Source organism: Leucobacter chromiireducens subsp. solipictus, from assembly GCF_016758195.1.
In the GTDB taxonomy this organism is placed as follows: domain Bacteria; phylum Actinomycetota; class Actinomycetes; order Actinomycetales; family Microbacteriaceae; genus Leucobacter; species Leucobacter solipictus.
Window position 1 is genome coordinate 282,519 of sequence record NZ_QYAC01000003.1, and the last position, 168,943, is coordinate 451,461.

Annotated in this window: 146 protein-coding genes, 2 tRNA genes and 2 riboswitches (1 of these 150 running past the window's edge); of the genes, 83 read left to right on the forward strand and 65 right to left on the reverse strand. The window is 69.9% G+C overall.

Going from position 1 to position 168,943, the window contains the following annotated elements:
- On the reverse strand, window positions 1-483 hold the 5' portion of the coding sequence (locus D3230_RS07150) for a FadR/GntR family transcriptional regulator (RefSeq protein WP_202344341.1). It extends 219 nt beyond the left edge of the window; the window shows 483 of its 702 coding nt (coding positions 1-483); its start codon is at window positions 481-483; its stop codon lies off the left edge, out of view.
- A gap of 56 nt (window positions 484-539) precedes the next feature.
- Between D3230_RS07150 and D3230_RS07155 the strand changes: the two genes are divergently transcribed.
- Window positions 540-1,754, forward strand: coding sequence for an MFS transporter (locus D3230_RS07155; protein ID WP_202344342.1), 1,215 nt, complete (start codon window positions 540-542; stop codon window positions 1,752-1,754).
- A gap of 187 nt (window positions 1,755-1,941) precedes the next feature.
- On the forward strand, window positions 1,942-5,664 hold the full coding sequence (locus tag D3230_RS07160; protein WP_202344343.1) for a phosphodiester glycosidase family protein: 3,723 nt from the start codon (window positions 1,942-1,944) through the stop codon (window positions 5,662-5,664).
- A gap of 80 nt (window positions 5,665-5,744) precedes the next feature.
- On the opposite strand, the gene D3230_RS07165 is transcribed toward D3230_RS07160, so the two are convergent.
- Genes D3230_RS07165 through D3230_RS07180 form a run of 4 tightly spaced genes read right to left on the reverse strand, consistent with a single transcriptional unit; the run spans window position 5,745 to window position 8,857 of the window.
- Window positions 5,745-7,151, reverse strand: a complete 1,407-nt coding sequence (locus D3230_RS07165) for an aspartate ammonia-lyase (RefSeq protein ID WP_202344344.1) — start codon at window positions 7,149-7,151, stop codon at window positions 5,745-5,747.
- A gap of 46 nt (window positions 7,152-7,197) precedes the next feature.
- On the reverse strand, window positions 7,198-7,884 hold the full coding sequence (locus D3230_RS07170) for a carbonic anhydrase (RefSeq protein ID WP_202344345.1): 687 nt from the start codon (window positions 7,882-7,884) through the stop codon (window positions 7,198-7,200).
- Window positions 7,881-8,576, reverse strand: a complete 696-nt coding sequence (locus tag D3230_RS07175; protein ID WP_202344346.1) for a DUF4245 family protein — start codon at window positions 8,574-8,576, stop codon at window positions 7,881-7,883. The genes D3230_RS07170 and D3230_RS07175 overlap by 4 nt, the downstream gene beginning before the upstream one ends.
- A 2-nt stretch (window positions 8,577-8,578) precedes the next feature.
- A complete protein-coding gene (locus D3230_RS07180; RefSeq protein WP_202344347.1) occupies window positions 8,579-8,857 on the reverse strand; it encodes an exodeoxyribonuclease VII small subunit in 279 nt (92 codons plus the stop codon).
- A gap of 65 nt (window positions 8,858-8,922) precedes the next feature.
- On the opposite strand from D3230_RS07180, the gene D3230_RS07185 reads away from it, so the two are divergent.
- Entirely contained in the window at window positions 8,923-10,125 is a 1,203-nt protein-coding gene (locus D3230_RS07185) for a hypothetical protein (RefSeq protein WP_202344348.1), read from the forward strand.
- Between the two features lie 30 nt (window positions 10,126-10,155).
- Here the strand turns inward: D3230_RS07185 and xseA are convergent, their stop codons facing one another.
- A complete protein-coding gene (gene xseA, locus D3230_RS07190; protein ID WP_202344349.1) occupies window positions 10,156-11,394 on the reverse strand; it encodes an exodeoxyribonuclease VII large subunit in 1,239 nt (412 codons plus the stop codon).
- A gap of 117 nt (window positions 11,395-11,511) precedes the next feature.
- Between xseA and D3230_RS07195 the strand changes: the two genes are divergently transcribed.
- Entirely contained in the window at window positions 11,512-12,555 is a 1,044-nt protein-coding gene (locus D3230_RS07195) for a 4-hydroxy-3-methylbut-2-enyl diphosphate reductase (RefSeq protein ID WP_202344499.1), read from the forward strand.
- 69 nt (window positions 12,556-12,624) lie between these two features.
- Here the strand turns inward: D3230_RS07195 and D3230_RS07200 are convergent, their stop codons facing one another.
- Window positions 12,625-13,731 (reverse strand): HAMP domain-containing sensor histidine kinase, encoded by a 1,107-nt coding sequence (locus D3230_RS07200; RefSeq protein WP_202344350.1) that lies wholly within the window; start codon window positions 13,729-13,731, stop codon window positions 12,625-12,627.
- Window positions 13,724-14,389 (reverse strand): response regulator transcription factor, encoded by a 666-nt coding sequence (locus tag D3230_RS07205; protein WP_202344351.1) that lies wholly within the window; start codon window positions 14,387-14,389, stop codon window positions 13,724-13,726. Before D3230_RS07205 ends, D3230_RS07200 begins: the two co-directional genes overlap by 8 nt.
- Window positions 14,390-14,493: 104 nt before the next feature.
- Between D3230_RS07205 and D3230_RS07210 the strand changes: the two genes are divergently transcribed.
- Window positions 14,494-15,159 (forward strand): M15 family metallopeptidase, encoded by a 666-nt coding sequence (locus D3230_RS07210; protein ID WP_202344352.1) that lies wholly within the window; start codon window positions 14,494-14,496, stop codon window positions 15,157-15,159.
- Between the two features lie 45 nt (window positions 15,160-15,204).
- On the opposite strand, the gene D3230_RS07215 is transcribed toward D3230_RS07210, so the two are convergent.
- Window positions 15,205-16,050 carry a DUF6264 family protein gene (locus tag D3230_RS07215; protein WP_202344353.1) on the reverse strand — a complete coding sequence of 282 codons (846 nt, stop codon included), beginning with the start codon at window positions 16,048-16,050 and terminating at the stop codon, window positions 15,205-15,207.
- Window positions 16,050-17,078: a class II fructose-bisphosphate aldolase gene (fbaA, locus tag D3230_RS07220; protein WP_202344354.1), complete on the reverse strand. Its 1,029-nt coding sequence runs from the start codon at window positions 17,076-17,078 to the stop codon at window positions 16,050-16,052. The genes D3230_RS07215 and fbaA overlap by 1 nt, the downstream gene beginning before the upstream one ends.
- Before the next feature lie 188 nt (window positions 17,079-17,266).
- On the opposite strand from fbaA, the gene glpX reads away from it, so the two are divergent.
- A complete protein-coding gene (gene glpX / locus D3230_RS07225) occupies window positions 17,267-18,250 on the forward strand; it encodes a class II fructose-bisphosphatase (RefSeq protein ID WP_202344355.1) in 984 nt (327 codons plus the stop codon).
- Between the two features lie 75 nt (window positions 18,251-18,325).
- Here glpX and D3230_RS07230 read toward each other — a convergent pair whose 3' ends face one another.
- The 3 genes from D3230_RS07230 to D3230_RS07240 all read right to left on the reverse strand — a co-directional run bounded on the left by D3230_RS07230 (window position 18,326) and on the right by D3230_RS07240 (window position 21,950).
- The gene (locus D3230_RS07230) at window positions 18,326-19,738 is read right to left on the reverse strand and encodes a DNA recombination protein RmuC (RefSeq protein WP_202344356.1); all 1,413 of its coding nucleotides are present in this window, start codon (window positions 19,736-19,738) and stop codon (window positions 18,326-18,328) included.
- 58 nt (window positions 19,739-19,796) lie between these two features.
- On the reverse strand, window positions 19,797-21,257 hold the full coding sequence (locus D3230_RS07235; RefSeq protein ID WP_202344357.1) for an HNH endonuclease signature motif containing protein: 1,461 nt from the start codon (window positions 21,255-21,257) through the stop codon (window positions 19,797-19,799).
- Between the two features lie 108 nt (window positions 21,258-21,365).
- Window positions 21,366-21,950, reverse strand: coding sequence for an exonuclease domain-containing protein (locus D3230_RS07240; RefSeq protein ID WP_202344358.1), 585 nt, complete (start codon window positions 21,948-21,950; stop codon window positions 21,366-21,368).
- Between the two features lie 140 nt (window positions 21,951-22,090).
- Here D3230_RS07240 and ychF point away from each other — a divergent pair, with 140 nt between their 5' ends.
- The 4 genes from ychF (at window position 22,091) to D3230_RS07260 (ending at window position 25,164) form a co-directional block, all read left to right on the forward strand.
- The gene (gene ychF / locus D3230_RS07245; protein ID WP_202344359.1) at window positions 22,091-23,164 is read left to right on the forward strand and encodes a redox-regulated ATPase YchF; all 1,074 of its coding nucleotides are present in this window, start codon (window positions 22,091-22,093) and stop codon (window positions 23,162-23,164) included.
- 357 nt (window positions 23,165-23,521) lie between these two features.
- Complete coding sequence (locus tag D3230_RS16370) at window positions 23,522-23,971, forward strand: helix-turn-helix domain-containing protein (protein ID WP_337249127.1); 450 nt, start codon at window positions 23,522-23,524, stop codon at window positions 23,969-23,971.
- A 48-nt stretch (window positions 23,972-24,019) separates the two neighbouring features.
- Window positions 24,020-24,553: a VOC family protein gene (locus D3230_RS07255; RefSeq protein WP_202344360.1), complete on the forward strand. Its 534-nt coding sequence runs from the start codon at window positions 24,020-24,022 to the stop codon at window positions 24,551-24,553.
- Window positions 24,554-24,717: 164 nt separating this feature from the next.
- Entirely contained in the window at window positions 24,718-25,164 is a 447-nt protein-coding gene (locus D3230_RS07260) for a hypothetical protein (protein WP_202344361.1), read from the forward strand.
- Between the two features lie 93 nt (window positions 25,165-25,257).
- Here D3230_RS07260 and D3230_RS07265 read toward each other — a convergent pair whose 3' ends face one another.
- Complete coding sequence (locus D3230_RS07265) at window positions 25,258-25,491, reverse strand: hypothetical protein (protein WP_202344362.1); 234 nt, start codon at window positions 25,489-25,491, stop codon at window positions 25,258-25,260.
- A gap of 68 nt (window positions 25,492-25,559) precedes the next feature.
- Between D3230_RS07265 and D3230_RS07270 the strand changes: the two genes are divergently transcribed.
- Window positions 25,560-26,009 (forward strand): SRPBCC family protein, encoded by a 450-nt coding sequence (locus D3230_RS07270; RefSeq protein WP_202344363.1) that lies wholly within the window; start codon window positions 25,560-25,562, stop codon window positions 26,007-26,009.
- Between the two features lie 8 nt (window positions 26,010-26,017).
- Here D3230_RS07270 and D3230_RS07275 read toward each other — a convergent pair whose 3' ends face one another.
- Both D3230_RS07275 and D3230_RS07280 read right to left on the reverse strand, forming a co-directional pair.
- Entirely contained in the window at window positions 26,018-26,806 is a 789-nt protein-coding gene (locus D3230_RS07275; protein WP_202344364.1) for a MerR family transcriptional regulator, read from the reverse strand.
- Between the two features lie 49 nt (window positions 26,807-26,855).
- The gene (locus D3230_RS07280; protein WP_202344365.1) at window positions 26,856-27,770 is read right to left on the reverse strand and encodes a DUF2268 domain-containing putative Zn-dependent protease; all 915 of its coding nucleotides are present in this window, start codon (window positions 27,768-27,770) and stop codon (window positions 26,856-26,858) included.
- 241 nt (window positions 27,771-28,011) lie between these two features.
- Between D3230_RS07280 and D3230_RS07285 the strand changes: the two genes are divergently transcribed.
- The 4 genes from D3230_RS07285 to D3230_RS07300 all read left to right on the forward strand — a co-directional run bounded on the left by D3230_RS07285 (window position 28,012) and on the right by D3230_RS07300 (window position 30,376).
- Window positions 28,012-29,193, forward strand: coding sequence for a Cmx/CmrA family chloramphenicol efflux MFS transporter (locus D3230_RS07285; RefSeq protein WP_202344366.1), 1,182 nt, complete (start codon window positions 28,012-28,014; stop codon window positions 29,191-29,193).
- A complete protein-coding gene (locus tag D3230_RS07290) occupies window positions 29,186-29,587 on the forward strand; it encodes a zinc ribbon domain-containing protein YjdM (RefSeq protein WP_202344367.1) in 402 nt (133 codons plus the stop codon). The genes D3230_RS07285 and D3230_RS07290 overlap by 8 nt, the downstream gene beginning before the upstream one ends.
- 98 nt (window positions 29,588-29,685) lie before the next feature.
- Window positions 29,686-30,114 (forward strand): VOC family protein, encoded by a 429-nt coding sequence (locus D3230_RS07295; protein WP_202344368.1) that lies wholly within the window; start codon window positions 29,686-29,688, stop codon window positions 30,112-30,114.
- A gap of 52 nt (window positions 30,115-30,166) precedes the next feature.
- Window positions 30,167-30,376: a DUF4287 domain-containing protein gene (locus tag D3230_RS07300; RefSeq protein WP_202344369.1), complete on the forward strand. Its 210-nt coding sequence runs from the start codon at window positions 30,167-30,169 to the stop codon at window positions 30,374-30,376.
- A 69-nt stretch (window positions 30,377-30,445) separates the two neighbouring features.
- Here the strand turns inward: D3230_RS07300 and D3230_RS07305 are convergent, their stop codons facing one another.
- The 6 genes from D3230_RS07305 to D3230_RS07330 form a co-directional block, all read right to left on the reverse strand.
- Window positions 30,446-31,540, reverse strand: coding sequence for a histidinol-phosphate transaminase (locus D3230_RS07305; RefSeq protein ID WP_202344370.1), 1,095 nt, complete (start codon window positions 31,538-31,540; stop codon window positions 30,446-30,448).
- A 59-nt stretch (window positions 31,541-31,599) separates the two neighbouring features.
- Window positions 31,600-32,880, reverse strand: coding sequence for an alpha-hydroxy acid oxidase (locus tag D3230_RS07310; protein ID WP_202344371.1), 1,281 nt, complete (start codon window positions 32,878-32,880; stop codon window positions 31,600-31,602).
- A 243-nt stretch (window positions 32,881-33,123) separates the two neighbouring features.
- Window positions 33,124-33,969: an IclR family transcriptional regulator gene (locus D3230_RS07315; RefSeq protein ID WP_202344372.1), complete on the reverse strand. Its 846-nt coding sequence runs from the start codon at window positions 33,967-33,969 to the stop codon at window positions 33,124-33,126.
- A gap of 26 nt (window positions 33,970-33,995) precedes the next feature.
- Window positions 33,996-35,183 (reverse strand): CaiB/BaiF CoA transferase family protein, encoded by a 1,188-nt coding sequence (locus tag D3230_RS07320; protein ID WP_202344373.1) that lies wholly within the window; start codon window positions 35,181-35,183, stop codon window positions 33,996-33,998.
- Window positions 35,184-35,213: 30 nt separating this feature from the next.
- The gene (locus D3230_RS07325) at window positions 35,214-36,383 is read right to left on the reverse strand and encodes an acyl-CoA dehydrogenase family protein (protein WP_202344374.1); all 1,170 of its coding nucleotides are present in this window, start codon (window positions 36,381-36,383) and stop codon (window positions 35,214-35,216) included.
- Between the two features lie 209 nt (window positions 36,384-36,592).
- Window positions 36,593-38,017, reverse strand: coding sequence for an FAD-binding oxidoreductase (locus D3230_RS07330; RefSeq protein ID WP_202344375.1), 1,425 nt, complete (start codon window positions 38,015-38,017; stop codon window positions 36,593-36,595).
- Between the two features lie 196 nt (window positions 38,018-38,213).
- On the opposite strand from D3230_RS07330, the gene D3230_RS07335 reads away from it, so the two are divergent.
- Window positions 38,214-39,032 carry an IclR family transcriptional regulator gene (locus D3230_RS07335; protein WP_202344376.1) on the forward strand — a complete coding sequence of 273 codons (819 nt, stop codon included), beginning with the start codon at window positions 38,214-38,216 and terminating at the stop codon, window positions 39,030-39,032.
- A 44-nt stretch (window positions 39,033-39,076) separates the two neighbouring features.
- Here the strand turns inward: D3230_RS07335 and D3230_RS16375 are convergent, their stop codons facing one another.
- Window positions 39,077-40,120 carry a 2Fe-2S iron-sulfur cluster-binding protein gene (locus D3230_RS16375; protein ID WP_202344377.1) on the reverse strand — a complete coding sequence of 348 codons (1,044 nt, stop codon included), beginning with the start codon at window positions 40,118-40,120 and terminating at the stop codon, window positions 39,077-39,079.
- 198 nt (window positions 40,121-40,318) lie between these two features.
- On the opposite strand from D3230_RS16375, the gene D3230_RS07345 reads away from it, so the two are divergent.
- From D3230_RS07345 to D3230_RS07395, 11 genes are all read left to right on the forward strand, one after another.
- Window positions 40,319-41,521: a cytochrome P450 gene (locus D3230_RS07345; protein WP_202344378.1), complete on the forward strand. Its 1,203-nt coding sequence runs from the start codon at window positions 40,319-40,321 to the stop codon at window positions 41,519-41,521.
- A gap of 390 nt (window positions 41,522-41,911) precedes the next feature.
- A complete protein-coding gene (locus D3230_RS07350) occupies window positions 41,912-42,826 on the forward strand; it encodes an ABC transporter substrate-binding protein (protein WP_202344379.1) in 915 nt (304 codons plus the stop codon).
- A 27-nt stretch (window positions 42,827-42,853) separates the two neighbouring features.
- Window positions 42,854-43,819, forward strand: a complete 966-nt coding sequence (locus D3230_RS07355) for an amino acid ABC transporter permease (protein WP_202344380.1) — start codon at window positions 42,854-42,856, stop codon at window positions 43,817-43,819.
- A complete protein-coding gene (locus D3230_RS07360; RefSeq protein ID WP_272929006.1) occupies window positions 43,816-44,595 on the forward strand; it encodes an amino acid ABC transporter ATP-binding protein in 780 nt (259 codons plus the stop codon). Before D3230_RS07355 ends, D3230_RS07360 begins: the two co-directional genes overlap by 4 nt.
- A gap of 37 nt (window positions 44,596-44,632) precedes the next feature.
- Complete coding sequence (locus D3230_RS07365) at window positions 44,633-46,282, forward strand: HAL/PAL/TAL family ammonia-lyase (protein WP_337249128.1); 1,650 nt, start codon at window positions 44,633-44,635, stop codon at window positions 46,280-46,282.
- 114 nt (window positions 46,283-46,396) lie between these two features.
- Window positions 46,397-47,971, forward strand: coding sequence for an alpha/beta hydrolase (locus D3230_RS07370; RefSeq protein WP_202344382.1), 1,575 nt, complete (start codon window positions 46,397-46,399; stop codon window positions 47,969-47,971).
- Window positions 47,972-47,989: 18 nt separating this feature from the next.
- Window positions 47,990-48,424 carry an alternative ribosome rescue aminoacyl-tRNA hydrolase ArfB gene (gene arfB / locus D3230_RS07375; RefSeq protein WP_202344383.1) on the forward strand — a complete coding sequence of 145 codons (435 nt, stop codon included), beginning with the start codon at window positions 47,990-47,992 and terminating at the stop codon, window positions 48,422-48,424.
- 65 nt (window positions 48,425-48,489) lie between these two features.
- Window positions 48,490-49,278 (forward strand): GTP pyrophosphokinase, encoded by a 789-nt coding sequence (locus tag D3230_RS07380; RefSeq protein ID WP_202344384.1) that lies wholly within the window; start codon window positions 48,490-48,492, stop codon window positions 49,276-49,278.
- 33 nt (window positions 49,279-49,311) lie between these two features.
- The gene (locus D3230_RS07385; protein ID WP_202344385.1) at window positions 49,312-50,100 is read left to right on the forward strand and encodes a phosphotransferase; all 789 of its coding nucleotides are present in this window, start codon (window positions 49,312-49,314) and stop codon (window positions 50,098-50,100) included.
- Window positions 50,097-51,023: a homocysteine S-methyltransferase family protein gene (locus tag D3230_RS07390; RefSeq protein WP_202344386.1), complete on the forward strand. Its 927-nt coding sequence runs from the start codon at window positions 50,097-50,099 to the stop codon at window positions 51,021-51,023. The genes D3230_RS07385 and D3230_RS07390 overlap by 4 nt, the downstream gene beginning before the upstream one ends.
- A 67-nt stretch (window positions 51,024-51,090) precedes the next feature.
- Window positions 51,091-51,810 (forward strand): hypothetical protein, encoded by a 720-nt coding sequence (locus D3230_RS07395; RefSeq protein ID WP_337249129.1) that lies wholly within the window; start codon window positions 51,091-51,093, stop codon window positions 51,808-51,810.
- Window positions 51,811-52,078: 268 nt separating this feature from the next.
- On the opposite strand, the gene D3230_RS07400 is transcribed toward D3230_RS07395, so the two are convergent.
- On the reverse strand, window positions 52,079-52,876 hold the full coding sequence (locus D3230_RS07400) for a CPBP family intramembrane glutamic endopeptidase (RefSeq protein WP_202344387.1): 798 nt from the start codon (window positions 52,874-52,876) through the stop codon (window positions 52,079-52,081).
- A 256-nt stretch (window positions 52,877-53,132) separates the two neighbouring features.
- Between D3230_RS07400 and D3230_RS07405 the strand changes: the two genes are divergently transcribed.
- From D3230_RS07405 to D3230_RS07440, 8 genes are all read left to right on the forward strand, one after another.
- Window positions 53,133-54,743, forward strand: a complete 1,611-nt coding sequence (locus D3230_RS07405; protein ID WP_202344388.1) for an ABC transporter substrate-binding protein — start codon at window positions 53,133-53,135, stop codon at window positions 54,741-54,743.
- 183 nt (window positions 54,744-54,926) lie between these two features.
- The gene (locus D3230_RS07410; RefSeq protein WP_202344389.1) at window positions 54,927-55,853 is read left to right on the forward strand and encodes an ABC transporter permease subunit; all 927 of its coding nucleotides are present in this window, start codon (window positions 54,927-54,929) and stop codon (window positions 55,851-55,853) included.
- Complete coding sequence (locus D3230_RS07415; protein ID WP_202344390.1) at window positions 55,846-56,829, forward strand: ABC transporter permease; 984 nt, start codon at window positions 55,846-55,848, stop codon at window positions 56,827-56,829. Before D3230_RS07410 ends, D3230_RS07415 begins: the two co-directional genes overlap by 8 nt.
- Window positions 56,826-58,550 carry a dipeptide ABC transporter ATP-binding protein gene (locus tag D3230_RS07420; RefSeq protein WP_202344391.1) on the forward strand — a complete coding sequence of 575 codons (1,725 nt, stop codon included), beginning with the start codon at window positions 56,826-56,828 and terminating at the stop codon, window positions 58,548-58,550. Before D3230_RS07415 ends, D3230_RS07420 begins: the two co-directional genes overlap by 4 nt.
- Window positions 58,551-58,952: 402 nt before the next feature.
- The gene (locus D3230_RS07425; RefSeq protein ID WP_202344392.1) at window positions 58,953-60,557 is read left to right on the forward strand and encodes an ABC transporter substrate-binding protein; all 1,605 of its coding nucleotides are present in this window, start codon (window positions 58,953-58,955) and stop codon (window positions 60,555-60,557) included.
- Window positions 60,558-60,618: 61 nt separating this feature from the next.
- Window positions 60,619-61,701: an ABC transporter permease gene (locus D3230_RS07430; RefSeq protein ID WP_202344393.1), complete on the forward strand. Its 1,083-nt coding sequence runs from the start codon at window positions 60,619-60,621 to the stop codon at window positions 61,699-61,701.
- Window position 61,702: 1 nt separating this feature from the next.
- Window positions 61,703-62,740 (forward strand): ABC transporter permease, encoded by a 1,038-nt coding sequence (locus D3230_RS07435; protein ID WP_237467126.1) that lies wholly within the window; start codon window positions 61,703-61,705, stop codon window positions 62,738-62,740.
- A complete protein-coding gene (locus tag D3230_RS07440) occupies window positions 62,737-64,461 on the forward strand; it encodes a dipeptide ABC transporter ATP-binding protein (RefSeq protein ID WP_202344394.1) in 1,725 nt (574 codons plus the stop codon). Before D3230_RS07435 ends, D3230_RS07440 begins: the two co-directional genes overlap by 4 nt.
- 144 nt (window positions 64,462-64,605) lie before the next feature.
- Here the strand turns inward: D3230_RS07440 and D3230_RS07445 are convergent, their stop codons facing one another.
- On the reverse strand, window positions 64,606-65,799 hold the full coding sequence (locus D3230_RS07445) for a multidrug effflux MFS transporter (RefSeq protein WP_202344395.1): 1,194 nt from the start codon (window positions 65,797-65,799) through the stop codon (window positions 64,606-64,608).
- Window positions 65,800-65,950: 151 nt separating this feature from the next.
- Here D3230_RS07445 and typA point away from each other — a divergent pair, with 151 nt between their 5' ends.
- The 7 genes from typA (at window position 65,951) to D3230_RS07480 (ending at window position 73,440) form a co-directional block, all read left to right on the forward strand.
- Window positions 65,951-67,858 carry a translational GTPase TypA gene (gene typA, locus D3230_RS07450; RefSeq protein ID WP_202344396.1) on the forward strand — a complete coding sequence of 636 codons (1,908 nt, stop codon included), beginning with the start codon at window positions 65,951-65,953 and terminating at the stop codon, window positions 67,856-67,858.
- Between the two features lie 114 nt (window positions 67,859-67,972).
- The gene (locus tag D3230_RS07455) at window positions 67,973-68,674 is read left to right on the forward strand and encodes a maltokinase N-terminal cap-like domain-containing protein (protein ID WP_202344397.1); all 702 of its coding nucleotides are present in this window, start codon (window positions 67,973-67,975) and stop codon (window positions 68,672-68,674) included.
- 97 nt (window positions 68,675-68,771) lie between these two features.
- Window positions 68,772-68,848: transfer RNA gene (locus D3230_RS07460), tRNA-Pro, on the forward strand.
- A 177-nt stretch (window positions 68,849-69,025) separates the two neighbouring features.
- A complete protein-coding gene (locus D3230_RS07465; protein WP_202344398.1) occupies window positions 69,026-69,259 on the forward strand; it encodes a helix-turn-helix domain-containing protein in 234 nt (77 codons plus the stop codon).
- A 4-nt stretch (window positions 69,260-69,263) separates the two neighbouring features.
- Window positions 69,264-70,442 carry a tyrosine-type recombinase/integrase gene (locus D3230_RS07470; protein WP_202344399.1) on the forward strand — a complete coding sequence of 393 codons (1,179 nt, stop codon included), beginning with the start codon at window positions 69,264-69,266 and terminating at the stop codon, window positions 70,440-70,442.
- A gap of 838 nt (window positions 70,443-71,280) precedes the next feature.
- On the forward strand, window positions 71,281-72,267 hold the full coding sequence (locus tag D3230_RS07475) for a DUF6414 family protein (protein ID WP_202344400.1): 987 nt from the start codon (window positions 71,281-71,283) through the stop codon (window positions 72,265-72,267).
- A gap of 195 nt (window positions 72,268-72,462) precedes the next feature.
- Window positions 72,463-73,440 (forward strand): Abi family protein, encoded by a 978-nt coding sequence (locus tag D3230_RS07480; RefSeq protein WP_202344401.1) that lies wholly within the window; start codon window positions 72,463-72,465, stop codon window positions 73,438-73,440.
- A gap of 687 nt (window positions 73,441-74,127) precedes the next feature.
- Here D3230_RS07480 and D3230_RS07485 read toward each other — a convergent pair.
- Both D3230_RS07485 and D3230_RS07490 read right to left on the reverse strand, forming a co-directional pair.
- Complete coding sequence (locus tag D3230_RS07485) at window positions 74,128-74,547, reverse strand: hypothetical protein (protein WP_202344402.1); 420 nt, start codon at window positions 74,545-74,547, stop codon at window positions 74,128-74,130.
- 81 nt (window positions 74,548-74,628) lie between these two features.
- Complete coding sequence (locus tag D3230_RS07490) at window positions 74,629-77,223, reverse strand: helix-turn-helix transcriptional regulator (RefSeq protein ID WP_202344403.1); 2,595 nt, start codon at window positions 77,221-77,223, stop codon at window positions 74,629-74,631.
- 343 nt (window positions 77,224-77,566) lie between these two features.
- Here D3230_RS07490 and D3230_RS07495 point away from each other — a divergent pair, with 343 nt between their 5' ends.
- Window positions 77,567-80,140, forward strand: coding sequence for a helix-turn-helix transcriptional regulator (locus tag D3230_RS07495; RefSeq protein ID WP_202344404.1), 2,574 nt, complete (start codon window positions 77,567-77,569; stop codon window positions 80,138-80,140).
- Between the two features lie 368 nt (window positions 80,141-80,508).
- On the opposite strand, the gene ctaD is transcribed toward D3230_RS07495, so the two are convergent.
- Genes ctaD through D3230_RS07510 form a run of 3 tightly spaced genes read right to left on the reverse strand, consistent with a single transcriptional unit; the run spans window position 80,509 to window position 84,259 of the window.
- The gene (ctaD, locus tag D3230_RS07500; protein WP_202344405.1) at window positions 80,509-82,206 is read right to left on the reverse strand and encodes an aa3-type cytochrome oxidase subunit I; all 1,698 of its coding nucleotides are present in this window, start codon (window positions 82,204-82,206) and stop codon (window positions 80,509-80,511) included.
- Window positions 82,196-83,320: a phosphoserine transaminase gene (gene serC / locus D3230_RS07505; protein WP_202344406.1), complete on the reverse strand. Its 1,125-nt coding sequence runs from the start codon at window positions 83,318-83,320 to the stop codon at window positions 82,196-82,198. Before serC ends, ctaD begins: the two co-directional genes overlap by 11 nt.
- A 9-nt stretch (window positions 83,321-83,329) precedes the next feature.
- Window positions 83,330-84,259, reverse strand: a complete 930-nt coding sequence (locus D3230_RS07510) for a bifunctional hydroxymethylpyrimidine kinase/phosphomethylpyrimidine kinase (protein WP_202344407.1) — start codon at window positions 84,257-84,259, stop codon at window positions 83,330-83,332.
- Window positions 84,260-84,327: 68 nt separating this feature from the next.
- On the opposite strand from D3230_RS07510, the gene D3230_RS07515 reads away from it, so the two are divergent.
- From D3230_RS07515 to D3230_RS16380, 3 genes are read left to right on the forward strand one after another with little or no spacing between them, the layout of a single operon-like run.
- On the forward strand, window positions 84,328-85,494 hold the full coding sequence (locus tag D3230_RS07515) for a DegT/DnrJ/EryC1/StrS family aminotransferase (protein WP_202344408.1): 1,167 nt from the start codon (window positions 84,328-84,330) through the stop codon (window positions 85,492-85,494).
- Entirely contained in the window at window positions 85,494-86,978 is a 1,485-nt protein-coding gene (locus D3230_RS07520; RefSeq protein ID WP_202344409.1) for an AAA family ATPase, read from the forward strand. The genes D3230_RS07515 and D3230_RS07520 overlap by 1 nt, the downstream gene beginning before the upstream one ends.
- Window positions 86,975-88,870 (forward strand): VWA domain-containing protein, encoded by a 1,896-nt coding sequence (locus D3230_RS16380; protein ID WP_202344410.1) that lies wholly within the window; start codon window positions 86,975-86,977, stop codon window positions 88,868-88,870. The genes D3230_RS07520 and D3230_RS16380 overlap by 4 nt, the downstream gene beginning before the upstream one ends.
- Window positions 88,871-88,877: 7 nt before the next feature.
- Here D3230_RS16380 and D3230_RS07530 read toward each other — a convergent pair whose 3' ends face one another.
- Window positions 88,878-89,666, reverse strand: a complete 789-nt coding sequence (locus D3230_RS07530; RefSeq protein ID WP_202344411.1) for a hypothetical protein — start codon at window positions 89,664-89,666, stop codon at window positions 88,878-88,880.
- Window positions 89,667-89,716: 50 nt separating this feature from the next.
- Between D3230_RS07530 and D3230_RS07535 the strand changes: the two genes are divergently transcribed.
- Window positions 89,717-90,148 carry a Fur family transcriptional regulator gene (locus D3230_RS07535; RefSeq protein ID WP_202344412.1) on the forward strand — a complete coding sequence of 144 codons (432 nt, stop codon included), beginning with the start codon at window positions 89,717-89,719 and terminating at the stop codon, window positions 90,146-90,148.
- A gap of 64 nt (window positions 90,149-90,212) precedes the next feature.
- On the opposite strand, the gene alr is transcribed toward D3230_RS07535, so the two are convergent.
- Window positions 90,213-91,316: an alanine racemase gene (gene alr / locus D3230_RS07540; RefSeq protein WP_237467128.1), complete on the reverse strand. Its 1,104-nt coding sequence runs from the start codon at window positions 91,314-91,316 to the stop codon at window positions 90,213-90,215.
- Between the two features lie 91 nt (window positions 91,317-91,407).
- On the opposite strand from alr, the gene D3230_RS07545 reads away from it, so the two are divergent.
- The 4 genes from D3230_RS07545 to D3230_RS07560 all read left to right on the forward strand — a co-directional run bounded on the left by D3230_RS07545 (window position 91,408) and on the right by D3230_RS07560 (window position 95,747).
- On the forward strand, window positions 91,408-92,808 hold the full coding sequence (locus D3230_RS07545) for an aminotransferase class I/II-fold pyridoxal phosphate-dependent enzyme (protein ID WP_202344413.1): 1,401 nt from the start codon (window positions 91,408-91,410) through the stop codon (window positions 92,806-92,808).
- A 27-nt stretch (window positions 92,809-92,835) separates the two neighbouring features.
- Entirely contained in the window at window positions 92,836-94,170 is a 1,335-nt protein-coding gene (gene gabT, locus D3230_RS07550) for a 4-aminobutyrate--2-oxoglutarate transaminase (protein WP_202344414.1), read from the forward strand.
- A 43-nt stretch (window positions 94,171-94,213) separates the two neighbouring features.
- Window positions 94,214-94,287, forward strand: a tRNA-Cys gene (locus D3230_RS07555).
- Window positions 94,288-94,337: 50 nt separating this feature from the next.
- Window positions 94,338-95,747 carry an L-lactate permease gene (locus D3230_RS07560; protein WP_202344415.1) on the forward strand — a complete coding sequence of 470 codons (1,410 nt, stop codon included), beginning with the start codon at window positions 94,338-94,340 and terminating at the stop codon, window positions 95,745-95,747.
- Here the strand turns inward: D3230_RS07560 and D3230_RS07565 are convergent.
- The 9 genes from D3230_RS07565 to D3230_RS16385 form a co-directional block, all read right to left on the reverse strand.
- Complete coding sequence (locus D3230_RS07565) at window positions 95,722-97,116, reverse strand: aminotransferase class I/II-fold pyridoxal phosphate-dependent enzyme (RefSeq protein WP_202344416.1); 1,395 nt, start codon at window positions 97,114-97,116, stop codon at window positions 95,722-95,724. The genes D3230_RS07560 and D3230_RS07565 overlap by 26 nt on opposite strands.
- A gap of 55 nt (window positions 97,117-97,171) precedes the next feature.
- A complete protein-coding gene (locus D3230_RS07570; RefSeq protein ID WP_202344417.1) occupies window positions 97,172-98,080 on the reverse strand; it encodes a MurR/RpiR family transcriptional regulator in 909 nt (302 codons plus the stop codon).
- 1 nt (window position 98,081) lies between these two features.
- Window positions 98,082-98,915: a phosphonate ABC transporter, permease protein PhnE gene (gene phnE / locus D3230_RS07575; RefSeq protein WP_202344418.1), complete on the reverse strand. Its 834-nt coding sequence runs from the start codon at window positions 98,913-98,915 to the stop codon at window positions 98,082-98,084.
- Window positions 98,912-99,772 (reverse strand): phosphonate ABC transporter, permease protein PhnE, encoded by an 861-nt coding sequence (phnE, locus tag D3230_RS07580; protein ID WP_202344419.1) that lies wholly within the window; start codon window positions 99,770-99,772, stop codon window positions 98,912-98,914. The genes phnE (D3230_RS07575) and phnE (D3230_RS07580) overlap by 4 nt, the downstream gene beginning before the upstream one ends.
- Window positions 99,772-100,608, reverse strand: a complete 837-nt coding sequence (phnC, locus tag D3230_RS07585) for a phosphonate ABC transporter ATP-binding protein (RefSeq protein ID WP_202344420.1) — start codon at window positions 100,606-100,608, stop codon at window positions 99,772-99,774. Before phnC ends, phnE (D3230_RS07580) begins: the two co-directional genes overlap by 1 nt.
- A gap of 11 nt (window positions 100,609-100,619) precedes the next feature.
- Entirely contained in the window at window positions 100,620-101,633 is a 1,014-nt protein-coding gene (gene phnD / locus D3230_RS07590) for a phosphate/phosphite/phosphonate ABC transporter substrate-binding protein (RefSeq protein ID WP_202344421.1), read from the reverse strand.
- Between the two features lie 7 nt (window positions 101,634-101,640).
- On the reverse strand, window positions 101,641-102,342 hold the full coding sequence (locus tag D3230_RS07595) for an HAD family hydrolase (RefSeq protein WP_202344422.1): 702 nt from the start codon (window positions 102,340-102,342) through the stop codon (window positions 101,641-101,643).
- 84 nt (window positions 102,343-102,426) lie between these two features.
- Window positions 102,427-103,155: an amino acid deaminase gene (locus D3230_RS07600; RefSeq protein ID WP_202344423.1), complete on the reverse strand. Its 729-nt coding sequence runs from the start codon at window positions 103,153-103,155 to the stop codon at window positions 102,427-102,429.
- A 75-nt stretch (window positions 103,156-103,230) separates the two neighbouring features.
- Window positions 103,231-104,214, reverse strand: a complete 984-nt coding sequence (locus tag D3230_RS16385; protein ID WP_202344424.1) for an outer membrane protein assembly factor BamB family protein — start codon at window positions 104,212-104,214, stop codon at window positions 103,231-103,233.
- 90 nt (window positions 104,215-104,304) lie between these two features.
- Here D3230_RS16385 and D3230_RS07610 point away from each other — a divergent pair, with 90 nt between their 5' ends.
- The 5 genes from D3230_RS07610 to D3230_RS16390 are packed head-to-tail and all read left to right on the forward strand — an operon-like array spanning window position 104,305 to window position 107,855.
- Window positions 104,305-105,042: a DsbA family protein gene (locus D3230_RS07610; protein ID WP_202344425.1), complete on the forward strand. Its 738-nt coding sequence runs from the start codon at window positions 104,305-104,307 to the stop codon at window positions 105,040-105,042.
- A gap of 2 nt (window positions 105,043-105,044) precedes the next feature.
- A complete protein-coding gene (locus D3230_RS07615) occupies window positions 105,045-105,917 on the forward strand; it encodes a cytochrome c biogenesis protein CcdA (RefSeq protein ID WP_202344426.1) in 873 nt (290 codons plus the stop codon).
- Window positions 105,914-106,447, forward strand: coding sequence for a hypothetical protein (locus tag D3230_RS07620; RefSeq protein WP_202344427.1), 534 nt, complete (start codon window positions 105,914-105,916; stop codon window positions 106,445-106,447). The genes D3230_RS07615 and D3230_RS07620 overlap by 4 nt, the downstream gene beginning before the upstream one ends.
- Entirely contained in the window at window positions 106,444-106,845 is a 402-nt protein-coding gene (locus tag D3230_RS07625; protein WP_337249130.1) for a BlaI/MecI/CopY family transcriptional regulator, read from the forward strand. Before D3230_RS07620 ends, D3230_RS07625 begins: the two co-directional genes overlap by 4 nt.
- On the forward strand, window positions 106,842-107,855 hold the full coding sequence (locus D3230_RS16390) for a M48 family metalloprotease (RefSeq protein ID WP_202344428.1): 1,014 nt from the start codon (window positions 106,842-106,844) through the stop codon (window positions 107,853-107,855). Before D3230_RS07625 ends, D3230_RS16390 begins: the two co-directional genes overlap by 4 nt.
- Window positions 107,856-107,873: 18 nt before the next feature.
- Here D3230_RS16390 and D3230_RS07635 read toward each other — a convergent pair whose 3' ends face one another.
- Complete coding sequence (locus D3230_RS07635) at window positions 107,874-108,413, reverse strand: YaeQ family protein (RefSeq protein ID WP_202344429.1); 540 nt, start codon at window positions 108,411-108,413, stop codon at window positions 107,874-107,876.
- Window positions 108,414-108,424: 11 nt separating this feature from the next.
- The gene (locus D3230_RS07640) at window positions 108,425-109,000 is read right to left on the reverse strand and encodes a MarR family winged helix-turn-helix transcriptional regulator (protein WP_202344430.1); all 576 of its coding nucleotides are present in this window, start codon (window positions 108,998-109,000) and stop codon (window positions 108,425-108,427) included.
- 76 nt (window positions 109,001-109,076) lie between these two features.
- Here D3230_RS07640 and D3230_RS07645 point away from each other — a divergent pair, with 76 nt between their 5' ends.
- Window positions 109,077-111,278, forward strand: a complete 2,202-nt coding sequence (locus D3230_RS07645; RefSeq protein ID WP_237467130.1) for an MMPL family transporter — start codon at window positions 109,077-109,079, stop codon at window positions 111,276-111,278.
- Here D3230_RS07645 and D3230_RS07650 read toward each other — a convergent pair.
- The 4 genes from D3230_RS07650 to D3230_RS07665 all read right to left on the reverse strand — a co-directional run bounded on the left by D3230_RS07650 (window position 111,259) and on the right by D3230_RS07665 (window position 116,453).
- Complete coding sequence (locus tag D3230_RS07650) at window positions 111,259-112,821, reverse strand: ABC transporter ATP-binding protein (RefSeq protein WP_337249131.1); 1,563 nt, start codon at window positions 112,819-112,821, stop codon at window positions 111,259-111,261. The two genes, D3230_RS07645 and D3230_RS07650, sit on opposite strands and share 20 nt — an antisense overlap.
- Window positions 112,818-113,627 carry an ABC transporter permease subunit gene (locus D3230_RS07655; protein ID WP_202344432.1) on the reverse strand — a complete coding sequence of 270 codons (810 nt, stop codon included), beginning with the start codon at window positions 113,625-113,627 and terminating at the stop codon, window positions 112,818-112,820. The genes D3230_RS07650 and D3230_RS07655 overlap by 4 nt, the downstream gene beginning before the upstream one ends.
- On the reverse strand, window positions 113,624-114,592 hold the full coding sequence (locus D3230_RS07660; protein WP_202344433.1) for an ABC transporter permease: 969 nt from the start codon (window positions 114,590-114,592) through the stop codon (window positions 113,624-113,626). The genes D3230_RS07655 and D3230_RS07660 overlap by 4 nt, the downstream gene beginning before the upstream one ends.
- 115 nt (window positions 114,593-114,707) lie before the next feature.
- A complete protein-coding gene (locus tag D3230_RS07665; protein ID WP_202344434.1) occupies window positions 114,708-116,453 on the reverse strand; it encodes an ABC transporter substrate-binding protein in 1,746 nt (581 codons plus the stop codon).
- Between the two features lie 152 nt (window positions 116,454-116,605).
- On the opposite strand from D3230_RS07665, the gene D3230_RS07670 reads away from it, so the two are divergent.
- Window positions 116,606-117,241: a TetR family transcriptional regulator gene (locus D3230_RS07670; RefSeq protein ID WP_202344435.1), complete on the forward strand. Its 636-nt coding sequence runs from the start codon at window positions 116,606-116,608 to the stop codon at window positions 117,239-117,241.
- Window positions 117,242-117,652: 411 nt separating this feature from the next.
- On the opposite strand, the gene D3230_RS07675 is transcribed toward D3230_RS07670, so the two are convergent.
- Window positions 117,653-119,698, reverse strand: coding sequence for an NADPH-dependent 2,4-dienoyl-CoA reductase (locus D3230_RS07675; RefSeq protein WP_202344436.1), 2,046 nt, complete (start codon window positions 119,696-119,698; stop codon window positions 117,653-117,655).
- A 252-nt stretch (window positions 119,699-119,950) separates the two neighbouring features.
- Window positions 119,951-120,154: a cold-shock protein gene (locus D3230_RS07680; RefSeq protein ID WP_025133079.1), complete on the reverse strand. Its 204-nt coding sequence runs from the start codon at window positions 120,152-120,154 to the stop codon at window positions 119,951-119,953.
- 300 nt (window positions 120,155-120,454) lie between these two features.
- Here D3230_RS07680 and D3230_RS07685 point away from each other — a divergent pair, with 300 nt between their 5' ends.
- From D3230_RS07685 to D3230_RS07705, 5 genes are all read left to right on the forward strand, one after another.
- Window positions 120,455-121,354, forward strand: coding sequence for an NUDIX hydrolase (locus tag D3230_RS07685; RefSeq protein ID WP_337249132.1), 900 nt, complete (start codon window positions 120,455-120,457; stop codon window positions 121,352-121,354).
- Window positions 121,351-122,697 carry a quinolinate synthase NadA gene (nadA, locus tag D3230_RS07690; RefSeq protein WP_202344437.1) on the forward strand — a complete coding sequence of 449 codons (1,347 nt, stop codon included), beginning with the start codon at window positions 121,351-121,353 and terminating at the stop codon, window positions 122,695-122,697. Before D3230_RS07685 ends, nadA begins: the two co-directional genes overlap by 4 nt.
- Window positions 122,694-124,394: an L-aspartate oxidase gene (locus D3230_RS07695; protein WP_202344438.1), complete on the forward strand. Its 1,701-nt coding sequence runs from the start codon at window positions 122,694-122,696 to the stop codon at window positions 124,392-124,394. The genes nadA and D3230_RS07695 overlap by 4 nt, the downstream gene beginning before the upstream one ends.
- Complete coding sequence (gene nadC / locus D3230_RS07700; RefSeq protein WP_202344439.1) at window positions 124,388-125,236, forward strand: carboxylating nicotinate-nucleotide diphosphorylase; 849 nt, start codon at window positions 124,388-124,390, stop codon at window positions 125,234-125,236. Before D3230_RS07695 ends, nadC begins: the two co-directional genes overlap by 7 nt.
- Before the next feature lie 88 nt (window positions 125,237-125,324).
- On the forward strand, window positions 125,325-126,512 hold the full coding sequence (locus D3230_RS07705; protein ID WP_202344440.1) for a cysteine desulfurase family protein: 1,188 nt from the start codon (window positions 125,325-125,327) through the stop codon (window positions 126,510-126,512).
- A gap of 30 nt (window positions 126,513-126,542) precedes the next feature.
- Here the strand turns inward: D3230_RS07705 and D3230_RS07710 are convergent, their stop codons facing one another.
- Complete coding sequence (locus D3230_RS07710) at window positions 126,543-127,949, reverse strand: DUF4192 family protein (protein ID WP_202344441.1); 1,407 nt, start codon at window positions 127,947-127,949, stop codon at window positions 126,543-126,545.
- Window positions 127,950-128,166: 217 nt separating this feature from the next.
- Window positions 128,167-129,930, reverse strand: a complete 1,764-nt coding sequence (locus tag D3230_RS07715) for an L-aspartate oxidase (RefSeq protein ID WP_202344442.1) — start codon at window positions 129,928-129,930, stop codon at window positions 128,167-128,169.
- 77 nt (window positions 129,931-130,007) lie between these two features.
- Between D3230_RS07715 and D3230_RS07720 the strand changes: the two genes are divergently transcribed.
- Window positions 130,008-131,060 carry a LysR family transcriptional regulator gene (locus tag D3230_RS07720; RefSeq protein ID WP_202344443.1) on the forward strand — a complete coding sequence of 351 codons (1,053 nt, stop codon included), beginning with the start codon at window positions 130,008-130,010 and terminating at the stop codon, window positions 131,058-131,060.
- On the opposite strand, the gene D3230_RS07725 is transcribed toward D3230_RS07720, so the two are convergent.
- The 7 genes from D3230_RS07725 to D3230_RS07755 all read right to left on the reverse strand — a co-directional run bounded on the left by D3230_RS07725 (window position 131,047) and on the right by D3230_RS07755 (window position 137,822).
- On the reverse strand, window positions 131,047-132,144 hold the full coding sequence (locus D3230_RS07725; RefSeq protein ID WP_202344444.1) for an alcohol dehydrogenase catalytic domain-containing protein: 1,098 nt from the start codon (window positions 132,142-132,144) through the stop codon (window positions 131,047-131,049). The two genes, D3230_RS07720 and D3230_RS07725, sit on opposite strands and share 14 nt — an antisense overlap.
- Before the next feature lie 61 nt (window positions 132,145-132,205).
- Window positions 132,206-132,835: a TetR/AcrR family transcriptional regulator gene (locus D3230_RS07730; RefSeq protein ID WP_202344445.1), complete on the reverse strand. Its 630-nt coding sequence runs from the start codon at window positions 132,833-132,835 to the stop codon at window positions 132,206-132,208.
- Between the two features lie 57 nt (window positions 132,836-132,892).
- A complete protein-coding gene (locus D3230_RS07735; protein WP_202344446.1) occupies window positions 132,893-133,570 on the reverse strand; it encodes a DNA alkylation repair protein in 678 nt (225 codons plus the stop codon).
- A gap of 2 nt (window positions 133,571-133,572) precedes the next feature.
- The gene (gene sufU, locus D3230_RS07740; RefSeq protein ID WP_202344447.1) at window positions 133,573-134,049 is read right to left on the reverse strand and encodes a Fe-S cluster assembly sulfur transfer protein SufU; all 477 of its coding nucleotides are present in this window, start codon (window positions 134,047-134,049) and stop codon (window positions 133,573-133,575) included.
- Window positions 134,046-135,353: an aminotransferase class V-fold PLP-dependent enzyme gene (locus D3230_RS07745; RefSeq protein WP_202344448.1), complete on the reverse strand. Its 1,308-nt coding sequence runs from the start codon at window positions 135,351-135,353 to the stop codon at window positions 134,046-134,048. The genes sufU and D3230_RS07745 overlap by 4 nt, the downstream gene beginning before the upstream one ends.
- 57 nt (window positions 135,354-135,410) lie before the next feature.
- Window positions 135,411-136,673 carry an MFS transporter gene (locus D3230_RS07750; RefSeq protein WP_202344449.1) on the reverse strand — a complete coding sequence of 421 codons (1,263 nt, stop codon included), beginning with the start codon at window positions 136,671-136,673 and terminating at the stop codon, window positions 135,411-135,413.
- Window positions 136,674-136,733: 60 nt separating this feature from the next.
- Window positions 136,734-137,822 (reverse strand): DsbA family protein, encoded by a 1,089-nt coding sequence (locus tag D3230_RS07755; protein ID WP_202344450.1) that lies wholly within the window; start codon window positions 137,820-137,822, stop codon window positions 136,734-136,736.
- Between the two features lie 68 nt (window positions 137,823-137,890).
- Here D3230_RS07755 and rsmI point away from each other — a divergent pair, with 68 nt between their 5' ends.
- The 6 genes from rsmI to ispG all read left to right on the forward strand — a co-directional run bounded on the left by rsmI (window position 137,891) and on the right by ispG (window position 144,348).
- On the forward strand, window positions 137,891-138,757 hold the full coding sequence (gene rsmI, locus D3230_RS07760) for a 16S rRNA (cytidine(1402)-2'-O)-methyltransferase (RefSeq protein WP_202344451.1): 867 nt from the start codon (window positions 137,891-137,893) through the stop codon (window positions 138,755-138,757).
- Window positions 138,754-139,269, forward strand: a complete 516-nt coding sequence (locus D3230_RS07765) for a hypothetical protein (RefSeq protein WP_202344452.1) — start codon at window positions 138,754-138,756, stop codon at window positions 139,267-139,269. The genes rsmI and D3230_RS07765 overlap by 4 nt, the downstream gene beginning before the upstream one ends.
- A 111-nt stretch (window positions 139,270-139,380) precedes the next feature.
- On the forward strand, window positions 139,381-140,409 hold the full coding sequence (locus tag D3230_RS07770) for an FKBP-type peptidyl-prolyl cis-trans isomerase (protein ID WP_202344453.1): 1,029 nt from the start codon (window positions 139,381-139,383) through the stop codon (window positions 140,407-140,409).
- A gap of 88 nt (window positions 140,410-140,497) precedes the next feature.
- Window positions 140,498-141,583, forward strand: a complete 1,086-nt coding sequence (dxr, locus tag D3230_RS07775; protein WP_202344454.1) for a 1-deoxy-D-xylulose-5-phosphate reductoisomerase — start codon at window positions 140,498-140,500, stop codon at window positions 141,581-141,583.
- Between the two features lie 111 nt (window positions 141,584-141,694).
- Complete coding sequence (locus D3230_RS07780; RefSeq protein ID WP_420029025.1) at window positions 141,695-143,128, forward strand: M50 family metallopeptidase; 1,434 nt, start codon at window positions 141,695-141,697, stop codon at window positions 143,126-143,128.
- A gap of 71 nt (window positions 143,129-143,199) precedes the next feature.
- On the forward strand, window positions 143,200-144,348 hold the full coding sequence (gene ispG / locus D3230_RS07785) for a flavodoxin-dependent (E)-4-hydroxy-3-methylbut-2-enyl-diphosphate synthase (protein WP_202344456.1): 1,149 nt from the start codon (window positions 143,200-143,202) through the stop codon (window positions 144,346-144,348).
- A gap of 77 nt (window positions 144,349-144,425) precedes the next feature.
- On the opposite strand, the gene D3230_RS07790 is transcribed toward ispG, so the two are convergent.
- Window positions 144,426-145,844, reverse strand: coding sequence for an RNB domain-containing ribonuclease (locus D3230_RS07790; protein ID WP_202344457.1), 1,419 nt, complete (start codon window positions 145,842-145,844; stop codon window positions 144,426-144,428).
- A 47-nt stretch (window positions 145,845-145,891) separates the two neighbouring features.
- On the opposite strand from D3230_RS07790, the gene D3230_RS07795 reads away from it, so the two are divergent.
- Together D3230_RS07795 and D3230_RS07800 are read left to right on the forward strand one after the other, a co-directional pair.
- Window positions 145,892-146,953 (forward strand): LOG family protein, encoded by a 1,062-nt coding sequence (locus tag D3230_RS07795; protein ID WP_420029022.1) that lies wholly within the window; start codon window positions 145,892-145,894, stop codon window positions 146,951-146,953.
- Window positions 146,946-147,698, forward strand: coding sequence for a hypothetical protein (locus D3230_RS07800; RefSeq protein WP_202344458.1), 753 nt, complete (start codon window positions 146,946-146,948; stop codon window positions 147,696-147,698). The genes D3230_RS07795 and D3230_RS07800 overlap by 8 nt, the downstream gene beginning before the upstream one ends.
- Here the strand turns inward: D3230_RS07800 and D3230_RS07805 are convergent.
- Window positions 147,695-150,064: an ATP-binding cassette domain-containing protein gene (locus D3230_RS07805; RefSeq protein WP_202344459.1), complete on the reverse strand. Its 2,370-nt coding sequence runs from the start codon at window positions 150,062-150,064 to the stop codon at window positions 147,695-147,697. The genes D3230_RS07800 and D3230_RS07805 overlap by 4 nt on opposite strands.
- 117 nt (window positions 150,065-150,181) lie before the next feature.
- Between D3230_RS07805 and D3230_RS07810 the strand changes: the two genes are divergently transcribed.
- A complete protein-coding gene (locus D3230_RS07810; RefSeq protein ID WP_237467133.1) occupies window positions 150,182-151,105 on the forward strand; it encodes a CPBP family intramembrane glutamic endopeptidase in 924 nt (307 codons plus the stop codon).
- Window positions 151,106-151,199: 94 nt separating this feature from the next.
- Here the strand turns inward: D3230_RS07810 and aroQ are convergent, their stop codons facing one another.
- Window positions 151,200-151,640 (reverse strand): type II 3-dehydroquinate dehydratase, encoded by a 441-nt coding sequence (gene aroQ, locus D3230_RS07815; protein WP_202344460.1) that lies wholly within the window; start codon window positions 151,638-151,640, stop codon window positions 151,200-151,202.
- A gap of 172 nt (window positions 151,641-151,812) precedes the next feature.
- Between aroQ and trmB the strand changes: the two genes are divergently transcribed.
- From trmB to D3230_RS07860, 9 genes are all read left to right on the forward strand, one after another.
- A complete protein-coding gene (gene trmB, locus D3230_RS07820) occupies window positions 151,813-152,469 on the forward strand; it encodes a tRNA (guanosine(46)-N7)-methyltransferase TrmB (RefSeq protein ID WP_237467135.1) in 657 nt (218 codons plus the stop codon).
- Between the two features lie 70 nt (window positions 152,470-152,539).
- Window positions 152,540-152,643, forward strand: a riboswitch (glycine riboswitch).
- Window position 152,644: 1 nt separating this feature from the next.
- A riboswitch (glycine riboswitch) is annotated at window positions 152,645-152,751 on the forward strand.
- Between the two features lie 46 nt (window positions 152,752-152,797).
- Window positions 152,798-155,647, forward strand: coding sequence for an aminomethyl-transferring glycine dehydrogenase (gene gcvP / locus D3230_RS07825; RefSeq protein WP_237467138.1), 2,850 nt, complete (start codon window positions 152,798-152,800; stop codon window positions 155,645-155,647).
- 28 nt (window positions 155,648-155,675) lie between these two features.
- Window positions 155,676-156,821 carry a glycine cleavage system aminomethyltransferase GcvT gene (gcvT, locus tag D3230_RS07830; protein ID WP_202344462.1) on the forward strand — a complete coding sequence of 382 codons (1,146 nt, stop codon included), beginning with the start codon at window positions 155,676-155,678 and terminating at the stop codon, window positions 156,819-156,821.
- A gap of 95 nt (window positions 156,822-156,916) precedes the next feature.
- Complete coding sequence (gcvH, locus tag D3230_RS07835; RefSeq protein ID WP_202344463.1) at window positions 156,917-157,291, forward strand: glycine cleavage system protein GcvH; 375 nt, start codon at window positions 156,917-156,919, stop codon at window positions 157,289-157,291.
- Entirely contained in the window at window positions 157,291-158,613 is a 1,323-nt protein-coding gene (glyA, locus tag D3230_RS07840) for a serine hydroxymethyltransferase (RefSeq protein ID WP_202344464.1), read from the forward strand. The genes gcvH and glyA overlap by 1 nt, the downstream gene beginning before the upstream one ends.
- Before the next feature lie 45 nt (window positions 158,614-158,658).
- The gene (locus tag D3230_RS07845; protein ID WP_202344465.1) at window positions 158,659-160,119 is read left to right on the forward strand and encodes an L-serine ammonia-lyase; all 1,461 of its coding nucleotides are present in this window, start codon (window positions 158,659-158,661) and stop codon (window positions 160,117-160,119) included.
- 78 nt (window positions 160,120-160,197) lie between these two features.
- A complete protein-coding gene (locus D3230_RS07850) occupies window positions 160,198-161,556 on the forward strand; it encodes an MFS transporter (protein ID WP_202344466.1) in 1,359 nt (452 codons plus the stop codon).
- Between the two features lie 3 nt (window positions 161,557-161,559).
- Window positions 161,560-162,015: a GNAT family N-acetyltransferase gene (locus D3230_RS07855; protein ID WP_202344467.1), complete on the forward strand. Its 456-nt coding sequence runs from the start codon at window positions 161,560-161,562 to the stop codon at window positions 162,013-162,015.
- Between the two features lie 28 nt (window positions 162,016-162,043).
- Entirely contained in the window at window positions 162,044-163,018 is a 975-nt protein-coding gene (locus tag D3230_RS07860) for a helix-turn-helix domain-containing protein (protein WP_202344468.1), read from the forward strand.
- Between the two features lie 25 nt (window positions 163,019-163,043).
- Here the strand turns inward: D3230_RS07860 and D3230_RS07865 are convergent, their stop codons facing one another.
- Window positions 163,044-164,270, reverse strand: coding sequence for an MFS transporter (locus D3230_RS07865; protein ID WP_202344469.1), 1,227 nt, complete (start codon window positions 164,268-164,270; stop codon window positions 163,044-163,046).
- A 46-nt stretch (window positions 164,271-164,316) separates the two neighbouring features.
- On the reverse strand, window positions 164,317-165,219 hold the full coding sequence (locus D3230_RS07870) for an alpha/beta fold hydrolase (RefSeq protein WP_202344470.1): 903 nt from the start codon (window positions 165,217-165,219) through the stop codon (window positions 164,317-164,319).
- 72 nt (window positions 165,220-165,291) lie between these two features.
- On the opposite strand from D3230_RS07870, the gene D3230_RS07875 reads away from it, so the two are divergent.
- A complete protein-coding gene (locus D3230_RS07875) occupies window positions 165,292-165,957 on the forward strand; it encodes a TetR/AcrR family transcriptional regulator (protein WP_202344471.1) in 666 nt (221 codons plus the stop codon).
- Between the two features lie 12 nt (window positions 165,958-165,969).
- Here D3230_RS07875 and D3230_RS07880 read toward each other — a convergent pair whose 3' ends face one another.
- Window positions 165,970-168,306 carry a hypothetical protein gene (locus tag D3230_RS07880; RefSeq protein ID WP_202344472.1) on the reverse strand — a complete coding sequence of 779 codons (2,337 nt, stop codon included), beginning with the start codon at window positions 168,304-168,306 and terminating at the stop codon, window positions 165,970-165,972.
- 275 nt (window positions 168,307-168,581) lie between these two features.
- Window positions 168,582-168,893 (reverse strand): hypothetical protein, encoded by a 312-nt coding sequence (locus D3230_RS07885; protein ID WP_202344473.1) that lies wholly within the window; start codon window positions 168,891-168,893, stop codon window positions 168,582-168,584.
- Between the last annotated feature and the right edge of the window lie 50 nt (window positions 168,894-168,943).

Consider the following 168,943-nt stretch of genomic DNA (forward strand, 5'->3'; position numbering starts at 1 on the left):
GGTGTAGACCTCGAACAGGATGGGGTTGCCGGCGGCCCACGCGATGGCCTCGTGCACCGCGACATCGGCGGCGACCCAGTCGTCGTCCGAGGCGCGGGCGCGCGCCGCCAAGGCCTCGGCGATGCGCACGATGTCGGCGTCCTGCGCTCGTTCCGCGGCGAGGCGGGCGAGCTGCGGTTCGAGCGCCGTGCGCGCCTCGAGAACGTCGCTGAGGGTGCCGCCGGAGCGGGCGAGGGCACCGGGCACTTCGCTGCGCGCGCGCACGAAGGTGCCGTCGCCGCGCCGGATCTCGAGCATGCCCGTGTACTGGAGGGCGCGAAGCGCCTCCCGGAGCGTGCCGCGCGCCACGCCGAGCTGCGCCATGAGCTCGGGCTCGGATGGGATCCGTTCGCCGACCGGCCACCGGCCGTCGGTGATCTCTGCGCGGAGCCGCTCGACGACCTGATCGCTCAGTGACGCTCGGGGTACTGCGGAGAGGTTCATGTGTGCAATGATAGTGCACGTACAAAGGTTAGACGTTAGATGTTTGGAAGATTGTCATGAGCGCTCACCCGCCTCACCCCACCACCCCGCGCCGTGTCGTGCTGATGTTCGTCGCGCTTCTGCTGGTCGCGGTGAACCTCCGCCTCGCCATAACGAGCGCGAGCGCCCTCCTCACCGCGTTGACGGAGGCCGGGGCGCTCACCGCGGTCACCGTCGTGCTGATTCCTGCGATCCCCACGGCCGTGTTCGCGGTGGCGGGACTTGGGACCCCCAAGCTCGCGGCACGATACGGCGTGAACCAGATGGTGCTCGCTGGCATGGCCGCACTCGCCATCGGCCTCCTCATTCGGGCCGTGCCGCAGCCGTGGATCGTGGTCCTGGGCACGGTGATCGGGACCGGCGGCCTCGCGATGGTGAATATCCTGCTGCCCGCCGTCGTGCGGGCCTCGTTCTCGCAGCGGATCGGCCCGGTCACGACCGCCTACACCACGGTCATGTCGCTCGGGGCCGCGCTGGCCGCCGCGCTCGCGGTTCCCGTCGCCGCCGGACTCGGCTCGCCCTCGCTCGGTCTCGGGGCATGGGCGATCCCCGCGCTGCTCGCGCTCGGCATCTGGGCGCTCGCGATCCGTGGGGACCGCGCCGTCGCCGTCGCGCCCGCGAGCGCCGCCGCCCCTGCAGCTCGGGGCCCGCTGCCGCGCGGGACCTGGCTGCTCGCGGGCTACTTCGCCCTGCAGGCCCTGCTCAGCTACGTGGTGATGGGCTGGCTACCGACGATCGCCACCGATGCGGGGCTCGCCGCGTCGCGGGCGGGCATGCTGCTCGGCATCGCGATGGCGGTCGGCGTGGTCGGCACCGTGCTCGTGATGGCGCTGGGCCGGACCCCGGGCGGCATGCGACTCGGCTTCGGCCTCGTGGCTGCGGCGAACACCGTGGCCCTGATCGGGCTGCTGACCGCGCCCGCGGCACTTCCCGAGCTCTGGGCGGCGCTGCTGGGCCTCGGGATGTGCGCATTCCCGCTCGTGCTCGCCCTGATCGCCGGCTTCGGCCGCGACGCCCAGGAGTCGGCACGAGTGTCGGGCGTCGTGCAGTCGGTGGGGTACTCGGTCGCCACGATCGGCCCGCTCGGGGCGGGTGCCGCCCGTCAAGTACTCGGGTCTTGGGATGCCGTGCTGATCGCGCTCGTCGTGGGAACGCTCGCGCAGTTCGCGATCGGCGTGCTCGTGTCCCGGGTCGTGCGCGACCGCCGCGCGGCGGAGGGCCCCGCCTCTTAGCGGCCCCGTGACGGCCTCGGGGAGGGGGCACGACCTGGTCACGTCACGGACACCCAGGGTTTCCGCCGCCGTTACGCGGTGTCCCTAGCCTGATCGGAGCGCCCCGACGACGCACGGACGCGATTCCCGTGCGTCGTCGGTTCGGTTGTGGCGCTGGCTTCTCCGATCCGAAAGGCTGTTGTTCTTCGTGACTGTGTCTCCTCGTCGTGCCGTCCGCACGTCCCTCGCCATCGGGCTCTGTCTCGGCCTGGGCGTGAGCGGCGTCTCGCTCGCCCACCCCTCCCTTGCGGAACCCGCGGCCGCCGCCCCGAACACGGGTGGCCTCGATCTCGGAGGGCGCGACTCGAGCCTGTTGCGCGCCGAGAGCCGCCAGCTCGCTCCCGGCCTCGAAGCCACGAGCTTCGACCGGCTCCAGCCCGAGGGATGGGTGACGGGCGATGTGCTCGTCGCCGACCTGGGAACGCCGACGCTCAGTATGGACGTGCGGGACTCGGGCTCGCTCACCCGCCCCGCCCCGGTCACCGAGCACACGCTCGGTGAGCAGGCCGTCGCCGCGGTCAACGGGTCGTTCTTCGACATCAACAATTCCGGCGTCGCCTTCGGTACGAACGTCTCATCCTCCGAAGGCGTGAAGACCGCGAGCAGCACGCCGACCGAGAGCCTCACGGTCGCGGACGGCATCGCGGCCGTGCAAGCGCTCAGCTCGGCGGCAACGGTGGAGCTCGCGGGCGTGACGCAGCCGGTCGCGGCGGTCAACAGTCACGCGATCCCCGCGGACGGGATCGGGTACTTCACGAGCGTGTGGGGCGAGTACCCGATCTCGCGTGCGATCGGCGGGCCCGGCAACATCGATCCGAACTTCATCCGGGTCGAGATCGCGGACGGCGTCGTGGTGCGCAGCAGCACCGATCTCGCCGAGATCACGGGACCCACGACAATCGCCCCCGGGAACGGGGTGATCCTGGCCCGCGGTGGTGCCGTCGCGCAGTTTGCCGCCCTCGCGCCCGGCGACGCGCTGCCGGTGACGGTCGCGGCGAGTTCCGACGTGGATCTCTCGATCGCAGGTATGCAGCGCCTCGTGACGGACGGTGAGGTGAGCACACCCACCACGGCCGGCGAGCCGCGGACCGCGGCCGGGGTGAGCGCTGACGGCAGCACGGTCTACATCGTCTCGATCGACGGGCGGCAGAGCCACTCGCGCGGCATGATGCTCGACGAGCTCGCCGAGTTCATGATCGAGCTCGGGGCCCACAACGCGGTCAACCTCGACGGCGGCGGTTCAAGCTCTCTGCTCGTGCGCGAGCCCGGGACCACGGAGCTGCGCGTTGCGAACGCGCCTTCGGACGGGCAGCTCCGGAACGTCCCGAACAGTCTCGTGTTCTCCTCGACCGCGCCGAGCGCCGGCGTGACCGATGTGATGGTGGGTCCTGGGCTCGACGCAGCGGACGCGGACGCCGTGTTCCCCGGACTCCAGCGCACCGTCGCCGGCACGGGGCTCGACGCGAATCGCGCCGCCACCCCGGCCGCGGGTACCTTCGCGGTGAGCGGGGACCGCGCAACCCTGGCGCAGACGAACGGCACCACCGCCGTCGTGACGGGCGCCTCTTCCGGCACCGCCACCGTGAACTACGCGGCCGAGGGCAAGACCGCCTCGACCGAGCTGCGGGTGCTCGGCGAGCTCGAACAGCTGCGCGCAAGTTCGAGCGTGATCGCGCTGCCGGATGGTGCCGCGACCGCGACCGTGCAGATCACCGGACGGGACCGGGACGGCTTCAGCGCCCCGATCGAGGCGGCCGATCTGACGGTGAGCGCGGGCGACGATGTGTCGGTGACGGTCACGGGCACCGACACCTTCACGATCACCCCGCAGACGGCGTCCGGTGCGGCGACCGTGAGCTTCAGCGCGGGGGAGCGGCGCGTCGACGTTGCCGTGACCGTGGGCCTCGACGAGCGGAGTGTGACGGATCTGAGCGACGCCGCGGACTGGAGCTTCAAGTCCGACCGCGCGACGGGCGAGCTGGTGCCCGGTGCGGGACCGAACGGCGAGCCCGCGCTGACACTGAACTACGACTTTGCGAGCTCGACGGGGACGCGCGGGGCCTACGCCGTCGCGCCGGCGCCGATCGCGATCCCCGGCCAGCCGCAGGCGATCACGATGTGGGTGCACGGCGACGGGAACGGGACCTGGCCCCGCCTGCAGATGAAGACGGGCAACGGCACGACGATCAATCTGGACGCCCCCTTCACGACGTGGACCGGCTGGCAGCAGGTGAGATTCCCGGTGCCCACGGGCACGGCATTCCCCCTCACGCTGGAGCGGTTCCGCATGATGGAGACCGCGGCCGCGAAGCAGTATCAGGGCACCACCTCCTTCGCCGGTCTCACCGCCGTGGTCGCGCCCGACGTGGCGCAGCCGGTCGCGCCCGTGGTGCACGACCCCCTGATCGTCACGAACGGTACCGTCGACGGTCGCGCGCAGCGCATCGCGGTGATGAGCGATGCGCAGTTCGTGGCGCGAAACCCCGAGGGGCCGAACGTGCAGGGCGCGCGGCAGACCCTCCGCGAGATCCTTGCGGCGCAGCCTGAGATGTTTGTGATCACCGGCGACTTCGTGGACGAGGCGGCACCCGAGGACTTTGACCTCGCCCGTCGGATCCTCGACGAGGAGATCGGGGACAAACTCCCCTGGATCTACGTGCCCGGGAACCACGAGGTCATGGGCGGTCCGATCTCCAACTTTATCGACGAGTTCGGTGCGACGAAACGGAAAGAACGCGTCGGCAACACGATGATGGTGACCCTGAACACCGCGGAGGGCTCGCTGAATCGCTCGGACAAGGCCCAGATGAGGTTCTTCGAGGATGCCCTTGCGGAAGCGGAATCCGATTCCCGGATCACGGGCGTGCTCGTATTCGCGCACCACCCCGCCGACGATCCGAAGCCGAGCAAGGACAGCCAGATCTCTGATCGCCTTGAGGCGCGGAAGTTCCAGGAACGACTGGCGGAGTTCCGCGCCGATAGCGGGAAGTCCATTGCGCTGATGAACGCCCACGCCGGGGTATTCCATGCGACGAGCACCGAGGGTGTGTCGACGCTGCTCACCGGAAACAGTGGTAAGTCGCCCTCGGGCGCACCGAATCAGGGCGGCTTCACCGGCTGGGCCATGCTCGGGATCAACCCGGGTGCGGGCGTCGTGGGGAGCGACCCGGCCCCCGTGACGAGCCGCACGAACTGGCTCCAGGCAGAGGTCAAGCCGCGGGTGGACGACGTGGTGCTCGGTGCGACGGCGGCGGTTCCCGCCGGGATGACGGTCGGGGACACGATCACGGTGGACGCGACGATCACGCAGGACGGGGGACGGGTCGTGCCGGTGCACTGGCCCATGAGCGCCCAGTGGGGCGGTACCGGGGTGGTTGTGGACGATGGCGGGGCATCGGCGGGGGGCACGCTCGCCGCGGAAGCCACGCAGGGCGGTGTGCTCCGGTTCAACCCGAGCACGGGGCAGCTCACCGCGACGGGAGCCGGCGAGGCGACCCTGCAGTTGACCGTGAACGGCGAAACCGTGACCCACACTGTCGCGGTCGCCGAGACCACTGATCCGGGCACTGACCCGGGCACTGATCCGGGCACCGATCCGGGCACGGGAACCGATCCGGGCACGGGAACGGACCCTGGACCCACCACGGACCCAGGAACCAGCACAGATTCGGGCTCGGATACCGGCACGGGCTCCGGGACCGGCACGGACGCTGACACAGGCGTGGCCCGGGCCGCGGGCCCCGCGCTCGCCGAAACGGGAGTCGGAGCGATGCTGCCGTGGCTGGCTGGCGCGATCGGCGTCACGCTGCTCGCGGGCGGGGTCCTGCTGATGGCCCGTCGGAGACCGCACCGCGCGGGCACCGAACAGTAGCCCGGAACACGAGGCTGTACACACCACAGCGGGGGCCGGGATCGCGATGATCCCGGCCCCCGCCGTCGTGTGCGCGGAAGTTACTTCGCGACGCCCGGGTGGGTCATCGAGAGCAGATCCAGCGCCTTATCGAGGTCCGCCTCGGTGACCTCGCCACGCTCCACGTAGCCCAGGTCGACGACGGCCTCGCGCACCGTGATGCCCTTGGCCACCGAGTGCTTCGCGATCTTCGCGGCGGCTTCGTATCCGATGAGGCGGTTCAGCGGCGTGACGGTCGAGGGGCTCATGCCCGCGAGCGCAGCGGCACGATCGAGGTTTGCCTCGAGGCCCGCGACGGTCTTGTCCGCGAGCACCACGGAGGCGTTCGCGAGGAGGCGGATCGACTCGAGCAGCGCCGTGCCCATCACGGGGATCTGCACGTTGAGCTCGAACGAGCCCGAGGCGCCGGCCCACGCGATCGTCGCGTCGTTGCCGATGACCCGCGCGCAGACCATGAGCACGGCCTCGGGCACGACCGGGTTGACCTTGCCCGGCATGATCGAGGAGCCCGGCTGCAGATCGGGGATGTGGAGCTCGGCGAGGCCCGTGTTGGGGCCGGATCCCATCCAGCGGATGTCGTTGTTGATCTTCGTCAGCGACACGGCGATGGTGCGGAGCGCGCCGGATGCCTCGACGAGGCCGTCCCGGTTTGCCTGCGCCTCGAAGTGGTTGCGGGCTTCCGTGATGGGCAGGCCGCTGGACGCCGCGATCTCCGCGATAACCTTCTCCGGGAACCCGAGCGGCGTGTTGATGCCGGTGCCGACGGCGGTGCCGCCCTGCGGGACCTCCGCGACGCGGGGGAGTGCCGCGTCGATGCGCTCGATGCCGTAGCGGATCTGAGCCGCGTAGCCACCGAACTCCTGGCCCAGCGTGACCGGGGTGGCGTCCATGAGGTGCGTGCGGCCCGGCTTCACGGCGGACTTCCACAGCTCGGCCTTCGCTTCGAACGCCTCGGCGAGGTGGTTCAGGGCCGGCTTCAGCTGCTCGATGAGCGCGCCCGTGACGGCGATGTGCACCGAGGTCGGGAACACGTCGTTCGACGACTGCGATGCGTTGACGTGATCGTTCGGGTGCACCGGGGCACCGAGGTGCTTCGACGCGAGGGTGGCGAGGACCTCGTTGGTGTTCATGTTCGAGGAGGTGCCCGAACCGGTCTGGTAGGTGTCCACGGGGAACATGTCGTGGTGTGCGCCACCGATGATTTCGTCCGCAGCGGCGACGATCGCGTCAGCGATCGGGGCGTCGAGAATCCCGAGCTCCTTGTTCGCGATGGCCGCGGCACGCTTCACCCGCGAGAGGGCCACGATCTGTGCGGGCTCGAGGCCCGAGCCGGAGATGGGGAAGTTCTCGACGGCGCGCTGCGTCTGCGCGGCGTAGAGGGCGTTCTTCGGAACGCGCACTTCACCCATGGTGTCGTGCTCGATGCGGTACTCAATCTCTTCAGTCACAGCAGTCCTTTGTCTGAGGTGTTGGGTGGGTACGAGAAAAAGAAAACTAGTCCAGGGGGGCGAGCGCGAGCTCGACCGGGCCGACCACCGTGTAGGGCACGGCGCGGCCCTCGGTGAGGCGGTACTGGCAGCCGACGATGGCGAGCTTCCCGGCGTCCACCGCGTCGCTGATCGCGCGGGAGGTCCGCAGCAGCTCGTTCACGGTCGCCGCGAGGTGGATCCGGCCCACCGCGTTGGCGTCGATCTTCGCGGCGTCCGCGTACGGGGTGTCGGTGTTGTTCCGCAGCCACAGCTGCTGCACCGCGGGCTGGATCGGGGCCAGCGTGTGTCGCACGGACGCGGTGGTCTCCGAGGGGGTGCGGCTCGACTGATCGATGGCCGCGGCGACGGCCCCGCAGGAGTCGTGCGCGAGCACCACGATCAGGGAAGCCCCAAGCTCCGTGACGGCGTACTCCATGGAGGCCGTGATCGATTCCGCCACGACGTGCCCCATATTGCGGGCGATAAACAGGTCGCCGAGGCCGCAGTCGAAGATGATCTCGGCCGCGAGGCGCGAATCGGAGCAGCCGAACAGCGCGACGTCCGGGGTCTGCGAGTTGACGAGCTCGGAGCGGCGCTCCACGTTCTGGTTCGGGTGCGCCGACGCGCCGCTGACAAAGCGTTCGTTGCCGGCGGCAAAGGTGTCCCAGGCCTGCTGCGGGGTCACCCGCGGGGCGGTGTGCGGTGGGGTCATGCGGCGGCCTCCTCGGCATCGCTGGGTGTGGGTGCGGGGGGCTCGCCGAGCGATTCCGCGACCTGCGTCGCGAGCACGCGGAGCGTGGCGGGGGTGTCCGTGCCGTACACCAGGATGGTGTCGTCGCCCCAGGTGCCCTGCAGGCCAAACAGCATGTTGGTGTCTTCGGGGCTGCGATCGGGGTGCTCGTACACGATCCAGTCGATGCCGCCGAGCTGCTCGGTGCCGGTCGGGGCCTGCCGCTCCAGCTGCTGCGCGATCCACGTCTCACTGACCGGGGTGCCGTCGGCGGTGAACGCCTGGGCGACGGCCGCGTACGCGTTGTCGGGGGTCGTGTAGTTGATCTGCCAGGAGGTGATGCCCTGGGCGTTGCGCAGGTTCGCCTGCTTCGCCTTCCACGTGTCGCCCGTGTCCGGCGCCGCGAGCGTGCGGCCCGCGCTCGGGGCCGCCTCCTCTGCGAGCTGCGAGACGTTGACGGCACGATCCTCGAAGCTGCCGGTGCCGCGCGGGACGGCGAGGTAGATGACGAGCACGAGGCCGAGGGTGACGAGCAGCGAGAAGACGAGGTTGTTCACCGTCTTGCGCTGCTTATAGAGGCGGCTGTTCTCCGCCTTCCGGACGCGGGTCTCGTACGCGGTTTCGGGACGGCCGAGCTCGGCGACGACGACGGGAGCCTTCTGCTTCTTTGCCATGGCTAGGCGTCCACCCCCGGAGTGGTGCCCGCGGTGCCCGCACTGGCCGCGGTATCGCCAGGGCTCGCAGCCGCGCCCTGCCGGGCGGCTTCGAGCCGCTGCCGGGCCCCGAGCAGCCATTCTTCGCAGCGTGCCGCGAGCACTTCGCCGCGCTCCCAGAGCTGCAACGACTCCTCGAGCGTGGACCCGCCCTGTTCCAAACGTGAGACGACCTGGATGAGCTCATCCCTGGCTTCCTCATAACTGAGCGCGGCGGGATCCCTGGCCTCGGAAACAGACATGAACACCAGTCTACTCTCCGCGGGTTAACGGACGCTGCGGGACGGTCCCGAGTACACTGCAACGCGTGCTTCGCATTGCGTTCTTCCTCGGAATCGGCTGCCTGCTGGGTGGCATCGTCGCGGCGATTGTGGGACCGCCGGGTGCCGGTGGCTGGCAAATCCCGGTGGGGCTCACGCTCGCGATCGTCGCGGGAACCCTGGTGCTGATCTCCCGAGCCTTCCGCGGCGTCCCGGTGGTACCCGCCGAGGTGGTTGCGGCGGCGCGGGCGGCGAACCGGCTCGGTGTGGCCCGGGTCGATGTCCTCTCCGAGACCGGGACGCGCGTGAACGAACAACCGCTGTGCGAACTCACGTTGACCGTGCAACCGGGGCCCGACGCAGGGGCGGCGCCCTTCCGCGTACGGATCCGGCAGGTGATCCCGGTGAGCCAGATCGCCGGGTACGCACCGGGGACCCGGCATGTTGCGGCGCTGCTCAGCGCGTCGGGCCCCGAGCTGGTCCTCCTCGACGACCCGGTGGCGACGGTCGCCTGGGCGGGCGTCGACATCCCCGAGGCTGATGCGGCCGGTGCGGTGCTGACGCCCCAGGGCGGCGTGCTGCGCGCGGACGGATCCCGGCGGCGGCCCCTCATCGGGACGGGCCGTCGGGGTCGCCCGGCGCGCGTGGTCGTGTACATCCTCGCGGCGGCGGTCGCCGCGGGTGCGGTGCTCTGGCCGCTGCGCCCCGCCCTCGCCCTGTCAGCCTCGGCGCTCGCGGACGGCCGGCTGCACGCCGATCTGCGCGAGCCCGCCTACCTGCCGGAATCGATCGCGACGCTGACCGCGGCGATCGGGCACGAGAATGCCTTCGACGTCGTGGTGACCGAGGACTTCATGACCGTGCAGGCCCCCGTTGTGCCGGACTCGGGGACGGCGAGCGACGAATGGCAGCTGCGCCGCGGCGTCGTGGAGCATCGCGGTCCCGCGCTCATTCAGCCCCGCGCCGCCGCGGAACAGTTCCCCCTCGACGAGGTGAGCTGGGACGCGTTCGGCCCGGCGCTCGTCGAGGGGGCGAAGCTCGCCGAGGCCGCGGGGATCACCGGCATCACTTCTGAGGTGTTGGCTGAGGCACACTTCACGGTGCAGCGCAGCACGGACTCTGACGTGCACAGCGACAGCTTCGGGCAGAGCGTCGGGCCGGTCACGGTCAGGTTCAGCCTCCACGGCCCCTACGACGCGGCCTTCTTCGAGATGGCCCCGGATGGCTCGGGGCTCCGCATCACGCAGTAGCGCTGGGCCGCTGGTGCCACCGCGCCAGCCTCACCCCTCGGACACCGCCGTGATTCGGCCCGATGCGAGGGCCATGCGCAGCACGGTCCCGGCGGGAGCGTCCGCGGCGTCCCGGAGCACGCGGCCGTCGGGCAACTGTGCGATCCCGTAGCCGCGCTCCAGGGTCGCTTGGGGGGACAACGCCGTGAGTCGGGCTCGCAGATCTGCGAGCGCGCGGCCGCGCTCCTCGACGGCGCGGTCGGCCAGTTCGGTGCCGCGTGCGATCCAGCGCACCAGTTCCTCGGCCCGGTCATCGACGATGCGCTCCGGGGTGCTCACCACCGGGCGGCCGCGCAACTGGGCCAGCCGGTCCGTTTCGTAGCTGAGCAGGTGGCCCAGCCGGGAGGACATGCGGGCCCGCGCCTGGTCGATTCCGGCGAGTTCCTCGCCGACGTCGGGGACGACGCGTTTGGCCGCGTCGGTGGGGGTCGACGCGCGCAGGTCGGCGACCTCGTCGAGCAGCGGCCGGTCGGCTTCGTGCCCGATCGCGCTGACAATCGGCGTGGTCGCGGCCGCGGCGGCCCGGAGGACGCGCTCGTCGCTGAAGGGGAGCAGATTCTGGAAGTCGCCGCCGCCGCGCGCCACGATGATCACGTCCACTTCGGGATCCTGGTCGAGGGCTTCAATCCCGGCAGTGACCTCGGCCGCGGCGCGGTCGCCCTGCACCGCGGCATAGTGCACGCGGAACTGCACGCCCGGCCAGCGCAGGGTTGCGTTGCGCACCACGTCCTTTTCCGCGTCGGAATCGCGGCCGGTCACGAGGCCGATCCGGCCCGGGAGGAACGGGAGGGGGCGCTTGCGTGCCGGATCGAAGAGGCCTTCTCGGAGGAGCTGCTGACGCAGCCGCTCGAGCCGCTCCAGCAATTCGCCCAGCCCGACGTGGGCGAGGTCTAAGACCTGGACGGTGAGGGAGCCGCCCTTCACCCAGAAATTGGGTTTGACGAGCGCGATCACCCGGTCGCCCTGCGCGAAATCGCTGGTGAGGCGCTGCGCCACGGAGCGCCACACGGTGAAGCTGACGGTGGCGTCCTGGCCGAGGTCCTTGAGCTTGCCGTAGACGTGCCCGCCGCGGACCTGCCACTGCGTCACCTCACCCTCGATCCAGATCTGACCGAGCCGGTCGATCCAGGCCGCAATCTTCTCGCTCATGAGCGCGACGGGCCACGGTGTTTCTCGTGTGGCGGGTGCCTGTTCCGTACCGGAGGCTGCGCCGGATCCTGTGGGGGCCATGCGTTCCAGCCTAGCGAGTGGGGTGCTCAGGGAGCAGCGGGTAGAATCGACGGCATGAGTACCCCTCTTTCGCAGCCTGATCAGCGCACCATCGGTGCCCCCGTGGTGAGTCTCGCGATGCCGCGCATGCGGCGTGAATCGGGGCGGTTGAAAGACCTCCCCGTGGACGGACCGAAAAAGGTGCTGCTCGCGGCGCCGCGTGGCTACTGCGCGGGCGTCGATCGCGCGGTCGTCGCGGTGGAGAAAGCCCTGACGCGGTACGGTGCCCCGGTGTACGTGCGCAAGCAGATCGTGCACAACGTCCACGTGGTGAACACGCTCGAGAAGATGGGCGCCATCTTCGTGGAAGAGGTCGAAGAGGTACCGGAGGGCGCGAACGTGGTGTTCTCCGCGCACGGCGTTTCCCCGGCGGTGGTGCAGGCGGCCGATGACCGCGGTCTGCACGCGATCGACGCGACGTGCCCGCTCGTGACGAAGGTGCACCGCGAGGCGGTCCGGTTCGCGAAGCAGGATCTTGAGATTCTCCTCATCGGACACGACGGCCACGAAGAGGTCGAGGGAACTGCCGGCCAGGCCCCCGACCGCATCACGATCGTGAACTCACCCGAAGAGGTGGACTCGATCGAGGTAAAGAATCCCGACAAGCTGGTCTGGCTGTCGCAGACCACGCTCTCGGTCGACGAGACGATGGAGACCGTGCGCCGCCTGCGCGAGCGGTTCCCGAACCTGCAGGATCCGCCCAGCGACGACATCTGCTACGCGACGCAGAACCGCCAGGTGGCGATCAAGAAGATCGCGCCGCAAGCGGACGTGGTGATCGTGGTGGGCTCCTCGAACTCCTCGAACTCCGTGCGGTTGAAGGAGGTCGCGCTCGAGTACGGCGCGCGTGCCGCATACCGCGTGGACTTCGCGAGCGAGGTGCAGCAGTCCTGGCTCGACGGTGCACGCACGATCGGTGTCTCGAGCGGTGCCTCGGTGCCCGAGGTGCTCGTCCAGGAACTGCTCGACGATCTTGCGGACGCCGGCTACTCCGATGTCGAGGCAACCGTCACCGCGGAGGAGGATCTGGTGTTCTCGCTCCCGAAGGAGCTGCGTCAGGACGCGAACGGCAAGCGGGACACCCGCGCGCTGGGCGGTCGCGTGCGCGCCGCCGCGAAGTAGCGCGGAGCCCGGCTCCGCCCGGCCCCGTCACGGCCGCTGGGGCCCGGCACGGCCGCCCGGCCCCGGCCGTCAGTCTTCCGGCGCTGCGGGGAGCGTTACCGTGACGCTGAGCCCACCCTCTGGGGGCGAGGCGAACCGGAGCGTCCCGCCGTGGGTCTCGACGATCTGTTCGACGAGCGCGAGGCCGAGTCCCACCCCTTCGGTGGGGTGCTGCGCACGCCCGGCGCCCCGGAAGAGGGGCTCGGTGAGGCGTGCACGGGTGGCCTCGTCGATGACCGGGCCGCGGTTGGTGACGGTGAGGACGACCTCGCCCGGAGCGCCGTCGGAGCCGGGCGCGCGGTGCGCGGTGGCCACGCGGACCCCGCCCGAGCCGTGCTGGATCGCGTTGCTGACGAGGTTTTCGACGAGTTGACGCAGCAGCAGCGGGTCCGCGATGACGAGCGCGGGGTGCTCGGGCTGCTCGGGCTGGGCCGCAGGATCCGCCGCAGGATCCGCCACACCCCAGCGATCTGCGGTGTCACGCGCCAGCCGTGCCAGATCCACGACGTCGTCGGCGCTCGCGTCGCGTCCCCCGGCCGCGTGGAGGCGCAGGAGCGCCTCCATCAGCGTGATTGCCCGGGTGTTTTCCGTGGTGAGATCGTGGACGAGCCTGGCCGGGTCGGTGTCTTCGGGATGCTCCGCGGCTGACTCGAGGAGCACGGACATCGTGGAGAGCGGGGTGCGGAGCTCATGGGAGGCGTTCGCGGCGAAGCGGCGCTGGGCCGCGAGCGTGCTCTGGAGGCGTTCCACCATCGTGTCGAAGGCGCGGGCCACGTCGCCGAACTCGTCGCGCCGTTCGAGGCCGATGCGGTGATCGAGGTCGCCCGCCGTGATCCGACGCGCACCGGATTCGAGTGCGCGCAGTGGCCTCAGCACCCGGCCCGCGAGCACCCAGCCGCCCAGGAGGCCGATGAGCAGGAACCCGAGCATGATCCACAGCGAGAGCCCCACGAGGGTATCGAGGATCTGCCCGCGGCTCGTCGCGACGGGGATCCGCGAGGGATCGTCGGAGACGAGCGGGTAGCCGGGGAGGTAACGCACCACCACGTAGACCCCGGCGAGCACGGCACCGCCCGCAAGGAGGAGGAAGGCCGTGTAGCTGAGCGTCAGCGTGATGCGGGCACGTGAATTACGCATCTGCGGCCATCCGATATCCCTCGCCCACCACGGTCTCGATCGGATCCGGGGCACCGAGCGCGCGGCGCAGCGTGGACACGGTGACGCGAGGGGCGGTGGTGAACGGATCGGCGTGCTCGTCCCACACTTTTTCGAGCAGCGTCTCCGCGCTGACGAGCCCGCCGTCGGCACGCATCAGGTGCTCCAGGACGCCAAATTGCTTGCGGGTGAGGGTGACGGGTGCCCCGGCGCGCTGCACCTCTCGTTTGAACGGATCGAGCGTGATCGACCCCCAGCGCAGGGTCGTGGGGAGCGCGGTGGTCGGGCGGCGGCCCAGCGCGCGGAGACGCATCACCAGCTCGGCCAGCGCAAACGGTTTCGTGAGGTAGTCGTCGACCCCCAGCTCGAAGCCGTCGACCTTGTCCTGGAGGGTGGCCGCCGCGGTGAGCATGAGGACCCGCACCTCGGGGTGATCCTGGTGCGCGCGGCGGGCGACCTCGTCGCCGTGCACACCGGGGATGTCACGATCCAACACGAGCAGGTCCACGCCGTGCACCGCGAGCGATTCGAGTGCGGCGTCGCCGTCGGCGACGAGGTCGACTGCAAAGCCCTCCCGAGCCAGGTGGGTCCGCACGGCGGGGCCCAGGACGGGATGATCTTCTACCACGAGTACGCGCATGGTGCTCAGTGTAGGCAGGGCGATGTTGCGTCGCTGTGAGAAACTCGGGAGGTGTTTTGCTCGAGCACACACTGATGCAACACCCGGCCCGCTTCACTGGAGCTATGGTTACGAAGTTTCGTTCGCTGTCACCCGCCGTCTTCGCCGCACTTTCGGCGACGCTGCTCACCCTGGTCGTGCTCGCTCTCCTCCTCGTTCTGGGCGGGTGCGCGCCCGGGGCACGCGAGGCCGGATCGGATGCGGGATCATTCGGGGTCGTGGAAGCGCCGCCTGAACTGCCCGGCGGCGACGGCACGGTGTTCGCCGACACGTCGCCCGCCGCGGATCTGGGCGACGGGTCGATCCACGATCCGAACGGGATCTCCGTGCACGCAGAGCACGCGGCGATGGCGGGGCTGGAGCCCGCGCTGCACGACGCGGTGCTCGCTGCGGCCGATCGTGCCGCAGCCGAAGGCATCGAACTGCGGGTCACATCCGGGTGGCGGAGCGCCGAACTGCAGCAGCAGCTCCTCGACGACGCGGTGCTGAACTACGGGAGCGAAGCGGAAGCCCGGAAATGGGTGGATACGCCGCAGCGCTCGAGTCACGTCACCGGGCAGGCCGTGGACATCGGCGGGCTCGAAGAGTCGCTCTGGATGGGACAGTACGGTGCCGAGTTTGGGCTGTGCCAGACCTTCGACAACGAACGCTGGCACTTCGAGCTCTCGGAGATCGAGGCCGACGGCACCTGCCCTGCGCCGCCCTACATGAGTGCAGCGGAGCGGCCCTAAGGCCGCCCCGCTGCGGGGTGTGTGAGCCCGAGCCCGGGCACCGCACTACGGCGTCTGCATCTCCGTGAGCGCGTTGAGCATCTTGTCGAGCGACCCGGTGGGGTCGTTCTGCAACTGCTCCATGATCTCCGGGGCTCCCGAGAGCGCGATCATGGGGATCACGATCATGAGCACGAAGGCGATCGCCCCCGCGGCGAGCGGCACCCAGAAGGTGAGCTTGTGCCGGCGCATCCGCTGAATCGAGAAGATCAGGGTGAGCGCGAACAAGAGCAGCACGAGCAACCCGCTCACGATCCCGAGCGGGCCGACCCAGCCGGCGACCGTGGCGTCATCAAGACCGATCATCGAGGCGGTGAGGCGGATCTGGGACTCCAGGCCGAAGAACGAGGCCGCGACGTTCAGGGCCCCGAAGGCACCGAACGCGAGCAACACGATGGTCACGACGCGGTCGCCGAGGCGGGGCGTCGGGGTACCGGGCATCCGATAAGCGGGCGGCAGCTGGCCGTTCTGCTGTTGCGGTGCCTGCGGCTGCTGCGAGGCCTGCGGCTGCTGCGGTGCTGCGGCACGGTAGGGCTCGCCGGCACCCTGCTGGGTGTCCGCCGCCGGACGGGGACGCGACACCGGGGCGCCGTCGCGCGCGGGTGCCCCGAGGTTGTGCGGCACGCCTGCCGGGGCGGCGGGCACGCCGCCGCGCGATCCGGCATCGGCGGTGTCCGCCGCCGTGCCCTCGGGCTTCCACTCCCAGCCCTCGGGCGCGTACTCGCCGTACGCGGGCTGGGCGGGGCGAGCCGGTGCGGGCTGTGCGGGCTGTGCGGGTTGTGCGGGCTGCTGCGCGCTTGTCGGCTCGGTGGGGCCGGTGGCGCCAGCGGGACCGGTGGGTTCGGAAGACACTAGGCGCTCACGGACTTTCCGGCGGATCCGAGCTGCTCGGCGGCCAGCGCGATGCGCGCCGCCATGCCGCTCTCGGCAGCCTTGCCGTAGGCGCGGGGGTCGTACAGCTTCTTGTTGCCGACCTCGCCGTCGATCTTGAGGACGCCGTCGTAGTTCTTCATGATGTGATCCACCACCGGACGGGTGAATGCGTACTGCGTGTCGGTGTCAATGTTCATCTTGATGACGCCGTTGCGCACCGCCTCGGCGATCTCTTCCGCCGAGGATCCCGAGCCGCCGTGGAAGACGAGATCGAGCGGCTTTTCGCCGGTGCCGTACTTCGCCTGCAGCCCGGCCTGGATCTCGGCGAGGAGTTCGGGGCGCAGCTTCACGCCGCCCGGCTTGTAGACCCCGTGCACGTTCCCGAAGGTGAGCGCGGTGAGGTACCGGCCCTGTTCGCCCAGTCCGAGCGCCTCGACGGTCGCCACGGCGTCCTCAAGGGTCGTGTAGAGCTGGTCGTTGATCTCGTGCGTGATGCCGTCTTCTTCGCCGCCGACGACGCCGATCTCGACCTCGAGGATCATCTGTGCGGCGGCCATCCGGGGGAGGAGCTCGCGGGCGATGTCGAGGTTCTCCGCGAGGGGCACGGCCGAACCGTCCCACATGTGCGACTGGAAGTAGGGGAGCCCGCCCTGCGCGACGCGCTCCTCGCTCGCGGCGAGGAGGGGGAGCACGAAGTTGTCGAGGTGCTGCTTGGGGCAGTGATCCGTGTGCAGCGCGACCGTGACGTCGTAGGCCTTCGCGACCTCTTCCGCGTACTTGGCAAAGGCGATGGCCCCGCCCACGCGGTTCTTCACGGTGTGGCCCGCGAAGTAGTCGGCCCCGCCGAAGCTGACCTGGATGATCCCGTCGGAGCCGGCCTCGGCGAAGCCCTGCAGGGCGGCGTTCAGCGTCTGCGAGCTCGACACGTTGACGGCGGGGAATGCGAAGCTTCCCGACTTGGCAGCGTCAAGCATGGCGGCGTACTGTTCCGGGCTGGCGACGGGCATGTGTGCTCCTCGAGTGTGGGTCGCGGGGCCGCGGCGCCAGTGCGCGGCGTGCGGCCGGGTCTTGCGCCCAGTCTACGGGGTGGGCGCGGGGAATCCCCGGGGACGCGGGGTCCTTGCGCGCCCCGCGTCTCAGCAACCCACCCCGGGGCTCGGCGGAGCGCGCGGATGGAAGCGGTAGACTGCTGCTCATGACTGAACCCGTTTCGCTTGGCGACTGGCAGCCCGACCGTAACCTCGCGATGGAACTCGTCCGCGCGACCGAAGCCGCAGCAATGCGCGCAACCCCGTGGATTGGCCGCGGCGACAAGAACGCAGCCGACGGTGCCGCGGTCGACGCCATGCGCCGGTTCCTCTCGACCGTGAACATGAAGGGCACGGTCGTGATCGGTGAGGGCGAGAAGGACGACGCCCCCTGGCTGTACAACGGCGAGGTCGTCGGCAACGGCGAGGGCGCGGAGTGCGACGTCGCGGTGGATCCGATCGACGGCACCCGGCTCACCGCTGAAGGGCGCCCGGGTGCGCTCTCGGTGATCGCGGTCGCGGATCGCGGCAGCATGTACGACCCCTCGGCCGTGTTTTACATGGACAAGCTCGTCTGCGGCCCGGAGGGCGTCGGCGTGGTCGACATCAACCGCCCGATCGGCGAGAACATCCGCGCGCTGGCGCGTGCGAAGAAGGTCGACGTGTCCGACATCCGCGTCGCGGTGCTGGATCGCCCCCGTCACGAGCAGCTCATCACGGAGATCCGCGAGGCCGGCGCCGGCACCCGCCTCCTCATGGACGGCGATGTGGCGGGCGGCGTGAACGCGGCGCGCTGGGATTCCCGGATCGACATGTGTGTCGGCATCGGCGGCACCCCCGAGGGCATCATCACCGCGTGCGCCGTGAAGGCGCTCGGCGGCGTGATCCAGGGCCGCCTGTGGCCGAAGGACGCCGAGGAGCGCGAGCGCGCCCTCGCCGCGGGTCACGATCTCGATCGCGTGCTCGAGGCGAACGACCTGGTGTCGAGCGACAACTGCTACTTCGTAGCGACCGGCATCACCGACGCTGAGTTCATCGATGGCGTGGAGCGCCGCGGCCCGTTCGTGCGCGCCGAGAGCATCGTGATGCGCTCGCACTCGGGCACGATCCGCCACATCGTGAGCGACATGGATCCGAGCCGCTGGGACTAATCTCCCCGCACGCCCCACTACGCAGAACGTCCCGAGCGATTTCGCTCGGGACGTTCTGCGTTTCCGTGGCTTCGCTTAGGACCAGAGGTGGTCGGGATCGCCGGTGCCTGCGGTGTTTCCGGGACCTCCCGTGTCTGCGGCAGCTTCGGCAGCTTCGGTTTCCTCGGCAGCTTCGGCTCCTTCGGCCTCGGGCCGGAGCTCGGGGGCAACGAGCGGGCGCACCGCGTCCTCCAACTGCGCGGGCGCGGGGGCGATCTGTTCGCCGTTGAGTGCGCTGATCTTGCGCGCGGTCGGGAGGACCTGACGTTCCAGCGAACCAATGTAGGCGTTGTAGTCCTGCACCCCGCGGGAGAGCGTGCGGCCCAGTTTGTCGAGGTGGGTCGCGTTGCGGCCCAGGCGCGTGTGGAGTTCCCGGCTCAGGTCGAAGAGTGCCCGCGCTTCCGAGGTGAGCGACTCCTGCCGCCAGCTGTGCGCGACCGACTTGAGGATCGCCCAGAGGCTCACCGGGGAGGCGAGCGCGACGCGGCGTTCGAAGGCGAACTCCATGAGCAGCGGATCGGTGTCGAGCGCGCTTGAGAGCAGGGACTCGCTCGGCAGGAACGCGATCACGAACTCCGGTGAATCGGGGAGCGCCGCGGCGTAGTCGCGTTTGCTCAGGGCGAGGATGTGCTCCCGGAGCGCCTTGGCGTGCTGCGCGAGCAGCGCGGTGCGACGGGCATCCCGGACGTCGTCGTGCGGGGCACCGGGCTCGGGTGCGGTGAGGTGCTGAGCATCGAGCTGCTGCACCTCCAGGTACGCGGCGAACGGTACCTTCGCGTCGATGGCGATGGCCTTGCCGCCGGGGAGGTGTACCACCATGTCGGGGCGGAGCACACCTCGTTCGGTGGTGAGCTGCTGCTGAACCTCAAAATCGACGTGCTCAAGCATGCCGGCGGCCTCGATGATGCGCCGCAGCTGCGTTTCGCCCCAGAGCCCCCGGGTGTTGTTCGAGCGGAGTGCGGCGGCGAGGCTCTCAGCGGTGCCGCGGAGTTTGTCCTCGGCGAGGGCGGCTTGGCGCAGCTGTTGGGTGATCTCGCCGTGCTGCGTGGCGCGCTGCTGTTCCATCGTGGTGACGGTCTGCTCGAGCTTGCCCAGGCTCTCACGGAGCGGGGCCAGTTGCTGCAGCACGCGCTGCTCCTCGCGCTCGAGCTCGGCGCGTTCTCGTGCGTGGTGATGCGCATCCCGGAGCCGTTCTTCGAGTCCGTGCACTCGGGTTTCTGCCGCGGCGAGCTCTTCGCGGAGGAGCCGAGCCCCCGCTTCGGCGTCGAGCCGGGCGTGCTGGGCCGCGAGCGCCACGTCGCGTTCCGCGGCGGCCGTGTGTTCGGCGAGTGCGGCGCTCAGGCTGCGCGCGGCGCTTCGGCCGCGGACGGTCATGCCGATGGCGGCACCGGCGCCGCCGGCAAGCAGGGCCACCAGAACGAACAGCAGCGCGAGAGTGATCGGGGTCATGCTTCCCAGGATGGCAGGGACCACTGACAATGATGCTTGGCGAGGTGCGCGAACCGGGCTAGAACGGTGCCGGTGGCTCAGGTGGTGCCGGCGACTTGGGCGGCTCAGTCGGTTCGGCTGGCCCGGCCGGCCCGGGCGGCTCGGGTGGTTCCGGCGGCACCTGCCGGAACCGCACCCGACTCGGTGGCCGGTCAACGTGGGTGCGGCCCGTGGGGCTGCGCCAGGTCAGCGTGCCCGTGGCGTCCTGGCTGACACCCCAGTCCGTCTCGCCCTTGATCGTATGGTGCGACCGGCAGAGGTGGGCGAGGTTGGTGGTGGCGGTCGGTCCGCCGCGGGCGGCCGGGGTCGTATGGTCAATGTCGGTGCGCGACAGCGGCGCGCGACATCCGGGAAAGCGGCAGTGCAGGTCCCGGGCGCCGAGGAAACGACGCATCTTTGCGCTCGGCCGGTACCGATCGACCTCCAGCACGGTGCCGGTCTGAGGATCGCCGTGGACTCGCTCCCACACGGGAGTGCGGGCGAAGACCTCTGATGCCGATGCCGGGTCCAAGGGGCCGCAGCCGACGAGTTCTGCCTCCGTGATCCTGGGGCCAGGCGCTGCCGGGTCGGCGTCGATGGAGACGACGAGCTGTACGTGCCCGCGCACCGCCTCGGCGGGGTCGCCCGCGAAGAGCGTCGTGGGCTCACGGCTTAAGAGCAGGTCCGCGAGCGCGTCGGCGCGCACCGCGTCGATCGTGAGCCCGGCGGTTCCCTGCGGTGGTGGCTCGGCCGTTGCAGCGCTGTTCGCGCTCGAATCCGGTGCCGGGGGATCGTTCGCCTCTGAGCTTGCCCGAGACCGCGCCGTCATGGTGTGCCGTGCGATGCGCGTCAGCCGATCCTTGACGGCGTGCGCTTCGAGGCTTGGCAGGTGGGCGATCAGATCCGACATGCCGTCGGCCTGATCCACCACGCGAACGCTGCGGCAGCGCGCAGCCTCACGGTGTCGATCCTCCGGCGGCAGTTCGGCACAGCGCAGGGCGATCCGCTGGGCGATCGGTCGAAGCCGGTTCGGGGTTTCGGTGCGGGCTTCCGCGAGCACCTCGGTCTCATAGGCACGGCGGCGGCGCGTGCTCTCCCCATCCGTGCCGTGCCCCAGCGGCGCGCTGGCGTCCGCGAGGACCCGCGCGTGCGCGTAGGCTATGTCGCCCGCGCCAAGTTGGCGCAGCGTTGCGGGGAAGCGTTCGACCAGTCGCTCGGCCACACTGAGCTCGGCCTCGATCGCGGCCTCAGTGCAGTTCAACGCGGTCGCGAGCTCAGCGCGGAGGGCGCGGTACCGCAGATCTGCGTTCCCGGAGCGCTGCCCCGTCACCGCGAGTCCGAGTGCCGCGCTCAGCAAACGCACGCGCTCGCCGTCGAGCGCACGCCGCTGCCGTTCCACCGCTTCGAGCCCGGTCACGACGGCGTCGAGCGCGGCGATCTCTTCGATGCGCTGGGCCGACTCGCGATGCTGCTCCGAATCGCTGGGCTGGGTGGGGGACATGCGACTATTCCAGCATGGACCACCGACATTCAGGACCGACGAAATCCCGTCGTGAAGAAGATCCTGAAGGGGGCAAGAAACGGTGTGAACCCGGCCCCGTGGGGAGCGCTAGAGCTTCAGCGGAATGGCCTTCAACTGGTGGAGCCGCAGGCCCGTGGCGCGCACGAGCTGGGGGATATCTGTGGCCGCGTGCCGGCGTGCAGCATCGGAGACAATGGCGGCCGCCGCTTCTGCATCCGCCATCGCGTCATGGTGTGCAAATTCGCCGTATCCCGCCGCCGCTGCGGACAGCGGAAGCCGGTGCGAGGGGATGTCGTACGTCTTCCGTGAGACCTGCACGCTGCAGAGATACTTCAGGCGCGGGGTGGGGCTGATCGATTCGGCGCAGGCCGCCCGGATCACCCCCATGTCAAAGCTCGCGTTGTGCGCTACCGCGACGTCGTCCCCGATGAACTCCTGAAGTGCCGGGAGCTGTGCGCTCCACTCGAGCGCGTCCGTGACCATGTCCGCGGTGATGCCGTGGATCTTCACGTTGAACGGGAGAAACCGCGCGTGCGCGGCGGGCGGTCGAATGAGCCAGTACGCACGATCCACCACCTGGCCATCGCGCACACGCGCTAACCCTACGGAGCACGCCGAGGACGGATGGTTGTTCGCGGTCTCGAAATCGATCGCGGTGAAATCTACTGACACCCTCCCAGCCTGACACACCCCGCTGACATCTTGCGGCGGATCGGGATCCCGATGCGGGGGATCACGCGGGCATCTTCCGGTCGAGGTCGCGCACATCATCGTGTGCCCGGGCGACGGGAACCCGGGTAGACTGTACCCTCGTGGCTCTTTCAATTGGTATCGTCGGTCTCCCGAACGTCGGCAAGTCGACCCTGTTCAACGCCCTCACGCACAACGATGCTCTCGCAGCGAACTACCCGTTCGCGACGATCGAGCCTAACGTTGGCGTCGTCAACCTGCCCGATGCCCGGCTGAACAAGCTCGCCGAAATCTTCGGTTCGGAGCGGATCCTGCCCGCCCCGGTGTCCTTCGTGGACATCGCGGGCATCGTGCGTGGTGCCAGCGAGGGTGAAGGCCTCGGCAACCAGTTCCTCGCGAACATCCGGGAGTCCGACGCGATCGCCCAGGTGGTGCGCGGCTTCTCCGATCCCGACGTGATCCACGTCGACGGTGACGTGAACCCGTCGAGCGACATGGAGACCATCAATACCGAGCTGATCCTCGCCGACCTCCAGACCATCGAGAAGGCTCTGCCGCGCTTCGAGAAGGAACTGAAGTCGAAGAAGATCGATCCCGCCGTGGTGAGCACCGCCCAGGAAGCGCTCGCCGCATTGAACGAGGGCACGCTGCTTTCGGCCACGAACATCGACCTGACGCCGATCCGCGAGCTGGGTCTGCTGACCGCCAAGCCGTTCCTCTACGTCTTCAACGTCGACGAGGGCGTGCTGCAGGATCAGGCAAAGCTCGACGAGCTCGCCGCACTGGTCGCCCCCGCGAAAGCGATCTTCCTCGACGCAAAGCTCGAGAGCGAGCTCATCGAGCTCGACGAAGCGGATGCCGCTGAGCTGCTCGCCTCGATCGGCCAGGAGGAGAGCGGGCTCGACCAGCTCGCCCGCGTCGGCTTCGACACCCTCGGCCTGCAGACCTACCTCACCGCGGGCCCGAAGGAGGCGCGCGCCTGGACGATCCGGAAGGGCGCGACCGCGCCGCAGGCCGCGGGCGTGATCCACGGCGACTTTGAAAAGGGCTTCATCAAGGGCGAGATCATCTCCTTCGAGGATCTCGTCGAGGCGGGTTCCGTCGCCGAGGCTCGCGCCAAGGGCAAGGCTCGCATGGAAGGCAAGGAATACGTGATGCAGGACGGCGACGTCTGCGAGTGGCGCTTTAACGTGTAGGGCTGCTTCGGCAACCCGTCGACTGAGGCCACCGAGGTGGGGCGGGCTTCGTAAGTCGGACTCATGTTTCGCCGAGGAAACGACTTCGGGGGTGACAATCAACGAATGGATCCCATATACGAAGAGCGCCATCCCCACTCGCCCGTGCTGGAGTGTGTCTGGCAAGCGAGGGCCAATCGGGACGAGCAGTATCTTGTTCCGGCGGTCGAGTATTGGGACCTGTGGTTCACCCGCGCCCCGGACGGAACACTTGACGCCGGAATGTCGGGACCGACCCTTGGCCATCGTTGGATGCGATCGGCCATCGGTGAGCACAGCTGGGGCATTCAGCTGAAAGCGCACGTCGTGGTGCCGGGGGTGAGTAAGCAACTCCTGCTCGGAGGCGTGCAACAGCTCGCTATCGAGGCCGGGCACGTCAGGTTCGCGCAGTACCTGGTGCCGTTTCCGGAGTTCGGTGAGCTTGAGGCCTTCACCGACCGGCTCCTGAAGCTCGACATTATCCGCGGGGACGAGGAGGTCCGGCGCATGCTCTCCGGAGACGCCGTGGGGTACTCCGAACGGCAGCGGCAGCGCAGGGTGCGCGCTGCAACAGGACTGACCCGGAAACAGATTCAGCAACTCTCCAGAGCGCGTGAGGCGTTTGCGTTGCTGTTGCAGGGCGTATCGCCAAGTGCGTGTGCGGCGCGATGCGGGTTCGCGGATCAGGCTCATTTGACCCGCTCATTGCAGGTATTCCACGGCCAGACACCGGCGCAGGTGCTCTCGGGCGAAAGATGGCGGGAATCTTCAATATCCGAATCTTCGTAGCGTGGTGAACTGGTGACATCGCATTCACGATGAGCACAGGAGTATTTGATGTCTGTACCCGCCGCACCCGAGGGCTACGCCACGGTGAACCCCTTTATCATCACGACCGACGCCAATGAGATGACCCGATTCGTTGTCGAGGTGTTCGGTGGTGAAGAACGCGCCGAAGCCCGCACCATCGACACGGACGGATTGCTCCTCCAAGCTGAGGTGCGCGTCGGCACCACGACGATCATGCTTGCCGAGCGGAAGCCGGACTGGCCCTTCACCCCGAGTCTGTTGCAGGTGTACGTCGATGACCTCGGCGCTGTGCTCGAACGCGCTCTTGAGCGTGGCGCGCGCATGGTCACGAAGCCGACAGACTTCTTCGGCACCCAATTCGCTCGTGTGCAAGACGCAAGTGCAAACCTCTGGTGGATCTGGCAGCACGGTGACGTCGTCTGGGATGGTCAGGGCGGCGAACAGGAGTGGTCATCCGAGGATAGTGATGCGAACTGGGGAGAGGTATCGCCCGAGCTCGCCTACATCCATGACACACTGATCGAGGCGATGACGGCGTTGCGTGACCCAGAAAGCGTGTAGAACGGGTGGTCTCGGCTGTGCCAGCTGACACCGCGGTATCGCGCTGTCGGTAGTCTGCGCTACGCTGCGAACGCCGCGAATCTCCACGGCAGCGAGGCATCCACTGTGCCGCGCGTGAGCGCCACGTGGTCTGCGTGGGCAGACCATCTCAGAAAGGACACCACATGGGAACCTGGGGACATCAGCCGTGGGACAACGACGGCGCGGCGGACTGGTTCACCAGTCTGTTCGACGGGATCGACATTGACGGCCACATCGATCGTGCGTTCGCGACCGATGATGGGGACGAGATCCGGGCGGCGGGGTATATCCTCACAGTCCTCGGCAGGCCATACATTTGGCCGGGCGACCTCGAGCGACTGGATGGGCATCTGGAGCGCGGGATCGAACTCCTCACCGAGTTCCTCGACGAGGATTCGGAGTTCCGAGAGCTCTGGGAGGATGACCCCGAAGCGCTCGCCGCGGTCCGTGCCGAGCTTGCGGCCCTCGAAGCTCGCCTCGACGGGGACGCTGAAGCCACGGACGACGACGAAGACGACGAAGACGAAGACGACGACGACGAAGACGAAGACGAGGAAGACGAGGAGGACGAGGAGGACGACGAGGAGTAGCCCGAGGCGTCGCACAGCGCGACAGCGCGAGGCTCGGTGGCGGAGGCCCCACGGCAGGCCACACTGTCGCACGCTGCGAGCAGCGGAACGGTGCTAGCCGCCGAGCCCGAGAACTCCGCCGAGCCAGTTCGCGCCGAGCACCACGACGAGGGTGCCGCCGAGCAGGAGCGCCCAGGATTTCCACGAGGTCGGGAAGAAGTTCGCGCCCCCGTCGAACGACCAGAACAACGGTTTCCAGCCGCCTCGGTCGTCGCCCGGGACCTGCGGTGCGTTGTGGTCCTCGGGTTCCTCCCCGGCTTCAAGGTCGGGATCGGCGTGCTCGGACATGATCCCACCCTATCCGCGGGGCGACGCCCCTCGGTCGCATCGAGTGGCGTATCGCGTAGCGTTGAGCCATGCCCCGCTTCGAACTTCGCACACGCATCGCGGCACCGATCGACCGGTGCTTTGCGCTGAATCTGTCGATCGACGCGCACACGGACTCGATGGCGGGGTCCAAGGAACGGGCCATCGCCGGGGTCACCCACGGGGAGATCGGGCCGGGGGAGCGGGTGACGTGGCGCGCCCGGCACTTCGGAATTCCGTTTCGGCTCACCTCCGAGATTACGGCGTTCGAGCGCCCCGTGCGGTTTGTCGATGAGCAGGTCTCGGGGCCGTTTGCGCGCTGGTGGCACGAGCACGAGTTCAGCGACCAGGGCACCGAAACGCTCATGATCGATCGCATCGAGTTTCGAGCCCCGTTCGGGGTGCTCGGGCGCCTCGTCGAAAAGCTGGTGCTCGAACGGTACATGGAACGACTCATTCGGTGCCGGAACGCCTGGCTGCGCGCCGAGTTAGAGCGGTGATCTCCCCGCTACCCCCAGTCGGAAACGTATAGCCGGAGCGCCTTTGCTGCGAGACGCGCTGCCGCCAGGTCGCCGAAGTGATGCAGGAAGCTGGGGTCCGCTTCGTAGGTGGCGGCGACCCCGCGCACCATTGCCGCGGATCGAGCCGGATCCCCGGCATGCGTCGGCGTGCCGGGAATCTCAGCGAACCAGGCAATGTGGGCCGCGGCATGATCCTGCGCCGCCGGCGACTCGGGCTGAGACCCGGCCTCATGCAGCGCTGCCCAGGTGCGCAGGAGGGCCTCTGCGCGGCGTTGCCACGCCCGCTGCTGCGACAGCGACTTCCCGTGCCACCACTGGTTCGAGGCATCGAATGCCGCCCGCCCCCAGCGTCGAACCACCTCGTCCTCGAAGCGGTCGTTAAATCCGTCGAGCATGACATCCATCCGGGGTTCGCGGCCTGCGCGCCGCATCTCAAGGGTGTGCTCGACGGCCCGTACCCGCCGTTCCAGGGCCCGTTGTTCGCCCGCCAAGCGCGTGAGGTGCGTCTCCAAGGCGACAATTTCGGCCGCCTCGGAGTCTTCGGCGCCCGGGCGGCTCGGATCCGTACTGAGCGCCGCGGCGATCTCCGCGAGCGGCATGCCGGTGTCCCGCAGCAGCAAGATGCGCTGGATCCGGGCCACCGCGATCGCACCGTAGTATCGGTATCCGTTGGACCCCACTCGGTCGGGGAGTAGGAGGCCGATCCGATGGTAATGACGGATCGTGCGAGCGCTGATGCCGGCGCGCTCGGCGAGCTGCTGCACCGTCCATTCCATACATGTCGTCCTTTGTCCCTGGGCACCTGCCGGTGTCTCCGCTGGTGCTTCAGTCTGCCGCACTCTGGGGCGGAGCGAGATTCAGCGCCGGGAGCGCAATGCGCAGAATCTCCGCGGCGGGAGTGTGCAGACTCGCGGCCGCGGTGGTTCCTTCGGCCGCCAGGTACGCCTGCACGATCCGCGCCCCCGCAGCGTAGCCCGCCCCGGTAGGGAGACCCACAGGTGCCGTCCCGAACAGGTGGGCGGTCGCGTCGCCCAGTACCCACGCCGCAAAATCGCCCATTCCCGTGACGTCGAGGCCCGTAGCGATCCGTGCAAGCACGGCATCGTCCGCTCGCGTCTCGGCGCTGACAAAATGCGTCAACCCGTCAGCGCCGGTGAGCTCCACGGCACACACGTCCGCGAGCCCTTCGGAAACGACGTGCTCCCCGACGGTGACGGTCTGCGGATCCCAGAGCACGCCGCCGGGGGAGTATCGCAGGTTGTGGTGCAGTTCGTGGACCACGATCGCCTCCAAACGACTCATGATCCGCTCGGTGGGCCATACGGTGATCACGATGAAGCCGCTGATCCCGCCGAAGCCAGAGAGTCCCTGGACTTCCTCCATAAAATGTGGGTTCGACGGGTCGCCGAGAACCAGGAGCACGGTGAGATCGGGAATCGTGATCCTCGGGTTGGCGGCGCGGAGTGCCGAAATCCCGTGCTGCAGGGCGTGACCGATCCGTTCCCAGGCTCGGGCGTTCGCGAGCGTGTCGCAGGCCTCAAGCACCTCCGGGATCGAGTGTGTCGTGGGGAAGCCAAAGTTCTGTGCGTGCACGGCAGCAAGGTCGACGCCCCCGGGCACAAACGAGTACATCGGTGCGACGGGGGCCCAGAGCTCACGGAGAAGATTCTGGCGTGCGGATTCGGGTGCCGTAAGAACGGCGCGCATGGTGGTGGCGGTATCGATCACTGAGATGCTCATGGAAGGTCACGCTAAACCTTGACGTAACGACAGGGTCAAACAACCCCGTCACTCCAACACGTGCTGCCCTAGACTGAACTGCATGGGGTGTATTGAAACCATTCGCGTGGGGCTATCGGTACGCCGGTAGCCCGAGAGCGGGAAATTCTCCGCGGTGAGCGCAATTGCGTGCCCGGGAATTGTCGCGGTTGCCGGTGGTGCCGAACGGTTCTGATTCGTCACCTCACGGAAAGTTTTTCTCATGCCAGTCTTGGTATATCTTCTTGCGCTCGCAGTTTTTGCGCAGGGAACTTCGGAGTTCATGCTCGCCGGGTTGCTCCCGGCGATGTCTCGTGAACTCAACGTCTCACTCGGAACGACGGGCCTCCTGACCTCAGGATTCGCAGTGGGAATGGTCGTGGGTGCGCCCACGATGGCACTGCTCGTGCGGGCTCTCCCCGCGAAGTCTGCGTTGCTCGGGTTTCTGGCCGTGTTCGTGGCCGCACACGTGATCGGAGCCCTCGCGCCAGGCTTTGGCCTGCTGCTCCTCAGCCGAGTCATCGCCGCGGTGGCGAACGCGGGATTCGTCGCCGTCGCGATGTCTGTGATCCCGCGGATTGTGCCTCCACAGCGGCGGGCTCGTGCGCTCGCGGTGATGCTGGGCGGGACCACGCTTGCCCTGATCGCGGGGGTACCGCTGGGCGCGTGGGCGGGGAACCTGTGGGGCTGGCGGGCAGTCCTGTGGGGCGTTGCCGCGATCTGCCTCCCGGCGCTCGGCGCGCTCAGCTGGCTGGGACGCACGCGGGACCCGCGGCCGCAGGGGGCCACGCCATCCCTGCGTCGCGAATTGGCGGCGCTCGGCTCGCCCGAGTTACGACGGATGATTGTGCTCGCGGTGCTGGCAAACGCTGCGGTGTTCTGTTCCTTCACGTACCTCGCGGTCGTGGCGGGACGCGCGGCCGGGATCTCCGCAGCACTGATTCCGCTGCTGCTCGCCGGATTTGGGGTGGGTGCGCTGGGCGGAGTGACGCTGACGGGCCGATTCGCCGATAAGCATTGGTCGGGGATCTTGAGCGTCGGCTCGATCGTCGCGATTGTGGGGTGGGTCAGTCTTGCGGTGTGGTCGCAGCACGCGCCCGTGGTATGGGTGGTGAGCGGCGTCATGGGAATGGTGTCGTTTCTTGTCGGCAGTACGCTGATATCCCGGGTGCTCGCCGGCGCCAGCGCTGCACCGACGCTGGGCGGGGCGTTCTCGACCGCCGCGCTCAACCTGGGGGCCGTAATCGGCCCGATCTTGGGAGGCGTCGCGCTGAGCTTGCTCGGCCCACCGGGGCCGCTCTGGGCGAGCGCCGTGTGTATGATCGGGGCGGCCGTACTCTGGTGCCGCTCGCCCAAGGATCGGGCAGCACCATCGACCCCCGAGAAAGGGACGCACGATGACTGACTCCACCGCCGACACCGCCCCCGCAGTGGATCCGGACGCCCTGCCACCGTGCCCGGCGTGCGCGAGCGAGTACGCCTACGAATCCGGGGCGCTGCTCGTGTGCCCCATGTGCGGTCACGAGTGGGTCGCGGGCGGCGCTGCGGACGCGGAACACGAAGCCGAGGACGATCAGATCCGCGACGCGGTGGGCAATACCCTCACGGACGGCGACACGGTGACGCTCGTGAAAACCGTGAAGGTGTCGGGTGCGGGTGGTGGCAGCATCAAGGTCGGCACCAAGGTGACCGGGATCCGTCTGGTGCCGGGCGCGGCTGACGGCCACGATATCGACGCACGGGTCCCGGGTTTCGGCAAGATGAAGCTGAAGTCGAGCGTGGTGAAGCGCGCTGGCTAATCCTCGGCACATTTGGGGGTGACCTGCGGGGTGTCCCGGGTGCATACTGTGTGCACACGGGGCGATGGCGTTCCCGTCTGAGCGTCAAAGGAGTTCCCATGACCCACTCACTCGCAAGCTACATTTCGCTGGACGGCACCACCGGTGACGCGATGACCCACTGGCACGAGGTGTTGGGCGGTGAACTCGAGATCCTGCGCTACGGCGATATGCAGCTCGAGGGTATGCCGTTCGAACCGGATCCGCAGGCCGTGGCCCACGCCACCTTGACGCTCCCCGCGGGCGTCATCGCGGGCGGAGATTCGATGGACCCCGGCACCGACTACCCGGTGCGGGGCACTGCCTACTCGCTGCTCTACACGACCGACACCCCTGATGAGGCCCGGGGCTTCATCGAGGCTTTTGTCGCCGGTGGCGGCACCGTGGGGATGCCGTTCGAGGAGGCCCCGTGGGGCGACTGGTACGGCCAGGTGTTTGATCGCTACGGCGTGATGTGGTCGTTCTCCTGCCCCGTTGCGCGCGGGTGAGCTGCGCAGCCGCGGAGCCGACGACCCCGAACCCGACCAGCGAGGAGATCACATGACCGAGACCGTCACGGGACCGAAGTCCTATTTCCCGTCGATCGAAGCGAAGTACGGCAAGACCATTGAGGAGTGGATCGCTGCGTTGCGCCCGCTGGCCGGCCAGAAACACATGGAGCAGGTCGCATTTCTGAAGGAGCAGGGAATGGGACACGGCCACGCGAATGCGCTGGTGCATGTGTACCGGGCGGAGCACGACGGAGCGTAGCTCGCCTCGCAGGCTGCGCCGGATCAGCGTCCGCGCGCAGCCTGCGCCGCCATGGTGACGAGCGCCGCGCTACTCCGCAGGAGCGTCGGCCGCGTGCGCTTCGAACGCGCGCACCACGGCGTCCTCCGCCTCGCGCTCACCCACGGTGACGCGAAGGCCCTCACCCGGGAACGCCCGGATCGAGACGCCCTCGTCCGCGCACGCCTGTTCGAGGGCGAGGGTGGCGTCCCCCGATTCGACCCACACGAAGTTTGCCCCGCTCACGGGGACGCGATGCCCGCGTTCGCGCAGCGCAGCGCTCAGCCGAGATCGTCCCGTGCGCACGGTGTCGACGATCGCGTCGAGGTGCGCCTCGTCCGCCCAGGCGGCCCGCGCGGCGGCCTCCGAGATGCGGCTGAGTCCGAACGGTGGGGAAGCGGCGCGCACGGTGTTCGCGATGTCCTCCGAGGCGAGCATGTACCCGGCTCGCGCCCCGGCCAGGCCATACGCTTTCGAGAATGTCCGGAGTACCACCAGGTTGGGGTACTGGGCGAGCAGGGGGACGCCGTCGACGCCGGAGTCGCCAAATTCCCGGTACGCCTCGTCGAGCACCACGAGGACATGACGGGGGACGCTGTCGAGGAACGCCGTGAGCCGCTCGGGTGTCACCTCGGTTCCCGTGGGGTTGTTCGGGTTGCACACGATGATGGCGGCGGTGTTCGGGGTGATCGCCGCGAGCATCGCGTCGAGGTCGTGCCCCTGCGTGTCATCGAGCGGCACGTGCACCGGTTCCCCGCCGGCCACGCCGATCAGGATCGGGTATGCCTCGTAGCTGCGCCAGGCGAGCACGACCTCTTGGCCGGGATTCGTGTAGCTCAGCAGGGTGTACTGCAGGATCGGGTTTGAGCCCCCGCCGGTGACGACCTGTGCGGGGCTGAGCCCGAGGCGGGCGGCGATGTCCGCCGCGAGGAGATCCCCCGACACCGTGGGGTAGCGGTTCGACTGCGCGGCGGCCTCGGTGACGGCGGCGACGACGCCGGGGGAGGGGGCCACGGGTGATTCGTTTGACGAGGCCCGCCACCGCACCCGCCCGGCGACCGCTGACTGGCTGTAGTGGGGGAGGTGCCTGATTGCGGCGCGAGCGGTGGGCGCGGCCGTCAGTTGTGAGGTGGTCGAGTGCTCCATGTCGGCTCCAAATCGCTCGGGTGCATCGGTACGGCGGTGGACGTCAGTGATCGGGTGGGTCATGGGGCGGTGCCCATGCGAGGTGTGACGGTGATCGGGGCGGTGGATCCCGCACGCCGCTGCACCAGGGAAGCGCCGTGCGCGCGAAGTTCTTCGATCGAGGTGACACCGAGCAACTGCATGGCGCGGCGCAGCTCGGTGGTGAGGAGCGATCCCACGCGGGCAACGCCCGCTTCCCCCGCCGCCACCAGGCCCCAGAGATATGCGCGCCCCACAAACACCGCGTCCGCGCCGAGCGCGATGGCAACGGCGATGTCGTCCCCGTGACTGAAGCCGGAGTCCACGAACACGCTGAAGTCCTCCCCCACGGCGGCGCGCACCGGCGCGACGAGATCGATCGGCGCCACCGTGCGATCCAGCTGCCGGCCGCCGTGGTTGGAGAGGTGGACGCCGTCGACGCCGAGCTCGTGCGCTCGCACCGCGTCGTCCGGGCTGAGCGGCCCTTTCAGCACGAGCGTGCCGGACCAGCGCTCGCGAATGTCTGCGATATCGTCCCAGGTGACCGCGGGATCAAACTGTTGCGAGATGTTCTCGATCGTGAACCCGTGGGGTTCGTCGGATCCGGTGGTGCCGCCGGACACGTTGGCAAATTCGAGGGCGGGGCTGCGGAGCATCCCCATCCAGTAGTTCGGCTTGAGGCCGATATCGAACACGCTGCCGGGGGTGAGCTGCGGCGGAATCGTGAATCCGTTGCGGACGTCCCGCACGCGCATCCCCGATACCGCGGTGTCGATCGCGACTTCGAGCACCCGGTAGCCGGTGTCGGCGGCGCGTCGGATCAGCTCGTGTGTGACGCGCCGATCCTTCCACACGTAGAGCTGGAACCAGCGATCGGCGTCGGCCGCCCCGGGAGCGATCGCGAGATCTTCGAGCGCGGTCGTGGCCATGGTGGAGAGCACGTAGGGCAGGCCGCACCGGCCCGCGGCAGCGGCAACCGCGGGCTCGCCGAGGGGCGAGATCATGCGGGTGTAGCCGGTGGGCGCAAAGCCAATGGGGGCGGCCGCGGGATGGCCCAGGATCGTGGTCTCGGTGGAGGTCTCGGTGACGTCGACCAGGGCTCGGGGATGGAACTGCCACTCCCGGATCGCGCGCGCATTGCCGCGCAGGCTGTGCTCTTCGTTGGCACCCCCATCGACGTAGTCGAAGACGGACCGGGGGAGCCGACGTCGCGCGATGCGCCGCAATTCGGCAACCGTATGTGCCGCCGCGAGTCGTCGCCGTTCCCCGTTCAGGGGCGGCAGCGTGAGATTCAGGAGCGCGAGGGCTTCGCCCGGCCTCATCGCGATGCCCCGGTCACGCAGGCGAACGGACACCCCTGGGCCGGGGTCGGGCAGAGAAAATGAAACGACGGTGTTTCCATGCTTCGATCACATCGCATCTTGCCGGCGGACGGGACAGCCCACGCCGAGTTTCGTCCGGGATCCCAGACGGCAGGCGCGGGTGAGTCGGTCTCGGCGATGCCGCCTGGTGCGGAGGCCTCAGGTGTCTGGTGCGGAGGCCTCAGGTGTCTGGCTGCGGAGGCCTCAGGTGTCCGGCTGCGCCTCTGGCATCGTTTCTGGGGTGGCCGCTGACACCGCGTCCGGCACGCCCGCGGGGATCCCCGCACCGATCCGTCGCCCCAGTTCCTCGGCCGCGGTGCGCGCGAGCGCCGCGTAGGCCTCCTCCTGTGCGGCGTCGATCCGCCAACTCAGATACGAGATGCCCACGGCCGCAACGGGGGTGCCCAGGTGATCGATCACGGGACACGCGACGGTGGCGATATGCTCCTCGACGAGCTCAATCTCCACCCCGTAGCCGCGCGCCCGCGTGCGATCCAGCTCCTCGTGCAATTGCCGCCGGTTCTCCACGACCTGCCGGTCGGTGAGTGAGGGGAAGACGCCCTTGCCGGTGAACAGTGCGTCGACCTGATCCCGCGACATGGCCGCGAGCATCGCCAGGCCGCTCGCGGTCGCGTGCGACGGCAAACGGACCCCGACGCGCGCCACGATGCTGGGGCGGTGCGGGGCACGCTCGGTGGCGACGTAGTAGATGTCACGGCCGTCCAGGATGGCGAGCTGGGCGTTCTCACGGGTGGTGTCGACCAAACGCTCGATGATCGGTTTCCCCACGCGCGCGAGCGGATCCTGTCGGTTATACGCGAACGCCAGCTCGGCGGCGCGCACGCCGAGGCCGAACAACCGCTCCTCGGGGAAGTGCACGACGAAGCCCTCTTCCCGCAGCACCGCCAGCAGCTGGTACACCGAGGAGCGCGGCAGCCCGAGCGCCTGGCTGATCGCCGCGGCACCCACGGGGCCGCGGCGACTCGCAAGGTGCGAGAGCACCTGCAGCGTGTGGCGCGCGGCAGGTGCTCTCGACGACTGACTGTCCATAGGTGGCCAGGATAGCGGGGGCGCAGCTACCGTGCGCTCGCCGCAGCTTCGGCTGCCGCGGCGGCGGGGGCCGCCTCCGCGAGCCACCCGGGGATGAGGTGGTTGTGTTCCCCGAGCTGCGGGGCCGGCGACGGGGGGACCGAGCCGCGCAGCCGGAGCGGGGAAGCGAGCGTCTGGAAACCATCGGATTCCACCGCGACCACGCCGCGGTGCCGGGCGTGCTCGCTCGTGAGCGCCTCGCGCACGTTCGCCACGCGCGCGGTGGGCACCCCGTGCTGCTGGAGGCGCTGCACGGCCTCGTCCGCGGTGAACGGCGCGAGCGCCCCCTCGATCGCGGCCCGCATCTCGTCGCGGTGGTCGTACCGCGCGTCGTAGTCGTGGAACCGCGGATCGGTGAGCCACTCGGGTTGGTCGAGCGCCGCCGCGAGCTTCTCGAACAATCGGTCGTTCGAAACGGCGACCACGACGGGACCGTCCGATGCCGCGTAGGTGCTAAACGGGACGGTGAGCGCGTGATCGTTGCCGACGGCGGTGGGCACGTCGGGTTCGTGGAGCGCGCGCATGCCGACCGACTCCAGCACCGAAATGAGGCTGTCCAACATGCTGAGATCGACGTGCTGGCCGAGCCCGGTCTGGTGGCGTTCCTGCAGCGCGGCGAGCGCGCCGATGGCCCCGTAGAGGCCGGGGATGAGGTCGCCCAGGCTGATCCCGATCCGCGTGCCCTGGCCTCCAGGCCAGCCGGTGACCGACATGAGCCCGCTCATCGCCTGGGCGACGAGGTCGTACGCGGGTGCCTGACTGAGGGGGCCCTCCTGGCCAAAGCCGCTGATGGAGACGGCCACGAGCCGCGGATTGATCTCCCGGAGCGAGGCGACGGAGAGCCCGAGCCGCTCCAGCACCCCCGGTCGGAAGTTCTCGATCAACACATCGCTGCGTCGCACGAGCTCGATCAGGGTGTCGCGCTGCTCCGGCTGTTTCAGGTCGAGGGTGATGCCCACCTTTGACCGGTTGAACAGGCGGTAGTACCCGGAATCGTCACCGATGGTCGGCCCGAAGAACCGGGAGTCGTCGCCGCCGGGGCTCTCGACCTTGATCACCTCGGCTCCGAGGTCGGCAAGGATCATGGCGCAGAACGGGCCCGCGAGGACCCGGGAGAGGTCGAGGACACGGATGCCCTCGAGCGAGCGGGGCGGGGTCTGGGATGCGGAGGTCATGAGACAGTCCTTTCGCAGTCGGGCCGAGGCCTACACGAACGCCGAAACGCCGGTGACGGACCGGGCGGCGATCAGCATGTTGACCTCGTAGGTGCCCTCGTAGGAGTACAGGGCCTCGGCGTCGCCGAACACCTTCGCGATCCCGTACGACGTGTCCACGCCGTTGCCGCCGAGGATCGAGCGGGCGAGCGCCACGCTCTCCCGCGTCAGTTTCGTGACGTGGGCCTTTGCGAGCGCGGTGTGTTCGCCGCGTGCCGCGTCCGCGTCCTGCAGGCGGGCCAGATGCGCCATCATCGACGTCGACGAGACGAGGTTCGCGAGGATCGACGAGAGCTGCCCCTGAATGAGCTGGAAGGCGGCGAGCGGCTTTCCGAACTGGGTGCGCTCGACGGCGTAGGCGCGCGCAATATCGAATGCCGCGAGCTGCAGCCCGACCGCCTGCCAGCCGACCACGGCGCGGGTGCCGGTGAGGACGCGGTTCACGTCGCGGAAGCTGTTGGCCCCGGCGAGCTTGTGATCCGCGGGCACCCGAACGTTGTCGAGAAAGACGTTCGCGTTGAGCACGGCGCGCAGCGCGATCTTGTGTTCGATCAGCGTGGTCGAGAAGCCGGGGAGCGAGGTGTCGACGAGGAACCCCTTGACCTGGTCGTCGGCCTCGTCCCGCGCCCAGATGATGACGTAGTCCGAGAACGTGACGCTCCCGATCCAGCGCTTGACCCCGTTGAGGACCCAGGAATCGCCGTCGCGGCGCGCGGTGGTGGTGAGCCCGCCCGCCACATCCGAGCCCGCGTCGGGCTCGGTGATCGCGAAGACGCCTTTCTTGCGGATCGCGTAGATGTCCGGCAGCCAGGCGGCCCGTTGTTCCTCGGAGGCCAGCAGCTCGATCGACCCGGTGAACAGGCCGTCGTGGCCGCTCATGAACGTGCCGACGGACGCGTCGGTGCGGTGGATCTCGGCGGTGAGGAGGCCCGCGAACAGGTGGGAGTGGCCGAGTCGGCGCACCGGGCTCACAATGTCGAGCTCCGCGATCTGCGGGATCAGGTGCTGCGGAAACTCCTGACGGTTCCAGTGGTCGACCGCGATGGGGGCGACCTCGGCCGCGAGCCAGGCGCGGACCTCGTGGAGCTTCGCGCGCTCGGCGGGCGTGAGGAGCTCCTCGAACCCGAAGAAGTCGGCGGTGGGGTACGGGAGATCAGCCATTGCTGCGTCCTTTCGACACTGAGGGGAACGAATGAATCTCATCCCACCACGCAGCACCGTGCGGCTGGCCGGGGCCTCCGCGGGTAGTGTCCGATATCTCGGACGAGTGCTGCGCGCACCGATGCCAGGAGCCGGTCGCCGGTGCCGCCCGCCGGTGCCGCCCGCCAGTGTCGCGCCCCGGTGTCGCGCCCCGGTCTCGCGCCCCGGTGCTACCCCTCGGTGGCGAACACCTTTCCGGGGTTCAGGATCCCCGCCGGATCGAACACCCGGAGCACCTCGCGCTGCAGCTCCCACTGCGTCTCGCCGAGCTCCTCGGCCAGCCAGCGCGATTTCAGGAGCCCGATGCCGTGCTCCCCGGAGAGCGTGCCGCCGAGACGCAGCGCCGAACGGAAGAGATCGGCCGCGGCCTCCCAGACCACGGGCGGCACGTCGGGGCCCGCGAACACAAACGTGGGGTGCAGATTGCCGTCCCCGGCGTGCGCGATCGTGGGGATGGTCACGCCGTATTCGCGTTCCACCCGCGCCACCTCGTCGAACATATCCGCGAGCGCACTGCGCGGCACCGCGACATCCTCGATGAGGGCGGTGCCGAGCGTTTCGACCGCCGGGAGCATCGCCCGGCGCACCGCGAGGAGCTGCTCGCCCTTGTCCGGATCCAGCGTGATCGCGACGGTCCCGCCCGCCGCGCGCAGCAGCTCGGCGATGCGCTCCGCGTCCTCGGGGCCGGAGGGGCCGTCCGTCTGGATCGTGAGCTGGGATGCGCCGTCGGCGGGCGCGGGCAGCCCGAGGAGACGATGCGCCGACGCGAGGCTCAGCGCGTCCATGAGCTCCATGATCGCCGGCTGCACCCCGGCAGCGGTGACCGCGGACGCCGCGCGCGCCGCCTCGCGCACCTCCGCGAACGTGGCGGTGAGGGTGCACGCTGCACCGGGCACGAGCGGGCGGAGCTTGAGCGTGGCCCCCACGATCACGCCGAGCTGGCCCTCGGAGCCGATCACCAGCGAGGTGAGGTCGAGTCCAGACACCCCCTTCACGGTGCGTCGACCGAGCCGCACGAGACGGCCATCCGCGAGCACCAGATCCACGCCGAGCACGGCGTCCCGGACCACCCCGTACTTCGCGCACAGCAGGCCGCCCGCCCCCGTCGCGATGTTCCCGCCGACGGTGGCGATGTCCCGGCTTGCCGGATCCGGTGCCCACCAGAGGCCCCAGGGGGCGAGCTGCTCGTCGAGGGCGAGGTTCAGGATGCCGGGCTCGACCACCGCGAGGAGATCGTCTGCGCGGACCTCGAGCAGTCGGTTCATCCGGGCGGTCGAGAGGACCAGCTGGCCCGGCCCGGCGTTCGCCGCCCCGGCCAGACCGGTGCCGCCGCCGCGCACCACTACGGGCGTGCCGTGCGCGGACGCGATCCGCATCGTTGTTTGAACATCGTCCACGCACTCGGCGTGCACCACGGCGAGCGGGGCACCGGGGGAGACATGGCCGGAGCGATCGGCCCGGGCGGCCTCGAGGGTGCTCGCTGCCGTGTCAACGCGCGCGCCGAGCGCCGCGCGCAGCGCCGTCACGACCTGCTCCGGGTGCGCTGTTTCCGCAGCGGACGATGCGGCTGAGCCGGGTGTGGGGTGCGTGGTCATGGGGTCCTCCGGTCGGGTCGAAGCGTGTGGGAGCGAGAATATCGAGGTTGCGGGGCGCCGGGCCAGGACGGGGTCGCGCGCGGAGCGAGTGGCTGCGCGTGGTCCGCGCGGGGTGCCGCGATCCGGTATCTTTTTCGGTGTCGGATGGTCCTCGCCCGTACGGGGCCGGGGCGCGCAACGCAAGGGAGCTGGCGCGATGAGTAGTGCAACCACCAAGCCGCGGTCGGTGAACCGTACGGAGTCCGGGAGCGCCGACAGCTCCTTCGAGCGCGGCCTGCGAGTGCTGTCCTCGATTGCGGACAACGGCTCGATCCGCGCGGGCAGTATCGCGGAAGAACTCGGTCTGCCGCTGAGCACGGTCTACCGTTACCTGCGCACGCTGCGCGAGTACGAGCTGGTGGAAGAACACGGGGGCTTCTACGTCACGGGGTGGCGGCTCTCCGAGATCTCGCGGCACGACGTGTCCCGGACCCGATTGCTCGAACTCGGCTACGCGTTCCTGCAGGAGATCTCTGCGGCGACCGGCGAAACGTCCACGCTGACGGTGCGGGTGGGCACCAACGCGGTGTGCCTGCGGCAGGTGGAGTCGCCGAGCGTCGAGCGGGTCGCCTTCCGATTGGATCAGCTGCTGCCGCTGTACGCAGGGGTGGCGCAGCGAGTGCTCCTCGCACACGCCCCGCAGAGCGTGATCGACCACGTCCTCGCGGAGCGCGTGCGGACACTCACCGAGCGCACCCTGCCGGCCGCGACCCTCGCCGGGGAGCTGGTTCGGATCCGCCAGGAGGGCTGGGGCGTGTCTCGGGGCGAGTACATTGCCAACGCCCTGGCCGTGTCGGTGCCCGTGTTTGCGACGGGGAACGAGGTCGTCTGCTCGCTCACGGTCGCGGGGCCGCAACAGCGGTGCGGCTCGAACTGGATCGCCGAGGCTCGCCGCGTCGTCGTGAACGCGGCCGAGCGCTTCTCCGAGCTGTTGCAGAGCGGCGGCGAGTACTCGCTGGCGGCAGAGCGAGGCTGAGCGGAGGCGCTCGGACCGGGGCGTCGCACCCCGCGTCGATTCCCTCACAGGTCGAGTGTGATCCGGGAGCCGCAGGCACGAGACACGCAGATCATCATGGTCTCGCCGGCCGCGCGCTCCTCCTCCGAGAGCACGCTGTCACGGTGGTCGGCGGTGCCCTCGAGGATCGGGGTTTCACAGGTGCCGCAGGTCCCGCGCTTGCAGGAGCTGAGCGCACGAAAACCCGCCTGGTTGAGCGCGTCGAGGATGCTCTGATCGGCCGCCACGTCGATCTCGCTGCCGTCCGCGAGTTCGACGGTGAACGGGAGCGAAGGCCGGCCATCCGCGGACACGGCGCCTCCGGGTGCCCCGGCGGGTGCCTCGTTCTCCTGTGCGGCCGGGGCATCGGCCTTCCCGGAATCGAAATCCTCGATCACGATCGCGTGCCCGGTGGCCGCGGCGGCCTCACGCAGTGCGTGCTGGAGGGGTTCCGGGCCGCAGGCGTACACGGTGGTGTGCGGGGGGAGCGCCGCGATCCGAGCCGCAACGTCGGCCCGGCCGCGCGTTGCACTGTCCCAGAAGGTCACGCGATCGCCGTGGCGCGCGAGCTCGGAGGCGTAGGCCATGAGGTCCCGGTCCCGTCCGAGGTACAGCAGCTGCCAGTCGACCCCGGCCGCCTCCGCCTCGGCGATCATCGTGAGGAAGGGCGTGATCCCGATGCCGCCGGCCACGAACAGTGCCGGGCCCGTTGCGCGGTAGGGGAACGTGTTGCGCGGCCCGCGCACCAGGAGTTCCGTTCCGGGCTGCACCTCGTCGTGGAGGTGCCGGGAGCCGCCGCGCCCGTCGGCCTCGCGAAGCACGGCGATGGTGATGTCGGATTCGGACGCCGCGCAGATCGAGTAGTGGCGCACCTCCTCGCCCGCGCCCAGATCGAGCAGCACTTCGATGTGCGATCCCGCGGCAGCGGACTCGGCGGTGCGGGCGTCGTCGAGGCTGAGTCGGAACGTGGTCACCTGCGGGGTGAGGGCCCGCCGCTCACGCACGTGGGCGACGACGAACCCGGGCGGGATCGTGCTCGACGGTGAGCGAGGGGCGGGGTTCGCGGACACAGGGCCTCCTGGGCGGTCGGGAGCGACGGAACGGGACGGCTCGTTCGTGCCTGGAGTCCCGGTGACTCACGAGTGAATCGCCCGCGGCCCCGCGGTGCCAAGCGCCGTTCTCGCAGGGTGAGACGCGCGCTCGGAGCCGGGCAGATCCCGAGGTTAGCCTCGGGGCAACCACTCGAAGGAGAGAGGACACCTCAGCCCATGACTGTCACCACCACCCCCGTTCCCGAGCTGTCAGACGACCCCTACGCGCCGGACACCCTCGCCGACCCGCACCCCTTCTTCACCCGGCTCCGCGCCGCCGGCTCCGCTGCCTGGTTGCCGCAGTACGGGGTACACGCGTTCGGGCGCGATGCGGAGGTGCGCGAGATCCTCGAGGACTGGCGCACGTTCATCTCGGGGGCAGGTGTGGGGGAAATCAATATTCATCGCGTCCCGCCCCGCCGGCAGCCCGGCATCCTCGAGGTGGACCCGCCCGTGCACACGCGCATGCGCGACGCCATGAACGCGGTGATCAACCCGCGGGAGATGCGAAAGCTTCGCGCCGGGTTCCAGGAGTTCGCGGACGAGCTGGTGACCCGGGTGATCGAGCAGGGCAGCTTCGATGCCGTCACGGATTTCGCCCAGGTGTATCCGATCAGGGTCTTCGCCGACGCCGTCGGGATCCCGCGCGAGGGACGTGAGGCGAACCTCATCGCGCAGGGGGCGGCGAACTTCGCGACGTTCGGGCCCCAGAACGAGGTCGCACAGGGCCACCTGCGGGCGGGCGAGGGCACCTACGACTGGGTGCTGGAGGCCTGCCGCCGCGAGAACCTCGACCCGGCGGGCATGGGGGCCGGGATCTGGCGGGAGGCGGACGCCGGAAATGTGCCGCCGGAGGAGGCGACCCTCCTGGTTCGTGCGATGCTCTCCGCGGGCCTCGACACCACGATCATCGCGCTCGGCAACACGATCCGGTGGCTGGCGGCGCATCCCGAGCAGTATGCCCGGGTGCACGAGAATCCGAGGCTCATGAAGTTCGCGATCGACGAGGCGTTCCGTTTCGATTCCCCGTTCCAGTCCTTCTACCGCACCACGAGCCGCGACACGGTGATCGGGGGCATCGAACTCCCGGCGGAGACCAAGGTGCTGCTCTTCCTGGGCTCCGCCAACCGGGACGAGGCCAAGTGGGGGCCGGACGCGCACGAGTTCGACATCGATCGCGACGCCTCGGGCCACCTCACGTTCGGGATGGGGATTCACCAGTGCGTCGGCCAGCCGATCTCCCGGCTCGAGATGGACGTGCTGCTCACCACGTTTGCCAAGCGCGTGCGGCGGCTCGAGTTCACGGCGGAACCGCAGCCCTTTATCCACACGACGCTGTGCGGCTACGAGAGCCTTCCGGTGACGGTGCAGGCCGCCTAGCGCTCCCGCCATCCGGCAGCGCTCCCGCCATCCGGCAGTACGCGCCGCCACACGCGCCCCGGGGTCCGCACTGGGCCTCGGGGCGCGGTGCGTGGCCGGAGGCCCTCGGGGCCGGGGCCGGGGCCGGGGCCGGTGCCGGTGCCGCGGCGCGGGTCGCGGATCGGTGCCGGGGCCGACCCCAGCGGAAATAGACGTCTGGCATCCCGGACTCGGGTTCCGGTGCGTGGGCATTCTCAGCGGTTGAGAATGCGTATTCTGCCCGCGAAACCCCGCCCCTACAGTTGGAGCATTCGCCGGATCGACCGGTCGCCCAGGGCAGAGTAGCCCGGCCGAGAATCAAGCGAAAACCCGGGGCCATCCGGTCCGCCACGCACCAGCAAAGGAGCTCCCATGCGTACGTCTTCAACTGTCCGGATCGCGGCCGCGGCCCTGATCGCCCCCGCGCTCTTGTTCACCGCCGCGTGCTCGAGTGGCGACGCCACCGCAGACGGCGGGAGCGCGAAGCCGACCGCCGAGGTCAACACCGACGCGCCGCTCTACGACCAGCTCCCGGAGGCCGTGCAGCAGGCAGGCGTGCTGAACGCCGCAAGCTACATCGGGTACCCGCCGTTCGAGTACTACGACGAGGACAACGAGACCGTGATCGGCCTGGACCGCGACCTCGCCGACGCGATCGAGCAGCAGATCGGCGTCCCCATCGTCTACCACAACGTCCCCTTCGACTCGATCGTGCCGGGCCTCGCCGCGAAGCGCTACGACCTCGCCATGTCGGCGATGTCGGACACGCTGGAACGCCAGGAGCAGGTCGACTTCCTCGACTACTTCATGAACGGCGAGGCGATCCTCACCACGAAGGAAAACCCGAAGAAGATCGGAACGATCACGGATCTCTGCGGGATTACCGTGGGCGGCGTCAAGGGCACCACGGGGGCCGAGAAGACCGACATCCAGAGCGAGGAATGCGTCGCGGAAGGCAAGCCCGCCGTGGACCACACGGTATTCCCCGGCCAGAACGAGGCTGTCCTGGCGCTCCAGAACGGCCGCGTCGAGGCGGTGGTGCTCGGCTACTCCACGGGGGGCTACATCGCGCAAACCAGCAACGACGCGCTCGCCATCACTCCGCCGTTCCAGATGGACGGGCCGTTCGGCATCGTCTTCCCCAAGGGCTCCGAGGAGCTGATGGCCGCGTTCACGAAGTCGCTCGAGGCCATCGAAGCGGACGGCACCTACGACAAGATCCTCGCCGAATACGGGCAGAGCGACGCCGCGATCGACAAGTTCGTGATCAACGGCGCCACGCACTAACGTCACCTCCACACAGGGAACCTCACCATGAATGCAGCCGCACCCGCGACACCGCGCGAGGCGCTCACCGTTGTCGAGAGTCGGCACTCGGGGCGCTGGATCGCCGTGATCGTCATCGCCATCCTCGCGATCGCGACCGTTTACACCATCTTCACGAACCCGCGCTTCCAGTGGGAGGTCGTCGGGAAGTACATGTTCAACCCGTCGATCTTGAGCGGGCTTGGCCGGACGCTCATGCTCACGGTCATCTCGATGACCATCGGGATCCTGCTCGGCATCGTGCTCGCCGTAGCCCGGCTCTCGCCCAACAAGATCATTTCCGGGGCCGCCTGGATGTACTCCTGGTTCTTCCGCGGGACCCCGCTGCTCGTGCAGCTCCTGCTCTGGTTTTTCCTCTCGGCGCTCTTCCCCGTGGTCGCGCTCGGGGTGCCGTTCGGGCCGGAGATCTTCGCGATCGACACGAACTCGCTGATCACGCCGTTCTCCGCGGCGATCCTCGGCCTCGCGCTCAACGAGGCCGCCTACATGAGTGAGATTGTGCGGGCCGGGCTCCTCTCCGTCCCCAAGGGCCAGACGGAAGCGGCGGAGGCGATCGGGATGACGCGGCTTCAGACCATGTCGCGGGTGATCCTGCCGCAGGCGATGCGCATCATCATCCCGCCCACGGGCAACGAAACGATCGGCATGCTGAAGAACACCGCGCTCGTGCTGGTCATCGGCTACGCGGACCTCCTGACCTCGGCCTCACTCATCTACGCGCGCACCTTCGAGACGATCCCCCTGCTGATCGTCGCAGCGATCTGGTACCTGTTCATCACCGCGATCCTGTCGGTGATCCAGTACTACATCGAGCGTCACTACAGCAAGGGATTCCAAGCCGGCCGCGTGCAGCGTGAGCGGAAGGTGAAGCTCGACACGGTCACCCGGCCGGTCGACATCGGAGAGCTCATCGTCGACGACGAGAGCGTGCAGCACGTCGGGAGAATGTCATGAACGCCGCAGTCGAGGAGCGCCCCATGTTCGAAGCCATCGAAGTGCACAAGAAATTCGGCAAGGTCGAGGTGCTCAAGGGGATCTCGCTCGAGGTCGAACGGGGGAAAGTGGCGTGCCTGCTCGGACCCTCCGGATCGGGAAAGAGCACCTTTCTGCGCTGCATCAACCATCTCGAGAAGCTCGACGCGGGCGAAATGTGGGTCGACGGCGAACGGGTGGGGTACCGCCGCAGCGGATCGAAGCTGCACGAGCTGCGGAGCAGCGAAATCGCGAAGCGGCGCGCCAACATCGGGATGGTCTTCCAATCCTTCAACCTGTTCCCGCACCGCACCGCGCTACAGAACGTCACCGAGGGGCCGATCGTGGTCAAGGGGATGGCAAAAGCGAAGGCGGTCGAACTCGGGATGGAGCTGCTCGCAAAGGTGGGGTTGCGGGGCCGGGAAGGGCACTACCCGGGGCAGCTCTCCGGCGGGCAGCAGCAGCGCGTCGCGATCGCCCGCGCCCTCGCGATGGATCCGGCCCTGATGCTCTTCGACGAGCCCACCTCCGCGCTCGACCCCGAGCTCGTGGGCGAGGTGCTCGATGTGATGAAGGACCTCGCGAGCGGGGGCATGACCATGATCGTGGTGACCCATGAGATGGGTTTTGCGCGCGATGTCGCGGATGTGGTCCACTTCATGGCAGACGGGTATCTGGTGGAGAGCGGGGACCCCCGAGAGGTCATGGTCGACCCGAAACACGAGCGCACGCGATCCTTCCTCGCGAAGGTGCTCTGATCCGGCCGGGGAATCCCGCCACACGAAAGGACTGGATGTGAACGCAATTGAACTCGGCGACAACACGCTGACGCTGGAGGACTTCCTCGCGGCAACCCGGGACCGGGTCCCGGCGCGCCCATCCGCGGCGGCGACGGCGCGGATGCAGGAGAGCGAGGCGTGGGTCTCCGCGATCTCGGACCGGATGCGCGCGGGCGAAACCGTGGAACCGATCTACAGCATCAACACGGGATTCGGATCGCTGGCCGGCAAGCAGGCCTTCGACAGCGTCGAGGACGCGGCCGAGCTCTCGCGCCGCCTGATCATTTCGAACGCGGGCGGGATCGGGCGCTACCTCGACGAGGAAGTGGTGCGCGGGGCCATGTTCATCCGCGCCGCGAGTCTGGCGCGCGGCCACTCGGCGTGCCGACCCGAGCTGCTGGACCGCCTGCTCGAGATGATGGACAAGGGCGTGCTGCCCGCCGTCCCGGAGTTCGGTTCGCTCGGCGCGAGCGGAGACCTGATCCCGCTCGCGCACCTCGCCATCGTGCTGACCCGCGCCGCGGGGGAAGACCGAGAGGAAGAATCCGGCGAGGCGCACCTCAACGGCGAGATCGTCTCGGGGATCGCCGCGATGCGGGACGCCGGGATCGAACGCATCGTGCTCGGCCCCAAGGAGGGCCTCGCCCTGCTGAACGGCACCTCCTTCTCGACCGCGCAGTCGGCGCTCGCGCTCGCCGACGTCGAGACCGCACTCGAGGCGGCCCAGATCACCGCGGCGATGTCGATCGAGGCGATGTGCGGATTCGGTGACGCATTCCTGCCGCAGCTGCACGAGGCGCGCGGGCACGCGGGACAGATCGCGGTCGCGGCCCGGATCCGGGAACTCCTCGCGGACAGCGAATTCATCGACGGGTCCGAGCACCGCGATCCGGTGCGCCAGCCGCCGCAGGACGCCTACTCGCTGCGCTGCACCCCGCAGGTACTCGGCCCGGTGAAGGACACGCTGGCCTTCGCGCGCGGGATCATCGAGACGGAGATCAACGCGGCGACCGACAACCCGCTCGTGTTCCCGGAGCTCCCGGACACCCGCACCTTGAAGGCCGTCTCCGGCGGCAACTTTCACGCGCAGTACGTCGCGTTCGCGTCCGACTTCATCGCCATTGGCGCGACCGAGATCGCGAACATTGCGGAGCGGCGGCTGTTCCGTCTCACAGACGGTTCGCTCAATCGCGGGCTGCCCGAAATGCTGGTGGACAGCGAGAAGGTCGGGATGGATTGCGGGTACATGCTGCCGCAGTACCTCGCCGCGGCGCTCGTCTCGGACTGCAAGACCCTGGCGCATCCGGACAGCGTGGACTCCATCCCCACGAGCGCCAATCAGGAAGACCACGTGTCGATGGCGAACAACGCGGGCCGGCACGCGCGCCAGGTCGCGTCGAACGTGCAGGCCGTGATCGGGATCGAGCTGCTGCTCGCCGCGCAGGCGCTTGAGCTGCGGCTGCAGCAGAGCGGGAAGCCGCGGGAGGCCCTCTCGACCGCGAGCCGCGCCGCGCTCGATCTGATCCGGTCGACGCCCACCTCCGACGGCGGCCACGTCGACTTCCTCACGCAGGATGTGGTCATGTACCCGCGTGTGCGCGCCGCGATCGAACTCGTGCGGACCGGCGCGCTGCAGCGCGCGGTCGCGGAGGCGGAAACCGCGTGATGCCGGACGCCGCGCGGTCACGCTCCGGCGGTGTTCGTGCGGCGACGTCTGCGCGGTGCCCCTGAACCTCGTTCGGGGGCACCGCCCGGACGCTGCCCGGGATACCATCTGACCATGGCACACACGGGGGAACGCGGCAGGGGACGTCTGGCGCGGCAGATGGCCGGGGCGGTGCTTGCCGCGGTGCTGGCGTGCGCCGGCTGCGCGACGGGCGCGGGAGCGGGCGGGAACGCCGCGGGTGCCGACACACGCGGCGACGCCGCCGCGGCCCAGGCCGCGGCGTTCCCCGAGGCGTACGCGCAGGAAGTGATGTGGCGGGATTGCACCGCCGATGACGGCCTGGACTCCGGCACGGCCGCGGCGCTGAACGACGCGGGCGTCGCACCGAAGACGATGCGCTGCGGCACCGTGATCGCGCCGTTCGATTGGGAGGACCCGGAGAACCCGGACCAGATCGAGCTCGCGATCGTGCACATCCCCGCGACGGGAACGCAACCGCTCGGCACCCTGTTCGGGAACCCGGGCGGGCCGGGGGAGCGCGGGGTCGACTTCATGATCGGCATGCCCCTGTCCCCGGGCTTCGGCGCCGTGATGGAGCGCTACGACCTCCTGGGGTTCGACCCCCGCGGGGTGGGGGACAGCACGCCGCTCGAGTGCGACGGTGCCGGATCTGAGCTCCCCGTCGTGCAGATGGCGGAGTGCATTGCGGGCAACCCCATCGCTCACACGATGGGCACCAGCCAGGTGGCGCGCGACATGGAGTTGCTGCGCAGCCTCATGGAGGCGGAACGACTCGACTATCTGGGCTACTCCTACGGCACGATGCTCGGAGCGAGCTACGCCACGCTGTTCCCCGAGCGCGTGGGGCGGATGGTGCTCGACAGCGCGGAGAACGCGCAGTGGGCCAACCTGATTCACACCTTCGATCAGCAGCTCGCGATCGCGCGGGCGACCGTCGCGCTCGCCACGTCCTGCCGCACCGAGTACCGCGACGAGGTGGAGGTCTGCCCGTTCGTGGACGAGGACTCGCTGCTCACCGTGTTGGATCAGCTTGATGACGATCCGCTGGTGGCCGGCGACGGGACGCAGATTGACGGCGCAGCGCTGAGCTCGATCCTGACGAGCGCGCTCTACGCGAGCCACTTCGAGCGCGGGCGCGTGCTCGACCAGATCGCGCTCGCGCTGCTGGGGGATCAGGACGCGGTCGACGACCTCGCCTCGCCCCTCACCGACGCCGAGGGCACGGTGGATCTCGCGATGACGATCATCTCCTGCCACTCGTTCCCGATCGAGCCGGATGTGCCTGGCCTGCTCGAGCACATCCGGAGCACCGGGGTGCCGCGCCTGCTGGGCGGGCCCAAGATCACGGACGACGTGCTCGCGCCGTTCGTGGACATCACCTGCTACACCCTCCCGGAGAGTGGGCTCGACATTACCGACACGTTCAGCTTCGACGCGCCGGGCGCGGAACCGATCCTCGTGATCGGGATCACGGGCGATCACGCGACCCCGTACCCCTACGCGCAGGAGCTCGTCCAGGAGCTCGGCAACGCCCGGCTGCTCACCCTGGACGGGCAGGGGCACGCAGCGTCGTACTCGGATCGGTCACACTGCGTCGATACCGCGGTGACCCAGTACCTCCTCGACGGCACACTTCCCGCCGAGGGGAACGTCTGCACGGACGACTAGACGTGCGACCCTAGAAACATGGATCTGCAGGTCACTCGGGAGCTCACCATTCCGGCAACGGAGCTGGTGTGGCGATTCTCGCGATCCTCGGGGCCCGGGGGTCAGCACGTGAACACGTCCGACAGTCGGGTCGAACTGCTCTGGGATGCGGCCCGCTCACGCGCGCTCGCCGCCGCGCTGAGCCCGGAGCGGCGTGATCGGGCGCTGCGCCGGCTGGCCCCGCACCTCATCGCCGGGGTGCTCACCGTGACCGCCTCGGAGCAGCGATCACAACTGCGCAACCGCGAACGCGCCCAGCACAAACTCGCGGAGCGGGTGGCCGCGGCGCTCGCGCCGGATCCGGCACCGCGCCGAGCCACCCGGCCCACACGCGGTTCACAGCGTCGCCACCTCGCCGCGAAGACCCAGCGTTCGGCGACGAAGCAATTGCGCCGGCGGCCCAGCGCCGAATAGCTGCGCTCCCCGCCGCGGTCGCGAAGTCACAGCGGGTTCCGACACAACGCCGATACGCTGACGACATGAGCACCACCGCAGCTGACCTCGGCTCAGCGAACGACGAGAGCGACGAAGCGAACGACGAGATTACGATCTCCGCGAGCGCGCTGCGGACTCTCGGCGATCAGATGCAGCGTTTCCTGCTGGAGTACCGCTTCGCGATGCAGGAGGTGGAAACCAAGCTTGCGATCCTGCGCGAGGAATTCCTGCACATGCACGAGTACAACCCGATCGAGCACGTGTCGAGCCGGGTGAAGTCGGTCGATAGCCTCGTGGCGAAGCTGGAACGGCGCGGGATCAGCAGCGAGTTCGAGGTCATCCGAGCCGAGATCCACGACATCGCCGGGGTGCGGGTCACCTGCGCGTTCATCCATGACGTGTACCGCTTGTTCGACCTGCTGACGCAGCAGGACGACATCACGGTGCTCGAGGTCGAGGACTTTATCGAGACGCCGAAGCCGAACGGCTACCAGAGCCTCCACACGATCCTGTCAATTCCCGTGTACCTCTCGACGGGGCGGGTCGACGTGCCCGTGGAGGTGCAGTTCCGCACGATCGCGATGGACTTCTGGGCGAGCCTCGAACACAAGATCTACTACAAGTACGCGCGCCAGGTGCCGGATACGCTGACCCGGGAACTCAAGCACGCCGCCGACACCGCGGCCGAACTCGACACCCGCATGGAGCGGTTGCACGCCCAATTGCACGGTGCGCCGGCACCGCACACGGGGCCCATCGGGATCCGCCACCTGGGGGCCAGCAAGGCGGAGCCCGCGACGCCCCACGCACGCCGAACGATCCACCGGGCGTAGCCCGCGTCGCCCGGCGTGCGATACGGTCGAGTCGTGGAAAGCGAACACCTGCCAGGCGGATCGGGCGGCGTGTGGCGCGTCGTGGACGCGGACGGCGTGACCCGGGTGCATCGGCCCACCGGGCCCTGGACTCCCGCCGTGCACGAGCTGCTGGGCGTTCTCGCGGCCGCGGGCCTGGACGGCATCCCGGCGGTGCACGGGCTCGACGCCGAGGGGCGAGAGGTGCTGGAGTACCTTCCCGGGGACACGCTCGATCCGGAAACCGAGCAGGTCGCCGATACGGCGCTGGCGTCCGCGGCGGCCTGGCTGCGCCGATTCCACGACGCGGTGCGGGGCTTCCCCGCCGGGCCGCGCGAGTGGCGGCAGGGCGTGCAAGCCCTGGGTCCCGACGAGATCATTTGCCACAACGATCCCGGGCTCTACAACTGGGTGGTGCGCCGGGGCGCATTCGTCGGCATGATCGACTGGGATCGGGCGGGCCCGGGCCGGCCGATCGAGGACCTCGCATTCCTCTGCTGGAGCGGCGTGCCGCTGCTCCGGGAGATTCCCCCCGCGGACGCGGCGCACCGGACCGCGCTCGCCGCGCGCGCCTACGGGGACGTCGCGCCGGAGTCCCTGCTTGACGCCGTCGAAGCCCGGATGGAGCTTATCGCTGCGCGGTGGCGGGCCGGGCTGGAACGGAACGACCCGGGCACGATCGCGCTGCGCGACGCGGGGATCATGGACCGGCATTTCGCCCGGGTATCCGGCTTCGCCGCCCGGCGCACACACATTCAGGACGCACTGCAGGCCCCATCATCGAAGCGAGGGAGCGACACATGACCACCCCACTTGCGGACACCCCGGCCCCGGCCGTGACCATCGCCGACGGCGGCATCGAAACCGCACTGACCGACCGTTTGGGTCAGGAGCTGCCGGAGTTTGCGGCGTTCGTGCTCCTGGCGACGGCTGCGGGTCGGGACACCCTGCGCGCCTATTACGCGCCATTCATCGCGCTCGCGGCCGAACAGGGTCTCCCGCTCGCGCTCGACACACCGACCTGGCGGGCGAACCCCGACTGGGGTGCGCGGGTGGGCGCCGACGCCGCCGCCCTCGACCGTGCAAACGCCGACGCGGTCGCGTTTCTCCGCGAGATTCTTGAGGAGGCCGGCGGTGAGGAACTCGCCGGGCGTGACACGCTCATCAACGGCTGCGTGGGCCCGCGATTCGACGAGTATGTGGCCGGTGAACGCATGACCGAGGGGGAGGCCGAGCGCTACCACGCCCCGCAGATTGCGGCACTTGCGGAGGCGGGCGCGGATCGCGTGACGGCGGTCACCATGCTGGACGCGGCGGAAGCGATCGGGATCGTGCGCGCGGCTCAGGGCGCACGCATCCCCGTCGCGGTCTCCTTCGCGGTCGGGGCCGACGGCCTGCTCGGAGACGGCTCCACCGTCGCCGCCGCGATCGCCGAGACTGACGCCGCGACGAACGGCGCCGCGGTCGGCTTCCTGATCAACTGCGCGCACCCGAGCGAGGTGACGCGCGGCCTGATCCCCGACGCCGAGGCGACGGAGCTCGGCAGGATCATCGGCTTCCGCCTGAACGCCGCCGAACACGGCGACGAGGGCCCGGGCGACGCCCCCGCGGCCTTTGCCGCGGGGGAGCTTGCCCTCCGCGAGCACGCCCCGAACGCGACCGTCTTCGGCGGGTGCTGCGGCACCGATGTGCCGCACATTTCCGCCGTTGCGGCGGCGCTCCGATAAACCTGGGGAAATCGTGTGTGGTGCCCGCGGGAGTGGGATCTGGCGCGGGAGTCGTTAGGGTGGGGGTGTGAATAAGGATCCCCTGGAGGAGCTGTTCGGCTCGTTCGACGAAACGCCCGAACCCGTTCCCGCCCGCGAGCGACTCGCGCACGAGCAGGCCGAGCGGGTGCGCACGGCGCAGCTCCCGGCCGAGCGTAGCGTGAGCCGCAGCACCTCGACTCTGCCCCGTGACGACTCGGCAACGGGCCGCGACCGGACCACCTCGGCCAAGCCATGGATCATTGTGGGAATCGTCGCGGTGGTCGCGATTCTCGCCTCGATTGTCGTGCTCAACCTTGCGCGTGGCGGCGACGATCCCGCGCCGACGACCGCGCCGACGACGCAGGCACCCACGACGACGACGGCACCCACGACGACGCCGAGTCCCTCCGAGAAGCCGGAGACGGAGGAGCCCGATCCTGACGAGCCGCCCGTGGTCGATGTGGGGGACACCTACGCATTCCCGATCACGCAGTGGAACGTCACGTCGCAGTGGCCGGTGCGCCTCGGTGGTGCTACCTATGCGCTCTCCGGTCAGGACAACGCGGAACTGCGGCTCTCGGGCGACCTGTTCAACTCCTTCCCCGAGGCCTGCGCGGCGATGCGCACCCAGTGGGGCGCGAACCGCCAGCCGGACGGCACCTTTGAGGTTGCGAAGCCGGCAAGCGCCTGCTCCGCGGCACCGGAACTCTACGACGAGGTGTGGGGCCTGCTGAACGCCTGGGTCGGCACCATGAAGGCGGGCTAACCGCCCGCCGCTCGCCGGCGGCGGCTCGCGCTGGGCCGCGCCGCGCCCGGTGCCCCGGCCCGCCGGCCCCGCCGGCCCCGCCGGCCGCGGCTCGCCGGCTCCGCCCGCCCCGGGCCGTGCCGTGCCCGCCGAAACCGAGGCAATTTATCTAGAGGGACGCGTTTTTGCCGGAATTTGACTCGGGCAGGATAAAACGGCTCGGGGAGGGTGAGCGGCGGATGCCGGGTGCGCAGCCGGAGGGGGCGCGCGGTGGGTGCCGGGCGCGCGGCTAGCTTGCGGGGGCACCGAAGAGCGCGGGCCAGAGCGCGAGCGCGATCGGGAAGCCCGCGAAACTCACAATATCGAGGACCCAGTGCGCCACGATGAGCGGGAGCACCCGGCCGAAGCGATGGTAGGCCCAGCCAAACACCAGCCCCATCACCACGTTGCCGATGAATCCGCCAAAGCCCTGGTACAGGTGGTAGCTGCCGCGCAGCAGCGCGCTCGTCACGATAACGGCGAGCGGGCCCACGCCCAAGCGGCGCAGCCGATCGAAGAGATACGCGACCACAATGAGTTCCTCGCCGAGCGCGGCGCGCAGCGCCTGCAAGACGAGCACCGGCACCGTCCACCAGTACGTGTCCAGGGCGGTCGGGATCACGGTGAGGTTGATCCCGATCGCCTTTGAGACGAGGTAGAACGCGATCCCGGGGATCCCGATCAGCGCGGCGAGGCCGAAGCCCCATCCGGTTTCGCCGAGCCACCATCGGCGCGATGCCCCGGTGTGCACCGGGGCCCCGAACCCGAGCCGGCCGAGGTGCGGGGGAGCGGACCGCCACAGCAGGAACGCTACGAGGGCGACGGGCGCGAGCCCAAAGCTGAAGGACAGCAACTGGTACACCAGGTCGAACGCCGGCCGCTCGGAGAGCGCCCGGTTGATCGTGGTGACCTGCTCCGACAGCGCGGCATCGCGCGTCAGGCTCTCCACGATCGAGACGATGGCGTACACGCCCGAGGCACCGTACGAAAGGGCGAGCACGATGCCGATCTCCCAGCGCAGACGGGTCCGGGACGCAGACTGATTCATCGCACCAGCGTACCGCTGGTGCGGGGCAGGAAAGCTGGTGCGGCATGGGTGATCTCGACAAATCACGGCCCGCCGACCCGCGCGGCTATTGCCGAGATCTACAGTTCTGGGTCACGAAGCAGTTACAGCCCCGCGATTGTCAGATGTGGTCTTGCCGGATCGGTAGGCTTAGCACGTAATCATCCAGTCCCGTGGGGGGATGGGGCCGCCTTGTCGTGTCCCGGCCACCTCACGGACATGCTCAAGGAGGACACTAGTGAAGCGATCACGGAAGGCTCTGGGCTTTATCGCCCTGGCTGCCGCAAGCGCGCTTGCCCTGTCGGGCTGCACGTCGGGCGGCGGCGAAGCCGCAGGCGGCGGTGGCGAGAGCGACAGCATCATCACCGTTAACGCGACCGAGCCCCAGAAGGGCCTGATCCCCGCCGACACCACCGAGGTCGGCGGCGGCAAGGTTGTCGACGCGCTGTGGGAGGGCCTCGTCTACTACGACGTCGACGGCGCCACGCAGATGGGCGTTGCCGAGTCGATCGAGTCGGACAACGGCACGACCTGGACCGTGAAGCTCCGCGACGACGCGGTGTTCTCGGACGGCACGCCGGTGCTCGCGAAGAACTTTGTCGACGCGTGGAACTACGCGGCGAACATCGACAACGCACTGGGCAACCAGTACTTCTTCAGCGCGATCAAGGGCTTCAGCGAGACCGAGCCGGTCGAAGCGATGGAGGGGCTGAAGATCGTCGACGATCACACCTTCACCATCGAGGCCACCCCGGACTTCCCGGACCGCCTGGGCTACTCGGCGTACTACCCGCTCCCCGACGTTGCGTTCGAGGACATGGAAGCCTTCGGCCAGTCGCCGATCGGCAACGGCCTGTACAAGTTCGCGAGCGACGACGCGTGGAAGCACGACGTCGAGATCAAGCTCGTGAAGAACGAGGACTACGTGGGCCCCCGCGAGGTCGCCAACGGTGGCATCGACTTCAAGGTCTACGCCTCGCTCGACGCCGCGTACACGGACCTGCTGGCGAACAACCTCGACGTGCTCGACCAGATCCCCGACACCTCCTTCGCGGTGTTCCAGGACGAGCTCGGCGATCGCGCCATCAACCAGGCCGGCGCGCTCATGACGACGCTGACCATCTCGGAGAACCTCGAGCACTTCTCGGGCGAAGAGGGCAAGCTGCGCCGCCAGGCGCTGTCGATGGCCGTCGATCGCGAAGAGATCATCGACGTCATCTTCGAGGGCACCAACATCCCCGCCAAGGACTTCACCTCGCCGATCGTTGACGGCTACAAGGAAGACCTGAAGGGTTCCGAGAACCTGGACTTCAACCTGGACAAGGCCAAGGAGCTGTGGGCTGAGGCCGACAAGATCAGCCCCTACGAGGGCACCATCGAGGTTGCGACCAACTCCGACGGCCCGCACCAGGTGTGGATCGAGGCAGTGGCGAACCAGTGGGCAAACAACCTCGGCGTGACCGCGGCACCGAAGCTGTACCCGACCTTCCAGGCCTTCCTGGATGATCGCGAGTCCGACGTAGTCGGTGGCCCGTTCCGTTCGGGCTGGCAGGCCGACTACCCGGGTGCCTACAACTACCTGCAGCCGCTGTACTACACGGGTGCAAGCTCGAACCACGGCTTCTACGCCAACAAGAAGTTCGACACCCTCCGCGATGAGGCCGTGCAGGAAGCCGATCACGACAAGTCGATCGCGAAGCTGCACGAGGCTCAGGAGATCCTGCTCGACGACATGCCGTCGATCCCGCTCTGGTACCAGGGCACCACGGGCGGCTTCAGCGAGAACGTCGACAACGTCGCGTTCGGCTGGAACTCGGTCCCGATCTTCAACGAGATCACCAAGAAGTAGCCCTTCGTCGGGAGGCCCCGGAGTACGCTCCGGGGCCTCCTCCTTGTCACTGCACTCACCCGTGTCGGGGCAAGCACTCAATCTTGCGGGCCGGGAACACCGAAGTTCTCAGGTTTGCTGCGCAACACAACTGCGAGAGAATACTCACATGCATAGCTCCATAGTGCGGGAGGGGACCAGCAAGTGCTGAGATACATCCTCTTCCGCGTCCTCCAAGTGATCCCGGTTCTGCTGGGCACCACCTTCCTGATCTACTTCATGGTGTTCGCGATGCCGGGCGACCCGGTCGCCGCGATGTTCGGCGAAAAGGTCCCGAGCCCCGCCGTGCTCGAGCGCCTGCGCGAACAGTACAACCTCGATCAGCCCTTCTTCATTCAGTATCTGCTCTACCTCAAGGGCATCCTGATCGGCGACTTCGGGATGAGCTTCTCGGGTGAACCGGTGTCCCAGATCCTGGCCCGGGCGTTCCCCGTGACGATCAAGCTCGCCATCATGGCGATTGTCCTGTCGCTGGTGCTCGCCGTCGTGATCGGCCTGTTCTCGGGCCTCCGCAAGGGCAAGCTGTTCGACAACGTCAACCTCATCATCGGCCTCATCTTCATGAGTATCCCGATCTTCGTCATCGCGTTCATCGCGCAGTACGGCCTGGGGCTGAAACTCGGCTGGTTTAGCCCGACCGTGGGCGCGGGCGCACCGCTGAAGGATCTCCTGCTGCCCGCGATCGTGCTCGGCGTGAGCCTCTACGCGACGAGCATGCGACTGACGCGCTCCTCGGTGATCGACACGCTCAACCAGGACTTCGTGCGCACCGCGTACGCGAAGGGCCTCAGCCGCGGCCGCGTGATCCCCGTGCACGTGCTCCGCAACTCGCTGATCCCCACGATCACGAACACCGCGACGGACTTCGGCATCTTGATGGTCGGCGCGACGGTCACGGAGGGCATCTTCAACGTCCCCGGCGTCGGCAACGTCCTCTTCAAGGCCATCCTGAAGGGTGAGAACGCGACCGTCGTGTCCTTCGTCACCGTGATGGTGCTGATCTACCTCGGCGTGAACCTCGTCGTCGACCTTCTGTACGCAGTTCTCGATCCGAGGATCCGTTATGCCTGAGCCCACGAACGCTGAACGCCCCGGCACGGCCGGCGCGCGCCCGATCCCGGAGCACTTCGTCGCTCCGGTCACCGAGACCCCGGTCGCCGCGGTTGACGCGGTCCGCATCTCCGAGAAGAAGTCGTCCCTGTGGCGCGACGCCTGGCGCGACATGCGCCGACGTCCCATGTTCTGGATCTCCGCGGCGATCCTGCTCGTGGTCGCGGCGGTGTCCCTCATGCCGTGGCTCTTCACGCAGGCCGATCCGCGCGCCTGCTCGCTGCAGTTCTCGAACGGGAACCCCATGGCGGGCCACCCGCTCGGCTTCAACAAGCAGGGCTGTGACGTGTACTCGCGCATCATCTACGGCACCTCGACCTCGGTGTCGGTGGGGCTGATCGTGATCGCGCTGACCTTCGTCGTGGGCACCGTCATGGGTGCACTCGCCGGCTTCTTCGGCGGCGCGCTCGACGCGGTGCTTTCGCGCGTCGGTGACATCTTCTTCTCGATTCCCTACATCCTCGCGGCCGTCGTCGTGATGAGCGTGCTCTCGGAGCACCGGAACCCGCTGGTGATCGCCTTCGCGATCGGCGGCTTCTCCTGGCCGATCACGGCGCGAATTGTGCGCAGTGAGATTCTCAGGGTGAAAAATGCCGACTTCGTGATGGCCGCCGAGTCGCTCGGGCTGTCGCGCATCGGCACGATGATCAAGCACGTGATCCCGAACGCGATCGCACCCGCGATCGTGGTGACGACGATCTCGTTGTCCTCCGCGATCGTCGCCGAGTCGGTGCTGTCCTTCCTGGGCGTGGGCCTGCCGAGCGGCGAGTTCATCAGCTGGGGCAACGACATCAGTGCGGCTCAGCTCTCGCTGCGGACGGACCCCATGCCGCTCATTTACCCCTCGCTCGCGCTCACCATCACGGTGCTCGGCTTCATCCTGCTGGGTGAGGTCGTCCGCGACGCACTTGACCCGAAGGCGAGGGCTCGTCGATGAACGCCACCCACCCCGAACACGCCGCAGCCGCGGCGGAACCCGTGCTCAGCGTTCGTGACCTGCAGGTCGCGTTCAAGGTTGATAAGCAGCTCAAGGAAGTGGTGCACGGCGTCTCCTTCGACGTGTATCCCGGCGAGACCGTCGCGATCGTGGGCGAGTCCGGCTCCGGCAAGTCCACGACGATGCACGCGGTGATGAACCTGCTTCCCGGAACGGGCCGCACGACCGGCGGCTCGATCCTGTGGCGCGGGCGCGAGCTCGTCGGCATCGGCCGGAAGGACATGGAGACGATCCGTGGCCGGGAGATCGGCCTCGTCCCGCAGGATCCCATGTCGAACCTGAACCCGGTCTGGTCGGTCGGCTTCCAGGTCGAGGAAGCGATCCGTGCCAACGGGCTCGCGAAGGGGCGCAAGGAGGTGCGCGAGCGCGCCGTCCAGGTGCTCGAGCAGGCCGGCCTGCAGAACGCTGAGCAGCGGATGAAGCAGTACCCGCACCAGTTCTCCGGCGGCATGAAGCAGCGTGCCCTGATCGGCATCGGTCTGTCGGCCGAGCCCGAACTGCTGATCGCGGACGAGCCCACCTCGGCGCTCGACGTGACGGTACAGCGCGTGGTGCTCGACCACCTGGAGACGCTCACCTCGCAGCTCGGCACAGCCGTGGTCTTCATCACCCACGATCTGGGTCTCGCCGCGGAACGCGCCGAGAAGCTGATCGTGATGTACCAGGGCAACATCGTGGAGTCGGGCCCGAGCCGCGAGATCTTGCAGAACCCGCAGCACCCGTACACGAAGCGCCTGGTGTCTGCCGCGCCGAGCCTCGCCTCGCGCCGGATCGGTGCCGATTCCACCATGCCGACCGCTCCCACCGAGACGTTCGACGTCGCGGCGCTCGCGGACAGCGCGAATCGGACGGTCCAGCAGGGCGAGCCGATGATCGAGGTGAAGGACCTCGGGAAGATCTACAAGATCCGGAAGGGCAACTTCGGGTCCGAGGACTTCCACGCGGTGTCCGGGGCGACCTTTACGGTGAACCGTGGCGAAACGATGGCGCTGGTCGGCGAGTCCGGATCCGGCAAGTCCACGATCGCGAAGATGGTGCTGCAGCTCGAGCCGTCGAGCTCGGGCTCGATCCGGATCGGGGGTCGCGAGACCGCCGGGATGAAGCGCTCGGAGCTGTTCGCGCTGCGCCGCACGCTGCAGCCCGTGTTCCAGGATCCCTACGGGTCGCTGGATCCGCTGCACAACATCGGCAACACGATCATGGAGCCGCTGAAGATCCACAACGTGGGCGACGTGGCGAGCCGCAAGGCCCGGATGTATGAGCTGCTGGATCAGGTGGCGCTGCCGCGCGAGCTGGCGACGCGCTACCCGAACGAGCTCTCGGGCGGCCAGCGGCAGCGCGTTGCCGTGGCCCGCGGGCTCGCGCTGAAGCCCGACATTCTGGTCCTCGACGAGGCGGTGTCCGCGCTCGACGTGCTCGTGCAGGCGCAGATCCTCGATCTGCTCGCGGAGCTGCAGCGAGAGCTGGGGCTCACGTACCTGTTCATCACCCACGACCTCGCGGTGGTGCGGCTGATCGCGGACCGGGTCTGCGTGATGCAGCAGGGCAAGATCGTGGAGCAGGCGACCACGTCCGAGGTGTTCGAGAACCCGCAGGAGGAGTACACGAAGAACCTCCTCGCGGCGATCCCGGGTGCGCACATCGAGCTCGGGGTGAACTAGCCTCAGCGCCGTGCACGACGCAGCCCCCGGTCCGACTGGACCGGGGGCTGCGTCGTGTGGTGGGTGACGTCGGCCGCGCAACGTGTGCGCGGCCGCGTGTGCGTTCGCGTGTGCGTCTGCGAACGGGCGCACCACGCAACTAGGAGCGTCGCGTGCTCAGAACGTGCCGAGGCGACAGAATTTCGCACATGTTGTCCCCGCATTTGTGGGCTTTGGGTGTCATTTTCCGGTTTTGCGGCGCCCAGGTGAGCAGCTTGTTACAAATTGATCCCGAGTGGTCAATCTGTGCTCTGAGTATGGGTAGGCTCAGGGATGTTGTTACACACACGCAGCGGCGTTGCTGGTAATACTCAGCGTTGAGGCGTGAACACTCACTGGAGGAAGCTCTTGAAGAAGACAATGATGTCTGCGGCCGCACTGCTCGGTGCCGCGGTACTGTTCACCGGATGCGCGAGCGGGGGCTCCGGCGGATCCGGCGGCTCGGGCGGCGGCGACGCCGGATCGATCACGATCGGCACGACCGACGTGGTGACGGCCCTCGACCCCGCGGGCTCCTACGACAACGGCTCGTTCGCCGTGATGACGAGCATCTACCCGTTCCTGCTCAACCACGAGATCGGCTCGAGCGAGGTCGCCCCCGATATCGCGGAGTCGGCCGAGTTCACCTCTCCCACCGAGTACACCGTGAAGCTCAAGAGCGGCCTGAAGTTCGCGAACGGCAACGACCTCACGAGCTCCGACGTCAAGCACAGCTTCGACCGCCAGGTCGCGATCGCAGACCCGAGCGGGCCCTCGAGCCTGCTCGAGAACCTCGCGAGCGTCGAGGCCGTGGACGACACCACGGTGGTCTTCACCCTGAAGGAAGCGAACGACCAGACGTTCCCGCAAGTGCTCTCCACGCCGGTCGCCCCGATCGTGGACGAGGACGTGTTCCCGGCCGACAAGCTCGCCACCGACGACGAGATCGTCGCGGGCAAGGCCTTCGCCGGCCAGTACACGCTCGAGAACTTCAAGAAGAACGACCTCGCCTCCTACCAGGCGTACGACGGGTATGACGGCCTGTGGGGCGCGGCGAAGACCGCCGACGTCAACGTGAAGTACTTCGCGGACGAGACCAACCTCAGCCAGGCGATCGAGACGAAGGCCATCGACGTCGCGTTCCGCAGCCTGTCCGCGACCGACACGGAGAAGCTGGGCAAGACCGACGGCCTGAAGCTTGTCGACGGCCCCGGCGGCGCGATCCGCTACATCGTCTTCAACTTCGACACGCAGCCGTTCGGGGCGAAGACCGCCGAGGCGGATCCCGCGAAGGCGCTGGCCGTGCGCCAGGCCGCCGCGGACCTGATCGACCGGCAGAAGATCGCCACGCAGGTCTACAAGGACACCTTCACGCCGCTGTACAGTCCGGTCGCCCAGGGCTTCACGGGTGCCACGGAAGCGTTCAAGGGTCTCTACGGCGACGCGGAGGGCGGCGCCGATACCGCGGCCGCGAAGGCACGCCTCGAGGCGGCAGGCATCACCACGCCCGTCACCCTGCAGCTGCAGTACAACCCGGACCACTACGGCGACGCCTCGGCCGAGGAGTACGCCCTGATCAAGCAGCAGCTTGAGGCCGACGGCCTGTTCACGGTGGATCTGCAGTCGACCGAGTGGGGCCAGTACTCCAAGGACTTCCCGGCGGACGCCTACCCGATGTACCAGCTGGGCTGGTTCCCGGACTTCTCGGACGCGGACAACTTCCTCACCCCGTTCTTCGTGAACGGTGGCTTCTTCAACAACCACTACAACTCGGAGACCACCAACGGCCTCATCGCGAAGGAGCGCGTCACCGTTGATCCGGCGGAGCGCACCCAGCTGATCGAGGACGCGCAGGCCGAGGTCGCGAAGGACGTCCCGATGATCCCGCTGCTCCAGGGCACGCAGGTCGCGATCACGACCGACGCGATCGACGGGGTCGTGCTCGACGGTTCCTTCAAGTTCCGCCTCGGAACGATCACCAAGCAGTAACCCGCGTATCCGCGGGCGGGCGGGGCGGCGACGCTCCCGCCCGCCAGCGGGGCCTGGCACTATGACTATTCTTGACTCGTCCGCGGCCCCGGTGCCCACGAAGGCACCGACGGTTCGCTCCGGTGGCGGGCTGCTGCGCTATATCCTCTGGCGCGCCGTCCTCATCGTCCCCACCGTCTTCATCCTCGTCACGATGGTGTTCCTGCTCATGCGGAGCATCGGCGATCCGATCACCGCGGCCGTCGGCGGCAAGCTGCCGCCGGATGAGCTCGCGAAGCGGATCCACGACGCCGGCTACGATCGCCCGATCATCACCCAGTACCTCGAGTACCTCGGACAGGTGTTCACGGGCAATTTCGGCACCACCATCAGCGATCATCGCCCCGTCACTGAGGTCCTCACTACCTTCGGTGCGGCGACGCTGGAGCTCGCGTTCTTCACCCTGATCGTCGCGTTCGTCGTGGGGATCCCGCTCGGCATGCTCGCCGCGTACTACCGCGACCGCGGGCCCGACGCCGCGCTGCGCGTGTTCGCGATCTTCACCTACGCGACGCCCGTGTTCTTCTCCGGTCTGCTGATGAAGCTGATCTTCGGCGTCTGGCTGGGCTGGTTGCCGCTGTCCGGGCGGGCCTCCATCGGCACCGAACTGCAATTGCAGATGCTCGACGGCCCCTCCGGGTTCTACCTCATCGACGCCTTCCGCACGGGCAATCTCGCGAACGTGGGCGACGTGCTCGCTCACGCGGTGCTCCCGGCGCTCACGCTCGGCATGATGACCGCGGGCATCTTCCTGCGCCTCGTGCGCACCAACATGATCGGGACGCTCGGCCGCGAGTACGTGGACTCCGCGCGCTCCCGTGGCGTGCGCGAGTTCCGCCTCGTCACCAAGCACGCCTACCGCCCCGCGCTGATCCCGATTATCACCGTCATCGGCCTGCAGATCGCGATGCTGCTCGGCGGCGCCGTGCTGACCGAGACCACCTTCGAGTGGAAGGGGCTCGGGTTCCAGCTCGCCCACTACCTGAGTGCGCGCGATTTCGTCGCCGTGCAGGGCATCGTGGCGCTGCTCGCCGTCATCGTCGCGGTCAGCAACTTCGTCGTCGACGTCGTCGCCGCCCTGATCGACCCCCGAGTGAGGTACTGACATGGCCGCCGAAACGCACACCGAGGCCATCCTCACCGCCCCGCGCACCGACCGGGGCTGGCACAGTTGGCCGCTCATCAAGCAGCTCCGACAGAGCGTGGGGCTGCAGCGCGGCATGCTGGTCGCGGGCCTCGTGCTCGTCGGCGTGTTCGCGGTGCTCGCGATCTTCGCGCCGCTGATCGCGCCCTACGATTTCAACGCGCTCTCGGGGCCGGACGGGGACTTCGGATCCCGCACGCCGCCGAGCCCCGCGCACCCGTTCGGCACCACGATCGCCGGGTACGACGTGCTCTCGCGCGTGATCTGGGGATCCCGCACCGCGCTACTGGTCATCGTGATCGCGGTACTCGCCTCGATCTTCGCCGGGACGCTGCTGGGCCTTGTCTCCGGCTACCTGGGCGGGGCGCTCGACCGAGTGCTCGTCATGATCACCGACGCGATCTACGCGTTCCCCTCGCTGCTGCTCGCGATTGTGATGTCGATCGTGATCTCGGGTGGCCAATCCAGCCTGTGGGGCGGGATCTGGTCGGCGGCGCTCTCCATCACCGTCGTGTTCATCCCGCAGTACTTCCGCGTGGTGCGCTCCGAGGTGGTGCGGGTCAAGTCCGAGGTCTTCGTCGAGTCCGCGCGCGTGGTCGGGGCGAGCCGGGGCCGGATCATGTTCCGGCACGTGCTGCGGAACTCGACGCGTTCGCTGCCGCTCGTGTTCACGCTGAACGCGTCCGAGGCGATCCTCACGCTCGCCGGCCTCGGCTTCCTCGGATTCGGTATCGAGCCGAACTCCGCGGCCGAGTGGGGGTACGACCTGAACAAGGCCATCGCGGACGTCACGAACGGGATCTGGTGGACAAGCCTGTGGCCCGGCCTCGCGATCGTGCTCGTGGTGATGGGCCTGACGCTGACGGGCGAGAGCCTGAACGATCTCGCCGATCCGCGACTGCGCAGCCGCCGCCGCGTGAAGGCCGGCAGCGGGGCGGTTGCCGCCACCTCGGTGACCTCGCCCGCCGCGCCGGAACGCGGGGAAGGAATGAACGAATGAGCCAGACATCGGCAGCCGTGACGCCGGGGGCGCGCACGGGATCCGTCCTCGACATCCGGGATCTCGAGGTCACCTTCGCCACGGACCACGGCGCGGTGCGCGCGGTGGACGGGGTCTCCCTGGACGTTGCCCCGGGCCGCGTCCTCGCCGTGGTGGGGGAGTCCGGCTCGGGCAAGACCGTCTCAGCCCGCACGGTGCTCGGCCTCCTCCCGGAGACCGCCACCGCGGCGGGGTCCGTGATCCTCGCCTCCCGCGACGGGACCTCCACGAGCGACGTGCTGCACCTCAGCGGCGAGCAGCTGCGCCAGGTGCGCGGCCGGGACGTCGCGATGGTGTTCCAGGAGCCCTCGACCGCGCTCAACCCCGTGTTCACGATCGGGTGGCAGATCGCTGAGGGGCTCCGCGCCCACGGCAAGCTGTCCAAACGAGACGCGCGGGCGCAGGCGATCGACATGCTGGAGCGCGTCGGGATCCCCGATCCGCACGAGCGCGTCGACGCCTACCCGCATCAGCTGTCCGGCGGCCAGAAGCAGCGCGTCATGATCGCGATGGCGCTCGCGCTCCGGCCCGGGCTGATCGTGGCGGACGAGCCCACCACCGCGCTCGACGTGACCGTGCAGGCCGAGATCCTCGACCTGCTGCGTACCCTGCAGGCGGACTTCGGGACCGCGATCCTGCTCATCACCCACAACATGGGCGTGGTCGCGGACCTCGCCGACGACGTGGCCGTGATGTATCAGGGCGAGGTGATCGAGCGCGCCCCGGTGGCAGAGCTGTTCGCCGCGCCGCGCGAGGAGTACACCAAGCGACTCCTGGGCTCCGTGCTGAAGCTGGGCGATGGCCGACTGCGCATCGCGGATCGTGCCGCGAGCGACGCGGCGGCACCGGCGGCCCGTGAGGTGCTGGTCGAGGCCCGCGGGCTGGAGATCCAATATCCGGGGCGGCTCGGCAAGCCCGGGTTCCGCGCGGTGCGCGGCGTCGACTTCGAGATCGCGGCCGGGGAGGTCTACGGCCTCGTCGGGGAGTCCGGCTCCGGAAAGTCGACGATCGGCCGCGCGATCGCGGGACTGACCCCCGCGACGGGGGGCTCGCTGCGCGTGCTCGGCCACGAGATGGTCTGGTTCAAGGAGCGCCAGTTCCGGGCGGCGCGGAAGGATCTCGGCTTCGTGTTCCAGGATCCCGCGACGAGCTTCAACCCGGTGCTCACCATCGCGGAGAACGTGGCCGAACCGCTCGTGGTGCACCGGCTCGCGCGCACCCCGGCGGCCGCGCGTGCGCGCGTCGACGAGTTACTGGAAGCGGTGCAGCTGCCGCGCGCATACGGCGACCGCTTCCCGCACGAGCTCTCCGGCGGCCAGCGGCAGCGCGCCTCCCTCGCGCGGGGCCTCGCCCTCGACCCGAAACTCCTGATCGCGGACGAGCCCACCTCTGCGCTGGACGTGTCAGTGCAGGCGCGGGTGTTGGAGCTCTTCACTGAGCTGCAGGCGGAACTCGGCTTTGCGACCCTGTTCATCACCCACGACCTCGCGGTCGTCGACGCGCTCGCGGATCGCGTGGGGGTGCTGTACCACGGCGAGCTCGTCGAGAGCGGCCCGGCGGAGGAGGTGCTGCTCAACCCGCGCGAACGGTACACGCAGCGCCTGCTCGCCTCGCTCCCGGTGCCGGATCCGGCCGAGCAGGCGATCCGGCGCGAGCGGGCCCGCGACCTCCGCGAGCCCTAGCCCGGGCCCTGGCCCCTGGCCCCCCGGATCCCGCATCGTCGATGATTGCTTTTTGGTTGTTTCGGAGGGCGTGAAGCAACCAAAAAGCAATCATCGACGGGGTCGGTGGGTGGGAGTGCGGGCGCGGGCAGGGGCGGGGGCAGGCTAGCGGGGGGTGCTGCGGTGCACGAGGGCGGCTCCCGCGCAGGCGAGCAGGGCGACCGTGAGCGTGAACAGCGCCATGGGGAGCGCGGTGTGCTCGCCCCAGGCTCCCACGATCGGGGAGGCGAGCCCGCCGACGGCGAACTGGCCTGCGCCGAGGAGGGCCGATCCCGAACCCTTCGCCTCCCGCGCCCGCGCGAGGGCGAGGGCGCTCGCGTTCGACATGATGAGGCCCGTCCCTCCCGTGAGCAGGAACGCGCACACGATGAAGGTCGCGGGGTGCAGGGTCTGCGTCGACGCGAGCACCGTGAGCCCCGCCCCCGCAAGCACAGCGAGAAGGGTGCCGAGCAGCAGCATCCGAGTCGCGGGGACCCGGCCGGCGAGCCGGGCGTTCACGAAGTTCGCGGTGATCATCGCGAGGGCACCGGCCGCGAACGCGAGCGAGTACACAAACGGCGACATCCCGAGGATCACCTGCCCGACAAACGGGGACGCGGAAATGTAGGCCATCATGCCGCCGAACCCGAGCGAGAAGATGACCAGCAGGCGCAGGAACCCGGGATCGCGCAGCAGGGCCCCGAAGTGCCCCAGCGCCGAGCGCAGCCCCGCGACATTGCGGGCTTCCCGGGGCAGCGACTCGGGCACGAATAGCGCGGCGAGGAGGAGCATCGCGAGCGCGAGGCCAGCGAGCGTCGCCAGCACGGTCCGCCAGTCCGCGACGGCGGCGATCGCGCCCCCGATGGGCGGCGCGATGAGCGGGCCGAGGCCGACGAACATGGCGATGAGGCTGATCGCCCGGATCGCCGCGGCACCCTCCGTGAGATCCACCGCGATGGCGCGCGAGATCACCACACCGGCCGCGCCGCTGAAGCCCTGCAGCAGGCGCAGGGCGATGAGCACCTCGACGGTGGGGGAGAACACCATCGCAACGCTCGCGAGCGCGAACACGGTGAGCGCGCCGAGCAGCACGCGACGCCTGCCCCACTGGTCAGAGAGCGGGCCGAGCACCAACTGGCCGCTGCCCATGCCGAGCAGAAACGCGGTGAGCGTCAGCTGGACGGACGATGCCGGGGCCCCGAGATCGGACGCGATCAGGGTGAACGACGAGAGATACATGTCGGTCGCGAACGGGCCCGTGGCGGCGAGGAACGAGAGCACCGCTAGGAGGCCCGCGGTGAGCTGGGGGCGACCGGTCATGCACTGATCATATACGATGCGAGTGGCCTGATCGGCTCCGAACCCGCTATACTAGTGCGTCGGCTTCTTCGGCATCGTCGGGGATCAATCTCGCGATGCCCGGCACCCCGCCGTGTCGACGACCCGTTCGTCACGTTAGGACACCACTTCTATGGCTCTCGCTACACGCGAAGACCTCCGCAATGTTGCCATTGTCGCGCACGTCGACCACGGCAAGACGACGCTTGTTGACGCCATGCTGCGCCAGACGAACTCGTTCGACGCGCACGCCGACGTCGATGACCGGGTGATGGACTCGAACGATCTCGAGCGCGAAAAGGGCATCACGATCCTCGCGAAGAACACCGCTATCACGTACGAGGGGGAGCACGCCTCGAACGGCCCCATCGTCATCAACGTGGTCGACACCCCGGGTCACGCCGACTTCGGTGGCGAGGTGGAGCGCGCACTGTCGATGGTGGACGGCGTCGTGCTGCTCGTTGACGCGTCTGAGGGCCCGCTGCCTCAGACCCGCTTTGTGCTCCGTAAGGCGCTCGAAGCGAAGCACCCCGTGATCCTCGCGGTGAACAAGACCGACCGCCCCGACGCCCGGATCCCCGAGGTCGTTGGCGAGGCGCAGGACCTGCTGCTCGGCTTGGCCTCCGACCTCGCGGAAGAGCACCCCGAGCTCGACGTGGACGCGGTCCTCGACGTGCCTGTCGTGTACCTCTCCGGCCGCGCCGGCGCATCGAGCCTCACCGAGCCGGCTAACGGCACGCTGCCCGACGGCGATACCCTGGAGGCGCTCTTCGGTGCGATCCTCGAGCACGTCCCCGCCCCGACCTTCGATGACGAGCACCCGCTGCAGGCGCACGTCACGAACCTCGACTCCTCGCCCTTCCTCGGGCGTATCGCGCTGCTGCGCGTGCACCACGGCGAGATCCGCAAGGGCGAGACCGTCGCCTGGGTTAAGCAGGACGGTTCCGTGCAGAACGTCCGCATTACCGAGCTCATGCTGACGAAGGCGCTCACGCGCTACCCGGCCGAGAAGGCAGGCCCCGGCGACATTGTCGCGATCGCGGGTATCGAGGACATCACGATCGGCGACACGATCGCCGATGCCGAGGACGTCCGCCCGCTGCCGAAGATCGAGATCGACGATCCCGCAATCTCGATGACGATCGGTGCGAACACCTCGCCGCTCGTCGGCAAGGTCAAGGGCCACAAGCTCACCGCGCGCATGATCAAGGACCGCCTCGACCGCGAGCTCGTGGGTAACGTCTCCCTGAAGGTCGTCGATGTGGGCCGTCCCGACGCCTGGGAGGTGCAGGGACGCGGTGAGCTCGCCCTGTCGATCCTCGTCGAGAACATGCGCCGCGAGGGCTTCGAGCTCACCGTGGGCAAGCCCCAGGTGGTCACGAAGCAGGTCGACGGCAAGACGCACGAGCCGTACGAGCACCTGACGATCGATACGCCGGAAGAGCACCTCGGCGCGATCACGCAGCTGCTCGCCGCCCGCAAGGGCCGCATGGAGAACATGGTGAACAACGGCACCGGCTGGGTGCGCATGGAGTTCATCGTCCCGTCGCGTGGCCTGATCGGCTTCCGTTCGGAGTTCATGACCACTACCCGTGGCACCGGTATCGCGAACGCGATCTCGCACGGCTACGCGGAGTGGGCTGGCCCGATCGTGACGCGCAACAACGGCTCGATCGTCGCGGACCGCGCGGGCGTCGTGACCCCGTTCTCGATGATCAACCTGCAGGAGCGGATGACGTTCTTCGTCAACCCCACCGAAGAGGTGTACGAAGGCATGGTCATCGGTGAGAACTCGCGCTCCGAGGACATGGACGTGAACATCACCAAGGAGAAGAAGCTCACGAACATGCGTGCCGCGAGCTCCGACTCCTTCGAGTCGATGACGCCCCCGCGCCAGCTCTCGCTCGAGGAGTCGCTCGAGTTCGCCCGCGAGGACGAGTGCGTTGAGGTCACCCCCGAGGCGATCCGGATCCGCAAGGTGGAGCTCGACGCGGTGTCCCGCGCCCGCAACGCTTCGCGCGTGAAGAACCAGAACAAGTAGCGCAACCGGCACCTCGCGTGCCGCGCAGCGTGACAGGAACCCCATCCCGGCTCGTCCGGGGTGGGGTTTCGTGCTGTCGGCCGATTCGCCTGGGGCGGGCGTATGATCGGCGGCATGGCCCTTATTTACGACACCACGATGTCCCCGTCCAAGCAGGAGCTGCTCGTCGCCTGGCTGCCGACTCGGTCCTGGTTTCGTGGCGACGTGACGCGCCTCGAACGCGTCGCCGCCTACCGCGTGGACGATCCCGAGGGGGAAGTGGGCATCGAGGGGCACCTCGTGACCGCCGGGGACGACACGATCTACCATGTTCCGCTCACCTACCGTGGGGCGCCGCTCGCGGACGGCGACGAGTTCCTGCTCGATACGACGGCGCACGGGGTGCTGGGAACGCGGTGGATCAGCGACGGCACCGGCGACCCCGTGTTCCGCACGGTCATCGCCGAAACAATGGTGCACGGCGGGCGCGAAACCGAGGAGTGGGAAGAATCGCCGACGGGGGTGCGCACGCCGCGTGAACCGGCGACGCGCCTGCGTGGCACCGGGGCTCCGGATCACGCGGTCCCGGAGCTGTGGGCCGCGTCCGTGTCGGAGCTGGGCGGAGTGACCACCGCGGAGACCGGCTTTGCGACGCTCCGGATCCCGCACGTCCTGGACGCGGCGGCCCTCGCCGGCGGGCCGATCGCGGGGGTGCCGGCCGACGCGCTGGCGGCGGGCACCGCGGGTGGCACGGGCCACTACGCGCTCCGCGCGAGCTGGGCGGGGCAGTCGGTTCCGGTCACGATTGCGACGCTCAGCACCGTCGCTCCGGAGTGACGCCCGGCGCGACCCGCGCGAGTTTCACGAAATGGCCACCCCGATTTCTTGCAAACGCATCTGACCCGATAGAGTAGAGCCTGCGTGAAAGCGCAATCGGGATGTGGCGCAGTTTGGTAGCGCACGTCGTTCGGGACGACGGGGTCGCAGGTTCAAATCCTGTCATCCCGACCAGAGAAGTCGCGGAAGCCTCACGGTTTCCGCGACTTTTTAGGTTGTAGAACTTGAACCGGCCACGTAAAACCCATGTAGAACTCCGCCTCGTAGCACTCTCGGTAGATCGGCCGTCGGGCTGGATGCGGATGCTGCTGATTGCTCGTCATCGGTGCCGACACAGTGCACCTGATCTCCATGACAGCCACGCCGCCCCCGCACCCCGGTCTCGAACCGCTCCTCGACATCACGGAGCTTGCCGAATATCTCGGCGTGCCGCTCTCCACGATCTACGACTGGCGCACTCGCGGGCTCGGGCCCCGCGCCTATCGCTTCGGGAAGCACCTGAAGTTCGCGCTCTCCGACGTGCGCTCCTGGATGGAAGAACAGCGCGAAGCCACGCCAGGTACTCCGCGCTCGGATCGGGGGTAGCGCGATGAGTCGCCCTCGTCTTCCCATCGGCACTTTCGGGGATATCTGGTTTGTGAGCGGCAAGCGCGGGAACGTGCAGGCTCGTGCGAACTTCCGTGACTGGGACGGAGCCACGCGCCTCGTCCAGGCCACGGCCGCCACGCAGAAGGCTGCCGAAACCGCGCTCAAGGCGAAGCTCGCCGCCCGAAGCGAGTTCCAACCCACATCTACGCTGCTCGCCCCCGACAGTCCGTTCCCCGCGCTTGTGACGTACTGGCTCGAAGACCTCGCACTCGACGACCACCTGTCGAGGGGCACGAAGGATCTTTACGAACGCAACATGCGCACACTCGTGACGCCGGCATTCAAAGACTTCACACTCCGCGAGATCGGAGTCGCTCGGTGCGACCGCCTCATCAAGGAACTTGCACGCAAGAGCCACAACCGGGCGAAGCAGGCCCGCAATGTGCTCCGACTCTCGTTCGGGCTGGCCGTTCGGCACGAGGTGCTACCGCGCAACCCCATGGATAGCATTGCGAGATTGCGTCGACCGCAGGCAACCCCCGACGCAATGACGCCGGCCGAGGTGAACGCCTGCCGCGCGGCCATCGCACACTGGGAGACGGGCCTCTCCTCTTCCGGTCCGAAACCGGACGGGCAGCTGGGGCAGATCATCGAGGTACTGCTCGGGACCTCGGCGCGTATCGGTGAAGCCCTTGCGTTTCGCCGCATGGACATCGACATGACCGCCACAGAGCCTCTGATGTCGATCACCGGCACGATCATCACGCCCAAAGGCGAACTCGTCCAACGGCAGGATCACCCGAAGACCTCGAAGTCTCGGCGCACCACCGCGGTGCCCTCATTCACCGCCGAAGCCGTGCGCAGCCGCTTGAGCAAGCTCACCGACCCAGCGCCTGAAGCGCTGCTCTTCTGTAGCAGGGAGGGAACTCCACTCACGCCTGAGAATGTGCGTCGCCAGCTTCGGCAAGCGCTCTCACTCGCCGGACTGAGCGGGATCACTCCGCACACGTTCCGGCGCACCGTCGCCACTGCGATCAACGATGAGGCGAGCACCGAACTCGCCGCCGAGTTGCTCGGGCACACCGATCCGCGCATCACCATTCAGTACTATATCCGTCGAAACGAAATGGTCGACCCTGCCACAGCGTGGATTCTCGAGCGTGCGTTTGCGAAACCATAGAGGGTTGGATCGCCTCGCAGAGCGGCCATGGGCTCGTGGTACTCGGTGGGCTTCTGATCTAGCGATCTTCATCGGTCGGAGTTACAGTGTCCAGACACTTCGATAGCTGAGGTCGTTGAAAGATGTCGCCTTTGCCAGGAATCCACGGTGGTGCCGATTCGGCACCACCGTATTTCGGGGGCACGCGGTGGAGTCGAATCGACTCGACCGCATTGGCCGACCCGCCAGCTGCCGTCGATTCGACGGCACCGCATATTTCTGCGCTGAGCAGAGTCTTCACCCACTGGGTGGGCGCTGATGGGCTGTGCTGCATGGTCGTTGCTCCGCGATAGTTTCTGAGAATTGAGGGTCGTCACCAGATAGGTGCGCACCGCGCACCATTGAGCGACATCAGCCAGGGTAATGCCGCTGCACTCCTTGAACGCCGCAGTAGCGCGAGTCCAGCTCTCGCAGAAGTCATCGATACTTCGCAGATCACTACCGAGCGCTCGAACCCTGTGCGGCTCTCACGCTCACCTCTCGGGCCGGTACAGATCGTTCCAAAGGCAGCCAGACTATCCGGCCGCAGGAGTCCACCGTCCACCCCACCCCTGAGCTACCACGCGTCTTGCAAGTGCGGTTGCAAGCAACTCCTTGCCAAGGGAGGTCTTATGATGAAGGCCCAAATGTCGAAGCACAGAGACCTGAAATTGGTGCCGTCGGGAACCTGCGATATTTATCAAAAACGGTAGAGATGAATGATAATATATCGAATGTTTGTTCGAAATATATATTCGATTACTGAATTGGTCGACGAAGCCTATTGGTACTGTCGCTGGTCCAAGAGAATGGAGCGCAGATGTTCTTGCGAGATTATCTATATGTAGATCTAGATAAAGTGTCAGGCCTTGCCAGTCAATTGTATGACGGGATTCCAGAGAAGGCGACTAACGTTACTGCACGTCAGAAAAAGTTTGAGGCAGATCTCAAGCTCGTGCGCGGCGGCTCAGGAGCTTCCTCCGAGGATTCAATTGAGCGCAATCTCGGAGATTCGCTCTTTAAAGATCTAGAAACAGACTTAGAGGCTCTAGGTTTGCTCCGCGATGTTTCCGAAGACCTTGCGCGCGAAGACTCGTGGGATGCGGTCGAAGACATTGCAGCTCCAGGGCGCATGTTGCGGATAACGGCACCTGGAACTCTATTTCAGCCGGCGCAGATGTCGGACGCTATTGTCGGAATAGCAACCGCTGCTCAAGGGCTTGCTGACATGGGGATCGGGCAGGACATGGGCGAACAGATGCCACCCCTTCCGCCTAAAGCTAAGTCGGAGAGTCAGAAGCGAGCAGATCGCGCGGCAAAACAAGCGCCAAGCGAGCCTCGCTTCCCAGAAGATTTTCTTCCGATGGGTGAGACAGTGCCGCTAATGGATATTCCGCGAGCGCAGCTTTCCGGAATGATAAGGGTTGCTCGAGGCGTGTTTGGGGAGGGTGTCCACTTGCACCTCAGGCCTGCAGGGCCCAATGGCCCCATAATCTCTGCGAGGCTTGAGGATGGTCGCCGCTTCCTGGATTCGTCACCCGAAGTACTGATTTCTAGGTATGGCTTGGTAGAGCAAGAGTGGACGGTTGTTGGAGTCGTGGGTCAACTTGGTAGCCGCATGTCCACAAATAACGTTGACGATGTGACAAATTCCGACGGAAGCGTGAATAGGGCGAAATTCGTCGACTTGGTAGGAAATTTCCTTGGCGAGACTGCCGGTCTCGTCGATTTACCCCGCGCACCAGGGTTCTCGTTGATTCCTCTGGCGCTCTACCGTTCGATAGGTGAATCTATTGGCATTGAATAGCAGTTTAGGGATCCCTGGAGTTCGGGGCACTTCTCAGATTAAGAAACCGAAAATGCTAAGAAAGTACGTAAAAGCCATTGCAACCGACTGCGTCGACAGATAGAGTAATGGCATAAATACCAGTCCCGCTGTCTCTCATTGACTTTCGAGTCGCCGAGAAGACATGGACTGGTTTTCTTTTGCCATGATTGAAGTGTGAAACCACATCTGTCTTACGACGGCCAGCTAGCAAAGATGCTTGGCCGCGGACTCGCGACCTCAGACCGTCCTGCTGCGATGGGCGCGCTCAAACGCATCGGATACTACCCGCTTTCTGCCTACACCTATCCTTTTAGAAAGCCCGCCACGGAAGAAGATCGGGCGGCAGGGCGAACTCGTGCAGAGACATTCGTTTCTGGTTCGACCGTGGAGGATGCTCTCAAACTTTACGAATTCGACCGCAAGCTGCGTGGTGTCTTGCTCCAGGCCCTGCAAGAGATTGAGGTGACCCTCGCTACCAAGATCGGTTACGTGCTTGGTAAGCGAGCAGGCGATGGTCATCTGAGAGTGGAGTGTCTAGATGAGACGGTTTGCGCTCGTCTGAATGCAGATGGTGTAACTACGCATATGGCATGGGTACAGAGATATGAGAAGTTGCGGAAGGACGCCAAGGAGGAAGAGTATGTTAAGCACCATATCCTCCACTACGGCGGGGAGATCCCAATTTGGGTGGCGACGGGCTTTATGGACTTTGGATGCCTAATACGGCTCTACTCATTCATGAAGAAGCCTGACCGGGAGAGGATTGCCTCGGAACTGGGTCTTTCTGGCAATGCATCAGATACGCTCCATCGATGGCTGAGAGCCCTCAATATTCTTCGAAATAACTGCGCGCACAACAATAGAATTTGGAACCGTGCGACTGTCGATGTGCCTCCGAAGTTCTCAACTCGAGTAGCGCCAGGGGAGCTCCACCACCTCAATGATTTGGACAATGACCAGCGGCAAAAGATCTACCTGCTAATTGCGCTGACGGGACATCTGAGTCGAGCGGTCAATCCTGCGGGGAATTGGTCCTGGTCCACGCTCCCTACACAGGCGAAGAAACTTGGGAATGTTGGGGGTATGACACTCGAGAACGTCATGGGATTTCCGACGGGATGGGAAAAGCTCGACCTGTGGCAGAAACTCTGAGCTCTAAGCCCGCCTCACTCGCCCCTTCGGGATGATCTGCTCTTAGATCGATTGGTTGAGATTTGTCCCCTTGCTGGTCTTATCTCATTTCCTCTCAAACAGTCGCGCAATGCACGTCGAATTGTTGGGTGATCGCATGCACACTGGTTCCGAGATCTCGGGTAGTTCACTTCTTGGTCGGTCCAAGGTATCTGGACGCATCCCCTGGTGCGGTCGCGGCTTCAGGGCCGACTAAATCGGGAGAGTAGCTGTCGGCGGCGGCGCCGTTCCCTGTCAACTCCCATGCCAAAATCTGTAGCTCAATCCGCTTCCACGCGTCCGATTTGAGTCTGCCAGCGTCCGCATCATGAGAGACCGTGAGTTTAGTTCTCAAGGCTCGAAACGTTGTGTGTGTAGCCGGGGAAAGATAGGAAGCAAGCTCGGCAACGGACCACGCAATGCCCATGGAAATCAACCGTGACGACCCCGAATCGACCGGCTACACTCGGAACTGGCGCAACGCCACATTCCCAAGTAACACCAGGGAACCGTAGCCATCCGCATGGTCTCGAAACTAATCGGGATCAGGATTTTTGATGGACGGGGTCGCAGGTTCAAATCCTGTCATCCCGACGAGAAGCCCCGGTCAGAAGCAATTCTGACCGGGGCTGTTTCGTTTTGGGGGGCGGTGGCGCGGCGAGATGGGAATCACATCCACTCGTTCGTGCCGATAGCGCGCGATCGCTCCTCGTCGCCGGAGTACCGGCCGAGCCCGAGCTCGAAGAGTTCCCCGCCGAAGAGCATCTGCCCGGCACCCATCCCGAGGAGGCTCGCCGCGGCGACTGCGAGGGTGCCGTATGCGAGACCGGGCAGGCCCCAATGACGCCTGCCGAGGGGCAGGAGAATCGCAGCGCCGATAAGGTGTGCGGCAATGAGCGGGATGCCCCCGACGGCGAAGGCAAAACCCTCCATCGTGGTGCCCGCGGTGAGTGCTTTGCCCTGATCAGTCTCAGCCGCGAGCTGAGCAAGGCCGTACCACGACCACGCGAGCACCATGACGAGCACACCGATGCCGGCGAAGCCCCAGAACTTCGTGGCGGGCTGCTGTGCCGAGGCTGTACCGGTCATGCCGATCAGACTATCCGGCAGCGGGACAGCTCGGTCAGAGGTGGAGTCTGACCGGGGCTGTTTCGTTGTCGGGCGAGGGGGCTACCGGGCGTCCGCGTGCTCGCTCGTGATGTGATCGGCGAGCTCCGCGCGCCGGTCGATTCCGAGCTTGCGCATGATCCGGTAGAGATGGCTCTCGACCGTGCGGACCGAGAGGATCAGTTCGTCCGCGATCTGCTGATTCGTCAGTCCGGCACGCGCGAGCTGGGCGATCCGAAGCTCACGGGTGCTGAGCTCCACGATGGAGTGGCTTCCGCGTCGCGGATCGTAGCGGCCCGCCGGAACGTGCGCGAGCACGAGCGCCAGCCGCGCGTCGATGTCGCGGACCTCGCCGGGCTGTCCGTCCGTGCGCGCGATGACCGCGGCACGCTTGTACGCGGAAATCGCGAGGGAGATGCGCCCCTGCTGTGCGAACTGTTCGGCGAGGCGCATCAGCTCGGCGCGATCCCGCAGCGCCCAGGCCCGGGCGCTCAGCGCCAGTTCCTGGATGGTGCGGCTCGCGACGGCCGCTAGCCGGGGTTCCACGTGTGCCAGGCGCTCGGCGTTCGGATCGACATCGAGCGCGCCCAGGTAGGCGTAGGCGGCGGCGATGCGTTCCCCGCGTTCCCAGCCCTGGTCGCCCGCGGCGATGGCGAGGTCCGCCGCCTCCTGGCGCTTTCCGGTGCTCGTCAGCATCTGCACGGTCGCCCAGCTGCGGCTTCCCCCGGGAAGAGGAATGTCCGGGCTGCGGAGGTGCCCGAGTTCCGCGCTGCGCTGCTCCGCGGTCGCGCGGTGGCCGCGGCGCGACGCGAGCACCGCCGCGGAAATCGCGAGCGTCAGCGGCACGAATGCCGGGGTCACCGCCGGGGTGCCGAGCATGGTCGTGCATTCGAGTACCTCGCCGGCCTCCTCGTGGCGGCTCTCGAGAAGCAACAGGGTGGCACAGAGCGACCCCTGGGTGAGGATCAGCGTCACGTCGCGGCCGGCGAGGGCGTTCGAGAAGTCTGCGAGTGCGGCGTCGACGGCCGCCCCGGGATCGCCGCCCAGATAGTCGGTGAGGCCGCGGAACACTCGTGTGGCCGTCTCGAGGGAGGGATCCTGTGCCAGCACTTCCGCGGGCAGTGAGTCGAGCCGGTGCCACAGCTCGCGGCTCTCCGAGATACGCCCTTCGATCACTGCGAGCACGGCCTGTGTGATCCAGATCGCGGCCCGAGAGCACACGGGTGCCGACTCGGTCGCGTCGGCGAGCTCGCGCGCGGGCTGGGGATCGCCCGCGTAGAGGAGCGATACGAACGCGTGCCGGGCGGTGAGCGTCTCCGCGAACTCGCCCGCGCCGGGGACCGCTTCTCGCAGATGCCGGAGGGCGGCTGGGACATCCATGTCGAATGCGAGCGTGGCGTCGGTGAGGGCGAGCACCCAGGCCACGCTCTCGAACGCGGTCCGGGGGAAGTGCTCGGCCTCGGCGACGATGCTCTCGACAGTCTCCCGCGACGCGGCCGTGGCGAGCATGCCGGCCCGGACCGCTCGCGTCGCCGAGGCGATCGAGGGGTGGAGTCGCCAGTCCTGTTGCGCGGTGTGCTGCGCGTCGCGGGCCCGTTCGTGGACGAGTCGCACCAGTCGGGCGTCGCGGGTTTCGGTCTGCGATTCCGGATGCATCGCGAGGCGGCCGAGTGCGGGGTTCCCGAGATCCGACGCGACCGCGGTGGCGAGCCGGTACCGGCGTGCGTAGGCGGTTTCGTGACGGAAATACTCGACGAGCAGGGGCGGCTCCACCGTGACGAAGGTCGCGCTGTCCGAGGGGAACAGTGAGACGAGGCCGTCCGCTTCAAGCTGTTCGATCTCTTCGAGGTCGCCCTGCCGCGCCACCGTGTCGAGGGCGATGGTGCCGACCGTGGCGAGGACCTCAAGGAGATCGCGCTGGCGGGGGGTGAGCCGGTCGAGGAGAACGCGTGCGGCCGCTCCCAGCGTGTCGGTCCAGAGATCCTGGGCGCCGCGCCACTGGCCGTCGTGCAGCGTGAGCTTGCCACCGGCGACCGCGGCATCCACGAGTGCCAGGGCGAGACCCGGGTTTCCTCCGCTCTTGGCGAAGATGCGACTGAGGGTGTTCCGCGTCAGCGGGGCGTCAAGGTGCGTCTGCAGGATCCGCTCCAGCTCGGAGAACGCGAGCGGCTGAATCCGCAGTTCGTGCGCGGTGCCGTAGGTGGGGTGCGCGGACCGGGGGCGCGGTCCGCGCCCGGCGCCCCAGGGCGTGCGGGCGGTGACCACCGGGACGCCCGTGCGCGAGCGTACGGCGCAGATGACTCCCCAGCTTGCCTCGTCGAGGTCGTCCCAATCATCGACCAGGATCGCGGCACGGTCCGGGGGGACCTGGGACACGAGTTCGTCGATCGCCCCGGTGAGGGAGGCGATGAAGGATTGCGGGCGCGTGTCTTTGCCCGGGATCACCCCCGCGAGAGCGAGGGCCGCGAGCGGCGTCTGCCGGAAGGCGGCGTGGCCGAGGATCCGGACGACGGTCCAGTCCCGGCTGATCAGGGAGTGATCGAGCTCGCGCAGCAAGGTGGAACGGCCGCTCCCCGCTTCGCCGGTGATGTTGACGCTGGCGCCGCGACGGACGCTGGTACTGAGTCGGGAGAGATCACGTGGAGGGTGTCGGCGCAATGGTGAACCTTTCCAGCCGGGGAGGGACGACAGACGGGACCGCGCGGACGACGCACGGGGCCCGAATGTCAGTGTGCAGTGTGGGGTGGGCCGGCTACTGATTTCGGCGGGCGGTGCAGTGCTCGCCGCCGCAGATGCAGCAGCGCGCCGGCGGAATCGGGGGCGGAACTCAGTAGCGTGAAGGTCGCGGTCAGCAGCGTCCGGTCACGGTGCGCCGCGCGTGGGCCCACGGTGATCACCACGCCGCGCAACGGAAATCCACGGTCAAAGCTGCAGATGCTGGGTAAGTCGGAGTACTGTCAATGCACACGAATCGGATCAGCGAAGAGATCGGCAGCGCAGCATGGAGAATCGAGCGAGGGCGCTGAGTCACACCGCGAGCGTCATCACCGCGGCGGGGTCCGTCGAAGTGATCGGCGTTCACGGTTCGGGCAAGACGCACTTTATTTCTCAGGTCGTCGAACACTTCCGGAATCTCACCTGGCACATCGTCGAGGTGCGGGGGCTGTACGCGTATCGGAACACGCCATTCGCGAGTCTTGCCCTGGCCGGGCTGAACTCTGTCGCCCAGGGGCGTCCGGGGTCCCCGCGGGTGGTCGTCAGCGAACTCGAGGAGATGCTCGCCGCGCCGCATTCGCTGCTCGTGTTGGAGGACGCGGAGTTCATTGATGACGCGAGCTGGGGTGCGCTCTCGGCGGTGTGCAGCTCGAACCACACGCCGACGCTGCTGAGCCGGCTCCCGGGATCGTCACGGAACCGGATCGGGAATCAATTGGAGGGGATGAGCATCGCCCCGGGGTTCGGCGTGCACCTCGGCCCGCTGGGCTTCGACGATCTGAGCGCGGCGCTCACGCAGGCCACCGGCACGCCACTGCACTCGAGCGCGATGAGTCACGTGTTTGCGAGTTCGGGCGGAAACGTGGGGCTGGCCATCACCATGGTGCGTGCCGCGATCCATGAGGATCGGTTGAGCCTCGAACACGGCCGGTGGACCACTTCGGACTCCTTCTGGAGCAGCGCCCTGATTCCCTATATCGATGCGCTGCTTGCGGAACTGAGTGATGAGCAATGGGACGCCCTGGAGATCCTGTCCCTCCTCGGCGTCGTCGACATCGACACGCTCGTGGAATTCACGGGGCCGGAGGTGCCGACGCAACTCGAGGAACTCTCGCTGATCGGGTTCTATCCCTCGGCCGGGCGGCTGCTGGTGACCGTGCAGCCCCCGCTCCTCGTCGATTTCTTCAGGCATCGTCCGGCGGCTGCGCGCCGGCATCGCCTGAGCGCGCTGCTCGAAGCGCACGTGCGCGCGGGCACCGAGACGAGCGTGCAGTTTCGGCTTCCCGCGATGTCCCAGAGCCCGGACGCGCCCTTTGTCCGGCTGGTGCACGAACACCTCCGGAACCGGCTGCTGGTCGCACAGACCGAGTGGAGCCGTTCGCCGTCACGTGAGACCCTCGCGAACCTCATTGAGATCTCGGTGGCGTCCGGGGCGACGGCGGAGGAACTCGAGGCGCTCTTCGCGGACGTGGCCGCGCTCTCGGATCACGAGTCGGAGCAGATGCTCGTGCGGTGGGAGTTTCTGCGGGCGGATCACTGGCTGTTCATCACGGGGGAGTTCCAGCGAGCCATCGACAGCCTGCGTGCGGCCGCGGGCCGGTTTCCTCGGCTCGGGGCGCTGTTCGGGGTCAGGATCTTCGAGATCGAGCGGGTCGTGTTTCCGGCCGCGGACCCGTCGCTCCTCCCGGACCCCCACGACCCCACACTCGACGCGCGCGTGCGCGCCGCAACGCACATGGCGATCGGGAGCGAACTCCTGCGCGGTGGGCGCGTGGTCGAGGCGAAGGCGCACTACGACGGCGCGAACGCGCTGGAACCGTTTACCGGGGCGGTCGACCGGATGGGGTTTGTGATCGTCAGCGACTACTTTGCCGGGCACTGCGAACGGGCCCGGCGCGCCGCCGAGCAAGGGCTTGCCGAGGCGAAGGACTCCTTCGACAATGTGGCGATCCGCGGGTACTGTTACCTGCTCGCGCTGCTGGATCTGCACGATGGGCGGGTCCGCCGGGCCGAGGAATCGATCCGGCTTGCGTTCTCACTGGGAGAGCCGATCCGGCAGCCGCCGTTTGTGCACCTGTCGTTCCTGGTGATGGGCGCGGTGATCGCGGTGGGCCAGGGGCACCTGGACGCCGCGCGTGCCCTGCAGGCGCAGTATGAGCACTCTGCGGTGCCCGACAGTCTGCTCCCGGGCGGATCCCGGAGCTGGGCGACGGCGCGCGTGATCGCCGCCGAGCAGAACCCGGTGGCGGGGGCGGATCACGCGGAGCAGGGCGGCACCGAGCTCTGGGAGCGCGGCGCGCACCTGAACGCGGCGCTCGCGTATCTGACCGCGCTGGAGTACGACCTCTCGGAGGAACGACTGGAGCGGCTCCGCCCTCGCCTCGCGGACATCGACTCGCCGTACGTCGCAGATCGGGTGCGCTGTCTCACCGCGGTGCTCCGGGAGGAGCTCGCGACGATGGAGCGCTGCGCCGCGGAGTTCGCGGAGCTGGGGCAGCTCAGTGACGCGCTGGGGGTGTACCGGGAGTGCATTCGCGTGGCGAAGCAGCGGGACGACGTGGAGGCGGTGGAGCGGAACGAGCTGCGGTTGCGACACCTGCGTGAGTCGTTGCCTCCGGGCGAGTACGGTGAGCGGCGGGTGCGATCCGGCGGCGTCCAGTTCTCTGCGCGAGAGATCCAGATCGCGGGGCTGGCGATCTCGGGGAAGTCGAATCAGGCGATCGCCGACGCGCTGGTGCTCTCGGTGCGCACGGTCGAGAGTCACATGCATCGAATTATGAAAAAGGCTCAGGTGGAGCGCCGGCAGGACCTGGCGTTTGTCGAGGAGCTGGCCGGAGCGCGGGGGCCGCGACTCGGATAGCGGGCCCCGCGGCGCCTCGGCGCTGAGTGCGGAGTGACCGTGCGCTCGCTACGGCAACGCCTCGACGTCCGGGCGCGGGGCGTGTCCCGAGTACTGCACCCGAGCGGCACCGGGTACCGAATTGCGCGTCTCACCGCCGGGGCAGCGACCATCTCGGCTTTACTGAGTGCTGTGGCCGTTCCCCAGCGGCCCGCAGAACTGAGACGGATCGGCCATCCCCCCCCCCGGTGCTCCCCAGCACCACCGCTGATCTGGACTCAACCGCAAAGCAGCGAGCTGCGTGCGGCCGGCTGCGCCGACCGCGCGTGCTGCTTTGGCCCCGTGATGGAGCTGAGACACCACCCCCCCAGGCGTCTCAGCTCCATCTCCTACGTTCGGGGGATGCTCCCGGCTGCTGCTCCGGGCGATGTGCCCGGCCCGGGATCTCGTGTCGCCGCGGGCTCCGGTTTCGGCGCGAGCTCCGGGTGGTTCAGGTCGAACGCGGGAGACTCGGAGCGGATGCGCGGGATCGACACGAAGTTGTGGCGCGGGGGCGGGCACGTCGTGGCCCACTCGAGGGAGCGGCCGAAGCCCCACGGGTCGGTGTGTGTGACGCGCGGGGCGCGGCGTGCGGTCAGATACACATTCAGGAAGAACGGCAGCATCGACGCGGCGAGGATCATCGAGCCCACGGTGGAGAGCTGGTTCATCCAGGTGACGTCGTCGGAGGGCAGGTAGCTGTAGTAGCGCCGCGGCATCGCCTTCACCCCGAGCCAGTGCTGGATCAAGAACGTCATGTGGAAGCCGATGAACAGCACCCAGAAATGGATCTTCCCGAGGCGCTCGTTCAGCATTTTGCCCGTCCACTTCGGCCACCAGAAATAGAACCCGGCGAACATCGCGAAGACCACGGTGCCGAACACGACGTAGTGGAAGTGTGCAACGACGAAGTAGGTGTCGGTGATGTGGAAATCGAGTGGCGGCGAGGCGAGGATCACCCCGGTCAGGCCACCAAACACGAAGGTCACGAGGAACCCGAGCGACCACAGCATGGGCGTCTCGAACGTGATCGACCCGCGCCACATGGTGCCGATCCAGTTGTAGATCTTCACCCCGGTGGGGACGGCGATCAGCATGCTCATGAGGGAGAAGAACGGTAGCAGGACGGAGCCGGTGGCGTACATGTGGTGCGCCCACACCGTGAGCGAGAGCGCGGCGATCGCGATGGTCGCGTAGATCAGGGTCTTGTAGCCGAAGATCGGCTTTCGGCTGAACACCGGGAAGATCTCCGAAACGATCCCGAAGAACGGCAGCGCGATGATGTAGACCTCGGGGTGGCCGAAGAACCAGAAGAGGTGCTGCCAGAGGATCGCGCCACCCTCGCCGGAGAACACCTGCGCGCCGAAGATCCGGTCGGCCCCCAGGCCGAGGAGCGCCGCGGCGAGTACGGGGAACGCGACGAGGACCAGGAGCGAGGTCACGAGAACGTTCCAGGAGAACACGGGCATCCGCCACATGGTCATTCCGGGGGCGCGCATGCAGATCAGGGTGGTGATGAAGTTCACGGCACCGAGGATCGTCGCGAAGCCGCTCAGCGCGAGCCCCATGACCCAGAGGGTCCCGCCGACGCCCGGCGAGTAGACGTCGGAGGAGAGCGGTGCGTAGGCGAACCACCCGAATGACGCCGAACCCTGCGGGGTGAGGAACCCGCCGACGGTGATCAGCGAGCCGAAGGTGTAGAGCCAGAAGGAGAAGGCGTTCAGGCGGGGGAACGCGACGTCCGGCGCGCCGATCTGGAGCGGGAGCATCACGTTCGCGAAGCCGGTGAAGAGCGGGGTCGCGAAGAGCAGCAGCATGATCGTGCCGTGCATCGTGAAGAGCTGGTTGTATTGCTCCTTGGTCGCGACCACTTCGAGCCCGGGGGCGAAGAGCTGGAGCCGGATGATCAGCGCGAGCACGCCGCCCACGAGGAACCAGACGAAGGAGCTCGCGAGGTAGAAGTAGCCGATCAGCTTGTGGTCGGTCGAGGTGAGCCAGGAGACGATCCGGCGCGGCAGCGGGTCGATGGGGAGACGCTCAGCACGCATGTTCGGCCAATCTCGGGACGACCGTGTCGATACACGCGAGCAGGCGGCTCACGTCGCCGGGCTCCACGGAGACGTAGCTCGAGATGCGGAGCTGGTTGGTGCCGACGCCCGCGTACGCGTCGATGTCGACGATGCCGTTGGCGCGGAGCGCGCGCGACACGTCCTGGGCGCTCACGCGTGACGACAGTTCGAGGGTCGTGGTGACGGGGGAGCGGAGGGCGGGATCGGTGACAAACGGCGCCGCGTAGTGGCTCGCCTCCGCCCACTCGGCGATCAGTTGTGAACTGTGTCGTGTCCGCTCGGCGGCCCAGGAGAGCCCGCCCTGCGCCAGCAACCACTCGAGCTGGGATTCGAGCAGCAGCAGCGTGGCGATGGCCGGCGTATTGGTGGTCTGGTGTTTCCGTGAGTTCGCGATCGCGCTCGTCAGGCTCAAGAACTCGGGGATGTACCGACCGCTCGCGGCAATGCGTTCCGCACGCTCGACCGCGGCGGGCGAGAGCAGGGCGATCCAGAGGCCGCCGTCCGAACCGAGGCTTTTTTGCGGGGCGAAGTAGTAGACGTCCGCCGCGCTGGCGTCAAACTCCAGCGCGCCCGCGGAGCTGGTCGCGTCGATGACGGTGAGTGCCTCGGCCGCCGGGGCCGCACGCCGCACCGGTGCCGCGACGCCGGTGGAGGTTTCGTTCTCGGGCCACGCGTAGACATCGATCCCGTCGGTGGCCCGCGGTGTGGCGAGCGTGCCGTGCGGGGCGGAGCGGATATCGGGCGCGGCGAGCCAGGGCGCGGCCGCGGCTCGGGCAAACCGTGCGCCGAACACCCCGAAGTCGAGGCACTGGGCGCGACGCTCGATGATGCTGAACGCCAGCACGTCCCAGAACGCGGTCGAGCCGCCGTTGCCGAGGACGATCTCGGAGCCCTCCGGTGCGCGGAACAGCGTGAGGAGCTGGTCCTGAATTCGCGCCACGAGCGAGCGCACCGGGGCCTGGCGATGCGAGGTTCCGAGAATCCCGGGTTCCGCCTGGCGGAGGTAGCTGAGCTGTGCCGGGCGCAACCGGGACGGGCCGGCGCCGAAGCGGCCGTCCCCGGGGAGGAGGTCGCGCGGAATGGTGATGGTCATTCGGGTCTCCTAAATGAGGTCGTGGGAGGTCGTGGTTGCGCGGCGTACCGCCTCGGCGGCGGCGTCGACGGCGGCGGCGAGCTGGGGGAGCCCGGGGAACGCGCCGGCCGCGGGATCCGGGTTCGCCAGCAGTTCGATGGCGAGCGCTGCGGTGAAGGTGTCGCCGAGGCCCTTGGCGGAGGTGCGGATCGGCGCGTGCCAGTGCGCGCAGTGCTCGGTGGCGGTCACGATCACCTCGCCGACGCTCGCGGTGACCGGGGAGCGAACGCCGGTGACCACCACCCACTGGGTCTGCGGGGACATCAGGGATCGCGCGGCCCGTGCAATGGGCGCTGGGGAGGTGAGCGAGGCGAGCGGCGCACCGCTGAGGTGGGCAAGCTCGAACAGGTTCGGGGTCATGCCGCTCGCGAGGGGCACGAGCTCGTCGCGGAGCGTGTCGACGAGCGCCGGATCGGTGTAGAAGCCGAGCTCGATGTCCCCGAGGGTCGGGTCGAGGAGGAACGGCAACGCCGGGCCGGGCCGGGGTCGCAGCCACGCGGCCACGGCGGCGGCCTGCGCCGGTGCCGCGAAATACCCCGAGGTGACGAGCCGGAGCTCGTCGAGCGCGCCGGCCGCCGCAACATCCTCGAGCGCGTGTGCGATCCAGTCCGCCGGGACGTCGACGTGATGCACCGACGCGAAGTGGGGCAGGACGCTGAGCAGGATCGTGGGAATGTCGATCGTGCGCACCCCGGCGGCCTCGGTGACGCGGCGCGCGGCCGGGATCCCGACCGTCCCGTGGAGCACCTGCGAGCCGAAGTTCACGATCTGGGTGGGGCGCGGATCGAGTTCGAGCGATCCGGCCGCCTCGACGCGCACCGCGATCCGGCCGCGAGGGTGACGCCCCGGGGCCGTCGGTTCCGTGCGAGGGGAACGATCATCACGTACCATCATTGACATAGGACAAACGCTATCATGGCTATGACAATGTTCTCGAATGGTTCGAATCGCACGCGGAGGCACCCCACATGACCACCCCACCCACGACCCCCACTCTCGCGGCATCCCCGCGCACCGCGACCGCGATTCCACCCCTGATCCCGGCCGCGAAGCCCCTGATCGGGCATGAGGAACGGCTTGCGGTGAACAACGTGCTGCTCTCGGGCATGCTCGCGCAGGGGCCGGAAGTGGCCGCCTTCGAGGCGGAATTCGCGGAGCACTTCGTGGGCGGGCGGCCCACGGTCGCCCTGAACTCGGGCACGAGCGGGCAACACCTGGGGCTCCTCGCGAGCGGGATCGGCCCGGGCGACGAGGTGATCGTCCCCTCGTTCACCTTCGCGGCGGTCGCGAACTCGGTGGCGCTCACCGGGGCGACCCCCGTGTTCGCGGACATCGAGCCGACCCACTTCACCCTGGCCCCCGACGCCGTGCGCGCCGCGATCACCGAGCGCACGGCGGGCATCATGCCCGTGCACCTCTACGGCCACCCGTTTCAGGTCGACGCGCTCAGCGCCCTCGCCGCCGAACACGGAATCATGCTGTTCGAAGACGCGGCCCAGGCACACGGTGCCCGCTGGAACGACGCCCCCGTGGGGAGCTTCGGCGAGTTCGCCATGTTCAGCCTCTACCCCACGAAGAATATGACCGCGATCGAGGGGGGCATGGTCGCCTGCCGCACCGCGGACACGGCGCGTCGACTGCGGCTGCTGCGCAACCAGGGCATGGAAACCCAGTACGCGAACGAGGTCGTCGGTTTCAACGCTCGGATGAGCGACATGCACGCGGCGGTGGGGCGCGTCCAGCTGCGCAAGGTCGACGCGTGGACGCACACCCGGCAGGCGAATGCGGCCTTCTTCGACCGAGAACTCGGCGGGGTCGGGGGCCTGGTGACGCCGCGCACCGCGCCCGAGGCGACGCACGTGTACCACCAGTACACGGTGCGTGTGCCGGCGGCGGAGCGTGACCGGGTGCGCGCGGCGCTCCACGATGAGCACGGGGTGGGCACCGGCGTGTACTACCCGATCCCGAACCACCGCTTGCCGTCCCTGCGGCAGTACGCGCCCGAGTTTCCGCTGCCCGAATCCGACCGCGCGGCCGCCGAGGTGCTTTCGCTCCCGGTGCACCCCTCGCTCACCGCGGGCGAGCTGGACCGGATCGTCGCCGGGGTCACCGCGGTCATGACGGCGGGTGCCTGATGCTGCACATCCAGGTGACCCCGGACGCCCTGCTCGCGGAGCTCCGCTCGGTCGCGGACGAGCTCCGGCAGACCCGGCGCGCGCTCCGGGCCGACTGGGCGGCGGCCGGCCGCGCACCCGCGGAACTGGAGCGGCTCCTCACCGCGACCGCACCGCCCGCGCACGAACTCGACGACTGTGCCGCGCCGATCCGGCTGGGGGTGACGAGCGTGCGGGAGCTTCGTGCCCGGCTCGCCACGCTCAGCGCGGATCCGACGCTGGCGGAGGGCGCGCTCGACCGCGCCCTGACGGAGCGCGCGCGGACCCTGCGCGCCGCGATCGTCGCGCACCGCGCCGACGTCCGCGCCGAGGACGCGCGGGACGCCGCGGCCGAGCTCGTCGCGCACGCGGCCGCGGCCCGCCGCACGCTGACGCCGGCCGAACAGCGCGCCGTGCGTGCGGCCGCGAGGGACGAGAAACCCGGCAGCGCCGGCCGGCGGCTGCCCGCCGGAGTGCCGGATGCCCTCGCAGCGCTCCGGGTGCGGCAGGCGCAGCGAGAACTCCGCGCCGGACTGCTCCTGAGCGCGCAAATGCGGGACGTGATCCGGGCCGCGCTTCCGGCACTTCGTTCCGGGGCGCCGCTCTTGATCATCGGGGAGACCGGCGGCGCGAAGACGGCCCTCGCCGAAGCGCTCGCGCGGCGCACCGGGAAGGCCCCCGAGTTTGTCTCCGGCTACGGCGATATCTCGACCGCGCAACTGATCGGCAGTCACGAACTGCGCAACGACCGCGGCGTGACCGTGACCGACTTCGAGCCGGGACCGCTGCTTCGCGCCATGCGCGAGGGGCGGCCGCTGATCCTCGACGAGGTGAACGCCATGCCGGCGGAGTTCCTGAAACGGCTCAACCGGATCCTGCAGCTGCGCCCCGGCGCCGAGTTCGCGGTGCAGGAGCAGGCGGGCGAGCGCGTCCGGATCGCCCCGGGCTTCACGATCCTCGCGACGGCGAACGAGCACGCGCCGCACCGCTACCGCGGAATTGAACCGCTGAGCGCGGAGCTCGTGAACCGCTTCGGTGCCCACACCTTTCGGGTGCGCTACCCGGACGCCGCTCTCGGGTACACCGAGTTCCCGCGCGAGAACGCACTCCTCGCCATGGCCGCCGTCGCGACGGATCTCGGCGAGTTGCCCCCCGGCATGACCCCCGCGCACATCGAGCTCGCCGCTCGGGCCGCGTTTGTGAGCCAGCAGGTGTTCTCGGGAAACTCCGGCGAGGGGTTCGAACGCTTCGTGGCGACCGAGCAGCAGGCGGATCGCGCCCCCGGGCTCGAGGAAACGGTGATCGCGCCGCGCACCCTCGTCGCGATCCTGGAGCGGGTGGCGCTGGAGGGGACGGCGGATGCGCTGCACGCGGCGCTGAGCCGGTTCGCGGACGGGGTGATGCACCCCGAGGATCGCCGCACGCTCACCCTCATCCTCGAAGGGCAGGGCGTGCGGTGGACGTGACCGAGCGCGGCATCGACCTCGCGGCGCAGCTCCGCAGCGCGGGACGCGTACTGGGCCTGGACGTGTCAGTGACGGACGCCGAGGAGTGGGAGTTGGGCCCCACGCACGCGACGGTGGGGCTCGGCTTCTTCCGCTCGCGGGGGTATTCGGACGCGGACACCGCGGCCCTCGTCCTCCGGGACTTCTGGGCCGGGGTCCGCGTGCCTCGGCTGGCGCCGGCGCGCGCGTACCGGCGCGATGCCGTGGCGGCGCGCAGCCCGGAGCTCGCGCCCCTGCTCGCGGTGATCGACCGGGCGCACGCCGGCGCGGAGCTGTGCGCGGCCATGCCCGGGGTGCGTCGGCCGTTGGATGCGGCGACGCTGCGCGGGGTGCCCGAGGAGCTCCGGGAGCGCGGGCTGGAGGAGCAGTGGTGCGGGGCGCTGCTCCGGGTCAGCGCCGGCGCGGCGACCGTCCGCGTGGACGAGCCGGTTCGCGCTGAGCTCGCTCGGCTCCTGGGCGGCGCCCCCGGGCACGTTCCGCCGGGCGTGCTGCAGCGTGTGCTCGGCCTGGAACCCGGGATCACGCCGGGGGCCCGCTTCGACCGCGCCCTCGCGGTGCTGGTTCCGCCGCTGCAGCGGTTGCGGGCCCGTGCGGGGCGCGGCATCGCGGACGGTCGCGGGGAGACCGCCGGGTCCGACACGGCGGGCGCGGACGGCGCGGAGCTCGGGCTCGGCCACGGCGCGGCCGCCGGAGACGCCGACGGGGCCGACGGTGCCGAGGCCGCGGACGCCGCCGACACGATCGCGGACACCGGGGAGGCGGACGCGCCCGATGCCGCGGCGGCGTCGGATCCCGGGCCGGTCGACACGGCGTCGCTCACCGAGTCGCGCTCGGAGACGCCGCCGGTCTCGCTGATCGACGTCCCGCTCCCCGCACGCGCCTCGGGCGCGCTCACCGAACCGCCCGGGGTCGCCGCGGGGGAACCCGCGGGTGGGACTCCCGGAGGTGCCGGATCCGCACCGGGGCCGAGCCGCGGGCTGGCGCAGGCGAGCCTCGCCGAGTACCGCGCGCGCGTGGGGCGGTGGGAGCCAGAGATCGCCCGGGTTCGCGAGGTGTGGCGATCCGTGCTCGCCCCGGGGCAGCGTGAGCGCCGGGTGCTCTCACGCCGGCCCGCGGCCGAGGGGGTCGTGCTGCACCGGGAACGGCTCGCCGCGACGGTGACCGAGATCCGCGCCGGCGTCCCACGGCCCCCGGCCTTTCGGACGCGGGAGCGCCGGGCCCGCGACGCGGAGGGACTGGGGCGCATCGACACGATGCTCGTGCTCGATCGCTCCGCGTCGATGGGCGGGGCCGCGTCTGAGGCCTGCGCCGACGCCGCGCTCGTGCTCCTCGAGGCGCTCGCCGCCGTCGCGCGGGACATCGCCCGCGTCGAACAGCAGCACGCGATCGCGCTCGGCACCGCGCTGCGGTCGGGACTCATCGTCTTCGACGACGTGCCGCGGGTCGTGGCCCCGCTCAGCCGGGCCGTCGCCGAGGACACGCGCGCCTCGCTGGTCGCCTCGGTGCGCAGCGCGAGCGGGCGGACGGACACCGCTGAGGCGCTGCGCGTGGCGGGTGCCGAACTCGGCGTGATCCTCGGCGAGGTGCCGGAAACGCGGCCGGGCCGGGATGTGGCGCGGCGCCGCCTGTTGGTGCTCGTGGGCGATGGGGAGTGCGAGGACCCGGCCGAATTGGCCGCGGTGGTGGCGCAGCTCCGCGCGGGCGGCGTCGAGGTGTGCGGGATCGGGATCGGCTCGGCACCGGGCATGTCGCTGCTCGGGGCGGGGGTGCGCCGGATCGCGAGCGCGCGTGAGCTGCCGGCCGCGCTCGGCGCTATGCTCGCCGCGGTGCCGGTGCCGGTGTCCGGCGACTGAGGCCGGGTCAGGCCGCCAGGCGCGTGCCGAGGTGCGGACCCTGCGCCGTGCGCTCCCGCGTGTCGATGCGGATGGTGTGCGTCGCGGTGTCGGTGCCGTGCCGAGCGGCGAATCGCGCATCGGGGAGGCTGCCGCCGATCCAGGTAAACGAGCGCGGATCGAGCGGTGGGTGCCCGCCGCGGGCCCGGGCGATCTGGGCGACGAGCAGTTCCGGGAGCGAGGGGTAGCGCGCGGCCACGTCGGCGCGGTACGCGGGACCGAGCTCCGGGGCCGCCGACCCGACGGGGAGCCACCGCAGGGTCCAGCGGACCGGCCCGTGGGCGGCCGAGCGGACGAGCTGCGGGGCCGTGGCGGGCGCGTCCAGCGCCGCGAACCAGCGGCGCACCTCGGAGGAGAGGCTGAGGGCGAGGTCGTCGGCGAGCGCGCCGTCCGCGAACGCCGCCAGCCAGGCGCCGGGGCCGAGGCCGTGGGGTGCTGGAATCGGCAGGTGCGCGTCGCCGGGTTCGGCGTCGAATGGCGGGACCGGGCGGACGCCCGCCGCCCAGAATTCCTCCGGTTCGGGCACGCGGATGTCGCTGCGTGCCGCAAGCGCGTGTGCCGCGGCGAAGCCCGCGTCGAGGGCTGCGCGCTGGGCGGGACCGGGGAGGCTCGCCAGTGCGGCGCCGAACTCCCCGGCGCGGAGGCGCGCGCTCTCCGCCGTGATCCAGGCCGCGCCCGGGTCCGGGACGGCGTGGCCGGCGAGGTCGGGGAAGAGCGCGTGGGGGAGCGGACGATGCGCCGCGACTGGCTTTGTCATAGGACAAAATGTATCATGGGAAGGAACGCAGCTGGGGATCGGGGGTGGGCATGGCCGAGAGTGTGGTGGGGCGCGACGCGGCGCAACGGATTCGCGCTGCCGGACTGCGGGTCACCGCCGCGCGGGTTGCGGTGTGGGCGGCGCTGCACGCCCGCCCGCACGGCTCGGTCGCCGATGTCGCCCGGGAGCTGCGCGAAGCCGCGCCCCGCAACTCGGTGCAGACGCTGTACAACGTCGTGAATGACCTCACGCGCGCCGGGCTCCTCCGACGCGTCGAGTTTCCCGGATCCGCGGTGGCGCGCTACGAGACGCGGGTCGGGGATGCGCACCACCATTTGCAGTGCACGAGCTGCGGTCGGGTCGTCGACATCGATTGTGCGCACGTGCGGGGAGACTGCCTCGACGCGGTGGGCGTTCCGGCGGGCACGGTCACGTCCGTGGAGGTCGTGTTTCGGGGGACCTGCGCCGACTGTGCGGCGTGAGTGGCCCGTCCCTGCGTGGGGCGCGCACGCACCGGCCAGCCCCAGGCTCGGTGGCGGCCAGGCCCTACGGCGCGAGGCACCGGTGGACCCGCGGCCCGATGCGGGCGATCACCTCGTAGTTGATCGTGCCGAGGCGTGCCGACCACTCTTCGACCGCCGGGTGCCCCGCCGCGGGATCGCCAAACAGCACGACCCGTTCGCCCGGCTCGGCGGCCGCGGCCGGGCCGGTCAGTGCGACGGCGCAGCTGTCCATGCCGACGGGGCCGATCAGGGGGACGCGTGCGCCGCGAAGGCGGAAGCTAAGGTGGCCCCCGGCAAGCCGCCGCGGGAGGCCGTCCGCGTACCCGAGCGGGACCACGCCGATGCGGCGGCCGGCGTCCTGTCGCACGTCCACGAGTTCCGCGGTGAGGGTCATGGCGGGGCGCAGGCCCGGGGGTGGCGTGTGGTGGCCGGGCTCGGGGTCGAGGCCGTAGGCGGCGAGTCCGACCCGGACCGCGTCGTAGCGCAGCCGGGGTGAGCGCAGCGCCGCCGCGGAGGCGGCCAGATGTCGGAGCGGGGGTCGCACCCCGGCGCGGGCGAGCGTGGCCAGGCCGCGCTCGAAGCGGGTGGCCTGGGCGAGATCGGCGCCCGGGCTCGTGTTTGCCAGGTGGCTGAACGCCCCGGTGATGCGGACGAGTCCGGCCCGCTGCGCCGCTCCGGCCAGGCGGGCGAGCTCCTCCCACTGCTCGGGGCTCGCCCCGTTGCGGCTGAGGCCGGTGTCGAGCTTGAGCTGCGCGCTCGCGGGCATCCCGGCGGTGGCCGCGGCGGCGGCGAGGCGGCGGAGCTGTTCGGCGGAGCTGAGTCCGAGCTCGACGCGGTGCCGGATCGCTGAAGCGGCGTCGAAGGCGGTGTCGTGCAGCCAGCAGAGCAGTGGCGCGGTGAAGCCCGTGGCGCGCAGGGCGAGCGCCTCGTCGAGGTCCGCGACCGCCACCATTTCGGCCCCGGCGGAGATCACCGCCGGGGCCACGAGGTGCGCCCCGTGGCCGTAGGCGTTCGCTTTCGCGACGACGATGACGCGGCCGCCGTGGGCCCGCAGCGTCGCGATGTTGTGGTGGAGCGCGCTCAGGGAAATCTCGGCGACGCGGATCGGCTGCACCGCAGGCGACGCGCCGTGAACTTGCCTTGTCATAGGACAAAGGCTAACATGGCATATGTCAGCAAAACCTGCTCGTGTACACTCGGGGAGGGCGCGCATCGCCGCCCTCAGAAAGGAGATTCGCATGTCGGATCACGCACCTGTCCGTGACACCTCGGCCGGGATCTCCGGTGCGAGTGTCGAAGAGATCGTCGCAAGCATTCGCGAGCTGATCGATCAGGGGACGCTGCGCCCCGGTGATTCCCTGCCGCCGATGCGCTCGCTCGCGGAGACACTGGGAGTCAACCGCAACACCGCGTCGGCGGCGTACCGCGCGCTCGTACAGGCGAATCTCGCCGAGACCCGGGGCCGCGCGGGAACCTTCATCATCGACCCGTTCGCGGAGCTCGACGAGGAGGGGTTCGCGCAGGACACGGTGCTGCGCGACGTGGGAGACGGCAACCCCGACCCCGCGTTCCTGCCGGACCCCACCCAGGTGCGCCTGAGCGCTGCGGTGCCTCACCTCTATGGCGAGGCGACCGTGGACCCGGGCTTCGCGGAGTGGGCCACCCGCTGGATCGCGGCGGATCAGCCGCGCCCCTTCCGGCTCACCGTCGCTGCCGGGGCCGTGGATGCGATCGAGCGGTTGCTCGCCCAGGCGCTCGCGCCGGGGGACGCCGTCGCACTGGAAGACCCGTGCTTCCTCACGAGCATCAGCACGATCCGGCAGAACGGGTATCGCGCCGTGCCGGTGCGCCTGGACGCGGTCGGGATGCTGCCCGAGAGCCTCCGGGAGGCGCTCGAGAGCGGGGTGCGAGCCGTGATCTGCACGCCGCGCGCGCACAACCCGACGGGGGCCAGCCTGACTGCGGCGCGCGCCGCGGAACTGCGCGCCGTGCTCGCGGACTTCCCGCAGGTGCTCGTGATCGAGGACGACCACTTCTCGCTGCTCGCCCGGGCGCCGTACGCCACGATCATCGGCGAAGCGCAGCAGCGCTGGGCGCTGGTGCGCTCGATGTCGAAGGCGCTCGGCCCGGACATGCGGATCGCGGTGCTGGCGAGCGACGAGGAGACGGCGGAGCGCCTGGCCACCCGCATCAGCGGGGGCATCACGTGGGTGAGCCACCTGATCCAGCGCATCACGCACGCGCTCCTCGCCGACTCGGCGACGCAGCGGCTCATCGCGGATGCGGGGGCGTTCTACGCCGAGCGGAACGCGGCGTTCACGGCCTGCCTGCGGGACGTGGGGCTCGACTCCGCGAGCCGCGACGGCCTGAGCGTCTGGGTCGATACGCAGCGTGACGCGAGCGAGGTGCTCACGCACCTGATGCGCCGCGGCTGGATCGCCCGCGAGGGCGCGAGCTTTGGCCTCCAGGGTGAGCACCACCGCGCCCTGCGACTGACCGTGCACAGCCTCACCGACGCCGACATGCGGCGGCTCGCGGAGGACCTCGCGGCGGCCTGCGAGCTCGCGGCGGCCCCGCACGCCGAGCGCGCGAACCGAACGGTTCCCGGCGCCGCCGGCACGATTTCCACTGTCCGCTAACCCCACCACCACTCGAAAGGACCCCTGATGACCCTCATCGCTGAAGACCTGGCATCGCTGCAGCGCCCCGAACTCGTGACGGAACTCCCGGGTCCGAAGAGCCGAGAGATCCACGCGCGACGCGAGCAAGCGGTACCCCGCGGCGTCGGCTGTGCGCTCCCGATCTACATCGAACACGCGGACGGGGCGTGGCTCACCGACGTCGACGGGAACCGGCTGCTGGATCTCGGATCCGGCATCGGCGTGACGACGCTGGGGCACACCCAGCCGACCGTGGTTGCGGCGGCGAAGGCCCAGCTCGACCGGGTCAGCCACACCCTGTTCACGGTGACGCCCTACGAAAACTATGTGCGCCTCGCCGAGCGCCTCGCGGAGCACACCCCGGGCACGCACGCGAAGAAGACCTTCTTCGTGAACTCCGGCGCGGAGGCGGTGGAGAACGCCGTGAAGATCGCCCGCGCCCACACGGGCAAGCGCGTCGTCGCCGCGCTCGATCACGCCTTCCACGGGCGCACCAGCCTGACGATGGCGATGAACCACCGGGTGGCCCCGTACGGCACCGGCTTCGGGCCGTTCGCCCCCGACGTGCAGCGCGTCCCGAACTCCTACCCGCTGCGCGACGGGCTCTCCGGTGCCGAGGCCGCGGCGCGCACCATCGAGTATCTTGAGCAGCGGATCGGGGCCGCCGATCTCGCCGCGATCATTGCGGAGCCGATTCAGGGTGAGGGCGGCTTCGTTGTTCCGGCCGAGGGCTACCTGCCGGCGCTGCAGGAGTGGGCGACCGCGAACGACGTGGTCTTCATCGCCGACGAGATCCAGGCGGGCCTCGGCCGGACCGGTACCTGGTTCGCGAGCGAGCTGTTCGGCCTTGTCCCGGATCTGGTGCTCACCGCGAAGGGGATCGCGGACGGCCTGCCGCTGGCGGGAGTGACGGGTCGGGCCGAGATCATGGACGCCGCCGGCCCGGGCGGGCTCGGGGGAACCTTCGGGGGGAATCCCGTGTCGATTGCGGCAGCGCACGCGGTGCTGGATCTGCTCGAGAGCGGTACGCCGTTCGCGGAGGCCGAGCGGATCGAGTCCGCGCTCGTGTCCGGGCTTGCCGAGCTGGCGACCAGGCACGAGGTGATCGGCGACATTCGCGGGCATGGCGCAATGATCGCGTTCGAGCTTGTCGAGCCGGGCTCCACGACGCCGCTCGCCGGGCTCGCGACGAAGATCGCCGCGTACGCGGCGACTCGGGGGGTGCTGCTGCTCACCGCGGGAAGCTTCGGCAACGTGGTGCGGTTCCTCCCCTCGCTGACCGTCACCAACGAGCAGATCGCCTACGCGCTCGACGTGATCGGAGATGCGCTCGCACAGTAACACCGCGGGAAACCGCGGGGCCGCCGGTTCCGGCGGCCCACCCGGTGGGGTGACCGAATGGCTAGGTTGCAACTCGCAAAGTTGTGTATGCAGGTTCGACTCCTGCCCCCACCTCCACAGTGCGGCGACCTGTGCGCCGCCGAAGTCCGAGCCCGAGGAGCTGAGCTGTGCGCGCACTCCTGGCCGCGGTGCCGCTCGCCGTTGTCGCGTGCGCGATGCTCGCGCGGCGCTCGTCGCGAGTGTCCGCGGCGCTCGGCCTCGTCGCGTTGATCCCGATACTGATCTGGGGATTTCCGCTGAACTCGACGGAGCTCGTGGCGCTCGCGCGCGACTGGGCCCCGGTCGCGACCGAGGTGGTGCTCGTGGTCGGCGGCGGCATCATGTTCGCCGAGGCCGGTCGCCAGACGGGACACCAGGAAGTGGTGAGCCGGTGGATCACGCGCGCCCTCGGGACCGGGATCCTGCCGGTGCTCGCCATTGTGCACGGGTTCACCCCGCTCACTGAGTCGCTCACCGGGTACGGGATCGGGGCCGCGCTCGCCGTGCCACTGCTGCTGGGGATCGGCCTGTCCGGCCGTGTCGCGGCGACCGTGGGACTGCTCGGCCTGTGCGCGGTCCCGTGGGGCTCGCTCGGTCCGGGAACCCTGATCGCCGCGCACCTGACCGGGGTGAGCGTGGATCAGCTCGGCGTCGCGACCGCGTGGTTCAACGGCACGGTGTTTCTGGGGGCCGGGGTCGCCGCGGCGTTGCTCGTCTGCCCCGCCGGGACGCGACTGCGCGGCGTCGCGGCGGGCCTCGCCTCGGGCGGCGCGCTGTGGGCCGCCGTGTGGGGCGCGAATACGCTGCTCGGAACGGCCCCCGCCGGCGCGCTCGGGGGACTGTGCGTGCTGTCCGCGCACCTCGGCCTGCGCGCGGTGCGCGGGCAGCGGATCCGGATCAGCGGCGCGGTGCTCCGAGCGCTCGTCCCGTACGCGGTGGTGCTCGGCGGGGTGCTCACGGCCACCTCGGTGGTGTCGATGACGGGCACCGCGGAGACCCTCGCCGCCGGCGTCCTCACGTCACCGGCGCTGTGGCTGTGCGCGGCCACGGCGACGGAGCTGGCGTCACGGCCCCGGCTGTTGCGGGCGGTGTGGCGCGCCGGGAGCGGCACCTGGGTCCGCGTCGCCCCCGCGACCGTCCTGTTTATCCTGCTCGGCGCGCTGATGGGGGCGAGCGGCATGTCGGAGGCGCTCGCGGAACAGCTGGCGGCGCTCGGCACCAGCTTCCTGTTCGTGCTGCCGTTCTGCGCGGCACTGATCGGCCTGGTCACCGGCTCCAACTCGGGGGCGAACGCGCTCGGCGCGGGCGCCCAAGCTGACGTGGCGCGCGCGCTCGGTGCCGACGCCACGCTCGCCGTGGGCGCGCACAACGCGGCGGGTGCCGCGGCGATGATGGCGTCGCCCGCGCGCGTGGAGCTCGCGACGCGGCTCGCGCGCGTCCCCGCGGAGGCAAGCCGGGTGCAGCGCACGCTCCTGCTGGTCCTCGGCGGCATGGTGGCACCGATGGCGGTGCTCAGCCTGTGGACGTTGTCGGGCTGAGCGCCGCGATCCGGCGCACCCCCTCGGCGATCTGTGGTGCGGAGGCCGCGCCGAAGGAGAGCCGGACAAACGGGGCGGGCGGCTCGTCGACGAAAAAGTGCGCGCCATCGCCCACGAGCACGCCGGCCGCGTGGGCCGCGGCGCTCAGCTCCTGCGTCTGCGTGCCGCGGGGCAGCTGCGCCCAGACGTGGAGCCCGCCCCGCGGAATCAGCCCGATTCGGGCGGCCGGGAGGGAGGTCCCGACCGCGGAGACGAGGGCGTCGCGGCGCTGCGCGAGTGCCGCGCGGAGCCGTTTCAGGTGGCGGGGCCAGACCGGCGATGTGAGGAGTTCCAAGGCGATCTCCTGCACGATGGGGGAGACGCCGAGGTCGTCGGCGGTGCGGGACGCTCGCAGCCGCTCGCCCGCGGGCCCACGGGCGATGATGGCCCCCAGCCGGATGCCGGGGGAGGCTGGTTTCGAGAGGGTGAGCACGGTGACGACGTGGCCGTGGGGATCCTGCGTGCACAGCGGGGCGGGGGCGGCCTGCTCGATGCCGAGGTGCCGCGCCCAGTCGTCCTCGATGATGAAGGCCCCCGCGCGCGCCGCGAGCTCCATGAGGCGCGTGCGGCGCTCCGGGCTCAGCACGGCCCCGGTCGGGTTCGCGTAGCTGGGCTGCACGTAGATGAGCCGGGCACCCGTGCGGGCGAGTTCCTCGCCGAGGCGATCCACGAGGATCCCGTCACGGTCGCTGGGGACGGACGCGATCGCGAGCCCGGCGCTCTGCGCGGCGAGAATCGCTCCCGGGTAGGTGGGGCTCTCCATGATGATGGTCGCGCCGGGTTCGGCGAGCGTGCGCATCGCGCCGACGAGTCCCTGTTGCCCGCCGGACACCACGAGGACGTCGTTCGGATCGGCCTGGTAGTCGGCCGCGAGGACACGGCGCAACGCGGCCGATCCGGTCGGCGGGGTCATCACCCAGGCGCGGGAGCTGCGCGCCGCCCGAGCGCCGATCTGCCGCAGCTCCTCCGTGGGGAGCAGCTCGGAGGAGAGGTACCCCCACGACAGCGGAATGTGATCGGATCCGGCGTACGCGCCCACGCGCGCCGCCCGCACGGGGTCGACGCGCGTCCGCCCGAGCGCCTGCGTGTGCCAGCTGAAATCCGGTTCCGGGAGCACGGCCCGGCTCGCGACAAAGGTGCCGCGTCCGGGTTCGGTGAGGATCAGGCCGAGGGCCGTGAGCGTCGCGAGGGCGGCGGAGATCGTGCCCGCGCTCGCGCGAAACTCCGTGGCGAGCTGCCGGGCACCCGGCAACCGCTCTCCGGTGCGCATGCCGAGGATCCGCTGCTGCAGTTCGGCGGCAATCTGGGCCGCCCGGGTAGTGTGGCTCACCTCCACATTCAATAGCGTTTCCGCCCGTTCCAGCAACTTTCGCCGGGGTCGTGCCCTATCCCTCGATGGCGCGGGCGAGCACGGAGAGGGCCGCGGCCCGCGCTTCCTGCCCGCGCGCGCCGCGGCGGGACACGAAGAGTTCCACGAGTTCCTCGGTGAAGAGCATGAGCGCCGCGCGGGAGGTGTGCAGCAGTTCGTCGCTGAATCCATCGCTCACGGGCGGCACCACGAGCGCCACGTCCGCCTGGCCGACGACCTCGGATCGCGCGAACGACGTGATCGCGAGGATGCGTGCTCCGCCGTCCCGGGCGGCCGCGAGGGCGTCGAGCGTGGGGCGGCTCGCGCCGGATCCGGAGAACACGAGGCAGGCCGAACCCGGGCCGAGCTGCCGCGCCGCGATCTGCTGGGCGAACGGATCCGTGAAGTGTTCGACCGAGCGGCCGGCGGCGGTGAGGCGCATCGCCAGGGCGAGGCCCAGCGGCCCCGAGAGGCCGTTTGCGACGATGAGGAGCCGCTCGGACGTGTCGAGCGCGTCGAGGAACGCTTCGAGCGTTTCGGGGGTGAGCGCCGCGACGGTGTCTCCGAGTCGGGCGCCGACGTGGGCGATCCGCGCGCGGAGCACCCCGAGGCTGCTCGGCGCGCCGGTCTCGGGATCGCGCCCCGCGGACGGGACGGCGGCGGCGCTCTCGCGCGCGAGCTCTTGCACGAGGGCGACGCGGAGCTGCGGGTAGCCCTCGTAGCCGAGCGTTTGCGCGGTGCGGATCACGGTTGTGCGCCCCACCCCCACCCACTCGGCGAGGCCCTGGGCGGTGAGCTCGACCGCGTGTGCCCGGTCGCGCGCGATGGCCTCCACCGCGCGGCGTTCGGTGCGTTGCAGGGCGGGGGCCAGTGCGGCGATCCGCACGCTCGGCGGCGCATCGGGGGAGCCGGTCCAGCGGGTGCCGGCGGGTCGTGGTGCAGGCATCTTAGAATCCTCCGCGCATCAGGCGGCGACGGATCGCCCCGGACACGGTGTCGATGAGCATGGTGGCGAGGATCACGACGATCAGGAGCATCCCGACCGTGTCCCACTCGCGGTAGTTCGTGTAATTCGACAGCATGCTACCGATGCCCCCCGCGCCCACGAGTCCGAGCACGGCCGAGGTGCGGATGTTGATCTCGAAACGGTACAGCGCGAACGAGCAGAGCGCGGGCGCGATCGCGGGCCAGATCGCCCAGCGGGTGACCTCCGCCGTGGTGCCGCCCGCGGCGCGCACCGCTTCCGAGGCGCCCTCCTGGGCGGATTCGACGGTCTCGTAGACCCATTTCCCCTGCGTCCCGATCCCGGCGATGCCGAGCGCGAGCGCACCGGTGAGCGGCGTGAGCCCGGTGACGGTGAGGAGCACGAGCGCGATGATGACCTCCGGAACGGCCCGGATCACGGCGAAGATCCCGCGCAGGATCCCGCGCAGCCAGAGCGGGCCGACGCCGCTGGCCGCGAGCATGCCGAGCGGGATCGATACCGCCACGCACAGCAGCGCCCCGAGCCAGGCCATCGAGATGGAGCGCCACGTTTCGAACAGCGCGCGCGGCAGCTTGTCCCAGTTGGGGGATTCGAACATCAGCCAGAGATACTGCGCAATGCGGCCGGGGAGGCTCGGCAGGTCGGCCCAGCTGATCTGGAGGCTGCCGGCCGCGCCGAGCACCACGAGGGCCGCGAGGATCGCCCAGAGGGTGGCCGGGAGGCGCGAGGGGCGGGCGGGCAGGGCGGGGAGCGGGGTATCGCGCGCCGGGGCGGGGCGGGTGTCGAGCAGGGTCATACGAGCCTCCGGCGCAGCAGATGGGAGAGGACCTCGATGGCGATGACCACGACGAGGATCTCGAGGATGATGACGGAGACGTCGGAGTAGGCGTAGAACCCGCGTCGTTCGTCGAGCAGGCGGCCGATGCCGCCGGCACCGACGATGCCGAGGATCGCGGAGATCCGCACGTTCACCTCGAGCGTGTACAGCCACTGGTTCACGAACAGCGGCCAGACCTGGGGGAGCGCGGTCGCCCGGTTGATCTGGAACTGGGTGCCGCCCGCTGCGCGGCCCGCCTCCATGTAGCGGTGATCGGCGGCGTCGATCGCCTCGGAGACGAGCTTCACGACAATGCCGACGTTGAACAGGATCAGGGTGGCGACCCCGGGCAGCGCCCCGACGCCGAGCATCGCGACGAGCACGGTGGCGTAGACCAGGTCGGGGACCGCGCGAATCACGTTGACGACGGCGCGCACCGCGCCCCGCGTCCACCGGTTCGGGTTGGTCGGGGCTGCCGCCCAGAGTGTGACGGGGACCGAGATCGCCGCCGCGATCACGGCGCCGACGAGCGCCATCTGCAGGGTTTCCGCCATGGGACCCCAGGTGCGGGGCAGAAACGCGAAGTTCGGCTGCAGGAGCTGCCCCAGCTTTTCCGCGCCATTGCGCCAGTTGCGCGCGATCGCGCCGAGATCCAGCTCGACGCCGCCGATCGCGGGGAGGCACGTCGCGGCCGTGAACACGGCCACGGCCGCGACGATGAGCGCGATCCGCCCGCCGCGCCGGGGTCGCGGCGGGAGCGTGAGCTCGCGCCGGAGCTCGCCCGGAGGGCCGCCCGCCGCGCGCGGGGCCCCGGACACCTCGACTGCGGTGCCCATCAGGCGCTCGTTCCCAGGCGGTCGCGCGGCTGGATCGGACGCCCGTAGATTTGCTCGAAGTCGGCGTCGCTCGCCGCAGCGGCCGGGCCGTCGTACACGAGCCGGCCGTCGCGCAGCCCGATCATGCGCGTCGTGTACTGCCGCGCGAGATCCATGAGGTGAATGTTGATGAGCACGGTCAGGCCGCGCTCCGCGTTGATCCGCCGCAGATCGTGCATGACCGCGTGCGCGGTGGGCGGATCGAGGCTCGCGACGGGCTCATCCGCGAGCATCACGCCCGGCTCCTGCGTGAGCGCGCGGGCGATCGCGACGCGCTGTTTCTGGCCGCCGGACAGCGCGCCGGCGCGGGCCCACACCTTGTCCAGGATCCCCACCGAGTCGAGCGCGGCGAGGGCGATCCGGCGATCCTCGGCGCTCGGGAGGCCGAGCAGCGTGCGAATCGAGGGGGAGTGCGCGAAGCGGCCCACGAGCGTGTTGCGATACACGTTGGCGCGCTCCGCGAGGTTGAAGGCCTGAAAGATCATGCCGATGTGGCCGCGCGCCTCGCGGAGCGCGCGGCCGCGCAGCTCGGAGACGCGGTGGGGGCCGACGGTGACGCTGCCGGTGGTGGCGGGGACGAGGCCGTTGATCGTGCGGATCAGGGTCGACTTGCCGGAACCGGACAGGCCCACGATGGAGACCATCTCGCCGGGCTCGATCTGGAGGGACACGTCGTGGAGGGCGCGAGTGCCGTTCGGATAGGTGACGGACACCCCGTCGAGGGCGATGCGCCACGAGGCGGCGGCCGACGCGGGTCGCGCGCTCGCCTCGTGGCGCAGATCGGTGGGTACGGACATGGGGCGGGTGACTAGTTCGCGAACTCGCCGAGGATCTCGCCGTAGCGCTCGATCTCCTCGGAGGCGGTCTCGCTCGTCCAGCCCGAGAGCCCGACGAGATCGAACATCACGGTCTTCGCCTCGTCGGACGAGTCGGCGTAGCCCGCCATCAGCTCCGTGAGTTTTGCGACGAGATCGTCGGGGAGCGTCGGGGCGACCGCGACGCCGCCGTTCGGGATCATCTCGGTGTACGCGAACGCGACAACCTTCTCCGCGACGTCCGGCACCTCGGCCGTGACGGTGGTCCGCGCGTCCCAGTAGCCGAAGCTCACCTCGGCGTCACCGTGTGCGACCGCGAGCACCGCGTTGTTGTTGCCCTCGACGGGGACCTGGGAGATGCCCGTGTCCGTATCGATCCCCGCCTCGCGCATCGCGACCATCGGGTACTGGTAGCCGGCCGGCGAGGTCGCTGCCTGCAGGGCAACCTTGGTGCCCGCGTCAATCTTCTTCAGGGAATCGATACCCGCGGGGCCGGCACCGCGGGCGTCCGTGCCGGCCTGTTCGGTGCCGTTGCAGTAGGAGAGCTCGATGTCGCTCGCGGCGTACGTCGCCATGACCGGGGTGTCCGCGCAGTACTTGTCCGGGTTGTTGGTGAAGCCGACCGCGGCGTAGGAGGTCGCGCCGAAGCGGACGTCGCGCAGCACGAGCTCTGCGTCGTACTGCTGCATCGCCTGGTACAGCGATCCGGCATCGGAGATGATGACCTGCGCCTGGTCGGCCCCGAGCGCCTCGACGGTGGCGGCGTAGTCGTTGGCGACGACGCCCTCAACCTCGATGCCGAGCTGCTCCGAGAGGTAGCTCGTGAGGGGGTCGAGCGCCTCCGCGAGGTCTTCGCCCTCGACGGAGGGGACGAGCGAGAGGGTGATCGAGTCGGGCCACGCGGTGGCCTCCTCGGCGGAGGTGTCACCCGGGGTGCCGGCGCTGCACCCGACGAGGCCGAGCGCGAGAGTCGCGAGCGCGCCGACGGCGAGAACGGAAGTACGCATGTGGGGATTACCTTTCGATACCGGGTCCCGAGCCGGTCGGCGCGGGGATACTGGAAGCCGCGGTCACGGCCCAGGTTTCGATCTCGGTGCGCAGCGCGTCGAGCGAGGGCCCGCGCATGGTCACCGGAGCAGGGGAGGTCGCCGCGGTGGCACCCACGAGCGCGGTGTCCGCGCCCAGGGACCAGGCGGGGGCCAGGTCGAACTCGGCAATGTCGCCGATGGCGAGCACCGGCCCCGCCTCGCGGAGCACGCCGATGAGCCGGTGCAGGCCGTCGGGTTTGCCGACGGACACGTGCACCTCGTCGAAGCGTCCGCTCACGCCCCACGATTCGAGCACGGTGTCGATGCCGGGCGCGGGCGCGTTCGTGGCCAGGATGAGTCGGGCGGAGCGGCCGAGCGTCGCCAGGAAATCGGGCAGGCGCGGGATCGTCGCCACGGGTGCGTGCGGCGTGCCGAGCATGTCGCGGCTGCGCGCATACGCGTCCTGGAGCGCCGCCGGGGAGACGCCGTCGGCGGCGGCGAGCGCGCCCACCACGTGGTACCCGTCGCGATAGCCGCTGTCTCCGGTGTCGTAGGTGACGAGCGCCTGTGCGACGCGGTCGAGGAAGCCTGGCTGGGCGGCACCGGCGATGGCTTGCGCGTAGGCACGGACGGGGCCGTGGCCGAGGGCGAGGGTGCCGTCGAAGTCGAAGACGATGCTCGGTGCCATGTGCACTCCTTGGGGGTTGTGGACGAACAATCCAAAACTAGGAGCGCTGATGGACGGGATGACTATGGGACGGTGAACGGGGGCTTACGAGTTGCTGACGGCATTCCAACGGAGGGCCGGGTGGGCCGCGAACTCGGCGATCAGTGGCGCGGGATCGCCCTGCACGGGGAAGGCGGTGAGGAGCTGCAGGGGTGCGTCGGCGGCGGCCCCGGGGGCCGCGATCCCGTAACTCAGGGCCCAGGGGAGGCGGTCGTGGGGGCGCTGCAGCACCACGCGGCTGCGCTGGGGCGGGATGCTGGTTCCGGCGCCGGGCCGGGCACCCGCCCCCGTGACGGAGCGTCCGGGGATCTCGGCATCGGCGACGAGCGCGCCGGGCGGCGGGGACTCCAGTGTCGCCCGCATCGCGGCGGCGACGCGCTGGAGCGGCGTGGGGGCGGGCGCGCCTGACGCGCTCGCCGCGGGACTGCCGGTGAGATGAAACGCGTCGCGGGGGAGCCCGAACGCGGCGGCGAGCGCGCCGTCCGCCCAGCGTGCGCGTTTGAGCCCGAACGGGGTGGGGACCTCCGAGAACCAGTAGCCGTAGACGTGGATCACGCCCGCGTTACCGATCGGGAACGCGGCGGCGATGCCGGCGGCGGCGTGGAGGGCGTCGAAGAGCTCCTGATCGATCGAGGGAACTCCGGTGTGCTCATCGATCAGGGTGGACTGACCCCACTCGGTGAAGCGGTGTGCGGCGGCGTCGGCACGGATGTGCGCGAGAGCGCTCGCGCGGCTCGGGAGCGGGGACTGGGGGGAAGGGGCACGCGTGGTCACGCGGCGACTCTGGCAGACGCGGGTGAATGGCACGTGACGTGCGCGCGGCTCCGGCCCGGTCCCTGGCTCGCAGCGCTAAGCGCGCGGCGTGAGAATCCAGCGGGGCCCGAGCTGCTCGGCGACGGCACCGGAGGGGTCGGCGACCCGGAGCGCGGCGGAGGCGTTGGCGGGCTCGGCGCGCAGCGTGCCCGTGCGGAGGTCGAGGTGCGCGGCGCGGTCGGGCTCGGTCGCGGTGGGCGTGGGGATCACGAGGACGTCCGCGCCGAGCCGGTGCTGCCGGGTGGCGTTCGCGATGTGCGTCGCGTCCCAGTCGCGGCCGGCGAGGGGGAGGGACCAGGTGACCGCGCCGTCCGATCGCGCGATGAGCTGCGCGTCGGTGATCGTGACGAGGGTGCCGCGGTGCTCCGCGAGCAGGCGTTCTCCGTGCAGCTCGGCTTCCCGGAGGAGCGGTGCGCCGGTGCTCGGATCCAGCGCCACTTTCTCGCCGACGTCACCGAGGAAGGCGTCGGGCGCGGCGGCAAAGACCAGGCCGGGGCCCTTGAACGGCCCGGTGACGGGGGTGGGGCCCCACACGGGGGTGCCGCTGCGCAGGTCGAAGGCGGCGGCCACGGGCTCCGAGATGCGCGTGGCGCTCGACCGCTGGTCGGTGAGCACCGCGATCCCGCGCCCGCTCGCGGTGCGGCTGAGCGTGAAGCCGGTGCAGCTCGGCGGGCGGAGGGCGGTCCACAGGACCGCGCCGGTGGCGTCGACGGCGAGGTATTCGAGGCCGCCGGCCGGGTGCTCGCGCGGGGCGAGGAAGACGCCGTCGAGCAGCTGCGGGGGGACGACCCACCCGGGATCGAGCCGGGCTCCGTCGTCGGTCCCCGAGGGGCCCGGTGGGGCATCGAGCGTGGGGAGGGCGGTGGCGCTGGGGGCAGGATCGCTCCGCTGCCAGGGGTCCGGAGCATCGGGCGGCGCGAATCGGGGCACCGCAAGGGTGAGCGCCACGGCGAGGGTGAGCGCGCCGACGCACAGGAGGATGAGCCCGCGAAGCGAGCGAGACTGCGGGCGGTGCGGCACGGGCTCTCCTCTCAGCGGACGCTCATGATCGACTATCGTGCATAGTTTACTATCCTGGATAGTAACGTTCGTTGAGTCCGAGGAGCCCGCATGCCGCACGCCCCGCAGGCGTCCACGCAGACCGCCGCCGAGCGGTTCCGATCCTGGGTGGTCCCCGTGAGCATCGTCGTGATCGCCGGCGTGCTGATCGCGCTGGTGCTCGCGCAGTTCCGCGGGGGTGCCGCCGACGCGGGCGACGCCACCGTGCCCGCCCCCGAACCGCCGGACCTGTCCTTCGTGGAGGCGCGTGACCCGGCGGATGTCCAGGCCATGGGGCCCGTGGATGCGCCGGTCGGGCTCGTGATCTACTCCGACTACCAGTGCCCGTTCTGTGCGACGTGGTCCGCGGAGATCCTGCCCGAGATGCAGACCGCGGCGCGGCTCGGCGATCTCCGCATCGAGTGGCGCGACGTCAACCAGTATGGGCCGGACTCCGAGCGCGCCGCGCTGGCCGCACACGCGGCGGGCCGCCAGGGAAAGTTCTGGGAATACCACGACGCCCTCTTCCCGAACGGCGAACACCTGACGCCCGCGCAGCTCGGCGCCGAGCAGCTCACCGAGCTCGCGGTGGGTCTCGGCCTGGACCCGGCGCGCTTCGATGCCGATCTCGCCTCCCCCGAGACGCTCGCCACCGTTCAGCAGTACGCGGCCGAGGGGCGGGAACTCGGGATCAGCGGCACGCCCACGTTTGTGCTCGGGGGTGTCCCGATCGTGGGTGCCCAGCCCGAGGGCGTCTTCACCGACGCGCTCCACCAGGCGCTCGCCGCCGCCCGGACCGAGGCCCCGTAGCCGTGGAGATCGGCTTCCTCACCGCCTTCCTCGGCGGCGGGCTCGCGCTGCTCAGCCCGTGCAGCGCGCTGCTGCTCCCCGCGTTCTTCGCCGCAACCGTGGGGCGGCGCATGGCCCTCCTCCTCCACGGTGCGGTGTTCTATGTCGGCCTCGTGCTCACCCTCGTGCCGTTTGGGCTCGGCATCGGTGCGCTCGGCACCCTCCTCCTGGAACACCGCGGGATCCTGATCGGGGTGACGTCGCTCCTGCTCGTGAGCCTCGGCGTGCTGCAACTGCTCGGGATCGGCTTCGACCTCTCGCGGATGGTGCCCGGTGCCCGCGCGCTGCACCAGCGGGCCCACGCCCGCACGGGACTCGTGCGGACCCTGCTGCTCGGCGCGGTGAGCGGGGTGGCCGGGTTTTGCGCGGGACCCATCCTCGGGGCCGTGCTGACGCTGGCGCTGGGGCAGGGCAGTGCCTGGGGTGCGGGGGTGCTCCTCGCCGTGTATGGTGCGGGCATGGTGATCCCGCTCGTTGTCATCGCCGCGCTCTGGCAGCGCCTCGGCGTGCGCGGCCAGCGGTGGCTCCGCGGACGCTCGTTCACGCTCTTCGGCCGCGAGCTGCACACCACCTCCGTGCTCACGGGCCTCGTGATGATCGGCGTCGGCCTGCTGTTCTGGGCCACGAACGGACTCGTCGCGCTGCCCGCGCTCATTCCCGCCTCCGTGCAGGCCGCGCTCCAGGCCCGGATGACCGCGCTCGGGAGCCCCGCCGCGCAGGTGCTCGGCATTCTCGCGCTCGCCGCAGCCGCGCTCGCCGCGTGGTTCGTGATCACCCGGCGGGCACGCCGCCGATCCGCCGTGCCACACCCTCTCGAACAGGAGCAGACCCGATGAATACCCTTGCGCTCGCGCGGCAGGCGCTCCGGCTCTGGGGCCCGCGCCAGATCCTGGTGGCGCTCGCCGCCGCGCTCGGATTCGCGCTGCTGTTGGGCATCGCGACCGTGCTCATCCCCAACCCGTGGTTCTCCCGCGAGATCGCCACGGTGTGGTGGAACTACCCCGTGTGGATCCTGACCTCGCTGGGGGCCGGGATGCTCACGGCCACCTACCTGCGGGCACCGGGTGCCGAAGCCGCAGCGGAGGCCGACACCCCGGAGGCGCGTCGCGGTGCGCGTTGGGGGCTCGCGGGCGGCGTGCTGAGCTGGTTCGCGGTCGGCTGCCCGGTGTGCAATAAGCTGGCGCTCCTGGCGCTGGGATACTCGGGCGCGATCACCTGGTTCGCTCCCGTGCAGCCGGTCTTGGCGCTCGCGGGGATGGTCCTCACCGGCGCGGCGCTGCTGTGGCGGTTGCGCGGCCAGGTGTCCTGCCCGATCACCCCCGCCGGAGCGGTGCCGGCCGTCGCCGAGAGAGTGGAGCTGACGTGAGTGCGCACGATTCCCGGGTTCCCGAGCCACCCGCACGGCTCGGCACGTTGGAGGCGCAGGTCATGGACCTCCTGTGGGGCGGCGAACCGCGCACGGTGCGCGCGCTGATCACGCAGCTCCCGTCGGACCCGGCGTACACCACGATCGCGACCGTCCTGGCCAATCTGCGCCGAAAGGGCCTCGTGTGCACCCGGAAATCGGGGCAGGCCACGCTGTACGGGGCCTGCGTGAGCCGTGAGGAACGCACCGCCCGGCTGATGGAACACGCCCTGAGCGAGAGCGGCGATCGGGCCAGTTCGATCCTGCACTTTGTCGGGAGCATGCCCGAACGCGATCAGCAGCTGCTGCGAGAGTTTCTCCTGGGCAGCGGGCCGCCACCGGAGGGCGGCGCCGCGTGACCGGAGCGATCACCGGGCCGTCGCTGAGTGTCGTGCTCATCACCGCGTTGCTCACGAGCGTGCTGCTCATCGCCGCACTGGGTGGGCCGCGCCTGATGCGGGCCGCCGCCCCCGCGTTCGCCGCGGCGCCGCGCGTCGCCTCGGGGGCGCTCATCGCCGCGGCGCTGCTCTGGATCGCCGGCCTCGTGGCGATCGGGCCGGTGGTGGCGTGGATGAGCGCCGGGCCCTCGTGGTTGCCGGACGCCGCGGCTCGCGTGTGCGGCCGATGCCTGATGCAGGCGAGCCCGTTCGGCGCGAGCGCCGCGGCGCTCGGCATTCCCGCGATCGTCCCGCTCGCGTTGCCCGCCCTCGGCGCCGCGCTGGTCATGGCCGGGCTGCTCCGCGAGGGGTGGCGGGTGCGGCGTTCGCGTGCGGCGCTCCTCGCTGATCTGCGCCGACGCGGGACCGACGTGACCCTCCGCGGGGTCCAGGTGCGGCTGCTCGATGACGCCGCGCCTCGCGCGTTCTCGCTGCCGCACCGGGACGCCGGGATCGTCGTGTCGCTCGGGACCCTGCGAGCGCTCTCGGGGCCGGAACTGTCCGCGGTGCTCGCGCACGAGGGCGCACACCTGCGACAGCGGCACCACGGGGCGCTGGGGCTGCTCCTCGGCGCGACGCACGCGTTTCGCTGGGTGCCGCTCATCCGTGCGATCCGCGACGCGGTGCCGCACACCCTCGAGATCGCGGCGGACCGGGCGGCGACGCGGATCACAGGCACTCCGGCACTCGCGAGCGCGCTCCTGAAGCTCGGGGCCGCGCCCGCCGATCCGGAACAGCTGCGGGCCGGGCACCCCGCCCACAGCGTGCTGCACGCCGCGGCCTCGGATCGGATCCAGAGCCTGATCGGCCAGCGCGGCACGCCGATCAGCGTCGCCCTCGCCGCCGGAGCGGGCCTCTACGCGGTCATGCTCGCGGGAGTGGTCGCGGCCGTGCACGTGCCGTATCTGCTGGCGATCGCGACCGGCTGCTGAGGCCGGCGGCGCGCGGCGCTACGCGATGCTGCGGGTGAGGATCTCGCCGCTCAGGCTTGCGCCGTTGAGATCGACGTAGAGCTGCCCCTCGGTCAGCGACACCGTCATGGTGTTGCGGCGATCCACCGCGGCCGCGAGCGCCTCGATCAGGCGGGGATCGAATGCGCGCACCACGATGCGATCGGCCTCGTGGATGGTCTTGCCCTCCCACGCGGCGAACAGCTTCCCGGGGTCGCGGTGCGTGTATACCGCGGTGCGCTCCGCGAGCTTGCTCCCGAAGTGCAGCCGCTGCGCGTCTGGGGCGCCGATCTCGATCCAGGCGGTGATCGCCCCCGTGAGGTCGCGCACCAGTACGGCCGGCTCGTCCGTCGTGGAGACGCCAGCGCTGAAGGCGATGCCCTCCTCGTATTCGAGGCAGTAGGCGAGGATCCGGGTCACCATGAAGAGGTCCGTCTCCGAGGGGTGACGGGCGACGCGAAGCGTCAGATCTTCATAGACGCCGCGGTCCACATCCGCGACCTGGATGTCAAAGGTGTGGATCGTTGCGCCAATAGCCATAGTGTCCGAGCTTACTGGCTCGGCGGTGCCCACTCGGCGCTGGACACGTCGATCCGCTGCGCCATGTCCCGCAGGAATCGGGTGACAATCGCGCGCTCGGCGCTGGTGAGTGCCGCCGCGGCCTGGAAGCGCTTGGCGTGTTGGGTGCCCACCGTGCGGGTGGCGGCCTCCCGGGTTTCCGGGGTGATGTCGATGGCAAACGCCCGGCGATCCGAGGGGTGGATCGCGCGGGTGATGTGGCCGCCTCGCTCGAGGCGGTCGAGCAGTTTGGTCGTGGAGGGCGTGGTGATCCGCAGGTGCGCGGCGATGGAGCCCGGGGTGACGATGCGCCCCTCGTTGGCGGCCACGATCAGGAAGTGCAGGGTGCGCATGTCGGTGCGGCCGAGCTGCATGTAGGTGAGCGAGGCCTCGGAGAGCTGATCCTCCGCCTCCCGGAGTTCCCCGAGCGCCCCCATGAGCGCGCTGATCTCCGCGAGTTCCTCCGGGGTGCTCGCGGAACGGTCGATCAGGCGGCCGTCGGGATCGTTGCTCTCGACGCCGTACACGCCGAGGTTGGGGTGCGGCGCGTCTGGTGGAGGGATGCGCATGGTGTTATATTAGCCCGCAGAAGATGTAAACCAAGAGATATTATTTTCTTAGGCTAGATATATGGGGGAGCGGCACATGAACGCACAACACGGGAGCCCGCGGCGGCGCTGGCTGCGGATCCTCCTGCCGGCGATCCTGATCATCGGGTGGGTCGCCGTCAGCGGCATCGGCGGCCCCTACTTCGGGAAAGTGAGCGAGGTCTCGTCCAACGACCAGACCACCTACCTGCCGACCTCCGCGGACGCGACGCAGGTCCAGCAGCGCGCCGGAGAGTTCCGTGATTCCGAAGACATTCCCGCCGTCGTCGTGATGGCGAGCGATGAGAAACTGACCCCGGCAGAGCTGGAGACGCTGACCCAGGCCGTCGCGGACCTGCCGGACACGGTCCCGGGCGTCTCCGAGGAGCTCTCGCCGGTGATCCCGTCAGAGGACGGGCGCGCGGCGCAGTCCTTTGTGCCGCTCGACAGCGGGGAAGGCCTGCGCGACACCGTCGCGGCGGTCGGGGATGCGCTGCGTGACGCGGCACCGGACGGTGTCGAGGTCTACGTGACCGGGCCCGCGGGCTTCACGGCGGACCTCGTGAACGGCTTCGCCGGAATCGACGGAATCCTGCTGGGGGTCGCCCTCCTCGCCGTGTTCATCATCCTCGTGGTGGTCTACCGCTCGCTGCTGCTCCCCGTGGCCGTGCTCGGGACGAGCGTCATGGCACTCACGGCGGCCCTGCTCACCAACTGGTGGCTCGCGAAGTGGGGCGTGCTGATGCTCTCCGGGCAGACCCAGGGCATCCTGTTCATCCTGGTCATCGGCGCGGCTACGGACTACTCGCTGCTGTACGTCTCGCGCTACCGAGAGGAGCTTCGGGTACAGCGCGACCGGGGTGACGCCACGCGCGCGGCGCTCCGCGGCTCCCTCGAGCCGATCCTCGCGTCCGGCGGCACCGTCATCGCCGGCCTCCTCTGCCTGCTGCTCTCGGACCTGAAGTCGAACAGCTCGCTCGGGCCGATCGCCGCCATCGGCATCGTGTTCGCCATGCTGGCCGCGCTCACGCTGCTGCCCGCAATCCTCTTCGCGTTCGGCCGTGCCGCGTTCTGGCCGAAGCGCCCCCGCTTCGAGCCGGAGGTTGTCGCCGCAGAGCACGGCGTCCACGGCGGGGTCTGGGCCAAGCTCGCCGGCTGGATCAAGCGCCGCCACCGCCCCATCTGGATCGTCACCGCGCTCGCGCTCGCCGTGGGGGTGTTCGGGGCGAGCCAGCTCGACGCGACCGGCGTGCCGCAGTCCGATCTGGTGCTTGGCGCCTCGGAGGCGCGCGACGGGCAGCAGGCCCTCGGGGAGCACTTCCCCGGCGGATCGGGCAGCCCGGTCACCGTGATCGTGTCCGAGGAACAGCTCCAGGACGCCGCCGACGTGCTCCTCGCGTCGGACGGGATCGAGAGCGTGACCGTCGCGGCGACGGAGTCACCCACCGGCACGCTTCCCGTGACCGCTGACGGCGTGGGCACCGGGTCCTTCGGCCCGCCCGGCCAGGCGGGCATGCCCGGATCGGGCGCGGCGGCCGAGCCCACCGTGTCGCACGGAGATGTGCTGCTGCAGGGGACCCTCACCGCCGCCGCGGATTCCGACGCGGCCTCGGACACGGTGCGCGAGCTCCGCGCCGACCTCGTCGATGCGGCACCGAGCGCGCTGGTGGGCGGTGTCACCGCGACCGCGATCGACACCAACGATGCGTCGATCCACGACCGCACGCTCATCATCCCCATCGTGCTCCTCGTGATCACCCTGATCCTGATGCTGCTGCTGCGTTCCATCGTCGCGCCACTGTTGCTCGTCGCCACCACGGTGCTGTCATTTGGCACCGCCCTGGGGGTCGCCGGGTGGCTGTTCACGCACGTCTTCGAGTTCCCCGGTGTCGATCCGGCGGTCCCGCTCTACAGCTTCGTGTTCCTCGTGGCGCTCGGGATCGACTACAACATCTTCCTCATGACCCGAGTCCGCGAGGAGAGCCTCACCCACGGCACCCGCGAGGGGATCCTGCGTGGCCTCTCGATTACGGGTGGCGTGATCACCTCGGCGGGGCTCGTGCTCGCGGCGACGTTCGCGGCGCTGTCGGTGATCCCGATCCTGTTCCTCGTGCAGATCGCGTTCATTGTCGCGTTCGGCGTGCTGCTCGATACCTTCATCGTGCGCTCGCTGCTCGTGCCCGCGCTCACGTACGACATTGGCCGGGCGATCTGGTGGCCGTCGAAGCTCGCGAAGCGGGTCAGTACGCCGCAGCGCTGATCAGATCGCGGGTGAAGGGGTGCCGCGGGGCGGTGAAGATCCGCTCCGTGGCACCCTCCTCGACGACGCGACCGTCCTGCATGATGAGGGTGCGGTCGCACACCGTGCGCACCGCGGCGAGGTCGTGGGAGACGAAGAGCAGGGCGACGCCGTCCCGCGCCTGGAGATCGCGCAGGAGATGCAGGATCCCCGCCTGGGTGGCCATGTCGAGGGCGGAGACCGGCTCGTCGCACACGAGCACATCGGGGCGGGCCGCGAGGGCGCGCGCGATCGCGACGCGCTGGCGCTGACCGCCGGAGAGCGTGGCCGGGCGGCGGCCGAGGAACTCGGGGCCGAGCCCCACCCGTCCGAGCAGCTCGGCGGGCGTCGGCGACTCGGCACCGCGGATCGACGCGCGCAGGATCCGCTCCACGCGCCACCGCGGGTCGAACGTCGCGAAGGGATCCTGCGGGATCAACCGGATCCGGCAGCCCGCCTCCGCGCGCGTGAGCGTGCCGGAGTCCAACCGCTCCGCGCCCGCCACGATGCGCGCGAGCGTCGTCTTGCCCGCGCCCGACTCGCCGACGACCCCCACCGCCTCGCCCCGGTGCAGGCGAAGATCGACGCCGCGCAGCCCGGCGGTGCCGCCGCCGGGGGCGGGGAACTCGCGCACCCCGGCGGTGAGGGTCAGCAGCTCCGGCGCGGGCCGCGTCTCCCGGCCGGCACCGTCGGCGACGGTCTCCGGTTTCGGACCGCGGGGGATCGCCGCGACCAGTGCGCGGCTCGCCGCGTGCTCGGGCGCCGCGAGGAGCTGGGCCGCGGGCCCCGCCTCGACGATCCGACCCTCGTGCAGCACCGCGATGCGGTCGGCGACGCGCGCCACCGCACCGAGGTCGTGACTGATGAGCACGAGCGCGGTGCCGCGATCCCGAATGTCCCGGAACGTGGCAAGCACGTGCGCCGCGGTCGCCGAATCGAGCGCCGTCGTGGGCTCGTCCGCGATGATGAGCGCCGGCTCGGCGGCGATCGCTGAGGCGATGAGCGCCCGCTGGCGCATGCCGCCAGAGAGTTCGCCCGAGCGCTGCGTCAGGCGCGCCTCGGGGTTCGGCAACCCCGCGGCACCGAGCGCGTCCACCACCGCACGCCGGCGTGCCGCGCCCCGGACGCCCCGCACCGTGAGGGCTTCGCCGACCTCGGCCCCGATCGTGCGGAGCGGATCCAACGACTGCAGGGCGTCCTGGAGCACCAGGCCGACCGTCCGCCCGCGGACCCCGCGCCACTGGCGCTGGCTCGCGCCGCGCAGTTCCCGTCCCGACACGGCGAGACGCTCCGCGCTCACCGACCAGTGCCGCTCGGCCTGCGTGAGCCCGAGCAGGGTGCGGGCGAGCACGGACTTGCCCGCCCCGGAGGCCCCGACGATCGCGAGGCATTCGCCGGGGGCGACGCGGAGATCCACGCCCGCGAGAATCGCGCCGCCGCGCGGGTGCGTCACCGTGAGCCCGCGCACGTCGAGGGCGGGCCCGACCGGCGGGGTCGTGGCGGGCGTCATCGTCTGTGCGGTCACGTCAGATCCTCTCCGTCGGCAAGCCTGCGGCCGAGCACCGTGAGCGCGGCGGCGGTGAGCACGATCGCGAGGCCGGGCCCCACCGTCATCCACCAGGCGGAGGTCAGGTAGACGCGGCCCGCGTTCAGCATGGCCCCCCACTCCGGCTCGGGCGGCGCGGCCCCGAGCCCCAGGAACCCGAGCGCGGACACCCACACGATCGCCTGCCCCACCCCGAGCGTCGCGGCGGACACGAGCGGCCAGAGCGCGTTCGGGGCGATGTGGCGGGCAAAGATGCGTACCGGCGTGACCTCGTCGAGGCGCGCCCACTCGACATAGCCGCTGCGTGCGACCCCGCGCGCGCGGGCGCGCAGCATCCGCGCGTAGCCGGGGATCGTCGCGAGGCCGATCGCGAGGATCGAGGAGGCCGGGCCGCCGCCCAGGACCGCGATGAACAGCAGCGCGAGCACGAGCGTCGGAAGCGCGAAGAGCACCTCGAACAGCCGGCCCAGTGCGGCGTCCACGAGGCGCGGGCCGAGCCCCGCGGTGAACCCGAGCAGCGCGCCGATCCCGATGCCGATCCCGGTGGCCGCGAGCCCGATCCCCACCGAGGCGCCCGCGCCGTGCACCACGCGGGTGAGCACGTCGCGCCCCGACTCATCGGTGCCGAACGGGTGGGCGAGGGAGGGGGGCTGGAAGGCGGCGGCCGGATGGATCGCGAGTGGGTCTCCGGGTGCGAGGAGGTGGGGCAGCGCGACCGCGACCGCGACGAGGAGCAGGACGAGAATGCTGAGGGCCTCGGGCAGCCCGATCCGGCGGCGCCTCACGCGGGCACCGCCGTGCGCGTGCGCGGCCGCAACCGCGGATCCACCACCCACTCGAGCAGATCGGTCAGGAACATGACCGCGACGTAGAGCAGCGCGATCACGGCGACCGCCCCGACCACCACGGGCACGTCGCGGACCAGCGTCGCCTCAAGCAGGAGCCGGCCGAGGCCGGGACGTGCGAATAGGGCCTCCACCACCACGGCGCCGCTGAGGAGCGAGCCGTAGGCCCAGCCCGAGAGCGCGAGTGCGGGGAGCGCCGCGTGTCGCAGGGTGTGGGTGAGCAGCACGCGCGCCTCCGAGCCGCCGCGCGCACGGGCCGTCGTTGCGAACGGGGCGGCGTCGGCCTCGGCGAGCGAGCCGTGCATCACGTGCGCGAGGTAGCCCGCGAGCGGCACGGCGAGGGTGACCACGGGCAGCACGAGCCCCGCCGGCGCGGATCCCGAACTCGTCGCCGGGAACCAGCCGAGCCCGCTCGCGAACACGAGAATCAGGATGGCGCCCAGGAAAAAGTGGGGGGTAACCGAGACGATGGTCTCGATCCCGGCGAGTACCGCGCGCGTGGCGCGACCGATCCAGCCCCGCCGCGCCGTGCTGGCGAGGGCCCCCGCGAGGGCGAGCACCCAGGCGAGGAGCAGGGCCAGCGAGGCGAGCAGCACCGTCGGGGGGACGTGCGCGGCGAGCAGATCCGCCACCGGTTGCTTGCGCGCGTAGGAATCCCCGAACTGCAGCGTCGCGGTGCGCCAGAGCTGTGAGAGATACTGCACGAACACGGGCTGGTCGAGGCCGTACGCGAGCCGCGCCTCGGCCACGGCCTCCGGCCCGGCCTGCGAGCCCGGCCCGCCGAGGATCGCCTCGAGCGGATCCCCCGTCGCGCGCAGCGCGACGAACACGATCGTGGCTGTGACCCACACGACGAGCAGCGCGGCAGCGATGCGGCCGAGCACCGTGCGCAGGATCCGGCCCATGGGTCTCGTGGCCCTTTCTCGTGGTGGTGGCGATGGTGTTGGTGGTGTGCTGGGTGCGGTCCGCGCGTGCGGCGGTCCGGGCCGACTGTTCGGCCCGGACCGCCCGGCGCTATTGCTACTGGGTGAGCTGCGCGTTCACGAAGGTGGGCGTTGCGACGGTCCCGAGGGTCGTCACGCCGGCCACACCCTTCGTGAGGAAGTGGTTCTGCTGATCATAGAGTGGCAGCACCGTGAAGCTCTCGAGGATCCGCTGCTGGGCATCGGCATAGATCTTCGTGCGGGCGTCCTCGTCCAGGGTGTCCGAGGCCTGGTCGAGCAGGGCATCGAGCTCGGGGTCCGCGAGCTGCGCGTGGTTCGCGAAGTAGCCCGAGGGCGCCGGAACGATCCCGTCCGAGTGGTAGAGGATCCGCAGCACGTCCGGGCCCACCTTCGTGTACGGAGCGCTGACCGCCTCGTACTCGTTCGCGCCGAGCGCCGCGTACCAGCTGGACAGGTCCACGGGCTCCAGCTGCACGTCGAAGCCGACCGCGGCGGTGTTCGCCTGGATCTGCTCGAACAGCGACTGCTCGGCGGCCACCGACTGGTTGGTGCTCACGGGGAAGCGCACCGTCAACGCCTTCCCGTCCTTCGTGCGCACACCATCGGCGTTCTGCTCGGTCCAGCCGGCCGCGTCGAGCAGCTTCGCGGCCGCGGCCGCGTCCGTCTTGAACAGCTGCTCGGCGCTCGTCGCGGCGGGCTCGGTGCTCGCGAGCGGGGAGAAGGAGCGGGTCGCCGTTCCCTGGGTGAGCGATTCGATGCCGGGGCTCGGATCGGCGGCGCGGATGAACGCCTCGCGCACGCGGATATCGTCGAACGGGGCCTGCGCCGAGTTGAGCTCGATGCGGTTCACGGAGCCCGGCCGTGGGGCGTCGATGTGCGCGATTCCGGCGGCCTCCGCCCCGGCGATGTCGTTCGGCAACGGGTTGTCGATGACCTGCACTTCGCCGGACGCGAGCGCCGCGTAGCGGGTCGCGGCATCGGGGATGAAGCGCCACTCGATGCCGTCGAGGTGGGCCGCGCCCTCGTGATCGGCTTCCGGCCCGGGCGTGCGGTAGTCCTCGTTGCGGACCAGGGTGACGCTCTGCTGCGGGGTCCAGTCCTCGACGACGAACGGGCCGGTGCCGATCGGTGCCTGGCAGTTGGCCTCCATGCCCCGGGCGATGCCGGCGGGGGACTGGATCGCCGTCCACTGCTGGCTCAAGGACTCGAGCAGGGCCGCGTCCGGGGCCGAGAGGTGGAAGCGGGCGTGCGTGTCGTCGACGACCTCGACCTCCGCGACCTTGGCCAGTGCGAGGTAGCCGGTGGAGGACTGCGTCTCGGGATCCTGCAGGTGTTCGACGTTGGTCTTGATCGCCGCGGCGTCGAGCGGTGTGCCATCGGTGAAGGTGACGCCCTCCTGGAGGGTGAAGTCCCAGGTCAGGCCGTCTTCGCTCGTGGTCCACTCGCTGGCCAGCCACGGGGTGATCGTGCCGTCGGCGTCACGGCCGACCATCGGCTCCAGGTACTGGGTCGAGATGAGCGCCTGCGGGTAGTTCCCGCCCACGTGCGGATCGAGGCAGGTGGGTTCCGCGTCGCCGGTCGCGTAGACGAGAGTGCCGCCGTCCTGGGGGGTGCCCGTGGCACCGGCGTCTCCCGCGCCCGGGGCGGCGCACGCCGTGAGCGTGAGCGCGGCGGCAGCGGTGAGTGCGGCGAGGCCGCTCAGCGTGAGGGCTCGCGCGCGCGGGCTGCGACGTCGGGCGAGGACGCCGTTCGGCTCGGCGGCGGGGCGTGCGGTGGCCGGTGTGTCGAAGGCGTCAGGTGTGACACCGGGGGTGTGGGGCATGGTGCGGCGACTCCCGTGAGTGTGGCCGGCGCGGGCGCGCGGCGAGTGAGCGCGCGGATCACCCGCGCATGGGTTGTTTCTAGATTCAGTGCAACAAAGAAGAGCTTACGCTATTCCCGGGCCCGCCCGGCGCACGCGGCTAGAGTGGGCGAGTGAGCACTCCGACCCGCGGGCGCCCCCGCGCTTCCTCCCACGAGACGATCGCTGACGCCGCGATCGAGCTTTTCCTCGAGCAGGGCTACGAGGCGACGTCGGTGACCGAGATCACGCGTCGCGCCGGGGTGAGTCGCTCGAGTTTCTTCAACTACTTCTCCGGCAAATCCGACATCCTGTGGTTCGTGTTCGACCAGCACCTCGACGCCGTGCTCGCCGCCCTCGCCGACCCGGCCGTGCCGCTCGCGGAGGCGCTTGACGGCTTCGCGGCCGGGCCGCCGCCCGAGACGCTGGCCCTCGCAATCGTCGATGCCCGCACGATGGGGGTCGAAGCGGAACTCACCACGGGCCGCGCCGAGCGCCAGCTGCGCCTGTCCCAGGCCATCGCCGCCCGCGTCGCCGCGGGTGCGGGTTCTGGGTCGGGCGTGAGTGCTGGTACTGGCGCCGGTGTGGGTGCTGGGGTGGGCGTCGGCGCAGGGGCCAGTGCGGCGTTCGCGCCGGAGGTGGTCGGTGCCGGGTATGCCGCGGCGCTCGCCGCCGCGGTCTGGCACTGGGCGCAGCTCGGCGCCGGGCGGCACCGCCTTGCGGACACGGTCGCCGATGCCCTCGCCGAGGCGCGCCGCCTCCTGCCGTAACCCGAAAGGCTCTTCCCTGTGCCCCCTGATCGGGTGTTTGTTTGTGTGCTGGCTGGCTGTTTGGCTTGCTGACTTGACGGGTGGCTGGCTGGGTGACTTGCGGGCTCTCTGGCGGACCGATCGGCGGTCTTGCCGTCTTGCGGTCTTGCGGTCTGACTTGCTCGCCGGCTGCTTGGCTGCCTGTCTGTCTGCCCGTCTGTCTGCCTGCCTGGCTGCCGGACCCCAGGCTGACGTTGACTCATTGACTTGCTGACTTGCTGGGTGACTTGCGGTCTGCCTGGCTGACTAGCTGATTTGCTCGCTGCCTGACCAAACTGTCACCTAAACGTGCATCAGACACCTTTGAGCTTTGAGCTTTGAGCGTCGAGCCTCGACCCTCAATCCGCGACCCTCGATCCTCGATCCTGCCGTCTACAGGGCTGCGGCGAGCCGGGTGCCCTGGTCGATCGCCCGCTTCGCGTCGAGCTCGCTCGCGACATCCGCCCCGCCGATCAGGTGCGCGGAGATCCCGAGCCTGGCGAGTTCCGCGTGCAGTTCGCGGGCGGGGTCCTGGCCGGTGCAGAGCACGATCGTGTCCGCGGGAATGACCTGCTCGGCACCCTCCACGACGATCCGCAGCCCGGCCTCGTCGACGCCCCGATACTCAACCCCAGGGACCATCTGCACGCCGCGTCGCGCGAGCTCGGTGCGGTGAATCCAACCGGTCGTTTTGCCGAGACCAGCCCCGAGTTTCCCTTCCTTGCGCTGCAGCATCACGACGCTGCGCGGCGACGCGACGGGGGTCGGTCGGGTCCCGGGCGTTGGGTCAGCGAGCCCACCGGGTGTGACCCCGGCCGGGTCCACGCCCCAGTGCGCGAGGAATGCGGGCACATCGGCGGGATCCTCCGGTGCCGCGTGCGTGAGGAACTCGGCAACGTCGAAGCCGATGCCGCCCGCACCCAGCACGGCGACGCGATTTCCCACCGGGACGCGGTCGCGCAGCACATCGAGGTAGGTCACCACCCGGGTGTCCTCCAGGCCGGGAAACTCGGGGATCCGCGGGTGCACCCCGGTCGCGAGAACGATCTCATCGAAGTCGCCGGCCGCGAGCGACTCCGCGGTCGCGGTGGTCTCCAGCGCCAGGGTGACCCCGGTCTCGGCGAGCCGCACACCGAAGTATCGGAGCGTCTCCCGAAACTCACTCTTGCCGGGAACCTGGAGGGCAACGTTGAGTTGCCCGCCGATGCGCGAGTCCCGCTCGAACAGGGTGACGTCGTGGCCGCGTTCGGCGGCCGTGGTCGCGCAGGCAAGGCCGGCTGGGCCGGATCCGACCACCGCGATCCGGCGACGCCGCCGTGTGGGGGAGAGCACGAGTTCCGTTTCGTGCCCGGCGCGGGGATTGACGAGGCAGGAGGCGAGCTTCCCGGAGAACGTGTGGTCGAGACACGCCTGATTGCAGCCGATGCAGGTGTTGATGCGCTCCGGCGTGCCGGCCGCGGCCTTGCGGACGAAGTCCGGGTCGGCAAGGAACGGCCGTGCGAGCGACACGAGATCCGCCGCGCCGTCGGCGAGGACCTGTTCCACGGCCTCGGGGGTATTGATCCGGTTGGTGGTGATGAGCGGCACCGACACCTCGCCCATGAGCCGCTTCGTGACCCACGCGAACGCGCCGCGCGGCACGGAGCTGGCGATGGTGGGGATGCGCGCCTCGTGCCAGCCAATGCCGGTGTTGATCATGCTGGTCCCGGCATCTTCGACGAGGCGCGCGAGCTGGAGGACTTCCTCCGGCGTCGAGCCGTTCGGGACGAGATCGAGCATCGAGATACGCGTGATCAGGATGAAGTCGGGGCCGACTGCCTCCCGCACGCGCCGGACGATCTCGACGGGGAATCGCGCACGGCCCGTGAACGAGCCGCCCCAGCGGTCGCTGCGGTGGTTCGTGTGGGGCGCCGTGAACTCGTTAATGAGGTACCCCTCGGAGCCCATGATCTCCACCCCGTCGTACCCGGCCTGTTGGGCCAGGGTCGCGGTATGTACGTAGTCGTCGATGGTGCGTTCGATGTCAGCGTCGCTCAGCTCGCGCGGGGGGAATCGATTGATAGGGGCCTGGAGTGGGCTGGGGGCGACGAGCCCGGGGTGTGCCGCGTAGCGTCCTGCGTGCAGGATCTGCAGGGCGATCCGCCCGCCCTCGGCGTGCACGGCCTCGGTGAGCAGGCGGTGTTCCGCGACCTCGTCGGACGTACGCAGGAGCGCCGAGCCCGGCGTGAGGCGGCCCTCTTCGTTGGGCGAGATTCCACCGGTGACGATCAACGCGGCACCACCCCGGGCGCGTTCACGGTAGAACGCCGCGAGGCGGGCGAAGCCACCCGGCGCTTCCTCAAGGCCGAGGTGCATCGAACCCATGATGATGCGGTTCGGGAGCGTGACGCTCCCGAGCTGGAGCGGGGCGAGCAGATGCGGATACGTCGACGGTGACATGCGGCCCTCTCAGGGTGAGCGTGCGTCCTCCCACCCGGAGCGGGGGCGAGGCGGCCACCACACGGTGACCGGCTGTTCCGAACTGTAACGGCCGGGACCCGCGGGTGTCGAACGAAGTGTCGACCCTCTACAAAAGCATCGGGGGAGGCCAGCCGATTGGCTGACCTCCCCCGAGCGGTGAGTAGTCACCGCGCAGTTGGTGAACTGCGGATGTTCATCCCGAGAAGGGCGTGAACATCGCGATTCACAAACTTAGATGGCGCGGATGTTGCTCGCCTGCAGACCCTTGGGGCCCTGCTCGATGTCGAACTCAACGCGCTGCTCTTCGAACAGGTCGCGGCGGCCGTTGCCCTGGATCGCGCTGAAGTGTGCGAAGACGTCGGAAGCTCCGTCGTCAGGGGTGATGAAGCCGAAGCCCTTTTCGGAGTTGAACCATTTTACGGTGCCGGTGGCCATACTGTATTTCCTTTGTGTTGCTGGCCGCGAGGAGCGGCCGGGGTGCCACGGCGACGGCGCCGACGTGGAGACTGGTAGCTGTGCCGCGTGTTTGCGACGGACAAAACTTGCTGGTGAATCCCAACGTTCGGCATTACTGGTCTTGCGACTGAGCATATCCCACTCAGGGCGCTGTGTTGCGGAATCGTGATATTCCTGTGTCTTTTCTCGTCATGTGGTGCGCTGGGCGCGGTGGGCCGGCGTTGGAGAATGCGCGCGCGTGAGTTATAGTCAGCTTGACCATAACTCGGAACGAGGGGCGTGACCGTGCACTATGCGGAGACCAGCGCGAGCGAGCGACAGTACCTGCCGCCCGCCGTGGCGGTATCGGTCGTGGCGTTCGCGCTCCGCCCGCCGGCCGACGCCGAACTGGGCGACCCGGACGCGTACGCGGGCGACACCACGATGTGGCTGCCCCTCGTGCGGCGCACTCGTGCCCCGTTCCTGGGGCAGTGGGCGCTCCCCGGCGGCCCCACCCAGTGGGACGAGACGCTCGCGGACACCGCGCTCCGGAGCCTGCACGCCGCAACCGCCCGCACCCCCGGATACCTCGAACAGCTGTACTCGTTCGGCGGCGTGGAACGGTCCGCCGACGCGCAGCGCCTCGTGACCATCGCGTATTGGGCGCTGTACGGGGAACACGAGCTCGACCCCGCAGTCGCTCCGGCCGGCGGTCTACCGACGGTTCCCCCTGCGGCACCGCGCGGCCCGCGGCGCTGGGACGATCCAGCGCCCGCCGTACGCGCGGGGGAGACAGCCGCCGCGGGACTCTCCCCGGCGGCCCCCGGGAACGCGGGGAATGTCGCCTGGTTCTCGGCCGATCGGCTCCCCGAGCTGGCCTTTGACCACCGGGAGATCATTGACCACGCCCTGGGTCGACTCCGGGCGAAGACCGAGTACGCGTCGGTCGCGCACCGTTTTCTCGGGCCGGTGTTCACGCTCGGGCGGCTGCGCGCGGTCACCGAAGCGGTGCTCGGACAGCCCGTGGACCCCGCGAATTTCCGGCGACAAGCGCTTGCACAAGGCTCGCTCGTCGACACCGGTGAGCGTGAGAGCGGTGCCCGCCACCGGCCCGCGCGGCTCTATCGCTTTGCGGAACCACCCGCAACGTCGCACGACCCCATCACCCCAGGAACACCCTCAGCGAGGAGCACAGCATGACCAGCGTCCACGAACTCATCCGCGGTGCGGCCGAACGCGAGGCCGCGACTCGTGCGACGGGAGGCGACGAACGGTCTGATCCGGCAACGCCCGCGCACCGCCGCCCCATCATCCTCCGAGCGACGGGGCTGACGAGTTGCGACACGGAACTCGCCGATGATCCCTGGTCGATCGATCGTGCCCCCGGCTACGGCCCAGGCGCGTCGTCCGCGGACGGGATTCCGAACGACGCTCCCCGCCAGGGCCCGCTGCCCCGCAGCTACACGGACGCAACGGACGAGGAACTGACCGCCCGGATCGTCGCGGCGAAGGCCGCGCTCGGCGATCGCGTGCGCATCCTCGGCCATTTCTACCAGCGCGACGAGGTGGTGCAGCACGCCGACTTCGTGGGCGACTCGTTCATGCTCGCGCAGGCCGCGAAACAGCATCCCGAGGCCGAGGCCTTCGTGTTCTGCGGCGTGCACTTCATGGCCGAAACCGCGGATATCCTCTCCGGGCCCGAACAGGCGGTCATCCTGCCCAACCTCGCCGCGGGCTGCTCGATGGCCGACATGGCGACGATCACGCAGGTCGAGGCGTGCTGGGAGGAACTGACGGCGGCACTCGGCCCGGTGGAAGACGGCGAACTCCAGCCGGTGATCCCCGTGACGTACATGAACTCGTCCGCGGACATTAAGGCCTTCTGCGGTCGCAACGGCGGGATCGTGTGCACCTCGTCGAACGCGCGGACGGTGCTCGAATGGGCCTTCGCCCGCGGTCAGCGCGTCGTGTTCTTCCCGGATCAGCACCTGGGGCGGAACACCGCACAAGCGATGGGGATCACCGAGGCCGAGATGCCCCTCTGGCGCCCGCACCTCGCACTCGGCGGGAACACCGTGGAGCAGTTGCAGGATGCGCGCGTCATCCTGTGGAACGGGTTCTGCTCGGTGCACAAGCGGTTCACCGTTGCGCAGATCGATCAGGCCCGCGCGGAGTTCCCGGGCGTCCGGGTGATCGTGCACCCCGAGTGCCCGGCGGCCGTCGTTAACGCCGCGGACGGGGCCGGTTCGACCGAGTACATTCGCAAGGAGATCGAGGCGGCGGCCCCGGGGAGCGTCATCGCGGTCGGTACAGAGATCAACCTCGTGAATCGCCTGCAACAGCAGCGACCCGATCTCACGATTTTCTGCCTCGACCCCGTGGTGTGCCCCTGCTCGACGATGTACCGGATCCATCCGGCGTACCTTGCGTGGACGCTTGAGTCGTTGCTGGCCGGGGAAACGCCGAACCAGATCCGGGTGCCGGAAGCCGTGGCGGCGGACTCGCGCGTCGCGCTTGAACGGATGCTCGCGGCTCGGCCATGATTCTCGTGGTCGGCTCGGGTGTCGCGGGCCTCAGCTGTGCGCTGGCGGCCTGGGCCGCCGGGGCAGAGGTGGAACTGGTGACCCCCGGCAGCCTCACGCCTCGGGCGGACGCGCTCGGCGGAGGGAACACGGCGCTGGCCCAGGGCGGCGTGGCCGCCGCGCTGGGTGCGGGGGACGATCCCGCGGCTCACGCCGCGGACACCCTGACGGCCGGGGCCGGCCTGAGTGACGCTGACGCGGTCCGCGAGCTGACGGTGGCGGGGGCGGAGCTGGTCCGGGACCTGATTTTGCGCGGGTTCCCCGCGGACCTCGCCGCGGATGGGTGCCCTGCGCTCGGTCTGGAGGGTGCCCACGGTCGCCCCCGGATCGTGCACTCCGGCGGCGACCGAACCGGAGCAGCGCTCCACGATTTCCTGCGTGCGCGCGTGTGTGCGGCTCTGGAAGAGGGGCGGCTGACCGTCACCGAACACGCGGTGGTCGAGCGACTTCTTCGTATCGGGGATCAGCCCGAGGACGCCGTGGTCGGGGCGGTCCTGCGCGTAGGCGGAGGAATCGCGGTGCCGCGAAGCGCGGCCGCCGTGGTGCTCGCGACCGGCGGCTACGCCGGGCTCTTTCCCGGGAGTTCCAATCACCCGGGGGCGCAGGGGTCCGGGGTCGTGCTGGCCGCACGAGTGGGTGCCGTGCTCGCGGATCTCGAGTTCGTGCAGTTCCACCCGACCGTGCTCGCGCCCGTCGCTGCCGGGGGCAGCGGCGATCTCGTGTCCGAGGCGGTCCGCGGCGCGGGCGCGGTGCTGCGTGACGGATCAGGGGCGCAGTTCATGGTCGGGCGGCATCCGCAGGCCGACCTCGCCCCGCGGGATGTGGTCTCGCGCGAGATTCACCGGGTGCTGCGTGCACGCGCGGAACCGACCGTGTGGCTGGACGCGACCGGCATCGAGCGGGATGGCGGGCCGGGCACATTGGCCCGCCGCTTTCCGGGCATCACTGAATCGGTCGCGGCGCGCGGACTCGACTGGCGGCGCGAGCCGATCCCCGTGGCACCCGCCGCGCACTACAGTATGGGCGGGGTCGCGAGCGATCTCGACGGGAGGACGAGCGTTCCCGGGCTCTTCGCGGCCGGAGAGGTCGCGTCGACCGGAGTGCACGGGGCGAACCGCCTCGCGTCCAACTCCCTGCTGGAGGGACTCGTGTTCGGGACAGCGGCTGGGCGGGCCGCGGCCTCCTGGGCTCACGCTTCCGGGGGCGACCGCCCGCGGTGGGAGAGTCGCGGAGCCGCGTTTCGACGGTTGCTCGCGGAGGCTCGAACGGTGCCGGGAGCGGCCGCATTCGGCGCGGCCCGCGGTGCCGTCCCCGCTCCCGACGCACACGCAGCGGTGCGCGCCGCGATCAGCGCGGGGCTCGGCATCGAACGTGATGCCGCGGGGCTGCGGGCCACGGCGGCCGTGTGCGCGGCGAACACCACGGACGCGGCCCTCCTTGGCGGCCTGATCTGTGCGGCCGCGCTCGCACGGGAAGAATCGCGTGGCGCGCATCTGCGCGCAGACTTTCCCGCACCCGACCCACACGCCGCGCGGCGTACCGCGCTGGTGTGTGAACCCGCACCCCCGTTCGGCGTCGTGCCACCCGGCGCCGGCGCGGCCACCGCGAGTACCGCGGCCACCCCATCCCCCCGTGCAAGGAGCCTGACCTCATGCTGACACCCGTTTTGATCACCGACACTGTGCAGCGTGCGCTCGCGGAAGATGCGCCGTGGGGAGACCTCACGGGGGAACTGGCGATTCCCGCTGACGCTTCGGTGCGGACCGTACTGAACGCCCGCGAAGCGGGGGTGTTCGCCGGCGGGCCACTGATCGTCGAGGCGTTCCGACAGGTGGACCCGAGGATCGAGGTCACGGAGCTTGCGGCTGAGGGTACCCCGTTTCAGGCGGGCGACGTGCTGGCGCGGGTGGCAGGCCCCGCGCGGGGCGTGCTGACCGGCGAGCGGATCGCGCTCAACTTTGCACAGCGCATGAGCGGGGTCGCGACGCTGACCGCGCAGTTCGTCGCCGCCGTCGCACACACGCATGCCCGGATCGCGGACACGCGGAAGACCACGCCGGGCCTGCGGGCCCTGGAGAAGCACGCGGTCCGTGCTGGGGGCGGCTCGAACCACCGCTTCAGCCTGTCGGACGCGGTCATGATCAAGGACAATCACCTCGCCGCCCTCGGCGCCGTGGACGCGGCCACGACCACGGCCGCGCTCGCGGGCTTGCGCGAACGCGCGGGGCACACGACCGCGATTGTCGTGGAGGTGGACCGGGTGGATCAGATCGCCCCAGTACTTGCTGCGCGCCCGACCGGGATCCTGCTCGATAACTTCTCGCTTGCTGAGCTCCGCGCTGGCGTGGACCTCATTGCGGGGCAGGCGGTGGTGGAAGCGAGCGGGGGCGTGACCCTGGACACCGTGGCAGGGATCGCGGAGACCGGTGTGGACGTGATCTCCGTGGGCCTCTTGACGCACGGGGCGCGTGCGCTTGACCTGGGCTTGGACGCCGAATGATCGGGCGCGACGCCGGGCAGGACGCCGCACCGGACGCGACGCTCGGTGCGCGGAGTGCGGGCCACGCACGCGGGCAGGGAGCACCACGATGACCATCACGTACTTGGATGCCGCGGCGACGGCGCCACTGCGGCCGGAAGCGCGAGCGGCGATGCTGGCGGTGTGGGATGCCGGCCAGGCGAACGCGTCGAGCGTGCACTCGGCCGGGTACCGGGCCCGTGCGGCGGTGGACACCGCACGCGAGCGTCTCGCGCGGGCACTGGGTGCGCGGCCCGGAGAGATCGTGTTCACCTCCGGGGGGACGGAGGCGAATACCCTCGCCATCGTCGGCCTGGCGCTCGCTCGACCCCGGGGCCGGCACCTCGTCACCTCGGCGATTGAGCACTCCTCGGTGCTGGAGTCGTGCCGATTCCTCGAACGCGTCTTTGGCTTCGAGCTGACGATCGTGACGGTGGATGCGCAGGGCCAGGTCGCGCCGGAGGCGGTGGCGGCTGCCCTGCGCCCGGATACGACTCTGCTGTCGATCGGCCTCGCGAACGCCGAGGTGGGGACGGTGCAGCCGATCCAGGCCATCGCCGACGGTGCGGTGTCGCTCGGGGTGCCCGTGCACACGGATGCGGTGCAGGCCGCGGCGAGCCTGCCCGTGTCCTTCGCTTCGGGGCTCGACGCGGAGAACGCTCCCGCGGCCTGGCCCGGCCGTGGAGTGACCGCGATGACGGTAGCCTCACACAAGTTCGGCGGCCCGCAGGGTGTGGGGGCCCTGGTGCTGCGGGCGGGAACCCCCATCGAACCCGTGCTGCACGGCGGGGGCCACGAGCACGGCGTGCGGTCCGGGACCGAGAACGTCGCGGGAATCGCTGGCTTCGCAGCAGCGGTCGTGGCGGCGACCGGCGGCATCGGAGGCGCGGCGCTCGACCTCATGGCGAGCCGCGATGCGCTGATCCGGGACGTGCTCGCCGAGGTTCCCGGCACCTCATTGACCGGGCACCCGGAGGAGCGTTTGCCCGGCCACGCCTCCTTCACGGTCGCCGGCGTGAGCGGGGAATCCCTGCTCGTCGCGTTGGATTCCGCCGGCCTGGCGGTCTCTTCTGGCTCTGCGTGCGCGGCCGGGCAGTCAGAGCCTTCGCCCGTGCTCCTCGCGATGGGTGTGGCACCGGAACTCGCGCAGACCGCCCTGCGGTGCACGCTTCCGGCGCCGCTCTCAGAGTCCGTGCGTGAACGCTGTGTCGAGGTGCTCCGAGCCGAGGTCAGGAAGGCGACCGGCACCCGGGCGTAGCGGAGCATCGCGGGGAGCCTGGGGGCCGGATTACTCGGCATTCGGCACCTCCGTCCCGAGAGGGGTCTCGCCGAGATCCGCGCCGGATCCGTGATCCGAGAACGGCTGTGGATCGGCGAATCGCGACACGTGGCTGGGCACCGCGATGAGTGCGGCAACGGTGCGCAGCAGCGCATGGTCCGCGTGCCGTTCGGCGGCGGCATCGATGCGCCGCTGGGCCACGCTCTGCGTGCCCGAGAGCCACCACAGCCAGGCGCTCAGTGCCGCGAGCGGGGCGCTGAGCGGCGGCGGGCATTCCGCGAGCGCCTGGTCAACTCGATCGCGGACCGCCGCCAGCCGCCCGCGCTCGGTGAAGGCCGCGCCCACGTCCGAGAGGAGCATGAGCAGTCGCGGGTAGGGCGCGAGCGCGTGTTCCGGATCTGGCTGCAGTACGGCGAGGAGCTGCGCGCTCGTGTCCGCGTCGCGGAGCATCGCCCCGGCCCGGACGGGGCGCAGCATGATCCCGAGTACCACGCCCAGCCAGCGGCCCGGGTCTGCGAGGACGCGTACCGCGCGCACGGTGTCCGCAACGCTGAGGGAGCTGGCCTCCCGGAACGCCGAGGCGACCTCAACGACGTGCGGGACAAGCTCGGGAGGGACAGCCCGGGGCAGCGGCCGTGGCGTTGCGCGACCCGCCGACACGGGCAGCCCCGGCGGCTGGGGCGGCACCGATGCTGGCGGTACCGGCGTGGCGGCAGGGCTGCCGCTGGTTGAGGCGGCGCGCAGCGTCGCGAGATCGGGTGTGAGCTCCGTTGCAAGGAGCGCGCATCGGTGGGGGTCCGGTTCGGGGAGCGAGCCGTATTCCGCCTGCGTGGGGACGGGGGAATCCCTGAGCGCGGCTTCGAACGCGAGCGGGGTGGCCGCAAGCTCGGCGAGCGGGCGACCGCCGACGGGCACGGCGTCCGCGTCCCGGTAGTCTGCCCAGCCATCGGCCGCGCGACAGCAGCTGACCGTGAGCGCGATCCCCGCCTCCCGGCAATCGGTTGCGATGTGGGCCGCGAGCTCCGTCCAGGGCGGCACGCGGCTCCGGCCGAAGCGAACGCTCGTGACGACGGCGATCCCGAGGCCGGTGATCCGCGGCGGCGTCGGATCGCCGGACCGCGCCGCGGATTCGGTGAGGGACTGCAGCGCCGAGCGAAGCAGGCCCAGGACCTGGGCGGTGCTCTCGGGCCCCGGAACGCGGGGAAGATCGATGCGGGCAGCCTCGACCGAGCGCGTCCCCGAGAAACGCAGCACGATGAGGCTGTCTTCCGGGTCAAACCCCAAGAGTCGGGGGAGCGCCGACAGGATGTCGGCCGGCGTGGTGCAGCGCAAGACCTGGACGGCATTCGGCGCGTCGGTGGGTGAGCCGGCCGTGGTCGGACGGCGGGCGGGGAGCGGGGTCGTATGCGGAGTCATGCAGCGATTCTGCGCTGGGCGGGGGATGCGGTGGCGGGGCTATCCACACGCATCCCGCGAAAACGCCGTCCCCGGGTGTCGAAGGCACACCTGGGGACGACGCTGGCTCGACGGGGCCGGGGCGCCCGGCAGCGGACGCCATGCGGCCCGCCGGACCGACGGTCCGCCGGACCCATGACCCGGCCGACCCACGCCCGGCCGACCCACGGCCCGGCCGTTACTCGACGAGCTTGCCCACGACGGAGTCGTCGAGGCCGGCCATCGCGAGCGCCCGGAACGATTCGGGTGCCTCCGGCAGCGGTTCGAAGCGGGCACCGTCATGCGGCGTCCACACGAAGTTCCCCTGCAGCTCCGCGCTCTGCTCGGGGTAGTCCGAGCGATTGTGGCAGCCGCGCGTCTCGCGGCGCTCCAGGGCGCACTCGAGGGTGGCGCGCGCGGCGAGCAGCGAGCCGTAGAGATCGAAGGCGTGCGCGAGATCGTCGAAGCCGGCGATGTCGGGATGCGCGGTCACGTTCTGCACCCGCTCCTCCAGCACGGCGAGCTTCTCGAGACCCGCGGTGAGGCCCTCCTCGGAGCGGACGACGCCGGCGTGCTCGGTCATCAGATCGCGCAGGGCGCGCTGGAGACGGCGCGGGCTCTCGCTCACGGAGCCGCGCTCGGTGAGCAGGCTCGTCATTTCGTCACGCGCTTCGGCGACGGCCGCGGGATCGCGCCGCACCTCGGTGACGCCGGAAACATACTCGGCGGCGTCCGCGCCCGTGATCCGGCCGTACACGAGGAGCTCGATCAGCGAGTTGCCCCCGAGGCGGTTCGCGCCGTGCAGGCCGCTGGACGCCTCACCGATGGCATAGAGGCCGTCGACGCCGGTGCCGTGGTCCTCGGGCCGCACCCACACCCCGCCCATGGAGTAGTGGGCGGTCGGCGCGATTTCGATGGGCTGCTCGGTGATGTCGAGCATCTGCAGGTCGATGAGGTTGCGGTAGACCCGGGGCAGTTTGGCGAGGATCTGCTCGCGCGGGAGGTGCGAGACATCGAGGAACACGCCGCCGTTGGTGGTGCCGCGCCCCTCCACGATCTCGGTGTAGCTTGCGAGCGCGACGCGGTCGCGGGTCGACAGTTCCATCCGCTCGGGATCGTACTTCTCCATGTACCGCTCGCCGAGCGCGTTGCGCAGGATCCCGCCCTCGCCGCGCGCGGCCTCGGACACGAGGAGCCCGGCGGCCTCCGCGGGCTCGAGGATGCCCGACGGGTGGAACTGCACCAGCTCGGCGTCGCGGATCTTGCCGCCCGCGAGCGCGGCGAGCCGGAACGAGTCGCCCGTGTTCTCGTCGCGCCGGGAGGAGGTGTTGCGCCAGATCCGCGTGTGGCCGCCCGCGGCGAGGATCACGGCGTCGGCGTTGATCTGGACGGGGGAGCCGTCCACGATGTCGAAGCCGTACGCGCCGAAGATCCGGCCGTCGCTGGTGAGGAGCCGCGTGATGTAGATGGTGTCGACGATCGGGACCTGCAGCTCGGCCGCGCGCCGCATCAGCGTGCGCTGGATCTCCAGGCCGGTGTAGTCGCCAGCGTATGCGGTGCGGCGGTACTTGTGTGCGCCGAAGAAGCGCTGGCTGATCCGGCCGTCTGCCTCGCGGGCGAAGGGCATGCCCCAGCGCTCGAGATCCTCGATGCCCTGCTTCGCGCCCTGGGTGACGACCTCGACGATCGCGGGATCGGCCAGGAAGTAGGACTCGCGGAGCGTGTCGGCGGCGTGCTGCTCCCAGCTGTCCTCGGGGTCCATGGTGCCGAGGGCGGCGTTGATGCCACCGGCGGCGAGGGTGGTGTGGGCGTCGTGGGCGCGGCGCTTGCCGACGGCGAGGACCTGCACGCCGCGCTCGGCGAGCTCGATCGAGGCGCGGAGCCCGGCACCGCCGGTGCCGATGACGAGGACGGAGGTGGACAGGAGGCGTTCGGTGCGCCCGGAGGCGGGTGTGCTGTGCATGCGGACCACGCTAGGCAGTCCGGTTCAATTACTCCAATGAATAGAACTGATCAGGATCATGCGCGTAGGCTATCAATATGAATCTCGATCAGCTCCGCGGTTTCGTTGAGGTCGCCCAGACCGGCCATTTCACGCGGGCCGCCGAGCAGTTGCACCTCGCGCAGCCTTCCCTGAGTCGGCAGATCGCCACCCTGGAACGTGAACTCGGTGTCGGGCTGTTTCACAGGGTGCGCGGCAATGTCGCGCTGACGAGCGCGGGCGAGCGGCTCCTCCCGCTCGCGCGCCGGATGCTCGCGGACGCCGAGACGGCCCGCAGCGAGATGGCCGAGCTGGCGGGCCTGCGGCGCGGGCGAATCCGGCTGGGGGCGACGCCGACGCTGTGCACGAGCCTCGTGGCCGAGGTGATTGCGGAGTTCCACGAGCGGTATCCGGGCGTCGATATTGAGATCCTGGAGCGCGGCTCGCGGACGCTGCTGAGCGCGCTCATGGAGGGGGCGCTGGATCTCGCGCTGATCGTGACGAGCGTCGCCCCGGGAGACGCCCGGGCCGTACTCGAGCGCGAGGCGATTCTGACCGAGCGGCTCGTGGTGGTCTCGGCCGCCGACCGGCCGGACCCGTTCGCGCGGGGCGCGGAAGCGGGCACAGGGAAGACCGGCCCTGATCGTGCGCCCCGGGCGGTGAGCCTCGCCGAGCTCGCCCGGATTCCGCAGATCGCGTTCCCGGAGAACTACGATCTGCGCGTCGCCACGGACGTCGCCTACCGAGCCGCCGGCCTGAGCCCGGAGGTGGCCGTCGAGGGCGTCGAAATGGACGCGGCGCTCCGGTTCGCGGAGCGCGGGATCGGTGTCGCCGTGGTGCCGGCGATGGTCGCGGTGGATCGGCCGCTGCTGCGCACCACCCCGCTGCAGGGATCCGAGCTGACCCGAACGGTGAGCCTCGCGCGCCGCTCGGACATGGCCCCGACCCCGGCGGGGGCGGCGCTGCAGGCGCAGATCCGGGAGGTCGCGGACCGGCTCGCCGCGGCCGGATCCGCCACGGGCGCGCTCGTGTCCCGGGTGACCGGGGTCCCCGGGGACGGGCGGGGACGGCGCCTGAGCGCCGCCCCCGCCCGCTCGGCTAGAACGACGTGATGACGGAGCGGATGACCTCGCCGCGCTTGAGCGCCTCGTAGCCCTCGCTGACCTGATCGATCGAGATCTCCTGCGAGATCAGATCGTCGAGGTTCAGGCGTCCCTGCACGTACATTTCCGCGTACATCGGAATATCGCGTTTCAGGTTGGTCGAGCCCATCTTCACGGTGCGGACTCCCGCCTGGGTGACGAGCGAGGTCGCGTCGGCGGGCATTTCCACGGTGGTACCGGGGCGTGCGATGCCGATCAGGTAGGCGTTCCCGAGCACACCGCGCATGGCGACGGCCTGCGCCTGCGTGGCCGGGAGCCCGATGATCTCGAATGCGTGGTCGACCCCGCCGTTGGTGAGGCGGAGCACCTCAGCGACCGGATCCTGGGAACTGGAGTTGATCGTGTGCGTGGCCCCGAACTTCGCGGCGACGGCGAGCTTGTCATCGCTGATGTCGATCGCGATGATCGTCGTGGCGCCCGCGAGCTGCGCGCCGGAGATCGCGTTCAGGCCGACCCCGCCCGTCCCGATCACCGCGACCGTGTCGCCGACGCGTACCCCGGCGGTGTTGATCGCCGCCCCGGCACCGGTGGAGACCGCGCAGCCGAGCACCGCGGCCTGCGGGAACGGGATCTCCTTCGTGACCACGGCCAGCTGGTTCTCGTGCACGAGGGACCGCTCCGCGAAACCGCCCAGGCCGAGGATCTGGGTGACGTCCGAGCCATCCGTCGCCGTGAGGCGGGCCGGCTCGCCGGCACCGCGGAGCGTGGCGCCCGGGTTCGCGCACGCATAGGTGCGGCCCGAGAGGCACTCGACGCACGCCCCGCAGAACTGGATCAGGCTGGCGACCACGTGGTCGCCGACCGCGATCGTGGTCACGTCCGGACCGATGGCCGCGACGACGCCCGAGATTTCGTGGCCGAGCACGGCGGGGAACACGGTGCGACTCGACGCGCCCTGTTCAAGGTGCAGGTCTGAGGCGCAGAGCCCCGACGCTTTGATATCGACGAGCACCTCGCGACCGATCGGATCGGCGATGTTCACCTCCATCGTCTGGAAACCCGTGCCGACGCCAGTCGTGACTGAAGCCTTCATTGCAGAACCTCTCTTCGGAAATGGTCGGTCGCGGGTGTGCGGCCGGCTCTCTCGCCCGCGCTCAGTGTGCGTCGGGGGAGTCAGGGGTCGCGATCCACGCGGGGAGCATGGCGACGAGGTGATCCACCACTGCCTCGCGGTCCGCGACGATGGCATCGGTGATCCAGGCACTGAGGATCCCGAGCAGGGTGTTGGCGATGCCGATCGCCGCGAGCCGAGCGTCGATCCCGGCGGGGATGCGGCTGAGTTCGGAGCGCAGCAGCGCCTCGATGGTCTCGGCGAAGGCGCGCACGATCGCGACGTAGACGGGGCCCGCTGAGGGCCCCTCGAGCATCGGACGCAGGAGATCGCGCTGCTCCCAGAATGCGTCGGCGAGACGTTCCTGGCCGGCTCGGACGGACGTTGCGGTGCGGCGACCGAGCGCCACCCGCTCCGCCACGACCACCGCACCCAGGCCCTCGAAGATGCGGCGAAGCAGCGTGAGCGCGACCTCGTCGACACCCGCGAAGTGCGTGTAGAACGACGCCCGGCTGATCCCCGCGCTCGCCACGACGTCGCGCACCGATGCGTCGGCGCAGCCGGAGCGGAGTAGCGTGGCGAACCCCGTGACGATCGCCTCGCGGGTCCGCGCGGTGCGCGGGTCGGCGGCGCGGAGGGTCGCCGCGGGGGAAGAAGCTGCGTCAGTGGCCATACGGCCAGCGTAGCTACTTTTTAGACAGGTGTCTAAGAAGTTCTCTCAGGGCGAGACTCAGCCCTGCCGCGCCACCATTTCGGCGATCCAGATTGGCGCGAACGGAGAGGTGCACCCCGGTGGCGTCGGGTAATCGGCGAGCACCTGCAGCCGCTCGCCGATGTCGAGCGCCCGCGCGCGCAGCTCCGGGTGATGGATTCCGATCTGGGCGAGACACTCGTTCATCGCCCACTGCAGCGACTCTGGCGCGTCCCGCATCTCGGCCTCGATCTGATCGAGGAGCGCGGCAAGGTCGAGTCCCTCGGGGCGCTTGATGACGCGCTCGGATGTCAGTGCCCAGCCGGAGCCCGCAAGCTCGGGATCCGCGAACCAGGCCACGCGCAGCTCTTCGGCGTGCGGGCTCTTCTTCACGATGTAGTTCACGAGCCAGTCGCGCACCTTCGGGATCCGAGCGTCGCGGAGCATCGCGTCGAGGTCGGCCGCGGCGTAGTCCCGCGGCCCGCTGATCAGCAGGGCGACGAGCCGCTCCGGCGAGCCGCCCGTCGCCCAGAGCTCGCGCGCCAATTCCGGGTTGCGCTTCAGCTGCTTCGCGACCGCGCGCAGCTTCGTCAGGTTGACGCCGTGATCGTCGCCGTGCCGTTCGTTGATCGCGCGGGCCTTGGGATCCTCCAGCGCGGCGAGGGTCGCGGAGACGTCCGCGGCCGTGCTTCCCGGGTGGAGCGCGGGCGCGGTCACGGCTAGGCTCCGGCCTGCTGGGCGGCGACCTGCTTGAGGTCCGCCTCCAGCGCGACCCAGCCCAGCATCGCGCACTTCACGCGCATCACGAACTTCGCGACGCCCTGCAGTGCGACGGCGTCGCCGAGCAGCTCCTCATCCGGCTCCTCGGTGCCGCGGGCCTGGATCATCTGCCGGAACGCGGCAATCCGCTCCTCAGCCCCGGCCACGGTCAGCTCTTCGTCCCGCACCAGCTGCGACAGGATCGACGCGGAAGCCATCGAGATCGAGCAGCCCTGGCCCTCCCAGGCAAGGTTCGTGATGCGTCCCGTCTCGGGATCCACCGCAATCGCGAGATCGATCTCGTCCCCGCAGCTCGGATTGAACTCGTGATGCGTGGCCGTCAGAGTGCCCGCCGCGGCCTCCAGCTCGCCCTTCCCGATGGGGCGCTTGGAGTGGTCGAGAATAACTTCCTGGTACAGCCCGTCGAGCGCGCTCACGCCGACACCTCCGCTCCAAAGTACCGCTGTGCGCCGCGGAGCGCGTCGAGGAACCGATCGACCTCGTCTGCTGTGGTGGTCAGGTGCACGCTCGCGCGCGTGCTGGACGTGATGCCCAGGGCCCGGTGCAGCGGTTGCGCGCAGTGGTGTCCCACCCGCACGAGCACGCCCTGCTCATCGAGGAACTGACCCACATCGTGCGCGTGAATACCCTCGACCGACACCGCCGTGAGCGCCACCCGCCGCGCCGGATCCGCGGGGCCGAGGAGCCGCAGCCCGGGGTTCTCCGCGATGCCGGCGACGAGCCGCTCCACGAGCTCGTGCTCGCGGGCCGCCGTGCGCGCCATATCGGCCTGCGTGAGGAACGCGACGGCAGCGCCGAGCCCGACGACCTGGGACACGGGCTGCGTGCCCGGCTCGAAGCGCAGCGGTGCCGGCATGAACTGGGCCGACTCCATGGTGACCCGCGTGATCGCGGACCCGCCGGTGCGCGCGGGCGGCAGCGCGTCGAGCATTTCCGGGCGGCCGTAGAGCACGCCGATGCCGTTCGGCCCCAGCATCTTGTGGCCCGAGAAAGCCGCGAAGTCGACGCCGAGCGCCGCGAAGTCGACCGGCATGTGCGGCACGGACTGGCACGCGTCGAGCACGGTGATGGCACCCACGGCGCGGGCGAGTTCCACGAGCTCGGCGACCGGGGCGACGAACCCCGTCGCGTTCGAGACGTGCGCAAACGCGAAGATGCGCGTGCGCGCGTTCAGCGCGGCCCGTGCGTCATCCAGCGTCCACGTGCCGTCCTCGCGCACGGGGATGAACCGGAAGCTGGCCCCGGTCTTCGCGGCGAGCCGCTGCCAGGGGATCAGGTTCGCGTGGTGCTCAGCCTCCGTCACGAGGATCTCGTCGCCCGCGCCGAGTGCGAAGCGCTCGCTCCCCGCCACGCCGAGTCCCGCGTTGGCCTCGCCAATGCCGAGCGCCACGATATTCAGCGCGTCAGTGGCGTTCTCCGCCCACACGATCTGCTCGGGAGCCTCGGCACCCACAAACGCGGCCACGGCGGCACGGGCACCCTCGAACGCCTCGGTTGCCGCACCCACCGCGCCGCTCGTACCGCGGTGCACGGCCGCGTTGGCGGTTTCCAGGAATTGACGCTCCGCGTCGAGCACCACCGCCGGGCGCTGCGAGGTCGCCGCGGAGTCGAGGTACGCCGGGGCACCCTCGCGCTGGTCCTGGGCGGCGAAGTAGGGGAACGCGGCGCGCAGGTCAGCGACCTCGGCCGGAGTGAACGCACGAGCAGACATGGTCTCCATTCTTCCACCGGAACGGGGTTCCGGGGCACGATTCCTGTAACAGTCTGGGGCGCGTGACTATTCCGTGCCTGAACGGGGCCGCCGCCCCCGCCTCGGGGCGCTTTTCCCGGTCAGCCCCCAGTTCACGGCACCCGAGAGCACCGCGAGCACCGCGGCACCGAGCGGGACGACGAGGGCGGCTTCCGTGCTGAGCTGCTCCGCAAGGATCCCGGTGAGGGCGGCGGCGGCCGACTGGCCCACCATCAGGCTGGACCCGAGCATGGTCATCACCGTGGCGGAGCGACCCTCGGGACTGCGATCCGCACCGAAACTGTAGAGGGTGACGAGCAGCGGGCCAACGCCCACGCCCATCACCGCGAGGCTCACGAGCATGAAGGGCAGATCGTGCGCCCACTGCACCAGTACGGTCCCGAGCAGGATGAGCGCGGCGAAGATCGGCCAGCGATAGCGCAGCGTGAACTTCGGCGACAGGAACGCGACCCCGATCGCGAAGATCGCGGATCCGACGCCCATGATGCCGTAGATCAGGCCGGCCTGCTCGGGGGCGCCGCGATCCTGCATGAACGCGGTGAGCGCGGTGAGCATGGAGCCGAAAAACATGCCCACGGAGGCGATGCCGAGCACCGTGATCAGCAGCTGCGGCCGGAACAGCTCCGAGGCGGGGGCAAGCGTCGCGGCGCGCTCGGCGGCGCTCTGCGCGGGCGCACTCGTGTGGTGCAGGGCGAAGGCCGTGACAAACACGAGCGTCAGGATCGCCGCCCCGACGATCGGGGCCCAGGCGCCGAGCGTCGTGGCGAGCGCGCCCACTGCTACCGGACCGAACACGAAGATGACCTCGTCGGCCGCGGACTCGTACGCGAGGAACGAGGAGAGCGCGCGCGGGCGGCGGGCGGGCGGCAGCTCGGTCTTGATGATCGTGACGAGCCGCGAGCGCGACATCGGGGAGGTCTGCGGCACCGAGGCCCCGGTCAGAAACGAACCGAGAAACACGACCCAGATGGGCAGATCACTGAACGCCGCCCAGGCGAGCCCACCGAGGACCACACTGTTGACCGCCCCCATGATCAGGAGCGTGGAGCGTTGCCCGAACCGGTCTGCCGCGGCACCGATCAACGGCCCGAAGCAGGCGACGCCCAGGCCCACCATTGCCGAGTTCAAGCCGCCCAGCTCCACGGAGCCGCGCGCGGACACGACGAGCGTCAGCACCCCGATGACCACCATGGCGTAGGGCAGCCGGGCCACGAGCGCGATGGGGAAATAGAGCGCACCGGTGCGGGAGAGCACGGTGGGCTCCTGGGGAGTGGGCGTCGGATCCTGCATAACCGGCCCAGGCTATCAGGCGCGTGTCCGCGGTGGCGGGCGGGGTGGCTCGGGGCGCCGCTACGAGAGCGCGACGCCCTGCTGGGCGAGGAACGCCCGGAACGCGCGCGCGTCCGCCGGATCTCCCGGGTAGGGCACACCGTTCACCACGACGAGCGGGGTCCCGCTCACCCCGAGACCGGGATCCTTCGCGTGGGGCACCGGGTTCGCGAACACCCACTCCGTGAGCGCCGCCGAGAACGGCACGAACGTGTCTCGGGTGATGCAGGATCGCGTCGCCTCCGGCAGCGGGCCCGTGGCGTCCTCGATCGCCGCCAGCATCGCGGGGGTATCCGGGCCCGGTGCGCTCTCGGACGGCTGGACCGCCGGATCGAGGAGCGCGGCGTTCGCGTCCCACGCGGCCGTGGGGTGCGAGTCCGCGATGCACGCGAGCGCGCCGGCGGCCCGCGACGAGTAGTACGAGTCGGGGGCGACCCGGTCGAGGAACGTGAGCGCGCGGACCTCGACGGCCGCGGCCCCCTGATCCAGCACCGCGTCGAGCGTGTCACCGTTGGCTGCCGCGAAGTGCGCGCAGTACGGGCAGCGGTAGTCCTGATACACCTGGATGAGCGCGGGTGCGCCGAGTTCACGGGCGGGGAGCGGCGCGGGAGCCGCCCCCTCGCGCGGAGCGTCCGAGGGGCGCACGGTGCGCTCGGGGCCGGTGAACACGACCCCACCCGTGGCGAGGTTTCGCGGCCACACCAGGGTCCCCGCGCCCGGCGGGTTCGGGGTCGTGGCGTCGGGCGACGCCTCCGCGCGCGGACCGGCCGCACCGGGCGCCAGGGAGGTGAGGTACGAGCCCACGCTCACGGCGCCGAGGACCAGCGCGAGCACCACCGCGAGCGCGCCGCCCGCGAGCCCCGAGACGGCCGGCACGGCGGGCTGCCGGAGCACCAGGGCGAGCACGCCGACGATGATCGCCGCGATCCCGAGCATCGCCCCGCCGACCGCAAACCCCAGCGAGGTGAGCGGTGCGACGGCGACGGTCACGAGCGCTGCGAGCCCCACCGCCATCGCCGTGATCGCGAGCGCACGGCCACGCGGGGGGCCGCCGGAGGCGGTCTGCGGCGCCGGAACCGACGGCACGGGCGGGAGCAGTGGGTCACTCATGCCTGCCATTCTGGCAGGGCGCACGGTGGGGGCGTCCAGGCGTGGCCTGCGCGGCGTAGCATGGGGACATGATCCTGCTTGCGGCCACGCCCATCGGCAACCTGGGAGACGCGTCCGTGCGGCTCCGTGAGACCTTTGAGCAGGCGACCGTGATCGCGGCCGAAGACACGCGTCACACCGCGCAGCTGCTGCGCCTCCTCGAGATCGACAACCGGCCGGAGCTCATTGCGCTGCACGACCACAACGAGCACGACCGCGCCGCGGCCCTCGTCGAGCGCGCCAGCACGGAAGACGTGGTGCTCGTCAGCGACGCGGGGATGCCGACGGTCTCAGACCCCGGATTCCGGGTGGTGCAGCTTGCCGCCGAGCGCGGCGTCACCGTCAGCGCGATTCCCGGCCCGAGCGCCGTGATCACCGCGCTCGCCGTCGCCGGGCTCCCCACCGATCGGTTCGCCTTCGAGGGATTCCTGCCCCGGAAAGCGGGGGAGCGCGGCCGGGCGCTGTCCGCGCTCGCCACGGAACGCCGCACCCTCGTGTTCTTCGAGGCCCCGAGTCGCCTCGCGGTCACGCTCGCCGATCTCGCAACGGCGTTCGGCGAGTCCCGCCCGGCCGCGGTCTGCCGGGAGCTCACGAAACTCCACGAAGAGGTGCGCCGGGGGCCGCTCGGCGAGCTCGCCGCCTGGGCCGAAGACGGCGTGCGCGGCGAGATCGTGATCGTCGTCGGCGGCGCCCCGGAGACCGAAGTCTCCCCAGAATCGGCCCTCACCGAGGTGCTCCAGCGCGTCGCCGAGGGCGAGCGCCTGAAGGACGCGAGCCGCGCGGTCGCCGAAGCCACCGGGCTCTCCTCCCGCGAACTCTACGCCGCGGCGCTCGCCGCGCGCGCCGCAGGCAGCGGTGCCGGATCCGCCGCCCCCGCAGTGAAGGACACGAAATGACTGCCCCACAGATTTCGCAGCGCCTGCACGTCGGAATCGAGCTCTGGCGGATCGCCCTGCCCGTGCTGTGGTTCGGCATGATCGCCGCGATCTCGTTCATCGAGGCGCCGCTGAAGTTCCAGGCACCCGGCATCACCATCCCGTTGGGCCTCGGGATCGGACGGCTCGTGTTCGCCGCGCTGAACGTGGCGGAGGGGCTGATCCTGCTCGCGTTCACGCTGCTGTCCTTCTGGCCGCTCGCCGCGCGGATCAGCGGGGCCCGGATGTGGATCTGGCTCGCGCTCGCCGGCGTCTACGTGGCGAAGATCACGCTCGTGCGCCCGCCGCTGAATGCGCGCACCGATCAGGTGCTCGACGGGGCGGACCCGGGGCAGTCGATCTGGCACTACGTCTACATTGGCTGCGACGTGGCGACGATGATCCTGCTCGTGTTCGCTGCCGCCGGTGCCGCCGGTGCGCTCCTGCCGCGCCGTGAGGTGCCGAAATCGCGGGGGCGCGCAGCCCGCCGATAGCTTTTTCATGGTTTTCGCCCCGCACTCTCAGCCTGCGGGCAGCGGGATACGGAATACTCGAATCCGATCCACGGCCGCATCGGCCCCGTCGCGTGTAAGGACCCAGACTTCGTGAAACTCTCCCGCACCCTGCTTCCGGCCGCCCTCGCGGGTGCCCTGCTCCTCACCGGCTGCTCCGCCGGCGGCTCTCCCACGAAGGATGAGGCGGGTGCGGACTGTGTCGCCCCCGGTGCCGCGAGCGAGGCCGTGAAGGTGACGGGCTCGACCGGCGTCGATCTGAAGCTCGATGCGAAGACCCCGCTGAAGACCACCGAGTTCGAGCGCTCGGTGCTCACCGAGGGCGAGGGGGGCGTCGTCAAGGAAGGCGACGCGATCTCCGTGAGCATGACCACGTTCAACGGCACGACCGGCGACGAGATGGACCAGCTCCCCGAGAGCCCGGTGCCGTTTGAGAAGGACAAGCTCGTGTCGTGGGCCTACGAGGGCATCCGCTGCGCCGTCCCCGGCCAGCAGATCGCGCTGATCGCCCCGTACGCGGAGATGTTCCAGACCACGGATCCGGAACAGACCGGCTACGAGGGAATGACGAAGGACACCCCGATCGTCATCGTGATGGAGTTCGGCGAGATCAGCGAGGTGCCGAAGGAGCCGGGCACGCTGGCACCCGACGAGCTCTTGAAGAAGGCCGAGGGCAAGGCCCAGGAGGCCCCCGCGGGCTTCCCGACCGTGAAGCTCGACAAGGACGGCGCCCCGACGATCACGATGCCCGAGGGCGAGAAGGCACCCGCGGAGCTCGAGGTCGCAACGCTCATCGAGGGCGACGGCGAGACCGTTGAGCCGGGCGACCGCGTCTACGTCAACTACCGCGGCGTGATCTGGCGCACCGGCGAGGAGTTCGATTCGAGCTGGAAGCGCGGCGAGGCTGCGGCGTTCAAGACCAACGAGGTGATCCCGGGCTTCACGAAGGCGCTCGAGGGTCAGAAGGTCGGCTCGCAGGTGATCTCCGTGGTGCCGCCGAAGGACGGCTACGGCGACAACCTGGAGAGCCAGCTGAAGATGTCGAACCCCGATTTCGATGTGAAGAACGACGACACGCTCGTGTTCGTGCTCGACATCGTCGGAACGGTGCACGCGGAGTAACGATGCCGCGCCGCAGACACCCCGCCGCCCACTTCGGGCGGCGGGGTGTCTGCGTTCCGGCGGGGCGGAGTGCGGCACAATGGTGATCATGAAGCGCATCGTCATCCTCGGGTCCACCGGTTCGATCGGCGAGCAGGCGCTCGATGTGGTGAGGAAACACCCGGGCAAGTTCCAGGTGGTGGGCCTCGTCGCCGGGTCGAACGCCGCGCAGCTCGCCCAGCAGGCGGAAGAGTTCAACGTCGAGCACACCGCGCTCGGTGCCGACGACGCGGTGCGGCTGATCCGCGAGGTGCCCGCAGACGTCGTGCTGAACGGGATCACCGGCTCGGTGGGCCTCGGCCCCACGATCGCCGCGCTCGAAGCGGGCCGCACCCTTGCGCTCGCCAACAAGGAGTCCCTGATCGTGGGCGGCGACCTGGTCACCGGGCTCGCCTCGCCCGGCCAGATCGTGCCCGTCGACTCCGAGCACTCTGCGATCGCGCAGGCGCTGCGGTCCGGCCGCGCCGCCGAGGTGCGCCGCCTCGTGCTGACCGCCTCGGGCGGCCCGTTCCGCGGCCGCAGCCGGGACGAGCTGCGCGCGGTCACGCCGGGGGAGGCGCTCGCACACCCCACCTGGAACATGGGGCCGATGGTCACGACCAACTCGGCCACCCTCATGAACAAGGGACTCGAAGTGATCGAGGCGCACCTGCTGTTCGGGGTCGCGTACAGCGACATCGAGGTCGTCGTGCACCCACAGTCGATCGTGCACTCGATGGTGGAATTCCAGGATGGCTCCACGATCGCGCAGGCCTCCCCGCCCGATATGCGGCTGCCGATCGCGCTCGGCCTGACCTGGCCCGAGCGCCTGCCGAACATCGGTGCCCCGCTCGACTGGCGCACCGCGAGCAGCTGGGACTTCGAACCGCTCGATCACGCGGCGTTCCCCGCGGTGGAGCTCGCGAAGGAGGTCGGCCGTGCGCGCCTCACCTATCCCGCGGTGTACAACGCGGCGAACGAGGAAGCGGTGACCGCGTTCCACGCCGGCCGCATCGGCTTCCTCGACATCGTCGACACCGTGCGCGACGTACTCGAGGCGCACACCGCTCCCGCGCAGCTGACGCTCCCGGCACTCGGCGAGGCGGAGCGATGGGCGCGCGAGCACGCAGCGAAGGTGATCGCGGGCCGCGCGTAGGTGCGCGATCCGGGGTTCCGAGACCGTCGAGTACAGCCGATTCCGGGCCACCCCTCGGCAATCCCACAGCGCCGCCGCGGACGGAGCGACTAGCCTGAAGCGGTGACTGACGTGCTGCTCTACGTGTTCGGGATCCTCATCATCCTGATCGGCCTTGCCGTGTCCATCGGGCTGCACGAGATCGGGCACCTGCTCCCCGCGAAACTGTTCGGCGTCAAAGTGACGCAGTACATGATCGGGTTCGGGAAGACGATCTGGTCCCGGAAGAAGGGCGAGACCGAGTACGGGGTCAAGATGCTGCCGCTCGGCGGCTACGTCGCGATGACCGGGATGTACCCGCCCAAGCAGCCGGGCGAGGCACCTCGGGCCTCCACGACGGGCTTTCTCAACTCCGTGGTGGAGGAGGGCCCGATCCACCCGCGCGCGAAGGACGGGAACACCGCTGAACTCGTGCGCGACGCCGAGCCTGCGGCCGCTGACGCCCCCCGGCGCGGGGTCGCCGGACTCGTGGACGAAGCCCGGCTCGCGAGCGCTGAAACCATTGCCGAGGGCGAAGACCACCGCGCCTTCTACCAGCTCGCGTGGTGGAAACGGGTCATCGTCATGCTCGGCGGCCCGGTGATGAACCTCGTGCTCGCCTTCGTGTTCTTCGGCATCATGCTCGTCGGCTTCGGCCTGCCGCAGTCCAGCACCACGCTCGGTCAGGTGAGCGAGTGCCTGCAGCCCGCCGGGAGCACGGCCACGCAGTGCGCGGCGGAGGATCCGGCAGCGCCCGCAGCGGCCGCGGGTCTCATGCCCGGGGACGAGATCATCTCGGTGAATGGGACCCCGATCGCGGACTGGGACGAATTCCGGGGCCTCGTCGCGGCGAGCCCGGGCATCACCATGCAGCTCGGCATCCTGCGTGACGGGAGCGAACAGCGTGTCTCCCTGACCCCCGAGCCCAACGCTCGGGTGGTCGTCGACGCGCAGGGGCGCGCGGTGACCGACGCCGCGGGGGCGCCCGTCACCGAGGTGGTCGGCATGGTGGGGGCGACCCCCGCGAGCGAGACCGTGCCGCAGCCGCTTTCCGCCGTACCCGGCTTTGTCGGCGACAACGTCGCCCAGGTCGCCCGGGTGATCAGCCAGCTGCCGCAACGCATGGTCGCGACCTGGAACGCCGCGTTCGGCGCGGAGGAGCGGGACCCGAATGGCCCCATGAGCGTGGTCGGCGTGGGACGCCTCGCCGGGGAGATCGTGAGTCTCGACGAGGCCCCCGTGGCCGCCCGTGCCCAGACCGTGATCGGCCTGCTCGGCTCGCTGAACGTGGCGCTGTTCGTGTTCAACCTCCTGCCCCTCATGCCGCTCGACGGCGGCCACGTGCTCGGCGCGTTCTACGAGGCCATGAAGCGCGGTATCGCGAAGCTCCGCGGCAAGCCGGATCCCGGGCCGGTGGACTCCGCAAAGATGGTGCCGATCACCTTCGTCGTGGTGATCGTGTTCGGGGCAATGACGGCGTTGCTCGTCTACGCGGACCTGGTCAAACCGGTGAACTTCTTCGGGTAGCGGGGTCGCTCAGTACGGGCGGCACGCCCCGCCCGGGCGCGTTCGCAGGATCCGCGAGTAGACTGATCGCTGTGGCAGCAGTCAATCTGGGTATTCCCAAGGTCCCCGTAACCCTCGCACCCCGGCGCAAGTCCCGTGAAATCAAGGTCGGATCCGTCACTGTCGGCGGGAAATCGCAGATCTCCGTCCAGTCGATGACCACGACCCCGACGACCGACATCAACGCGACCCTGCAGCAGATCGCGGAGCTCACCGCCTCCGGCTGCGACATCGTGCGCGTCGCGTGCCCGAGCCGTGACGATGCCGAGGCGCTCCCGATCATCGCGAAGAAGAGCCAGATCCCCGTGATCGCGGACATCCACTTCCAGCCGAACTACGTGTACGCCGCGATCGACGCGGGCTGCGCGGCGGTCCGCGTCAACCCGGGCAACATTCGCAAGTTCGACGACCAGGTCGGCGAGATCGCGAAGCGCGCGAAGGCCGCGGGCGTCTCGCTCCGCATCGGCGTGAACGCCGGCTCGCTGGATCCCCGCCTGCTGCAGAAGTACGGCAAGGCCACGCCGGAGGCGCTCGTCGAGAGCGCCGTCTGGGAGGCGTCGCTCTTCGAAGAGCATGATTTCCACGACTTCAAGATCTCCGTGAAGCACAACGACCCGATCGTCATGGTGCAGGCCTACCGTCAGCTCGCCGAGCGCGGCGACTGGCCGCTGCATCTCGGGGTCACCGAGGCCGGCCCCGCGTTCCAGGGCACCATCAAGAGCGCCACCGCGTTCGGGATCCTGCTCTCCGAGGGCATCGGCGACACGATCCGGGTCTCGCTCTCCGCGCCGCCGGTCGAAGAGGTGAAGGTCGGCCTGCAGATCCTGCAGTCCCTGAACCTGCGCGAGCGCAAGCTTGAGATCGTGTCGTGCCCGTCCTGCGGCCGCGCACAGGTCGACGTCTACACGCTCGCCGAGCAGGTCACCAAGGGCCTGGAGGGCATGAGCGTCCCGCTGCGCGTCGCCGTCATGGGCTGCGTCGTGAACGGCCCCGGCGAGGCCCGTGAAGCCGACCTCGGCGTCGCTTCCGGGAATGGCAAGGGGCAGATCTTCGTGAAGGGCGAGGTCATCAAGACCGTGCCCGAGAGCGAGATCGTCGCGACGCTGATCGAGGAAGCGAACCGCATCGCCGCCGAGATGCCAAACTCCGAGACGGGCGCCCCCGAGGTCATCACGGCGTAGCGCCGAAGCGTCGGACCTCTCTGCGGCGGGTCGTGGCCTCCGGGCCTCGGCCCGCTCGCGGTTTCCGCGGGCGAGGCTCAGTCCGCGACGAGCTCGACCGTGCCGGTCGCGATCGTGGCGCTCACCACGCGGACGGTCGCCATCGTGCCGACCGTCAGGCCGTCCGCGGGACACTGCGTGGTGACGGGCGGCTCCACCACCTGCACCCGGGCGCGGGTGCCGCGCACCTCAATGACGACCGCCTCGAGGCGCTCACCGACGCGGTCTCGGAGCAGCGCGGCCTCGACGCGGTCGATCGCCGCGGAACTGAGCTGCGAGGCGCGCTGATTCGAGGCCTGCATGAGCCGCGGGAGCTCCGGGAGACTCGCTCTCGCCCACTCCGGCACGGGGGTGCCGGCGCTGAGCGCGGAGCACACCACGAGCCCCCAGCGGTCGACGAGCCGCCGCAGCGGGGCCGTCACGTGCGCGTAGGGGGCCGCGATGGCCGCCTGGTGGGTTTCCTCGGGCGAGACACCGTCGAACGCGGCGTAGTCGGCACCGCGGAACAGCGCCGCCGCGGCCTGGAGCACCGCGGGGGTGTGCGGCGCGTCGGGGGAGAGGCGGTGCAGGTACTCGCCGTAGCTCAGCTCGGGGTCCCACGGATCGCCGAGCGCGGCAACGCGGCCGCGGAACTCGCGCAGGGCCTCGGGCGCCGGGCTGGGCATCGTGCGCAGGATCCCCACTCCGCCGGCCAGCATGAGCTCGCCGGCCACGATGCCGGTCAGCAGCGACAGTTGCGCGTTCCACTCCTCGACCGGGAGCGGGAACCGCCGTTCGATGCGGTACCCCGCCGCGGACTCGATGATCCGCTCCTCCGGCATGTTCAGGCTCGCGCCGCCGCGCAGCCGCTCCTGCGCCTGACGCAGCCGCCCCACCTCGGGCAGCAGCGACAGCGGTTCGGCGGCGGTGCCCGCGTCGAGGGCGCGCTGTGCGCCGGGGTAGTCGAGCTGGGCGCGGGAGCGGATCAGCGCGCGCTCCAATCGGGTGTCACCGACCGCCCCGGACGCATCAAGCCGGATCGTCCACACGCGGGCTGAACGGTCCTCGCCGGGCAGGAGTGACGCGCGGCCCTCGCTCAGCACGCGGGGGTGCAGCGGGACCGTGCCGTCGGGGAGGTAAAGCGTCTGCCCGCGATCCCGCGCCGCCGCATCGAGTGGCCCCTCCGGGGGGACGTAGCCGGGCACGTCCGCGATCGCGTAGCGCACCAGCCAGCCGGAACCCGCGCGGGCAATGTGGAACGCCTGGTCAAGGTCGCGGGATCCGGGCGGGTCGAGGGTGACAAACGGGATATCGCGCAGATCCAGCTCCGGGACCACCGGGGTCGAGGCCGCGGCCTCGGCCGTCGCCGCCTCGGGAAACCCGTTCGGAACGGAAAACTCGGTGCGGAGCGCAGCGAGCGCTACCGCGAGCTCCCCGTGGGTGGACTGCGGTGCGAATTGGGTGCGCCGTGCCGGCATGGCCTCACCCTATCGGGTAGACCGGCGAGCATGCCTAGACTGAGGGGGTGACTTCTCCGCAGCTTTCCGGTTCCGACGCGGCCCAGGCCGCGCTTCGCGCGACGCTGACCGAGCTCCTTGCCGAGCACGGCATCACGGCGCACCGCACCCTGATCCGGCGCATCCTGGAGACGGGGGTGGGGCTCGGGCAGGACGGCACGGCGCGGCGGGATCTCAAGATCACCGCGGCCGCCGTCGAGGAGATGCGCGCCGCGTTCCGACTGTTCGCGCCCTATGAGGGGATCCCCAAGGTCACGATCTTCGGGTCGGCGCGCACGCAGTCCCACGATCCGCTGTGGGAGCTCGCCGCCGGCACCGCACGGGCGCTCGCCGAGCAGGGCTGGCTCGTCGTCACCGGGGCGGGCCCCGGCATCATGGAAGCCGCGGCGACCGGGGCCGGGGCCGAACGCTCGCTCGGGGTCTCGATCCGGCTCCCGTTCGAGGAGGAGCCGAACGCGCTCGTCGCGGTCGACGGGCGGCAGGTCGCCATGAAGTACTTCTTCACCCGCAAGCTCATGCTCGTGAAAGAGTCACTCGGCTTTGTGTGCCTTCCGGGCGGCTTCGGCACCATGGACGAAACGTTCGAGCTGCTGACCCTGCAGCAGACCGGGAAGATGGATCCGGTGCCGATCGTGCTGCTGGATCGCCCCGGCGGCACGTTCTGGCGCGGCTTCGCGGCGTTCGTGACCGAGCAGCTGGCCGCGAGCGGGCTCGTCGCGGTCGATGACCTGGACCGCGTGCTCATCACGACCTCGGAGGAGGCCGCGGTAGCGGAGATCACCGGGTTCTGGCGCAACTACGACTCGCTGCGCTGGTTCGGTGCCGAACTCGTGCTCCGGCTGCGCGCCGAGCCGAGCGATGCGGAGCTCGACGAACTGAACGAGCGTTTCTCGGGGCTCTGCGAGACCGGGCGGATCGAACGTGCGGCCGCGCGGCCGGAGGAGTCCTCGGACCGTGATGTGCCGGATCTGCCGCGGATCGTGTTCACCCCGCGGAGGCGCGCGGTCGGTGACCTGCACCGGCTGATTCGGGCGCTGAACGAACTGGGCTCCGCCCCGGTCGATGCCTAAACCGCGGCCCCGTTCCCGCGCGCTGCGGTGGATCGGCTGGTCGCTCGGGGCCGTGGCGCTCATCGTGCTCGCCGGTCCGATGGTCCTCGCCGTGCCCGCCGTGAACGAGGCGTTTCCCGAGCGCACGGCGGTCGAGTGCCGGGTCGGGAATCCCGAAAACGTGCGCACGTTCGGCCGGGCGCGTTTCTCACGCGAGAAGCTCGTGCCCACCGACTGCGGGGTGTTCCGCGTCACGCACAAGCGACAGGCCGCGTGTACGAGCGACCCCGGCCGCGACGTGCAGCTGGTACCGGGCACCCGCTACGACCTCGTGGTGCGCGGCCCCGACATCCCGATCCTCACCTCGCCCCACGTGGTGTCCGCAGTGATCTCGGCCGATCAGGGCCCGCCGCCGAAGTCGCGCTTTGCCGAGCTCGATGCGCTGAGCGATGCGCTGTTGGCCGAGCTCGATCCTGAGACGCGCGCCGAGCTCGAAGCCCAGACCGACGAGCGGCTCGCGGGCGTCGACGCGCTCCAGGAGCAGTTCGCGCCGGAAACGCTCCGCGCCTTCGACTACGTACAGCCCCCATTCGACCCGCGGTGTGACGCGTCGCGGCGGGTGATGACCACGATCGGGGTGCAGATCATGGCACCCGAGCGCGCGGCCGAGTTGCTGGTGGTGCCCGCGGGCGAGACCCCGCGTGCACCGCTCCTCCCGTGCGCGGGGCCCTACTGCACCCTGGAATCCACGCCGCAGCGCCGCTAGTGGGCGATGTAGGCCGCGAGGTGCTGCCCCGTGAGGGTCGGCGACGCCGCGGTCACGAGTTCCCGCGGGGTGCCCTCGAACACGACCGTGCCGCCCTGCAAACCGGCACCCGGACCGAGATCGATGATCCAGTCGGCGTGCGCCATCACGGCCTGGTGATGCTCGATCACGATCACGCTCTTGCCCGCGTCGACCAGCCGATCCAGCAGCCCGAGCAGCTGTTCGACGTCCGCCAAGTGCAGGCCGGTGGTGGGCTCGTCGAGCACGTAGATATCCGCGTCCTCGAGCATGTGGATCGCGAGCTTGAGCCGCTGCCGCTCGCCGCCCGAGAGCGTGGAGAGCGGCTGCCCGAGCGTGAGATAGCCGAGCCCCACGTCCACGAGACGATCGAGGATCTTCGCGGCCTTCGGGATCCGAGCGTCGCCCGCCGAGAAGAACTCGTGCGCCTCGGCCATGCTGAGCTCCAGCACCTCGGCGATGTTCTTGCCGCCGAGGGTGTACTCGAGCACGTCGGCGTTGAAGCGGCGCCCCTCGCACACCTCGCACGGGCTCTCCATCGTCGCCATCATGCCGAGGTCGGTGAAGATGATTCCCGCCCCCTTGCACTCCGGGCAGGCCCCCTCGGAATTGGCGCTGAACAGCGCCGGTTTTACCCCGTTCGCCTTCGCGAAGGCCGTGCGCACCGGATCGAGCAGGCCCGTGTACGTGGCGGGGTTCGAGCGGCGTGACCCCTTGATCGCCCCCTGATCGACCGCCACGACCCCCGCACGGTTCGACACCGAACCGTGGATCAGCGAGCTCTTGCCGGATCCGGCGACGCCCGTCACCACGCACAGCACCCCGAGCGGCACGTCGACGTCCACGTCCCGCAGGTTGTGCGTGTCGGCACCGCGCACCTCGATCGCGCCGTTCGCGCTCCGCACGGCGTCCTTGAGCCGGGACCGGTCGTCCAGGTGGCGGCCCGTGAGCGTCCCGGATGCGCGCAGCCCCGCCACGGTGCCCTCGAAACAGATCTCGCCACCGTGTACGCCGGCACGCGGCCCCAGATCCACGACGTGATCGGCGACGCGGATCATCTCGGGCTTGTGCTCCACCACGAGCACCGTGTTGCCCTTATCCCGGAGCTTGAGCAGCAGCTCGTTCATGCGCTCCATGTCGTGCGGGTGCAGGCCGATCGATGGCTCGTCGAAGACGTAGGTCGCGTCCGTGATGGGGGAGCCGAGGTGGCGGATCATCTTGGTGCGCTGCGACTCCCCGCCGGACAGCGTGCCGGTGGGCCGGTCCAGGCTCAGATAGCCGAGCCCAATCTGCACGAAGGAATCGAGGGTGTCGCTGAGCTTCGCGATGAGCGGGGCCAGGCCGGGGTCCGCGATCCCGCGCACCCACTCCGCGAGATCGCTGATCTGCATCGCGCAGGCGTCGGCGATCGAGTGTCCGTCGATCTTCGAGGAGCGCGCCGACTCGTTCAGCCGGGTGCCGTCACACGCCGGGCACGCCGTGAACACGATCGCGCGATCCACGAAGGCGCGGATGTGGGGCTGCATCGCCTCCCGATCCTTCGACAGCATCGACTTCTGAATGCGCGGGATGAGGCCCTCATACGTGAGGTTGGTGCCATCCACCTTGATCTTCACGGGTTCCTTGTACAGCAGATCGTTCAGCTGATCCGGCGTGAACTCCTTGATCGGGGTGCCCATCGGCAAGAGCGCGCCGAACAGGCGGCCATACCAGCCGTCCATGCTGTACCCGGGCACCGTGAGCGCCCCCTCCGACAGCGACTTCTCCGCGTCGTAGAGCTGATCGAGGGCGAAGTCGCTGACGCTGCCGCGGCCCTCGCAGGTGGGGCACATACCGCCCAGCACCTCGAAGGAGCGCCGCTCCTTGACCTTCTTGCCGTCCTTCTCGAACGTCACCGCGCCTGCGCCACTCACCGAGGCGACGTTAAAGGAAAACGCGTTGGGGGACCCGATGCGCGGCTCGCCCAGGCGGGAAAAGACGATCCGGAGCATCGCGTTCACGTCGGTCGCCGTGCCGACCGTGGAACGGGGGTTGGCCCCCATGCGCTCCTGATCCACGATGATTGCGGTCGTCAGCCCCTCGAGCACGTCGACGTCCGGGCGGCTCTGCGACGGCATGAATCCCTGCACAAAGGCGCTGTACGTCTCATTGATGAGCCGCTGAGACTCCGCGGCGATCGTGGCGAACACGAGCGAGCTCTTGCCGGACCCGGACACGCCAGTGACGGCCGTGAGGCGGCGCTTGGGGAGATCCACGCTGACGTTTTTCAGGTTGTGCTCGCGCGCGCCCTGGACGCGGATGCGGTCGTGCGAATCGGCGGGGTGGATGACGGAGTCGGCTGCGCTCATGGAGGTAGCGTAGCGCGCGGCTCCGACGTTGCGTAGTGTGCCGTGCGAACCGTGCGTGTGAGCTTTCTGAACGGGGGTTTCTCGCAGTTCGTCACCGTGATCGTCTAAGCTCGCGGCATGCCCCCGAGTGCCGCGCCTCTGAGCTGGGACCACGCCCGCCCGGCGGGCCGCGCGACGGCCCGAGTGCGGCCGCTCACGCTCGCCGCGGCGCTCGCGGTGTGCGCGATCGCGCCCGCCTGGTTCGTGGTGGAGCAGCTCTGGCTCGGCGCGCTGCTCGCGCTGCTCGGCCTCGCGCTCGCCGCCTGGGCCGGGCGGAGCGCCGGGCGCCGCGCGCGGCCGGATCCAGCGCGGCGGCCCGGCCCTACGGCACCGCGGCCCCCGTCCCTCCTGCGCGACCTCTCACTCATCGTGCTGGGCCTCGCGATCGTCCGCACGATCCCGCTCGCCGCCCAGCTCGACACCGGCTCGATGATCCGCTTCACCCTGGCGCTCGGCGGGGCCGTGCTGGTGCCGTACCTCGTTTCGCGCTTCGTGTACCGCGACCGGGCGACCGCGTTTCCGTGGCGGGCCGGACAGCGCTGGGGGCGTTTCCACTGGGGCTGGCTCGGGGCGGTGCTCGTGCTCGGCTGGCTGATCCTGCCCTGGTACTTTCTGAGCTCCGGGGTCTACCTGAACTGGCCGCGGGTGGACACGCCGGACCTCATCGCCCGCCTGTTCCTCGGGGTCGGCGCGGTGGGGATCTGGGACGAACTGTTCTTCATCTGCACGGTGTTCGCGTTGCTGCTGCGGCACTTCCCGTTCTGGGTCGCCAACGCGCTGCAAACGATCGTGTTCGTGTCGTTTCTGTGGGAGCTCGGCTACCGGGCCTGGGGGCCACTCCTGACGATCCCGTTTGCGCTGATGCAGGGGCTGATCTTCGCGCGCACGCGCTCGCTCGGCTACGTCGTGACCGTGCACCTGCTGTTCGACGCGGTCGTGTTCGCCGTTCTCGTGCACGCGCACAACCCGGAGCTGTTCCGCGTGTTCCTGACGGCGCCGTAGGGCCCCCGCGCCCCTGCCACCGCGCCCCAGCGTGTGACGAGCGGGTACGGGGTCGGATCTGTGATCCCGCCGTGCGGCGTGACCGCCCCGTGGGCTACTGCGCGATCAGCGTCGCGATCCGGCGCACCGCCAACTCGTAGCCCTGCACCCCGCACCCGACAATCACGCAGGCCGCAACCGCGGAGATGAAGGAGTGGTGCCGGAACTCCTCGCGCCGGTGCACGTTGGAAATGTGGACCTCGGCGGTGGGCAGCGCCACCGCGCTGATCGCATCGCGCAGCGCCACCGAGGTGTGCGTGAACGCCCCCGGGTTGATGATGATGCCCGCGCAGTCCGTGCGGGCGTCGTGGATCGCGTCGAGCAACACGCCCTCGTGATTGCTCTGCACCGCCCGCACCTCCAGGCCGAAGTCCGCCGCGACCCGGCTCGTCAGGGCCTCCACGTCGGCGAGCGTTTCCTCACCGTACACCTCGGGCTCGCGCGTGCCCAGCAGGTTCAGGTTCGGTCCGTTGACGAGCAAGATTCGCCGGGTCATTGTGTGCCTCCTGGTCCGTGCGGTACGGACATGCTACCGCGCCCAGCTTGGCCTCGCGGGCTTGCGCGACTACCGTGGTGGGGTGACCGAGCCAGATAGTCCTTCGTTCAAAAGCTTTGATCCCACCACATTTCGGGAGAAGCCCGTCTCCTTCGTACGCCGGAGCGGTCGCATGACCAGCGGGCAGCTGCGCGGCTGGGACGAGCTCTCGCCGCGCTACCTGATTAACGTGCCGCCCGGTCCCGCGGTCTCCAGCATCGCCGAGGGGGCCACCGGCAACCCCGAGGAACTGTTTGGCCGGCGCGCGCCGCTCGTGATCGAGATCGGATCCGGGCAGGGCCACGCCATCGTGCACGCCGCGTCGCAGCGGCCGGACACGAACTTCCTCGCGCTCGAGGTGTTCCGTGCCGGGCTCGCCCGCACCATGACGGCGGCTGAGGAAGCCGATCTCGACAACCTGCGGCTGGCCGAGGTCAACGCTCCCGAAATGCTGGAGCGCTACCTGCCCGCCGGATCGGCCGACGAACTGTGGGTGTTCTTCCCGGACCCGTGGAAAAAGGCCCGCCATCACAAGCGACGCCTCATCGCCCCCGATTTCATGGCGATCGCGGCGCGCGTGCTCCGCCCGGGCGGCGTGATCCGGCTCGCCACCGACTGGGAGCACTACGCCGAGCAGATGCGCGAGGTGCTCGACGCGGCCGCCGAGTTCGAGCGGGACTTCGCGGGGGACTGGGCCGAGCGCTACGAGGGCCGCGTCCGCACCGCGTTCGAGCGGAAGGGCACCGAGAAGGGCCGCGCGATCCGCGATCTCACGTACCGTCGGGTGTAGCCGCGCCGGCGTCCTGCGCCGCAGCGGGCCGGGTGATGCTAAGCTGAGGCCACTCATGAATATGGGCCAATACGCTGTGGCGGGAGAGTCCAGGTGGCACGCGAGTGCGAGCCTGGCGCCGTAGGAGCAAACCCTCCCCGGGAATCTCTCAGGCATCCGTACCGCTGCAGCGTGGCAACTCTGGAAAGTAGCTGGTGAACCCGGCTCACCGACGGTGCAAGGGTGCCCGATCCCGCGATCGGTTCGCCTGAATCTCTCAGGTTCCGTAACAGAGCGGGGAGGATCCCACCCGGTGCGCTTTGGCGTACTCCCACCTACGGAGATCCTCTTGAGCTTCACGCAGCCCGCTTCCTTCGCCGATCGCCATATCGGGGTCACGACCCCCGACGACATCGCCACGATGCTCGACACGCTGGGGTACGCAGACCTCGATGCGCTGGTCGACGCCGCAGTGCCCGCGGATATCCGCATGTCGGGCACGCTCGATCTGCCCGCCGCGCGGCGGGAGGAGGAGATCCTCGCCGATCTCCGCGCGCTCGCGAGCAAGAACGTGCTCAAGACGCAGATGATCGGGCAGGGCTTCTCTGACACGCACACGCCGCCGGTGATCCGCCGCAACGTGCTCGAGAGCCCGGCCTGGTACACGGCCTACACCCCCTACCAGCCGGAGATTTCGCAGGGCCGGCTCGAGGCGCTCCTGAACTTCCAGACCATGGTGGCCGATCTCACCGGCCTGCACGTCGCGAACGCGTCGATGCTCGACGAATCCTCCTCGGCGGCGGAGGCCGTGCTGCTGATGCGTCGCGCCGGGAAGGCCCCCGCGACGGCCCGCGTGGTGGTGGACGCCAACGTCTTCCCGCAGACGATCGCGGTGATCGAGGGCCGCGCCGAAGCCCTCGACTTCGCGGTCGAGGTGGCGGACCTGACCTCGGGGCTGCCCGAGGGCGAGATCTTCGGCGTCGTGCTGCAGCAGCCCGGCAACGACGGCACGGTGCGCGAACAGTCCGAGCTGATCGCCGCGGCGCACGAGCGCGGCGCGATGGTCACGGTGATCGCCGACCTGCTCTCGCTGACGCTCATCACCCCGCCCGGCGAACAGGGCGCCGACGTCGCGGTCGGCAATACGCAGCGCTTCGGCGTCCCGCTGTTCTTCGGCGGGCCGCACGCCGCGTACCTCGCGATTCGCGCGGGCCTGGAGCGCTCGCTCCCCGGCCGCCTCGTCGGCGTCTCGAAGGATTCCGCGGGGGACCAGGCCTACCGCCTCACCCTGCAGACCCGCGAACAGCACATTCGCCGCGAGAAGGCGACGAGCAATATCTGCACCGCGCAGGCGCTGCTCGCGATCACGGCCTCGATGTACGCCGTCTACCACGGTCCGACCGGCCTGCGCGCGATCGCCGAGCGCACCCACGCCCACGCCCGCACCATCGCGAACGGCCTGTCCGCGGCCGGGATCACCCTCGCGGGGCCCGCGTTCTTCGACACCGTCGTCGCCACGGTCCCGGGCCGGGCGGCGGACATCGTTGACGCGGCATGCGCGGCGGGCGTGAACCTGCGCCTGATCGACGCGGACACGGTGGGCGTCTCCACCGATGAGACCACGACGCAGGCTCACGTCGACGTGGTGCTCGCCGCGTTCGGCGCCGGTGCCGGGTCCGCGCCCGCCACGCCGGGCGAGTACGCGTTCGCGGGCGGCCTCGTCCGCACGAGCGAGTACCTCACCCACCCGATCTTCAACTCGATGCGCTCCGAAACGCAGATGCTGCGCTACCTGCGCCGCCTCGCGGATCGCGATCTCGCGCTGGATCGCACCATGATCCCGCTCGGCTCCTGCACGATGAAGCTGAACTCCACGGCCGAGATGGAGTCCATCTCCTGGCCCGAGTTCGCCGGGATCCACCCCTACGTCCCGGAAGACCAGAGCCGGGGCTGGCGCGAGCTGATCGCGGACCTGGAGCGCCGCCTCGTCGAGATCACGGGATACGCCGGGCTCTCGCTGCAGCCGAACTCCGGCGCGCAGGGCGAGTACGCGGGGCTGCTCGCGATCCGCGGCTACCACCGCGCGAACGGTGAAGAGCAGCGGACCGTGTGCCTGATCCCCGCGTCCGCGCACGGGACCAACGCGGCCTCCGCGGTGCTCGCGGGCATGCGGGTCATCGTGGTCAAGAACACCGAGACCGGCACGATCGACCTCGACGACCTCCGGACCAAGATCGACGCCAACCGCGACGAGCTGGCCGCGATCATGATCACCTACCCCTCCACGTACGGCCTGTACGACGTGGACGTGCGCGAGGTCTGCGACCTCGTCCACGCGGCCGGCGGGCAGGTCTACATCGACGGCGCCAACATGAACGCCCTCGTCGGGCTCGCTCAGCCGGGCAAGTTCGGCGGCGACGTCTCCCACCTGAACCTGCACAAGACCTTCGCGATCCCGCACGGCGGCGGCGGCCCCGGCGTCGGCCCGATCGGCGTCGCCGAGCACCTGCTGCCGTTCCTCCCGAACGACCCGACCGGCACCTACGCGGTGAGCGAGGGCGTCCCGGTCGTCGCGACCCTGTTCGGCTCGGCCGGGGTGCTCCCCATCTCCTACGCGTACATCGCGATGATGGGCGCCGACGGGCTCACCCGTGCCACGCGCACCGCCCTGCTGAGCGCGAACTTTATCGCGGCCCGCCTGACCGAACACTTCCCGGTGCTGTTCACCGGGGCCGCGGGCCTCGTCGCCCACGAGTGCATCCTCGACCTGCGCGAACTGACCGCCCAGTCCGGCGTGACCGCGGAGGACGTCGCGAAGCGGCTCATCGACTTCGGCTTCCATGCCCCGACGCTCGCGTTCCCGGTCGCCGGCACGCTCATGGTGGAACCGACGGAATCCGAGGATCTCGGCGAGATCGAGCGGTTCATCGAGGCGATGATCACGATCCGTGGCGAGATTGACGCGATCATTGCGGGCCGGATCGGCCTCGACGCCTCGCCGCTGCGGCACGCCCCGCACACGGCCCGCGCGGTGGTGAGCGACAGCTGGGATCGCGAGTACACCCGCGAGCAGGCCGCCTACGCCGTGCCCGCGTTGCGCAGCGACAAGTACTTCCCGCCGGTGGGCCGGATCGACGGTGCCTTCGGCGACCGCAACCTGGTGTGCTCCTGCCCGGCCCCCGAGGCCTTCGAGAACTGACGCATCCACGAACCAAGGACGGACGATCATGACTGACGCAACGCAGGCACCGGGCTCCGGCCAGGCCGGCCCCGCCCACACCGCGCTCCACGCCGAGCACGCCGCACTCGGCGCCTCCTTCACCGATTTCGGCGGCTGGGATATGCCGCTGAAGTACGGCTCCGAACTGGCCGAGCACCGCGCCGTGCGCGAGGCCGCGGGCCTCTTCGACCTGTCGCACATGGGGGAGATCCGGGTGACCGGCCCCGACGCCGCAACGTTCCTCAACACCGCGCTCGTCGGCAACTTCGCCGTGACGGCCGTGGGCCGCGCGAAGTATTCGCTGATCTGTGACGCCGACGGCGGGATCATCGACGACCTCATCACGTACCGGCTCGGCGACACCGAGTTCCTGGTCGTGCCGAACGCGGGCAACGCGCCCACGGTCGCCGCCGCGTTCGCGGAGCGCGCCGCGGGATTCGACGTGACGGTGCGCGACGAGTCCGCCGAGACGAGCCTCGTCGCGGTGCAGGGACCCGCGTCGGTCGCGATCCTGCACGAGCTCGTGCCGGAGGCGCAGCGCGCGCTCGTGAGCGACATGAAGTACTACGCCGCGGCCCCGGCGTCGGTGGCGGGCATCGAGGTGCTGCTCGCCCGCACCGGCTACACCGGTGAGGACGGCTTCGAACTCTACGTGCCGAACGCGCACGCGGCCGAGCTGTGGCGTGCCGTGCTCGCGTCGGGGGAAGCCCACGGGCTGATCCCCGCCGGGCTCGCGTCCCGCGACTCGCTGCGGCTGGAAGCGGGCATGCCGCTGTACGGCAATGAGCTGAGTCGCGACATCACCCCGTTCGAGGCCGGACTTGGCCCCGTCGTTTCGTTCAAGAAAGCGGAGCGTTTCGTGGGGCGGGACGCCCTGGAAGCGCGGCGCGAGGAGACGCCCAGCCGGGTGCTGGTCGGCCTCCAAGGGGCCGGCCGCCGCGCGGGCCGCGCGGGCTACGCCGTGCTCGTCGACGGCGTCCAGATCGGCGAAGTGACGAGCGGACAGCCGTCGCCCACGCTCGGTTTCCCGATCGCGCTCGCCTCGATCGATCCCGCGTACGCCGAGGTGGGCACGGAGCTCACGGTCGACCTGCGCGGCAAGCCGGAGGCGTTCACCGTCGTGGCGCTCCCGTTCTACCGCCGCGCCCAGTAACGCGCCGCGCGCAGCGCGCACCACACACATCCCACCACACCCACCACACCCACCACCCGCGAGCCAGGCTCGCGCCCCACCAGAAGGACACACACATGAGCAAGGTTCAGACCGGACTGCAGTACTCCGCCGAGCACGAGTGGATCACGGACGAGTCGCCCGCCACGGTCGGCGTCAGCCAGGTCGCCGCCGACGCGCTGGGCGAGGTCGTCTACGTCGATCTGCCCGAGGTCGGCAGCGCCGTCACCGCCGGCGCCGAGTGCGGCGAGATCGAGTCGACGAAGTCGGTGTCGGAGCTGTTCTCGCCGGTCACGGGCGAGGTCGTCGAGATCAACCAGGCCGTCATCGACGACCCCGCGCTCGTGAACTCCGACCCCTACGGCGCGGCGTGGCTGTTCAAGGTCGCCGTCACCGAGTTCGGTCCGCTGCTGAGCGCTGAGGAGTACGCCGCCCAGAACGGGGTCGAGTGATGCGACGCTTCACGCCGGTCGCCTCGGCCTCGCTGAACGCCCCGATCGCGGAGCTGGATCCCGAGGTTGCGCAGCGCATCGACGCGGAGCTCGCGCGGCAGCGCCGCGGCCTTGAGATGATCGCCTCGGAGAACCACACGGCCGTTGCGGTGATGCAGGCGCAGGGCTCGGTGCTCACGAACAAGTACGCCGAGGGCTACCCGGGTCGCCGCTACTACGGCGGCTGCGAAGAGGTCGACGTGATCGAGACCCTCGCGATCGAGCGCGTGAAGGCGCTGTTCGGCGCAGAGTTCGCGAACGTCCAGCCCCACTCGGGCGCCCAGGCGAACGCCGCGGTGATGCACGCGCTGATCCGCCCGGGCGACACGATCCTCGGGCTGAACCTCGCGCACGGCGGGCACCTGACGCACGGCATGAAGATCAATTTCTCGGGCCGGCTCTACGAGGTCGCGGCGTACGGGGTTGCCGAGGAGACGCTGCGCGTCGACATGGACGAGGTGGCGCGCCTCGCCCGGGAGCATCGGCCCCAGCTGATCATTGCGGGCTGGTCGGCGTACTCGCGGCGGCTCGATTTCGAGCGCTTCCGCGAGATCGCCGACGAGGTCGGGGCCTATCTGATGGTCGACATGGCGCACTTCGCGGGCCTCGTGGCCGCGGGGCTCCACCCTAATCCCGTGCCGCACGCGCACGTCACCACTTCGACCACACACAAGACCCTCGCCGGCCCGCGCGGCGGCATCATCCTCACGAACGACGCGGAGATCGCGAAGAAGATCAACTCCGCGGTGTTCCCGGGGCAGCAGGGCGGGCCGCTCGAGCACGTCATCGCGGGCAAGGCCGTGGCCTTCGGCATCGCGGCGACGCCGGAGTTCGCCGAGCGCCAGCAGCGCACCGTCATGGGAGCCCGGATCCTCGCCGAACGCCTCGTGCGCGAGGACCTGACCGAGCGCGGGATCAGCGTGCTCACGGGCGGTACGGATGTGCACCTGGTGCTCGTGGATCTCCGCAATTCTGCGCTCGACGGGCAGGCCGCGGAGGATCTGCTGGCCCGGGTCGAGATCACCGTGAACCGCAACGCGGTGCCGTTCGATCCGCGCCCGCCGATGGTCACGAGCGGACTCCGGATCGGCACGCCGGCGCTCGCCACCCGCGGCTTCGGCGAGGCGGCGTTCGCGGAGGTGGCCGACATCATCGCGGAAACGCTGATCGCGGGGACCGCGGAGGGCGGGGCGGCTCCCGAACACCTCGACGCGCTGCGCGCTCGGGTCGCCGCGCTCGCCGCCGCGCACCCGCTCTACCCGGACGTGGCGGCGCTCGGGTAACACCTCATCGCCGGCGCGCCCGGCACAGGAGAAACGGAGATCATCGTGGCTCTCAGCGTCTTTGACCTGTTTTCCGTGGGGATCGGCCCCTCCAGTTCGCACACGGTGGGGCCGATGCGCGCCGCGAATCGCTTCGCCGCGCAGCTGCGTGCGTCCGGGGTGCTGCCGCGCGTGCGAGGGCTGCGGGTCGACCTGTTCGGGTCGCTCGCGGCCACCGGCCGGGGGCATGGCACCCTCACCGCGGTGCTGCTCGGGCTGGAGGGCCTCGATCCGGAGACCGTGCTCCCCGAGGAGATCGAGCGGGCGCTCGCCCGGATCGAGGGCGCGGGGCGCGTGCAGCTCGCGGCCGGGTCGGGGGCCGGATCGCCGCGCGGCGGGGCAGCGGATCCGGCATCCGCGGCGGTCAGCGTGCCGTTTCGCGAAGCCGACATCGTGCTGCGGCCGCTCACGGTGCTCCCCACCCACACGAACGGGATGCGTTTCGGGGTGCTCGACGCGGCCGGGGAGGTGCTCGCGGAGGAGACGTACTTCTCGGTGGGCGGCGGCTTCATCGTGCGCGAGGGTGCCGAAGCCCAGGTCCAGGATCGCCTGGAATCCACGCTCGCCGTGCTGCCGTTCCCGTTCACGACGGCCGCCGAACTGCTGCGCTACGCGAGCGAGACCGGGTTCTCGCTCGCCGAGCTGATGCTGGAGAACGAGAAGGCGCTCCGCCCGGAGTCGGAGGTGCGCGACGGCCTGTGCCACATCTGGGAGGTGATGGAGGCGTGCAAGAACTCCGCGCTGGAGCGCACGGGGGTGCTTCCCGGCGGCCTGAACGTGCGCCGCCGCGCGCCCGAGTGGCATCGCCGCCTCACCGCGCAGGATCCGCACCGCGACCCCCAGTACTGGCAGGAGTGGATCAACCTCGTCGCCCTGGCCGTGAACGAGGAGAACGCGAGCGGGGGCCGGGTGGTCACCGCCCCCACCAACGGGGCGGCCGGGATCATTCCCGCGGTGCTGTTCTACGCGACGCACTACGCCCCGGGTGCGGACGCCTGGAGCGAGGCGGAGCGGCGGACCGCGATCAGCGATTTTCTTCTCGCGGCGGGGGCCGTCGGCGTGCTCTACAAGGAGCAGGCCTCGATCTCCGGTGCCGAGGTGGGCTGCCAGGGCGAGGTCGGATCCGCCTCCTCCATGGCCGCCGCCGGGCTCGCGCAGGTGCTCGGCGGCACCCCTGAGCAGGTCGAGAACGCCGCCGAGATCGCGATGGAGCACAACCTCGGCCTCACCTGCGACCCGATCGGCGGGCTCGTGCAGATCCCCTGTATCGAGCGCAACGCGATCGCCGCAGCGAAGGCCGTCAACGCGGCGAAGATGGCGCTGATGGGCGACGGCTCGCACCACGTCAGCCTGGATGACGTGATCGTCACGATGCGGGAGACCGGGCGGGACATGAGCGACAAGTACAAGGAAACCGCGATGGGCGGGCTGGCCGTGAGCGTCTCGGTCGGCGTCGTGGAGTGCTGATCGCCGGGACAGCGCCTCCGCACCACGGCGCGGGTGACGGTGCTGACGAAGGCACCCGCTTCCCCCTACGATGATGCTATGAGTGATTCTTCCGCGAGCCAGGCGCGCTCGCTGTCCCGACGGCTCGACGCGCTCCCGTTCACCCGGAAGCACGCGAAGCTGCTCGGCGGATCGGGGCTCGGCTGGGCGCTCGACGCGATGGATGTGGGCCTGATCTCCTTCATCATCGCGGCGTTGACCCAGCACTGGGGGATCACGACCGGAGAAGCGGGCCTGATCGCCTCCATCGGGTTCGCGGGCATGGCGATCGGTGCGAGCCTCGGGGGGCTGCTCGCCGATAAGTTCGGGCGCCGCCAAATCTTCGCGATCACGCTGCTGGTCTACGGTGCGGCGACCGGGGCGAGCGCCCTGGTCGGCGGGATCGCCGCGCTGCTCGTGCTCCGCTTCGTCGTCGGCCTCGGCCTCGGCGCCGAACTGCCGGTCGCGTCGACCTACGTGAGTGAGTTCGCCCCGGCGCGCATCCGCGGTCGCCTGATCGTGATCCTGGAGGCCTTCTGGGCCGTCGGCTGGACCGCTGCGGCGATCATCGGCTACTTCGTCGTCCCGGCCTCCGAGAACGGGTGGCGGTGGGCGTTCGCGATCGGCGCGATCCCCGCGATCTACGCGTTCGCCGTGCGCTGGGGACTCCCGGAGTCCCCGCGCTGGCTCGCGGGGCGCGGCCGCGTCGCCGAGGCCGAGCGGATCGTCGCGGACTTCGAGGCGTCCGCGGGCGTGACCGCGCCCGATACCGTGGCGGAACCGCGAGAGCCCGCCGCGGCCGCGCCCGCCGCCCCGGCGGGCAGCCGCGTCGCGGGCCTCTGGACGCGCGAGTTCCGGGGCCGCACGCTCGCGATCTGGGCGGTGTGGTTCTGCGTGAACTTCGCTTACTACGGGGCCTTCATCTGGATTCCGAGTATCCTCGTCGATGCCGGCTTCAGCCTGGTTCGTTCGTTTGGCTTCACCCTGATCATTACGCTGGCGCAGCTCCCCGGCTACGCGGTCGCGGCCTGGCTGATCGAGAAGTGGGGCCGCCGTCCCACCCTCTCCGTGTTCCTCGTGGGCTCCGCGGTTTCCGCGGTGCTGTTCGGCACCGTCCACACCGAGGGCGCGATCATCGCCTCCGGCATGGCGTTGTCGTTCTTCAACCTCGGCGCCTGGGGCGCCCTCTACGCGGTCACCCCCGAGATCTACCCCACCTCCCTCCGGGGGACGGGCGCCGGGTGGGCTGCCGGGGTGGGGCGGATCGCCTCGATCGTCGCGCCGCTGCTCGTTCCCGTGATGCTCGCGGGGGCGGGCACCACCTTCACCTTCGCGGTGTTTGCGGCGTTCTTCATCGTCGCGGCCGCGGCGACCTGGGGGCTGGTCGACCGGCGCGGCGCCGCGCTCGACGACCGCTAGCCGATGCTGGCTCTGCGGCGCCTCCAGCGGGAGGACTGGGGGTGGGTCCAGGACTGGTTCACGGACGAGCGGCTGAACGCCGAGCTCGGGCCGCTCGATGCGGAGTGGCTGGAGTACGTGCTGGCGGATCGGGGCGGGGTGGAGCTCGTCGCCAGCGATCCGGCCGCACCCGAGCTGCCGCTCGCGCTCGTCGGCGTCGTCTGGGCCACCGCCGAGCACCCGCACACCATCTCGGATCTCGCGGTGTCGCCAGCACTGCGCGGGCGCGGGATCGGGCGCCGCGCCGTCACCGCGGTGCTCGCGTGGGAGGGGCATCCGCCGGGCGACGACTGGGTGGCGTACGTCGCCTCCGATAATCCCGCCGCCGATGCGTTCTTTCGTGCGCTCGGATGGGTGCCCGGCGCGTTCGAGGAGGACATGCGCGCGTGGTCGACCACGCGGGCGCGGCACACGGAATAGGGCGGCGCGCCACCGCGTTGTACCCCGCATGCTTGCCCCGGAGAGCGCCTCGGTTGCGCAGCTGCTCGAGAGCGTCGATCTCAGCGTCACCCACACCCGCCGCGTCACGCTTGCGCCGCGCGAGCGCTGGACGGCGCCGGCCGGCGCGACGAGTCTCGTGTATCTCGACGCGGGGGAGCTGCTCGGCGTCCCGATCGCGGCGTGTTCGACGGCACCGGGGCGGTGCGCCGTCGCGACCGCGGGTGCACCGGATCGGGGGCCCGCCGGACCCGGGTCCGGACTCGGTTCCCCACTGGGTGCCGGATCCGCGCTGCTCGCCCTGGGCCGGTCCTCACACCGGTTCACGGCGGCCGTGGCGACGACGCTCATCGTGGTGACGCTCGAACTCACCGAGACCGCGCAGCGGTTGCACGCGCTGCTGCCCGACCCTCTCACGATGGTGGGCTTCAGCGCGCACGATCCGGCGGTCGCGGCGCTCGCGAGCACGATGGGGCATCCCGAATCGGAGACCACCGTCGGTGCCGATTCCGCGGGCGCGGCGTCCCCGCTGCGGCCGGGTGACGCGGTCATCTGCCAGCTCATGGCGCGCACGCTGCTGCTGGCGGTGCTGCGGGCCTGGTATGCCGCGGGGTGTGCGCCGGCGGGCTGGTCCGCCCGGGTGGCGGACCCGCATCTCGATCGGGTGCTGCGGGCGATTCACGAGAACCCCGGCCACGACTGGTCGCTCGACGGGCTGGCGACGCTCGGGACGATGTCCCGGTCGATGTTCGCGCGGCGGTTCCGGGAGGTGCTGGGGGCCTCGCCGGGGCAGTACCTCGCGCGCCTTCGGATGGAAGACGCGAAGCGGCGCTTGGCGACCGGCGCATCCGTGACGCAGACCTCGCGCGAGCTGGGCTACGCCTCAGACGAGGGGTTCAGCCGCGCGTTCCGGCGGCACACGGGAGTCTCGCCGTCGCGCTGGCGCTCGCGCGAAGAACCCTCCGGGGCGCGCCTGCCGGTCTGAACCCGCGGCGCACCCCGGCGGCACGCTAGCGGGCGACTCGGTGTGACCAGCCGAACAGGATCGCGCCGACGAGCAGGGCGACGGCCCCGCCCGCGTACACCGTGGCAACGCCCAGCGCGTCGCTGAGCACCCCGCCGAGCCCGGCGGCCACCACGATCCCCGCCTGGAATCCGACCACCACGAGGCTGCCGCCCTGCTCCAAGCCGTCCGGGACGCGCTGCCCGATCCAGGTGTTGACCACGATCAGCCAGGACGCGAAGCTGAATCCCCACAGGGTGATCGCGACCGCCACGGCCCAGAGCGCGCCCGGCGCGGTGATGATCGTGAGCACGGCGGCGGCGATCAGGAGCGGGATCAGGAGCGAGATGACGCGCAGCGCGCGGTCGATCACGACGCCGATCACGAGATTCCCGACGAGGCCGCCGGCCCCGAAGAGCGCGAGGAGAATCACGATCGTGGACGCCGCGAGCGGTTCACCCGATGCCTCGGTGACCCGCTCCAGCGCGAGGCGAACGTACGTGTACGTGACGAAGTGGCCGAGGACGACGAGGACGTGACCGGTGAGTCCGAGCGCGATGCCGGGGCGGCGCAGTACCCGCCAGAGCGCCCCGAGGGTGTGTGCTCCCGACGCCGGCACCGACGGCAGGAGGAGCAGGATCGCGCCCGCGAGGAGCACGAGGGCGATCCCGCTGATGCCGAACACCATGCGCCAGTCGAGGGCGGTGGCGATCAGCACGCCGAGGGGAACACCGGCGACGGTCGCGAGTGACATGCCGGCCGTGGTGAACATCACGGCGCGGCCGAGGCGAGCGGGCCCGGCGATGTGCGCGGCGACCGTGATCGACATCGACCAGAACGCGCTGATCGCGGCACCGAGCAGGAAGCGTGCCACGAGCACCAGTACGAATGACGGTGCCACCGCAACGATGATGTTCGAGACGGCACCCAGCACGGCGGTCCACGCGAGCAGGTGCCGCCGGTCCATGCGCGGCACCATGAGGCCGATCGTGGGGGCGACCAGGAGGCCGGCGAATCCGGTGATCGTGACGGTTTGGCCCGCCTGGCCAGCCGTGACGCCGAGCCCGTGTGCCATCTCGGTGAGCACGCCGTTGGGGAGGAACTCCGAGGTGACGAGGAGGAAGCTCAGGAGCATCATCGCGATCAACGGGGCGATCGGGAAGCGCCGGGGAGTGGCGAGCTGATGCGGGATCGTCGCGGGCGGGGCGGTAGGGATCTGGCCAGTGTGGGTCATGATTCCACACTCCCACCGCGCGGTTCGGGCCGCCCGACCGGACGGGTCAGGTTCCCGACGGATCGTCCAGGGAGACGTTTCCCTCCGAGCGGGCCGCGGCAAACTCGGTGAGCGCGGTGACCACCGGCTCGGCCGCGAGGATGCGGCTGTGGCCGAGGCCCGACGTGCGCATGAGCTGGGCCCGCCCGCCGTGCGCGTCGTGCAGGCGGAGGGCCTCGCTGTCCGGGATCCGGCGATCCTCCTGGTCGTGGATGATCAGCAGCCGGGTGGATTTCGGCAACGGGTGCGCGGCGGCGTCATATCGATCACGCAGCGTGGCGTGCGTCTCGTTGACGCGGGCCGCAAACTGTCGCGTGAGGTGGGGGCGGGCGGGCTCCGGGAGCGCGAGTTCGTCCGCGAACTCGGTGAGAATACGGCCGGGACTCGTGGGTGCCGACACGACCGCCACCGCCGCGGTGGGGGCGACCTCGCGGGCCGCGGTGAGCGCGGCGAGGCCGCCCAGCGAGTGCCCCACGATGGCGTCGAAGCCGCCGTCACGATCGTGGAGCTGCCCGGCGGCTGCGACCCAGTCGCGGAGATCGGTGGTGCGTCCGGGTGAGGCGCCGTGTGCCGGTGCATCGAACGAGACCACGCGCATTCCCGCGGCGGTGAGCTGCGCGATCAGGGGCGCAAATTGCGTGGCGCGGCCACGCCAGCCGTGGAGCAGGAGCACGCTCCGCTCCCCGGACCCCCACGCATAGCTCGTGATGGGGCGGCCCCGCACGATGAGGGACGTGGTGTCCGCGGCGCGTTCCGTGGCCGCGGCGAGCGGGCTCGATGCCCCGAGGGGCATGGGCGGCGCGGCGAGAAACAGTACCGGCACTGCCGCGCGGGCACCGAGGGCGGGGGAGAGGCTTGCCGCGGTGCGGATGCCGCCGCGGATCGCGGTCTCAAGAATGCTGGTGGCCACAGGGCTCCTTTGGATCCGGGCGAGATGACGCCACCCCGACAGTATACGCACGATCGTGCGTATACTGTGTGCATGACTGAACCGCTCGCCATCGACGGGCGCCGTGCGCGCGGTGACGCCTCCCGGCGCGTGGTGCTCGCCGAAGCGATGCAGCTGGTATCCGTGCAGGGCCTCGACGGGCTCACGATCGGGGCGCTCGCTGAGCGATCGGGACACCGGAAGAGCAGCATCGCGACCCTATTCGGGGGGAAAGAGGGACTGCAGCTCGCGACCGTCGCCGCGGCCCGCACGGTGTTCCTGAGCGTGGTGATCGAGCCGGCCCGCGCACATCCGCGAGGTGCCCGCCGGCTCTCGGAGCTGCTCGCCAATGTCCTGGAGTATTCTCGCGACCGGGTGTTCGCGGGAGGGTGCTTCTTCGCGGCGACGGCCGCGGACGTGGATTCGAAGCCCGGGGCCGTCAACGACGCCGTCCGCGCGGTGCTCCAGGAATGGTACGGCTATGTCGAAGCTCAGATCCGGCATGCGGTCGCGGCCGATGAGCTTGCCGTCCCGGAGTCGCGGCAGGCGCGACTCGCCTTCCACCTGATCGCGCTCGAGGAGCAGGCGAACTCGCGATCGCTCCTCTTCGCAGACTCGGGGCCCTACGCGTGTGCCGCTGGTGCGAGCGCTGACCTGCTCGCCGCGGCCGGAGCCGCGCCCGCCGCCCTGGCGCGCCTGCGCGCGCTCGCGGAGGAGTGACGGGCGGCGGACCTAGCGCCCTGAGGTTGCGCCCGGGCGTCGCGCTCCGGCGCGGGCGACCGCGAAACCGCCGGCCGTGAGCAGGAGCGCGAGGGCCGTCATGACCCAGAGCTCGCGTGTGCCCTGCCCGGTGGCGGCGAGTTCGGGCTCCCCCCGATCCGTCGCGCGCGTGAGCGCGCCCGGCTCGGGGCCGGGGTCCGTGCCCGGCACTGGGGTTCCCGGTTCCGTGGTGCCGGGTTCCGGGGTGCCGGGTTCCGTGGTGCCGGGTTCCGTCGTGCCCGGGTCGGTGGTGTCACCGCCGGGGGCCCGGACCTTCGCGGTGGCGCGCGATTCCAGGTGGTTCTGATCGCCGGAGTAGCGCGCCTCGTACCGCGTCACGTCGTCCGGGATCTCAAAGTCGGGGTCGGCGTCGCCGCGGAACGTGCCATCGGTCGCGACGGGGAATTCTCCCACCCGGGTCTCTCCGGCCCACACCGCAACGGTGCCCGAGGCCGCGGTGCCGTGTGCGGCCGTGACGGTGCCCTCGAAGCCGAGTCCATCGCCGCGCGAGCGGGACGGTTCCGACGTGCCGCCAGATGTCTCACGCTCGCCGCTGCCGAGTGTGTCCGGGACCAGCGAACTCAGCGGGACGGGACGGAGCGTGACGGTCGTCGGGGCCGGGAGCACACTGAGCGCCGCCTCGGCGTGCGCCGCAGGCTCCGCAGCGCCGTCGACCATCAAATCCAGCATGACCGTGTACTGCTGGGCATCGAACTGCGTGCCGGGTACCCCCACGGTGGCGGCACCGTCGAGCACGGGTGCCGGGACAAGATCCGTGCCCGCGACGGAGGCGTGGACCGTCCCGCCCGAGGGCACGTCGGTGACCGCGGCGAGGATGTCGCCGCCCTGCCCGTACTCGAATTCGAGTGGCTCGGCCGTGAGGGTCGGTGCCGGCGACGGGATCAGTGGCGAGAACAGGTACGCCGTGCCGCGCTCTCCCCGTGCCCGCGGGGCCCCGATGAGCGTCCGTCCTTCGTCGGCCGCGATCCCCTGACCGTACACCTGGTTGCCGAAGTAGGCACCGGCACCCGGGTCGGACGCGACGAGCATCTGCGCGGGCTCGCGCCACTGTCGGGTGAGTTCGTCGCCGCTCCCGTTGGTCTCGAGCTCCCGCGTGTCGTAGACATACACCTCGCCCTCAGCATCGGGCTGCTGGTATGCGTCGACGAGCAGCGCGTCCCCGGCGACGCCGATCGAGCCGCCGAATGAGTAGGAGCCGCGAGGCGGCATCAGTTTGCCCCCGATCTGCTGCAGGGAGTCGTCAAAGCGGTAGATCGCCCCCTGCGTGGTGTTTCCCGCCGCCACGGCCGCGTCGCTGCACCCGGTGAGCGGGTCGTCGGGCGAATCCCCGGAGTAGTCGACCTCGAGTGGGGAACCCACGTAGAGCGCCTGCTCGTCGAACGCGAGCGCCACGCCAAAGGTGGGACGGCTGCCACCCGAAGCATCGAGGCACGCTTTCGGATCACTGCGTGGTTGCTGGGTGAAGAGCGGTTCGGCGTAGGTCTGTGCGTCCCAGAGATAGACCCCGCCGGCCTTGCCCCACTGCGAGTCACGCGCTTGGATGGCGGCGACCGCGATCCGGTCGCCGTGCACGGCCACCTTCTGTCCCGTGATGCTGTTGGCAATCGGCGCGCTGGGGATGAGCGGCGTCCAGGTGTCCGAGGTGAGGTCGACGCTGAAGGCCATGCCGGCGTTTCCGAGGCCGTCGACGGTCGCGTTGGGCACGCCCACCACGAGGCGGTCCCCAAAGAGCGCGAGGGACTCGCCGAACGTGGTGCCATAGCTGCTGACGCGCTCGGGGGGTGCGTCCGGGGCGATGATGCGCTCAAGCTCCCAATCGTTGGTGCCGCTGCGGAGGTAGACCCACACCGTCGCCGTTGAGGTTGCGGAAATGTACACGCGCGACGCGTCAGGCGCGATCGCGATCGCGCTTCCGAAGCCCCGCACCTCGGTGTCTGGGCCGATCATGGCGGTGTCCCAGTCGCCCGCCGCAGCGTCGCGGAGGTGCGCGATCTGCACGCTCTGGTGGAGCTGGTGTACCAGCACGGCGTAATCGCCCGCGATCGCCGAAGCGTAACCAGCCTTGACCCCGGACTCCGGGTCAAAGCGGGCGATCTCCGTGCGCATCGGAAAATCGGACTCTGCCGGGGCGTCAGTCGTGCGTGCGGTCGGTGTTCCCCGAGCCTCGGCGTGCGCGGGCGGGGCCACGGCGACCAGCCCGACGGCGACGATCGCCGCGCCGAGGATCAGCCCGAGGCGGGTGCCGGGGAAACGATGGTGTCGGGGCAGCGGGGAGTCACGGAACGTCACGGTGTCCTTCGGTCGGATCGGGCGGACACTGCACTGGATGAGGGGGTCCGCGCACGAGCATGGTCGGGCTAGGAGCTGCGGAAAAAGTACCAGTGCGTGGCGGGGGCCTCGCCGGAAAACCGGGAGACCGTGCGTGAATTTTGAGGGCCGAGCATCAACAATTGAGTGCGAAGCAGCGGGCTTGCGCGCGCCACCGCGTGCGCCGGGGGAGTGCGGTGGCCCTCAGGAGCGGGCGGGCACACGACGCGCACGGAGCGGTCCGGAGGGACCCCGCGTTACTCCGCGCGTGGAGCCTGCGCGGCGAGGCCGCCGGGGCGGTCCGCGGTGTCGGTGTGCGCCGGGCCGGCCGCCGGCGACGCCGACTCGGGCCGGCGCAGCAGCTCGACGAGCGCGAGCCCGGCGAGCACGCCGACGGTCACCCACGCAACCGTCGGCGCGTTCACCGGGCGCGCCAGGAAGATGATGAGCACCCCGCCGGCGCCGAGGAGCAGGATGATGCCGCTGCGGAACCGTTCCACCGCGCGGCCGAGCGCTCCCGTGGTCACCCCGTGTGCGCTAGATGTACTGACCCGGAGGGTTGTTGACATAGGAGAGACCTTCGTTGTCGAGTTGGAGCTGTCTAGTTCCCCTGCTCGTT

Excerpts from the sequence above, each read along its gene's own strand:
- D3230_RS07155 (WP_202344342.1), top strand. The coding sequence starts at position 540 with ATGAGCGCTCACCCGCCTCACCCCACCACCCCGCGCCGTGTCGTGCTG.
- D3230_RS07170 (WP_202344345.1), bottom strand. The coding sequence starts at position 7,884 with ATGACCCCACCGCACACCGCCCCGCGGGTGACCCCGCAGCAGGCCTGG.
- D3230_RS07175 (WP_202344346.1), bottom strand. The coding sequence starts at position 8,576 with ATGGCAAAGAAGCAGAAGGCTCCCGTCGTCGTCGCCGAGCTCGGCCGT.
- D3230_RS07180 (WP_202344347.1), bottom strand. The coding sequence starts at position 8,857 with ATGTCTGTTTCCGAGGCCAGGGATCCCGCCGCGCTCAGTTATGAGGAA.
- xseA (WP_202344349.1), bottom strand. The coding sequence starts at position 11,394 with ATGGCCCCCACAGGATCCGGCGCAGCCTCCGGTACGGAACAGGCACCC.
- D3230_RS07195 (WP_202344499.1), top strand. The coding sequence starts at position 11,512 with ATGCCGCGCATGCGGCGTGAATCGGGGCGGTTGAAAGACCTCCCCGTG.
- D3230_RS07200 (WP_202344350.1), bottom strand. The coding sequence starts at position 13,731 with ATGCGTAATTCACGTGCCCGCATCACGCTGACGCTCAGCTACACGGCC.
- D3230_RS07205 (WP_202344351.1), bottom strand. The coding sequence starts at position 14,389 with ATGCGCGTACTCGTGGTAGAAGATCATCCCGTCCTGGGCCCCGCCGTG.
- D3230_RS07210 (WP_202344352.1), top strand. The coding sequence starts at position 14,494 with ATGGTTACGAAGTTTCGTTCGCTGTCACCCGCCGTCTTCGCCGCACTT.
- fbaA (WP_202344354.1), bottom strand. The coding sequence starts at position 17,078 with ATGCCCGTCGCCAGCCCGGAACAGTACGCCGCCATGCTTGACGCTGCC.
- glpX (WP_202344355.1), top strand. The coding sequence starts at position 17,267 with ATGACTGAACCCGTTTCGCTTGGCGACTGGCAGCCCGACCGTAACCTC.
- D3230_RS07230 (WP_202344356.1), bottom strand. The coding sequence starts at position 19,738 with ATGACCCCGATCACTCTCGCGCTGCTGTTCGTTCTGGTGGCCCTGCTT.
- D3230_RS07235 (WP_202344357.1), bottom strand. The coding sequence starts at position 21,257 with ATGTCCCCCACCCAGCCCAGCGATTCGGAGCAGCATCGCGAGTCGGCC.
- D3230_RS07255 (WP_202344360.1), top strand. The coding sequence starts at position 24,020 with ATGTCTGTACCCGCCGCACCCGAGGGCTACGCCACGGTGAACCCCTTT.
- D3230_RS07260 (WP_202344361.1), top strand. The coding sequence starts at position 24,718 with ATGGGAACCTGGGGACATCAGCCGTGGGACAACGACGGCGCGGCGGAC.
- D3230_RS07265 (WP_202344362.1), bottom strand. The coding sequence starts at position 25,491 with ATGTCCGAGCACGCCGATCCCGACCTTGAAGCCGGGGAGGAACCCGAG.
- D3230_RS07270 (WP_202344363.1), top strand. The coding sequence starts at position 25,560 with ATGCCCCGCTTCGAACTTCGCACACGCATCGCGGCACCGATCGACCGG.
- D3230_RS07275 (WP_202344364.1), bottom strand. The coding sequence starts at position 26,806 with ATGGAATGGACGGTGCAGCAGCTCGCCGAGCGCGCCGGCATCAGCGCT.
- D3230_RS07280 (WP_202344365.1), bottom strand. The coding sequence starts at position 27,770 with ATGAGCATCTCAGTGATCGATACCGCCACCACCATGCGCGCCGTTCTT.
- D3230_RS07285 (WP_202344366.1), top strand. The coding sequence starts at position 28,012 with ATGCCAGTCTTGGTATATCTTCTTGCGCTCGCAGTTTTTGCGCAGGGA.
- D3230_RS07290 (WP_202344367.1), top strand. The coding sequence starts at position 29,186 with ATGACTGACTCCACCGCCGACACCGCCCCCGCAGTGGATCCGGACGCC.
- D3230_RS07295 (WP_202344368.1), top strand. The coding sequence starts at position 29,686 with ATGACCCACTCACTCGCAAGCTACATTTCGCTGGACGGCACCACCGGT.
- D3230_RS07300 (WP_202344369.1), top strand. The coding sequence starts at position 30,167 with ATGACCGAGACCGTCACGGGACCGAAGTCCTATTTCCCGTCGATCGAA.
- D3230_RS07305 (WP_202344370.1), bottom strand. The coding sequence starts at position 31,540 with ATGGAGCACTCGACCACCTCACAACTGACGGCCGCGCCCACCGCTCGC.
- D3230_RS07310 (WP_202344371.1), bottom strand. The coding sequence starts at position 32,880 with ATGAGGCCGGGCGAAGCCCTCGCGCTCCTGAATCTCACGCTGCCGCCC.
- D3230_RS07315 (WP_202344372.1), bottom strand. The coding sequence starts at position 33,969 with ATGGACAGTCAGTCGTCGAGAGCACCTGCCGCGCGCCACACGCTGCAG.
- D3230_RS07320 (WP_202344373.1), bottom strand. The coding sequence starts at position 35,183 with ATGACCTCCGCATCCCAGACCCCGCCCCGCTCGCTCGAGGGCATCCGT.
- D3230_RS07325 (WP_202344374.1), bottom strand. The coding sequence starts at position 36,383 with ATGGCTGATCTCCCGTACCCCACCGCCGACTTCTTCGGGTTCGAGGAG.
- D3230_RS07330 (WP_202344375.1), bottom strand. The coding sequence starts at position 38,017 with ATGACCACGCACCCCACACCCGGCTCAGCCGCATCGTCCGCTGCGGAA.
- D3230_RS07335 (WP_202344376.1), top strand. The coding sequence starts at position 38,214 with ATGAGTAGTGCAACCACCAAGCCGCGGTCGGTGAACCGTACGGAGTCC.
- D3230_RS07345 (WP_202344378.1), top strand. The coding sequence starts at position 40,319 with ATGACTGTCACCACCACCCCCGTTCCCGAGCTGTCAGACGACCCCTAC.
- D3230_RS07350 (WP_202344379.1), top strand. The coding sequence starts at position 41,912 with ATGCGTACGTCTTCAACTGTCCGGATCGCGGCCGCGGCCCTGATCGCC.
- D3230_RS07355 (WP_202344380.1), top strand. The coding sequence starts at position 42,854 with ATGAATGCAGCCGCACCCGCGACACCGCGCGAGGCGCTCACCGTTGTC.
- D3230_RS07360 (WP_272929006.1), top strand. The coding sequence starts at position 43,816 with ATGAACGCCGCAGTCGAGGAGCGCCCCATGTTCGAAGCCATCGAAGTG.
- D3230_RS07370 (WP_202344382.1), top strand. The coding sequence starts at position 46,397 with ATGGCACACACGGGGGAACGCGGCAGGGGACGTCTGGCGCGGCAGATG.
- arfB (WP_202344383.1), top strand. The coding sequence starts at position 47,990 with ATGGATCTGCAGGTCACTCGGGAGCTCACCATTCCGGCAACGGAGCTG.
- D3230_RS07380 (WP_202344384.1), top strand. The coding sequence starts at position 48,490 with ATGAGCACCACCGCAGCTGACCTCGGCTCAGCGAACGACGAGAGCGAC.
- D3230_RS07390 (WP_202344386.1), top strand. The coding sequence starts at position 50,097 with ATGACCACCCCACTTGCGGACACCCCGGCCCCGGCCGTGACCATCGCC.
- D3230_RS07400 (WP_202344387.1), bottom strand. The coding sequence starts at position 52,876 with ATGAATCAGTCTGCGTCCCGGACCCGTCTGCGCTGGGAGATCGGCATC.
- D3230_RS07415 (WP_202344390.1), top strand. The coding sequence starts at position 55,846 with ATGCCTGAGCCCACGAACGCTGAACGCCCCGGCACGGCCGGCGCGCGC.
- D3230_RS07420 (WP_202344391.1), top strand. The coding sequence starts at position 56,826 with ATGAACGCCACCCACCCCGAACACGCCGCAGCCGCGGCGGAACCCGTG.
- D3230_RS07425 (WP_202344392.1), top strand. The coding sequence starts at position 58,953 with ATGTCTGCGGCCGCACTGCTCGGTGCCGCGGTACTGTTCACCGGATGC.
- D3230_RS07430 (WP_202344393.1), top strand. The coding sequence starts at position 60,619 with ATGACTATTCTTGACTCGTCCGCGGCCCCGGTGCCCACGAAGGCACCG.
- D3230_RS07435 (WP_237467126.1), top strand. The coding sequence starts at position 61,703 with ATGGCCGCCGAAACGCACACCGAGGCCATCCTCACCGCCCCGCGCACC.
- D3230_RS07440 (WP_202344394.1), top strand. The coding sequence starts at position 62,737 with ATGAGCCAGACATCGGCAGCCGTGACGCCGGGGGCGCGCACGGGATCC.
- D3230_RS07445 (WP_202344395.1), bottom strand. The coding sequence starts at position 65,799 with ATGACCGGTCGCCCCCAGCTCACCGCGGGCCTCCTAGCGGTGCTCTCG.
- typA (WP_202344396.1), top strand. The coding sequence starts at position 65,951 with ATGGCTCTCGCTACACGCGAAGACCTCCGCAATGTTGCCATTGTCGCG.
- D3230_RS07455 (WP_202344397.1), top strand. The coding sequence starts at position 67,973 with ATGGCCCTTATTTACGACACCACGATGTCCCCGTCCAAGCAGGAGCTG.
- D3230_RS07465 (WP_202344398.1), top strand. The coding sequence starts at position 69,026 with ATGACAGCCACGCCGCCCCCGCACCCCGGTCTCGAACCGCTCCTCGAC.
- D3230_RS07470 (WP_202344399.1), top strand. The coding sequence starts at position 69,264 with ATGAGTCGCCCTCGTCTTCCCATCGGCACTTTCGGGGATATCTGGTTT.
- D3230_RS07475 (WP_202344400.1), top strand. The coding sequence starts at position 71,281 with ATGTTCTTGCGAGATTATCTATATGTAGATCTAGATAAAGTGTCAGGC.
- D3230_RS07485 (WP_202344402.1), bottom strand. The coding sequence starts at position 74,547 with ATGACCGGTACAGCCTCGGCACAGCAGCCCGCCACGAAGTTCTGGGGC.
- D3230_RS07495 (WP_202344404.1), top strand. The coding sequence starts at position 77,567 with ATGGAGAATCGAGCGAGGGCGCTGAGTCACACCGCGAGCGTCATCACC.
- ctaD (WP_202344405.1), bottom strand. The coding sequence starts at position 82,206 with ATGCGTGCTGAGCGTCTCCCCATCGACCCGCTGCCGCGCCGGATCGTC.
- serC (WP_202344406.1), bottom strand. The coding sequence starts at position 83,320 with ATGACCATCACCATTCCGCGCGACCTCCTCCCCGGGGACGGCCGCTTC.
- D3230_RS07510 (WP_202344407.1), bottom strand. The coding sequence starts at position 84,259 with ATGTCAATGATGGTACGTGATGATCGTTCCCCTCGCACGGAACCGACG.
- D3230_RS07515 (WP_202344408.1), top strand. The coding sequence starts at position 84,328 with ATGACCACCCCACCCACGACCCCCACTCTCGCGGCATCCCCGCGCACC.
- D3230_RS07520 (WP_202344409.1), top strand. The coding sequence starts at position 85,494 with ATGCTGCACATCCAGGTGACCCCGGACGCCCTGCTCGCGGAGCTCCGC.
- D3230_RS07530 (WP_202344411.1), bottom strand. The coding sequence starts at position 89,666 with ATGACAAAGCCAGTCGCGGCGCATCGTCCGCTCCCCCACGCGCTCTTC.
- D3230_RS07535 (WP_202344412.1), top strand. The coding sequence starts at position 89,717 with ATGGCCGAGAGTGTGGTGGGGCGCGACGCGGCGCAACGGATTCGCGCT.
- alr (WP_237467128.1), bottom strand. The coding sequence starts at position 91,316 with ATGACAAGGCAAGTTCACGGCGCGTCGCCTGCGGTGCAGCCGATCCGC.
- D3230_RS07545 (WP_202344413.1), top strand. The coding sequence starts at position 91,408 with ATGTCGGATCACGCACCTGTCCGTGACACCTCGGCCGGGATCTCCGGT.
- gabT (WP_202344414.1), top strand. The coding sequence starts at position 92,836 with ATGACCCTCATCGCTGAAGACCTGGCATCGCTGCAGCGCCCCGAACTC.
- D3230_RS07570 (WP_202344417.1), bottom strand. The coding sequence starts at position 98,080 with ATGCCTGCACCACGACCCGCCGGCACCCGCTGGACCGGCTCCCCCGAT.
- phnE (WP_202344418.1), bottom strand. The coding sequence starts at position 98,915 with ATGACCCTGCTCGACACCCGCCCCGCCCCGGCGCGCGATACCCCGCTC.
- phnE (WP_202344419.1), bottom strand. The coding sequence starts at position 99,772 with ATGGGCACCGCAGTCGAGGTGTCCGGGGCCCCGCGCGCGGCGGGCGGC.
- phnC (WP_202344420.1), bottom strand. The coding sequence starts at position 100,608 with ATGTCCGTACCCACCGATCTGCGCCACGAGGCGAGCGCGCGACCCGCG.
- phnD (WP_202344421.1), bottom strand. The coding sequence starts at position 101,633 with ATGCGTACTTCCGTTCTCGCCGTCGGCGCGCTCGCGACTCTCGCGCTC.
- D3230_RS07595 (WP_202344422.1), bottom strand. The coding sequence starts at position 102,342 with ATGGCACCGAGCATCGTCTTCGACTTCGACGGCACCCTCGCCCTCGGC.
- D3230_RS07610 (WP_202344425.1), top strand. The coding sequence starts at position 104,305 with ATGCCGCACGCCCCGCAGGCGTCCACGCAGACCGCCGCCGAGCGGTTC.
- D3230_RS07620 (WP_202344427.1), top strand. The coding sequence starts at position 105,914 with ATGAATACCCTTGCGCTCGCGCGGCAGGCGCTCCGGCTCTGGGGCCCG.
- D3230_RS07635 (WP_202344429.1), bottom strand. The coding sequence starts at position 108,413 with ATGGCTATTGGCGCAACGATCCACACCTTTGACATCCAGGTCGCGGAT.
- D3230_RS07640 (WP_202344430.1), bottom strand. The coding sequence starts at position 109,000 with ATGCGCATCCCTCCACCAGACGCGCCGCACCCCAACCTCGGCGTGTAC.
- D3230_RS07645 (WP_237467130.1), top strand. The coding sequence starts at position 109,077 with ATGAACGCACAACACGGGAGCCCGCGGCGGCGCTGGCTGCGGATCCTC.
- D3230_RS07660 (WP_202344433.1), bottom strand. The coding sequence starts at position 114,592 with ATGGGCCGGATCCTGCGCACGGTGCTCGGCCGCATCGCTGCCGCGCTG.
- D3230_RS07665 (WP_202344434.1), bottom strand. The coding sequence starts at position 116,453 with ATGCCCCACACCCCCGGTGTCACACCTGACGCCTTCGACACACCGGCC.
- D3230_RS07675 (WP_202344436.1), bottom strand. The coding sequence starts at position 119,698 with ATGTCACCGTCGACGTATCCGCATCTGCTCGCCCCGCTCCAGCTCGGG.
- D3230_RS07680 (WP_025133079.1), bottom strand. The coding sequence starts at position 120,154 with ATGGCCACCGGCACCGTAAAATGGTTCAACTCCGAAAAGGGCTTCGGC.
- nadA (WP_202344437.1), top strand. The coding sequence starts at position 121,351 with ATGACCAGCGTCCACGAACTCATCCGCGGTGCGGCCGAACGCGAGGCC.
- D3230_RS07695 (WP_202344438.1), top strand. The coding sequence starts at position 122,694 with ATGATTCTCGTGGTCGGCTCGGGTGTCGCGGGCCTCAGCTGTGCGCTG.
- nadC (WP_202344439.1), top strand. The coding sequence starts at position 124,388 with ATGCTGACACCCGTTTTGATCACCGACACTGTGCAGCGTGCGCTCGCG.
- D3230_RS07705 (WP_202344440.1), top strand. The coding sequence starts at position 125,325 with ATGACCATCACGTACTTGGATGCCGCGGCGACGGCGCCACTGCGGCCG.
- D3230_RS07710 (WP_202344441.1), bottom strand. The coding sequence starts at position 127,949 with ATGACTCCGCATACGACCCCGCTCCCCGCCCGCCGTCCGACCACGGCC.
- D3230_RS07715 (WP_202344442.1), bottom strand. The coding sequence starts at position 129,930 with ATGCACAGCACACCCGCCTCCGGGCGCACCGAACGCCTCCTGTCCACC.
- D3230_RS07720 (WP_202344443.1), top strand. The coding sequence starts at position 130,008 with ATGAATCTCGATCAGCTCCGCGGTTTCGTTGAGGTCGCCCAGACCGGC.
- D3230_RS07725 (WP_202344444.1), bottom strand. The coding sequence starts at position 132,144 with ATGAAGGCTTCAGTCACGACTGGCGTCGGCACGGGTTTCCAGACGATG.
- D3230_RS07730 (WP_202344445.1), bottom strand. The coding sequence starts at position 132,835 with ATGGCCACTGACGCAGCTTCTTCCCCCGCGGCGACCCTCCGCGCCGCC.
- D3230_RS07745 (WP_202344448.1), bottom strand. The coding sequence starts at position 135,353 with ATGGAGACCATGTCTGCTCGTGCGTTCACTCCGGCCGAGGTCGCTGAC.
- D3230_RS07750 (WP_202344449.1), bottom strand. The coding sequence starts at position 136,673 with ATGCAGGATCCGACGCCCACTCCCCAGGAGCCCACCGTGCTCTCCCGC.
- D3230_RS07755 (WP_202344450.1), bottom strand. The coding sequence starts at position 137,822 with ATGAGTGACCCACTGCTCCCGCCCGTGCCGTCGGTTCCGGCGCCGCAG.
- rsmI (WP_202344451.1), top strand. The coding sequence starts at position 137,891 with ATGATCCTGCTTGCGGCCACGCCCATCGGCAACCTGGGAGACGCGTCC.
- D3230_RS07765 (WP_202344452.1), top strand. The coding sequence starts at position 138,754 with ATGACTGCCCCACAGATTTCGCAGCGCCTGCACGTCGGAATCGAGCTC.
- dxr (WP_202344454.1), top strand. The coding sequence starts at position 140,498 with ATGAAGCGCATCGTCATCCTCGGGTCCACCGGTTCGATCGGCGAGCAG.
- D3230_RS07790 (WP_202344457.1), bottom strand. The coding sequence starts at position 145,844 with ATGCCGGCACGGCGCACCCAATTCGCACCGCAGTCCACCCACGGGGAG.
- D3230_RS07800 (WP_202344458.1), top strand. The coding sequence starts at position 146,946 with ATGCCTAAACCGCGGCCCCGTTCCCGCGCGCTGCGGTGGATCGGCTGG.
- D3230_RS07805 (WP_202344459.1), bottom strand. The coding sequence starts at position 150,064 with ATGAGCGCAGCCGACTCCGTCATCCACCCCGCCGATTCGCACGACCGC.
- D3230_RS07810 (WP_237467133.1), top strand. The coding sequence starts at position 150,182 with ATGCCCCCGAGTGCCGCGCCTCTGAGCTGGGACCACGCCCGCCCGGCG.
- aroQ (WP_202344460.1), bottom strand. The coding sequence starts at position 151,640 with ATGACCCGGCGAATCTTGCTCGTCAACGGACCGAACCTGAACCTGCTG.
- trmB (WP_237467135.1), top strand. The coding sequence starts at position 151,813 with ATGACCAGCGGGCAGCTGCGCGGCTGGGACGAGCTCTCGCCGCGCTAC.
- gcvT (WP_202344462.1), top strand. The coding sequence starts at position 155,676 with ATGACTGACGCAACGCAGGCACCGGGCTCCGGCCAGGCCGGCCCCGCC.
- gcvH (WP_202344463.1), top strand. The coding sequence starts at position 156,917 with ATGAGCAAGGTTCAGACCGGACTGCAGTACTCCGCCGAGCACGAGTGG.
- glyA (WP_202344464.1), top strand. The coding sequence starts at position 157,291 with ATGCGACGCTTCACGCCGGTCGCCTCGGCCTCGCTGAACGCCCCGATC.
- D3230_RS07850 (WP_202344466.1), top strand. The coding sequence starts at position 160,198 with ATGAGTGATTCTTCCGCGAGCCAGGCGCGCTCGCTGTCCCGACGGCTC.
- D3230_RS07855 (WP_202344467.1), top strand. The coding sequence starts at position 161,560 with ATGCTGGCTCTGCGGCGCCTCCAGCGGGAGGACTGGGGGTGGGTCCAG.
- D3230_RS07860 (WP_202344468.1), top strand. The coding sequence starts at position 162,044 with ATGCTTGCCCCGGAGAGCGCCTCGGTTGCGCAGCTGCTCGAGAGCGTC.
- D3230_RS07865 (WP_202344469.1), bottom strand. The coding sequence starts at position 164,270 with ATGACCCACACTGGCCAGATCCCTACCGCCCCGCCCGCGACGATCCCG.
- D3230_RS07875 (WP_202344471.1), top strand. The coding sequence starts at position 165,292 with ATGACTGAACCGCTCGCCATCGACGGGCGCCGTGCGCGCGGTGACGCC.
- D3230_RS07885 (WP_202344473.1), bottom strand. The coding sequence starts at position 168,893 with ATGTCAACAACCCTCCGGGTCAGTACATCTAGCGCACACGGGGTGACC.